The following is a 230,686-nucleotide window of genomic DNA, read 5'->3' on the forward strand; positions in this document are numbered from 1 at the left end:
GCCGGGGGCGGGGGGGGCCGCCGCGCCCCCCGGGGCCCCCGGCCGGGGGGGGCCGGCGCGGGGGGGCGGGCCGGGCCCGCGCCCGGCCGGGCCCCCCGGGGGGCCCGGGGGGCCACGGCCGTCGCGCCCGGACGGGGCCGGGGTCAGCCTCGGGTCAGACGTTGAAGCCGAGCGCGCGCAGCTGCTCGCGCCCGTCGTCCGTGATCTTGTCCGGGCCCCACGGCGGCATCCAGACCCAGTTGATCTTCAGCTCGTTGACGATGCCGTCGGTCGCCGCCTTCGCCTGGTCCTCGATGACGTCCGTCAGCGGGCACGCCGCCGAGGTGAGCGTCATGTCCAGCGTGGCGACGTTGGAGTCGTCGACGTGGATCCCGTAGATGAGGCCCAGGTTCACGACGTCGATCCCCAGCTCGGGGTCGACCACGTCGTACAGCGCCTCGCGGACCTCGTCCTCGGACGCGGGCTTCACCGTTGCCGTCTCGTTCTCGCTCATGCCGTCTTCCCATCCGCCTTCGCGGGCTCGCCGCCCAGTGCCTGGGCGGTCGCGTCCTTCCACGCCATCCAGCTCAGCAGCGCGCACTTCACCCGGGCCGGGTACTTGGAGACGCCGGCGAACGCGACCGCGTCCTCCAGCAGCTCCTCCATCGTCTCGTCCGGCTCCAGCCGGCCCTTCGACTGCATCAGCTCCAGGAACGTGCCCTGGATCCGCTGCGCCTCCTCCAGCTCCTTGCCGACGAGCAGCTCGTTCAGCACGGAGGCGGAGGCCTGGCTGATGGAACAGCCCTGGCCCTCGTACGACACGTCCGCGATGCGGGAGCCGTCGTACTTCACACGGAGCGTGATCTCGTCACCACACGTCGGGTTGACGTGGTGCACCTCGGCGTCGCCGTCCCGCAAGCCCCGCCCGTGCGGGTGCTTGTAGTGGTCCAGGATGACGTCCTGGTACATCGAATCCAGCTTCACGCGTCAGCCCCTCATCCGAAGAAATTGCGGACGTGCTCCAGACCGTCCACCAGGGCGTCGACCTCGGCCGGCGTGGAGTACAGATAGAACGACGCTCGCGTGGTCGCGGGAATTCCGTACCGCAGGCAGACGGGCCGCGCGCAGTGGTGGCCGACGCGGACCGCGATGCCCTGCTCGTCGAGGACCTGACCCACGTCGTGGGGGTGGATGTCGCCGAGCGTGAAGGAGATCGCCGCGCCCCGGTCCTCGGCCGTGGTCGGGCCGATGATCCGCAGGTCCGGGACCTCCCGGAAGCGCTGGATCGCGTACTCCGTGAGCGCGTGCTCGTGAGCGGCGATCCGGTCCATGCCGATCGCGGTCAGGTAGTCCACCGCCGCGCCGAGGCCCACGGCCTGGGCGATCGGCGGCGTGCCCGCCTCGAACTTGTGCGGCGCGGGGGCGTACGTCGACGAGCTCATCGAGACCGTCTCGATCATCTCGCCGCCGCCGAGGAACGGCGGGAGGTCCTCCAGCAGCTCCTGGCGGCCCCACAGGACGCCGATGCCCGTCGGACCGCACATCTTGTGGCCGGTGAAGGCCACGAAGTCGGCCTGGAGGGCCTGCACGTCCAGCGCCATGTGCGGGGCGGCCTGCGACGCGTCGATGAGGACGAGCGCGCCGACCTCCTGGGCGCGGCGCACGATCGCCTCGACGGGGTTGAACGTGCCGAGGATGTTGGAGACCAGCACGAAGGAGACGATCTTCGTCTTCGGCGTGATGACCTCGTCGATGCGGGAGAGGTCGAGCCGGCCGTCGTCGGTCAGCCCGAACCACTTCAGCTTCGCACCGGTGCGCTGCGCGAGCAGCTGCCACGGAACGATGTTGGAGTGGTGCTCCATCTCCGTGATGACGATCTCGGTCTCGGCGTCCACGCGGTAGGGCTCGTCCGCCCAGCCCAGCATGTTCGCGACGAGGTTCAGCGACTCCGAGGCGTTCTTCGTGAAGATGACCTCGTCACGGCTGGGCGCGTTGATGAACGCCGCGACCTTGTCACGGGCGCCCTCGTACAGCTCCGTGGCCTCCTCGGCGAGGACGTGCACGCCACGGTGGACGTTGGCGTTGTGCTGCTCGTAGTACTCGCTGAGCACGTCGATGACCTGGCGCGGCGTCTGCGAGGTCGCCGCGTTGTCCAGGTACACGAGCTTCTTGCCGTCGTGGAGCACCCGGTCGAGGATCGGGAAGTCCTTGCGGATCGCCTCGGTGTCGAGGAGGCCCGGAAGCTGTGTCACAGGGATGCGCCGCCCTTCGTGGTGTAGGACTCGTACCCCTCGGCTTCCAGCTTGTCGGCGAGCTCGGGGCCGCCCGACTCGACGATCCGGCCGGCGGCGAAGACGTGGACGTGGTCCGGCTTGATGTAGCGGAGGATGCGCGTGTAGTGGGTGATCAGCAGGGTGCCGACCTCACCGGTCTCGCGCACGCGGTTGACGCCCTCGGAGACGATGCGCAGCGCGTCGACGTCCAGACCGGAGTCGGTCTCGTCGAGGATCGCGACCTTCGGCCGCAGGAGCTCCAGCTGGAGGATCTCGTGGCGCTTCTTCTCGCCGCCGGAGAAGCCCTCGTTGACGTTGCGCTCCGCGAAGGCCGGGTCCATGTTGAGGCGCTGCATGGCCTCCTTGACCTCCTTCACCCAGGTGCGCAGCTTGGGGGCCTCGCCGCGGACGGCGGTGGCGGAGGTGCGCAGGAAGTTGGAGACGGAGACGCCGGGGACCTCGACCGGGTACTGCATGGCGAGGAAGAGACCGGCGCGGGCGCGCTCGTCGACGGACATCTCGAGGACGTCCTCGCCGTCGAGGGTCACCGTGCCGCCGGTGATCGTGTACTTGGGGTGGCCGGCGAGCGAGTAGGCGAGGGTGGACTTGCCGGAGCCGTTGGGGCCCATGATGGCGTGGGTCTCGCCCTGCTTCACGGTCAGGTCGACGCCCTTGAGGATCTCCTTCGTGGCGTTGTCGGCCTCGACGGAGACGTGCAGGTCGCGGATTTCAAGCGTTGCCATGGGTGACTCAGGACTCCTGGGTGACGGAGACGAGCACATCGTCCCCTTCGATCTTTACGGGGTACACGGGGACGGGGCGCGTCGCGGGGAGGCCGGACGGCTTGCCGGTGCGGAGGTCGAAGCTGGAGCCGTGCAGCCAGCACTCGATGGCGCAGTCCTCGACCTCTCCCTCCGAGAGGGAGACGTTCGCGTGCGAGCAGATATCGTTGATCGCGAACACCTCGCCCTCGGTGAGGACGACCGACACCGGCGTGCCGTCGAGTTCCACCCGCTTCGGGGTGTCCTCCGCCAGCTCGCTCAGGCCGCAGGCGCGGACGAAGGCCATCAGACGGACGCCTCCAGTTCGGCCTCGATCTTCTCGATGAGCCGCTCCTCGACGTCCGGCAGGCCGATCTGCTGGAGCAGCTCGGCGAAGAAGCCGCGGACGACGAGGCGGCGGGCCTCGGTCTCCGGGATGCCGCGGGCCATCAGGTAGAAGAGCTGCTCGTCGTCGAAACGGCCGGTCGCCGAGGCGTGGCCGGCGCCGGCGATCTCACCGGTCTCGATCTCCAGGTTCGGCACCGAGTCGACCCGCGCGCCGTCCGTGAGGACGAGGTTGCGGTTCATCTCGTAGGTGTCGGTGCCCTCGGCGGCGGCCTGGATGAGCACGTCGCCGATCCACACGGCGTGCGCGCCCTCGCCCTGGAGGGCGCCCTTGTAGACGACGTTCGACGTGCAGTGCGGGGCGTTGTGCGTGACGAGGAGGCGGTGCTCCTGGTGCTGCCCGGCGTCGGTGAGGTACAGGCCGAAGAGCTGGGCGTCGCCGCCGGTTCCGGCGTACTCGACGCGCGGGTGGATGCGGACCAGGTCCCCGCCGAAGGTGACGACGACGGACTTGAAGGAGGCGTCGCGGCCGACGAGCGTGTTGTGCTGCGCGACGTGGACGGCCCCCGCGTCCCAGTCCTGGACGGAGACGACGGTGAGCTTCGCGCCGTCGCCGAGGACGTAGTCGACGTTGGCGGCGAGGACCGCGTCACCGGTGTGGTCGATGACCACGACGGCCTCGGCGAAGGCGCCCAGCTCGACGACGAGGTGGCCGAAGGAGGTGCCGCCCTGGCCGTGCACCGCGATGCGGACCGGCTCGGTGAGCGCCGTCTCGCGGGGCACGGAGACGACCGTGGCCTTCTCGAAGGCGGAGTACGCCTGGGCGGCGACCCGGTCCACGGGGGTGCCGGCCCGGCCGAGACGGGCGTCGTCGCGGCCGACGGTCTCGACGGTGACGGCGTCGGGCGCCGTCACGTCGACGCGCACCCCTTCACCGGTGGCGACGGCGGTGCCGTCGTGCAGCCCGCGCAGGCGCTCCAGCGGCGTGAACCGCCACTCCTCCTCGCGGCCGTGCGGGACGGGGAAGTCCGCGACGTCGAAGGACGGGGGGGCGCTCATGCGGGTGGCGACGGTCGACTCCGCCGCCACCGCGATGGAGCCGGCGGTGGTGGAGCCCACCGGGATGTTCTCAGCCATGGCTGTCGTGGTTTCTCTTCCTACGTGCGTACGTCGTCGGGTCCTGGGACGGGCGGCCGGTCAGCCGACCGAGCCCTCCATCTGCAGCTCGATCAGCCGGTTGAGCTCCAGGGCGTACTCCATCGGCAGCTCCTTGGCGATCGGCTCGACGAAGCCGCGCACGATCATCGCCATCGCCTCGAACTCGCTCAGACCGCGGCTCATCAGGTAGAAGAGCTGGTCCTCGGAGACCTTGGAGACCGTCGCCTCGTGGCCCATGGACACGTCGTCCTCGCGCACGTCGACGTACGGGTACGTGTCGGAGCGGGAGATCGTGTCGACGAGCAGGGCGTCGCAGAGCACGTTGGACTTGGAGCCCGGGGCGCCCTCGCCGATCTCGATGAGGCCACGGTAGGAGGTGCGGCCGCCGCCCCGCGCCACCGACTTGGAGACGATGTTCGAGGAGGTGTTCGGCGCCATGTGGACCATCTTGGCGCCGGCGTCCTGGTGCTGGCCCTCGCCCGCGAAGGCGATGGAGAGCGTCTCGCCCTTGGCGTGCTCGCCCATCAGGTAGACGGCCGGGTACTTCATCGTGACCTTGGAGCCGATGTTGCCGTCGACCCACTCCATGGTCGCGCCCTCGTACGCCACGGCGCGCTTGGTGACCAGGTTGTAGACGTTGTTCGACCAGTTCTGGATGGTCGTGTAGCGGCAGCGGCCGCCCTTCTTCACGATGATCTCGACCACGGCGCTGTGCAGCGAGTCCGAGGAGTAGATCGGCGCGGTGCAGCCCTCGACGTAGTGGACGTAGGCGTCCTCGTCGACGATGATCAGCGTCCGCTCGAACTGGCCCATGTTCTCCGTGTTGATCCGGAAGTAGGCCTGGAGCGGGATCTCGACGTGCACGCCCTTCGGGACGTAGATGAACGAGCCGCCGGACCACACCGCCGTGTTCAGCGACGCGAACTTGTTGTCGCCGACGGGGATGACCGTGCCGAAGTACTCCTGGAAGAGCTCCGGGTGCTCCTTCAGCGCGGTGTCCGTGTCGAGGAAGATGACGCCCTGCTCCTCCAGGTCCTCGCGGATCTGGTGGTAGACGACCTCGGACTCGTACTGGGCCGCGACACCGGCGACGAGGCGCTGCTTCTCCGCCTCGGGGATGCCGAGCTTGTCGTACGTGTTCTTGATGTCCTCGGGCAGGTCCTCCCAGGAAGCCGCCTGCTTCTCGGTGGACCGGACGAAGTACTTGATGTTGTCGAAGTCGATGCCGGAGAGGTCGGAGCCCCAGGTCGGCATGGGCTTCTTGTCGAAGAGGCGCAGACCCTTCAGCCGGAGCTTCAGCATCCACTCGGGCTCGTTCTTCTTCGCGGAGATGTCGCGGACGACGTCCTCGTTGAGCCCGCGCTTGGCGACGGCTCCCGCCGCGTCGGAGTCGGCCCAGCCATATTCGTACCGACCCAGGCCCTCGAGCTCGGGGTGGCTGATCTCGGTGGTCATGCGGGGTTCCTCCCGGCCGTGCTTGCGGATGGTGTCGAAGGGGTGTTGGGGGGTTTCGGGTCGCTGTGCGGGATGAACGTCGTGCAGACGCCGTCGCCGTGCGCGATGGTGGCCAGACGCTGGACGTGGGTCCCCAGCAGACGGGAGAAGAGCTCCGTCTCCGCCTCGCAGAGCTGCGGGTAGCGCTCCGCGACGTGGGCGACCGGGCAGTGGTGCTGGCACAGCTGCTGCCCCACCTGCCCGACCGGCGCCTCGCGTGCCGTCGCAGCGTACCCGTCGGCGCTCAGCGCTCCGGCCAGGGCCCGGGCCCGCTCGTGGGGCGGCGCCGCCTCGACGGCCTTCCGGTACGTCTCGGCCTGCGCCTCGACCCGGTCGCGCGCGAAGGCGGCGACGGCGGCCTCGCCCCCGGCGTTCTGCTCGATCCAGCGCAGGGCGTCGACCGCGAGGCTGTCGTAGGACTGGTCGAAGGCGTCCCGGCCGCAGTCGGTCAGCGCGAAGACCTTGGCGGGGCGGCCGCGGGTGCGGGCGCCGTACACGCGCTGCTCGCGCGGGGCGACGACGTCGTCGGCGACGAGCGCGTCCAGGTGGCGGCGGACGGCCGCCTGGGTGAGGCCGAGCCGCTGCGCGAGCTCCGCGACGGTGGAGGGCCCGTGGTCCAGGATGGAGCGCGCGACCCGGTTGCGCGTGGAGCGTTCCCCGGTCGCGAGCTCCTCCCCGGAGGTCGTGGAAGCCTCACCGACGTTTTTCACAACGCCATTGTTGCGTAATTCCCGAGAGAGTGACAAGCCGCGCCGCCGGGAGGTCACGGTGCCGTGCATCACTAAGGGAAACCTAACCTGACCTGCGGAAACGATCACCGGAGAGTATCCGCGCAGGTCGCACGGGCGGGCCGGGGCCCCGCGGGCCGGAGGGGCCCGGCAGCTCTCTAGACTCCCTCCCATGCGAAACGAGTCCGCCGTCCGGGTACGCGGCCTGGTCAAGCGGTACGGGACGAAGACCGCCGTGGACGGGCTCGACCTCGACGTCCGCGCGGGTGGCGTCACCGCCGTCCTCGGGCCCAACGGGGCCGGCAAGACCACCACGGTCGAGACCTGCGAGGGCTACCGCCGCCCCGACGCCGGCACCGTCCGCGTCCTCGGCCTCGACCCGGTCGCCGACGCGGCCGCGCTGCGGCCCCGCGTCGGCGTCATGCTCCAGTCCGGCGGCGTCTACCCGGGCGCCCGCGCCGAGGAGATGCTGCGGCACACGGCCCGCCTCCACGCCCACCCGCTGGACGTGGAGGCCCTGGTCGAACGCCTCGGCCTCGGCTCCTGCGGCCGCACGGCCTACCGGCGGCTGTCCGGCGGTCAGCAGCAGCGGCTCGCCCTCGCCATGGCCGTCGTCGGCCGACCCGAGCTGGTCTTCCTCGACGAGCCGACGGCCGGGCTCGACCCGCAGGCCCGGCGCGCCACCTGGGAGCTGGTCCGCGAGCTGCGTGCCGACGGGGTCACCACCGTCCTCACCACGCACTTCATGGACGAGGCCGAACAGCTCGCCGACGACGTGGCGATCGTCGACGCGGGCCGCGTCGTCGCCCAGGGCAGCCCCGAGCAGCTGTGCCGGGGCGGCGCGGAGAACTCGCTGCGCTTCACCGGCCGCCCCGGCCTCGACCTCGACTCCCTGCTGAAGGCCCTGCCCGACGGCACGTCCGCCGACGAGGTCACCCCGGGGGCCTATCTGATCCGGGGCGCGGTCGATCCGCAGCTGCTCGCCACCGTCACCGGCTGGTGCGCCCAGCACGGCGTGATGCCCGACGGCATGGCGGTCGAGCGCCGCACCCTGGAGGACGTCTTCCTGGAGCTGACCGGCAAGGAGCTGCGCGGATGAGGTACGACACGCACCGGACGGGCCGGCCCGGCACGGACGGGTCCGCGCGACGGGAGGCCCGCCGATGACCACCGGCACCGGTACGTACGCCCCGCGGCCGGGCGCCGCCCCCGTGTGGCGGATGATCGCCGCGCAGGCCGCCCTGGAGACCCGGATGCTGCTGCGCAACGGCGAGCAGCTGTTGCTCACCGTCGTCATCCCGTCGCTGCTGCTCGTCCTCTTCTCCACCGTCGACGTCGTCGACACCGGGGAGGGCCGGGCGGTCGACTTCCTCGCGCCGGGCGTCCTCGCCCTCGCCGTGATGTCGACCGCCTTCACCGGGCAGGCCATCGCGACGGGGTTCGAGCGGCGCTACGGCGTGCTGAAGCGGCTCGGCGCCTCCCCGCTGCCGCGCTGGGCGCTGATGGTCGCCAAGACGCTGTCGGTACTGGTCACCGAGGTCCTCCAGGTGCTGCTGCTGACGGCCATCGCGTTCGGGCTCGGCTGGTCGCCGCGGGGCGGCGTGCCGGCGGCCCTCCTGCTGCTGGTCGCGGGGACGGCGGCGTTCTCGGGGCTGGGCCTGCTGATGGCCGGCACCCTGCGCGCCGAGGCGACCCTGGCCGCCGCCAACCTGGTCTTCCTGCTGCTGCTGGTGGGCGGCGGGGTCGTCGTCCCGCTCGACCGGTTCCCGGAGGCCGTCCGCGCGGTGCTGGAGCTGCTGCCGATATCGGCGCTCTCCGGCGGGCTGCGGGACGTGCTCCAGCACGGCGCCGGCACGCCCTGGGCCGACCTGGGGGTCCTCGCCGCGTGGGCGGCCGCGGGGCTGGGCGCGGCGGCCCGCTTCTTCCGCTGGGAGTAGGCGGCGGGGCCGCTCCCGGGCGGCCCTCCCGCCCGCCCTGCGGGGCCGCTCCCGCCCGCCCTGCGGGCTCGGGCCGACGGATCCACCCGCCCGCCTCGCCCGTCCGCCTCGCGCCCGTCCGTCCGGCGTGTCCCGTCCGCCGGGTTCCGTCCGCTGTGCCCACCCCTCGTGAATCCATGCACAAGCGGCGTCCTACGATGGTGGGCGTGCTGACCCCCCTCGCCTACATCGCCCAGCGCTGGACCCCGTCCCCCCGGACGCTCCGGCGGGCCACCCTGGCCGCGGTCGTCATGACCGTCGTCATCATCGTCACCGGTGGCGCCGTGCGCCTGACCGGCTCGGGCCTCGGGTGCGACACCTGGCCCAAGTGCACCGACGACAGCCTCTTCGCGACGCCGGAACAGGGGCTCCACGGAGCCATCGAGTTCGGCAACCGCATGCTGACGTACGTCCTGTCGGCGGCCGTCGGCTGGGCCATCATCGCCGCGCGGTCCACCAAGCCGTGGCGGCGTTCGCTGTCCCGGCTGGGCTGGCTCCAGTTCTTCATCGTCGCGAGCAACGCCGTGCTCGGCGGCATCACCGTCTGGATGGGGCTGAACCCCTGGACGGTGGCCGGTCACTTCCTCGCGGCGAACGCGCTGCTGACCGTCGCCCTGCTCACCTGGGTGCGGGCCGGCGAGGGCGACGGCGCCCCGCGCCCGCGCGTACCGGGGCCGGTGCGCAAGCTCGGCTGGGCCCTGGTCGGCGTCTCCGCCGTCCTCATCGCGGCCGGTACGGTCGTGACGGGCAGCGGCAAGCACGCGGGTGACAGCAGCGACGTGCCGCGCATGCCGTTCGCCTACGAGACCGTGGCCCAGGTCCACGCGGCGTTCGCCTGGCTGGTGTGCGTGGGCGCGGTCGCGATGTTCTTCGTCCTGCGCGTGGTCGACGCCCCCGCCGACGTCCGGGCCCGCGGCCGGGACCTGCTGCTGATCGTGGTGGCCCAGGGCGCGCTCGGGTACCTGCAGTACTTCACGGGCGTGCCGGAGGTGCTGGTCGGGGCGCACATGCTCGGTTCGGCGCTCCTGTGGATCGCCGTCCTCCGGCTGGCCCTGAGCCTGCGCGAGCGGCCGGAGGCCACGGCGCCGGCCCCCACCCGGACGGGTGAGGCGACGCTGACGGCCGCCTAGGACCATCGAGGACCGGGCACACACCACGACGGCCCCCGCCGGGACACCCGGCGGGGGCCGTCGCCCGTTCGGGGCCGCCGGTCCGTGCGAGGCCGCGCACGGACCGTGACGCCGGCGCCTGTCGGCCACCTCCCGGAGGGCACGCCGGGCAGGTCCCGGGCCGTCCGGGGGGATGGGAGGCGCGGGCGCGACGGGGCCCGGGAGGCGCGGGCGCGACGGGGGCGCCAGGACTGAACGGCACGGCGCGCGGCCGGGGGGCGGTAGGCGGTCGCGCCGCGTCACGGGGTGAGCAGTCGCCGGCGCCGCGCCGGGCGGGTCTCCGGGGCGTCCCGGCCGCGCGGGACGGGGCGTCCCCACCGAGCGGACCCGGGGCGGCACGACGGGCGGACAGGGGCGGCACCGACGGGCGGTCCGGAACCCTGAGCGCACGGGCGGGCCCGGTGGGCGGCAACTCCAGGCGCCTCCGGGTTGTCATGCCGGGCGGACCGGGCGGCGTCCCGCCGGGCAGGCGGGGCGGGTCCCCGGGGGCCGCACGCCCGGAGGGGCGGGGACGCCGGGCCGGGCGGCCGGGGGCGCCGGGCCGGGCACGTCGGCCCACCCCACCCGCCGGCGTCACCCGCGGGCGTCACTCCCCGCCGGCCGTGCGCTCCCTCACGGCGGCGCTCCGTCGCAGAAGCGCTTCGTCGTGGCGGCGTCAGCCGTCGTGGCGGGCCTCGGCGCCCTTGCCGCCGATCTGGATGCCGGCCATCCGGCTCCATTCGTACGGCCCGGTGCGCACCTTCGCGGCGAGCTCGCCGTCGAAGTCGTCCTGGAGGGTGAGGCCGGCCTTCTCGGCGGCGTCCCGTGCGATCCGGTGGTCGGGCGCGACCAGGTCGCCCCAGCCGCCGTCCTCGCCGACCAGCACGATCCGCGTGCCGGCCTGCCCGACGTACGCGAGCTGGCCCTGGGCGCCGCCGTGCTCCTTGGCGAACGCCTGGATCTGCTTGGCGAGCCTCGCCGCCGTGCGCTCTGCCTGCTTGGTGGTGTCTGCCATGAACAGGATGCTACTGCCGGGTAGATCAACGTGCGACGGGCGGGGGGGGGGGGCGGGGGCCCCCCCCCCCCCCCCGGGGGGGGGGCGGGGGGGGGGGGGCCGGGGGGGGCCCCCCCCCCCCCCCCGCCCGTCGGGGCCGGCAGGGGTGTCAGCTCAGGAAGGGGTCCACCGCGACCGCCACGAACAGCAGCGAGACGTAGGTGATCGACCAGTGGAAGAGCCGCATCTCCTTCAGCTTCGCGCCGGTCTCGCCGGACCGGGCGCGGTGCTGGAGGGCGTGCGCCTCCCACAGCCACCAGCCGCCAGTCGCCAGGGCCACGGCCGTGTAGAACCAGCCGGTGAAGCCGAGGGGCTGGAGCAGCAGCGACACACCGACCATGACCCAGCTGTAGAGGACGATCTGCCGCGCCACGACCCGGTTGGAGGCGACGACCGGGAGCATCGGCACGCCGACGCGCGCGTAGTCCTCCTTCACCTTCATGGAGAGCGGCCAGTAGTGCGGCGGCGTCCAGAAGAAGATGACGAGGAACAGGATGACCGCGGCCCACGACATGGACTCCGTGACCGAGGACCAGCCGATGAGGACCGGCATGCACCCGGCGATGCCGCCCCACACGATGTTCTGCGCCGTGCGGCGCTTGAGGATCATCGTGTAGACGACCACGTAGAAGAGGAGGGCACCGAGGCCGAGCCAGGCCGACAGCCAGTTGACGAAGAGCCCGAACCAGAGCGTCGACACCACGGCGAGGACGAGTCCGAAGACCAGTCCCTCGCGGGGCGAGACGATGCCCGTGACCAGGGGACGCTGCGACGTGCGGTCCATCAGCGCGTCGATGTCCCGGTCGATGTACATGTTCAACGCATTCGCGCCGCCCGCCGAGAGGTACCCGGCGAAACACGTGTGGACCACGAGCCACAGATCGGGCACGCCCTGTTCCGCGAGGAACATGACCGGCACCGTCGTGATCAGCAGCAGCTCGATGATCCGCGGCTTGGTCAGCGCCACGAAGCCCTTGGCGCGGGCCCCGAATGGCCGATGGGCTGGGCTCGTCCCGAGCACACCGGCTGGACGGGATTCGACGGCCGTCACGCACACCCCTGACAGAGACATCCCTGCGAGCCCGCCCCCCTGACGTGATGGGCCGGTCATGGCTCGCGCGTACCACGCCACTGTAGACGTTGCCCATACTCCGTCCTTCGCGGGGGTGGGTCGTGTTGGACCGCCCTGGTGGGAGGGGGGTGGCGGGACCGCGCAGAAGGGCGGCGCGCCACTCGTCGGAGCGCTCGGATGAGCGGGGAACGGGCGGTCGAGCCACGGATGAGCGATCGGATGAGCGGCCTTGTTGACAGGTGGTGCACGGCGGCGGTCGCGGGTGGCGACGCCCGGTGAAGAGCCGGAAAATCGGGCCTGGTGACGGGATAGGCTCGGCAGCGGCCGGTGCACCGATGTCATCGGCCCGCGACATGTGGAGAGGAGCCCTGACCGAGGGTGAGCACCAAGCCGACCACCACAGAGTTCGAGTGGACCGCATTGGACCAGCGTGCCGTCGACACCGCCCGTGTCCTGGCCGCGGACGCCGTACAGAAGGTCGGCAACGGCCATCCTGGTACGGCGATGAGCCTGGCGCCGGCGGCGTACACGCTCTTCCAGAAGGTCATGCGCCACGACCCGGCCGACCCGGAGTGGACCGGTCGCGACCGGTTCGTGCTGTCCGCGGGGCACTCGTCCCTGACCCTCTACACCCAGCTGTACCTGGCCGGCTTCGGCCTGGAGCTGGACGACCTCAAGGCCTTCCGCACCTGGGGTTCGAAGACCCCGGGCCACCCGGAGTACGGCCACACCAAGGGCGTCGAGACGACGACCGGCCCGCTGGGCCAGGGCGTCGCCAACGCCGTCGGCATGGCCATGGCCGCCCGGTACGAGCGCGGTCTGTTCGACCCGGAGGCGGCGCCCGGCAGCTCGCCGTTCGACCACTTCGTGTACGTCGTCGCCGGTGACGGCTGCCTCCAGGAGGGCATCTCCGCGGAGGCGTCCTCGATGGCGGGCCACCAGAAGCTCGGCAACCTCATCATGCTGTGGGACGACAACCACATCTCGATCGAGGGCGACACCGAGACCGCCGTGTCCGAGGACACGCTGAAGCGGTACGAGTCGTACGGCTGGCACGTGCAGCGCGTCGAGCAGCAGGAGAACGGCGACCTGGACCCGGCCGCCCTGTACGCGGCGATCGAGGCCGCCAAGGCGGAGACGGACCGCCCGTCGTTCATCGCGATGCGTTCGATCATCGCCTGGCCGGCCCCGAACGCGCAGAACACCGAGGCCGCCCACGGCTCGGCGCTGGGCGACGAGGAGGTCGCGGCCACCAAGCGCGTCCTCGGCTTCGACCCGGAGCGGACCTTCGAGGTCTCCGACGAGGTCATCGCGCACACCCGCGAGGCCCTGGACCGGGGCCGCGAGGCCCGCGCCGCCTGGGAGAAGGACCTCCAGGAGTGGCGCACGGCCAACCCGGAGCGCGCCGCCGACTTCGACCGGATCTCCGCGGGCGAGCTGCCCGAGGGCTGGGAGGGGAAGCTCCCCGTCTTCGAGTCCGGCAAGGGCGTCGCGACCCGCGCCGCGTCCGGCAAGGTCCTCCAGGCGCTCGGCGGGGTGATCCCCGAGCTCTGGGGCGGCTCCGCCGACCTGGCCGGCTCGAACAACACGACGATCGACAAGACGTCGTCGTTCCTGCCGGTGGGCAACCCCCTGCCCGAGGCCGACCCGTACGGGCGCACGATCCACTTCGGCATCCGCGAGCACGCGATGGCTGCCGAGATGAACGGCATCGCGCTGCACGGCAACACGCGCGTCTACGGCGGCACCTTCCTGGTGTTCTCCGACTACATGCGCAACGCGGTCCGCCTGTCGGCCCTGATGCACCTGCCGGTGACCTACGTCTGGACGCACGACTCGATCGGTCTCGGCGAGGACGGCCCCACGCACCAGCCGGTGGAGCACCTGGCGTCGCTGCGCGCGATCCCGGGCCTCAACGTGGTCCGCCCGGCCGACGCGAACGAGACGGCCCTCGCCTGGCGCGAGATCCTCCGCCGCTGGACCAAGGAGTTCGGCAAGGGCGCGCCGCACGGCCTCGCGCTGACCCGTCAGGGCGTGCCGACGTACGCGCCGAACGAGGGCACCGCCAAGGGCGGGTACGTGCTGGTGGACGCCGAGGGCGGCGAGCCGCAGGTCGTGCTGATCGCCACCGGCTCCGAGGTGCACCTGGCCGTGGAGGCGCGCGAGCAGCTCCAGGAGTCGGGCGTGCCGACCCGCGTGGTGTCGATGCCGTGCGTCGAGTGGTTCGAGGAGCAGGACCAGGGGTACCGGGACTCGGTGCTGCCGCCGTCGGTCACGGCGCGCGTGGCGGTCGAGGCCGGCATCGGTCTGACGTGGCACCGGTACGTCGGTGACGCGGGCAGGATCGTGTCGCTGGAGCACTTCGGTGCGTCGGCCGACGGGAAGCTGCTGTTCCGCGAGTTCGGCTTCACGCCGGAGGCCATCGCCGCCGCCGCCCGGGAATCGCTCGCGGCCGCGGCGCGCTGACGCCAACACAAGCACGTATAGGAGATGCAACCCTCATGACAGACGCACTCAAGCGCCTCTCCGACGAAGGCGTCGCGATCTGGCTCGACGACCTGTCCCGCAGCCGGATCACCTCCGGCAACCTCGCGGAGCTGATCGACCAGCAGCACGTGGTGGGTGTCACCACCAACCCGTCGATCTTCCAGAAGGCGATCTCCGAGGGCCACGGCTACGACGTCCAGCTGACCGACCTCGCGGCCCGCAGGGTCACCGTCGAGGAGGCCATCCGCATGATCACGACGGCGGACGTCCGGGACGCCGCCGACATCCTGCGGCCGGTCTTCGACGCGACGCAGGGCCAGGACGGCCGGGTCTCCATCGAGGTGGACCCGCGCCTGGCGCACGACACCCGCGCGACGGTCGCCGAGGCCAAGCAGCTGGCGTGGCTGGTCGACCGGCCGAACACGCTCATCAAGATCCCGGCCACCGAGGCGGGGCTGCCCGCCATCGCGGAGGTCATCGGCCTGGGCATCAGCGTCAACGTCACGCTGATCTTCTCGCTGGAGCGCTACCGCCGGGTGATGGAGGCCTACCTCATCGGCCTGGAGAAGGCCAAGGAGCGGGGCCTGGACCTGTCGAAGATCCACTCCGTGGCGTCCTTCTTCGTCTCCCGCGTGGACACCGAGATCGACAAGCGCCTGGACGGCATCGGCACCGACGAGGCGAAGGCGCTGCGCGGCAAGGCCGCCCTCGCCAACGCCCGGCTGGCCTACGAGGCGTACGAGGAGGTGTTCTCCTCCGAGCGCTGGGCGGCGCTGGACCGTGCGCAGGCCAACCGGCAGCGTCCGCTCTGGGCGTCGACGGGCGTGAAGGACCCCGCGTACAAGGACACGCTGTACGTGGACGAGCTGGTCGCGCCGGGCACGGTCAACACCATGCCGGAGGCGACGCTGGAGGCCACCGCCGCGCGCGGCGACATCCGGGGCAACACCGTCGCCGGTACGTACGAGCAGGCTCGGGCGGACCTGGACGCGCTGGAGAAGCTGGGCATCGGCTACGACGAGGTCGTCCAGCTCCTGGAGGACGAGGGCGTCCAGAAGTTCGAGGCGTCCTGGAACGACCTGCTGGCTTCTACCGAGGCGGAGCTCAAGCGCCTCGCCCCCGCGGAGGCGTAGACCTTGCACAGCAGCAATCCGCTGCGTGACGCCGCGGACCGACGGCTCCCGCGCATCGCGGGGCCGTCGGGCCTGGTGATCTTCGGCGTCACGGGCGATTTGTCACGGAAAAAGCTGATGCCGGCGGTCTATGACCTGGCCAACCGGGGGCTGCTGCCGCCGGGCTTCGCGCTGATCGGCTTCGCCCGCCGCGAGTGGCAGGACGAGGACTTCGCGCAGGTTGTGCACGACGCCGTCAAGCAGCACGCGCGCACCCCGTTCCGCGAGGAGGTGTGGCAGCAGCTGATCCAGGGGATGCGGTTCGTCCAGGGCGACTTCGACGACGACACGGCCTTCGAGCAGCTGAAGTCCACCATGGAGGAGCTGGACAAGGCACAGGGCACCGGCGGAAACTTCGCCTTCTACCTGTCCGTGCCGCCCAAGTTCTTCCCCGTGGTCGTCCAGCAGCTGAAGCAGCACGGGCTGGCCGAGCAGAAGCAGGGCGGCTGCTGGCGCCGCGCGGTCATCGAGAAGCCGTTCGGCCACGACCTGGCGTCGGCCCAGGAACTGAACGCGATCGTCCACGAGGTGTTCACCCCGGACCAGGTGTTCCGGATCGACCACTACCTCGGCAAGGAGACGGTCCAGAACATCCTGGCGCTGCGCTTCGCCAACACCCTCTTCGAGCCGATCTGGAACCGGTCGTACGTCGACCACGTGCAGATCACCATGGCCGAGGACATCGGCATCGGCGGCCGCGCCGGCTACTACGACGGCATCGGCGCCGCCCGCGACGTCATCCAGAACCACCTGCTCCAGCTGCTCGCGCTGACCGCGATGGAGGAGCCCGCCTCCTTCGACGCGGACGCGCTCGCCGCCGAGAAGACCAAGGTGCTGGGCGCCGTGCGGCTGCCCCGGGACCTCGGCGCCTCGACGGTGCGCGGACAGTACGCAGCCGGGTGGCAGGGCGGCGCGCAGGCCGTCGGGTACCTGGAGGAGGAGGGCATCGATCCCGCCTCCAAGACCGACACGTACGCCGCGATCAAGGTGGAGATCGACAACCGCCGCTGGGCGGGCGTCCCCTTCTACCTGCGGACCGGCAAGCGCCTGGGCCGTCGGGTGACGGAGATCGCGGTCGTCTTCCAGCGCGCCCCGCACTCCCCGTTCGACCACACGGCGACGGAGGAACTGGGGCAGAACGCCCTGGTCATCCGCGTCCAACCGGACGAGGGCGTGACCATGCGGTTCGGCTCCAAGGTGCCGGGCACCTCGATGGAGGTCCGGGACGTCTCGATGGACTTCGCCTACGGCGAGTCCTTCACCGAGTCCAGCCCCGAGGCGTACGAGCGGCTCATCCTCGACGTCCTCCTCGGCGACGCCAACCTCTTCCCGCGCGTGGAGGAGGTCGAGCTGTCGTGGCGGATCCTCGACCCGATCGAGCGGTACTGGGACGAGCACGGCAAGCCCGCGCAGTACCAGGCGGGCACCTGGGGTCCGGTCGAGGCGGACGAAATGCTCGCACGAGACGGACGGAGCTGGCGCCGGCCATGAAGATCGACCTTACGGACACCACCTCCAGCAAGATCAACAAAGCGCTCGTCCAGGGGCGGCGGGCCATCGGCACGCCCGCCGTCGGCATGGTGCTGACCCTGGTCATCGTCACGGACGAGGAGAACGCCTACGACGCGCTCCGGGCCGCCAACGAGGCGGCCCGCGAGCACCCCTCGCGCAAGCTCGTCGTCATCAAGCGGGTCTCCCGCTCGCCCCGGGACCGGGCGAAGGCCCGCCTGGACGCGGAGGTACGGGTCGGCGCGGACGCGGGCACCGGTGAGACGGTCATCCTGCGGCTGCGGGGCGAGGTCATCGACCACGCCCAGTCCGTCGTGCTGCCGCTGCTGCTGCCCGACGCGCCGGTCGTGGTGTGGTGGCCGGTGAACGCGCCGACCGACCCGGCCAACGACCCGCTGGGCGCGCTCGCCCAGCGCCGCGTGACCGACACGTACAACGCCGAGGACCCGATCGCCGAACTGGCGGCGCGCGCCGGGGCGTACACGCCGGGCGACACCGACCTGGCCTGGACGCGGATCACGCCGTGGCGTTCGATGCTCGCCGCGGCCCTCGACCAGATCGCCTGCCAGGTGGCGTCGGCCGAGGTGGAGGGCGAGGAGTTCAACCCCAGCGTGGAACTGCTGGCCATGTGGCTGGCGGACCGGCTGGGCGTGTCGGTGCGCCGCTCGCCGTCGGCGGGCCCGGGGCTGACCGCGGTGCGGCTGGCGACCGACTGCGGCCCGATCGTGCTCGACCGGCCGGACGGTTCACTCGCCACGCTCGCCGTGGAGGGGCAGCCGAACCGGGCGGTCGCGCTCAAGCGCCGCGAGACGGCCGAGCTGATCGCCGAGGAGCTCCGGCGCCTCGACCCGGACGACACGTACGCGTCGGCGCTGCGCTTCGGCGTCGACCGGCTGCAGCGCGGGGCGGCGGGCTCCGACGCCTCGTCGGCCTCCGCGCCCGCGGCGGGTTCGGGCGCGGGCGCGGGTGCGGGGGCCGACTCGGCTTCCGCACCCGGTACGGGCTCGGGTGCGGAGTCGGGTGACGCCGGTGCGGAGACGGGGTCGGCCGACGAGGCCGGCACCGCCGGGCCGGCGAAGTCCGCCACCAAGAAGCCGGCCAGGAAGGCGGCGGCGAAGTGAGCGACCCCCGGCTCGTCGTCCACCGCGACAAGGAGCTGATGGCGCAGGCCGCCGCGGCCCGCCTCATCACCCGGATCGTCGACGCGCAGGCCGACCGCGGCACCGCGTCCGTGGTCCTCACCGGCGGCCGCAACGGCAACGGCCTGCTGGCCGCGCTGCGTTCGGCACCCGCCCGGGACGCGGTCGACTGGTCGCGGCTCGACCTGTGGTGGGGCGACGAGCGGTTCCTCCCCGAGGGCGACCCCGACCGCAACGACACCCAGGCGCGGGCCGCGCTGCTCGACGGCGTCCCGCTGGACCCGGCGCGGGTGCACACCATGCCGGTGGCCGGCGGCGCCCACGGCACCGACGTGGACGCGGCGGCCGCGGCGTACGCGGAGGAACTCGCCGCGGCGGCGGGCCCGGAGGACGGCGCCGTACCGGCGTTCGACGTCCTGATGCTCGGCGTCGGCCCCGACACGCACGTCGCCTCGCTCTTCCCGGAGCACCCCGCCGTGCGGGAGGCCGAGCGCATGGTGGTCGGCGTCCACGGGGCGCCCAAGCCGCCGCCGACCCGGATCTCGCTGACGCTGCCGGCGATCCGCTGCGCCCGCGAGGTGTGGCTGCTGGCAGCGGGCGAGGACAAGGCCCAGGCGGCGGCGATCGCCCTGTCCGGCGCCGGTGAGCTGCAGGCCCCGGCGGCGGGCGCCCGCGGGCGGTCCCGGACCCTGTGGCTGCTGGACGCCGCCGCGGCGGCCCGGCTGCCCCGCGCGCCCCAGCCGGTACCGTCCCCCTGAGGGGACGTCACCGTACGGTGGAGGCCCGGACCGCGACGTACGCGGACCGGGCCTCCGCCGTGTCAGGGCTCATTCGGCCGGTTCCAGGAACGGCTCCAGGAGGCCCGGGACGGCGGTGGCCGCGCAGTGCAGGACCTCGCTCTCGTCCGCGTCGTACACGTGGTAGGCGCCGTCCCCGGCCGCCGTGGTCGCCGTGAGCGTGAGGAGCCCGGCGCGGCGCTGGAAACAGGACTGCTTGAGCGTCCAGCCGATGACGCCGCCGCGCTGCAGGGCCACGGTGGAGCGCCGTACCGCCCCCGCACGCGTCACGAGGTACCCGCCGGTGAGACCGTGCCCGAGGCTCCGGTAGGCGTCGAGGGCGAGGAGGACCGCGGTCACGGCCAGCACCGGGGCGCAGGCCGCCGCCGTGTACAGCAGGGCCGGGACGTCGAGCGCCGCGCCCAGCCCGACGAGGACCGCCACGGGCGCCGCCGCCGTGGTCGACGCCCAGCGCAGGCGCCGCGCGCGGGCGGCCCGGGGGTGCGCGGTGAGCACGGCGCTCGTGGGCGGCACGGGTTCGCGCAGGACGCGCGCGGCGACCTCGTCGGCCCTGGCGCGCGGCACGACGGGCAGCAGCGACTTGTGGGTGTCGTGCTTGTCGTCCTTCCCCTTGACCAGACCGGTGGCGATGGCGTCGACCCGGGCGGCGCGGAAGAGCCGCACCCCGAGCGGCTCGACCAGTTCGACGCCGCGCAGCCGCCGCTCCTCCACGGAGAGCGAACGGGCGGTGAGCAGCCCGCGCCGCACGCGCAGGGTGCCGCCGGGCTCGCGCTCCAGCCGGTAGTTCCACCACATCTCCACCCACAGGGCGAGCGCGCCGACCACCCCGGCGAGCAGGGTCGCCGACGTGAGCGTGAGGACGACCCAGACCAGCGGTGTGGTGCGGAAGACCTCACCGACACGGTCGATGACCTCGCGCTGGACGCCGAACCACTCGCTGACCTGCATGACGGCGCCGACCGCCGCACCGCCGAGGAGGGGGGCGACGAAGGAGAGCGGCGCGTACCGGATCCAGGACGGGTCCAGGGAGGCCAGTTCGCCGTCGTGGCGGGCGGTCGCGTCCGGCTCGGCGGCGCGGCGCAGCAGCTCCCGGCGCAGCCGCTCCCCCTCCGCCCGGCTGACGGCGTCCAGCTCCAGCGTCGACTCGCCACCGGCGGTCTTCTCCCCGGTGCCGATGCGGACCTTGACGAGGCCGAGTATCCGCAGCAGCGGATTGGCCGTCAGGTCGACGCTGCGGATGCGCTCCCGGGGCAGGGAGCGGCGCCGCTCGACGACGAAGAGCCGGGCGTGGAGCTCGACCCGCTCCGCGCCGACGCGGTAGCGCGTCCGGTGCCGGCGGACGTGGGCGAGCGCGCCACCGCCGAGGACCAGGAGCAGGGCGCCGGCGGCCACCACCAGGAGCGCGACCCACCAGGCGAGGACACCGAGCAGGCCGAGGAAGGCGGGCAGGGCGCCACCGGCCGCGACGCCCCCGCCCGCCACGGCGGCCACCAGCACCGTACGCCGGTCGAACCGCCGCCACTCCTCGCCGTCTCCGCCGTCCCCGGCGTCGCTCCGGGCGGCGTCCCCGGCCCACATGCCGGGCCCGTCCGGCACACCGTGCTCATCCGGCACGTTTGACACGTCCGGCACTCTGACCCCGTCCGCTCCCCCGGGCCCCTCCGGGAGGCCGTCGCCGGCCGGGCGCGGGCCGCTGCCCGCAGCCGGGCTCGGGGCGCCCTCACCGGCCGAGGCGGACGGGCCGTCAGGACGCGGGGCGGCGTCACCGGCCGAGGCGGTCGGATCGTCGGGGCGCGGGGTCACGTCGCGTCCCCCGGGGTGTCGCGGGTGATCCGCGTCAGCCGCTCGGCGAGGTCGGCCGCCATCCGGTGGTCGAGGCCCGCGAGGGTGACCGCGCCCTTGGCGGACGCCGTGGTGACCGTGACCGTGGCGAGCCGGAACGCCTGCTCCAGCGGGCCCCGTATCGTGTCGACCGTCTGGATGCGGGACATCGGGGCGATCCGCCACTCCTGCCAGAAGAAGCCCGTGCGCACGTAGACGGCCTCGTCCGTGACCTCCCACCGGTGCACCCGGAACCACCAGCGAGGGAAGAACGCGGCACAGGCGAGCCCCACCACCGTCACCGCCCCGGCCAGGGACAGCAACCACGTCCTGGTGGGCTCCAGGAAGCCGCCCAGGACGGCCAGGACGACCGCCGGCACGGCGGTGGTCAGCAGCCACTGGGCCCGCCACCAGCCGACCGCCCTCCGGTCCAGGGTGTTCCTGGGCGGCCGCAGCCGCACCGCGTCCTCCCCCCGCATCAGGTCACCGCCCCCGCAGCGTCCGGTAGGCGGCGACGAGCGCCGCGGTGGAGCTGTCCAGCTCCTCCCCGCCGGTGCCCCGCGTCAGGACGGGCTCGATGCGCTTGGCGAGCACCTTGCCGAGCTCCACACCCCACTGGTCGAAGGAGTCGATGTTCCAGACGGCGCCCTGGACGAACACCTTGTGCTCGTACAGGGCGATCAGCTGCCCCACCACGGACGGGGTCAGCTCGTCGGCGAGGACGGTGGTCGTGGGGTGGTTGCCGCGGAAGGTCTTGTGCGGCACCAGCTCCTCCGGAACGCCCTCGGCCCGTACCTCCTCGGGGGTCTTGCCGAAGGCCAGGGCCTGCGTCTGCGCGAAGAAGTTGGCCATGAGCAGGTCGTGCTGGGCCGTCAGGTCCGGGCCCAGGCCGGCGACGGGCCTGGCGAAGCCGATGAAGTCAGCCGGGATGGTCTTCGTGCCCTGGTGGATGAGCTGGAAGTAGGCGTGCTGGCCGTTCGTCCCCGGGGTGCCCCAGACGACGGGGCCGGTCTGCCAGTCGACCTCGGCGCCGTCCCGGTCCACGGACTTGCCGTTCGACTCCATGTCGAGCTGCTGGAGGTACGCCGTGAACTTGGACAGGTAGTGCGAGTAGGGCAGCACCGCGTGCGACTGGGCGTCGAAGAACGCGCCGTACCAGACGCCGAGGAGGCCGAGGAGGAGCGGGGCGTTCTCCTCCGGCGGGGCGGTGCGGAAGTGCTCGTCCACCAGCCGGAAGCCGTCGAGCATCTCGCGGAACCCGTCCGGGCCGATGGCGATCATCAGGGAGAGGCCGATGGCGGAGTCGAAGGAGTACCGGCCGCCGACCCAGTCCCAGAACTCGAACATGTTGGCCGTGTCGATGCCGAAGTCCTCGACCTTGCCGGCGTTGGTCGACAGGGCCACGAAGTGGCGGGCGACGGCCTCCGGTCCGGCCTTCAGCTCGCCGAGGAGCCATTCGCGGGCGGAGGTGGCGTTGGTGATGGTCTCGATGGTGGTGAACGTCTTCGACGCGATGATGAAGAGCGTCTCCTCCGCGTCGAGGTCGTGGACCGCCTCGTGCAGGTCCGCGCCGTCCACGTTCGAGACGAAACGGAACGTCAGGTCGCGGCGGGTGAAGGAGCGCAGCGCCTCGTAGGCCATCGCCGGACCGAGGTCGGAGCCGCCGATACCGATGTTGACGACGTTCTTGATGGGCTTGCCGGTGTGGCCCTTCCACTCCCCCGAGCGGATCCGCTCGGAGAAGGCGGCCATCCGGTCGAGGACGGTGTGCACGCCGGGCACCACGTCCTCGCCGTCGACCTCGACGACGGTACCCCGGGGGGCGCGCAGCGCGGTGTGGAGGACGGCGCGGTCCTCCGTGGTGTTGATCTTCTCGCCGCGGAACATCGCGTCCCGCAGCTCCGCCACCCCGGTGGCCTCGGCCAGCCGGCGCAGCAGCGTCAGCGTCTCGTCCGTGACGAGCTGCTTGGAGTAGTCCAGATACAGGTCGCCCACCCGCAGGGTGTAGCCGGTGCCGCGCTCGGGGTCGGCGGCGAACAGCTCGCGCAGGTGCGTCCGGCCGAACTGTTCGCGGTGCTCGGCCAGGGCGGCCCACTCGGGCGTCCGGTTCAACCTCGGGCGGCTGCTTTCTGCGTTCATGTTGGACATCGGCCCACTTCTTCTCGTACCTGCCTGCTTGCCCCGCTGCCCTTCCAACCTAATTGATCTGACGGCCCGCAACGGACTTGTCCACAGGCCAAAACCGTCCGTGCGCGCGAACCGTTCCCCGGATACGCAAAAGGGCCCCGCTCGCGGGACCCCTCGGGGTCTCGCGGGCAGGGCCCGTGCTGCGGGTACCAGGGTTCAGATCTCGCCGCGCAGTTTGGCGAGCGCCTCGGCCAGGATCGCCTCGCCGTCGGCGTCGCTGCGCCGCTCGCGCACGTACGCCAGGTGCGTCTTGTACGGCTCGGTGCGCGGCGGGTCCGGCGGGTTGTCCCGGTCCTGACCGGCCGGGAAGCCGCACCGGGGGCAGTCCCAGGTGTCCGGGACCTGTGCGTCACTGGCGAAGCTGGGCTGCGTCTCGTGCCCGTTGGAGCACCAGAAGGAAATGCGGAGCCGGGGCGCGGACTCACCGCGCTCGGCCTCCCCCATCGGCCCCGCTCCGACCCGGCTTCCCCGGATCGCGTTGCCACTTGCCACGGTCGTCACTCCCTGCGTGATGGTGCTCGAGGATGCCCCAGTCTACGTAAGGCCCAACGCACGTCCAGTGACGGGAGTTACCCCGCCGCCCGGAGACGGGACGCGGTCGCGGGACGGCCCGTTCAGCCGTCCAGCTTGATGAGCAGGCCCACGACGACGATGCAGGCGACCCAGAGCAGGCCGACGATGACGGTGATGCGGTCGAGGTTGCGCTCGGCGACCGAGGAACCACCGACGGAGGACTGCATACCGCCACCGAACATGTCGGAGAGACCGCCGCCCTTCCCCTTGTGCATCAGCACCAGCAGCATCAGCAGCAGGCTGAACACGATCAGGGCGATCGAGAACCCCATAATCACGGCTGGACCCTACTTCCTGGCAATTCTCAAGGACTGGATGGACGACGGGGGCCCAGGCCGACGAAAAGCCCGGGCCCCCGCAAGGGTACGACGATTCCGCCCTACCGCATACTCACTGGTGGCGGAAGCGGACGATCTTGACGAACTCCTCGGTGTCCAGCGAGGCACCACCGACGAGGGCGCCGTCGACGTCGGGCTGCGCCATGATCGCGGCGATGTTGCCGGCCTTCACGGAGCCGCCGTACTGGATGCGGACCTTGTCGGCCAGCTCCTGGGAGTACAGCTCGGCCAGGCGGGCGCGGACGGCGCCGCACACCTCCTGCGCGTCCTCGGGCGTGGCGACCTCGCCGGTGCCGATGGCCCACACCGGCTCGTAGGCGATCACCACGGACTCGGCCTGCTCGGCGGGGACGTCCTTCAGCCCGCCGTCGAGCTGGGCGAGGGTGTGGGCGACCTGCTCGCCGGCCTTGCGGACGTCGAGGCCCTCACCGACGCAGAGGATCGGGGTCAGGCCGTGCCGGAAGGCCGCCTTCACCTTCTCGTTGCAGACGGCGTCGGTCTCGCCGTGGTACTGGCGGCGCTCGGAGTGGCCCACGGTGACGAAGGCGCACTTCAGCTTGGCCAGCATCGCGCCGGAGATCTCGCCGGTGTAGGCGCCGGAGTCGTGCGCGGACAGGTCCTGGGCGCCGTACTTGATCCGCAGCTTGTCGCCGTCCACCAGGGTCTGCACGGAGCGCAGGTCGGTGAAGGGCGGCAGCACGGCGACCTCGACGGCGTCGTGGTCCTTGTCGGTCAGGGCGAAGGCGAGCTTCTGGACGTGCGCGATGGCCTCGAGGTGGTTGAGGTTCATCTTCCAGTTGCCCGCCATCAGCGGGGTACGTGCGGTCACGGTGGTTCAGTCCTCCAGTGCGGCGAGGCCGGGAAGCGTCTTGCCCTCGAGGTACTCGAGGCTCGCGCCGCCGCCGGTCGAGATGTGGCCGAATGCGTTCTCGTCGAAGCCCAGGGTGCGGACGGCGGCGGCGGAGTCGCCGCCTCCGACCACGGTGAAGGCCGGGGAGCCGACGAGCGCCTGGGCGACGGCCTTGGTGCCCTCGGCGTAGTCGGGGTGCTCGAAGACGCCCATCGGACCGTTCCAGAAGACGGTCGCGGCGTCGGCGAGCTTCGCGGCGTAGAGCTCGCGGGTCTTCGGGCCGATGTCGAGGCCCTCCTGGTCGGCCGGGATGGCGTCCGCGGCGACCGTGGTGGGGTGGGCGGGCGCCTTGGTCTTCAGGTCGGGGAACTCCGCCGAGACCAGGACGTCGACGGGGAGGACGAACTCCACGCCGCGCTCCTCGGCCCGCGCCAGGTACTCCCGGCACGCCGGGACCTGGTCCTCCTGGAGCAGGGAGATGCCGACCTCGTGGCCCTTGGCCTTGAGGAAGGTGTACGCCATGCCGCCGCCGATCAGGATGCGGTCGGCCCGCTCCAGCAGGTGGTCGATGACGCCGAGCTTGTCGGAGACCTTGGCGCCGCCGAGGACGACCGCGTACGGCCGCTTCACGTCGTCGGTGAGCTTGCGCAGGACGGCGACCTCGGTGGCGATGAGGTGGCCGGCGTAGGCGGGCAGCAGCTTCGGCAGGTCGAAGACCGAGGCGTGACCCCGGTGCACGGCGCCGAAGCCGTCGCCCACGTACACGTCGGCGAGGGCGGCGAGGCGGGCGGCGAACTCGGCGCGCTCGGCGTCGTCCTTCGACGTCTCGCCCGGGTTGAAGCGGAGGTTCTCCACCACGGCCGCGCTGCCCGGCTCCAGGGCGGCGATCACGGCGTGCGCCTCGCTGCCGACGGTGTCGCCGGCGAACGCCACGGGCGCGCCGAGCAGCTCGGCGAGGCGCGCGGCGGCGGGGCGCAGCGAGAAGGCCGGGTCCGGGGCGCCCTTGGGCCGGCCGAGGTGGGAGGCCACGATCACCTTGGCGCCGGCGTCGGTGAGCGCCTTCACGGTGGGCAGGACGGCGCGGATGCGGCCGTCGTCGGTGATGGTCGTGCCGTCGAGCGGCACGTTGAGGTCGGCGCGTACGAAGACCCGCTTGCCGTCGACCCCTTGCTGGAGAAGTGCGTCGATCGTCTTCATCGGTTGGTGCTCCTTGGAGAGACTTCGGTCGGCGCAAGCGACAGGGCCCGTACAGCGCGGCGTTGCGCTGCCCGAGCCCTGTGCTCACATCGAGGTGCCCGCCCTGCTGTTTATCAGAGCCGGCTGCCCACGAAGACGGTGAGGTCGACGAGTCGGTTCGAGTAGCCCCACTCGTTGTCGTACCAGCCGACGACCTTGACCTGCTTGCCCTGGACCATCGTCAGCGACGAGTCGAAGGTGCAGGAGGCGGGCCAGTTGACGATGTCGGAGGAGACGATCGGGTCCTCGGTGTACTCGAGGACGCCCTTCAGCTGCCCCTCGGCCGCCTTCTGGAAGGCGGTGTTGATCTCGTCCCTGGTGACCTCGCGGTCCAGCTCCAGGACGAGGTCGGTGACCGAGCCGGTCGGGACCGGGACGCGCATGGCGATGCCGTCCAGCTTGCCCTTGAGCTGCGGGAGGACCAGCGCGGTCGCCTTGGCGGCGCCCGTGGAGGTCGGGATGATGTTCTCCGCGGCGGCGCGGGCGCGGCGCAGGTCCTTGTGCGGGAAGTCCAGGATGCGCTGGTCGTTGGTGTACGCGTGGACCGTCGTCATCATGCCCTTGACGATGCCGAAGTTCTCGTCGAGGACCTTGGCCATCGGCGCCACGCAGTTGGTGGTGCAGGACGCGTTCGAGATGACGTGGTGGTTGTCCGCGTCGTACTTGTCCTGGTTGACGCCCATCACGATGGTGATGTCCTCGCCGCTGGCCGGAGCCGAGATGAGGACCTTCTTGGCGCCGCCCGCGATGTGCTTCTCGGCGTCGGCCTTCTTGGTGAAGATGCCGGTCGACTCGATGACGACGTCGACGCCCAGCTCGCCCCACGGGAGGTCCGCCGGGTTGCGCTCGGAGAGCACCTTGATGGTGTGGCCGTCGACCGTGATCGTGTCGGCGGTGTGGCTGACGTCGGCCTTGAGACGGCCGAGGACGGTGTCGTACTTCAGCAGGTGAGCGGTGGTCGCGGTGTCACCCAGGTCGTTGACAGCCACGATCTCGATGTCTGCACCCTGCTCCAGCAGCGCGCGGAAGTAGTTACGACCGATGCGGCCAAAGCCGTTGATGCCTACGCGGATCGTCACGAACCGATCTCCTCGTTGGTACGCCGGCTCGACGCCGGCGAGCTGTATTGGGATGTCCCCGACCGCTTACGACCCTACCCCGCTCGGGCCCGCGCAGTGACATCGAGCGCACCCGTACGACGACGCCCCCGAACCTACCGACGGGTAGCTCGCGGGGGCGTACGACAACCCCCGCCGGGCGCCCGGAGATCGGGGCCCGACGGGGGTCACAAGGGGGCATACGGGGCGGTCGTCAGCCGACCAGACCGTCGGCCATCTCCTCGGAGAGGTTGGACTCCGTACCCGGGATGCCGAGGTCCTGCGCGCGCTTGTCGGCCATGGCGAGGAGGCGCCGGATGCGACCGGCGACGGCGTCCTTGGTCAGCGGCGGGTCGGCCAGGGCACCCAGCTCCTCCAAGGACGCCTGCTTGTGCTCCATGCGCAGCCGGCCTGCCGCCGCGAGGTGCTCGGGCACCTCCTCGCCGAGGATCTCCAGGGCACGCTGCACGCGGGCTCCGGCCGCGACGGCGGCGCGGGCCGAGCGGCGCAGGTTGGCGTCGTCGAAGTTGGCCAGCCGGTTGGCCGTGGCGCGGACCTCGCGGCGCATCCGCCGCTCCTCCCAGGCCAGGACCGACTCGTGCGCGCCGAGCCGGGTCAGCAGGGCGCCGATCGCGTCGCCGTCGCGGACGACGACCCGGTCCACGCCCCGGACCTCGCGGGCCTTGGCCGCGATGGAGAGTCGGCGGGCGGCGCCGACGAGTGCGAGCGCGGCCTCCGGCCCGGGGCAGGTGACCTCCAGCGACGAGGACCGGCCGGGCTCGGTGAGCGAGCCGTGCGCCAGGAACGCGCCGCGCCAGGCGGCCTCGGCGTCACAGGTGGCGCCCGAGACGACCTGCGGGGGCAGTCCGCGGATGGGACGGCCGCGGCCGTCCACGAGACCGGTCTGGCGCGCCAGCTGGTCCCCGCCGGCGACCACCCGCACGACGAACCGGGAGCCGCGCCGCAGCCCGCCCGGGGCCATGACGATCAGTTCCGAGCCGTGCCCGAAGATCTCCGCGATGTCCCGCTTCAGGCGGCGCGCCGCCATCGCCGTGTCCAGCTCGGCCTCGATCACGATCCGGCCGCTCACCAGGTGCAGGCCGCCGGCGAACCGGAGGATCGACGACACCTCGGCCTTTCTGCAGCAGGTGCGGGTGACGGGGAGCCGGGAGATCTCGTCCTTCACCGCTGCCGTCATCGCCATGGGCCGATCCTTCCATGCATCCGAAAAATACGGTCGTACGCGGCGGCCAGCAGCTCCGGGTCGTGCTTGGGCAGGCCGTCCTTCCTGGCCACCGGGGCCAGTTCGACCGCTGCGCCGAGCCGCTTCGCGGCGTCCGCCAGCGACTCGCGGTCAGGTACGGCGGCCTCGTCGGCCAGCACCACGTCCAGGGCGAGTTTAGGGGCGTGTCGGGCCAAAACCTCCAAATGACGCTGCGGAGAGAACCCGGCGGTTTCGCCGGGTTGCGGCGCGAGGTTCAACGAGAGCACCCGGCGGGCCTTCGTCTCGACCAGCGCGTCGAGCAGTTCGGGCACCAGCAGGTGCGGGATCACGGAGGAGAACCACGATCCCGGGCCGAGCACCACCCAGTCCGCGTCCAGGACGGCGGCGACCGCCTCGGGCACGGCCGGCGGGTCGTTCGGCACCAGGTGCACCGACTGGACCTCGCCGGGCGTCAGCGCCACGGTCGCCTGCCCGCAGACGGTGTCGACGTCATCGGGCCGCGCCGGGTCGTGCCCCCTGACCAGGGCCTGGAGCTCCAGGGGCACGGCGGACATCGGCAGCACCCGGCCCTGCGCGCCCAGCAGCCTGCCGACCAGGTCGAGCGCCTGGACGTGGTCGCCGAGCTGTTCCCACAGGGCCACGATCAGCAGGTTGCCCACGGCGTGCTCGTGCAGGTCGCCCTGGGACTGGAAGCGGTGCTGGATGACGCGGGCCCACGTCTGACCCCAGTCGTCGTCACCGCACAGGGCGGCGAGCGCCTTGCGCAGGTCACCCGGGGGCAGCACGCCGAGCTCCTCGCGGAGCCGGCCGCTGGAGCCTCCGTCGTCGGCGACGGTGACGACGGCGGTCAGGTCGCCGGTGATGCGGCGCAGCGCGGCGAGGGAGGCGGACAGGCCCATGCCCCCGCCGAGCGCGACGACCTTCGGCTGCGCGCGGCGTCTGCGCAGCGCGCGGGCCGGGAGGGTGCTCGCGCGCCGCGGGTACGGGCGCCTCACTCGCGCCCCATGTCCCGGTGCACGACGACGGTCTCGACCCCTTCCGAGGCGAGCCTGGCGGCGAGCTTCTCGGACATGGCGACCGAGCGGTGCTTGCCGCCCGTGCAGCCGACGGCGATGGTCACGTACCGCTTGCCCTCGCGGCGGTAGCCGGTGGCGATCAGTTCGAGCAGCTCCGTGTAGCGGTCGAGGAACTCCTTCGCGCCCGGCTGGTTGAAGACGTAGCCGGACACCTCCTCGTTCAGCCCGGTGTACGGGCGCAGCTCGGGCACCCAGTGCGGGTTGGGCAGGAAGCGGCAGTCGACGACGAGGTCGGCGTCGACGGGCAGGCCGTACTTGTAGCCGAAGGACATGACCGTGGCCCGCAGCTCCGGCTCCTCGTCGCCGGCGAACCGGGCGTCCATCTTGGCGCGCAGCTCGTGGACGTTGAGGCTGGAGGTGTCGATCACCAGGTCGGCGTCGCCGCGCAGCTCGCGCAGCAGGTCCCGCTCGGCGGCGATGCCGTCGACGATGCGGCCGTCGCCCTGGAGCGGGTGGGGGCGCCGTACGGACTCGAAGCGGCGCACGAGCGCGTCGTCGGACGACTCCAGGAAGACGATGCGGCGCGTGACCTGCTTGGCGTCCAGGTCGGCGAGCGACTCGCGGAGGGCGTCGAAGAACTGCCGGCCGCGGACGTCGACGACGACGGCGATCCGGGCGACGTTGCCCTGGGAGCGGGCGCCGAGCTCCACCATGGTGGGGATCAGGGCGGGTGGGAGGTTGTCGACGACGAACCAGCCGAGGTCCTCCAGGCACTTCGCGGCGGTGCTGCGTCCGGCGCCGGACATGCCGGAGATGATCACCAGCTCGGGGATGGCCGCCTCGGCGGCCTCGCCGGCCTCGATCGTCGTGCCCGTACTCACGTCTGCTGCTCCGTCTTCTGCTCTGTCGTCGTGGGCGGTGTGGTCATTCATGTCCGGATCCCCGTCCATGCGTGGTCCCCCCGTCGTCGTCTTCAATGATCTCTCCTGTCGCCGTGTTCACGGCGGGAGCGGCCGGAGCGGCCTGGGCAAGGGCCACGGCGACGGCCTCGGCGGTCTTGCGGCCGAAGCCCGGTACCTCGCAGATCTGGTCGATTGTCGCCTGCCGGAGGCGTTTCACCGAACCGAAATGCTTGATCAACGCCCGTTTGCGCGCGTCCCCGAGGCCGGCGACGTCGTCCAGGGGGCTGGTGCGCAGGCGCTTGCCGCGCTTGCTGCGCTGGTAACGGATGGCGAAGTCGTGCGCGGTGTCCCGGACGCGCTGGAGGAGGTACAGGCCCTCGCTCGTGCGGGGCAGGACGACCGGGTCGTCCTCGCCGGGGAGCCAGACCTCCTCCAGGCGCTTGGCAAGGCCGCAGACGGCGACGTCGTCGATGCCGAGTTCGTCGAGGGCGCGGCGGGCCGCCTCCACCTGGGGCTTGCCGCCGTCGACGACGACCAGCTGGGGCGGGTACGCGAACTTCCGGGGCCGGCCGTCCTCCTCGGCGGCCGTCCCGTCGAAATCCTCGGGCGGGAGCCCGGGGACGGCCGGTGTCCCGGCGGCCGCCGCGGACGGGGCGCCGCCGGCCGGGGTCGGGGCGCCATCGGCCGGGGTCTCGGCGCCGTCGTCCGAGGTGGGAACGCCGTCGGTCGCGGTGGGGGTGCCGTCGGTCGCGGTGGGGGTCTCGCCGTTGCCGCCGACCCACTCGCCGGTCCTCTCCTTCTCCGCGAGGTAGCGCCGGAAGCGGCGGCTGACCACCTCGTGCATGGAGCGGACGTCGTCCTGTCCCTGGCCGTGCCAGACCTGTGTGTCCCCGACGCGGCCCTTGATCTGGAAGCGGCGGTACTCGCTCTTGCGGGGCAGCCCGTCCTCGAAGACGACCATGGAGGCGACGACGTCCTCGCCCTGGAGGTGGGAGACGTCGAAGCACTCGATGCGCAGCGGCGCCTCGTCCAGACCGAGGGCGTCGGCGATCTCCTCCAGGGCGCGGGAGCGGGTCGTGAGGTCGCTGGCGCGCTTGGTCTTGTGCAGCACGAGGGCCTGCTGGGCGTTGCGCCCGACGGTCTCCATCAGGTCCCTCTTGTCGCCGCGCTGCGGGATGCGCAGGGACACCTGGGAGCCGCGGCGGTCGCTGAGCCACTGGGTGACGGCGTCGAGGTCCTCGGGGAGGGCCGGGACGAGGACCTCCTTGGGGACGGCGTCGCCGCGCTCCTCTCCGTACAGCTGCTGGAGGGCGTGCTCGACGAGGCCGGCGGTGTCGACCGCCTCCACCTTGTCCGTGACCCAGCCGCGCTGGCCGCGGACGCGACCGCCGCGGACGTGGAAGATCTGGACGGCCGCCTCCAGCTCGTCCTCGGCGACGGCGATGAGGTCGGCGTCGGTGGCGTCGGCGAGGACGACGGCGTTCTTCTCCATGGCCCGGCGCAGGGCGCCTATGTCGTCGCGGAGGCGGGCGGCCCGCTCGTACTCCATGTCGTCGGCCGCCGCCATCATGTCCTTCTCCAGGCGGCGGATGTACGTGCCGGTGCGGCCGGCCATGAAGTCGCAGAACTCCTCGGCCAGTTCGCGGTGGTCCTCGGGGCTGATCCGGCCCACGCAGGGGGCGGCGCACTTGCCGATGTACCCCAGGAGGCAGGGGCGGCCGGTCCGGGTGGCGTTGCGGAAGACCCCGGAGGTGCAGGTGCGGACGGGGAAGACGCGCAGGAGCAGGTCGACGGTCTCGCGGATGGCCCAGGCGTGCGCGTACGGCCCGAAGTAGCGCACGCCCTTCTGCTTGTGGCCGCGCATGACCTGGACGCGGGGGAACTCGTCGCCCAGGGTGACGGCGAGGTAGGGGTAGCTCTTGTCGTCGCGGTACTTGACGTTGAAGCGGGGGTCGAACTCCTTGATCCAGGAGTACTCCAGCTGGAGGGCCTCCACCTCGGTGGAGACCACCGTCCACTCCACGGACGCCGCCGTGGTGACCATGGTCCGGGTGCGCGGGTGCAGGCCCGCGAGGTCCTGGAAGTAGCTGCCGAGCCGCTGGCGCAGTGACTTGGCCTTGCCGACGTAGATCACCCGGCGGTGGTCGTCACGGAACTTGTAGACCCCCGGCGAGTCGGGGATCTGTCCCGGCTTGGGGCGGTAGCTGGAGGGGTCGGCCATACCTGACACCCTACTGGCGCCCACCGACAGTCCGGGGCCGAGCGGTGACGGCCGGGGGTGGGGGCGGGGCGGGGCCGGGAGCGCGCGGGGCCGCCGGGTCGGGCCGGTACGGTCGGCCCGACCCGGCGGCCCGGGTGGGGGGTGGCGCGGGTCCGGCAGGACCCGGGCGGCGGTCAGCGCTCCCGTCGACGAAGGCGCGGGCGCACGGCCACCAGGGCGGCCGCCAGCAGGGCCGCTCCGACGGCGGCCGCAGCGGTCCCGGGGAGGCCGGTGGCCGCCTCGGCGGAGCCGGTCGCGGCGGCGCCCGCGACCGCCGGAGCACCCGGGGCCGTGACCGGGGAGCCGCCGTGACCGGAGGAGCCGGGCGGGACCGGGACGGCCCGGACGGGGCCGGCGTCCGGGCGGGCGTCGGGAGCCGTGCGGACGTCGGGACCCGTGGTGTCGGAGTGACCGGTAGTGCCGTCGGGGCCCGTGGGGCCGTAGCCGCCGGCCTTGCCCGCGCGGGCGTAGGCGGAGCCGGGCAGCTTGTCGCCGTAGGCCGCCGCCACCCGGGCGCGGTACGCGGCGAGCGTGGTGCCGCCGGCGCCGACGGCGCGTACCGCGTCCTCGTCCAGCGGCAGCACCCGGCCGCCCCCGTGGACGTACCAGGCGTCGATCTGCGGTTCGCGGAAGACCGTTCCGCCCGGGAGCACCCTGGCTCCGCGCTCCGCGAAGTGGATCTCGTCGTCGCCGGTGGCGATGTTCACGACCCGCCAGCCGCCGCCCCGCCGGACGCTCCACACCGACGCCTCCCGTCCGTCGGCCGCGACGGCCCGGGCGGCGTGGAACTCGACGCGGGCGACGGGCGCACCCGCCCGGCCCGCGACGAACTCCGGGGACAGGACGTGGACGGCGACGGCGCGCCCCTCGATCCTGGGCCGGGCGGTCGCCTCGCCCCGGGCCACGGCGCCGGCACGGCCGTCCTCGCGGCCGAAGAACCGGGCCAGCGTGTCCAGCGTCGCCGGGGCGGCGGCGGCCTCGCGGGGGCCGGGGGCCGGGTCGGCGGGGAGCGGGGCGGCGCTCGCGGTGGGGGCCGCGAGCGCCAGGAGGGCGGTGGCGGCGAGTACGGCCGCGGCGGGCCGTGCGTGGGGACGCGTCATCGGGCTCACGCTCCGATCCGGTAGAGCGAGTGGGTCCAGGAGAAGGAGGAGTTGCCGACGTACCAGTCGTGCGCGGCCCAGTTGTAGCGGTCGCTGGAGGGCCACGGGTCGCCCCAGTAGACCCAGCCGCGGGCGTCGTCGTAGCCGTACAGGACGTGCATGTGCCCGCCGCCGCCCGACCACTGGATGCGGGTCTCGACGGGCCGGTTCGCGTTGATCTCGGTCTGGACGGTGCCGTAGCGGAGCCAGCCGTCGACGTACGAGCCGGGGTTGACGCCGGCCCAGCGCAGTCCGGTCTGGACGTTGCCGAGGGTGGCCTGCCAGTTCGGGCAGTCGTAGCCCTGCCGGCGGTCGAAGGCCGCGTTGCAGAACTGGTTCTGGCTGTACGAGCGGCCGAACCAGGTGGCGATGGTGTTGCCCGCGGCGGCCCAGCACCAGTTGGTCTTCTGCTGCGCCTGCATGGTGATGTCGAGGCGCTTGGCGGCGAGGGCCGCGGCGGGGCGGTGGGCGGGGTCGGGCGGGGCGGCGGCTGCGGTGGCGGTGGGGAGGGCGAGGAGTGCGGCGCAGACGGCGGCGGCGAGGCCCGCGCGCCGTCGGCTCCGTGGCGGCTGCTGGTCGGTGGGGGTGCGCATCGCGTTCCTCCGAAGGGGATGTGGGGAGGGAGGAGCGCGTCCGGACGCTGCCGGAAGCATCGATCGTTGTCGCGAGCAGGTCAACACGCTTCAATGCGGGATGACGCCGCGGTGTGAGCGGAAGCGGTTGACGTGTGAACGACCGGGCCCCGTCCGACCTGCCGCGCGGTCCGCGCGGGCGCGGCGTCGCACCACCCCGTACGTGAACGTTCACTGAGGAGTCCTCGTGCGACACCCCGAGGCCGAGGCCGATCTGGCACAGCTCCTGCGCACCGGCCCGTTCCACCTGGCGCTCCGCGCGGCGCTCGCGGTGCGCGGACTGCCGCTGCAGCGGGTCCGGCACCACCTGGCGCACCGCGGCATCACGGTGGGCGTGACGAGCCTGTGCTACTGGCAGCAGGGGGCGCGCCGGCCGCAGCGGCCCGAGTCGCTGAAGGCGGTCAGGGCCCTGGAGGAACTGCTGGAGCTGCCCGGGGGCTCCCTGATCCGGCTGCTCGACGGCCCCGCGGCCGGTGGCGGCGGGAGCGGGGCGGGAGCGGAACGCGGTGAGGTGGTGCGGCCGGCGGCGCGGTCGTACCGGGCGCTGGTGGAGGCGTCCGGGGTGGTGGAGGAGCTCATCGCGGGGTTGGGGCTGCCCGCGGACGGCGGGCTGCACACGGTGGGGCACCACGAGCGTGTGCGCATCGGGGCGGGCCGGCAGCTGGTGGGGCGCGACTCGCTGCACGTCCTGCGCGCGCACCGGGACGGCGTGGACCGGTACGTGGCCATCCACCACGGGGACCCGGGCTGCGATCCGGAGCGGGTGGAGGTGCGGGCGGGCGACAACTGCCGGACGGGCCGGGTCCGGTGGCACCGGGAGACGGGCGTGGTCGTCGCGGAGTTGCTGTTCGACGCGCGGCTGCGCGCCGGGGACACCTACGCCCTGGGGTACGCCTTCGAGGACGGGACGGGCGGGCAGAGCGCGGAGTACGTGCGCGGGTTCAGCTTCGCGGGCGGGCAGTACGTGCTGCAGGTGGGGTTCCACGAGGACGCGCTGCCGGTGCGGTGCCGGCGGTTCGCGCAGGCGTCGGCGGGGGCGCCGCGCGGGGCGCGGGGCGAGCTGACGCTGAGCGGCCGGCACCGCACCGTGCACTTCGTGGAGCAGGGAGTGCGCCCGGGGATCCTCGGGATCGACTGGGACTGGGAGTAGCGGGCCGGGGGGCCGCCCGGACGGTCAGTCCTGGGGGCCCGCGACGAGGTTGCCGTTCCTGACCGTGACGGGCACCTCGGGGAGCGGGACGGTCGCCGGGCCCTTGACGACCTGGCCGGTGGTGACGTCGAAGCGGCTGCGGTGGCAGGGGCAGTTGCCCTCGTTCTCCTCGATCTTGTCGAGGACGCAGCCCGCGTGGGTGCACTGGGCGCTGAAGGCGCGGTACTGGCCCTTGGCGGGGCAGTGCACGAGGAGGCGCTGCTCGCGGTAGAGCTTGGCGCCGCCGACCGGCACCGCGTCCGCCGCGCCGAGGTCGACCGGCGCGGTCGGGGTGGGGGTGCGTGCGTGCCCCAGCTTGGAGTCGGTGGAGCAGGCGGCTGTCCCGAGCCCGGCGGCGCCGGCGAGGGCGGCGCCTTTCAGCACGGTGCGGCGGGTGGCGGGCTGGCCGGGCATGGGTGCTCCACGGGGTACGGGTACGGGGTGCTGCGGGTACGGACCCGACGATACCGACGCAGACCCCCGCACCTTCCGGCGGGCCGCCACAGGGGGCCGGTCCGGGGGCGGACCGCCTCGCCGCGGGACCCGTGGGCCCCGCGGCGAGGGGCGGCGTCAGCGCCCGGTGGCGCGGGACGCGGCGGTCTTCTTCGCCGTGGCCTTCGTCGCCGCCGCCTTGGTCGCCGCGCCCTTGGTCGCCGCCTTCTTGGCCGTGGCCTTCTTCGCCGGGCGCCTGCCCACCGTCTTCACCTGGGTGGCGTCGCTGATGCGGCCGGCGTCGAGGATGTCGCGCAGGAACTTGCCGGTGTGGCTGGCGGGCTCGCCCGCGACCGTCTCCGGCGTCCCCTCGGCGACGACGATGCCGCCGCCGCTGCCGCCCTCGGGGCCCATGTCGACGAGCCAGTCGGCCGTCTTGATGACGTCGAGGTTGTGCTCGATGACGATGACGGTGTTGCCCTTGTCGACCAGGTTGGACAGCACCTTGATCAGCTTGGCGATGTCCTCGAAGTGCAGACCCGTGGTGGGCTCGTCGAGGACGTACACCGTGCGGCCCGTGGAACGCTTCTGGAGCTCGCTGGCGAGCTTGACGCGCTGCGCCTCGCCGCCCGACAGTGTCGGCGCGGACTGGCCGAGCCGGACGTACCCGAGGCCGACCTCCGTGAGCGTCTTGAGGTGCCGGGAGATCGTCGGGACGGCCTCGAAGAAGTCCAGGGCCTCCTCGATCGGCATGTCCAGCACCTCGGCGATGGACTTGCCCTTGTAGTGGACGTCCAGGGTCTCCCGGTTGTACCGGGCGCCGTGGCAGACCTCGCACGGCACGTAGACGTCCGGGAGGAAGTTCATCTCGATCTTGATGGTGCCGTCGCCGGAGCAGTTCTCGCAGCGGCCGCCCTTGACGTTGAAGGAGAACCGGCCCGGCAGGTAGCCGCGGACCTTCGCCTCCATCGTCTCGGCGAACAGCTTGCGGACGTGGTCGAAGACACCGGTGTACGTGGCCGGGTTGGACCGCGGGGTGCGGCCGATCGGCGACTGGTCGACGTGGACGACCTTGTCGACCTGGTCGTCGCCGTCGACGCGGGTGTGGCGGCCGGGCACGGACTTGGCGCCGTTGAGCTCGCGCGCCAGGTGCGTGTACAGGATGTCGTTGACCAGGGTCGACTTGCCGGACCCGGAGACACCGGTGACCGCGGTGAGCACGCCCAGCGGGAACGACACGTCGATGTCGCGCAGGTTGTTCTCGCGGGCGCCGTGGACGGTGAGCATCCGGGCGGGGTCGACGGGGCGGCGGACGTCCGGGACGGGGATGGCCCGCTTCCCCGCCAGGTACTGCCCGGTCATCGACGCCTCGTTGGCGAGGAGCTCCTTCAGCGGTCCGGAGTGGACGACCTCGCCGCCGTGCTCGCCGGCGCCGGGACCGATGTCGACGACCCAGTCGGCGACCTTGATGGTGTCCTCGTCGTGCTCGACCACGATGAGGGTGTTGCCCATGTCGCGGAGGCGGACCAGGGTCTCGATCAGCCGGTGGTTGTCGCGCTGGTGCAGGCCGATGGACGGCTCGTCGAGCACGTACAACACGCCGACCAGGCCGGAGCCGATCTGCGTGGCGAGCCTGATGCGCTGGGCCTCGCCGCCGGAGAGGGTACCGGCGGCGCGGTTGAGCGAGAGGTAGTCCAGGCCCACGTCGACCAGGAACCGCAGGCGTTCGTTGACCTCCTTCAGCACCCGCTCGGCGATCTTCTTGTCGCGGGCGCTGAGGGTGAGGCGGCCCAGGAACTCGGCGCACTCGCTGATCGACATGGCGGAGACGTCCGCGATGGACCTGTCCATGACCGTCACCGCGAGCACGATCGGCTTGAGCCGGGTGCCCTCGCAGGTCGGGCAGGGCACCTCGCGCATGTACCCCTCGAAGCGCTCGCGGCTGGAGTCGCTCTCGGCCTCGCTGTGGCGGCGCTTGACGAAGGAGACGGCGCCCTCGAAGGCGGGCGTGGTGTAGGCCCGCTCCCTGCCGTACCGGTTGCGGTAGCGGACCTCGACCTGGGTCTTGTGGCCGTACAGCAGGGCCTTCCTGGCACGCTGGGGCAGGCCGGCCCAGGGGATGTCCGTGCGGAAGCCGAGCGCCTGCGACAGCCCACCGATCAGGCGGCCGAAGTACTCCTTGGTGTGGCCGTGCGACCAGGGGTGGATGGCGCCCTCGTCGAGGGAGCGGTCCTCGTCCGGGACGATCAGCTCCGGGTCGACCTCCATGCGCGTGCCGATGCCCGTGCAGTCGGGACAGGCGCCGAAGGGCGAGTTGAACGAGAAGGAGCGGGGCTCCAGCTCCTCGAAAGACAGGTCGTCGTACGGGCAGTACAGGTGCTCGGAGTACATCCGCTCGCGCTCGGGGTCGTCCTCGGGGAGGTCGACGAAGTCGAGCACGACCATGCCGCCGGAGAGCCCCAGCGCGGTCTCGACCGAGTCGGTGAGGCGCCGCTTGGCGCTCTCCTTCACGGTCAGGCGGTCGACGACCACCTCGATGGTGTGCTTCTCCTGCTTCTTCAGCGTGGGCGGCTCGGTGAGCTGGACGGTCGTCCCGTCCACCCGGGCGCGGCTGTAGCCCTTGGTCTGGAGGTCGGCGAAGAGGTCGACGAACTCGCCCTTGCGCTCGCGCACCAGCGGCGACAGGACCTGGAAGCGGCTGCCCTCGGGGAGCTCCAGCACCTTGTCGACGATGGCCTGCGGCGACTGGCGGGAGATCGGCCTGCGGCACTCGGGGCAGTGGGGCTTGCCGATGCGGGCGAAGAGGAGCCGGAGGTAGTCGTAGACCTCGGTGATGGTGCCGACCGTGGAGCGCGGATTGCGCGAGGTCGACTTCTGGTCGATGGAGACCGCCGGCGAGAGGCCCTCGATGAAGTCGACGTCGGGCTTGTCCATCTGGCCGAGGAACTGCCGGGCGTACGAGGAGAGGGACTCGACGTAGCGGCGCTGGCCCTCGGCGAAGATCGTGTCGAAGGCGAGGGAGGACTTGCCCGACCCCGAGAGTCCGGTGAAGACGATGAGGGAGTCGCGCGGGAGGTCGAGCGAGACGTTCTTCAGGTTGTGCTCGCGCGCGCCACGGACGATGAGACGGTCGGCCACGCCGGGTCCGCACCTTTCTTGAGAGAAGCGGGGGCACTGGCCCCCGTCCCAGACTGATCCAGCCTATGGGGGCCGTCAGGTGGATGAAGGCCTGACTTCCAAGGATGCCTCCACCGAGCGTATAGCACGCACATTCGATTTAGGTCCGCGCTCAGCCACCTTCACCCGAACGAGTGGTGGCGCTACTGTCAGCAGCATGATCGACCACGCCCATGACCTGGCCTCCCTGGAGGAGGCGACCGAACGGCTGCTCACCGCGGTCTCGGCACTCGACGATTCCAACGTCGCGGAGGGCTCCCGTCTTCCCGGCTGGAGCCGCGGACATGTCCTCACCCACCTCGCGCGCAACGCGGACGCCCTCGTGAACGTCCTCCAGGGCCGTCCCATGTACCCCAGCGCCGAGGTGCGCGACGCCGACATCGAGCGCGGTGCCCCGCGCCCGCTCGCCGAGCAGCTGGACGACCTGCGGACGTCGGCCGCCCGCTTCCGCGCCGAGGGCGAGGCCCCGGCGGACTGGAACCGCATCGTCGAGCTCCGCAACGGCGTGACCGACCGGGCGGCGCGGCTGCCGTTCCGCCGCCTCGCCGAGGTCGAGCTGCACCACGTCGACCTGGGCGTCGGCTACGAGCTGGAGGACCTGCCCGACGCGTTCACCGAGCGCGAGATCGACTTCCTGGCGGCCCGGTTCTCCGGCCACCCGGACGTCCCCCCGGTCACGCTCACCGCCGACGACGGCCGGACCTGGACGACGGGCGGCGGCGCGACCGGCGGACCGGTCGCCGTGCGCGGCACCGCGGCGGACCTCCTCGGCTGGCTCGCGGGCCGCCGCGACGGCTCCGCGCTGAAGGTCTCGGACGGCCCCCTCCCGGCCCTGCCCCCGCTATAGGGTGATCCCATGACGTACAGCGGAGCGGTGAAGGTCGGCGGACCCGCGGACGTGCACGAGTTGACGGACCTGATCATCTCGAAGGTCGCCGTCGGTCCGATGGACAACAACGCGTACCTGCTGCGCTGCCGGGCCACCGGCGAGCAGCTGCTGATCGACGCGGCCAACGAGCCGCGGACCCTGCTGCGGCTGATCGGTGACGACGGCATCGCGTCCGTCGTCACCACCCACCGCCACCACGACCACTGGTACGCGCTGGCCGAGGTGGTCGCCGCCACGGGCGCGCGCACGTACGCGGGGCGGTACGACGCCGAGGGGATCGAGGTCCCGACCGACGTCCTGGTCGAGGACGGCGACACGGTCCGGGTCGGCCGCGTCGAGCTGACCGCGCGCCACCTGAAGGGCCACACGCCGGGCTCGATCGCCCTCGTGTACGACGACCCGCACGGCCATCCCCACGTCTTCACCGGCGACTGCCTCTTCCCCGGCGGCCTGGGCAACACCCACAAGGACCCGGAGGCGTTCGCCGGCCTGCTCCACGACGTGGAGACGAAGCTCTTCGGCGCCCTCCCGGACGAGACCTGGGTGTACCCGGGCCACGGCAGGGACACGACGCTCGGCGACGAGCGTCCGCAGCTGCCGGAGTGGCGCGCGCGGGGCTGGTGAGGCGCGCGGGACCACGTCCCGCGCCTCCGCGCGCCCCGTGACCGGGACGCGCGGCACACCGTTGGCGCGGCATGCGCCAGAGTCACCTCCCGCCGTCCGCGCCGGCGCCGGGCGGGCCGTCCATGGGCCGGCTCGCCGCGGCGTCCCTCGCCGGGACGGCCATCGAGTTCTACGACTTCTTCGTCTACGGGACGGCCGCCGCGCTCGTCCTCGGACCGCTCTTCTTCCCGACGTTCTCGCCGGTCGCGGGGGTGCTCGCCGCGTTCGGGACGTTCGCCGTCGGGTTCGTCTCCCGGCCCCTCGGCTCGGTCCTCTTCGGCCACATCGGCGACCGCCACGGCCGGCGCCCGGTGCTCTTCGCCTCGCTGGCGCTGACCGGAGCGGCGACGGTCGCGGTCGGCTGCGTCCCGTCGTACGCGACGCTCGGCCCGGCGGCGCCCGCGCTCCTGCTGCTCCTGCGCTTCCTCCAGGGGCTCGGCCTCGGCGGGGAGTGGGGCGGGGCGGTGCTGCTCGCCGCGGAGCACGCCCCGGCGCGGCGGCGGGCCCTGTGGGCGAGCTTCCCCCAGGTCGGCCCGGCCGTCGGGTTCCTGCTCGCCAACGGCGTGATGCTGGCGCTGTCGGCGGGGCTGAGCGACGCGGCGTTCCGCGCGTGGGGGTGGCGGGTGCCGTTCTGGGCGGCCGGCCTCCTCGCGCTGGGCGGGCTGCTGCTGCGCACCTCCCTGGTGGAGACGCCCCGGTTCCGTGAGCTCGCCGCGTCGGGGGCGCGGGCGAGCAGCCCGCTGGCGGAGGTGGTGCGCGGCCACTGGCGGTTGGTGCTGCTGACCGCCGGGGCGCTGGCGGTGGGGTACGCGGTGTTCTACGCGGTGTCCACCTGGGCGCTGGCGTACGGCACGGAGCGGCTGGGGGTGGACCGGACGGTCATGCTGGGATGCGTCATGGCGGCGGTGGCGGTGAAGGGGGCGCTCACGCCGCTGGTGGCGCTGCTGGCGGACCGCTACGGGCGGCGGCCGATGTGTCTGGCCGGATGCGCGGCGAGCGCCCTGTGGATGTTCCCGATGGTGGGTCTGCTCCACACGGCACGGCCGGTGCTGATGTTCGCGGGGATCCTGGGGGCGCTGCTGGCGTTCGTGACGATGTTCGCGGTGGTCGCCGCTTACCTGCCGGAGCTGTACGAACCGAGGGTGCGGTGCACGGGTGCGGCCGTGGGGTACAACCTGGCGGGTGTCCTCGGTGGGGCGCTCACCCCGATGGTGGCGACGGCCGTGTCCGGCGGGGCGGGGCCGCCGTGGGGCGTGGCGGCGTACCTGACCGGGATCGCCCTGCTGAGCCTGGGCTGTTTCGCGCTGCTGCCGGAGACCCTGCCGGCCGCGGCGGCTGCGGGCCGGGCGGGCACGGAGGAGGCGGAGGAGCCCGCGGTGGCCTGAGGGCGCGCCGTCGAACCGGGCCGTGCGCGCGCCGCCCGCGAGCCCCTCCCACCCGGGCCGCTGACGCGTGCCACCGGCCGGGGCGCTCGGGCGGCCCGGCCGGTGGTGCGGTCACCGGGGTGCGGTCATCGGACCTTGACGGACTTCTCCTCCTCCGCGGCGGCCTTCCGGCGGGAGGCGACGAGGCTGGTGATGGTGGTGATGACCAGTACGCCGCAGATGACGGCGAGGGAGACCGGGATGGAGATCTCCGGGACGTGCACCCCGGACTCGTGCAGGGCGTGGAGGATGAGCTTCACGCCGATGAAGCCGAGGATCACGGACAGGCCGTAGCTGAGGTGGACCAGCTTCCGCAGCAGACCGCCGATGAGGAAGTACAGCTGCCGCAGGCCCATGAGGGCGAAGGCGTTGGCCGTGAAGACGATGTACGGGTCCTGCGTCAGGCCGAAGATCGCGGGGATGGAGTCCAGCGCGAACAGCACGTCCGTGGTGCCGATGGCGAGCATGACCACCATCAGTGGCGTCAGGACCCGCTTGCCGTTGACCCGGATGAAGAGCTTGGTGTCGTGGTACCGGTCGGCGACGCCGAAGCGCTGCTCGATCGACTTCAGCAGGCGGTTCTCCTCGTACTCCTCTTCGGGCTCGTCCGAGGAGGCTTCCTTGATCAGCTTCCAGGCGGTGTAGATCAGGAAGGCGCCGAAGATGTAGAAGACCCACGAGAAGCTGGCGATGATCGCGGCGCCCGCGGCGATGAAGATCGCGCGCAGGACGAGGGCGATGAGCACGCCGATCAGCAGCACCCGCTGCTGGAGGTGGGACGGCACCGAGAACTTCGCCATGATGAGGACGAAGACGAAGAGGTTGTCGACGCTCAGCGACTTCTCGGTGATGTAACCGGCGAAGAACTCTCCCGCCGAGCGGCTGTCCCCGAAGAACAGCAGGCCGAGACCGAACAGGACGGCCAGGACGATCCAGACGACCGTCCAGATCCCGGCTTCCTTGATCGACACGTCATGGGGCTTGCGCCCGATGAGGAAGTCGACCGCGATCAGGGCGATGAGACCGAGAACGGTCACCACCCACAAGTTGAACGAAACGTCCACTGCGCCTCCGGCGTCGTACGGCTACTGATCAGCGTCGTCGCTGCCGGAGGTCTCTTCCACCCGGGCGTCACCCGAGGTTCGGGTGGACGGGCCGGGCCGGCGCCCCGGGACCAGGTCTCTGTCCGACCGTCCGTACTGACGGGCACGCCGCAGTGTGGGAGTACTCCCCTCCGCGTAAAGGAACCGTACACGAAACACCAAGCGAAGGTAAAGGGGCCGGTAAAGGCGACGCCAAGTCCGCAGGTGGGGACGGATGTGGCAGGGATGGGTGGCGCGCTCAGCGGCGCCAGGCTCGGCGGGCCGCGGCGACCTGCGCCAGCACCTGGTGGAGCACCTCGCTGCCCCCGGGCACGAGCGGCGGCTCGTACGTCCACGCGTGGCCGACCCACGGGTCGGCCAGATGGTCGTCCGGCACGGGCGTCAGGCGCAGCAGCGAGCGCCACAGCGGGTCCAGCACCGGCCCGTACGCGTCGGCGTCCTCCCGGTCGGCGACCATCAGCAGGTGCACCCCCACGGCGGGGCCCTCGTCGGCGAGGTAGCGCAGCTGGGTGACGGCGCGGTCGTCGAAGCCGTGCGGGAAGTCGTTGACGATCAGCAGCTGCTGGGCGGTGTCCAGGTCCGGCGGGAGCGCGTCGGCCCCGGCACCACCGCGCACGGCCATCTGCACCAGGTCCACGCGCTGGGTGAGGCGGGCCAGGACCGTGGCCACTCCCCCGGGCCCGGCGGCCGGCGGCTCCGCCAGTACACCGGCGGCGGTCAGCGGGGCGAAGCCGGCCGCCCCGGCCCCCGCCGGGTCGATCACGTGGACGGTGAAGTCGCCGGGCGGGTGGACGGCGAGCAGCCGCGCCGCGTGGGCGACGGCCGTGTCGAGGGCGAGGCGGCGCAGCCGGCCCTCGTCGAGGAACAGGGCCTCCCGGGAGGTCCGGCGGCCGCTGTCGACCCACAGTCCGCGCTCCAGGGGCAGCCGGACGAGCATCGGGACGCGCAGCTCGGGGCGCTCGGGCAGGTGGAGGTCGCCCAGGCGCAGCGCCATCGGGACCTCCATGGGGACGCGGTAGGCGTGCCAGGACGGGTCCTCCCAGCGCGCGAACGCGGGCGGCAGCGCCGGCTCCACCACGGCGGACTCGGCGGCGAGCTGGGCGAGGTCGCGGTCGAGGGCCGCCTTGGCCCGGTCGGTCAGCTCCTCACAGCGGGCCCGCGCGGCGGCTCGGGCGGCGTCGCCGGTGCCGCCGATGCGGCTGCGCGGGTCGGACAGGGCGTGGTCCAGCTCCTGGTCCATGCGGGACTCGGCGAAGTCGACGGCGCTGCGGTACGCGGCGACCGCCCGGGCCAGGTCCTCGAACATGCCCCAGACCTGGTTGTACAGGCGCTCCTCCATCGACCAGCCGGTGGCGTCACCGGCGACCGGGGCGGCGGGCGCGGCGGGTGTGGCCGCTGGGGCGGTCGGGGGCGGCGGCGGGGGCGCGGTGGTCTGCCGGCGGGGGTGCGTGTAGTCGACGGGGCCGGCGGACGCGGGCGCGCCCATCGGCCCCGCCTGCGGGGTGGGGGACGCGTGCGGCGGGGTGGCGGACGCGTGCGGCGGCTGGGAGCCGTGGGGCGACGGGGGCTGGGCGGGCGTCGCGGGGGCGCCCGCGGGGGCCAGCGGAGCCGTGTCGCGGCGCGCCCTGTCCCCCTCGGGGGTACGCGGCGGGGGCGCCTCGACCGTACGGTCGAGGCCGCTCGCCACGGCGTCGTGGACGGCCGCCGCCACGTCGGCCGCGCGCTCGACGCCCTGGTCCTGCAGGAGCGCCCTGAGGCCGCCCGCGTACCCCTGGCCGACGGCGCGGACCTTCCAGGCGCCCTGGCGGCGGTAGAGCTCCACGGCGACGACGGCCGACTCCTGGTCCAGGCCGGTGAGGGTGAACGTGACGACCTCGGCGCCGTCGAGGGCGGTGACCGCGACGAACGGCGCCGCCACGAGCCCGAACCGGCCGGGCCCACCCGTGCCGACGGGAAGGGCGAGCAGGACGGCGACGCGGTGCGCGTCGGCGGGCAGGGCGTCCAGGTCGACGGCGAGCCGGTGCTCCGCGGCCGCCTGCCGCGACACCTCGACGCCCGGGAGGCACGGCGCCCCCGGGTGGGCCAGCCGCTCGGGCCCGGCGACGGTCCCGTCGGCGTCCACCAGCGACGCCGCGGCCACCAGCGGCACCCGGGACGACACCCGCACCTCCAGTCGGGTCTCGGGCAGCGGGTGGTTCTGCCCCCGGACCAGCTCGGCCGTCATCGCCTGTCGTCCCCTCGGTGGTTGCGGATGCGTGGCAGCTCCCGGTGGGCGCGTGCCTCCGGGAGCTGCGGGTGGTGACGGATCCGGTCGCGGACCCGGGCGTACTACAGGCTCGGCAGGATCGCCGGCATCAGGTCCTGGAACGTCCGGCCGTTGGCCGGGGCGCCGATCGCCGTCATGCTCCAGGCGCCGCCCGTGCGGTGCACCTTCGCCATGATCTGCGCGGTGTACTGGCCGCCGCCGTCCAGGGTGTAGCGGGCGAGCTCCTGGCCGTTCGTCTCGTCGACCAGGCGGCAGAAGGCGTTCTGCACCTCCTGGAACGTCTGGCCGGTGAAGGAGTTGACCGTGAAGACGATCTGGTCGATGTGGACCGGGACCCGCTGGAGGTCCACGAGGATCGCCTCGTCGTCGCCGCCCTGGCCCGCGCCGCCGACCAGGTTGTCCCCGGTGTGGCGGACCGAGCCGTCGTCGCTCACCAGGTGGCGGAAGAAGACGACGTCGACCGGCTGCTTGTCGGCGAAGAGCACCGCCGAGGCGTCGAGGTCGATCTCGCGGGTGCGCGAGCCGAACAGACCGCGGCGCGGCGCCGCCTGCCATCCGAGCCCCATCCGCACCGCGGACAGGGTCCCCCCATCGCTCTTCTGCAGGCTGATGGCCTGACCCTTGGTCAAGTTGACCGACACGCGCTGTCCCCTCTCTGTAGCGTTCCCCGCGGCCGCCCTCGATGTGGGGTGCGGTTTCCCAGCACCCTATGCGGGGCCGCGACACCGCATCAGGCCGCTTCCCCCTTTTGTGTCGGTCTTGCAACACAGCGGGCGGCGGCGGGCCCGGCCCGGCCGCCGCCGCCCGTCGCGGGCGTCCCGTCAGGCGATTCCCGCCTCCTTCATCTGTCGCAGCTCCTTCTTCAGCTCGCTCACCTCGTCGCGCAGCCGTGCCGCGACCTCGAACTGGAGGTCCGCCGCCGCGGCCCGCATCCGCTCGGTCATCTCCTCGATGATCCCGGCCAGTTCGGTGGCCGGGCGGTCGCTGGTCAGCGCGCCCTTCGGGGCCGCCGCCCGGCTCCTGCCGGCCTTGCCGCCGTCCTTGGCGGCGCGCGCGGCGTTCCCCAGCGAGGGCACGGGGGCCTTGGCGCCCTTGCCGTCCTTGGTCTGGCGGTAGCCGGTGCCGAGGAGCTGCTCGGTGTCGACCTCCTCGCGCGCGATGGTGGCGACGATGTCGTTGATCTTCTTGCGCAGCGGCTGCGGGTCGATGCCGTGGGCGGTGTTGTACGCGATCTGCTTCTCGCGGCGGCGGTTGGTCTCGTCGATGGCCTGCGCCATCGCCGGGGTGATCGTGTCGGCGTACATGTGGACCTGGCCGGAGACGTTGCGCGCCGCGCGTCCGATGGTCTGGATGAGGGAGGTCCCGGAGCGCAGGAAGCCCTGCTTGTCGGCGTCGAGGATGGCGACGAGGGACACCTCCGGCAGGTCGAGGCCCTCGCGGAGGAGGTTGATGCCGACCAGGACGTCGTACTCGCCGGCGCGCAGCTCGCGCAGCAGCTCGATGCGGCGCAGCGTGTCGACGTCGCTGTGGAGGTAGCGCACCTGGATGCCGAGCTCCAGGAAGTAGTCGGTGAGGTCCTCGGCCATCTTCTTGGTGAGCGTGGTGACGAGGACGCGCTCGTCCCGCTCGGTGCGCAGCCGGATCTCGTGGACCAGGTCGTCGATCTGGCCCTCGGTGGACTTGACGACGACCTCCGGGTCGACCAGTCCGGTGGGGCGGATGATCTGCTCGACGAAGCCGTCGGAGCGGGACAGCTCGTACGCTCCCGGCGTCGCCGACAGGTACACCGTCTGTCCGATGCGCTCCTGGAACTCCTCCCACTTCAGCGGTCGGTTGTCGAGCGCGGACGGCAGCCGGAAGCCGTGGTCGACGAGGGTGCGCTTGCGGGAGGCGTCGCCCTCGTACATGGCGCCGATCTGCGGCACGGTGACGTGCGACTCGTCGATGACCAGCAGGAAGTCCTCGGGGAAGTAGTCGAGGAGGGTGTTGGGCGGCGAGCCCGGTTCGCGCTGGTCGAAGTGCATCGAGTAGTTCTCGATGCCGGAGCAGGAGCCGATCTGCCGCATCATCTCGATGTCGTACGTGGTGCGCATGCGCAGCCGCTGGGCCTCCAGCAGCTTGCCCTGCTTGTCCAGCTCGGCGAGGCGCTGCTCCAGCTCGCGCTCGATGCCGTTGACCGCGCGCTCCATGCGCTCCGGGCCGGCCACGTAGTGGCTGGCGGGGAAGACGTACAGGTGCTCGTCGTCGCTGATGACCTCGCCGGTGAGCGGGTGGAGCGTGGAGAGGGCCTCGATCTCGTCACCGAACATCTCGATGCGCACGGCGAGCTCCTCGTAGACCGGGAAGATCTCGATCGTGTCGCCGCGCACCCGGAAGGTGCCGCGCGTGAAGGCGAGGTCGTTGCGCGTGTACTGGATGTCGACGAAGCGGCGCAGCAGCTGGTCGCGGTCGATCTCGTCACCGACGCGGAGGGAGACCATCCGGTCGACGTACTCCTGCGGCGTGCCGAGGCCGTAGATGCACGAGACGGAGGCGACCACGATGACGTCCCGGCGGGTGAGCAGGGAGTTCGTCGCGGAGTGGCGCAGGCGCTCCACCTCCTCGTTGATCGAGGAGTCCTTCTCGATGTACGTGTCCGACTGCGGGACGTACGCCTCGGGCTGGTAGTAGTCGTAGTACGAGACGAAGTACTCGACGGCGTTGTTGGGCAGCAGCTCGCGGAACTCGTTGGCCAGCTGGGCGGCGAGGGTCTTGTTCGGCGCCATGACGAGCGTGGGCCGCTGGAGCCGCTCGATCATCCAGGCCGTGGTCGCCGACTTGCCGGTGCCGGTCGCGCCGAGCAGGACGACGTCCTTCTCGCCGGCGCGGACGCGCCGCTCGAGGTCGGCGATGGCCGTGGGCTGGTCGCCGCTGGGCTGGTACGGGCTGACGACCTCGAAGGGCGCCACCGAGCGTTCGATCTGGGATACGGGCCGCATGACACCACCGTACGACCCGGCACTGACAGCCGGGCGGTGATCGCGCCGCCGTCCCGGTCCCCGCCCCGTCCGCCGTCCCGGTCCCCGCCCCGTCCGCCGTCCCGGTCCCCGCCCCGTCCGCCGTCCGGTTCGGCGCGGGATCCCGGGTCGCGCCCGGCCCGGGGGCCGGGGCCGTCAGCGGCCGCCGTCGCGGTGGCGGGGCGCCGGGATGCCGGGGAGGTGGGCGCGCGGGTCGGCGGGCGCGCGGCGGTCCCGGTCGCCGCCGACGAGCGCGGGGTCGAAGAGCACGACGACCCCCGCGAGCAGCAGGAAGACGGCCGGTCCGGCGAGCATCGGCACGAGGAGGGCGCCGGCCGGGCCGCTGCCGGCGGTGACGGCCGCGTCGAGCGCCCCGACGGCGTCCGCGGCCCCCGCGCCCACGGCGCCGACGGCCTCCGCCGCCCCGGGGGCCGTCCCGGGGGCCGTCCCGGTGGCCGTCCCCGTGGCACCGCCGTGGCCGGCTGCCACGGCGGTGCCGCCGGAGTGCAGGTGGACGCTGACGGCGGCCATGCCGGTGTAGTGCATGCCGGTCACCGCGAGGCCCATGACGAGGCTCGCGCCGACGCTCGCCCCGAAGCCGCGGACGTGGAGCGCGGCCCACAGGGCGCAGGTGGCGGCCACCACCGCGATGAGGACGGAGAGGGCCACGGTGGCGGTGTCGTACTCCAGCCTGCCCGGCAGGCGCATGCCGGCCATGCCGAGGTAGTGCATGGTGGCGATGCCGAGGCCGGTGATGGTGCCGCCGGTGCCGAGGGCCATCGCGGTGCGGCCGCGCCGCTGCGCGACGATGACGATCCCGACGCCGACCATGAGGATGGCGACGACGAGGCTGGCGAAGGTGACGGGGCCGTCGTAGTCGACCGGCACCTCCTCGACGCGGAAGCCCGTCATCGCGATGAAGTGCATCGTCCAGATGCCCGTGCCGATCGCCGTCGCGCCGAGGGCGAGCCAGCCGGGACGGAAGGAGCCGGGGACACGCAGTGCCCTGGTCGTGCAGCGCAGCCCCAGCGCGCCGCCGAGGCAGGCCATGAGGTAGGCGACCACGGGAGTGACGAGACCGTGGCTGAATCCGTCGACTGTGCCCTGCATACCCGTGTGCCCCTCACCCCTCGCGTTCCGCGCGGACCTGACCGTGGAGGGTAGTCGACCCGCGTGACGCCCGCTCGGCCGGGCGGACGGCGGACGGTGGACGGCTCGACGGCCGGGCGGACGGGCGGCCTTCCCGCGGGCGGGCCGGTGGACGGCCGTCCTCCGGGCACCGCCTTCCGGGGAGGGGGACGGTGGGCCCGGTCCGGCCGAGGCCGTGGGGCGGGGGCGGCGGGCGTCGTACGGGCGGGCGGGGTGCGGCGGCGGACGGGAGGGGAGGGGACGGGCAGCGAGGCGACGTACGAGCGGGGCCAGGGGGCTCGGGCGTGCCCCCGACGGGCCGCGGGGAGGGGCGTCGCGCGCGGGCCGGGCTGTCGGTGGCGGCGTATAGCGTGGCGGCATGGACAGTCGCGTGCGGGACGGGGGGCGGACCGTCGAGTGGGCCGTCGTCGGCAGCGGCATAGGCCCGCTGCTCCTGGCGGCCACGGCCGAGGGCCTGGTCACGGTGGCCTTCCACGCGGGTGCGCAGGTGCGGCGGGCGCTGCCGGCCCGGCTGGCGGAGCGGCTCGGCGCGGAGCCCGTGGAGACGGCGGCGGGGCGGCTGGCCGAGCCGGTGCGGGCGCTGGACGCCTATTTCGCGGGCCGCCTGCGGGAGTTCCGGCTGCCGCTGGACTGGTCGCTGACCGGTGGGTTCCACCGGCAGGTCCTCCGCGAGCTGGCGTCGGGGGTGCCGTACGGGACGCTCGTCGGGTACGGGGAGCTGGCCGCCCGCGTGGGGCAGCCGGGGGCCGCGCAGGCCGTGGGCGCGGCCATGGGCGCCAATCCGCTGCCGGTCGTCGTGCCCTGTCACCGCGTGGTGGAGGCGGGCGGGGGACTCGGCGGCTTCGGCGGCGGTCTGGAGACCAAGCGCCGGCTGCTGGTGCTGGAAGGTGTGCTTCCGGAGCCGCTGTTCTGACACCGGGCCCGCTCGGGGCGGCGCGTCGGACGGGGTGCCGCGCGGCGGCTGACCGGGGTGACGGCGCGGCGGGGCAGACGGAGCGGGGGCGCGGCGGGCAGACCGGGGTGGCGGATCGGCGTGGCGGGTCGGACCGGGGTGGCGGAATGTGCCCGGTCGGCGCGGCGGTTCAGCGGCGGGCGGTCATCATCGGCTGGAAGAAGCCGGTGTGCTCCGGGTCGTGCCAGCCGATCTCGTGCAGCCCCGCCTCCGCGGCCAGCTCGCCGAGCTGTGCCCGGGTGAGCGCCCAGTAGGTGGCCCGGCGCACGGTGGTCGTCCAGCGCTCCGCGGCCCCGGGGTCCTCGCCGGTGTCCGGGCTCAGCTGGAACAGCTCCAGGTCGTACCGCTCCCCGTCGTCGTGCCAGTGCCACAGCTGGAAGCTCACCGTCCGCCCGCCCGGCCCCGTCTTCACCGAGGGCGGGGTGGCGAGGGGGCGCTCGCGGCGCAGTTCGTCGTAGGGGCGGGTGGTGACGAGCAGCAGTCCGCCCGGGCGCAGGACGCGGCGCATCTCCGCGAGCGCCGTCCGCACGTCGTCGACGGTCAGCAGGTGCGGCAGGGAGTTGTCCGCGCACAGGACCACGTCGAAGGCGCCGTCACGCAGCGGCAGGGCCCGCATGTCCGCGGCGGCGGTGGTGAGCGCGAGTCCCCGCGCGGCGGCCTCCCGGGCGGCGCGGGCGGCGGCGACGGGGCTGAGGTCGGTACCGGTGACCCGGTGGCCGCGGGCGGCGAGCCCCAGCGCCTGGGTGCCGATGCCGCAGGCGCAGTCCAGCACGTCGTGCGCGCCCGGCCCGAGCACGCGCGTGACGCGGTCGTCCAGGGCAGTCCCCTGCCGGGCGACGCTCGCCTCCCAGTCCGCGTACAGCAGGTCGTAGTGGTCCGCCAGGTCGTCGTAGAAGTACCGGGCCGTCGGTGTGCGCATGGGGGCAGCGTACGAGGCGGGGCCCGGCGCGGCGCGAGGTTTGGGGCCGGCCGCGGCGCGCCAGGGATGGGGGCATGTCGAAGACCGCAGTGGTGGTGTCGGAAGAGGTGGGGGAGGCGCTCGCCGCCGGCCGTCCGGTGGTGGCCCTGGAGTCGACGATCATCGCGCACGGGCTGCCACGCCCGCGCAACCTGGACGTCGCCGTGGAGCTGGAGGGGCTCGTCCGGGACGGGGGCGCGGTACCGGCGACGATCGCCGTGCTGGACGGCGTGCCCCGCGTCGGGTTGGACGCGGCCGAGCTGGAGCGGGTGGCGGCGGACCCGGCCGTGCGCAAGCTCGGCCACCGCGACCTGGCGCCGGCGGTGGCGGTCGGCGCGAGTGGGGCGACGACGGTGTCGGCGACGGCGTTCCTGGCGGCGCGGGCGGGCGTCCGGGTGTTCGCGACGGGCGGGTTGGGCGGGGTGCACCGGGAGTGGGCCGACACCCAGGACGAGTCGGCGGACCTGCGGCTGCTCGCCGGGACGCGGGTGACGGTGGTGTGCGCGGGCGTGAAGTCGATCCTCGACGTGCCGGCCACGCTGCAGCGGCTGGAGACGCTGGGCGTCGGGGTGGTCGGGTACGGGACGGACCGTTTCCCCGGCTTCTACCTGTCGTCGTCGGGCGAGCCGGTCGACTGGACGGTGCACGCGCCGCAGGAGGTGGCGGCGGTGATGCGCGCGCAGGACGCGCTGGGCGGGCCGGGCGCGGCGCTGGTCGTCGCCAACCCGGTCGGCGCCGCCGAGCAGTTGGACCCGGCCCTGCACGACCGGGTGCTGGCGGCGGGCCTGGCGGAGTGCCGGGAGCGGGGCGTCACGGGCCAGGCGGTGACCCCGTTCCTCCTGGAGTACCTGATGCGGCACACGGACGGGGCGTCGCTGGAGGCGAACCTGGCGGCGGTGCGCGGCAACGTACGACTGGCCGCGCGGATCGCGGCGTCCTGGTCCGCGGGGGCGCGGTGAGCGTCGACCCGGGCGACGAGGACGGGGGCGGCGACGCGGTCGCGGCGGGCGGGGACGCGGGCGGGGCCGGCGGGTGCGCGGGTGCGGGTGCGGCCGGCGGCCTGCTCGTCGTGGGCGACGTGGTCACCGACGTGGTGGCCCGGTACGACGAGCCGCTCGCCCCGGGCACCGACACGGCGGCGCGGATCCGGATCCTGCCGGGCGGCGCGGGTGCGAACGTGGCGTGCTGGGCGGCGCGTACGGGCCGGGACGACGTGCGCCTCCTGGCGCGGGTGGGCGCCGGTGAGGCGTCCTGGCACGAGGCCGCGTTGCGCCGCGCGGGGGTACGGCCGCTGCTCGTCCGGGACGACGGGGCGCCGACGGCGACGGTGGTGGCGCTGGTCGACGGGCGGGCCGGGGCGGAGCGCACCTTCCTGACCGACAGCGGCGCGGTGGTGCGGCTCTCGCCCGCCGACTGGTCCCCGCGACTGCTGGACGGGGCGGCCCACCTGCACCTGTCGGGGTACCTGTTCTTCGCGCCGACGAGCCGCCGGACCGCGCGGCTGGCCATGGCGGCGGCCCGGGAGCGGGGGGTTCCGGTGAGCGTGGACCCGGCGTCGGCGGGGTTCGTGTCGGGGCTGGGCGCGGACCGCTTCCTGACGGCCGTGGCGGGTGCGGACGTCCTCTTCCCGAACGCCGACGAGGCGGTCCTGCTGGCCGGCCTGGCCGGCCCGGAGGAGGCCGCCGCCGCCCTCAGCCGACGGCACGGCCTGGTCGTGGCCACCCTGGGCGCCGCGGGCGCGGTGGTCGCCCGGGCGGGCGGGGTGGTGGCGCGCGTACCGGCGCCCGGGGTGCGCCCGGTGGACACGACGGGCGCGGGGGACGCCTTCACCGGTGGGTTCCTCGCGGCCCGTCTGGCGGGCGCGTCCGCGGCGGAGGCGGCGGAGGCGGGCTGCCGCGCCGGCGGGGAGGCGGTGACGACGGTGGGCGGCCGCCCGGTGCCACCGGGGGCCGTACCGGTACCGCGGTCCTGAGTCCGCCGCGGCCGCGGCGGAGGCCGGGGTGCCGATGGGGCGGTCCCGGGCGCCCGGAGCGCGGGCCGGGCGTGAGGACGGCGGTCCCGGACCGAGGAACGGGGCCGGGGTGTCCCGAGCGAGGCCCGGCAGGCAGAGCGGCGGTCCCGAGTCGGGGCGCGGGCCGGGCGGCAGGCGGGCGGGGCGGCCGCGGGCCGCGGGCCGGGGCGTCAGGGCAGGCCGGTCCAGGCGGGGTGGCGCGGGTCGTCGGCCCGCACCACCACGTCGGCGGCGTCGACGGGGCCGACCTCCGTCTCGTACCGTTCGAAGGCGGGCAGCGTCCACGGCTCCGCGGTCCGGCGGGCGAGCGCGGCCCGGGACAGCCTGAGGTGCACGGTGAGGTCGAACGGGAACCAGTGCCCCAGCAGGAACGGGCCGTGCAGGAGCAGGACGCCGCCGGGGGCCAGCCGGCGGTACGGACTGCGGGTGGCGCGGTCGGTGGCGGGATCCCACAGGTCGGGCAGGACCCGGCCGCCGCCCCCGGGCTCCAGCGGGGCGAACACCTCGCGCCACAGGGCGCCGGTGTCGAACCACCCGCCGTAGTACGCGTCGGGGTCCTCCTTGCCGTACTCGTACCGCAGTGACGCCGGGCGCAGGAAGCCGGACGTGGCGACGCCGAGCACGTCCCGACCGAGGAGCCGCAGCTCCGCGGCGACGGCGTCGGCGAGTTCGCCGGGCCGGGCGGCGGGCGCGCCGTCGACGGCGACCTTCAGCCAGGGGCCGCCGTCGGCCGGACGCAGGTCGTCCAGGTACCCGGCGAGCGCGTCGGTGAGCCGTTCCCAAGTGATCGGTTCGAGTCGCACGGCCCCATCCTGCCAAGGCGGCGGCCGCACGGGCGCGTACCGGCACCGCTCCCGCACCTCCCCCCGGACGCCGCCCGCATCCACGACCCCGCGCCCAACGGCCCTGAGCCCGGGCCCCGTCGCCACACCCGCACCGTCCGAGGGCCCCGTCTCCGCACCCGGGCCCCGTCCCCGCACCCGTCCGAGGGCCCCGCCCGCGCCCGCTCGCCTCCGCGCCGCGTGCCGTCAGCCGCGGGCCGTCTCGCCCCGGAGCGCGGCGGCCAGCGGGCTCTCCCCCGCCACCGCGATCCGGCCGGCCTTCACGCCCTCCGCGACGGTCAGTTCGCCGCCGCTCACCGCGGCGCAGGTGGCGGCGTCCATGCGCAGCCGGGCGTCGGGCGCGTCGGCGGGGCCGTCCCCGTAGGAGACGGCCCCGTCGGCGTCGAGGCACACGTGGAACACGCCCTCGTCGAGGCGTACGACGGCGGTGCCCGGCTCGCCCACCGCCTCCAGCGCGCCGAGGAGCGGGACGGCGAACCAGTGGGCACGGACGGCGTCCGTGGGGCGCGGTGTCTCGAGGGCGGGGGCGCCCCAGCGCGCGAGGGCGCGCAGGACGGGCAGCAGGTCGCGACCGCGGTCGGTGAGGTCGTAGACGTACGCCGGTGAGGGGGGCGGCAGCCGGCGGCGGGTGACGAGGCCGTCGCGTTCCATGTCCCGGAGCCGCGAGGCCAGCATGTCGGTGCTCACGCCCGGCAGGTCGGCGTGGAGGTCGGTGTAGCGGCGCGGGCCGGCGAGGAGTTCGCGGACGATCAGCAGGGTCCAGCGGTCGCCGACCGCGTCGAGGGCGCGGGCGGCGGCGCAGTACTGGTCGTAGCTGCGGCGGCGGTCGGCGGAACGCGTGCTGGGGCGTGGCATGCGACGCAGTCTAGCCATCTTGTTGGACTTTCCAAGCTCCTACTTGGTAAAACCAAGCAACACCGTTTCCGGGGAGGTCGCCAGATGGAGTTCCGGCAGTCGAGCAAGTTGAGCGAGGTCTGCTACGAGATCCGGGGCCCGGTGATCGAACAGGCGAACGCACTGGAGGAGGCGGGCCACACCGTCCTGCGCCTGAACACCGGCAACCCGGCCCTCTTCGGGTTCGAGGCGCCCGAGGAGATCCTCCAGGACATGATCCGGATGCTGCCCCGCGCCCACGGCTACACCGACTCGCGCGGCATCCTGTCCGCCCGCCGCGCGGTGGCGCAGCGCTACCAGTCCATGGGTCTGACCGGCATCGGCGTCGACGACGTCTACCTCGGCAACGGCGTCTCCGAGCTGGTCTCCATGGCCGTCCAGGCCCTGGTCGAGGACGGGGACGAGGTCCTGATCCCGGCGCCCGACTTCCCGCTCTGGACGGCGGCGACCACGCTCGCCGGCGGGCGCCCGGTGCACTACGTCTGCGACGAGTCCGCCGACTGGTACCCGGACCTGGACGACATGGCCGCGAAGATCACGGACCGCACCAGGGCCGTCGTGATCATCAACCCGAACAACCCCACCGGCGCCGTCTACCCGCGCGAGGTGATCGAGGGCATCCTCGACCTGGCCCGTCGCCACCAGCTGATGGTCTTCGCCGACGAGATCTACGACCGGATCGTGTACGACGACGCGGTCCACCACCCGGCCGGGGCGCTCGCCCCCGACCTGGTCGTCCTCACCTTCGGCGGCCTGTCCAAGACGTACCGCGTGGCCGGCTTCCGCTCCGGCTGGCTGGTCGTCAGCGGGCCGAAGCAGCACGCCCGGGACTACCTGGAGGGGCTGACCGTGCTCGCCTCCATGCGGCTGTGCCCCAACGCCCCCGCGCAGTACGCCATCCAGGCCGCGCTCGGCGGCCGGCAGTCCATCGACGAGCTGACCGCGCCGGGCGGCAGGCTGCACGAGCAGCGGCTGCTCGCCTGGGAGAAGCTGAACGAGATCCCGGGGGTCTCCTGCGTCAAGCCGCGCGGCGCGCTCTACGCCTTTCCGCGCCTCGACCCCAAGGTGCACCCGATCCACGACGACGAGAAGTTCGTCCTGGACCTGCTGCTGCGGGAGAAGATCCAGGTCGTCCAGGGCACGGGCTTCAACTGGCCGCGCCCCGACCACTTCCGCATCCTCACGCTGCCGCACGCCGACGACCTGGACGCGGCGATCAGCCGGATCGGGCGCTTCCTGAGCGGCTACCGCCAGTAGGCCCACGCCGCCCGCCGCCCTCGCCGCACGACCCCTCGTCGTACGCCGCCCGCCTCCCCCGAACCGCCTGTCCGCCGCGAACCGCCCGTCTCCCCCGGCCCGCCTGTCCGCCGCGAACCGCCCGTCTCCCCCGGCCCGCCCCACGGCGCCCGCCTCCACCGGCCACCGGCCCGTTCACGACACCCGACGGCCCCGGGCCCGCCCGGCGCCGTCGTTTGGAGGCGGTCGCCCGGCGGGCACAACCCCACCGACGTGGCAGCGTCCGGCGGGGGTGGTGAGGTGCTGTGCCGCGTGATCCGATCGTGGTCGTCGAGCCGCGCCGGCCGCGCGCGCACTGCGCGGAGTGCCGCGGGGGCCCGCTGCGGCGGATGGTGCTGAGGTGTTCGGTGCCCCTCTGCCTGGGGTGCGTGGGCCTGGGGCACCTGGTCTACCTGCCGCGCGGTGACGCGGCGCTCACCCGCAGGGCCCGGGAGGCCGGCGAGGTGTGGGCGGTGGTCGTCCGGCACGACAGGCGCCGTACGCGGTACGAGCGCCAGGGCATCCTCGTGGAGGAGGCGGCCCTGGCCCGGGCGGAGGCGGCCTGCCTGGCCGACGCCGGGGCGAGGGCCCGGCGCCGGGCCCGGGACGAGGTGCGCCGGGCGGCGTCGGACGTCCGTTTCGCGGCCGTGCTCACCGCCGAGGTGCGGCGCCTGTTCCCCGGGTGCCCGGCCGACCGGGCCGCGGAGATCGCCGCGCACACGTCGACCCGCGGCAGCGGTCGCGTGGGTCGTACGGCGGCGGGACGGGCCCTGGACGAGGGCGCCGTCACGGCGGCGGTCCGGGCGTCGGTGCGGCACCGCGACACGGAGTACGACGCACTGCTCGCGGCGGGGGTACCGCGCCGCCAGGCCCGCGTCCGGGTGGCACCGGCCGTCGAGGCGGTGCTGGCGTCCTGGCGGCGGTGACCCACGTCCCGCGTCGCCGGGCGGGGCGGGCGGTCAGGCGCGCTCGGCCGCCGGGCGGAAGCGACGGTAGAGCAGCGCCCCGGCGAGCAGCATGCCCGCGGCGGGCGCGGCCAGGCCGACGAGGTCGCCGGCGCCGGTGAGGGCGAGGGACGGGCCCTCCGCGGCGGGGGCCGGGGCGGGCGCGGCCGGGGCGGGCTCGTGCTCCGGCTCCGGCGCCGGCGGCACGACCGGCTTGTCGCCCTTCGGCGGGGTCGTGGGCTCCTGGGGCTTCGGCGGCGTGACGACCTGCGGCGGCTTGCCGCCGTTGTTGACGGAGGTGTTGCCGAACGTGGGGTTGAGGAGGCCGACGACGCTCACCGAGTTGCCCGAGACGTTGACCGGGAGGTCGACGGGGAGCTGGACGCCGTTGCCCGAGATCACACCGGGCGAGCCCACCATGGCGGCGTCGGCGTCCGCGCCGCCGCCGTTCCCCCCGCCCTGGGCGCCTGGGGTGCCGCCGTGGCCGGAGTCGTGAGCCGAGCCGGGCCGGTCCTTGTGCGACCCGTGGGACGAGCCCTTGGAGCCCTTGTTGGCGCAGGTGTTCCCCGCCGCGGGGTTGAGGAGGCCGACCACGTTCACGGTGTTGCCGCAGATGTTGACCGGTACGTTCACCGGCAACTGCACCGCGTTGCCGGAGATCACCCCCGGGGAGCCGGCCGCGACGCCGGACGCGTCAGCGTCGGCGTGCGCCGCACCGACGGCCAGCGCCAGCGCGCCGCTCGTGGCCATCAGGGTGACCAGACCATTTCGGCGAGTGTGCCGCATGGCTTCCTGCCTTCCGAAGACGTTCACGGGCACTCGCCCGCACCTCGGATAACGCCTCGACACCTGGACGGGTTATGTGGCGGGCCTCATTCACCCCATCGAGCGACGTTTGATCGATCTTTCCCATGACCGTCGCGTTCGCCGCCCCTGCGGGTGACACCGGGCGCGGCCCGACGGGGCCGGCCCGGTCAGATGGCGCCCGGCCGCGTGGGCACGGTGGGGGCACCCGACGGGGCGGGCCCGGTGGGGTCATCCGACGGCGGGCCCGGTCGAGCGGCCCGGCGGCTGGTCCGGTCGGGTCGGTGCCCTCGGGCCGCCCGGGCCGGAATCCCGGCCCGGGTACGGGTCATCCGGTCGGCGTGCCGCCGCGGTCGCCCCTGTCGACGGTGCCCGCCTGGATCACCGTGCTGTAGTACGTGCCCCCGCTGATGTGGTTGTGCGTCTCGACGACCTGCCTGGCGGCGGGCTCGGGGGCACCCAACTCGGCCAGGAGCAGGCGTAGTTCCCGCACCGCCCGCGGGTCGTTGCGCAGGGCCCGGCGCATGCGGCCGCGCCACTCGGCGAGCGCCTCGGCGCGCGCGTCCGGGTCACCGGAGGCCTCGGCGTCGACGAGGTCGGCGCGCGCCTCCTCCAACTCACCGTCGATCGCCGCCGCGTCGCGGCCGGAACCACGGGCGAGGAACGCGGCCACCCGGCCCCTGGTCTGCTCCCACGCCTCTCCGACCATCTGCTGGACGAGGGCGCTCGCCCCCGCTGCCGCCAGTGCCACCAACTCCGCTTCCACCACGGCCCCCTGCGGTCGATCGCCAGTAGTCGACGCAGCCTACCGGTCACGTGCCGAGGAGCTGGGCGAGAGCGCCGACCGGGTCGGAGTCCGGTGTGCCCCGCGGCCACCAGTCCTCCCGGCCCGCGTCGGACTCGTAGCCGTACCAGAGGCCGTCGCGGCCGTAGCGGAGCTGGAGCCCGGGGGTGGAGAGGCGGTTGCGCCAGGGGCGGAAGTGCGGGAAGTCGGCGGCGATCAGCGCGGGCCGGGCCCGGTCGAAGGGGCCGGCGGGCGGGTCCCACGGCTCCTCCAGCACGACCAGCCCGGCCGGGCCGCCCTGCCGCCACGCGGCGACGGCCCGCGCCAGGTCGGCCGGGGTGCGGTCGAGGGCGGCGGCGAGGTCGCGGTACAGGGCGCGGGTGGAGGCGGTGAGGCCGGACCCGGGGTGGGCGGCGGCCAGCCGGACGGCGTCCTGCCAGGGGGTGAGGTCGGCGACGGGGTCGCGACCGGTGGTCAGGTGCGCGTGGGCGCGGGCGGCCGCCTCGGTGGCGAGGAGCTCCAGGGCGAGCGGGTCGGGCGCGCCGGGGGCCTCCGGATAGGCGGGCGGGCGGCCGGGGCGGGCCGGGGGCGGCAGCGGTGGCGGTGGCGCCGGCGGCACGGCGCGCACCGCGGTGCGCGCCGGGACGGCCGGTACGGGCGGCGGGGGCGCCGCGGCGGACTCGGCGGCCGAGCGGGCGGCGCTGCGGTGTCCGAGCGCGGCGAGGATCTCCTGCTCACCGCGGCCACGCATGAGGAAGAGCGTGAAGGGGTCCTCGTCGAGGAGGCGGGCGGCCTGGTAGCAGAGGGCGGCTGCGTGCTTGCAGGGGTAGCCGTCGTCGGGGCAGGAGCAGTCGGGGATCAGGTCGCCGGCGTGCGGCAGGAGGTCGGTGCGGTCGGCGAGCGCGTGCGGGACGTCCTTGTCGAGGAGCGCGGCCATGTGGTCGGGGCGGGCCGCGGCGGCGTCCAGGAACGCCTCCCAGTCGCCGTCCCCGAGGACGCCCAGGCGGATCTGCGTGCGGTAGGGGCGGGCGCGGCTGCCGTGCACGTACGCGGTGACGCGGCCGGGAGTGACCGTGATCGCGTCGACGAGGCCGCGACCGGCGTAGGCGCGGCCGCGGGCGAGCCGGGCGGGGTCGAGCGCGGTCGCCTCCAGGGCGGCCACCCAGGCGTTGCCCCACCAGGTGGCGGCGAACGCGCCGTCCTCGCCGCCGCCGACGGACGGCAGCTGCGGGAAGGTGCGGCGCCGGTCGTCGTGGAGGGGCAACGGGCGGCGGGCTCCGGCACGGCCGCGGCGCGGGTCCGCGTCGGGGGTCATGACGGCCTCCTCAGGGAGACGAGGTCGGCCAGTTCCCGGTCGGTCAGCTCGGTGAGGGCGGCCTCGCCGGAGCCGAGGACCGCGTCGGCGAGGGCGCGCTTGCCGGCGAGCAGCTCCGCGATCCGGTCCTCCACGGTCCCCTCGGCGATCAGCCGGTGGACCTGGACGGGCTGGGTCTGGCCGATGCGGTAGGCGCGGTCGGTGGCCTGCTCCTCGACGGCCGGGTTCCACCAGCGGTCGTAGTGGACGACGTGACCGGCGCGGGTGAGGTTGAGGCCGGTGCCCGCGGCCTTCAGCGAGAGGACGAAGACCGGGACGTCGCCGGACTGGAACCGGTCGACCATCCGCTCGCGCTCGGCGACCGGGGTGCCCCCGTGCAGCAGCTGGGACGGGACGCCGCGGGCGGTCAGGTGGGCCGTCAGGAGGCGGGCCATGGCGACGTACTGGGTGAAGACGAGGACCGCGCCGTCCTCGGACAGGACGGTGTCCAGGAGCTCGTCGAGGAGGGCGAGCTTCCCGGAGCGGCCGGCGAGGCGCGACGGCTCCTCCTTCAGGTACTGCGCCGGGTGGTTGCAGATCTGTTTGAGGGAGGTGAGCAGCTTCATGATCAGGCCGCGTCGGGCCATGCCCTCGGCGCCGGCGACCGCGTCCATGGTCTCGCGGACGACCGCCTCGTAGAGCGAGGCCTGTTCGCGGGTGAGGGGGACGGGGTGGTCCGTCTCGGTCTTCGGCGGCAGCTCCGGCACGATGCCGGGGTCGGACTTGCGGCGGCGCAGCAGGAAGGGGCGCACGAGCCGGGCGAGCCGCTCGACCGCCTCCTCGTTCTCGATCTCCTCGTTGTTCTCCACGGCCCGCGCGTGCCGGGCGCGGAACGCCTTGAGGGGGCCGAGGAGCCCGGGGGTCGTCCAGTCGAGCAGGGCCCACAGCTCGGAGAGGTTGTTCTCGACGGGGGTACCGGTGAGCGCGACCCGGGCGGGCGCGGGAATGGTGCGCAGCGCCTTCGCGGTGGCGGAGAAGGGGTTCTTCACGTGCTGCGCCTCGTCGGCGACGACCATGCCCCACGGGTGGGCGGCGAGCCGGCCGGCGCTGGTGCGCATCGTGCCGTACGTGGTGAGGACGAAACCGCCCTCGGCGCCCTCCAGGGTGCGGCCGGCGCCGTGGAAGCGGCGCACGGGCACGCCGGGGGCGAAGCGGTGGACCTCGCGCTGCCAGTTGCCGAGCAGGGAGGCGGGGCAGACGACCAGGGTCGGTTCACGGCGGGCGCGGCGCAGGTGCAGGGCGATGAGCGTGATCGTCTTGCCGAGGCCCATGTCGTCGGCGAGGCAGCCGCCGAGGCCGAGCGAGGTCATCAGGTCCAGCCAGGCGAGGCCGCGCAGCTGGTAGTCGCGCAGGGTCGCGTCGAGCCCGTCCGGCGGCGGGCCCGGGGCCGGTCCGGCGACGAGGCGGTCGCGCAGGTCGGCGAGGGCCCCGACGGGCACCGCCGGTACCGTCTCGCCGTCGACCTCGGCGGTGCCGGTGAGCGCCGCGGCGAGGGCGTCGACCGGCTCCAGCAGGCCGAGCTGCCGCTTGCGGGCCTTGCGGACGAGGGCGGGGTCGACGACGACCCAGCGGTCGCGCAGCCGTACGACGGGCCGGTGCGCCTCGGCGAGGGCGTCCATCTCGCGCTCGGTCAGGGGGTCCCCGTCGAGGGCGAGCTGCCAGTCGAAGCGGAGCAGTTCGGCGCTGTCGAAGAAGGCCGTGCCGTCCGTGGCGGACCCGGGCGCGGGGCGGACGACGGCGTTGGCGGTGAGGGAGCGGGCGAGCTCGCGCGGCCAGTGGACGGTGACGCCGGCGGCGTCGAGGCGGGGCGCGGCGGGGCCGAGCAACTCGTGGAGCTCCTCCTCGGACAGCGCGAGGACGTCGGGGACCGGGCGCTCCAGGAGGCGGGCGAGCGGCGGCCAGACCCGGGCGGCGCGGCGCAGCGCCAGGACGGCGTCGACGCGGGCCCGCGGGCCGAGGTGCTCGTCCCCGCCCGGGGACCAGAGGGACGCCGCGTCGACCACGAGGGCCGGGTCGGCGAGGCTGTGCACCTGGACGACGGCCGCGGCGGCCCGCCGCTCGGCGCCCGCGCCGTCGCCGCCGAACCCACCGCCGTCCCCGTCGTCCGGCGTGCTGTCGAAGAGGTCGTACGAGGAGAGGTCCAGGCGCAGCGAGACGCGGACGCCCGCGTCCATGCCGGCGGCGGCCTCGGCGGCCCAGGCGCGCGCCCCGGGCAGCCGCTGCGGCTCCCGGGCGGCGAACGGCGCGCCCGCGGCGTGCGCGGCGGCGGGCGTGCGCGGGAGGGTGTCGGCGACGGCGTCGAGGAAGGCCCGGACGAGCGTCTCGGGCTCGGGCAGGTGGAGCGGGCGGCGGCCGGGAAGGGGGACGGCGTGTCCCTCGTACGGCAGGGCGGCGGCGACGGCGCGCAGATGGGCGATGTCGTCGGCGTCCAGCGGCCCGGCCCGCCAGGCGTCGAGGTCGTCGGCGGTGAGGCCGGGCAGCAGGCGGCCCCGCGCGACGAGGTGCAGGCCGTGGAGGGCGGCGGCGCCCCAACAGGCCGTCGCCGGGTGGGCGTGCGGGTCGTGGCGGGCGGCGGCGAGCAGGGGCAGCGCGTCCGCGACGGGGAGCAGCAGGGCCGGCACGTCGTGGCTGCGGACGCCGTCGCCCCGGGGTCGTACGACCGTCAGCGTGCCGGCCTGCGCGGCCGGTGCGGGTACGGGACCCGGCACGCGGGCGGGCGCGGGCACCGGTACGGGGGCGGGGCGGCCGGGCAGCGCCGGTGCCGGGCGGCCGGGCGGGGCCGGTGCCGGGCCGCCGGCGACGTCCTCGGGGAGGGGGCGGCCGTCGGGGGCCCAGAAGGCGACGCGCCCCTCCCGGGGCAGGGCCGCGGGGAGGAACACGGCGGCGAGGCCGCGCACCGCGTGCGCGGGCGGCGATGCGGTCGTGTCCCGCATGCTCCCTCACCTCCGCTGCCGGTCGCCGGGGCCACGGTCGTGTTCCCTGCTCACCGACCTTACGGCGGGGGTCTGACAACGGGGCCGGCGGTGGGTCGGAAGCCCCCGGACGGGTACCCGCCGGACCGGAGGGTGATGACCATGCGCAGTGGAAACGAACCCGTCACCGCGCGCAGCCCCCTGCGGCTGCGGCTGTGGCTCGGGGTGTGGGGCCTGCTGTGGGCGCTGGGCGGCACGGTGGCGTTCGCGGTGCTGGGGCGGACGGGGTGGGCGGTCGCCTGCGGGGTCCTGGCGCTCGTGGTCGTGACCGACCTGGTGCTGGTCGTGCGCCACCTGCGGCAGGGCGCGCGCTACCAGCCGGGCCCGAGCGTCCCCCCGTACGAGCCGTACCGGCCGGAGCACCGCCCGCCGCATACCTGACCGGGCTCCGGGCGCGGGCGACGGCGGACGGCGCGCGGCCCGGTGCGCGGCGGACGGCGGGGCGCGGCGCGCGGCCGCCGCGCGGGCGTCTGCCGTACGGGCCGCCGTGCGGGCGGGGCACGGCCGCCACGCGGCCACCGTGCGGGGGCGTTCGGTCAGCAGGTCGGCCGCGTCAGTCGGCGGCGTCGAAGCGGGCCGCCTCGACGTACTCCGGCTTGGGGTCGAGGGCGGCGGCGAGCCGGAAGTGGCGCCGGGCGTGCTGCGGGCGGCCGGCGCGCTGGAGGGTGCGGGCCAGCCCGAAGTGGGCGAAGGCGTTGTCCGGCTCGCGCTCCAGGACCAGCTCGAACTCCAGCTCGGCGGGGCGCAGCTGGGCGGCCGCGAAGAAGGCGCGCGCCCGCAGGAGGCGGGCGGCGGTGTTCTCGGGGTGGGCCGCGATCACCGAGTCGAGCAGCTTGACGGCGCCGCGCGGGTCCCGTGCGGCGAGCAGCTGCTCGGCCGCCCGGTAGTCGATGACGTGGGTCTCCGGGTTGCTGTCGGGCACGGTGGATTCCTTCCCCTCGCTCCGACCGTTCAACATCCCCGGTGGGGGGCCTATTCCGGGGCCGTGTCCGCGGAGCGCGCGGTGAGCTCCTCCCACAGCTCGCGCACCCGCGGTTCGAGGGCTTCGAAGGGGCCGTCGTTGTCGATGACGTAGTCGGCGACGGCGCGCCGCTGCTCGCGGGTGGCCTGGGCGGCCATGCGGGCGCGGGCCTCGTCCGGGGACATGCCCCGCAGCCGTACGAGCCGGTCGAGCTGGGTGGCGGGTGACGCGTCGACGACCACGACGACGTCGTAGAGGGGGGCGAGGCCGTTCTCGGTCAGCAGGGGGACGTCGTGGACGACCACGGCGTCGGGTGCGGCGGCCGCCTGGAGCTCGGCCGAGCGGGCGCCGACGAGCGGGTGGACGATGCCGTTCAGCACGGCCAGGCGCTCGGCGTCGCCGAAGACGATGGAGCCGAGCCGGGGGCGGTCCAGCGTGCCCTCGGGCGTGAGGATCCCGGATCCGAACGCCTCGACGACGGCGGCGAGGCCGGGCGTGCCGGGCTCCACGACCTCGCGGGCGATCCGGTCGGCGTCGACGAGGACGGCGCCGTACGAGACGAGGAGGCGCGAGACCTCGCTTTTGCCGGCGCCGATTCCACCGGTGAGACCTACGGTCAGCATGGGCGGAAGCTTAGGCGCCGCGCGCGGACCGGCGCCCGCCGCCCCCACCCGGCCCTGGCCGGGACACCCCCGCCCCGGCACCCGCCGGACGCGCCGCTCCCCCGTGGTACGGGGTGCGGCGGCCGAGCGGCGGGGTCACGGGTTGTCGCCCTCGCGCTCCGCCAGGAAGCGTTCGAACTCGCGGCCGATCTCGTCGGCGGACGGGAGGTCCACCGGCTCCGCGACGAGGCTGCCGCGGGTCTCCACACCGGCGAGCGCGTCGTACTGGTGCTCCAGCCCCTTCACCAGGGCGACCAGTTCCTCGTCGCCCTCGCCGATCTGCCGCTCGATCTCCGTCTGGGTGCGCTGCGCCGCGGTGCGCAGGCCGTGCGCGACGGTCGGCAGCACCAGGCCCGTGGCGGCGGTGACGGCCTCGACGGCCGTGAGCGCTGCGTCCGGGTAGGCCGAGCGGGCCAGGTAGTGCGGGACGTGCGCGGCGATGCCGAGGACGTCGTGCCCCGCCTCGGACAGGCGGTACTCGATGAGCGCGGCGGCGCTGCCCGGCACCTGCGCCTCGTCGAAGGGGCTGCGGTGGCCCGGTACGAGGTCGGCGCGGTTGCCGTGCGGGGTGAGACCGACGGGCCGGGTGTGCGGCACGCCCATGGGGATGCCGTGGAAGTTGACGGAGAGGCGCACGCCGAGGCGCTCCACGACCTGCCGGACCGCGACGGCGAAGCGCTCCCACTCGACGTCGGGCTCCGGCCCGGACAGGAGCAGGAAGGGCGCGCCCGTGGCGTCCTGGACGATGCGGACCTCGATGGCGGGCGTCTCGTACCCGGTCCAGCGGTCGCGGCGGAACGTCAGCAGCGGGCGGCGCGCCCGGTAGTCGACCAGCCGGTCGTGGTCGAAGCGGGCCACCACCTGGTGGGGCAGGGTCTCCAGCAGGCTCTCGACGATCTGCTCGCCGGTCTCGCCCGCGTCGATGTATCCGTCGAAGTGATAGAGCATGATCAGGCCGGCCGACTCCTGGGCGAGCGCCATGTCGGCGACCGCCAGGCCCTTCGGCTCCCATGCGTACAAATCCTGCGGATCAAGCACGATTACCGCTCCTCCTCGTGTCCTACCGGAGAACGTCGCACGGACCACTGACATTCCCCGTCGCGCCCATGTCCCGGGCACGAACCACCCGTGGGCCGCCTGGTCCAGACCTCGTCATGCCCATCGCCCGTCCGTACGGCCTCGGGACAGCGCGCGTTTCAACATCCCGCCCGGCGTACACGTACGAGAAAGAGACGGGAAGGCCTCCCACCATGCGCCCCTCACCGCTGCTGCCCTGCCCGCTCGCGACCGTCCTCGCCCTGACGGCGACCCCCACCGCCGCCGCGTCCCCCTCGCTCGCCCGCCGCGGCTCCCGTCCGGTGCCGGCGCGACGGCCGCGGTGGCCGTCTCCACCGCCGCGCAGCTCAGGGCGGCGCTCGCCGCCGCGCGCCCCGGTGACACGATCCGGCTCGCCGACGGCACGTACCGGGGAACCTTCAAGGCGGCCGTCCCCGGCACGCCTTCGGCCCGGATCGTCCTCACCGGCTCCTCCGGGCCGTCCTCACGGCGACGGGCGGCTACGGCCTCCACCTCGACGGCGCCTCGCACTGGACCGTGTACGGCGTGACGGTCACCGGTGGGCGGAAGGAAATCATGACGGACCGGGCGAAGGGGGTCGTCATCGACTCCGTCACCGTCCACGGCCTGGCGACGGAAGGCGTCCACTTCCGCTCCTCAGCACCGACGGCGTCATCCGGAACCCCCGCATCCACGACACGGACCGCGACGGCCGGGACATGGGCGAGGGCGTGTACGTGGGGACGGCGAACGACCTGTCGGCCCGGAGCGACGACATCCGCGTCGAGGGCAACACCATCCGCCCGGGTGACGGCGGCGAGGGCGTCGACATCAAGGACGGCACCACCGGCGCGCGGATCGTCGGGAAGGTCTTCGACGGCCGCAGGATGACGGGCGTCCACCACGACGATGCATGGGTGGACGTGAGGGACAACGGCGTCCCGTCTCCGGAAACACCGGCCGGTCCACCCTGGACCACGGCTTCGAAGTGCACAGCCGGCGACCCGGCTGAGGGTGCGGCACGGTCTTCCGCGACAACCACGCGGACCGGACCGGCGCAGCCGGCCCGAACCGCCACGCCGTCCACGCCCCGCACCACTCCCGGTCGTGCCGACGACGGTGTACGCGGACAGCACCCGCACCGGCGGGCGCGGTCCGGTCACACCGGGCCTCCCGGTCGCCGACTGACCCGGACCGCCGGCCAGGACCACTGACCCGGCCCGCAGACCCGGACGCAGACCCGGTCCGCGGACCCGGACGGAGGCCCGGACGCAGACCCGGCCCGCAGACCCGGACGGAGGCCCCGACCGCAACCCGTGGGGAGCCGTCGGCAGGCACAGCGCCCGGACGGAGACCCGGGCGCAGTCCCGGGCACCTCGGGCAGGCCCCGGGCGCACCCGGGCGCCCCGGCGGAGACGCGGGCGCGGCCCCCGGCACGGACGCATCGAGGCCCGTCCCTTCCGGGACGGGCCTCGATGTCACCTGCTAGGAGCTAGCGGGTCGGTGCCGAGCCGTTCAGCTCTGGCCGCCGGCCAGCTTCTCGCGGAGCGCGGCCAGCGCCTCGTCCGACGCCAGGGCGCCGGAGTTGTCGTCCGACTCCGAGGAGTACGAACCGCCGGAGACGCCCGCCGGGGCACCGGCCGGAGCGGCGGGGCCACCCTCGGCAGCGGCGGCCTCGTCGGCCTCGCGGGACTTGATGACCTGGGCCTGGTGCTGCTCGAAGCGCTGCTGCGCCTCGGCGTACTGGGTCTCCCACGCCTCGCGCTGGGTCTCGTAGCCCTCGAGCCAGTCGTTGGTCTCGGGGTCGAAGCCCTCGGGGTAGATGTAGTTCCCCTGGTCGTCGTACGACGCGGCCATGCCGTACAGCGTCGGGTCGAACTCGACCGACGCCGGGTCCGAACCGAAGGACTCGTTGGCCTGCTTCAGCGAGAGGCTGATGCGGCGGCGCTCGAGGTCGATGTCGATGACCTTGACGAAGATCTCGTCGTTGACCTGGACGACCTGCTCCGGGATCTCCACGTGGCGCTCGGCCAGCTCGGAGATGTGGACCAGACCCTCGATGCCCTCGTCCACGCGGACGAACGCACCGAACGGAACCAGCTTCGTGACCTTACCCGGGACGACCTGGCCGATCTGGTGGGTCCGGGCGAACTGCTGCCACGGGTCCTCCTGCGTCGCCTTCAGCGACAGGGAGACACGCTCGCGGTCCATGTCGACGTCGAGGACCTCGACGGTGACTTCCTGACCGACCTCGACGACCTCGGAGGGGTGGTCGATGTGCTTCCAGGACAGCTCGGAGACGTGCACGAGACCGTCGACGCCACCCAGGTCCACGAAGGCACCGAAGTTGACGATCGAGGAGACGACGCCGGAGCGGACCTGACCCTTCTGCAGGGTGGTGAGGAACGTCTGGCGAACCTCGGACTGGGTCTGCTCGAGCCAGGCGCGGCGGGACAGGACCACGTTGTTGCGGTTCTTGTCCAGCTCGATGATCTTCGCCTCGAGCTCCTTGCCCACGTAGGGCTGGAGGTCGCGGACACGGCGCATCTCGACGAGGGAGGCCGGCAGGAAGCCACGGAGGCCGATGTCGAGGATGAGACCACCCTTGACGACCTCGATGACGGTACCGGTGACGATGCCGTCCTCTTCCTTGATCTTCTCGATCGTGCCCCAGGCACGCTCGTACTGAGCGCGCTTCTTGGACAGGATCAGGCGGCCTTCCTTGTCCTCCTTCTGGAGAACCAGGGCCTCGATCTCGTCGCCGACCTTGACGACCTCGTTCGGGTCGACGTCGTGCTTGATCGAGAGCTCGCGGCTCGGGATCACGCCTTCGGTCTTGTAACCGATGTCGAGCAGGACCTCGTCCCGGTCGACCTTCACGATGACGCCGTCGACGATGTCGCCGTCGTTGAAGTACTTGATCGTCTCGTCGATCGCGGCGAGGAAGGCTTCCTCGTTACCGATGTCGTTGACCGCAACCTGCGGGGTGGTGGCGGTGGTCTCGGTGCTGCTCGTCATGTGGGAAAGGGCTCCGGTTACGGACAGAAAGTCGTAGGTACTGCTACGCCGTGAGCCCGTATCGCAGCTGCAGAAGCCGGACAGCCAAGGAAGCGCCCGTTCCCGCCGACTGGGTCGACCGGGTGGCGCCTCGACAACCGAGGGGACATACAACAGATGCGAGCGCGACCTGCTCCGTCTGAGGCGCGCAGGCCCGCAGCGCAACCTTTAGCATACGGCCGCCGGGGGGCGGGGTCAATGCGCGAAGGCGCCCACCCGGGGCGGATCCCTCCATACCCGGCACAACTAAGCTTTCCCGAGGCCATCCTGGCCGCGGCGCGCCGCGACACACCGGGCGCGGCGGCCGGGCGGCACGGCCGGGGCACCCTCTCGGGACCCGTGCGTGATGTCCGCAAAACTACAGCGACGGACGAGATGATCCAAGACCTCCAAGACGACGAGCCCGAGGCGACGCGGCGAGACGCGGGCGACGCGGAGAGCAGCAGGGCCAGCCGGGGCTGGTGGGACCGGAACGCCGACGAGTACCAGAGCGAGCACGGCGGCTTCCTCGGCGACGACCGGTTCGTGTGGGGCCCCGAGGGGCTGGACGAGGCGGACGCCGGGCTGCTGGGCCCGGCCGCGGCGCTCCGGGGACTGGACGTCCTGGAGATCGGCGCCGGCGCGGCCCAGTGCTCGCGGTGGCTGGCGGCGCAGGGGGCGCGGCCGGTCGCGCTGGACCTCTCCCATCGGCAGCTCCAGCACGCGCTGCGCATCGGGGCGGACGGGCTGGCGCTGGTGCAGGCCGACGCCGGGGCGCTGCCGTTCCGGGACGGTTCCTTCGACCTGGCGTGCTCGGCGTACGGGGCCGTGCCGTTCGTCGCCGACCCGGTCCGGGTGTTCCGCGAGGTGCGGCGGGTGCTGCGGCCGGGCGGGCGCTGGGTGTTCTCCGTGACGCACCCGCTGCGATGGGCGTTCCCGGACGAGCCGGGGCCCGAGGGGCTGACCGTGGCGTCGTCGTACTTCGACCGCACGCCCTACGTGGAGCAGGACGAGGAGGGCCGGGCGGTGTACGTGGAGCACCACCGCACCGTCGGCGACCGGGTCCGGGACGTGGTGGCGGGCGGCTTCCGGCTGGTGGACCTGGTGGAGCCGGAGTGGCCCGCCTGGAACGGCCAGGAGTGGGGCGGCTGGTCCCCGCTGCGCGGCAACCTCATCCCGGGGACGGCGATCTTCGTGTGCGAGCGCGCGTGATGCGACTGCGGGAGGAGGCGTCGGCCCTCCCCGTGCGCACCGCGCTGCCCGCCCTGGAGCGGGCGCTCGACGGGCACGGGGCCGCGGTGCTGTGCGCGCCGCCCGGCACGGGGAAGACCACGCTGGTGCCGCTCGCGCTCGCCGGGCGCGGCGCGCGGGTCGTCGTCGCCGAGCCGCGGCGGATCGCGGCGCGGGCGGCGGCCCGGCGGATGGCGTGGCTGCTGGGCGAGCCGGTGGGCGGCCGGGTGGGCTTCACGGTGCGCGGCGAGCGGGTGGTGTCGCGCGGGACGGTCGTCGAGGTGGTGACGACGGGCGTGCTGCTCCAGCGGCTCCAGCGGGACCAGGAGCTGGCCGGGGTGGACGTGGTGGTCCTGGACGAGTGCCACGAGCGGCACCTGGACGCCGACACGGCCGCCGCGTTCCTGCTGGACGTGCGCGCCGCGCTGCGGCCCGAGCTGCGGCTGGTGGCCGCCTCGGCGACGACCGACGCGGAGGGCTGGTCCCGGCTGCTGGGCGGCGCGCCGGTGGTGGAGGCCGAGGGGACGGCCCATCCGGTGGAGGTCGTGTGGGCCCCGCCGGCGTCGTCCGTGCGGCCGCCGCACGGGATGCGCGTGGACCCGGCGCTCCTGGCGCACGTGGCGTCGGTGGTGCGGCGGGCGCTGGCGGAGCGCTCCGGCGACGTGCTGTGCTTCCTGCCCGGTGTCGGGGAGATCACGCGGGTGGCGGGTCTCCTGGCGGGGCTCGCGGACGTCGAGGTGCTCCAGGTCCACGGCCGGGCGCCGGCGGCGGTCCAGGAGGCGGTGCTCTCCCCCGGCCTGGGCCGCCGGGTGGTGCTGGCGACGTCGGTGGCCGAGTCGTCCCTGACCGTGCCGGGCGTGCGGGTGGTGGTGGACTCGGGGCTGGCCCGCGAGCCGCGGACGGACCACGCGCGGGGCCTCGGCTCGCTGACCACGGTGCGGGCGTCGAGGGCGGCCTCCCGGCAGCGGGCGGGCCGTGCGGGGCGCGAGGCGCCGGGCGCGGTGTACCGCTGCTGGACGGAGGCGGAGGACGGGCGGTTGCCGCGGTTCCCGGCTCCCGAGATCCAGGTGGCGGACCTGGCGGCGTTCGCGCTGCAGGCGGCCGTCTGGGGCGATCCGGACGCGTCCGGCCTGGCGCTGCTGGACCCGCCCCCCGCGGGTGCGCTGGCCGCGGCGCGGTCGGTGCTGGCGGCGGTCGGGGCGGTGGACGCGGCGGGCCGGGCGACGGAGCGGGGCGTACGGATGGCCCGTCTGGGCCTGCATCCGCGGCTCGCCCGCGCACTGCTGGACGGCGCGCCCGCCGTGGGGGCGCGGCGCGTCGCGGAGGTGGTGGCGCTGCTGAGCGAGGAGCCGCCGCGCGAGTACGGCGACGACCTGGCGGCCGCGTGGCGCGCGGCGCGGCGGGGCGGTGACGCGTACGGGGCGCGGTGGCGGCAGGAGGCGCGGCGGCTGGCGGGGCAGCTGGACGGGGCGGGGACGCCGCCGGACGGCCTGCCGGACGACGCCGTCGTCGGGACGGTCACGTCGCTGGCGTTCCCGGAGCGGGTGGCCCGGGCCAAGGGCGCCGGGGCGTTCCTGATGGCGTCGGGGACGGGCGCGGAGCTCGGGGACGGGTCGCGCTTGCGGGCGGCCCCGTGGCTCGCGGTCGCCGTCGCGGACCGGTCGCCGCACGCCGCGTCCGCCCGGGTGCGGCTCGCCGCGGTGGTGGACGAGGAGACCGCCCGGTCGGCCGCCCGGCACCTGCTCGCGGCGGGCGAGGAGGTGCGGTGGGAGGACGGTGACGTCGTCGCGCGGTCCGTGGAGCGGCTGGGCGCGATCGAGACGGCCGTACGGCCGCTGCGGGACCCTGATCCGGCGCTGGTGCGCGCCGCCCTCCTGGAGGGGTTGCGGCGCGAGGGGCCCGGGCTGCTGCGCTGGTCTCGGGAGTCGCAGGAGCTGCGGCTGCGACTGGCGTTCGTGCACCGGGTGGTGGGCGCCCCGTGGCCCGACGTGTCGGACGCCGCGCTGCTGGACCGCGCGGAGGAGTGGCTGGAGCCGGAGCTGTCACGGGCGCGGCGCCGGGGGGACCTGGGGCGGATCGACGCGGGGCAGTGCCTGCAGCGGCTGCTGCCGTGGGCGAGCGGCGACGCGGCGCGCCTCGACGCGTTGGCGCCGGAGCGGATCGAGGTGCCGAGCGGCTCGCGGATCCGCGTGGAGTACGGGGGTCCGCAGCCGGTGCTGGCGGTGAAGCTGCAGGAGATGTTCGGGCTGGCGCGGACGCCGCGGGTCGCGGGGGTGCCCGTCCTGGTGCACCTGCTGTCGCCGGCGGGGCGGCCGGCGGCCGTCACCGCCGACCTGGAGTCGTTCTGGCGGGAGGGCTACCGGGCCGTGCGTGCCGAGCTGCGCGGGCGCTACCCGCGGCACCCGTGGCCGGAGGACCCGGCCACCGCCGTACCGACGCGGCGCGCCAACCCGCGGCGCTGAGACTCCGCCGGGCGGCCCGGCGGGCGGAGCCGGGCCCTGGCGGGCGGCCGGGTCTCGGCGGGCGGCCGGGTCTCGGCGGGCGGCCGGGTCTCGGCGGGCGGCCGGGTCTCGGCGGGCGGGGTGGCGCCGGCCCGGCGGGTGGGGCGGGCGCGGCGGCGGGCGTCGGCGGCGGGGGGTGCTGGGTGTCCCTGGGTGGTGGGTGCGGCGGGGCCGGGCGGGCTCACCTCCTCGGGGTCGGCGGGCTCGGGTCCCGGCCGGGGCACCCGCCCTTCTCCGCCGACCCCTGCGGGGGCGAACCCGCCCGGCCCCACCTCCCGTCGCGGGCGCCTGACCGGTCGTGGAGGGCGCCGGGGACGGTGGGCGTGGGGCGGGTACAGCCACGGGGTGGGTACAGCCATGGGGTGGGTACGGCCACGGGGTGGGTACGGCGGCGGCTCGCGCGCGGGGTGGTGGTGGCGGCGCCGGTGCGGCGACACCGCGGGGCGCTGACGCCGCGTCAGTCCGCAGGGTGTGGGGTGGGTTTCCCCCGGGGCGGGCGGGGTCTTCCCCGTACCCGCCGGCGCCCGGGCCGACAAGCGGTGCGGCCCGCCGCCCCGCCCCCGCGGGAGGCGGGAGCGGGGCGGCGGGCCGCGGAGGGGTCGGTCAGGCGGCGGTGACGTGCAGTTCCACCGTGAGCGTCGCGCCGCCCTGCGCCGTGAGGCTCAGGAGGAACGTGCCGGTCCGGCCGTCGGCGTACAGCTTCGGCAGCTGCAGGACGCCGTCGGCGTCGGTCTTCAGGCCCGCGAGGGCGCGCAGGGGCTCACCCCGGCCGTCCTTGAAGAAGGGCCCCTCCTCGGCGGGCCGGAGACTGCCGTCCGCGGCCTTCACCAGCACGGTGGCGGTGAGCGCCGCACCGGCCACGGGAGCGCCCTTGCGGGTGGCCTTCACGGTGACCTGCTCGGCGAACTCGCCCTCCGGGGCCGCCGACAGGGCCGCGTCGCCCGTACGGACGAGGGCGTCCGCCTGACCGGAGGTGACCGTCGCCGCGAAGTCGGCGGGGCCGACGGCCGGGCGCTGCGGGACGGCGGCCCGGACGGTGAACTGCCCGGTCCGGTCGCCGGCGTCGAGTACGGGGGCGGTGGCGGTGCCGTCGGCGCCGGTGGTGACGGTGGCGACGGTCCCGCCGCCGGGGAAGCTCGCGTCGGTGTCGCCGATGACCTCGAACCGGACGGGGACGCCGCCGAGCGCCTTGCCCCACGCGTCGCGGGCCGTGACCACGGGCCGCACGGGGAACTCGGTGCCGGCGGGGGCGGTCAGCGTGCCGGCGCCGGTGACCACGAGGCGGTGCAGCCGGTCGAGCGGGGTCGTCGGCTTGGGCGGCGGGGTCGGGGTCGGCGTGGGCTGCGGCTTCGGGGGCGTCGGCTTCGACGTCGGGGGCTGCGAGGGCTTGGACGGGGTCGGCTTGGCGCCCGGGGTGGACGGCGTCGGGGTGGGCGTGGGGGTCGGGGTGGGGGTGGGCGACGGAGTGGTGACCGGCGTGCTCGGGACCGGGTCGGTGCCGGGCTGGACGGGCGAGGTGACGGGGTCGCTGATGTCGCCGGGCTGCACACCGCTGCCGTCGGGGACCTGGTGCGTGCCGCTCTTGTAGAACTCGAACCAGGACAGCACCGTGCGCAGGTACTCGCGGGACTGGTTGTAGCTGAGGATGGCGCGGTCGAGGTCCGCCTTCAGCGCGAGGTCGCGGTTGTTGGCGCACAGGTACATGCCGGCGGCCTGCGCGGCGTCGAAGATGTTGTTGGGGTCCTTGCGGCCGTCGCCGTTGGCGTCCTGCCCCCACGACGCCCAGGTGGAGGGGATGAACTGCATCGGACCGACCGCGCGGTCGTGCCGGGCGTCGCCGTCGTAGGCGCCGTTGTCCGTGTCGGTGATGTTGGCGAAGCCGTTGCCGTTGAGGACCGGGCCGAGGATCGGCGACGGCGTGGTGCCGTTGGCGTCGACGCGGCCGCCGCGGGCCTGGCCGGACTCGACCTTGCCGATGCCCGCGAGGAGCTGCCAGGGGAGGTTGCACCCCGGCCTCGTGGTCTTCAGGTGCTGCTCGGCCTGCTTGTAGGCGGCGAGGACCGTCGCCGGTATGCCCGCCTCCGCGGGGCCGGTGCCCAGCAGCCCGTCGGCGGCGCTGCCCGGCGGCAGCGGGTTCGGGCTCTTCAGCGGCGGCAGGTCGGTGTAGTAGGGCGAGTCCCCGGTGGCGGTGGAGCCCGAGGGGGTCGGCGGTGTGGTACCGCCGGCCGTCTGGCCGCCCGCGATCGGGGTGGCGCCCGGTGCCTGCGACGCCGAGAGGGCCGCCACCGCCGCGGCGGCCACCGCGGTGGTGGTGGCGCCCTTGCGCAGTCGACGGCCGATGTGCGCTGCCATGCGTGTGTCCCTCCCCGATGGCGCCCGTCGGCGCCGAAGACCTCGGCCGCGCGCCCCGGTGCGCGGCTCAGGCGACCCTACGTCAACTCGGCGCTCCGCCACACCGAGGGCTGACCTCTTTTCACGCTTCCGTCACCGGTCGTCTGCGTACTGCTCCACACCGACGTGCCGGAGTGATCACCTCATGATTGATACTGACCGCTGTTGCCGAACCTGAAATGACCTACCGGGGGCCCGCGTTCATGCCGTTCACACTGAGCCATGCCGCCGCGGTACTGCCCGGGATGCGGAGGTCCGGCACCGCGCGCGGGCCGCTGGTCGCGTCCGCCCTCGTCACGGGGTCGTTCGCACCGGATATGACCTACTTCGCGGACAGTGTCCTCCCCGGCGCCATGGCCTTCGGCGCGGTGACGCACGGCACCTTGGGCGTCCTCACCGTCGACGCCGTGACGGCGGCGCTGCTGACGGCCCTGTGGCTGATGGTGCGTGAGCCACTCGTCGCCCTGCTGCCCGTGCGGTGGCGGGGGCGGGTGTACGCGGTGCTGCGCGGCCGGCCCTGGCGCGGACGGCACCCGGCGGCGCTGGCGGTGTGGTTCTACGTCTCGGCGGTGCTCGGCGCGGCGACCCACGTGGTGTGGGACCTGTTCACGCACCCCGACCGGTGGGGCACGCGCGTCCTGCCGGTGCTCGGCGAGGTCGTGGCGGGCTTCCCGCTGTACCTGTACGCGCAGTACGGCGGTTCGGCGCTGGCGCTGGTCGTGCTCGTGTGGTTCTGCCGGGGCGCCCTGCGCCGCGCCCCCGCGCCGGAGGCCGGTGCGGGGATGCCGTGGCCGGCGCCGACCCGGCGGGGCCGGTGGCTGGCGGTCGGGGTGCTCGCCGGGTGCGCGGCGGTGGGGCTGCTCCACCGGTGCCTGCGCTGGTACGCCTACTGGGGCCGGATCGAGACGCCCCTCGACATCGTCCCCACCGCCTGCTTCGGCGCGGGCGCGGGGCTGGCCGCCGGCCTGGTCCTCTACGGCGCCGGGGCGCGACTGCGGACCAGGACGCTCCGGCCCTGACACGTACCGCCGCACGGTCCGCCCCGACGCGCGCCACCGCGGCGCCCGTCTGTCCGGGAGCACCGCCGTCGAGCGGCCGGCCCCGGACCCGGCACCCGCCGGGGCGCGGCCGCACGGGCCGCGCCCCGGGGCGGCGGGGTCAGTGCGCGGCGGACTCCCAGTCGGGACCGACGCCCACGGAGACGTCGAGCGGCGCCCGCAGCTCGACCGCCGACGCCATCTCCCGGCGCACGATCTCCTCGACCGGCTCCCGCTCCCCCGGCGCCAGCTCCAGCACGATCTCGTCGTGCACCTGGAGCAGCATCCGGGAGGTCAGACCGGCCTCCGTCAGGGCGCGGTCCACGTTGAGCATGGCGACCTTCACGATGTCGGCGGCCGTGCCCTGGATCGGGGCGTTCAGCGCCATCCGCTCGGCCATCTCGCGGCGCTGGCGGTTGTCGCTGTTCAGGTCGGGCAGGTAGCGGCGGCGGCCGAGCATCGTCTCGGTGTACCCCGTCGCACGGGCCTCGTCGACGACCCGGCGCAGGTAGTCCCGCACCCCGCCGAAGCGCTCGAAGTAGGTGTCCATCAGTCCGCGCGCCTCGGCGGCCTCGATGTTCAGCTGCTGCGAGAGGCCGAACGCCGACAGGCCGTACGCCAGCCCGTACGACATGGCCTTGATCTTGCGGCGCATCTCGGCGTCGACGGCGGACTTGTCCACGCCGAACACCTGCGAGGCGACCGTGGTGTGCAGGTCCTCGCCGGAGGTGAACGCCTCGATGAGGCCCTCGTCCTCCGAGAGGTGCGCCATGACGCGCAGCTCGATCTGGCTGTAGTCGGCCGTCATCAGGGCGTCGAAGCCCTCGCCGACGACGAAGCCCCGGCGGATGGCGCGGCCCTCGTCCGTGCGGACCGGGATGTTCTGGAGGTTCGGGTCCGTGGACGACAGCCGTCCGGTCGCGGCGACGGTCTGGTTGAACGTGGTGTGGATCCGGCCGTCCGCCGCGACCGTCTTGATCAGGCCCTCGACCGTCACGCGGAGCTTGGCCTGCTCGCGGTGGCGCAGCATGATCACCGGCAGCTCGTGCTCGGTCTGCGCGGCGAGCCACGCCAGGGCGTCCGCGTCCGTGGTGTAGCCGGTCTTCGTCTTCTTCGTCTTCGGCAGGTTCAGCTCGCCGAAGAGGACCTCCTGGAGCTGCTTGGGCGAGCCGAGGTTGAACTCGTGGCCCACCGAGGCGTGCGCCTCCTTCACGGCGTGCTGGACCTGGCCCGCGAACTGCTGCTCCATCGCCTCCAGGTGCGCCCGGTCGGCGGCGATGCCGTGCCGCTCCATCCGGGCGAGCAGCTCGGAGGTGGGCAGCTCCACCTCGTGCAGCAGACGGGTCGCGCCCACCTCGGCCAGGCGCGTGCCGAAGGCGTCACCGAGGTCGAGGACGGCACGGGCCTGCGTCATCAGCGCGTCGGCCTCCGCCGTCTCGTCCGCGCCGAACGCCAGCTGGCCGTCGGCGGCGGACGCTGGGGCGAGCTCCCGGCCCAGGTACTCGACGGAGAGCGCGTCCAGGGCGAAGGAGCGGCGGCCCGGCTTCACCAGGTACGCCGCGAGCGCCGTGTCCATCGAGACGCCCGCCACGCTCCAGCCGTGCTCCGGCAGGACGCGCATGGCCGCCTTGGCGTTGTGCAGGACCTTCGGGCGGGCGGGGTCGGCGAGCCACGCGGCGAACGCCCGCTCGTCGGCCTCGTCCAGCCCCGACGGGTCGAACCACGCCGCCGCGCCGTCCGCGGCCGCGAGGGCGACCTCCGCGACGCTGCCGACGCCGAGCGCCCAGGTGTCGACCGTGGCCATGCCGAGCGGTCCGTCGCCGTGGCGCTCCAGCCACGGCGCCAGCTCGCCCGTGCCGAGGACCGCGCCGTCCAGCTCGACGCCGGCGGCCGGGGCCGGGGCGGACTCCTCCTCGGCGCCCGGGTCCACGGCGAGCAGCCGCTCGCGCAGGCTGGGGTTGCGGATCTCCAGGACCTCCAGGAAGCCCTTGAGCGCCGTGCGGTCGTAGGGGGCGCGCTCCAGGTCGGCGACCGTCTTCGGCAGCTCCACGTCACGCACGAGCTCGGTGAGGTGGCGGTTGAGCTTGACGGACTCCAGGTGGTCGCGCAGCGCCTGCCCGACCTTCCCCTTCACCTCGTCGGCGCGCTCGACCAGCTCCTGGAACGACCCGAACTGGGTGATCCACTTCGTGGCCGTCTTCTCGCCGACGCCCGGGATGCCCGGGAGGTTGTCCGAGGGGTCGCCGCGCAGGGCGGCGAAGTCCGGGTACTGGCTCGGGGACAGGCCGTACTTCTCCTGCACCTTCTCCGGCGTGAAGCGGGTGAGCTCCGAGACGCCCTTCGTCGGGTACAGCACCGTGACGTGGTCGGAGACCAGCTGGAAGGAGTCCCGGTCGCCGGTGACGACGAGGACCTCGAACCCGGCGGCCTCCGCCTGGGTGGCCAGCGTGGCGATGATGTCGTCCGCCTCGTAGCCCTCCACCGCGAAACGGTCGGCGTTCATCGTGTCGAGCAGCTCGCCGATCAGCTCCACCTGGCCCTTGAACTCGTCGGGGGTGGAGGAGCGGTTCGCCTTGTACTCCGGGAAGTCCTTCGAGCGCCACGTCTTGCGGGACACGTCGAACGCCACGGCGAAGTGCGTGGGCGCCTCGTCGCGCAGCGTGTTCGCCAGCATCGACGCGAAGCCGTACACGGCGTTGGTCGTCTGCCCGCTCGCCGTGGTGAAGTTCTCCGCGGGCAGGGCGAAGAACGCCCGGTACGCCAGGGAGTGCCCGTCCATGAGGAGCAGGCGCGGACGGTCTTGTGCGGTCTTCTTCGATGCTGTCTCAGCCACGGACACGATCCTGCCACGCCGCACCGACAACGGCTGACGGCCGGGGTCGCGCCGTCGGTGCCGCGTGACAGGATCGGGGGGACACGGCACGTACGGCGAGACGAAGACGAAGGAGCGCCCGCCATGGTCAGCAAACCGCCCGCAGGTGACCCGGTCCAGGACGCTCCGCGGGTGACCGGCGCCCAGCACTCCGCGGCCGGGCTGCCGGGCGTCGTGCACGGCCTGCGCGCCTCGCAGCGGCAGATGGGCCTGGGCCGTACCGCCCGCACGCTGCTCAAGGTCAACCAGAAGGACGGCTTCGACTGTCCCGGCTGCGCCTGGCCGGAGGGTGACGAGCGGCACGTCGCGGAGTTCTGCGAGAACGGCGCCAAGGCCGTCGCCGAGGAGGCCACGCTCCGCCGCGTCACGCCGGAGTTCTTCGCCGCCCACCCCCTGTCCGAGCTGGCCGGCCGCAGCGGCTACTGGCTCGGCCAGCAGGGCCGCATCACCCACCCCGTGTACCTGGCGGAGGGCGCCGAGCGGTACGAGGAGGTCAGCTGGGAGCGGGCCTTCGGGATCATCGCGGAGGAGCTCACCGCCCTCGACTCACCGGACGAGGCGCTCTTCTACACCTCGGGCCGCACGAGCAACGAGGCGGCGTTCCTGCTCCAGCTCTTCGCCCGCGAGTTCGGCACCAACAACCTGCCGGACTGCTCGAACATGTGCCACGAGTCGTCCGGGTCGGCGCTCACCGAGACGCTCGGCGTCGGCAAGGGCAGCGTCTCCCTCGACGACCTCCACCAGGCCGACCTGATCATCGTCGCCGGGCAGAACCCCGGCACCAACCACCCGCGCATGCTGAGCGCCCTGGAGAAGGCCAAGGCGGCCGGTGCGCGGATCATCTCGGTGAACCCGCTGCCCGAGGCGGGCCTGGAGCGGTTCAAGAACCCCCAGACGCCCAAGGGACTGCTGAAGGGCGCCACCCTCACCGATCTCTTCCTGCAGATCCGCATCGGCGGTGACCAGGCGCTCTTCCGCCTCCTCAACAAGCTCGTCATCGAGACCGAGGGCGCGGTGGACGAGGAGTTCGTCCGCGAGCACACCCACGGGTACGAGGAGTTCGCGGCGGCGGCCCGCGCCGCCGACTGGGACGAGACGCTGACCGCCACGGGCCTGACCCGCGCCGAGATCGAGCGGGCGCTGCGCATGGTCCTCTCCTCGCGCCGCACCATCGTCTGCTGGGCGATGGGCCTCACCCAGCACAAGCACTCCGTGCCCACCATCCGGGAGGTCGTCAACCTCCTCCTGCTGCGCGGCGCCGTGGGGCGGCCGGGGGCGGGCGTCTGCCCGGTCCGCGGTCACTCCAACGTCCAGGGCGACCGGACCATGGGCATCTTCGAGCGCCCCTCCGACGCCTTCCTGGACGCCCTGGACGCGGAGTTCGGCATCACCTCCCCGCGCCACCACGGCTACGACGTCGTGCGCGCGATCCAGGCGCTGCGCGACGGACGCGCCAAGGTCTTCTTCGCGATGGGCGGGAACTTCGTCGCCGCCACCCCGGACACGGACGTCACCGAGGCCGCCATGCGGCGCGCCCGCCTCACCGTGCACGTCTCCACCAAGCTCAACCGGTCCCACGTGGTGACCGGCGCCCGCGCGCTGATCCTGCCCACGCTGGGCCGCACCGACCGGGACGTCCAGGCGTCGGGCCGGCAGTTCGTGACCGTCGAGGACTCGATGGGGCTGGTCCACGCCTCCCGCGGCAACCTCCCGCCGGCCGGTCCGCGGCTCCTCTCCGAGCCGGCCATCGTCGCGCGCATGGCGCGGGCGGCCCTCGGCCCGTCCTCCCGCACACCGTGGGAGGAGTTCGAGAAGGACTACGCGACCATCCGGGACCGCATCGCGCGCGTCATCCCCGGCTTCGAGGACTTCAACGCCCGCCTCGCCGCGCACCCCGGCGGCTTCGCCCTCCCCCACGCCCCGCGGGACGAGCGGCGCTTCCCGACCGCGACGGGCAAGGCGAACTTCACCGCGGCCCCCGTCGAGTACCCGAAGGTGCCCGAGGGCCGGCTGCTGCTGCAGACCCTGCGCTCGCACGACCAGTACAACACCACCATCTACGGCCTCGACGACCGCTACCGCGGCATCAAGGGCGGGCGACGGGTCGTCCTGGTCCACCCCGACGACGCGGCGCGGCTCGGCCTCGCGGACGGGACGTACGCGGACCTGGTCGGCGAGTGGAACGACGGCGTCGAGCGACGCGCGCCCCGCTTCCGCGTCGTCCACTACCCGACGGCGCGCGGCTGCGCGGCCGCCTACTATCCCGAGACCAACGTCCTGGTCCCGCTCGACGCGACCGCGGACGTCAGCAACACCCCCGCCAGCAAGTCCGTCGTCGTCCGTCTGGAACAATCACCGCCCGACTGAGCGTTCGCTCAGCCACCGGCACCACCAGGCCGGCCGTACGACGACGAACGGAGTCCGGGCCCCATGGGCGAGCAGACCGCAGTGAAGTTCCCGCAAGAGGTCATCGACGAGTACGCCGCGCTCGGCGTCGACCTGCCCGCCCTGTTCTCCGCGGGCCACCTCGGCGAGCGCATGGGCCTGCGGATCGTCGAGGCGGCGCCCGACCGTGTCGTCGGCACCATGCCGGTGGAGGGCAACACCCAGCCCTACGGGCTGCTCCACGGCGGGGCGTCGGCCGTGCTCGCCGAGACGCTCGGGTCGGTGGGCGCCATGCTGCACGGTGGCTCGAAGAAGATCGCCGTCGGCGTCGACCTCAACTGCACCCACCACCGGGGCGTCCGCTCGGGCCTGGTCACCGGGGTCGCGACCCCGGTCCACCGCGGCCGCTCCACCGCCACGTACGAGATCGTGGTCACCGACGAGCAGGACAAGCGGGTCTGCACCGCGCGCCTGACGTGCATGCTGCGTGAGGTCACCGCGCAGGACGCGGGGAGCGTCCCGGGCGTCGTCTGACGGGCACGCGCGAGCGCCGGGCGCCCCGTGGAGGGGCACCCGGCGCCGTCACACGCCGCGGGTCAGGCCGCGCCCTCGCCGAGGTAGGCCGCGCGGATGCGGGAGTCGGCGAGCAGCTCGCCCGCCGGACCGGCCATGGCCACGGATCCCGTCTCCAGGACGTATCCCCGGTGGGCGAGGCCCAGGGCCTGCGTGGCGTTCTGCTCCACCAGCAGCACCGTGGTGCCCTGCTCGTTGATCTCCTTGATGATCTCGAAGATCTGCTGGACGATCAGCGGCGCCAGGCCCATGGACGGCTCGTCCAGCAGGAGCAGCTCCGGGCGGCCCATCAGGGCGCGGCCGATGGCCAGCATCTGCTGCTCGCCGCCGGAGAGGGTGCCCGCCTGCTGGGAACGCCGCTCGGCGAGCCGGGGGAAGAGCGTGAACACCCGGTCCAGATCGCCGGCGTCCACCGACGAGAACCGGTACGCGCCCATCTCCAGGTTCTCCAGCACCGTCATCGTCGCGAAGACCCGCCGGCCCTCGGGCACGTGCCCGATGCCGAAGTGGACCAGTTCGTGCGACTTGATGCCGTCGATCCGCTCGCCGCGCAGCAGCACCTGGCCGTGCCGGGGCTGGAGCATGCCGGAGATCGTCCGCAGCGTGGTCGTCTTGCCCGCGCCGTTGCCGCCGAGCAGGGCGACGATCTCGCCCTTGCCGACCGTCAGGTCGATGCCCTTCAGCGCCTCGATGGCGCCGTAGAACACCCGCATCCCCTGCAGTTCGAGCAGCGTCCCGTCCGGGGCGCCGGTCCCGCCGGCCTCCGTCCGCGCCTGTGCCGTCGTGCTCACTGGCCGCTCTCCTCGTCGCTCCGCGCACGGCTCGCGCCGTCCGCCCGGACCTCGTCCCCACCCGAGCCGACCCCGTCGTCCGCGGAGCCCACGGGGCCCGCGGTCTCAGCGGTGTCGGTGGTGTCGGCGACGTCGGTCGTGTCAGTGGCCTCCGCCGTGTCGGCGGCCCCGGCGGTGTCGGTGGGATCCGCGGTGTCCGCGACGGCGGGCTCCCGCCCACCGGTGGCGTCGGCCGCCTCGGCGCCGGTACCGTCCTCGGCCCCGGCGTCGGCGCCGGTTCCCGCGTCGGCCCCGGCGTCGGCGCCGGTGGCGTCGGCCGCGGCGGTGGTTCCGGCCTCGGCCGTGCCGGTCCCGGTGGCGTCGGCGTCCGCGTCGGCGTCGGCGGCGTCCGCCGGGTCCGCGGCCGTGGTGCCGGCCGCGGCCGTGGCGGGCGCCGTGGCCGACGTGGTGGCCGTGGTGGCCGTGGCGGGTTCCGGGTGCTGGTCCTCGACCGCGTGCCGGACCGCTTCCGCGTCCTCCGCCGAGGTGCCCAGGTACGCCTCGACCACGGCCGGGTGCTGCTGCACCTCGCTGGGCGTGCCCTCGGCGATCTTCTTGCCGAAGTTGAGGACCATCACTCTGTCGGCGACCGACATGACCAGCCGCATGTCGTGCTCGATCAGCAGCACGCTCACGCCGAGTTCGGTGTTGATCCGCCGGATCAGCCGCTCCAGCTCCAGCTTCTCCGTCGGGTTGGTGCCCGCCGCCGGCTCGTCCAGCAGCAGCACCTGCGGGTCCGTCGCCAGCGCCCGGGCGATCTCCAGGCTCCGCTGGTCGCCGTAGCTGAGGCTGCCGGCGATCTCGTTGAGCTTGTCCTCCAGCCCCACGAACGTCAGCAGCCGGTGGGCGCGTTCGTCGCTCTGCCGTTCCGCCCGGCGCGCGCCGGGCAGGCCCAGCATGATCGACACGGGGCCGGCCTTGAGCCGTGTCTCCGCGGCGATCTTCACGTTCTCCAGCGCCGTCAGCGCGGAGAAGAGGCGGATGTTCTGGAAGGTGCGGGCCACCCCGACCCGGTTCACCAGGTGGGGCTTGCTGCCGAGCAGGGACTTCCGCTCGCCGTCCTTCGAGATGAAGACGATCTTCCCTTCCTGCGGGGTGTAGGCGCCCGTCAGGGAGTTGAAGAACGACGTCTTGCCCGCGCCGTTCGGGCCGATGACCGCCAGGACCTCGCCCCGGCGCATCGACATGTCGACCTTGTCGAGGACCGTGAGCCCGCCGAAGCGCAGCGTCACGTCCGTCGCCTGGAGCACCGGCTCCGCGGCCGGCGCACTCGTCACTTCAGTGGTCATCGGACCTTGCCTCCCGCCGGCTCGGACATCGCGTCCGCGTCACCGAGGCCCTCCTCCGCCAGCTTCAGCTCTCGCTGACGGCGGCGGGACGGCCAGATGCCCTGGGGCCGGTAAATCATCATGATCACGAGCAGGGCGCCCAGGTACATGTACCGGTCGGACGGGTCCACGTAGTCCTTCAGCGCCTCCGGCAGCCACACCAGGGCGGCCGCGCCCATCAGCACGCCCGGGATCGATCCCATACCGCCGAAGATCACGTACGCCAGGATCAGGATCGACTGGAGCAGCGGGAACACCTCGGGATTGATGTAGCCGTACTTGCTGGTGAAGATCACGCCGGCCACGCCCGAGGTGGACGCGCCGATCGCGAAGGCCATCAGCTTGAACCGCACGGTGTCGACGCCGTTCGCGGCCGCCGCGATCTCGTCCTCGCGGATCGCGGTCCACGCCCGGCCGACCCGGGAGTGCTCCAGCCGCGAGAAGAGGATGATCACCAGCACGATGAAGAAGACCAGCAGGTACCAGTACGGCAGCGGCTTGATCGACCACTTGTAGGCGATGCCCGCGAAGTCGAACGAGAAGTCCGGGATGAGGCGGGCGCCCTGCGGGCCGCCCGTCACGCCGTCGGCGTTCTTCGCCACCAGGTAGATGATCTCGTGGAAGCCGAGCGTCACGATCGCCAGGTAGTCGCCCCGCAGCCGCAGCGTCGGCGCGCCGAGCAGCAGGCCGGTGACCAGGCAGGTGACCACCGCGATGGGGATGACCCAGAACGGGTTCAGCACGACGGGCGGCTCGATGGGCAGCCGCCCCGTCCAGAACGCCGTCGAATAGGCGCCCACCGCGAAGAAGGCGAAGAAGCCCAGGTCCAGCAGGCCCGCCCAGCCGATCACGACGTTGAGGCCGATGGCCAGCAGCGCGAAGATCGCGATCTGGTCGACCAGGACCGTCTGCCACGTCCGCGACAGCATCGACGGGACGACGAGGGCCAGCACCAGTGCGAGCCCCATGAGGCCCCAGCGCAGCCGCCGGTCGCCCTGGAACCGGTCGCGCAGCGCGCCGACCGGGCCGCCCGTGGCCGACCGGGCCTGGCCGACGGCGCCCTTGATGGGCTCGCCCGCGAACTCGCGAAGCGCCCACACGCCCACCGTGAGGCCGAGGCACACCCACAGGTGCGGCCCCAGCAGGGAGCTCTCGATCGAGAAGAAGATGTCCCGCGTGTTGCCCTGCTCGCCGGTGACCAGCGCCAGCAGGACACCGAGCGCCAGCAGCGCCCACAGCCGCGTGAACCGGGGCTGCTGGTACCACGCGGTACGACGGAGCCTGCTCGCCGCGGACGCCACGTCCTTCACGGAAGAATCCACCGTGCTCACGCCGCCCTCCCCACTTGCTTGCCGAGGATGCCCATCGGACGGAACATCAGCACGAGAATCAGGACGACCATGGCGGAGACGCTGCGCCACTCGTCGCCCAGGAGCGGCACGGTCATCGTCTCGACCACGCCGATCAGCACGCCGCCGGCCATCGCGCCGCGGATGTTGCCGATGCCGCCGACGACGGCCGCGGCGAACGCGGTGATGCCGGGGATGAAGCCCATGGTGTACGAGACCTGGTTGAGGTTGGCGAAGAGGAAGCCGGCGACACCGCCGAGCACGCCGCCGATGACGAAGGTCCGGGAGATGACCCGGTCGATGTCCACGCCCATGAGGGAGGCGACCTCGGCGTCCTGGGCGACCGCCCGGATGCCCTTGCCGAGCTTGGTGCGGTTCACCAGCAGGTCGAGGCCGACCATCATGACGACGGCGGTGAGGAACTGGAGCATCTGGGTGACGTTCACACCGGCGCCGAAGAGGCTGAACACGGCGTGGTTGTCGTACATCTCCGGCAGCGTCACGGGGTCGCGCCCGAAGAGCTTGCCGGCGAGGTTGTAGAGGAAGAAGGAGGCGCCGATCGCGGTGATGAGGAAGATCAGGCGGGGCGCGCCCCGGCGGCGCAGCGGCCGATAGGCCACCTTCTCCAGGCCGTAGGCGGTCACGCCGCCGAAGAGGGCGGAGCCGGCCATGGCCAGGGCGACGAAGCCGATGGAGGCCAGTGCCGAGGGGTTGTCCCCCGGGTTCACCAGCTGGAGGACGATGAGGCTGCCGTAGGCGCCGAGCATGAAGACCTCGCTGTGCGCGAAGTTGATCAGCTGGAGGACGCCGTAGACGAGGGTGTAACCGATGGCGATGACGGCGTACAGCGAGCCGAGCATCACACCTAGGACGAGGTAGTCCCAGAACTCCTGGAGGGACATGGGAACGAACTTCCTTGTGGGAACCGGGCGGAGTCCGTGGCGCTCATGGCGGCAGCGGTCCGCGGCGGGACAGGCGAATCAGACACGTACGGGGTCGGAGGGAGGACCCCGGTGCCGGACGGGGGCCGGGAGAAGCACGCCTCCCGGCCCCCGTCACCCGGCGTACAGCCGCTCCGGCCTCAGCCGACCAGCTCGTTGACGTTGCCCTGGTAGGCGATCTTGCCGCCCTTGACCTGGTACAGGTACACGTCCGTACCCTTGAACTCGCCGTTCTCGTCGAAGGAGAAGGTCTTGGTCAGGCCCTTGTAGGAGGCCTTGGCCAGCGCGTCGCGCAGCGCCTCGCGCTGGACGTCGCCCTTCAGGCCCTTGATCTGCTCGATGATCATGTTGGTGATGTCGTACGCCTCGGCGGAGTACGTACCGGGGGCCCGGTTGAACGCCTTCTGGTAGTCGGCGGCGAACTTCTTCGTCCCGGCCTCGACGGTGGCGTCGGTGCAGGGGCAGGTGAGGAACCAGCTCTCCGAGGCGTCGCCGGCCAGCTCGATGAACTTGGCGTCGTTCGTGCCGTCACCGGAGATCGCGGAGCCCTTGTAGCCGGCCTCCTTCAGCTTCTTGGCGAACGGCGCGGCGTCCTGGTAGTAGCCGGCGTAGATGAGGGCGTCGGCCTTGGAGTTGACGACGTCCTTGGCCGTGGCGCTGTAGTCCGGCGTCTTCTGCGGGACGGCCTTGCGGACGACCTGGATGCCGGCGGCCTTGAGGCCCTTCTCGGCGACGGCGGCGAGGCCGGTGCCGTAGTCCGTCTTGTCGTCGACCAGGTAGACCTTCTTCGCCTTCAGCTTCTTGGCGTAGTAGGTCGCCATCGCGGCGCCCTGCTGGTTGTCGTTGGGGACGCCGCGCAGCAGGCTCTCGAAGCCGTTCTTGGGGTCCGTCAGGGTCGGGTTGGTCGCCGACGGCGACACCGTCACCAGGCCGGCCTCGGTGTAGAGGGGGGAGGCGGTGTTCGTGGGGCCGGAGAAGGCGGGGCCGACGACCGCGACGACGCTCTCGTCGTCGATGGCCTTCTGCGCGGCGGCCGTGGCCTTGTCGGGAAGTCCCTGGTCGTCCGCCGCCACGTACTCCAGCTTGAGGTCCAGGTCGCCCTTGGCGTTCGCCTGGTCGATGGCCAGTTTCACACCGTTCTGCATGTTCTCGCCGAGCGCGACGTTGTCGCCGGACAGCGGTCCCTGGAAAGCGATCTTGAGGGTGTCACCGTCACTGCCCGCATCGCTGCAACCGGTCAGCGCGAGGGCGCCCACGACCACGGGAACAGCAAGTCTGACGATGGTTTTGTTCAGCACAACGCACTCCCTGGAGCCGCCCGAACGATCTTGTGTGAGCTGGAAGTTCGAACAACTTCCTCACATGACACCGCTTGTCCTGCGGTGTGCGGGGAATGTAATCGTCTGTTCGGCTCATCGGATAGGTCGGCGACCGATGTGTGATCCCCCTGTGACCTGGGTCATGCGCCGGAAACAGAACACTCCTTACCGGCCAGCGGACGTGACGGTGACCGGAACACGATCGTCACGACCCACCCCGTCGCGGCTGAAAACCGCCCCTGAGCTGCGCCGGGCCCACAACGGCGGAAGCCCCCGGCCCGTTGTCCACCTCCCACAGGAGCGGACGACGGGCCGGGGGCTTCCCCGGAACCCGGCCGACGGCTGTCGGCCCACCGCCGTACCGGGGCGGGCGCCCCGGTACGGCCCTCACTGACCCTTCGCGGCCTTCTTCTCCTCGGCGTCCTCGATGACCGCCTCGGCCACCTGCTGCATGGACATGCGGCGGTCCATCGACGTCTTCTGGATCCACCGGAACGCCGCGGGCTCCGACAGCCCGTACTGCGTCTGCAGGATGCTCTTCGCGCGGTCCACCAGCTTGCGCGTCTCCAGACGCTGCGCGAGGTCCGCGACCTCCTTCTCCAGCGCCCGCAGCTCCGCGAACCGCGACACCGCCATCTCGATGGCCGGGACCACGTCGCTCTTGCTGAAGGGCTTCACGAGGTACGCCATCGCGCCCGCGTCGCGCGCCCGCTCCACCAGCTCCCGCTGGGAGAAGGCGGTCAGCATCAGCACCGGGGCGATCGACTCGCCGGCGATCTTCTCGGCGGCCGAGATGCCGTCGAGCACGGGCATCTTCACGTCGAGGATCACCAGGTCGGGGCGGTGCTCGCGGGCGAGCTCCACGGCCCGCGCGCCGTCCCCGGCCTCGCCGACGACGGAGTACCCCTCCTCCTCCAGCATCTCCTTGAGGTCGAGGCGGATGAGGGCCTCGTCCTCGGCGATGACGACGCGGGTCGTCAGCGGCGGGACGTGCGACGTGTCGTCGTCGGCGACGGGCGGCTGGGGCGACTCGGGGGCGGTCACGGAGGCTCCTCGTTGCGGGGCGGTACAGCTCCCCATGAGCCTACCCAGCTGCGGTATGGTGGACTCGCAGCGGGTCGGGGGGAACCTTCGATTCTGCGAGCCCCGGTAGCCCAATTGGCAGCAGGCAACGGATTCAAAACCCGTACAGTGTCGGTTCGAGTCCGACCCGGGGCACTTTTCCTTTGTTTCCATGGTCACGCCGCTGCCGACCTTCGTGCCGTTCGGCGCCCTCTTCCCCACCGCCCGCCGGGCGCCCCGCGCTCCCGCGGTGGACGCCCGTCGACCGGACGCGGACGTGCGGGACCCCTCAGCGGACCGCCTCGCCGATGCGGTGCACGCGGACCAGGTTCGTGGACCCCGCCACCCCGGGCGGGGAACCCGCCGTGATCACCACGATGTCGCCGGGCCGGCAGCGGCCGATCTCCAGCAGGTGCTCGTCCACCTGCGCCACCATGGCGTCCGTCGACTCCACGTGCGGGCCGAGGAAGGTCTCGACGCCCCACGTGAGGGTGAGCTGCGAGCGGGTCGCCGGGTCGGGGGTGAAGGCCAGGAGCGGGATCGGGGACCGGTAGCGGCTCAGGCGCTGCACGGTGTCACCGGACTGGGTGAAGGCGACGAGGTACTTCGCCCCGAGGAAGTCCCCGATCTCCGCCGCCGCCCTGGCCACCGCGCCGCCCTGCGTCCGCGGCTTGTTGCGCTCCGTGAGGGGCGGCAGGCCCTTGGCCAGCACGTCCTCCTCTGCGGCGGCGACGATGCGGCTCATCGTGCGGACGGTCTCGACCGGGTGGCGACCGACGCTGGTCTCGCCGGAGAGCATCACGGCGTCCGTGCCGTCGATGACGGCGTTGGCGACGTCGCTCGCCTCGGCACGCGTGGGGCGGGAGTTGTCGATCATCGAGTCGAGCATCTGGGTGGCGACGATGACCGGCTTGGCGTTGCGCTTGGCGAGCTTGACGGCGCGCTTCTGGACGATGGGCACCTGCTCCAGCGGCATCTCCACGCCGAGGTCGCCGCGGGCCACCATGATGCCGTCGAAGGCAGCGACGATGTCGTCGATGTTCTCCACGGCCTGCGGCTTCTCGATCTTCGCGATGACCGGCACGCGGCGCCCCTCCTCGTCCATGACGCGGTGGACGTCCTCGACGTCGCGTCCGCTGCGGACGAAGGAGAGGGCGACGACGTCGGCGCCGGTGCGCAGCGCCCAGCGCAGGTCCTCGACGTCCTTGTCGGAGAGGGCGGGCACGGAGACGGCGACGCCCGGGAGGTTGAGCCCCTTGTGGTCGGAGACCATGCCGCCCTCGACCACCCGGGTGCGGACGCGGGGACCGTCGACCGCGGTGACCTCCAGGGCGACACGGCCGTCGTCCACGAGGATCCGCTCCCCCACGGTGACGTCCGCGGCGAGGCCGCCGTAGGTGGTGCCGCACAGGGCGCGGTCGCCCTCGACGGGCTCGGTCGTGATGGTGAACTCGTCGCCGCGTTCAAGGAGTACGGGCCCCTCGCGGAAGCGGCCGAGACGGATCTTCGGACCTTGAAGGTCGGCGAGGACCCCGACGCTGCGGCCGGTCTCGTCGGACGCCTTGCGGACGCGGGCGTAGCGTTCTTCGTGGTCGGCGTAGGTGCCGTGGCTGAGGTTGAAGCGGGCCACGTCCATCCCGGCTTCGACGAGGGCCTTGATCTGGTCGTACGAGTGGGTGGCGGGTCCCAGCGTGCAGACGATTTTCGCTCGGCGCATGGTGCGAGCCTAGGGCTTACCGATGGGTAGAGGTTTTGCTGCGGATGACGGGTCAACCTCCTTTGGGTGGCCACGCGTTGACAAGTGTTGAAGTGTGCGGCGGGGCGCTCCGATGAGCGCGCCGGAGGGGTCCTCAGAGGGTCGGCGGGCGAAGCGTGAAGCCGGCCGTGACGTGCGCGGTCACCGTCTGCCGCTGCGGCTGGAGGTCCAGGGGCGGGACGTCGGCCGCCTCGGCGGCGAAGGCCATCCGGGGGGAGCCCGCGCCGAACGGGACGTGCCCGTCCGACGGCGTGTCGTCCAGCGTCAGGAGGGCGTCCAGGTCGGTGCCGAGGGCGCGGGCGTAGTCGCGGGCGCGCCGGACCGCGTCCCGGACGGCCTCCTCGCGGGCGCGGGCGTACGCGGGTGACGTGGGGCGCAGCGACCACCACGGGCCGTCGACGCGGGTCAGGTCGAGGTCGGCGAGGCGGGTGACGAGCTCGCCGAGGGCCGTGAAGTCGGTGAGGGTGGCGGTGAGGTGGACGGAGCCGTGGTGGGTGCGGACGTGCTCGCCCCGCCCGCGCCGGCCCAGTTCGGGAGTGAGGACGAGGGAGCCGGTCTCCAGGCGGTCGACGGCGCCCGCACAGCCGTTGACGAGGTCGACGACGGCGGCGTTGCGGCGGGTGAGGTCGTCGAGGGTGGCGCGCCGGTCGGTGCCGCGGGCGGTGACGGTCACGGCGATGCGGGCGAGCTCCGGGTCGGTCTCGACGTGGGCTTCGCCGCGGACGGTGATGCGGGGGGCTTCGGGGGTGGCCATGTGGTGTCTTTTCGCACCCGGTCACCAGATCGAAACCTCGCGGGGGTGTTCGGGGACAACGTCCCTGGTCCAGAATCTACGCGCGTCGTGTCTACGCGCGTCGTACAGGAGCACGAAGGGGAGTACGCATGCCGCTGAACCGTAGGTCGTTCCTCGGGCGGTCCGCCGCCGTGGGAGCCGGTGTGACCGTGACGGGCGCGGCCACCACGGCCACCGCGCCCGCCGCGCAGGCGAAGGCCGCGCCGAAGCGGTACTCCTTCACCGTGATGGGCACGACGGACCTCCACGGCCACGTCTTCAACTGGGACTACTTCACCGACCGCGAGTTCGACGACAAGGCGCACAACGACGTCGGCCTGGCGAAGATCTCCACGCTGGTGGACCGGGTGCGGGCCGAGAAGGGCCGGCGCAACACGCTGCTCATCGACGCCGGTGACACCATCCAGGGCACCCAGCTGTCGTACTACTACGCCAAGGTGGACCCGATCACGGCCGCGCGCGGCCCGGTCCACCCCATGGCGCAGGCGATGAACGCCATCGGGTACGACGCCGCGGCGCTCGGCAACCACGAGTTCAACTACGGCATCCCCGTGCTGCGGAAGTTCGAGGAGCAGTGCGACTTCCCGCTGCTGGGGGCGAACGCGCTCGACGCGAAGACGCTGCGGCCCGCCTTCGCGCCGTACAGCATGCACCGGCTGCGCACGCCGTGCGGACGGGACGTGCGGGTGGCCGTGCTCGGGCTGACCAACCCGGGCATCGCCATCTGGGACAAGGCGAACGTCTCCGGCCGGATGGTCTTCCCCGGCCTGGAGGAGCAGGCGGCCCACTGGGTCCCGAAGCTCCGGTCGATGGGCGCGGACGTCGTCATCGTCTCCGCGCACTCCGGTTCGAGCGGCACCTCGTCGTACGGGGACCAGCTGCCGTACGTGGAGAACGCCGCGGCGCTCGTCGCGCAGCAGGTCCCCGGCATCGACGCGATCCTGGTCGGCCACGCGCACACGGAGATCGCCGAGTACCGCGTGAAGAACGAGCGGACCGGCCGCGACGTCGTCCTGTCCGAGCCGCTGAAGTGGGGCCAGCGGCTGACGCGGTTCGACTTCGAGCTGGTGTGGTCGAAGGGCCGCTGGGTGGTCGAGCAGGTCGGCGCGCGGGTGCTCAACGCCAACACGGTGGAGGAGGACCCCGACATCGTGCGGCTGCTCGCCGACGAGCACGAGAAGGTCGTGGCCTACGTCAACCAGGTCATCGGCACCTCCCCCGTGGAGATGTCGACCGCGCAGGCCCCGTGGCGGGACGAGCCGATCATCGACCTGATCAACCACGTGCAGGCCGAGACGGTGCGCGCGGCGCTCGCGGGAACCCCGCACGCGGCACTCCCCGTGCTGTCCCAGGCGTCCTGCTTCTCCCGGTCGGCCGCCATCCCGGCGGGCGAGATCACCATCCGGGACGCGGCGGGCCTGTACCCGTTCGAGAACACCCTGGAGGCCCGCGTCCTGACGGGCGCCCAGCTGAAGGAGTACCTGGAGTACTCGGCGCGCTACTACGCGCGGACGGCCCCCGGCGAACCGGTCGACACCGCGAAGCTCACCAACGCCGGGGGTACGCCGGACTACAACTACGACGCGGTGTACGGCCTGACGTACGACATCGACATCGCCCAGCCGGTGGGGTCGCGGATCACGGGCCTGTCGTTCGACGGCGCGCCGGTCGACCCCGCCGCGCGGTTCGTGCTGGCGGTGAACAACTACCGGGCGAGCGGCGGCGGCGCCTTCCCGCACGTCGCGAACGCCCAGCAGGTGTGGGCGAACTCGGACGAGATCCGCAACACCATCATCCAGTGGGTGAAGGCGAAGGGCACCGTGGACCCGGCCGAGTTCGCCTCCGTGGGCTGGCGGCTGACGCGCGCGGGCACGCCCGTCTTCTGAGGGCCGGCGGCCGGCCGTGGCGGGGCGCCCCCCTACGGCCGGCCGCCGAGCGGGGTGAGCCCGCGGTCCGGCGCGGGGACGCGCGGCTGCTCGCGCCGCTCCAGGCCGAAGCTCGTGAAGGCGGTACGGCCGGGCAGCGGGTAGGGCTCCTTGCCCGTGAGGTGGTTGAGGACGGTGGCGCTGCGCCAGGCCGTCATCCCGGGGTCCGCGGCGCCCGCGCCGTGCGTGTGGGCCGCGGACGTCACGACGTACACGCTGCCGGTGACCGACGGGTCGAGCACGAGCCGGTGGTGCTCGTCGACGCGGGGCCGGTCGCGGGAGTCCCGGCGCAGGTAGGGGTCGAGCGCGGCGAGGAGGCGGCGCAGGGGGCGGTCGCGGTAGCCGGTGGCGAGGACGACCGCGTCGGTGGTGAGGCGCGTGCGGCTGCCCTGCCGGACGTGTTCGAGGTGGAGCTCCACCTTGGTGGTGGCGAGGCGGCCCGCCGTGCGGACGTGGACGCCGGGGGTGAGGACGGCGTCCGGCCGCCCGCCCTGGACGGTGCGGCGGTAGAGCTCGTCGTGGATGGCGTCGAGGGTGTCCCGGGCGACGGCCCCGTGCCGCCGCCCGCCCGGGACCAGGGCGTCACGCGCCTGCTCGGGCAGCTCGTGGAAGTACCGGGCGTGGTCCGGGGTGAGGTGTTCGAGGCCGAGCCGGGAGCGTTCCGCGGAGGCGAAGGCGTCGGTGCGGGTGATCCAGTGCATGCCCTCGCGGCCCGGGGGGCGGTGGCGCAGGAGGTCGAGGAAGACGTCCGCGCCCGACTGCCCCGAGCCGACGACGGTGACGTGTCCGGCCGCGAGCAGCGCCTCGCGGTGGGCCGGGTAGTCGGCGGAGTGCAGCACCGGGACGGTGGGCGCCGCGACGAGGGGCTTGAGGGGCTCGGGCACGTCCGGCTGCGAGCCGACGCCGAGGGCGACGTTGCGCGCGTACGCACGGCCGAGGACCTCCGTCTCCCCGTCGGGGTCGAGCCGCGCGTGGTCGACCTCGAACAGGTCGAGCTCGGGATTCCACCGGACGGCGTCGACCTGGTGGCGGAAGTGCAGGCCGGGGAGGTGGTCGCTGACCCAGCGGCCGTAGGCGTCGTACTCGGCGCGGTGCATGTGGAGGCGCCCGGCGGCGTGGAAGGGCAGGAGCCGGTCGCGGGAGCGCAGGTAGTTCAGGAACGTCCAGGGGCTGGTCGGGTCGGCCAGCGTGACCAGGTCGGCGAGGAACGGGGTGCGCGCGGTGGCGCCCTCGACGGGGCGGCCCGGGTGGGAGTGGAAGGTGGCGGCCCGCTCGAAGAAGACGGTGTCGAGGCCGCCGGGGAACCCGTGGGCGAGCGCGGCGAGGGAGAGGTTGCCGGGACCGATGCCGACGCCGACGAGGTCGTGCGGCCGCTCGGGCCCGGCGTGGCGCCGCGGCGCGGGGAGCGGCTCGGGGGCGGTGGGGGTGGGGGTCATCGGGGGGCTGCCTTCCACGCGTGCGTGACGTTGCGTGAGCCAGCGTGTACCTGCGGTGCGTGCCGCGTGCGGGGTGCGCCGGGATCGGTACCCGAACGGGGGACGGCACGCGCGGGCGTACGAGCCGCCGCGGCGGCGGGTGTACCGGGGCGTGCGGGCGGGCGTCCGGGCGTAGAAATTCCCGCGGGCGCGGCGGGCGTGGGCATCCCCGGGCCGCACGGGCGGGCGGGCCGGGTCGCGGGGGCGGGCGTGAGGACACCGCGGGCGCGCCGGGTCGCGGGGCCGCGGGCGGGGTGCGGGGTGCGGGGTGCGGGGTGCGGGGTGCGGGGAAGGGTGGGGCGCGCCGGCGGGGTCCCGTCGGCGCGCCCCCGGGGTCAGCCCTCGCGGACGCGCAGGGCGCGGCGCAGGTCGTCGAGGCGGTCGACGAGCTGGCGGCGCAGGGCCGGCGTCAGGTCGGGGCGGGTGAGCTGCTCGTCGCCGAGCTTGAGGTTCTCGTGGGTGATGGCGTACCCGGGGAACCCCTGACGGCCGGCGGCGGTGGCGATGGCCGGGCCGCGCCGGGCGGCGAGCGCCGTGGCCTCCGGGTAGTACCGCGCCACGTACGGGGCGAGGAGGTCCGTCTGCTCGGGCTGCCAGAACCCCTCGGCGGTGGCGTTGAACAGGTAGTTGGAGAGGGTGTCGTCGTGGAACATCCGCTCCCAGGCGGCCTCCTTGGCGGCGGCCTCGGGCAGGGCCGCCCGGCAGCGGGCGGCGCCCTCCTGGCCGGTGGCGCTCGGGTCCCGGTCGAGCTCGGCGGCGATGGCCGCCTCGTCGGTGGCGCCGAGCACGGCGAGCCGCCGCAGGATCCGCCAGCGCAGCTCGGGGTCGAGGTCGGGCCCGCCGGGGACGGCGCCGTCGGCGAGCCAGCCCTGGAAGGTGCCGGTGCGGTCCGCGCAGTCGATGAAGTGGCGGACGGCGGTGAGGCGCAGGCCGGGGTTCTCGCCGTCCTCGGTGCGGCGGATGAGGTCGCGCGTGAGGTCGGTGAGCGTGGCCCGGGCACCCGCGCGGTCGGCCGCGGGGACGTAGCGGTCGGCGATCTGGTGGAGCGCGAAGCCGAGGACGCCGTCGACGATGGCGACGTCCGTCTCCTCCGGCAGGTGGGCAAGGGCGGTGGCGAGGTAGTCGGCGGGGGCGAGGTCGCCGTCGCGGACCATGTCGCGCAGGGTGTTCCACAGGACGGCGCGGGTGAGCGGGTCCGGCACGCCCGAGAGGCAGCGCAGGGTGGTCTCCAGGGAGTCCCCGTCCAGGCGCACCTTGGCGTAGGTGAGGTCGTGGTCGTTGGGGACGACGAGGACGGGGCGCAGGCCCGGCCGGCTCTCCGGGGCCCCGGCCCCCGGGACGTCCGTCTCGTACCGCTCCCGCACGACGAGGCTGCGGGCGTCGGCGAGGTCGCGGTCGTAGACGCCGACGGTGGCCCGGTGGGGGCGGCTGCCGTCGCGGTCGAGGGCCAGGGTCCAGTGGCCCTGCTCGGCGGTGACGCCGGCGGTGAGGGTGTCGATGCCGGTGGTCCGCAGCCACGCCTCCGCCCAGGCGTGGATGTCGCGGTCGGTGGCGGAGGCGAGGTTGTCGATGAAGTCGGCGAGGGTGGCGTTGCCGAAGCGGTGGCGGGCGAAGTGGTTGTTGATGCCCGCGAGGAACTCCTTCTCCCCCATCCACGCGACGAGCTGGCGCAGCGCGGAGGCGCCCTTGGCGTAGGAGATGCCGTCGAAGTTGAGCAGGGCGGAGGCCGTGTCGGGCACGGCCTCCGGGTCGGGGGCGACGGCGTGGGTGGAGGGGCGCTGGTCGGCGTCGTACCCCCACGACTTGCGGGCGATGCCGAAACCGATCCAGGTGTCGGGGTACCGGGCGGTCGCCTCGTTGACGGTCTGGTACCCCATGTACTCGGCGAAGGACTCGTTGAGCCAGATGTCGTCCCACCACTTGAGGGTGACGAGGTCGCCGAACCACATGTGGGCCATCTCGTGGGCGATGACCATCGCGCGGGTCTGGCGCTCGGAGACGGTGACGGCCGAACGGAAGACGAAGTCGTCGCGGAAGGTGACGAGGCCCGGGTTCTCCATGGCGCCGGCGTTGAACTCGGGGACGAACGCCTGGTCGTAGGAGTCGAAGGGGTAGGGCTCGGTGAACTTCTCGTGGTACCGGTCGAAGCAGCGGCGCGTCACGTCGAGGATCTCGTCGGCGTCGGCGTCGAGGTGGGGCGCGAGCGAGCGCCGGCAGTGGATGCCGAAGGGCAGCCCGGCGTGCTCGGTGCGCACGGAGTGCCAGGGGCCGGCGGCGACGGCGACGAGGTACGTGGAGATCGGGGGCGTGGTGGCGGCCGTCCAACGGCCGTCTTCCTGGCGGGTGGTGACGCCGTTGGCGAGGACGGTCCAGTGGTCCGGGGCGGTGACGGTGACGTCGAAGACGGCCTTCAGGTCGGGCTGGTCGAAGGCGGCCAGGACGCGCTGGACGTCGTCGAGGAAGAGCTGGGTGTAGGTGTACGTCTCCCCGTCGGTGGGGTCGGTGAAGCGGTGCATGCCCTCGCCGGTGCGGGAGTACCGCATGGCGGCGTCGACGCGCAGGACGTGGGGGCCCTCGGTGAGGCCCGCGAGGGGGAGCCGGTTGTCGTCCAGTGCGGTGGGGTCGAGGGGCTGCCCGTCCAGGGTCGCGCCGCGCAGTTCCGCGGGCTTCAGCTCGACGAAGGTGTCACCGGCGGCGCGGGCGGTGAACTCGATGACGGTCGTCGAGTCGAAGGTGTCGTCGCCGGTGGTCAGGTCGAGGTCGATCGCATAGCGCTGGACGTCCAGCAGCCGGGCTCGGGTCTGCGCCTCTTCGCGCGTCAGTACGGGCATGGGCCCATGCTGCCCGATGGCGCGGGGGCGGGGCAGGGGGTTCCGCTGTAAGCGTCAGCCGTGCCGCCGGTTCACTCGGAGCGCGCTCCGGCGCCTCCGGCGCCCGTGTCGTCGCCGGTCCGGGGCTCGACCGCGATGCGCTCGTGGTGCCGGATGACCTCGGCGATGATGAAGTTGAGGAGCTTCTCGGCGAACGCCGGGTCGAGGTTGGCGGCCTCGGCGAGCTCGCGGAGCCGGGTGATCTGGCGGGCCTCGCGGGCGGGGTCCGCGGGCGGCAGGTGGTGGCGGGCCTTGAGGTGCCCGACCTGCTGGGTGCACTTGAAGCGTTCCGCCAGCATGTGGACGACGGCCGCGTCGATGTTGTCGATGCTCTCGCGGAGGCGGTTCAGTTCCGCGACGACGGCGCCGTCGATGTCTCGCATGTCGCTCGTGCTCATGACCGCGAGCTTAGACGGCTCGCGACGGACGGCGCGGAGGTGTTCGGGATGCGGTCGCCCGCAGGTGGGAGGGCAGGCCCGCGGTGCGGCGGGCCTGCCCGGCGGTCAGCGCGTCACAGGGTGGCGGCCGCCGACTTGATGGCGGAGGCGAAGGTGGAGACCTCGGTGTAGACACCGGGGTAGTTCGGCCGGGCGCAGCCGTAGCCCCAGCTCACGATGCCGACCTGGATCCAGGCGCCGTTCGCGTCCCGGCGGAACATGGGGCCGCCGGAGTCGCCCTGGCAGGTGTCGGTGCCGCCGCTGGTGTAGCCGGCGCACAGCTCCTCGGCGGGGACGAGTTCGCCGTACGCCTGGCGGCAGGTGGCGTCGGAGACGAAGGGCACCTGGGCCTTGAGCAGGTAGCGCTGCTGGCTGCCGCCCTCGCGGTTCGCGCCCCATCCGGCGATGGTGAAGGTGCCGGAGTTGTACGCGGTGGTGGTGGCGATGTCGAGGGTGGGGAGGTTGATCGGCTGGGCCAGCTTGATCAGGGCCCAGTCCTTGCCGGTGCCGTTGTAGCCCGGGGCCTGGAGGACCTTGGTCGAGCGGACCTTGATGGCGGAGGAGCTCTGCAGGTCCACGACGCCGGCGGTGGCGGTGATGCTCGTGTTGTTGCCCGAGCCGTTCACGCAGTGGGCGGCGGTGAGGACGATCTGCTGGGTGAGCAGGGAGCCGCCGCAGCCCATGGAGAGTCGGACCATCCAGGGGAACTCGCCCTGGGCGGCGCGGGTGCCGCCGACGACCGGCGCGGGGGCGGCCGAGGCGGAGGTGGGCTGGAGGCTGACCGCGGCGAGCACGACCGCGCCGGCCGCCGCGAATCTCTTGAGGGCACGAACGAGTGTCTTCTTCACGTCTCTGCCTTCCGTGGGGGGTTGGGCCTCGCACACGACGTCCGCACATCTGTATGACATGCGCCCGTCAAGACGTGGATGGGATTATCCGGAGGCCGCCGAGCCCCCCACAAGGTGGTGTTTTCGGCCATGCCGACGGACGGGCGGCCGCCTGGGCGGGAAGCGGGCCGCCGGCCGTACTGTGGAGGAGGCTCCGGCGGGTCCGGGAAGGCCCGGGATCCCGCGGAGCGGGCCGCGGGCGGCCCCGGCGGCAGGCCGCTGACGGGCTGCGGGGCAGTCCGCGGGCGGACCCGGGAGCGGGCCCGCAAGTGGACCGGAAGTGACCGGGAGCGGACCGGAAGGGGGCGAGGGCACGTGGCGGACGGCAGGCCCCGCGGGGGCGGCGGCGACGTCGTCCACGGCTTCCCGCACCTCGCCACGGTCCGCGCCGCGATCACCGCCCTGTACCGGCGGGTCTCCCCCGAGGGGCTGTACGCGTACGCCACCAGCGTCGCCCCCGGCGACGTGGCCTTCGCGGACGCCGACGACCTGCACCTCGGCGCGCACCGGGTGGCCGGCGCGCTGGTGCGGCAGCTCCGGCTGCCGGAGGCCCGGATGATCGTCGGCTTCCGGGCGATGGAGCACGCCGCGAGTGTCGAACTCGCCTCGGGGCCGGAGTACTTCGTCGAGCTGAACGACCGCTTCCGGACACACCGGCGGGACATCGGCGCGGCCCTCGCCCACGAGATCACGCACGTGCTGCTGCACCGGCTCGGGCTGGGCTTCCCCGGCACGCGCGACAACGAGATCCTCACCGACACCGCGACCACGTACCTGGGCGCCGGCTGGCTGCTGCTCGACGCGTACCGCGAGGACGCCCTGTCGAGCCAGAAGCTCGGCTACCTCACCCCCGAGGAGTTCGGCTACGTGCTCGCCAAGCGGGCGCGCGTCTTCGGCGAGGACCCCTCGCCGTGGTTCACCAGCCCGCAGGCGTACACGGCGTACGAGCGCGGCCGGGTGGAGGCGCTGCGGGACGAGTGCCGGCCGCCCCTCGCCGCGGCCGACCGGGCGGGGCGCCGCCGGTACGCCAGGGAGCGGCGCCGGTACACGGAGCTCCGCGTGCCCGACGGCCCCGGCGGCGCGGCGGACGGGGACGGCGACGGGTACGCCTTCGAGGGCGGCGGGGCCGGGCTGCGGGTGTCGTTCCCGTGCCCGACCTGCCGGCAGCGCGTCCGGGTGCCGGTGCGGGGCCGGGTGCGGGCCCGGTGCGGGTTGTGCCGCACGGTGCTGGAGTGCGACACGTAAGGGGCCTATTTGCTTGCGGCCCGGCGGCCGGCGGGTGAGGGTCGGGGTATGACGATGGTGCCGGTGCCTGTGTACGAGGATCTGTTCGAGGCCGTGCACGGCGGTGCGGAGGACGCCGTGGTGCGGCTGCTGCGGTCCGGCGCGCCGGCCGAGGCCACCGACGAGGACGGCGCCACCGCCCTGTACACCGCCGCCGTCAGCGGCCACACGGAGATCGTGCGGCTGCTGCTCGCCGCCGGGGCCGACCCCGGGCGGGGCAGCGGCGCGTCCGGCGGCGACCTGCCGCTGTGCGGCGCGGCCTGCAACGGCCACACCGGGGCCGTCCGGGCCCTGCTGGCCGCGGGAGCGTGGCCGGACCAGCGGGAGGAGTACGGCTGCACGGCGCTGGCCTGGGCGGTGCGCCAGGGTTTCGCCGACACGGTGCGGGTCCTGCTGGAGCACGGCGCGGACCCGGGCGCGGCCGTACCGGACGGCACGCCGCCGCTGGTCGCCGCGGCCCGGCGCGGATCGCTGCCGGTGGTGCGGGCGCTGCTGGAGTACGGCGCGCCCGGCCGGGCCGAGGCGCTGGCGGAGGCCCGGACGTGGCTCGGGCGGGACGCGGAGCAGGTGGTGCGCCGGGCGCTGGCGGAGGCGTACGGGGACGGCGTGGAGACCGTCACGCGGCGCGTCCGGGAGGAGGGCGGCGTGACCGTGGTGGTCGAGGTGGTGCGGGACGGGCTCCCGACGGCCGGGCGGGAGCAGCAGACCGGCCACGCCGCGATCGCGACCCTGCTGGAGGAGGAGCTCGGCGAGCACCCGCCGTACGAGGAGCTCGAGGCCCGGGCGCTGCGGTGCGGTGACCCGTCGCTGGACGACTGGACCGAGGCCGCCGAGGCGCTGGGGCGGCGCGGCGACGAGGCGACGTTCACCGCGGCGCTCGGCGCGTGCGCGGACGCGGAGCCGCTGCGGCAGGCGTTCGGGGCGGACGTACTGGCCCGGCTGACCGCGTCGCCCGGTGGCGGCGGGCCCTTCGCCGTACGGGCCCTGCCGGTGCTGCGGGAGCTGGCCCGCGAGGTGCGGGAGGCGGACGTGGTGCTGGCGGTGGTGCGGGCGCTCGGGGCCCAGGGCGACGCGGCGGTCCTGCCGGACGTGCTGCGGCACGCCGTCCACCCGGACGCGCGGGTGCGGCGCGGGGTCGCCGTCGCCGTGACCGGCCTCGTACCGCCGGGGCACCGCGAGGGCCTGGCGGCCCTGGTGGCGCTCGCCCGCGACGGGGACGCGGCGGTGCGCGCGGCCGCGGCGCACGCCCTGGCGGTGGCGCCGGACGACTCCCCCACCGTGCGGGAGGCCCTGGCGGCCCGCCTCGACGACGACGCGCCGGACCCGACCGTGGCGGCGGAGGCGGCCCGCGGGTTGGCGGTCCGCGGGGACGGGCGGGCCGTGGCCGCGCTGGAGGGGCTGCTGGCGACGGCGGACCCGGAAGGTCCCGCGTACGCCGTCGCCCGCGCGGCCGTGGAGCACGTCCGCGACGAACCGACCCGCCGCCGCCTGGAGTGGACCCCGCCCCGCCGCCGCTGACGCCCCCACACCGCACGCCGACGGCCGCGGGCGGACCCGCCCACCTCCACGCCCCCACGCCGCACGCCCGCGACGCCCGCCCCGACGTACACCGACGGACGCGTGACGTGGCGTGCGGCCACGGACGCGCGCGTGCGGCCCGGGTCAGGCCGCGCTGGCTCCGGCGGCGCGCTCGGCGGCGCTGCGCTCCACGCAGAACTCGTTGCCCTCGATGTCCGCGAGGACGGCCCAGCCCGTGCCGTCGGGGCGGCGCCGGTCGGAGACGAGGGTGGCGCCGAGGGCGAGGAGCCGCTCGACCTCCTCGTCGCGGGTGCGGTCCTGCGGCTGGAGGTCGAGGTGCAGCCGGTTCTTGACGCTCTTGCCCTCCGGGACGGCGATGAACAGCAGCCCCGCCACCGTCGCCTCCGGGTCACCGGGGTGGTCGTCGTCGGCGAGGGGCGCGTCCAGCACGGCGGACCAGAAGGAGGCCAGCCGGTAGGCGTCGGAACAGTCGATGGTCACATGTCGCACGAGGGAACTCATGTGCCCAGGGTGCCACTTGGGACGTCCGGGGCCGACCGGATCACGCCCGGGGCGCGCGCCGCGGCGAGCCAGCGGGGGAACGCGCCCACCAGCCGGTCGTACAGCACGTCGTCGGGTACCGCGCGGGGGTTGCGTCCCGCCGGGAAGAAGCCGGCGTTGTCGACGGGCCGCCTGGCGGGGACCGGGAGTTCGTCCAGACGCCGCAGGAAGTCGAACTGCCGGCCGGCCGGGTCCCCGAACCCGACGAACTGCCAGAACAGCGGGAGTCGCGCCGCCCGGCACAGGTACCTCTCGGCGGCGACGCGGTCGGACGGCCCGCCGTCCGTCTGGAAGACGACCAGCGCCGGGTGGGTGGCGCCGCTGTCGAGGTAGTGGTCGATCACGGCGTCCATGGCGTGGTGGTACGAGGTCTGCCCCATGCGGCCGAGGCCGGCGACGATCCGGTCGACGCACCCGCGGTGGTGCGCGAGGTCGACCTCGGCGAGGGCGTCCACGTCCGTGGAGAAGAACAGGACCGGCACCCGGCCGTCGTCGTCGAGGTGGGCGGACAGGCCGAGGACCCGGTCGGCGAGGGCCTGGACGCTGCCGTCCCGGTAGTAGCGCCGCATGGACCCGGAGTGGTCGACGACGAGGTAGACCGCCGCCCGCTGCCCCTCCAGCCCGTGCTTGCGGAGCGAGACGCCCGCCCGCTTGTACAGGTCCACCAGCGCCGGCGCCGTCCGCTGGATCTTCTGCAGGTCGATGGCCATGTGTGCTCCCTCGGTGACCGGCCTGGTGCGCACGGACCTCGCCCCGCGACAAGGCGCAGCGCCCGCCAGGTGTCCGGTCGGGGACGTGGCGGGCGCTGCTGTGTTCCGTACGCCGTTGTACGGGACGACTGTGGCACGGATGGCGCGTCGGCGGCAGGGGGCCTCGTCGGCCGCCCCTCCCGGGAGGGGCGGCCGGCTCGGACTCAGACCGTCAGCGCGCGGTCCGTGGGGCGGATCGGGGCCGGCAGCTCGCTGGCGCCGGTCAGGTAGCGGTCCACGCCGCGGGCGGCGGAGCGGCCCTCGGCGATGGCCCACACGATGAGCGACTGGCCGCGGCCCGCGTCGCCGGCGACGAACACGCCGGGGACGTTGGTCTGGTACTCGCCGTCGCGGGCGATGTTGCCGCGCTCGTCGAGGTCCAGGCCGAACTGCTCGACGAGGCCGTTCTCGCGGTCGGTGCCGGTGAAGCCCATCGCGAGGGTGACGAGCTGGGCGGGGATGCGCCGTTCGGTGCCGGGCTTCTGCGTCAGCTTGCCGTCGACGAACTCCACCTCGGTCAGGTGCAGCCACTGGACGTTGCCGTCCTCGTCGCCCTCGAAGTGGGTGGTGGAGACGGAGTAGACCCGCTCGCCGCCCTCCTCGTGGGCCGAGGTGACCTTGTACAGCATGGGGAACGTCGGCCACGGCTGGTGCGGCGCGCGCTCGTCGCCCGGCCGGGGCATGATCTCCAGCTGGGTGACGGACAGCGCGCCCTGACGGTGGGCGGTGCCCACGCAGTCCGCGCCGGTGTCACCGCCGCCGATGACGACGACGTGCTTGCCCTCGGCGGTGATGGGCGGGGCGACGAAGTCGCCCTCCTGCACCTTGTTGGCGAGGGGCAGGTACTCCATCGCCTGGTGGACCCCGCGCAGTTCGCGGCCCGGCACGGGCAGGTCGCGCGCGGTGGTGGCGCCCGCGGCGATGACGACCGCGTCGTACCGCTTGCGCAGGTCCGTGGCCTTCAGGTCGCGGCCGATCTCCACACCGGTGCGGAAGCGGGTGCCCTCCGCGCGCATCTGCTCGATGCGCCGGTTGATGTGGCGCTTCTCCATCTTGAACTCGGGGATGCCGTAGCGCAGCAGCCCGCCGACGCGGTCGGCGCGCTCGAACACGGCGACCGTGTGGCCGGCCCGGGTCAGCTGCTGCGCGGCGGCGAGGCCCGCCGGACCGGAGCCGATGACGGCGACGGTCTTGCCGGACAGCCGCTCCGGGGGCTGGGCGGTCACGTTGCCGGACTCCCACGCCTTGTCGATGATCGAGACCTCGACGTTCTTGATGGTGACGGCCGGCTGGTTGATGCCGAGCACGCACGCCGCCTCGCAGGGCGCGGGGCACAGCCGCCCGGTGAACTCCGGGAAGTTGTTGGTGGCGTGCAGCCGCTCGTACGCGGCGCCCCAGTCCTCGCGGTAGGCGAAGTCGTTCCACTCGGGGATGAGGTTTCCGAGCGGGCAGCCGTTGTGGCAGAAGGGGATGCCGCAGTCCATGCACCGCGACGCCTGCTTGCTGATGATCGGCAGCAGCGAGCCGGGGACGTAGACCTCGTTCCAGTCCTTGACGCGGTCGCCGACCGGGCGGCTCTTGGCGCCCTCGCGGCCGGTGTTCAGGAAGCCCTTGGGGTCAGCCATGGGTCGCCGCCTCCATCATCTTCTCGGTGGTCTCCCGCTCGGAGAGACCGGCGAGCTCAGCGGCGTCCTTGGCGGCGAGCACGGCCTTGTACGTGGTCGGGATGATCTTGCTGAACCGGCCCACGGCGGTGGCCCAGTCGGCAAGGAGCTTCTCGGCTACGGTCGAACCCGTCTCCTCGTGGTGGCGGCGCACGACGTCGTGCAGCCACGCCCGGTCGGCGTCGTCGAGGGTCTCGACGGCGGCGAGGTTGCCGGCGTTGACGTTGTCCCGGTCGAGGTCGATGACGTACGCGACGCCGCCGGACATCCCGGCCGCGAAGTTGCGACCCGTCTCGCCGAGCACCACCGCGTGGCCGCCGGTCATGTACTCGCAGCCGTGGTCGCCCACGCCCTCCGAGACGACCGTCGCGCCGGAGTTGCGGACGCAGAAGCGCTCGCCGGTGCGGCCGCGCAGGAACATCTCACCGCCGGTCGCGCCGTACCCGATGGTGTTGCCCGCGATGGTCGAGTACTCGGCCAGGTGGTCGGCACCGCGGTCCGGGCGGACGACGATGCGGCCGCCGGAGAGGCCCTTGCCGACGTAGTCGTTGGCGTCGCCCTCCAGGCGGAGGGTCACGCCGCGCGGCAGGAACGCGCCGAAGGACTGGCCGGCGGAGCCGGTGAAGGTGATGTCGATGGTGTCGTCGGGCAGGCCGGCCCCGCCGAACCGCTTCGTCACCTCGTGGCCGAGCATGGTGCCGGCCGTGCGGTTGATGTTGCGGATGGGCAGCTGGGCGCGGACCGGCCGGGCCTCCTCGGCGGTGGCGGCGCCGAGCGCGTCGGCGGCCAGCTCGATCAGCTGGTTGTCCAGCGCCTTCTCCAGGCCGTGGTCCTGGGTGGTGACCTGGTGGCGGACGGCGCCCTCGGGCAGCTCGGGGACGTGGAAGAGCGGGGCGAGGTCGAGGCCCTGCGCCTTCCAGTGGTCCACGGCGCGGGCGGTGTCGAGGAGTTCGGCGTGGCCGACCGCCTCGTCGAGGGTGCGGAAGCCGAGCTCGGCGAGGAGCTCACGCACCTCCTCCGCGATGAACCGGAAGAAGTTGACGACGTACTCGGCCTTGCCGGTGAACCGGTCGCGCAGCACCGGGTTCTGGGTGGCGATGCCGACCGGGCAGGTGTCGAGGTGGCAGACGCGCATCATGACGCAGCCGGAGACGACGAGCGGCGCGGTCGCGAAACCGAACTCCTCGGCGCCGAGCAGCGCGGCGATGACGACGTCGCGGCCGGTCTTGAGCTGGCCGTCGGCCTGGACGACGATCCGGTCGCGCAGGCCGTTGAGCAGCAGGGTCTGCTGGGTCTCGGCGAGGCCGAGCTCCCAGGGGCCGCCGGCGTGCTTCAGCGACGTGAGCGGCGAGGCGCCCGTGCCGCCGTCGTGGCCGGAGATGAGCACGACGTCCGCGTGGGCCTTGGACACGCCGGCCGCGACCGTACCGACACCGACCTCGGACACCAGCTTCACGTGGATGCGGGCGGCCGGGTTGGCGTTCTTGAGGTCGTGGATCAGCTGGGCCAGGTCCTCGATGGAGTAGATGTCGTGGTGCGGCGGGGGCGAGATGAGGCCGACGCCGGGCGTGGAGTGGCGCGTCCTGGCGACCCACGGGTAGACCTTGTGGCCGGGCAGCTGGCCGCCCTCGCCGGGCTTGGCGCCCTGCGCCATCTTGATCTGGATGTCGTCCGCGTTGACCAGGTACTCGCTGGTGACGCCGAAGCGGCCGGACGCGACCTGCTTGATCGCGGAGCGGCGCGCCGGGTCGTACAGGCGCTCCGGGTCCTCGCCGCCCTCACCGGTGTTGGACTTGGCGCCCAGCTGGTTCATGGCGATGGCGAGGGTCTCGTGCGCCTCCTGGCTGATGGAGCCGTACGACATGGCGCCGGTGGAGAACCGCTTGACGATCTCGGAGGCCGGCTCGACCTCGTCGAGGGGGATCGAGGGGCGGTCAGACCGGAAGCCGAACAGGCCGCGCAGCGTCATCAGCCGCTCGGACTGCTCGTTCACGCGCTCCGTGTACTTCTTGAAGATGTCGTAGCGCTTGGAGCGGGTGGCGTGCTGGAGGCGGAAGACCGTCTCGGGGTCGAAGAGGTGCGGCTCGCCCTCGCGGCGCCACTGGTACTCGCCGCCGATGTCGAGGGCGCGGTGGGCGGGCGCGATGCCGCTGGCCGGGTACGCCTTGGCGTGGCGGGCGGCGACCTCCTTGGCGATGACGTCGAGTCCGGCGCCGCCGATCTTGCTGGAGGTGCCGTTGAAGTAGGTGTCGACGAAGTCCTGGTCGAGGCCGATGGCCTCGAAGACCTGGGCGCCGCGGTAGGAGGCGACGGTGGAGATGCCCATCTTCGACATGACCTTCAGCACGCCCTTGCCGAGGGCGTGGATGAGGTTGCGGATGGCCTTTTCGGGCTCGACGCCCTCGATGAACGTGCCGGCGCGGGCGAGGTCCTCGACGGACTCCATGGCCAGGTACGGGTTGACGGCGGCGGCGCCGTAGCCGATGAGCAGCGCGACGTGGTGGACCTCGCGGACGTCACCGGCCTCGACCAGCAGGCCCACCTGGGTGCGCTGCTTGGTGCGGATGAGGTGGTGGTGGACGGCCGCGGTGAGCAGCAGCGACGGGATCGGCGCGTGCTCGGCGTCGGAGTGCCGGTCGGAGAGGACGACGAGGCGGGCGCCGTCCTCGATGGCGGCGTCGGCCTCGGCGCAGATCTCCTCGATCCGGGCGGCCAGGGCCTCACCGCCGCCGGAGACCCGGTAGAGGCCGGAGAGGGTGACGGCGGTCATGCCGGGCATGTCGCCGTCGGCGTTGACGTGGATGAGCTTGGCCAGCTCGTCGTTGTCGATGACCGGGAAGGGCAGGGTGACGCTGCGGCAGGACGCGGCCGTCGGCTCCAGCAGGTTGCCCTGGGGGCCCAGCGAGGAGAGCAGCGAGGTGACGAGCTCCTCGCGGATGGCGTCCAGCGGCGGGTTGGTGACCTGCGCGAACAGCTGGGTGAAGTAGTCGAAGAGCAGGCGCGGCCGGTCGGAGAGCGCGGCGATGGGCGAGTCGGTGCCCATGGAGCCGATCGGTTCGGCTCCGGCGCGGGCCATCGGCGCCAGGATGACGCGCAGCTCCTCCTCGGTGTAGCCGAAGGTCTGCTGGCGGCGGGTGACCGAGGCGTGGGTGTGGACGATGTGCTCGCGCTCGGGCAGGTCGCCGAGCTCGATGATCCCGGTCTCCAGCCACTCCTGGTACGGGTGCTCGGCGGCGAGCCTCGCCTTGATCTCGTCGTCCTCGATGATGCGGTGCTCGGCGGTGTCCACGAGGAACATCCGGCCGGGCTGGAGGCGGCCCTTGCGGACGACCCTGGCCGGGTCGACGTCGACGACGCCGACCTCGGAGGAGAGGACGACGAGGCCGTCGTCGGTGACCCAGTAGCGGCCGGGGCGCAGGCCGTTGCGGTCGAGGACGGCGCCGATCTGGGTGCCGTCGGTGAAGGTGACGCAGGCGGGGCCGTCCCAGGGCTCCATCATCGTCGCGTGGTACTGGTAGAACGCGCGCCGGGCGGGGTCCATGGAGTCGTGGTTCTCCCACGCCTCGGGGACCATCATCAGCACCGCGTGGGGCAGCGAGCGGCCGCCCAGGTGCAGCAGTTCGAGGACCTCGTCGAAGGAGGCGGAGTCGGACGCGTCGGGCGAGCAGATCGGGAAGATCCGCTCCATGCCGCGGCCGTCGGCCGGGCCGAACAGCTCCGAGGCGAGCTGGGACTCGCGGGCGCGCATCCAGTTGCGGTTGCCCTTGACCGTGTTGATCTCGCCGTTGTGCGCGACGAAGCGGTACGGGTGGGCGAGCGGCCAGCTCGGGAAGGTGTTGGTGGAGAACCGCGAGTGGACCAGGGCCAGGGCGCTGGCGATGCGGCGGTCGGAGAGGTCCGGGAAGAACGGCTCCAGCTGCCCGGTGGTGAGCATGCCCTTGTAGACCAGGGTGCGGGCGGAGAGCGAGGCGAAGTAGACGCCCAGCTCCAGTTCGGCGCGCTTGCGCAGCACGAACGCCTTGCGGTCCAGCTCGATGCCGGTGCTGGTGCCGTCGGCCACGAAGAGCTGGCGGAAGGCCGGCATCGTGGAGCGGGCGGTGGCGCCGAGCAGCCCCGGGGTGACGGGGACCTCGCGCCAGCCGAGGACGGTGAGGCCCTCCTCGGCGGCGAGCGCCTCGACGCGCGAGACGGCCTCGTCCGCGGCGTCCTCGGGGAGGAAGGCGGTTCCGACGGCGTACGCGCCGGCCTCGGGGAGTGCGAATCCGGCGACCTCGCGCAGGAACCCGTCCGGGACCTGGATGAGGATGCCCGCGCCGTCACCGGAGTCGGGTTCGGAGCCGGTGGCACCGCGGTGCTCCAGGTTGCGCAGTACGGTCAGCGCCTGCTCGACCAGCTCGTGGCTGGGGACACCGGTGAGGGTGGCGACCAGCCCGACGCCGCACGCGTCGTGTTCGTTGCGGGGGTCGTACATCCCCTGCGGAGCGGGGCGACTGTCCATGGGCGACCAGGCGTCGGAACGCATCGGCTCTCCCGTCGTCGTCGTGGCATGTTGCGAGTGCCGAAGGGACGACGTTGGCCCTCCAGGAAATTTCGTGCAGGTTACATGATGGAGCGTTTCTCGGGAACCGGATAGCGCATTCCAGCATGCGGACACCCACGGGGTCGCACCGGCGGTGTCGAAGGGAGTTCCTCGTCGGTGGACGGGCCGGGACCGGGCACGCGGATGGCGTGAGCCGGTCCGTCGGGGAAGCGGGCCTCATTGCCCGCGGCGTTCACGACTGATGCCCGGTGGCGAGGGCGTCGAAACCGCTGGGATTTCGGATACCCGTGACTACCTATGTGGAGCCCCGCATAGTGTCCCACCCGCCCGGCCGATCCGGCTACCGGACGTTCGTCACAACGCCCCAGCGCCGCCACGGGAAGGCGCCTGAGCTGCGAAACGCCCCGCGAACGGCCGTCGACCGGCCGTCCGCGGGGCGTGGGTGCCCTCCCCGGGAGGGCTAGAGCGCCGCACCGAAGGCGGCCCCGAGGGCGTAGGTGACGGCGGCCGCGGCGCCGCCGAGGGCGAGCTGGCGCAGACCGCTGTACCACCAGCTGCGCGCGGTCACCCGGGCGACGAGCGCCCCGCAGGCGAACAGGCCGAACAGCGCCAGCAGGACCGCGGGCCACAGCGTGGTGGCGCCCAGCAGGTACGGCAGGACGGGCAGCAGCGCGCCCAGGGCGAAGGAGCCGAACGACGAGGCGGCGGCCACCAGCGGCGACGGCAGGTCGTCGGGGTCGATGCCCAGCTCCTCGCGGGCGTGGATCTCCAGCGCCTGCTCCGGGTCGCGGGACAGCTGCATCGCCACCTCGCGGGCGAGGGCGGGCTCGACGCCGCGGGCCACGTAGAGCGCGGCCAGCTCCTCCATCTCGTCCACCGGGTGCCGGCGCAGCTCGCGGCGCTCCACGTCCAGCTCGGCCTGGACCAGCTCCCGCTGCGAGGCGACTGAGGTGTACTCGCCGGCGGCCATCGAGAAGGCGCCGGCCGCGAGACCCGCCAGGCCGGTGATGACGATGGTCTGCTGGGTGACGGAGCCGCCCGCGACACCGGTCATCAGCGCGAGGTTGGAGACGAGCCCGTCCATCGCGCCGAAGACCGCCGGGCGCAGCCAGCCGCCGTTCACGTCGCGGTGCGTGTGGTTGTCCCGGTGCGCCTCGTGCAGCGCGGCCTCGGTCTCGATGATGGACACAGCTCTCCCCTCGCTCTGCGCGGGTCCCGCCCGGGCCCCTCGTCGCTCTCGAAACTACGCGCCATGTAAGGGTCGCGCCAGCAAGGCAGGCTTTACTAAGTAAGGCGCTCCTCACCTGCGACGCAGCACGTCGGAGACTTGATATGGCACCCCTTACACCGAGGACCGGGCGCGGCACCGGGGGCACGTCCGCCGAGGCGGGCCGCGGCGTGCCAGGCGGGGGCGCGGGAGTACGGGATTCCGGCGGCGGCGCGGGCGGCCGGCGCGCGGGACGGCGCGGGACGGCGGGGGAAGGCGCGCCAGGGAGCGGTACGGGGGAGGCGGAGGCGGCCGGAGGGACGGACGGGGTCTTCGGTCTTCGAGACCCGTGCCGGACCGCGCGGAGATCGACGCCGCCGTCCGACGCGACGAAGCGGCCGCCCCGACGTCGTGGTCGGGACGGCCGCTCGCGTGCTGTGGTCGCCGTTACGGCTTCTTCGGCGCCCCGGCCCCGGCGGCGCCGGTCCTGCCGGTGGGCTCGGCCGACCCGTCGGCGGCACTCCCCCGGGCGGCCGTGCCGGGCTTCTCCAGGGGGACGGCCGTGTCGGAGGTGGCGGCCGTGCCGGGCTTCTCCGGGGCGGCGGCCGGCTTGTCGGCGGCGGAGGTCGGCTTGTCGGCGGCGGCGGTCGGCTTGTCGGTGGTGGAGGTCGCGCCCGTGGCCGTCCCCCCGGCCGTGCCGGCGCCCGGGGCGTCGGTGCCGGTCTTCGCGGGGGCCTTCACGGGCTCCACGACCGCCTCGCGGCCCGGCCGCTTCCGCGCCGACAGGACGATGTAGGTCACGGCGAGGAGGAAGACCAGGATCGCGGTCCAGACGTTCAGACGCAGGCCCAGGATGTGGTGCGCGTCGTCGACGCGCATGTACTCGATCCAGCCGCGCCCCGCGCAGTACGCGGCGACGTACAGGGCGAACGCCCGTCCGTGGCCGAGGGTGAAGCGGCGGTCGGCCCAGACCACCAGCAGGGCCACCCCGACGCACCACAGCGACTCGTACAGGAAGGTCGGGTGGTAGAGCCCGGCCTCGCGGTTCACGCCCTCGCTGATCTCCAGCGCCCACGGCAGGTCGGTCGGGCGGCCGTACAGCTCCTGGTTGAACCAGTTGCCCCAGCGGCCGATCGCCTGGGCGAGGACGATGCCGGGCGCGATGGCGTCGGCGTACGCGGGGAGGGGGATGCCCCGGCGGCGGCAGCCGATCCAGGCGCCCACCGCCCCCAGCGCGATGGCGCCCCAGATGCCGAGGCCGCCTTCCCAGATCTTGAACGCGTCGACCCAGTTCCGGCCCTCGCTGAAGTACAGCTGGTAGTCCGTGACGACGTGGTACAGGCGGCCGCCGACGAGTCCGAAGGGGACGGCCCAGACGGCGATGTCGGCCACGGTGCCGGCGGTGCCGCCCCGGGCGATCCAGCGCCTGTTGCCGTACCAGACGGCGACGAAGACACCGATGATGATGCAGAAGGCATAGCCGCGCAGCGGGACCGGTCCGAGGTGGAGGACACCGGTCGACGGGCTGGGAATGTAGGCAAGGTCCATGGCACCACCGACGCTACCCTGCCGGACCGGGGGCGGGGCCACCCGCCCGGCAAAGACTGCATAACGCCCTCCCCCGGGCGCCACCGCGCCCCGCACCGGTCGGACGGGGCCGGGCGGGGCGCGCGGAGGGGGCGGGCGCGAGCGGTCAGCGGGCGGCGTCCAGCCCCGACGCGGGGCCGAAGTCGTCCTGCGGGTCGCCCCCGCGGACGTCGCTCGGGGAGGCCGGGCCCGCCCCGGAACCGGAATCCGAGCCGGAGTCCGCACCGGAGCCCGGGTCCGAACCGGGTTCCGGGTCCGAACCGGGTTCCGGCTCGGAGTCCGGAGCCGAGCCGGAACCGGACGCGGAGGCCGCGGGCGTCGGGGTGGCCGTGCCGGGCTTCTTGCCCTTGTTCGCCTCGGCGACCCACTTCTTGAGGTTGGCCGGGGTGATCTGCTCGTTCCCCTTCGTCGGGAAGATCGACTCGCCGTTGAGCAGGATCGTCGGCGTTCCGCGGAAGTCGCCGGAGCGGAACGCCTCGTTCGACGCGTTCACCCAGCTGTTGTGCGTGCCGTCGGAGACACAGCCGCGGAAGGCCGGGGTGTCGAGGCCCGGCACCTTCCGCGCCAGCTCGAACAGCTTCTCGTCCTTCGCGAAGGCGTCGTCCGTCTCCTGCGGCTGGTTCACGTAGAGCACGTCGTGGTACGCGGTGAACTTCCCGGCGTCCTGCGCGCAGGCGGCGGCGTTCGCCGCCTTGAGCGAGCCGCTGCCGCCCATGTTGCCGTCGATGATCGTGGCGAGGCGGTACTCCGTGCGCAACTGCCCGGCGGCCTCCAGCTCGTGGATGGTGTCCCGGAAGGTGTTCTCGAACATGGCGCAGGCCGGGCAGCGGAAGTCCTCCCACACCGTGAGCGTGGAGGGGGCGTCGGCGGCGCCCACCGGGATGACGAGCTGGTCCTCGCCGGTGGCACCGGACGGCGCGGTGACCGGGCCCTTGCCCGACTCCTCGCCCTTGCCGCCGGTGTTGGCGGCGATCACGCCGACCACGGCGGCGAGGCCGAGCACGCCGACGACGGCCGACACCACGAGCAGCAGCCTGCGGCGCTTCTCGCGGGCCTTCTCGCGCTCGCGTTCCTGCTGGAGCCGCTCGCGGGCGCTCCGGTTCCCTGCGCTGTTCTTCTCGTTCACGCCCAAGCAACGAACCGGGGAGGCGCGTCCGCTCCTCCCCGGTTCCACATCCACCCGTACGAGCTACGCGCCCGGCCGCGACCGCCGGACCCCGCGGGCCAGTTCACCCGCCAGTTCCCGTACGGCGGCCAGCCCGGCCGCCTCGTCGGGGGCGTCGAGGATGCGCTTGACGAAGGCGGAGCCGACGATCACGCCGTCGGCGAAGGTGGCGACCTCCGCGGCCTGGGCGGCGTTGGAGACGCCCAGCCCCACGCAGACCGGCAGTTCCGTGGTGGCGCGGGTGCGCCGGACCAGGTCAGCGGCCTGCTCGCCGACGGACTCGCGGGTTCCGGTGACGCCCATGAGCGACGCCGCGTAGACGAAGCCGGAACCCGCCGCGGTGATCTCGGCGAGCCGGGCGTCCCGGCTGCTCGGGGCCACCACGAAGACCGTGGCGAGCCCGTGCTTCTCGGCGTGCTCGCGCCAGAGCGCGGACTCCTGCACGGGCAGGTCGGGCAGGATGCACCCGGCGCCGCCCGCCTCGGCCAGCTCGGCGGTGAACCGCTCGACGCCGTACCGGTCGATGGGGTTCCAGTACGTCATGACGAGGACCGGCTTGCCGGTGGCGGCGAACGCCTCGCGGACCGTGCGCATCACGTCGGCGATCCGGACGCCGCCGCGCAGGGCGATGTCGTCGGCGGTCTGGATGACGGGGCCGTCCAGCACCGGGTCGCTGTGCGGCAGCCCGACCTCGACGACGTCCGCGCCGCCCTCCAGGACGGCCTTGACGGCGGCGATGCCCCCGTCGACCGTCGGGAACCCGGCCGGGAGGTAGGCGATGAGCGCGGACCGGTCCTGCGCCTTCGCCGCGGCGAGGGTCTCGGTCAACAGCTGGATGTTCCCGCTCACTTGGCGTCCCCCTCGATCTCCGCGACGTCCGTCTCCGCGTCGGCGGCCACGGCGGCGTCCGTGTCGTACAGCCCGAAGTACCGGGCGGCGGTGTCCATGTCCTTGTCGCCGCGGCCCGAGAGGTTGACGACGATCAGTCCGTCGGGGCCGAGCTCCCGGCCGACCTCCAGGGCCCCGGCCAGCGCGTGCGCGGACTCGATGGCCGGGATGATGCCCTCGGTGCGCGACAGCAGGCGCAGGGCGCGCATGGCCGCGTCGTCGGTGATCGCGCGGTACTCACCGCGGCCGCTGTCCTTGAGGTGGGCGTGCTCCGGGCCGATGCCCGGGTAGTCCAGGCCGGCCGAGATGGAGTAGGGCTCGGTGATCTGCCCCTCGTCGTCCTGGAGGACGTACGAGCGGGATCCGTGCAGGATGCCCGGCTCGCCCGCGGTGAGGGTGGCGGCGTGCTCGCCGGTCTCGACGCCGTGCCCGGCCGGCTCGCAGCCGACGAGGCGGACGGAGGCGTCGGGGATGAAGGCGTGGAAGAGGCCGATGGCGTTCGACCCGCCGCCGACGCAGGCGACGGCGGCGTCGGGCAGCCGCCCGGTCCGCTCCAGGACCTGGCGGCGCGCCTCGACACCGATGACCCGGTGGAAGTCGCGCACCATGGCCGGGAAGGGGTGCGGGCCGGCGACGGTGCCGAAGAGGTAGTGGGTGGTGTCGACGTTGGCGACCCAGTCGCGGAACGCCTCGTTGATCGCGTCCTTGAGGGTGCGGCTGCCGGACTTCACCGCGATGACCTCGGCGCCGAGCATGCGCATGCGGGCGACGTTGAGGGCCTGGCGCTGCGTGTCGATCTCGCCCATGTAGATGGTGCAGTCGAGGCCGAACAGGGCACAGGCGGTCGCGGTGGCGACGCCGTGCTGGCCGGCGCCGGTCTCGGCGATGACGCGGGTCTTGCCCATGCGCCGGGTCAGCAGGGCCTGCCCCAGCACGTTGTTGATCTTGTGCGAACCAGTGTGGTTGAGGTCCTCGCGCTTGAGGAGGATCCGGGCGCCGCCGGCGTGCTCCGCGAAGCGGGGCACCTCGGTCAGGGCGCTGGGGCGGCCGGTGTAGTGGACGAGCAGGTCGTCGAGCTCGGCGGCGAACGCCGGGTCGGTCTTGGCCTTCTCGTACTCGACGGCGACCTCGTCGACGGCGGCGACGAGCGCCTCCGGGATGAACTTGCCGCCGAAGGCGCCGAAGTACCCCTGGGCGTCGGGCACCTGGCCCACGGGGTCGGGAACGAAGAACTCGCTGGGCATGTGGAGACTCCTACGGGGGCGACGGCCCCCGGTGTGTCCGGGATGACGTGGTGGGAACGTGGTGGTGACACACGTGTGCGCCGCGTCGGCCGGGGAGCCCCGGGCCGCCGTCCGCGGCGGCCGGGTGGGAGGGGTCCTCAGTGCTCCCCGCGGCGCGGGGCGCGCCATCGCATGCCGTTCACCTGGCCGGGCTCGTCACCGATGACGTACCGCACCCGGCGGCCGTGGACGCGCCGTGCGGGGGCGCGGCAGCCACGGGGGCGGCAGCCGCGCGCCAGACGGGCGTACGCCCCGGAAGGGGCCTCGGCCGCCGTCACGCGCACGCGCGCGCCCAGGCCCGGGAGGGGCCGGGGGGCGGGGCGGGCGACGGCGGTGGACACGGTGGGTCAGTCCCGTCCGTGCCGCAGGGCCGGGTGGGCGCCGGCGGCGACCAGGTCGGCCACCGCGGCCTTGGGGTCCCGCCCGGTGACGAGGGACTCGCCGACGAGCACGGCGTCGGCGCCCGTGTTGGCGTAGGCGATGAGGTCGTGCGGGCCGCGGACGCCGGACTCGGCGACCTTGACGATGCCGGCCGGGATCTCCGGGACGACCCGCTCGAACGTGGAGCGGTCCACCTTGAGGGTCTTGAGGTCGCGGGCGTTGACGCCGATGATGCGGGCGCCCGCGTCGACGGCGCGCTCGACCTCCTCCTCGTCGTGGACCTCGACGAGCGGGGTGAGGCCGATGGACTCGGCCCGCTCGATGAGCGAGACCAGCGCGGGCTGGTCGAGGGCGGCGACGATCAGCAGGGCGAGGTCGGCGCCGTGCGCGCGGGCCTCCCACAGCTGGTAGGCGGTGACGATGAAGTCCTTGCGCAGGACGGGGATGTCCACGCGGGCGCGGACGGCTTCCAGGTCGGCCAGGGAGCCGCCGAAGCGCCGCTGCTCGGTGAGGACGGAGATCACGGCCGCGCCGCCCGCCTCGTAGTCCGCGGCGAGCCTGGCGGGGTCGGCGATCGCGGCCAGCGCGCCCTTGGAGGGGCTGGAGCGCTTGACCTCGCAGATGACCTGGACGCCCTCGCCCCGCAGGGCGGCGACGCCGTCCCGGGCCTGGGGCGCCTTGGCGGCCCGCTCCTTGAGCTCGTCGAGGGAGACCCGCGCCTGTCGCTCTGCGAGGTCGGCGCGGACGCCTTCGATGATCTCGTCGAGCACACTCACGCGAGAGGCCCCCTTCCGGGAGGGTGGTGATTGATCAAGCCGGACACCTCGATGGTATCCGCAGGAGGGGCCCACGTCCGCATCCGGTCCGCACCAGGACGCTGACCAGCGGCTTCACCGGACCCGCCCGGCGGCTTCACGCGGTCTCCGACGAGTCGCAGGGCCGTCCGGGCTTCACACGGGGCCGTCCGGGCTTCACACGGGTCCGTCCGGGCTTCGCAGAGTCCGGGCGGCTTTCAGGGGGCCGTCCGGCTTCACGCGGTCTACCGGGCTCCGCCGGGGCTCCGCGCTCACGGGCGCAGGGCCTCCGGGCTTCACGGGGCGAGCGCGGAGCCGAAGGGCAGGTTGCGGACCACGGTGAAGACGGCCCACACGCCACCGATCAGCCACAGCTGCCAGGGCGCCGGGTCGAGCCGGGAAGGTCGCCCCCGCACCGCCCTGACCAGCCACCACACCATGAGCACGGCGAAGGCGGCGTAACCGGCGACGGCCATCGCGTTGGCCCCGAGGGCCCCGGCGAGGTCGCCGTGGACGAAGGCGTGGGCGCTGCGCAGCCCGCCGCAGCCGGGGCAGTACAGGCCGGTGTACCGCAGGAGGGGGCAGGCCGGGTAGTGGCCCGGTTCGTTGGGGTCGACGGTGCCGACGTACGCGAACGCCGCCGCGACCCCGGCGAGGGTGCCCAGCGGCGGCAGCAGCCGGCGGCGCAGCGGCGGCGGGGGCCCCGCAGGACGTGACGCACGGGCGGGCTCCGTCACGCCGGCGGGCGAGTGCGGCTCCCCGGCGGGCGGGTGCGGTGCGCCGGGGTGCGGCGGACCGTGGGGGGCGGTGGGGCGGGGCGGGTGCGTCCCGGCCGGGTGCGGGGGTCTCGTGGCGTCCACGCGCCGATTGTCACCGCTCGTACGGGGCGGCGCAGCCCGGCCGGGGCCGGACCGCGCCCCGTGTCGGACCGGGGTGGGCCGGTCGGCTCAGGCGTCGGCCGCGGCGCGGCGACGCGCCTCGGCGTGCTGCTGCGTCTCCTTGGGCATCCCGAGGCCGGCGGCCTTCATCCCGGCGCCGATGACACCGCCGAGCAGGACGACGCCGATACCGGCCCAGAAGCCGAGCGGGTTGGCCGCCACCATGAAGGCACCGGCGATGCAGAAGCCGATGAAGGAGATGGTGACGCCGGTCCAGGCGGCCGGGGTGTGTCCGTGGGCGCTGCCCGCCATGAGTTGCTCCTCGTTGATGTCGCTCTGTGGTGAGGCCCTGCCGAGTGCGGACGCTCGCGGCCATTCTTCCGCACGCGCGCCCGCCGGGTGACCCGGGGGTACGCCGCACGCGTCGGCCGGTCGCGGCAGGTGCCGTCAGGTGCGGTCGGTGGGGTCCTCGCCGCGGTCCAGGGCCTTCCACAGCTCGTCGGGCCGGTCGGGGTCGACCGCGCGGCGGGCGCCCCGCGCGCCGGGGCCGCCGTCGCGCTCGTACCGGCCGGACATGGTGGGCCAGGAGGAGCCGTGGCGCAGGGCGAGGAGCCCGGCGGCGAGGATCAGCAGGGCCGCCACGGCCGTGACGTAGGGCCAGGCCGTCTGGGTGAGGGCGGCGGCGCGCGCGGCGGTGTCGCCGGTGGCGCGGGCGGCCGCCTCGTCGAGCGCCGCGCGGTCGTACGCGCCGGCGACGGCCGCGGCGGCCGCGCCGGCACCGCTCAGCGCCAGGAGCAGGGCGACGAGGCGGCGGCCGGTCCCGCGCGCGGCGAGGACGGCGACGAGGGCGGCGAGCCCGACGACGGCCAGGGCGGTGGGCACTCCGGTGATGTCACCGCCGGCCGCCTCCAGGGTGACGGTGCCGCCGGGGCCGGCGACCCGCCCCTCGGTCCAGGTACGGCCGGAGGCGAGCAGCACGACGGCGGCCCCGGCGCCACCGAGGAGCAGGGCCGTGGCGAGGCTGCGGCGGGCGCCCGTGGCGGACGCCTCGCCCTGGCCGGCGGCACGGGGCTGGGGTTCGGGTGCGGCACTCACGTACCCACTATCCCCCATGCGGTCAGACGTGGTTCATCCGGTTGGCGGTGTGCACGGCGCGGAGCACCGCGGCCGCCTTGTTGCGGCACTCGGTGTCCTCCGCGACCGGGTCGGAGTCGGCGACGACGCCGGCCCCCGCCTGGACGTAGGCGGTGCCGTCGCGCAGCAGCGCGGTCCGGATGGCGATGGCGGTGTCCGAGTCGCCCGCGAAGTCGAGGTAGCCGACGGCCCCGCCGTACAGGCCGCGCCTGCCGGGCTCCAGCTCCTCGATGATCTGCATGGCGCGCGGCTTGGGCGCGCCCGACAGGGTGCCCGCGGGGAAGCAGGCGGTCAGCACGTCGAAGGCGGTGCGTCCCTCGGCGACCCGGCCGGTCACCGTGGAGACGATGTGCATGACGTGCGAGTACCGCTCGATGGACATGAAGTCGACGACCTCGACGGAGCCCGGCTCGCACACCCGGCCCAGGTCGTTGCGGCCGAGGTCGACGAGCATGAGGTGCTCGGCGCGCTCCTTCGGGTCGGCGATCAGCTCGTCGGCGAGGGCCTGGTCCTCCTGCGGGGTGGCGCCGCGCGGCCGGGTGCCGGCGATGGGGTGCACCATGGCCCGCCCGTCCTCCACCTTGACCAGGGCCTCGGGGCTGGAGCCGACGACGTCGAAGCCCTCGAAGCGGAACAGGTACATGTACGGGGAGGGGTTGGTGGCGCGCAGGACCCGGTAGACGTCCAGGGCGCTCGCCGTGCACGGCGTCTCGAACCGCTGCGAGGGCACCACCTGGAACGCCTCGCCGGCGCGGATGCGCTCCTTCACGTCCTCGACGGCCCGCTGGTACGCCTCGCCGCCCCACAGGGCGGTGTAGGCGGGCAGCTCCGACGGCGGCAGGACGGCGGAGGCGGACTCGGCCGGCTCGGTGAGGTCGGCCTGCATGGCGTCGAGCCGGGCGACGGCGTCCGCGTACGCCTCGTCGACGCCGGTCTCCAGGTCGTTGTGGTTGATCGCGTTGGCGATCAGCAGCACCGTGCCGTCCCAGTGGTCGAGCACGGCGAGGTCGGAGGTGAGCAGCATGGTCAGCTCGGGCAGCCGCAGGTCGTCGGTGCCGTGGTCACCGATGCGCTCCAGGCGGCGCACCACGTCGTAGCCGAGGTAGCCGACCATGCCGCCGGTGAAGGGCGGCATCCCGGAGGCCAGGTCTCGCGGGGTGTGCAGGGCCTCGACGGTGGCGCGCAGGGCCTTCAGCGGGTCGCCGTCGACCGGGACGCCGACGGGCGGGGTGCCGAGCCAGTGGGCCTGTCCGTCCCGGGTGGTCAGGGTGGCGGCGCTGCGCACGCCGACGAACGAGTACCGGGACCAGGAGCGGCCGTTCTCGGCGGACTCCAGGAGGAAGGTGCCGGGGCGCTCCGCGGCGAGCTTGCGGTACAGCCCGACCGGGGTGTCGCCGTCCGCGAGCAGTCGGCGACTGACGGGGATCACTCGGCGGTCGGCCGCCAGCTTGCGGAAGGTCTCGAGGTCCATGGCGCCCGACCCTACTCGCCCAGGGGCAGCACGTCGGCGTCGAAGCAGGTCCGGGCCCCGGTGTGACAGGCGGCGCCGACCTGGTCGACCCGGACGAGGAGGGTGTCGGCGTCGCAGTCGAGCGCGACGGACTTGACGTGCTGGACGTGGCCGGAGGTGTCGCCCTTGACCCAGTACTCCTGGCGGCTGCGCGACCAGTAGGTGCAGCGGCCGGTGGTGAGGGTGCGGTGCAGGGCCTCGTCGTCCATCCAGCCGAGCATGAGCACCTCGCCGGTGTCGTACTGCTGGGCGATGGCCGGGACCAGCCCGTCGGGGCTGCGCTTGAGACGGGCGGCGATGGCCGGGTCAAGGTTGCTGGTCATGCGGCCATTGTGCCGCGCGGAAGGGGCCGGTTCCGGCCGCGTCCACTGGGCGGACCGGGGGGCACCCCCTTACCCTTGCGGTCATGTCCACCCATGCCAAGCGTGAACGACTGCTCCTCGCCGACCTGTTGGAGGCCGCGGGGCCCGACGCTCCGACCCTGTGCGACGGCTGGACCACCCGCGAGCTCGCCGCGCACGTGGTGGTGCGCGAGCGCCGCCCGGACGCGGCGGCCGGCGTCCTGATCGGCCCGCTGCGGGGCCGGCTGGAGCGGGTCCAGGCGGAATTCGCGGCCAAGCCGTACGCCGAGCTCGTGCAGCTGGTCCGGGGCGGCCCGCCCCGGATGTCGCCCTTCTCGATCAAGCAGGTCGACGAGGGGGCGAACACGGTCGAGTTCTACGTCCACTCCGAGGACGTCCGGCGGGCCCAGCCGGACTGGTCGCCGCGCGAGATCGACCCGGTCTTCGCGGACGCCCTGTGGGCGCGCCTGGAGAAGCTCGCCCGCCTCTCCGCCCGCCGCTGCCCCGTCGGCCTCGTCCTGCGCCGCACCGACGGGCAGACGGCCGTCGCCCGCCGCGGCACCCCCGTGGTGACGGTGACCGGCGAGCCCTCGGAGCTGCTGATGTTCCTGTACGGCCGCCAGGAGGTCGCGCGGGTCGAACTGGACGGCGACAAGGAGGCGGTGGCGCGGGTGGCCGAGGCCAAACTGGGCATCTGACCGCGCCGGACCGCGCACGAGCGCCCGCGGTGGGGGCCGCGCCGACACCCGACGGGAGCGGCGCACGGGCCTCCACCGGCTCACGGGCCTCCGCCCGCGCCGGGCGTCCGCCCGCGCCGCCCCGGTCGCGCACGACCGGGGCGGCCGGCCCGGGGCTCCCCCGCGGGCCGGGCCGCCCCGGCCGGTGGTTCAGCGGACGGGGTGCCCCGCCTCGCGCAGCGCGGTCTTGACCTCGCCGATCCGCAGGTCGCCGAAGTGGAAGACGGAGGCCGCGAGCACGGCGTCCGCCCCGGCCTCGACGGCGGGCGGGAAGTCGGCGAGCCGGCCGGCGCCGCCGGAGGCGATGACGGGCACGGAGACGTGCGCGCGCACGGCCGCGATCATCGCCGTGTCGTACCCGTCCTTGGTGCCGTCGGCGTCCATCGAGTTCAGCAGGATCTCCCCCGCGCCGAGCTCGGCGGCCCGGTGCGCCCACTCGACGGCGTCGATGCCGGTGCCCCGGCGCCCGCCGTGGGTGGTGACCTCGAAGCCGGAGGCCGTCACGGTGCCCTCGGGGCAGCGCCGGGCGTCCACGGACAGGACGAGGACCTGGCTGCCGAACCGCTCCGACACCTCCCGGATCAGCTCGGGCCGGGCGATGGCGGCGGTGTTGACGCCGACCTTGTCCGCGCCGGCGCGCAGCAGCCGGTCGACGTCGTCGGCGCTGCGCACCCCGCCGCCGACGGTCAGCGGGATGAAGACCTGCTCGGCGGTGCGGCGCACCACGTCGTAGGTGGTCTCCCGGTCGCCGGAGGAGGCCGTGATGTCGAGGAAGGTGAGCTCGTCGGCGCCCTCGGCGTCGTAGAGCCTGGCCATCTCGACGGGGTCGCCCGCGTCGCGCAGGTTCTGGAAGTTGACGCCCTTGACGACGCGGCCGCCGTCCACGTCCAGGCAGGGGATCACGCGTACCGCGAGGCTCATGACGCGGCACCCCCGTCCCGGCGGTACGCCTCGACCTCGACCTCGACGACGAGCCGCGAGTCGACGAGGCCGGCCACGATGAGCATGGAGGCGGCGGGGCGGATCGCGTCGAACAGCTCCTTGTGGGCGCGGCCGACCTCCTCCGCGTCCCGGGCGTGCGTGAGGTACATGCGGGTGCGGACGACGTCCTCGGCGCCCAGCCCGAGCTGCGCGAGCGCGGCGAAGGCCACGCCGAAGGAGTTGATCGCCTGCTCGTAGGGGCCGCCCTCGGCGATGGCGCCGTCGACGACGGAGGTGCATCCGGAGACGAGGACGAGACCACCCGGCAGCTCCACGGCCCGGGAGTAGCCGAACTGCTCCTCCCAGGGGGCGCCCGTGGTCACACGGCGTACGGGATCGGTCATTCCGCCACCGCCGCGAGCGCCTCTTCCAGGGTGAACGCCTCGGCGTACAGCGCCTTGCCGACGATGGCGCCCTCGACGCCCTCCGGGACGAGCGCGGCGATGGCGCGCAGGTCGTCGAGGGAGGAGACGCCGCCGGAGGCGACGACCGGCTTGTCGGTGGCCGCGCAGACGTTGCGCAGCAGCTCGAGGTTGGGGCCCTGGAGCGTGCCGTCCTTGGCGATGTCGGTGACGACGTACCGGGCGCAGCCCTCGGAGTCGAGGCGGGCCAGCGTCTCGTACAGGTCGCCGCCGTCGCGGGTCCAGCCGCGGCCGCGCAGCGTCGTGCCGCGGACGTCCAGGCCGACCGCGATCTTGTCGCCGTGCTCGGCGATGACCTTGGCGACCCACTCGGGGGTCTCCAGGGCGGCGGTGCCGAGGTTGACGCGGGTGCAGCCCGTGGCGAGGGCCGCGGCGAGGGAGGCGTCGTCGCGGATGCCGCCGGACAGCTCCACCTTGACGCCGTGGCCCGCGAGGCTCCCGGCGACCTCGGCGATCAGCGCGCGGTTGTCACCCGTGCCGAACGCGGCGTCGAGGTCGACCAGATGCAGCCACTCGGCGCCCGCGCGCTGCCACGTCAGGGCCGCCTCCAGCGGGGAGCCGTACGACGTCTCCGTGCCGGACTCGCCGTGGACGAGCCGTACGGCCTGGCCGTCCCGGACGTCGACGGCGGGGAGGAGTTCGAGCTTGGTCATCTCAGCGGTCCTAGCCTCTGGGCGGGGTTCGGTCGGTGGGGGCGGTGGGGGCGGGTCAGAGGGTGTCGAGCCAGTTGGTCAGGAGCCGGGCTCCCGCGTCACCGGACTTCTCGGGGTGGAACTGCGTCGCCCACAGGGCGCCGTTCTCCACGGCGGCGACGAACCGCTCGCCGTGCGTGGACCAGGTGACCAGGGGCGCCCGCAGGGCGGGGTTGGCCGTCTGGAGGCTCCAGTCGGTCACGGCGTAGGAGTGGACGAAGTAGAACCGCTCGTCGGGGTCGACCCCGGCGAACAGGGCGGAGTCCCCGGGGGCCTCGACGGTGTTCCAGCCCATGTGCGGGATGACGGGGGCCTTCAGCGGCCCGACCGTGCCGGGCCACTCGTCGAGGCCCTCCGTCTCGACGCCGTGCTCGACGCCGCGGGCGAAGAGGATCTGCATGCCGACGCAGATGCCCATGACGGGCCGGCCGCCGGCGAGCCTGCGGCCCACGATCCAATCGCCGCGGGCCTCCTTGAGCCCGGTCATGCAGGCGGAGAAGGCGCCGACGCCGGGGACGAGCAGGCCGTCGGCGTTCATGGCGCGGTCGTAGTCGCGGGTGATCTCGACGTCGGCGCCGACGCGGGCGAGGGCGCGCTCGGCGGAGCGGACGTTGCCGAACCCGTAGTCGAAGACGACGACCTTCTTGGCAGTGCTCATGCCGCTCATTCCCAGATTCCCTGGATGCGCAGGACGCCCGCCGCGAGGCACATCGCCGAGGCGACGGCGAGGAGGACGATCAGGCCCTTGGGCATCCGCTGCTTGCTGAAGGAGTACACGCCGCCGGCGAGGAAGAGGCCGACGACGATGAGGATGGTCGACAGACCCGTCACAGCGCGCCCTTCGTGGAGGGCAGGATGCCGGCGGCCCTCGGGTCGCGCTCGGAGGCGTACCGCAGGGCGCGGGCGAGGGCCTTGAACTGGCACTCGACGATGTGGTGGGCGTTGCGGCCGTACGGGACGTGGACGTGCAGCGCGATCTGGGCCTGGGCGACGAACGACTCCAGGATGTGCCGGGTCATCGTCGTGTCGTACGAGCCGATCATGGGGGCCATGTTCTCGGGCTCGGTGTGGACCAGGTAGGGGCGGCCGGAGAGGTCGACGGTGACCTGGGCGAGGGACTCGTCCAGCGGGACCGTGCAGTTGCCGAACCGGTAGATGCCCACCTTGTCGCCGAGGGCCTGCTTGAAGGCGGCGCCGAGCGCGAGGGCGGTGTCCTCGATGGTGTGGTGCGAGTCGATGTGGAGGTCGCCGTCGGTCTTGACGGTGAGGTCGAACAGCCCGTGGCGGCCGAGCTGGTCGAGCATGTGGTCGTAGAAGCCGACGCCGGTGGCGACGTCGACCTTGCCGGTGCCGTCGAGGTCTATCTCGACGACGACGGACGTCTCCTTGGTGGTGCGCTCGACGCGTCCTACGCGGCTCATGAGCTCTGCTCCTTCTTCAGTGCGCGAACCGCATCCAGGAACGCGTCGTTCTCTTCGGGCGTGCCGGCCGTGACCCGCAGCCAGCCCGGTACGCCGTTGTCGCGGACGAGGACGCCGTGGTCGAGGATGGCGCGCCAGACGGCGTGCGCGTCCTCGAAGCGCCCGAACTGGACGAAGTTGGCGTCCGAGTCGGTGACCTCGTAGCCGGCGGCGCGGAGCCCGTCGACGAGCCGGTCCCGCTCGGCCTTCAGCTGGGCGACGTACCCCAGCAGCGTATCGGTGTGTTCGAGCGCGGCGAGGGCGGTGGCCTGGGTGACGGCGGACAGGTGGTACGGCAGGCGGACGAGCTGGACGGCGTCGACCACCGCGGGGTGCGCCGCGAGGTAGCCGAGGCGCAGACCGGCCGCGCCGAACGCCTTGGACATGGTGCGGGAGACCACGAGGTGCGGCCGGCCCTCGATGAGCGGCAGCAGCGAGGGGCGGTGGCTGAACTCGACGTACGCCTCGTCGACGACGACCAGGGACGGCTTGGCGGCCTGGGCGGCGTCGTGGAGGGCGAGGACGGTGTCGGCGTCCACGGCGGTGCCGGTGGGGTTGTTGGGGGACGTGATGAAGACCACGTCGGGGCGGTGCTCGGTGATGGCGCGGGCCGCGGCCTCCACGTCGAGGCCGAAGTCGTCGCGGCGGGGACCGGAGATCCAGCCGGTGCCGGTGCCGCGCGAGATGAGGCCGTGCATGGAGTACGAGGGCTCGAAGCCCATCGCGGTCCTGCCCGGGCCGCCGAAGGTCTGGAGGAGCTGCTGGAGGACCTCGTTGGAACCGTTCGCCGCCCACACCTGGCGCGTGCCGACCTCGTGGCCCGTGGTCCGGGTGAGGTAGCGGGCGAGCTCGGTGCGCAGCTCGACGGCGTCGCGGTCGGGGTAGCGGTTCAGGGCGCGCGCCGCCTCGCGGACCCGCTCGGCGATCCGCTCGACCAGGGGTTCGGGCAGCGGGTAGGGGTTCTCGTTGGTGTTGAGGCGTACGGGCACGTCCAGCTGGGGCGCGCCGTAGGGGGACTTGCCGCGCAGCTCGTCGCGGATCGGCAGGTCGTCGATGCGGATCGTCACTGCTGGGGCACCTTCCACCCGAACCTCGCCTTGATCGCCGCGCCGTGCGCCGGCAGGTCCTCCGCCTCCGCGAGCGTCACCACGTGGTGGGCCACGTCGGCGAGGGCGTCGCGCGTGTAGTCCACGATGTGGATGCCGCGCAGGAAGGACTGCACGGACAGGCCCGAGGAGTGGCAGGCGCAGCCGCCGGTGGGCAGGACGTGGTTGGAGCCGGCGCAGTAGTCGCCGAGCGAGACCGGCGCCCACGGGCCGACGAAGATCGCGCCGGCGTTGCGCACGCGCGCGGCGACGGCCGCGGCGTCGGCGGTCTGGACCTCCAGGTGCTCGGCGCCGTACGCGTCGACCACCCGCAGGCCCTCCTCCACGCCGTCGACCAGCACGATCGCCGACTGCCTGCCGCGCAGGGCGGGCAGGATCCGGTCCTCGACGTGCCGGGTGGCGGCGACCTGCGGCGCCAGCTCCTTCTCGACGGCGTCGGCCAGCTCGACGGAGTCGGTGACGAGGACGGCGGCGGCGAGCGGGTCGTGCTCGGCCTGGCTGATGAGGTCGGCGGCGACGTGCGCCGGGTCGGCGGTGTCGTCGGCGAGGACGGCGATCTCCGTCGGGCCGGCCTCGGTGTCGATGCCGATCCGGCCGGTGAAGTACCGCTTGGCGGCGGCGACCCAGATGTTGCCCGGGCCGGTGACCATGTCGGCGGGGGCGCAGGACTCCGTGCCGTACGCGAACATGGCGACGGCCTGGGCGCCGCCCGCGGCGTACACCTCGTCGACGCCGAGCAGGGCGCAGGCGGCGAGGATGGTCGGGTGCGGAAGGCCGTCGTGGTCCTTCTGCGGCGGGGACGCGAGGGCGATCGACTCGACGCCCGCCTCCTGCGCCGGGACGGCGTTCATGATCACGGACGAGGGGTAGACGGAGCGGCCGCCCGGGGCGTACAGCCCGACGCGGCCGACCGGGACCCACTTCTCGGTGACCGTGCCGCCGGGCACGACCTGGGTGGTGTGCGTGGTGCGGCGCTGCTCGCGGTGGACGATCCGGGCGCGCCGGATGGACTCCTCCAGGCCCGCGCGGACGGCCGGATCCAGCTCCTCCAGGGCGCGGGTGAGCGCGGCGGCCGGGACCCGGACCCGGTCGAGGGCGACCCCGTCGAACCGCTGGGCGTAGTCGATCAGCGCCGCGTCGCCCCGATGGTGCACGGCCTCGCAGATGGGCCGCACCTTCTCCAGGGCGGCTTCCACGTCGAACTCGGCACGGGGGAGCAGGTCGCGCAGAGCGCCGCCCGTCGGCAGGGCGTCGCCGCGCAGATCGATACGTGAGATCACGGGTCAATTCTCGCAGACGCCTCCGCGGTACCGGTCGCCCGTATCACTGGCTGATACACGCCACACCACCCGTCGGATGTCACACCTGACAGTTGGCGTTCAGTCCGTCACTCAGCGGGAAGAACAGCCGTACGACCTGGGGAAAGCGAGGGGGCGGCAGTGACCGAGCCGCAGGACGATCGCGATGACGAACTGCCCGGCGACCTGACCCCGGCCGAGCTGGGGATGTGGCAGGCGTTCCGCATCGGCGCCTGGTACGACCTGCGGTCGGGCCATCCGGTGCTGGACGACCCGTTCGCGCCGCGCACGTGGCCCGAGGAGCGGAGCGTCCGGGCGCGGGTGGTGGCCCGGCTGCTGCTGTCGGGGCCGCCGGCCCTGGCGGGGCGCGTGTCGGCGCTGAAGCTGCGCGGGGCGCGGATCACCGGCACGCTCGACCTGGCGGGCGGCACGGTCGACCCGTACGTCGAGCTGCAGGGGTGCGTCTTCGAACACGAGGTGGTGCTGCCCGAGACGCGGTTCAGCACGCTGCGCCTCGTCGGGTGCGCCGTGCCCCGGCTGGAGGCGGCCCGCCTGCACACGGAGGGCGACCTGCACCTGCCGCGCTGCCGGGTGGCGCGCGGCGTGCGGCTCACGGACGCGCAGATAGGCACCGACCTGCTGATCAGCCAGATCCACGTCCAGCCGGACCGGCGCGGCCGGGCCATCGTCGCGGACGGGCTGACGGTGGCGCAGGACCTCCAGGCCGAGCTGATCGAGACGTACGGCGAGGTGAGCCTGCGGGGCGCGAAGGTCGGGGTCTCGCTCAGTCTGCGCGGCAGCCGCCTGCGCGGCGCCGAGGGGCGGCGGGCGCTGAACGCCCCGCAGCTCAGCGTGGAGCGCACGCTGTACCTGACGGGGGCGTGGGTGAGCGAGTCGGTGGGAGGCCCGGACGACCACCTCGGCGGGACGCCGCCGTACGGCCTGGCCGACGTCAACACACCGATGCGGGGCACGCGGATGCGGCCCTTCGAGTGCCGGGGCGGGGTGCGGCTGGACGACGGGCGGTTCGGGGACGCGATCGACCTCCACCAGGCGCGGTTCGTGCTGACGTCGGCCCGCAGGGAGGAGCTGTCGCTGCGCAGGATCGTCACTCCGGAGCTGCGCTTCACCTCCGAGCGGCCGGAGGAGGGCCGCGTGGTGCTCAACGGCGCGAAGGTCGTCACCCTGGTCGACGAGGCGGCCAGCTGGCCGGGGCCGGGCGGCCTGGCGATCAGCGGCTTCGTGTACGAGAACCTCGTGCCGTACGGCCACTTCCCGCTCTCTCAGCGCCTGGAGTGGGTGGCGGCGGCGACCCCGGAGTACGCCCCGGAGCCGTACGAGCGGCTGGCGGCCGTCCTCCGGGGCAGCGGGGAGGACGCCGACGCCCGGGAGGTGCTGCTGGCCAAGCAGCGGCGCCGCCGCGAGACGCTGCCGCTCGCCGCGAAGACGTGGGGCTTCCTGCAGGACTGGACGGTGGCCTACGGCTACCGTCCCGGCCGGGCCGCGGTGTGGATGGCGGTGCTGTGGGCGGCGGGCGCGTGGGCCTTCTCGTACTACGACCCGGTCCCGATCAAGCAGGACGAGTTCCCCCAGTGGAACGCCGTGCTGTACGCGCTGGACCTGCTGGTGCCGGTGATCAACCTCGGCCAGGAGGGCTACTGGCGGCTGTCGACGGGGTGGCAGTGGGTGTCGACGGTGCTGATCCTCGTGGGGTGGATTCTGGCCACGGCGGTGGCGGCGGGCGCCTCCCGGCTGCTGCGGCGCGGCTGACGCGCCGCTGGTGGGCGCCGGACGCCGGGCCGGGGCCGCGGCCGGTGCCCGCTCTCCCCTTCCGTGTCCACCCCGCCGCTTTCTTTACCGCCTCTTGACGTTCGTCAGGACAACCATCCTGCCGCCACGAAAGCTTCACAGCCGCTCTCTGGCGCCGCTCCCACCTGCGGTTTTCAATGGGCGGCACCATGTCTCTGCTCCGCGCCCTGATGGGCTCCGCGCGCACGGTCCGGCCCGGCACGCCGCCCCGCGACGGGCTGCCGCCGGACGGCTCCGTGCTGCTGGACGCACCGGACGACAGGCTCGGCCCGGCGCTGGTGGCCGCCGCGCTCGGCAACCACATTCCGGCCGCCCGGCTGCTCGCCGCCACCCGCGCCGCCGCCGAGTGGGAGTGGCGCGACCGGTACGCCGTGCGGCTCGCCGCGTTCGCCCACAGTCGCGGGGACTGGCTGACGCAGTGGCGCGCGCGGACCCCGGACGACCCGGACGCGCTGCTCGTCGTCGCGCAGCTCGCCGTCGACCGGGCCTGGGCCTCGCCGGCCCGCGCCGAGCGGCTGCGGGAGGTGGAGCCGGTGGTCCACGCGGCGGCCGAGGCCGCGCCCCGCGACCCCGTGCCGTGGCGGATCGCCCTGGACCACGCGCGCGGCGGCCACGCCGCCGACGCGCTCTTCGAGGCGCTGTGGGAGCAGGCGGTCCGCCGGTCCCCGCACCACCACGGCTGCCACGTGGCGGCCCTGGAGTACCTCTCGGCGCGCTGGTACGGCTCCCACGACGCGTGCTTCGACTTCGCCGAGGCGGCCGCGCTCGACGCGCTGCCCGACTCCCTCGTGCGCGCGCTGCCGCTGCGCGCCGCCCACGCCCAGCTGGTGGCCGGCGGCACGGGCGGGGTCCCGGCGGCGCGGATCGACGCGGCGGCGGACCTGGCGATCGAGCTGTCCGCCCGCCACCCGGTGGGCGACGCCTGGACGGCCGAGGTGCGCAACCTGCTGGCGTACGTGCTGATGGCGCGGGGGCGCTGGGGGGCGGCGCTGGAGCAGTTCCGGCTGATCGGGGCGCGGGCGACGACGTTCCCGTGGGCGGCGGTCGGCTCCGGCGGCGACGGCGTGGATCCGCTGGGCCGGTTCCTGGAGGCGCGCGACCTGGTGCGGCGCGCGAGCGTGCGCCGGGTGCGCTGAGGCGGCGCGCGGGGCGGCGCGGCGGTGTCCGAGCGGGGCTCGTCGGGCGGCGCGGCGGTACCGGAGCGGGGCACGCCGCGGTGGCGCGGCGGTACCGGAGCGTGGACGGCCGGACGGGCCCGGAGCCGCGGCCATTACGCTTGAGCGCTGTGACCACCGCTCGCCTGCCCCTCTTCCCGCTGAACGCGGTGCTTTTCCCCGGCCTCGTGATGCCGCTGAACGTCTTCGAGGAGCGCTACCGCGCCATGATGCGCGAGCTCCTCAAGACCGACGACTCGCAGCCGCGCCGCTTCGCCGTCGTCGCGATCCGCGACGGCCACGAGGTGGCGCCGACGGCGCCGGGGCTGCCCGACCAGACGACGCTGCCGGAGAAGGGCCCCGCCGCGGGATTCGGCCCCGACCCCGCCCGGGCGTTCCACAGCGTCGGGTGCGTCGCCGACGCGGCGACCATCCGGGAGCGGCCGGACGGCGGCTTCGAGGTGCTGGCGACCGGCACGACCCGGGTGCGGCTGGTGTCCGTCGACACGAGCGGCCCGTACCTCATGGCGGAGCTGGAGGAGTTGGAGGAGCGGCAGGGCGAGGGCGCGGGCGCGCTCGCCGAGGGGGTGCTGCGGGCCTTCCGCTCGTACCAGAAGCGGCTGGCGGGGGCCCGCGAGCGGTCCCTGGCGACCGGCGCGGAACTGCCCGACGAGCCGTCGGTCGTGTCGTACCTGGTGGCCGCGGCCGCGGTACTGGACACGCCGTCGAAGCAGCGGCTGCTGCAGGCGCCCGACACGGCGACCCGGCTGCGTGAGGAGCTGCGCCTGCTGCGCGCCGAGACGGCGGTGCTGCGCCACCTGCCCTCGCTGCCGGCGGTCGACCTGACGCGGGCTCCGACGAGCCCCAACTGACGGCGCCGACGAGCGCGGGCCGACGGACCGGCGGACGGCGGAGGTCGGGCACGGACCGGCGGACGGCGGAGCGGCGGAGGTCGGGCCCTGAGCGGCGGGCGGCGGAGCGGTGCGGACCGACGGACGGGGATGGGGACGGAACATGGCGAAGAAGACCAGGAAGCAGACGGGCGGCACCCCGGCGACGGTGGCCCTGACGGCCGCGGGGACGCCCTTCACCGTGCACGAGTACGCGCACGACCCGGCGGCGCCGTCATACGGCGAGGAGGCGGCCGAGGCACTCGGGGTCTCCCCCGACCGGGTCTTCAAGACCCTGGTCGCCGACGTCGACGGGGCCCTCACGGTCGCGGTGGTTCCCGTGGCGGGCCAGCTGGACCTGAAGGCGCTCGCCGCCGCCGTGGGCGGCAAGCGCGCGGCGATGGCCGACCCGGCGGCCGCCGAGCGGACGACCGGGTACGTCCGGGGCGGCATCTCGCCACTGGGGCAGCGCAAGCGGCTGCCGACGGTCCTGGACGCGTCGGCGTCGCGGCACGAGACGATCTGCGTGTCGGCGGGGCGGCGCGGCCTTGAGGTGGAGCTGGCCCCGGCGGACCTCGCCAGGCTGACCGGCGCCGTCCTCGCCCCCGTCGGCCGCCTCTGACGCCCCGGCGCTCCCGGCGTGCGCCGCGGACGGCGCGCCGTGCGCGGGGCGCCGGCGCGCTCGGCCGGACGGCTCGGGTCAGGCGCCGGAGCCGGACGGCGGGGCGCCGGGACCGGACGGCGGCGTCGACCCGTGGGGCGCGGGCCCGTGCGGCGTGGTCCCCGGCGGAGTGGTCCCCTGCGCAGTGGGCGCGTGAAGGGCCGGGCCGTGCGGGACGAGGTCCCATTCCGGCTCGGGGTCACGGGGGGTGAAGAGCGCCGTGAGCGCCAGGTGGACGGCCATCGCCGCGACCGGCCACGCCAGCAGCACGCCGTACGCGTGGAGTTCGAGCGGCGCGTCGAAGGTGACGCCCTCGCCGACCGCCCGCGCGCGCGCCACCACGTCGTGCGTCGGGCCGAGGAGGGTACCCGTGCCCCAGCCCAGGACGGAGCCGAGCACACCGCCCAGGGCCAGGCCCACGACCACCGCGATGCCGCCGCGGCGCTGGAGGAGGAAGACGGCCGGCGCGCTGACCGCGCCGAACGCCAGGCCGAGCAGCAGGAACACGCCGTCCGTGCCGACCGCGCCCTCGCCCTCGGAGTCCGTCAGCAGGACGGCCGTACCGTCCGACACCAGCGGGATGCGCGGCGCCAGCCACAGCCACAGCAGGCCCAGCGCGAACCCCGCGACCGCCACCGCGAGCAGCACCACGGCCCCCTGCCGCACCTCCGTGGCCGCGTCCGGTGCCGCTTCCTCGTCCTTCGCGTACGGGTGCGGGGACGGGGCCGGGGAGCGCTGCGGCCACGCGGCGGGACCGCCGGGCGCGTCGCCGTGCGGCGGAGTGCTGGGGGTGTCGTTCGGCACGTGCTCACTCGCGGGCTGCTGGGACGGGGGAAGGGGTGCGGTCACGCTGTCATCGTGCCAGGCGCGGTACGGCGCCGCCTCACCGGACGGCCGCCCGGCGGTACGCCCAGGTGGCCGCGGCGAGCGAGGCCACCCCGACGACCGCGCACACGGAGAGGTCGAGGGCGACCGCGCCCCAGTCGGGGCGGGCGTCGAAGGTGCGGGCCAGCGCCTCCACCCCGTACGTCGACGGCAGCAGGTCCCGCGCCCACCCGATCGGACCGGGCAGCCGGTCCGCGGGCAGGACGCCGAGCAGCAGCGCGGCCGACATCCCGAGCTGGCCGAGCAGGGTGGCGAGCTCCTGGCGCGGGGCGAGCAGTCCGAGCGCGGCGCCGAGCCCCGAGAGGGCCGCCCCGGAGAGCGGGACCACCGCCACCAGCACCCACAGGTGCGTGAGGGGCAGCTGGAACAGGAGCGACCCGGCGACGGCGGTGACGACCGTGCCGGGCACCGTGAAGGAGGCGTACGCCCCGGCGGCGCCCAGCACCACCGCCGCGGGCGGTACCGGCAGCGTGGCGTAGTGGTCGAGGCCGCCGCTCGCGCGCAGCTGGCCGAAGTACTGGGCGAGGAGGTTCAGCGCGACGAACGCCACGACGAGGACGGACGACCCCGCGACGACCGCGCGTGCCTCCGCGCCGCCGTCGACGACGCCCCGCATCAGGACCATGATCCCGACGGACTGGAACGTCGCCACGAACAGCAGCGGGATCCGGGCGACCCGCGCCCGGGACAGCTGCGCCCGGTACACGGCCGCGAGCGCCGGCAGCAGCCGGGCGCGGGGCGCGAGGGGCGCCTCCCGGCGCTCGCCCGCCCCCGCGGCGGACGACCGGACGACCCCCGTCGAGAGCGCCTCCACTGGCAGAGTGCTCACCGTTCCCAGCTCCTGTCCTCGCTGCCGACGCCCTGGCCGGGCCGCCCGTCCCGCCCTCGCGCGTTCATGACTTGACCAGCCCCTTCGCCTCGCCGCCGAGTGCCAGGTAGACGTCCTCCAGGCTCGGCGTCGCCAGGGTGAAGTCGTCGAGCGCGGCGAACGCCGCGCCTCCCGTGACCGCGGCCACCGCGGCCCGCGCCTCGTCCGGGGCCAGCCGCAGCACCCAGCGGCGCCCCGACTCGTGGGCGGACGCCCGCAGCGCCGCCACCTCGGGCACCTCCAGCGGTGCCCGCTCCCGCCACACGAGATCGACGCGCACCTCGCCGGCCACGCGTTCCTTCAGCCCGGCGGGGGTGTCGCACGCGATGACCCGGCCGCGCTCCAGGACGGCGACGCGGTCCAGGACCGTCTCGGCCTCGATGACGTTGTGGGTGACGAGCACCACCGTCGCGCCGTGCTCGGCGCGGCGCCGGTCGACGGCGGCCCAGACGGCGCGGCGCGCGATCGGGTCCATGCCGGCGGTCGGCTCGTCGAGGACGAGCAGGGGCCGCTCGCCGACGAGCGCCGCGGCGAAGCAGGCGAGCCGGCGCTGTCCGCCGGAGAGCCTTTTGAGGGGTCGCGAGGCGAGCTCCCCGAGCCCCAGTTCGGCGAGGACGGCGTCGCGCTCGGCCCGCGCGTCACGGGCGGTGAGGCCGCGCAGCCGGCCGGTGGTCTCGGCGGCCAGGCCGACGGTCAGCTCGTCGAGGGCGGTGGACTCCTGACCGAGGTAGCCGATGAGGCGGGCGGCGCGGTCGGGGTGGCGGACCAGGTCGTGGCCGAGCACCTCGACGGTGCCCGAGTCCGGGCGCATCAGTCCGGTGAGCTGGCGCACGAGGGTGGACTTGCCGGCGCCGTTGGGGCCGAGCAGCCCGAAGATCTCCCCGCCCCGCACGTCCAGGCTGACCCCGTCGGTGGCCCGGACCTCGGGTGTCGCGGGCCTGCCTCGGCCGCCGCGCGCGGCGGGGTACGTCTTCACCAGATCCCGCACCACGCACACCGTACTCACGAGGGATGAGCCTAAGGGGTCCCGGACCCCGGATCGCGCCCGGGGCGGTGCTGCGCGGCCCGCCACGCCCGCCGCTACTCCCCCGCCGCGGGGTTTCCGGCCGCGGCGCGCACGTCGATCTCGCGCCAGAAACCGGCCCGGATCGCGTACCGGTCGTGCTCGTCGATCTGGTCGTCCTTGTGCGCGAGGAGGCCGAAGCGGGCGGCGTACCGGAGCAGTTCCCCGTCGATGCGGTGCGGGATGCGCGGGTACATCGCGGAGAGCTTCTGGACGTGGCACTGCTCGGGGAGGCGCTCCATCCAGCGGCGGGCGAAGACCTGGCCGACCTCGAAGGGGTCGCCGCCGACGGTGGTGATGTCCTCCTCCCGGTCCGCCCAGCGCTGCTCCGCGCTGGTGAGCTGGGCGAGGGTGGGCAGGGACGCGGTCTCGGGCGGTTCGCCCACGGGTCCGCCGGGGCGGTCGATCCAGCCGCGGTCGGAAGACCAGCGCAGGGTGGCGTTGGCCGGTCCGGTGGACGGCTGGGCGGGCTGGTGGGCGGGGGCGCGCAGACCCGCCAGGTCCTTGGGGGTGGGGACGACGCGTGACGCGCCGGAGGGCGCGGCCACCTGGTGGCCGCCGGCGGGGCCGGCGGGGGCCGTGCCGTCGGCCGGGCCGGCGGGCGGCGCGGCGGGAGCGGGGACGGGGACGGGTGGCGCGGCGGAGGCGGGCGGGGCGGCGTCGGTGTGCGGGCGGGGGGCGGCGTCGGAGGCGCGTTCCGCGGCGGCGAGGGCCGCCTCGGGCAGGGGCGCGGCGAGGATGGCGGCGATCTCGGGGCGCGGGACGGGCGGCGGGGCGCAGGGGCCGGTGAGGTCCTTGGCCCGGACGGCGCGGGTGATCCAGGCGCGGTCGAGGACGCGTCGCTCGTCGGCCTCGGCGACGAGGTCCTCGGACTGGTTGTAGTCGCCGTCGGCGGCCTGGACGGCCCAGAGGTGGACGGCGACGCCGTGTTCCTTGGCGGACATCAGGCCGGGCAGCAGGTCGCCGTCGCCGGTGACGAGCACGACGTCGGAACAGGCGCGGTTGCGGGCCAGTTCCGTGAGTTCGGCGTGCATGGCGGCGTCGACGCCCTTCTGCGCCCAGCGGCCGTCGCTGCGGGTCAGGGCGCCGAGCCGGACGGTCACGCGCGGCATCACGCGGAGCCTGCGGTGCTCCGGCTGGGGGACGCGGTCGGGGGCGCCGTCGAACCAGTAGATGCGCAGCAGCGGTTGCGCGGTGTCGGCCTCGGCCCCTTCGCGCAGTCCGCGGATGAGGGCGGCGTGGTCGACGGTGATCCGGGAGCGGGCCGGTTCCCCGGCGAGGAGGCTGGCGGCGGCGCCGAGCAGATAGCCGGCGTCCACGAGCACGACGCAGCGGTCCACGTGTTCCACCCTCTTTCGGGAACCTCGGGATCGGAGTTGCTTCGGGTTTCCTTCGAGTCTGCCCGACTGTCCGGATCCTGACGGCCGGAGCGCGATCATCGGCGTGGCGCCTCACCGTAGTGCCTCCGACGCCTCCTGACTACGGCCGCTCCCCTGCGGGGAGGGGGCGGCTACGGTCGGCAATGATCCAAAATGCGCGCTCCATACCGGTATGTGAGTCTGGTCGCGGTCCTGGCCCCCACATCCCACAGGAGGCACCACCATGGCCAAGCACAGGAAGTCCGATCGCCAGCAGTCCCCGGCGGAGCGCGGCACCCAGCAGTCCCGCGACACCTCGATGGAGCGGCAGACGGAGCAGCGGGCGACGTCGGTGACGCCGGCGGACGTCGCGCAGAAGGGCCGGCAGAAGAGGTTCGGTCACAACTGACGCGGTGACCGTGTGACCGTGTGACCGGAGGGTCACGGGTCATACGGAAGGGGCGCGCCCGTGACGACGGGCGCGCCCCTTCCGTGTGACGGCGGCGGGTGGCGGCGCACCGGCCCGGCGAGGGCCGGCGGCGGGCCGGACCGGTGCGTACGGCCGGCATCGCGACGGGTGGCGGCGCGAGGGCCGGCATCGCGACGGGCCGGCATCGCGAAGGGCCGGTACGTACGGCCGACCGCCCGCGCGGAAGCGGCGGGGCCGCTCAGCCGGCCAGGCAGGACGGGCCGAGGAGGACCTTCAGATCGCCGTAGAGGGCCGGGTCGGGCTGGACCCGGTGCCGGTCGAGGCGGAGCACGGTGGTCTTGCGCGGGCCCTGGAGCTTGATCCGCACCTCGGTGTTCCCCTTGTGGTGGCTGAGGATCTCCCCGAGGCGACTGATCATGGGCGGCGTGACCTTCACGGTCGGGATGGTGAGGACGACCGGCGCGTTGGTGCCCGCCGAGGAGAGGTCGGGGACCATCAGCTCCATGGCGACCAGCCGGGGGACGTCCTCGCGCTTGTCGAGGCGGCCCTTGACGAAGACGACCGTGTCCTCGACCAGCTGGGTGGAGACCAGCTGGTAGGTGGCCGGGAAGAACATGCACTCGATGGAGCCGGCCAGGTCCTCGACGGTGGCGATGGCCCAGGCGTTGCCCTGCTTGGTCATCTTCCGCTGGAGGCCGGAGATGATGCCGCCGATGGTGACGACCGCGCCGTCGGAGTGCTCCCCGCCCGTCAGCTGGGAGATCGCGGCGTCGGTCTTGTCCGACAGGACGTGCTCGATGCCGAAGAGCGGGTGGTCGGAGACGTAGAGGCCGAGCATCTCGCGCTCCTGGGCGAGCAGGTAGGACTTCTCCCACTCGATGTCGGAGAACTCCACGTCCAGGCCGAAGCCGGGCTCGTCGGCGCCCTCCTCGCCCATCCCGCCGAAGAGGTCGAACTGCCCCTCGGCCTCCTTCCGCTTGACCGCGACCACGTTGTCGATCATCGGCTCGTGGTGGGCGACGAGGCTCTTGCGGGTGTGTCCCATCTCGTCGAAGGCGCCGGCCTTGATCAGCGACTCGACGGTGCGCTTGTTGCAGACGACGACCTCGACCTTGTCGAGGAAGTCGGGGAAGGAGGAGTACTTCCCCTTCGCCTTGCGGCACTTGATGATCGACTCGACGACGTTCGTGCCGACGTTCCGCACGGCGGAGAGACCGAAGAGGATCACGTCGTCGCCCTGGGCGGCGAAGTTGGACTCGGACTCGTTGACGTTGGGCGGGAGGACCTTGATCCCCATGCGGCGGCACTCGTTGAGGTAGACCGCCGACTTGTCCTTGTCGTCCTTGACCGAGGTGAGCAGCGCCGCCATGTACTCGGCGGGGTGGTTGGCCTTGAGGTACGCCGTCCAGTAGGAGACGAGTCCGTACGCGGCGGAGTGGGCCTTGTTGAAGGCGTAGCCGGCGAAGGGGACCAGCACGTCCCACAGCGCCTGGATGGCCTCGTCGCTGTAGCCGTTCTTCTTGGCGCCGGCCTGGAAGATCGTGAAGTTCTTCGCCAGCTCCTCGGGCTTCTTCTTGCCCATGACGCGGCGGAGGATGTCGGCCTCGCCGAGCGAGTACCCGGCGATGATCTGGGCGGCCTTCTGGACCTGCTCCTGGTAGACGATGAGGCCGTGGGTGACGCCGAGGACCTCCCGGAGCGGCTCCTCCAGCTCCGGGTGGATCGGGGTGATCTCCTGCTGGCCGTTCTTGCGGAGCGCGTAGTTCGTGTGGGAGTTCATGCCCATCGGGCCCGGCCGGTAGAGGGCCGAGACGGCGGAGATGTCCTCGAAGTTGTCGGGCTTCATCAGCCGCAGCAGGGACCGCATGGGGCCGCCGTCGAACTGGAAGACGCCGAGGGTGTCGCCGCGCTGGAGCAGCTCGAAGGTCGTCGGGTCGTCGAGGGGCAGGCTCAGGAGATCGATGTCGATCCCCTTGTTGGCCTTCACCATCTTGACGGCGTCGTCCATGATCGTGAGGTTGCGCAGGCCGAGGAAGTCCATCTTCAGCAGGCCGAGCGACTCGCAGCTCGGGTAGTCCCACTGCGTGATGGTGACGCCGTCGGTGTGCCTGACCCAGACGGGGACGTGGTCGGTGATGGTCTCGCTGGACATGATCACGCCGGCGGCGTGCACGCCCATCTGGCGGACCAGGCCCTCGACGCCCCGCGCGGTGTCGATGACCTTCTTCACGTCCGGCTCGTTCTCGTACATCGACCGGACCTCGCCCGCCTCCGAGTACCGGGGGTGGGAGGGGTCGGTGATGCCGGAGAGCGGGATGCCCTTGCCGAGGACGTCGGCGGGCATGGCCTTGGTGATGCGGTCACCCATGGCGTACGGGTAGCCCAGCACGCGCGCGGAGTCCTTGATCGCGTTCTTGGCCTTGATGGTGCCGTACGTGCCGATCATGGCGACCTTGTCGGCGCCGTACTTCTCCGTCACGTAGCGGATCACCTCGACGCGCCTGCGCTCGTCGAAGTCGATGTCGACGTCGGGCATGGAGACGCGCTCGGGGTTGAGGAACCGCTCGAAGATCAGGCCGTGCGGGATGGGGTCGAGGTCGGTGATGCCCATCGCGTACGCGACGATCGAGCCGGCCGCCGAGCCACGGCCGGGGCCCACCGCGATGCCCTGGTTCTTCGCCCACATGATGAAGTCCGCGACGACGAGGAAGTACCCCGGGAACCCCATCTGGATGATGACGTCCATCTCGTAGTCGACCTGCCGCTGGCGGTCCTCCGGGATGCCGCCGGGGAAGCGGCGCTCCATGCCGCGCCGGACCTCCTCCTTGAACCAGGTGACCTCGGTGTGGCCCTCGGGGATGTCGAACTTCGGCATGAGGTCGCGCTTCTCGAACATGCCGGCGGTGTCGACCTGCTCGGCGACCAGGAGCGTGTTGGCGCAGCCCTGCTGCCAGGCGTCCGAGGAGTCGATGGCGTACATCTCGTCGGTCGACTTGAGGTAGTAGCCGGTGCCGTCGAACTTGAAGCGGTCGGGGTCGGAGAGGTTCTTGCCGGTCTGGATGCAGAGCAGCGCGTCGTGCGCGCCGGCCTCGTGCGCGTAGGTGTAGTGGGAGTCGTTGGTGACCAGCGGCGGGATGCCGAGCTTCTTGCCGATCTCCAGCAGGCCGTCGCGGACGCGGCGCTCGATCTCGATGCCGTGGTCCATCAGCTCCAGGAAGTACCGGTCCTTGCCGAAGATGTCCTGGTACTCGGAGGCGGACTTCAGGGCCTCGTCGAACTGGCCGAGGCGCAGTCGGGTCTGGAGTTCGCCGGAGGGGCAGCCGGTGGAGGCGATCAGCCCCTCCGACCACTGGGCGATGGTCTCCTTGTCCATGCGCGGCCACTTCTGCAGCCAGCCCTCCTTGTACGCGTCGGAGGAGAGCCGGAAGAGGTTGTGCAGGCCGGTGGCGTTCGCCGCCCAGATCGTCTTGTGCGTGTAGCCACCGGAACCGGAGACGTCGTCCCGCTTCTGGTGCGGCTGGCCCCACTGGACCTTGCGCTTGTTGCGGCGCGACTCGGGGGCGACGTACGCCTCGATGCCGATGATCGGGGTGACCCCCGCCTTCTTCGCCGAGTGGAAGAAGTCGTACGCCCCGTGGAGGTTGCCGTGATCGCTCATGGCGATGTGGGTCATGCCCATCTCGTTGCAGGCGGCGAACATGTCCTTGAGCCGCGCGGCACCGTCCAGCAGCGAGTACTGGGTGTGGACGTGCAGGTGCGTGAACGGCGGCTTCGACACGGTTGCGGCCTCCGGGGGCGGGGAGCGTCGGCAGACGGGGGGACAGCTGGGAAGTCTACGACTCCGCGCCGACAACGGGCGCCCGGCGCGGGACGCGGCCCGGGCACTCGCGGGCGCCTCCGCGCGTTGATCGGACGGTACGACCCGTCCGATTTGTCATGCACGCCATCGAGCGGCGTGCGCGCGTCAGGAGGCACCCGACGATGCCGGTCCCGCAGTCCACCGCCCACGAGCGCGGCGAGCAGATCCTCTCCGTGTTCGACACCGCCTTCGGGGAGCTGCTGGCGGCGGATCCGGCGGCCTTCCGGGTCAAGTTCCGGAAGATGGCGCACTCCGCGTTCGCGTTCTACCGGGGCGCCGCGTGCCTGTTCTACGCCGACCTGGAGGGTGAGGAGCGGGAGGGCGGCCCGTTCCTGGACGAGCGGACCAGCCGGGTGTGGATCCACGGCGACCTGCACGCGGAGAACTTCGGCACGTACATGGACGCCCACGGCCGGCTCGTCTTCAACGTCAACGACTTCGACGAGGCGTACGTCGGCCCCTTCACCTGGGACCTCAAGCGCCTCGCCGCGTCCCTGGCCCTCCTCGGGTACGCCAAGGCGTTCAGCGACGGGCAGATCACCGAGCTGGTGCGGCTGTGCGCCGCCGCCTACCGGGAGCGGATCCACGCCCTGGCGACCGGGGCCCGCGACGAGGAGGCCCCGCCGTTCACGCTGCGGACCGCGCAGGGCCCGCTCCTGGACGCCCTGCACGAGGCCCGCGCGCTCACCCGCTTCGGCCTGCTCGCCACCATGACGGAGATCCGGGACTTCGAGCGCCGCTTCTCGGCCGGCGGCGGGGCGGTCGACCTGGACGCGGCCACCCGCTACAAGGTGCTGGACGCCTTCGACGGGTACCTGGAGACGCTGCCGCCGTCGAGCCTGGGCCGCCCCGACTCCTACCGGGTGAAGGACGTGGTGGGGCGGCGCGGCATCGGCATCGGCTCGGCCGGGCTGCCCTCGTACAACATCCTGCTGGAGGGCAACAGCGACGCCCTGGAGAACGACGTCGTGATCTACATGAAGCAGGGGCAGGTCCCGGCGGTCTCCCGGCACGTGACCGACCCGGCGGTGCGCGGTTACTTCCACCACGAGGGCCACCGCACGGTCATCTCGCAGCGGGCCCTCCAGGCGCACGCCGACCCGTGGCTGGGCTGGACGGAGCTGGACGGCGCCGGCCAGCTGGTCGCGGAGGTCTCCCCGTACGCCGTCGACCTGGACTGGTCGGACGTGGACGACCCCGACGAGACGGCCGCGACCGTCGCCGACCTGGGGCGGGCCGCCGCGGCGATGCACGCGGCCGCGGACGACGAGAGCGGCCACTCGCTGGTGCCGTTCTCCACGGAGCGGGCCATCGACGCGGCGATCGCCGCGGACGAGGAGGGGTTCGCGGAGATGCTGGTCGACTTCGCCCACGCCTACGGGGCCCGGGCGCGGACCGACCACCGGATCTTCGTCGACCTCTTCCGTAACGGTCGCATTCCGGGACTTCGTTGACCGCCGCCTTTTAGGGGCCCCTTACAGCGGCGCGTGGCACACTCTCGGACGATGGACGACATGGCCGGGACCCAGCTGAGGGGGGCGCGGGCAGCGATCTTCACGGCTCTGGTCGTGACGCTGTCCGCCGCCTCCCACGTGCTGCTGTCCCGTGTCCCGCTCCCGCTGACCGCGGTGCTGCTCGTCGCCGCCGGGGTGTTCGCCGTCGCCTACGCGCTCGCCGGCCCGGAGCGCGGGTTCCGGCCCATAGCGGGGCTGCTCGTCCCCCTGGAGCTGGCCGCGGACACCGCGTTCACCGCGGGCCAGCACGCCTGCTACGGCCTCTCCGGCGGGCCGGTCGCCGGCTCGCTGCGCGCGGTCGGCGTCGACGTGCTGTGCGGTGACGCCGTGGGCACTCCCCTGGCGGGGGCCACCGTCCCCGAGACGGCGGCGGCCGCGCTCCTGCACTCCGCCGACCCGTCGGTGCCGTGGCTGCTGCTCGCCGCGCACGTCTCGGTGGGGCTGCTCGCGGCGGCGTGGCTGCGGCGGGGCGAGGCGGCGCTGGCCCGGGTGCTGCGCGCGGTGGCGGTGTCCACGTTCCGCCCGCTGCTGGTGGCCTGGGCGGTGGCCTCGGCCCGGGGGCTCGCGCCCCGCCGGGCGCCGCGCGCCGGCGCCCGCCCGCTCACCGCCGCGTACCACCGGCTGCTGGTGCACTCCGTCGGGCGGAGGGGACCACCGTGCCGGGCCGCCACGGCCTGACACACCCCCTCGGACACGACCACCCCCACACACGGAGAAGACATCACCATGAGCGCACGCAACAAGCAGGTCAACAAGGCGGCGGCCCGCGAACGGCTCCGGCAGGAGCGGGAGCGCCAGGCCAAGCGGGACAAGGCGCGTCGGCAGATCACCGTCGGCGTCTCGGTCCTGGCCGCGCTCGCCCTCGCCGGCGGCATCGGCTACGCCGTCGTCCAGGCCAACAAGCCCTCCCACTGGGAGGCCGCCAAGGGCGTGAAGGACGTGAAGGCTCCGCGGAACACGGCGGGCGAGAACGGCACCACCGTCGTCATCGGCAAGCCGAGCGCGAAGAAGACGCTCCAGGTCTTCGAGGACGCGCGCTGCCCGGTCTGCGCGATGTTCGAGCAGCAGGTCGGCCCGGCCATCGAGAAGGACGTCGAGGCGGGCAAGTACAAGGTCCAGTTCGTGGGCGCCACCTTCATCGACGACGTCGCCACCGGCGAGGGCTCCAAGAACGCCCTGTCCGCCCTCGGCGCGGCCCTCGACGTGAGCCCCGAAGCGTTCATGGAGTTCAAGTCGGCGATGTACTCGACGAAGTTCCACCCCGAGGAGTCGGCGGACGAGTTCGGCAAGGACTCCTACCTCCTGAAGGTCGCCCAGACGGTCCCGGCACTGAAGGACAACGCCGCGTTCGAGAAGAACGTCGAGGAGGGCACCTTCGACGCCTGGGCGCTGAAGATGTCCGCGGCGTTCGACAAGAGCGGCGTCAAGGGCACCCCGACCCTGAAGATGGACGGCAAGCCGGTGACGGACGCGAACGGCAAGAACGCGCCGATGACGGCGGCCGAGTTCACCACGGCGATGGAGAAGGCCCTGAAGGGCTGACCAGAGGCGTACCCCCGGGAGGGGGAGGCGGGGCCGTGGCGGCCGCGCCTCCCCCTCCCGCTGTTTTTCGGCCGTGTTCCCCGACCCCACCCGGGCCGGGCGGCCGCAACTCGGTTGACAGGCCACGGGGTTGGGAGAAAGATCCTTTCCGCATGATCATCTGAACAGGAAAACGGGAGGGATGCAGTCATGCGCGTCAACACCAGGATGAAGAAGCGGGGAGCCGTCGTGGCCGCCGCCGCGGGCGCCGCGTTCCTGATGGGCGTGAGCCCGGCCATGGCCGGCACGGACGCCATCGCCTACACGAACGACGCCGGCTGGGGCGGGTGGGCCAAGTTCGTCTCCAACGGCGACCGCCTCGACGTCTGCGACACCCGGGCGGACGGCAAGAGGGTCCACGGCGAGCTCCTCTACACCACCTCGACCGGTAGCTACCGGCGAGTGGTCCAGGACGCCAACGGCGCGGACAACAGCTGCGGCAGTGGCAGCTGGGACATCCCCGAGGGCACCAAGGTGACCGTGCGCGTCTGTCTGAAGGACGGAGCGGACGGCCGCGAGGAGTACTGCGCCACCAAGCAGGGCGGCGTCGCCTGACATCGACCTCGCCGCACCATGACCTCGCCGAATGACCGCCGGTGAGGCTCGGCGTCGGCGAGGTCGACCAGGCACGGATCCCGGCCGACAGGCGGGCGGCTCGGAGGAGTCGCCCGCCGAACGCTCCACCCGGCAGCGCGGCTGGGCATCCGCGACACGTCGAGTCCTCACTCGCACCGCCCCCGGCCGCCGCAGCGTCGTCAAGGCCGTCGCGTCCCCGCCGGGCCGCGCCCGCCTCGGGGCCGCCGCCGCCGTCGCGGACACTCCCCCGCCTCCTCCCGCGCAGGCGCCTCCGGCGGCCCGCTGCCGGACGGGATCCCGCTCCACCTCGGCGGCCCCCTCGCCCGACGCCTCGTCCGGTTCCGGCAAGGGAGCCGACATCGAGGTCGGGGGGGAACCGGCCCCGCGCGGACGGACCGCGAGTGCCGACGGCGGGGGCTAGCCGTCGGCGGAGGGCCCTGGAAGTACTGCTCGGCCGTCACGGAAGGCAAGGCCTGAGCCTGCCGGCGGCTCGGACGACGACCGCACACCGAAGAGCGTGCGAAACCCGACGGGTTCGCCCGCTCTCGCGTGTCCCGGTCAGCGCCGCGATCGACCCCGCCCGGCCGATACGGACCTCGCAGCGCCACATCCGTCACGTCGGACGCCGAGGCACGCGCCCCGCCGCCCGGATCCGGTGAACAACCCGTTCCCCTGAGGACGAGCCGTCCATTCGACGGACACAAGGCGAGCGGATGGCAACTTCCCGCCAAACAAAGGCATTTGTTGCGTACTGAACAGTAATGCGATGGGTAATCTGCTCCGCCGTGACCAGTCGAAACCTCATTCGCACCGCGGCTCCCAGCCGCCGCACCGTCGTCAAGGCCGCCGCCATCACGGCCGTCGCCGCGCCCGCGCTCGTCTCCACGGCCGCCTCCCCCGCCGCCGCCGCCACCTCCGCCCCCGCCTTCCTCCACGGGGTCGCCTCCGGCGACCCGCTGCCCGACGGCATCCTGCTCTGGACCAGGGTGACCCCCTCACCCGACGCCGCGCCCGGTTCCGGCAAGGGCGCCGACACCGAGGTGAGATGGGAGGTCGCCGAGGACCGGGGGTTCACCCGGATCACCGCCCGGGGAGCGGTCACCGCGAGCGCCGCCACCGACCACACCGTGAAGGTGGACGTGCGCGGCCTGCGCCCGGCCACGCCGTACTGGTTCCGCTTCGCGGCCGGTGCGGACGACGGCGCCGGTGCCGCCGTCCTGTCGCCGGTCGGGCGGACCCGCACCACACCCGGGTACGACGACGCCACGCCGGGCGTCCGGTTCGGCGTCGTGTCGTGCGCGAACTGGGAGGCGGGCTACTTCGCCGCCTACCGCCACCTGGCCGCCCGCACCGACCTCGACGCGGTCCTCCACCTCGGCGACTACATATACGAGTACGGCTCCGGCTCCTACCCGAAGACCGACCGCGTCCTGCGCCCGCACGAGCCCCGCCACGAGACGGTCACCCTCTCCGACTACCGGCTGCGGCACGCCACGTACAAGACGGACCCGGACCTCCAGGCGCTGCACGCGGCCCACGCGGTGATCGCCATCTGGGACGACCACGAGTTCGCCGACGACACGTGGTCGGACGGCGCCGACAACCACACCCCGGGCACGGAGGGCGACTGGGCCTCCCGGATGGCCGCGGCGAAGCGGGCCTACTTCGAGTGGATGCCGGTGCGCACCTCCGCCGAGGGCACGGTCTACCGGCGCCTGCGCTACGGCAAGCTCGCCGACCTGCACCTGCTCGACCTGCGCTCGTTCCGCTCCCAGCAGGTCGGCACGGGCAGCGGCAAGGTCGACGACCCGGAGCGCACGATCACCGGCCGCGCCCAGTTGGACTGGCTGAAGGCCGGGCTGGCCTCCTCGGACGCGACCTGGCGGCTGGTCGGCACCTCGGTGATGATCTCGCCGGTCGCCTTCGGCTCGCTCCCCGCGCACCTGCTCAAGCCGGTGGCCGAGCTGCTGGGCCTGCCGACCGGGGGGATCGCGATCAACGTCGACCAGTGGGACGGGTACACCGACGACCGGCGGGAGCTGCTGGCCCACCTCCAGGAGCGGGCCGTCCGCAACACCGTCTTCCTCACCGGCGACATCCACATGGCGTGGGCCAACGACGTGCCGGTCACGGCAGCCACCTACCCCAAGTCGCCGTCCGCGGCGACGGAGTTCGTCGTCACCTCGGTGACCTCCGACAACCTCGACGACATCCTGCGCGTCCCGGCGAACACGGCGTCGGCCGTCGCCGCCGCGGCGATCAAGGCGGCCAACAGCCACGTGCACTGGCTGGACATGGACCACCACGGGTACGGCGTGCTGGACGTGACCACCGAGCGCTCGCAGATGGACTACTTCGTGCTCTCCGACCGCAGGAAGCCGGGCGCCTCGGCGAAGTGGGCCCGGTCGTACCGCACGCTCAACGGAACGCAGAAGGTCGAGCGGGTGTACTCCCCGGTGTGATGAGGTGACCAGAGGGGCGATTTTCAGCCAACCTGGCGCACGTTAAACGAAGATCACCGGCATGTGTCAGGTGGTGTGTTCCGAAGATCGAATCCGGACACACCACCCGACACCGGTGGCGCGTTCGTTACGTACGGGTCTCAGCCACCGGGACGGACCGCAGGATTTCTCCCGGATGCCTCCATCACCTCAACGATTGATTGGGCCGGATCACTCCTGCTGCACATCTGACATGACCACGTAATCTCCGGGCGTCGGCGGGGAAAGCCCCCGCCGGTCCCCCCGCGAGGAGTCACCCATGCGTGCGCTTGTCCGCATATCCCCGAGAACGCACCGCCGCGTGCTCGGCACGGCCGTACTGGCCGGAACGCTCGCCCTGTTCCCGTTCTCCGCCCCCACCGGTGCCGCCGCGACCGCCCCGCTCGCCGCGGCCGGCGAGGTGTGCGTCGAGGAGACGGACGCGAGCGCGCACGCCCGTGAGTCCCGCCCGTCGGGCGACGTCCACACGCACGAGCCCAACGAGGTCACCGCCGAGAAGGCCGCGGCCATGGAGGCCGACCTCCAGAAGAAGCTCAAGGCCGCCAAGGCCAAGGGCCTCGACAGCAGCCGGTTCGATACGGCGGCCGTCGCCACCACCATCCCGGTCTACTTCCACGTCGTGCACGACGGCGCCAAGGGCAAGCTGACCGCCACGGACGTCAACAACCAGATGGCCGTCCTCAACTCCGCCTTCGGCGGTCAGGGCAGCGGCAACGCCGCCACCGGCTTCCAGTTCACGCTGGCCGGCACGACCTACACGGACAACGCCTCCTGGTACAACCTCGCCTCCGGCTCCCCCGAGGAGAAGGCGATGAAGACCACCCTCCGCCAGGGCGGCGCCGGCGCGCTCAACTTCTACACCGCCAACCTCAGCGGCGGCCTGCTCGGCTGGGCGACGTTCCCGACGTCGTACGCCTCCAACCCGTCCATGGACGGCGTCGTCGTGCTCGACGCGTCCCTGCCCGGCGGCTCCGCGGCCAACTACAACCAGGGTGACACCGGCACCCACGAGGTCGGCCACTGGATGGGGCTTTACCACACCTTCCAGGGCGGCTGCAGCGGCCAGGGCGACTACGTGACCGACACGGCCGCCGAGAAGAGCCCGGCGTACCAGTGCCCGACCGGCCGCGACACCTGCGCCCGCCAGGCCGGCGTGGACCCGATCCACAACTTCATGGACTACACGTACGACTCCTGCATGCACCAGTTCACGGCCGGTCAGGTGCAGCGCATGCAGGACCACTGGACGGCGTACCGCACCCGCTGACCCGGCACCGCACCGACGGACCGCCGCCGAACGGCTCCGTCCGCGGGGAGAGCGCCGAGGGGCCCGGCACCGCCACGACGGCGGTGCCGGGCCCCTCGGCGCGTCAGGCGACCGGGGCGGGACCGGGACCCGGCACCCGACCGGGGCTCAGAGGTCGTCGAGGAACGACAGCGCCGTCGCCCAGGTGCGCTCGGCCGCGTCCGCGTCGTGGTCCGGCAGGTCGGGGTCGGTGTACAGGTGCCCGGCACCCCGGTACCGGTGCACCTCGACGTCGGCGCCGGCCCGCCCCATCTCCAGGTACCAGGTGTTCAGCCAGTCGTCCGGCTCGAACGGATCGGGGTCGGCGACGTGCAGCTGCACCGGCAGACCGCCCACCGACGCGTCCTCCGGCACGTCGTACGTGCCGTGCAGCAGGAGCAGTCCCCGGGCCTTCTCGTCGGCCACCGCCAGCATCTGGGCGAAGGCGGCGCCCAGCGAGAACCCCGCGTACACGAGGCCCCGCTCGGAGTGCGGCGCGGCGGCGGAGACGGCCCGCCTGGCCAGCTCCTCCCAGCCGATGCGGTCCTTGATCTCCCTCCCCTCCTCCACGGACGCGGCGGTTTGGCCGCCGTAGAGGTCGGGCACGTGCACCTGGTGCCCAGCGGCGCGCAGCCGGTCCGCGGCGGCGTGCACCGCGGGGCGCGGCCCGTAGACCGAGTGGAACAGCATGATCTCCATCCGGTCATCCTTACACCACGTCGAGCGTCCGGAGTCATGGAGAACGTACTGCGCCCCCTGATCGTCCTCGGCGGCTCGATCCTCCTCACCCTGCTCGTCGGCTGGCTGGCCGACCTGCTGCTGCGGCGGGCCGACGAGCGCCACCACGAGACCCCGCTCTGGGGGCTGCTGCGGCGCTGCCGGATACCGCTCCAGCTGGTGATGCTCAGTGCGCTGCTGCGCGGGGCGTACCGCCAGACGGCGTGGCGGATCATCCAGGACCACGCCACGGGCATCAGCCGCGCGCTGACGCTCGTGCTGATCGGTGCCAGCGCGTGGCTGGTGATGCGGATCGCGTCGGCCGTCGTCGAGGCGACGTACACCCGCTACGCCGCGACGACCCGCAACGCCGACCGGCGCCGCCGGGTCCGCACCCAGGTCACCCTGATCATGAGGATCGTCACGGCGGTGGTCGGCGTGGTCGCCACGGCGGCGATGCTGCTGACGTTCCCCGACTTCCGGGCCGTCGGCACGTCGATGCTGGCCTCCGCCGGCATCATCGGCATCGTCGCGGGTGTCGCCGCCCAGTCCACCCTCAGCAACGTCTTCGCCGGGTTCCAGATCGCCTTCGGCGACATGGTGCGCATAGGGGACACCGTGGTGGTGGACGGGGAGTGGGGCGTGGTCGAGGAGGTCACGCTGACCTTCCTCACCGTCCGGACCTGGGACGAGCGTCGGATCACGATGCCCGTCTCGTACTTCACCAGCAAGCCCTTCGAGAACTGGTCGCGCGGCGGCCCGCAGATCACCGGGACCGTCTACTTCCACCTGGACCACGCGGCCCCGGTGCCGCTCATGCGCGAACGGATGCACCGGCTCCTCCAGGAGTCGCCGGAGTGGGACGGCCGGAGCTGGTCGCTCGCCGTCACGGACACGACCCCGAGCACGATCGTCGTCCGGGCGGTGGTCACCGCCCGGAACGCCGACGACGTCTGGACGCTCCGGTGCGACGTGCGGGAGCAGCTCGTCACCTGGCTCTCGGAGCACCACCCGTACGCCCTGCCGCGCGTGGCGACCACGACGGCGCCCGGCCGGTCCGGCGACCCCGCCCGCCTCGACCACGCCCGCCTCGACGGTGTCCGCCCGGACGGCGCCGACCGTGCCGACGGAGCCGAGGGGAGCGACCGTGTCGACGGACACGGCGGCGCCGACGGCGACGACCGGCGACCCGACCGCGGCCCCTCCGACCGGGAGCGCCCCGACCTCGGGCGCGGGCCCGAACGCGACCGGCGGACCGAGCACGGCCGTACCGTCGAACGCGGCCGGGGTCGCGCGCGGCGCTGACCGCGCGCCGACGGCCCTGCGGGCGCCGTTCCCCCGCGGGCGCGCCGGTCCGCGTGCGCGGCCGCTACGGCCCGGGTCAGCGGAGGCTGCGCACGTCGAGCTGGTACAGCACCCGATCGACGACCTCCGGGTCGGAGCCGGGTTCGTTGCGTGCGGCGAGGACCTCGTGCCGGGCGGCGGAGAGCAGCTCGTGCTGGACGCGGTGGACGGTCCGGAAGTGCTCGGCGCGCCGTTCGTAGGCGACCCGCCGCTCCTCGTCGACGAGGTCCGGGCTGATGCGCGCCCCGATGTCGAGGGCCAGCCGCCGCAGCCGCTCGACCAGTTCGTCGGGGAGCCCCTCGGTGCGCTGGATCTCCTTCAGCCGCCGTTTCGCGGCGAGGGCGGCGCGCAGCGCGAGCTCCCGTTCGAGGCGCCGCTCCTCGTCGCTGTCGGCGCGCACGCCGAGCCGGCCGACGAGCCAGGGCAGCGTGAGTCCCTGGAGGACCAGCGTGGCGATGATCACGCAGAAGGCGACGAAGAGGATCTCGTCCCGCCCGGGGAACGCCCCACCGGCGTCCGTGGTGAGCGGGATGGCCAGCGCCAGCGCGACGGACGCGACGCCGCGCATCCCCGACCACCACATGACGACGGTCTCCCGCCAGCTCATCGGGATCTCCTCGGCCGACGCGCGGCGCGTGTGGAGCCGCTTCGCGAGCCAGGTCGCGGGCAGCAGCCACAGCAGCCGCACCCCGACGACGGTCACGACGACGACCGCGCCCCAGCCGAGCATCCGCCCCACACGCCCCTCGGCGACCTCGAACACCGCGCTCAGCTCCAGGCCGACCAGCCCGAAGGCGACGCCGGTGACCAGGGTGTCGACGATCTCCCAGAAGGTGCGGCCGGCCAGCCGCCCCGTCACGTCGTCCGCGTCGAGGGTGTGGCGGGCCAGGACGAGGGCGGTGACGAGGACCGCGAGGACGCCGGAGCCGTGCAGCTCCTCGGCGAGGGAGTAGGCGGCGAACGGCAGCAGGAGCGTGAGCCCGGTGCGGAGGGTGGCGTCGTCGAGCGCGCCCGCCAGCCGGGCGCCCAGTTTGCCGAGGAGCAGGCCGACGGCGAGGGCGACGACCGCGGCGAGCAGCAGTTCGAGGCCGGCGCCGGCCCAGGAGAAGGTCCCGGCGACGACCGCGCCGACGGCGACGTGGTAGACGACGATCGCCGTCACGTCGTTGAAGAGGCCCTCGCCCTCCAGGATCGACACCAGGCGGCGGGGCAGTCCGACGGACCCGGCGACGGCGGTCGCGGCGATCGGGTCGGGCGGCGCGACGAGGGCGCCGAGCGCGACGGCGGCGGCGATGGGCAGGCCGGGGACCACGGTGTGCGCGACGGCGGCGACGACGGCCGTGGTGACCAGGACGAGCGCCACCGCGAGCAGCAGGATCGGTCGCTTGTTCACCGCGTACTGCCGCCAGGAGGTGCGCTGCACCGTGGCGTACAGCAGCGGCGGCAGGACCAGCGGCAGGATGAGTTCGGGCGGGACGTCGACGTTCGGCACGAACGGCAGGAAGGCGAGGACGATCCCGAGCAGCGTCATGAGGACCGGCGCGGGCACCCCGAGGCGGTCGCCGAGGGGCACGGTCAGCAGGGCGCCGAGCAGCAGTACGAGAAGCAGAGCCAACTGGTCCACGGTGCGAGGCCCTCCACCCGCTGGGGAACGCCGGGGTCAGGGCTCCACCCTGCCACGCCACCCGGTGGATCAGAGCGCGCGGCGCATCGCCAGGTGCGGTATTCCCGCGTCGAGGAACTCCTCGCCGTACGGCCCGTAGCCGAGCCGCCGGTAGAAGTCGAGGGCGTGGGTCTGCGCGTGCAGGTCCACGGCGGTCAGGCCCCGGGCCCGCGCCGCGTCCTCGATGGCGCGGACGAGCGCCGCCCCGACGCCGAGGCCGCGGGCGTCCCGCGTGACGGCGAGGCGGCCGAGCGCGCCGACGCCCTCGGCGCCGCCCGTGCGGCCCGCGGCGTCCGGGCCGTACAGGAGCCGGCCCGTGCCGAGGGCGGCACCGCCGGCGGCGTGCTCGGCGATGACGTGCACGGCCGTGGCGTCGTGCGCGTCGTACTCGATCTCCTCCGGGACGCCCTGCTCGACGACGAACACCGCGCGCCGGACGGCGAAGGCCGCCGCGCGGTCCTCCTCCGTCCGTACCTCCCGGACGCGGTAGGGGGTCACGCGCTCTCCGCGGCGATGGTGTCGAGGGCGAGCCGGAGGTCGTCGGGGTAGCCGCTCTCGAACTCGACCCACTGGCCGTCCGCCGGGTGCTCGAAGCCGAGGCGCACCGCGTGCAGCCACTGGCGGGTCAGCCGGAGCCGCTTGGCGAGGGTGGGGTCGGCGCCGTACGTCAGGTCGCCGACGCAGGGGTGCCGGTGCGCGGACATGTGGACGCGGATCTGGTGCGTCCGGCCCGTCTCCAGCTTGATGTCGAGGAGGGACGCGGCCCGGTACGCCTCGATGAGGTCGTAGTGCGTGACGGACGGCTTGCCCTCGGCGGTGACGGCCCACTTGTAGTCGTGCTGGGGGTGGCGGCCGATCGGCGCGTCGATCGTGCCGCTCAGCGGGTCCGGGTGGCCCTGGACGAGCGCGTGGTACCGCTTGTCGACGACCCGCTCGCGGAACTGGGCCTTCAGCAGCGTGTAGGCGCGCTCCGACTTGGCGACGACCATCAGCCCGGACGTGCCCACGTCGAGGCGGTGCACGATGCCCTGGCGCTCGGCGGCGCCGGACGTGGAGATCCGGTACCCGGCGGCGGCGAGGCCGCCGATCACGGTCGTGCCGGTCCAGCCGGGGCTCGGGTGCGCGGCGACACCGACCGGCTTCATGATCACGACGATGTCGTCGTCGTCGTGGACGATCTCCATCCCCTCGACCGGCTCGGCGACGACCTGCACCGGCGCGGGCGCCCCGGGCATCTCGACCTCCAGCCAGGCACCACCCGTGACGCGCTCGGACTTGCCGACCACCGCGCCGTCGACGAGGACCTTCCCGGCGGAGGCCAGCTCGGCCGCCTTGGTGCGGGAAAAGCCGAACATGCGGGCGATGGCGGCGTCGACGCGCTCGCCCTCCAGGCCGTCGGGAACGGGCAGCGTGCGGATCTCGGGAAGCGTGCTCACCCGTCGAGTATGCCTTGTCCCCGTCCCGGCCCGGTCAGGCCTGTGGACGGACCTGTGGACAACCCCGTGGACCGGGGTGCCCGTTCAGTCCTTGTGGACGGTCCCGTCCGGGTCCAGCCCCCGGAAGGACAGGATCACGATCAGGAAGCCGCCGCAGACGATCGCCGAGTCCGCGAGGTTGAAGACGGCGAAGTGCGCGGGTGCGATGAAGTCGACCACCGCGCCCTCGAAGACGCCCGGCGAGCGGAAGATCCGGTCGGTGAGGTTGCCGAGCGCGCCGCCGAGCAGCAGACCCAGCGCGACCGCCCAGGGGAGGCTGTACAGCTTGCGCGCCAGCCGCACGATCACCACGATCACGGCCGTCGCGATCACCGTGAAGATGACCGTGAACGCCTCACCGATGCCGAAGGCGGCACCCGGGTTCCTGATCGCCCGGAACTCCAGCAGGCCGTCGATCACCACGATCGGGTCGTGGTGCTCCAGCCGCGCCACGACCAGCATCTTGCTGCCCAGGTCCAGCAGGTACGCGACGAGGGCCACGGCGGCGAGCGCCACCACCCTGCGCCGGCCCTCGGGCCGCTCGGCGGGCGTCCCGGCCTCGTCGTCAACGTCCGGCGTACCGATGACCTGCTCCGCCTCTGCCACGTGAGTCCCTCAACCTAGGTACCTGACTGGGACGAGGGTACGGCACACCCGCGCGGTCAGCCCCGTCGCTCCTGCTTCTGCTTGTCCTCCACGCACAGGGTGGCCCGGGGGAACGCCTGCATGCGCGCCTTGCCGATCGGCTTGCCGCAGATCTCGCACAGGCCGTACGTACCGGCGTCGAGCCGTTGCAGCGCGTGCCGGCTCTGCTCCAGGGTGGCCCGGGCGTTCGCCGCGAGCGCCATCTCGTGCTCGCGCGTGATGTTCTTCGTCCCGGTGTCCGCCTCGTCGTGACCGGCGCCCTCCCCCGAGTCCCGCATCAACCCCGACAGGGCCTCCTCGGAGGCGGCGAGCTCCTGCTGGAGCCGCTGCACCTCGCCCTCCAGCTCGGCGCGGGCCTCCGCCACCTCCTCCGCCGTCCACGGCTCCTCGCCCGGCCGTACGGCCAGGTCCTCGGGTGCCACATCGGCGACCCCGCGGGCCGTGGGAACGGCCACCCCGGCCGCCGTGGTCACGTCCGCCGTCTTCTTCGCTGCCACCGTCCTGGCTCCTGTCTCCTCAGCGGCCCGGGCCGCCACCTCGGCCGCGGACGCGGCCTTCTTCCCTGCCCTGCCACCCGCCGCCGCACCGGCCGCGGGCGTCTCACCGACCACTACTTCCCCACCAGCGACATCGTCACCGCGGTGAGGACCGCCGGAACCCCCCGGCGCGGCCCCCTCCGCGGCCGCCACCTTCCTGGCGGCGACCGCTTTCCCGGCGGGCGCCTTCGCACCGGACGCGCTCCCCGCAGATGCCTTCCCCGCGGAGGCCCTTCCGGACCCCTCGACCCCCGTCGTCTTCCCACCGGACCCCTCGGCCGCCGACGGACCCGCCGTCTTGCCGCCCGCCTTCTTGGCGGGAGCTTTCCTGGCGGGCACCTTCTTGGCAGCGGCCTCCCGGACAGCCACCTTCCTGGCCGGCACCCTCTTGGCGGGCGCCTCCTGCGCCACGGCATCCTTCACGGACGCCTTCTTCGCAGGAGCCTCCCTGGCCGGCACCTTCTTGGCAGCGGCCTCCCGGACAGCCACCTTCCTGGCCGGCACCTTCCTCGCGGACGCCTTCTTGGCCGGCGTCTCCTCGGCGGACGCCTTCCTCGCGGCAGTCTCCTTTGCGGGGGTCTTCTTGGCAGGGGCCTTCCTGGCAGGGGCCTTGCCCGTGGCCGTCGTCCTGGCCGGCACCGTGTCCGTGGCCGTCTTCCCGGCCGCCGCCTCACCGGCCGCCGCCTCACCGGCCGCCGCCTCACCGGTCGGCGCCTTCCGGGGGGCGGACTTCCCAGGGGCCGCCTTCTTCCCCTGCGCGCCCGCCCCCGTGCTCGCGCGGCCCCGGGTCGGGGGCCCGTCGTCCGCCGGGACCGCTCCGCGCGCGGCGGCGGGCGCACGGCCCGCGGCGGACGCGGCGGACCTCCCGGACGCCGTCCCCTCGACGGCGGTCTTCTTCGCCACCATGCCGCGGCCCCTTCACATATTGTGATCTTGCTCGCGAATCGTGCTGGGACGATAAATCGACTTCGGCCCCGCGGCAACGGGGCACGCCGCCGGCGGCGGTCAGCCGGTACCCGACCAGGCGAGCGGGAAGGGCCGTACCGCCGCCGTCCGCCCGTTACGGCGGGGACGCGCCCCCGTCGAAGGCGTACGACGGCGCACGGGGCCGTTCGGGCGTACGGACCGCGCCGCGCGCCCGCCCGGCAAAACGTGGCGACCCGCGTCCGGCCCGCCCCGTACACTGGGCGAAGCGAAAGGCGTGGATGGGGACCAGTAGCGTCGCACGCGGCCATGAGCGACCCGGGGACGGTGAGAGCCCGGGGGCGAGCCCGACGTGAAGCATCACCCCGGAGCCGCCGGAAGAAAGCTTTGGACAGTGGGCTCCCGCCCACGGGCGCAAGGTCAGTAGAACCGGCATCGCGACCCCAATGAGGGGGCTCCGGGCCCAGTGCCCGGCGCCAAGGAGGGTGGTACCGCGGGAGCACGCGCTCTCGTCCCTCCGACGGAACGACGAACCTGTCCGCCGGAGGATTCGATGTCGCAGTACCACCAGGTACCCGCCCAGGTCGACCTGCCCGCCCTCGAGCACGCCGTGCTCGATTTCTGGCGCGAGAGCAAGGTCTTCGCCAAGAGCCTGGAGCAGTCCGAAGGGCGCCCCGAGTGGGTGTTCTACGAGGGCCCGCCCACTGCCAACGGCATGCCGGGCGCCCACCACATCGAGGCGCGCGTCTTCAAGGACGTGTTCCCCCGCTTCCGCACCATGCGCGGCTACCACGTGGCCCGCAAGGCCGGCTGGGACTGCCACGGCCTGCCCGTGGAGCTCGCCGTCGAGAAGGAGCTGGGCTTCTCCGGCAAGAAGGACATCGAGGCGTACGGCATCGCCGAGTTCAACGCCAAGTGCCGCGAGTCCGTGACCCGCCACACCGACGCGTTCGCCGAGCTGACGACCCGCATGGGCTACTGGGTCGACCTGGACGACGCGTACCGCACCATGGACCCCGAGTACGTCGACTCGGTGTGGTGGTCGCTGAAGGAGATCTTCGGCAAGGGCCTGCTGGTCCAGGACCACCGCGTCGCCCCCTGGTGCCCGCGCTGCGGCACCGGCCTGTCGGACCACGAGCTGGCGCAGGGGTACGAGACGGTCGTCGACCCGTCCGTCTACGTCCGCTTCCCGCTCACCTCCGGCCCCCTGGCCGGCGAGGCGGCGCTGGTGGTCTGGACGACGACCCCCTGGACGCTGGTGTCCAACACCGCCGTCGCCGCCCACCCCGACGTCACGTACGTCGTCGCCACCGACGGCCGGGAGAAGCTCGTCGTCGCCCAGCCGCTGCTGGAGAAGGCCCTCGGCGAGGGCTGGGAGGCCACCGGGCAGACGTTCACCGGTGCCGAGATGGAGCGCTGGGCCTACCGGCGTCCCTTCGACCTGGTCGACTTCCCGGCCGAGGCGCACTTCGTCGTCAACGCCGACTACGTCACCACCGAGGACGGCACCGGCCTGGTCCACCAGGCGCCGGCGTTCGGTGAGGACGACCTCAAGGTCTGCCGCGCGTACGACCTGCCCGTCGTGAACCCGGTCCGCCCCGACGGCACCTTCGAGGAGGACGTGCGGCTCGTCGGCGGCGTCTTCTTCAAGAAGGCCGATGAGGCGCTCACCGCCGACCTCGACGCCCGGGGCCTGCTGTTCCGGCACATCGCCTACGAGCACAGCTACCCGCACTGCTGGCGCTGCCACACGGCGCTGCTGTACTACGCGCAGCCGTCCTGGTACATCCGCACCACCGCCGTGAAGGACCGGCTGCTGGAGGAGAACGAGGCGACCAACTGGTTCCCCGACTCCGTCAAGCACGGCCGGTTCGGCGACTGGCTGAACAACAACATCGACTGGGCGCTCTCCCGCAACCGCTACTGGGGCACCCCGCTGCCCATCTGGCGCTGCGAGGAGGGCCACCTCACCTGCGTCGGCTCCCGGGCCGAGCTGACCGAGCTGACCGGCAGCGACCAGTCCGCGCTCGACCCGCACCGCCCGTACATCGACGACGTCACCTTCCCGTGCACCCACGACGGCTGTGCGCTCACCGCGACGCGCGTCCCCGAGGTCATCGACGCCTGGTACGACTCGGGCTCGATGCCGTTCGCACAGTGGGGCTACCCGTACCGGAACAAGGAGCTCTTCGAGCAGCGCTACCCGGCGCAGTTCATCTCGGAGGCCATCGACCAGACGCGCGGCTGGTTCTACACGCTGATGGCCGTCGGCACGCTCGTGTTCGACAAGTCGTCGTACGAGAACGTCGTCTGCCTGGGCCACATCCTCGCCGAGGACGGCCGGAAGATGTCCAAGCACCTCGGCAACATCCTCCAGCCCATCCCGCTGATGGACCAGCACGGCGCCGACGCGGTGCGCTGGTTCATGGCCGCCGGCGGCTCCCCCTGGGCGGCCCGCCGCGTCGGCCACGGCACGATCCAGGAGGTCGTCCGCAAGACGCTCCTCACGTACTGGAACACCGTCGCCTTCCAGGCGCTGTACGCGCGCACGGCCGGCTGGGCGCCCACCGACGCCGACCCGGCACCCGCCGACCGCACGGTCCTGGACCGCTGGCTGCTGAGCGAGCTGCACACCCTCACCGACCAGGTCACGCAGGCGCTGGAGGCGTACGACACGCAGCGCGCCGGCAAGCTCCTCTCCGCCTTCGTCGACGACCTGTCGAACTGGTACGTGCGCCGGTCCCGCCGCCGCTTCTGGCAGGGCGACAAGGGCGCGCTGCGCACCCTGCACGAGGTCGTGGAGACCGTCACGCGCCTCATGGCGCCGCTGACGCCGTTCATCACCGAGCGGGTCTGGCAGGACCTGGTGGTGCCGGTCACGCCCCACGCCCCCGAGTCGGTGCACCTGTCGACCTGGCCCGAGGCCGACCGGTCGGCGATCGACCCGGCGCTGTCCCGGCAGATGACGCTGGTGCGGCGCCTCGTCGAGCTGGGCCGCGCCGCGCGCGCCGAGTCCGGCGTCAAGACCCGCCAGCCCCTCTCCCGCGCGCTGGTCGCCGCGGCGGGCTTCGAGTCGCTCTCCCCCGAGCTGCGCGCGCAGATCACCGAGGAGCTCAACGTCTCGTCGCTGGCCTCCCTCTCCGAGGTCGGCGGATCGCTCGTCGACACGACGGCGAAGGCGAACTTCCGCGCCCTCGGCAAGCGGTTCGGCAAGGGCGTGCAGGACGTCGCCAAGGCCGTCGCCGCGACCGACGCCGCCGCCCTGTCGCTCGCCCTGCGCGGCGGCGAGGCCACGGTGGAGGTGAACGGCGAGCCGATCACGCTCACGCCGGACGAGGTGATCATCACCGAGACGCCGCGCGAGGGCTGGTCCGTCGCATCCGAGGCGGGCGCCACCGTCGCGCTCGACCTGGAGATCACGCCGGAACTGCGGCTGGCCGGTCTGGCCCGCGACGCGATCCGCCTGATCCAGGAGGCCCGGAAGAACAGCGGCCTCGACGTCGCCGACCGGATCGCCCTGCGCTGGACCTCGACCGACGGCGAGGTCGTCACGGCCCTGACCGACCACGCCGGCCTCATCGCCGACGAGGTCCTGGCGACGGACTTCGCCCAGGGCGACGCGGACGGCGGCTACGGCGAGCCGTTCACGGACGAGCCCCTGTCCCTGACGTTCCGCCTCCGCAAGGCGTGACCCCTCCGAAGGGCCCGGCCACCTCCCGCGGCCGGGCCCTTCGGCTCACCCCCACGTCCCGCACCCGGCACCCGGCCGGGGCCCCTCCGGGGTGCCCCCACAGGGGTCGGCGGCGTCGGCGCGGCGCCCGTACCGGGGCCCGAGGCCGCCGGCCCCGAGGAGGTACGCCGGAGGGCCCCGCCCCACCCCCACCCCCACTGGCCCGAGGCACCACACCACACCACACCCCGGCCTGGCCTGGCCTGGCCCGGCCCGGCCCGGCCGCCAAGAGACACCGCACCACGAGCCCGAGGCACCACCCCACGGGCTCGCCAAGAGGCAGCACCCCCACCCTCACCCCAAGAGGCAGCACACCCCACCCCCACCGAGGCCACCAACCACCCCCACGTCTCCACTACCCCCACCCCCGACAAAAGGCCGGGGCCCGGGACGTGTGTACGTCCCGGGCCCCGGCCCGACTGCCTACCGACGGCTACGCGCTCATCGCGCGACCCGTCCCCGTCAGTTGTCGTCCTCGTCGATGAGGAAGCCACGCATCGGCGAGGGCGCCTGCTGCATCGGCTGCGGCGCCTGCGGCCGCACCGGCGCCATCGGCTGGGTCATCGCCGGGGACATCTGCTGCTGGCCACCGTACGACGGGCCACCACCCATGCCCGGCGAACCGCCCATGTTCTGGTTGCCGCCGTACGACGGGGCAGCCGCACCGGCCGACGCCATCGACGGGGACGGCGGCAGCGACGGAGCCGCGGACGGGGTGCGCGGCGGGGCGAGCGACTCGTCGCCCTGGCTCTCCAACTGGCGCAGCTGGCTCTCCAGGTACGACTTCAGACGCGTGCGGTACTCGCGCTCGAAGCCGCGCAGGTCCTCGACCTTGCGCTCCAGCGTGGCGCGGGCGGACTCCAGGGAGCCCATCGCGACGCGGTGCTTCTCCTGCGCGTCCCGCTCCAGCGCGTCGGCCTTGGCGCGGGCGTCCCGCTCCAGGCCCTCGGCGCGCGACCGGGCCTCGCCGACGATCTTGTTGGCCTCGGAACGGGCCTCCGCGATCGCCTGGTCGGCCGTCTGCTGGGCCAGCGACAGCACACGTGCGGCGCTGTCACCGCCGGGCCCCTGCTGGGGCATGCCCTGGCCGTGGCCACCCATGGGGCCGCCCATCGGACCGCCCATGGGGCCGCCCTGCATGGGGCCGGGGCCGTGCGGGCCCTGCGGGCCGCCGTGGCTGGGACCGGCCGGCAGCTGCGGCGCACCGCCCGGCAGCTGGGGCGGACCCATCTGCGGCGGCTGCTGCTGGACCGGCGGACCGGATATGGCGGCGGGCACGGGACCACCCGGACCGCCGGGGCCGACCGGGCGCTCCTGCTGCTCCGGCGGCTTGCGCATGGCCTGCTGCTGGTTCTGCGCGGCGGCACGCGTCGCGGCGGCCAGCTTCGCGCGCAGATCCTCGTTCTCCCGGAGCAGGCGGGTCAGCTCGGCCTCGACCTCGTCAAGGAAGGCATCGACCTCGTCCTCGTCGTAGCCTTCTCGGAGACGGACGGTCGTGAACTGCTTGTTCCGCACGTCCTCGGGGGTCAGCGCCATCTCTTCTTCACCTCTACGTAGTCGTCGGCAGTCGGCAGGACCGTTATCGCTCACACCCTCATCGCGAAGCCACCCACGATGTTGAGCAGGATGTACACGATGATCATCAGAACGAAGAAGGACAGGTCGAGTGCCACGCCCCCGAGACGCAGCGGTGGGATGAACCGCTGCAGAAGCTTCAGTGGTGGATCGGTGACAGTGTAGGTGGCCTCCAGAACGACCACCATCGCCTTGCCGGGTTCCCATGAACGGGCGAACTGGAAGACGTACTGCATGACCAGCCGGAAGATCAGCAGGATCAGGAAGCACATCAGCGCGATGTAGACCACCTGTAGTGCGACGCCCATCCCGCGTTCCCTCTCCCCTGGCTCTCTCATACCGGCCGTGCGGCCGGGTCGTTCCCGGTGTCGTGTCTCAGCTCTGGTTGAAGAATCCGCCCTCTGCGATGCGGGCCTTGTCCTCCGCCGTGACATCGACGTTAGCAGGCGACAACAGGAACACCTTCTGCGTCACTCGCTCAATGCTGCCATGCAGCCCGAAGACGAGACCGGCGGCAAAGTCGACAAGTCGCTTCGCGTCCGTGTCGTCCATCTCGGTCAGGTTCATGATCACGGGCGTGCCCTCGCGGAAGTGTTCCCCGATGGTACGGGCCTCGTTGTAGGTCCGCGGGTGCAGCGTGGTGATGCGGTAGGGCTCCCGCTCGGACACGACCTTGGGCATGATCACCGGTGCGTTCTTCTCCAGGCTCGGGCGTTCAGGTGTGATGGACGCCACGGGGGCGATTCGGGCGGGTCGTCCGCTTTCAGCGGGAAGCGCAACGGGCTCACGCTGGACCGGCGGTTGCACGACCGGCGCACGGACCGGCTCCTCGCGCTCCACCTGGTGCGGAGGCTGATGGCGGCGCCGCTCACGCTCGGGCTCCGGCTCGAGCTCGGGTTCGAAGTCGTCATCGGGGTCGAATCCCCGGCCGTCGTACCCATCGTCCTCCACGAGGCCGAGGTAGACCGCCATCTTGCGCATCGCGCCGGCCATTCTCCGGTTCCTCCGCTCTGTGGTGGATCGGCAACGTCAGGTCGCGCCCGTGATCCACTCGGCCTGCCCGCCATTCGGCGGAAATGACCATATTTTCTACTGTGGTCCGACTTGCTTCGCGACGTTACCCGAGCCGGGGTCGGACTCCGAGTACCGCCGTACCGATGCGCACATGTGTCGCCCCGGCCGCCACCGCGTCCTCCAGGTCCGCACTCATCCCTGCTGACACCATGTTCGCAGCAGGACGGGTCGCGCGCAGGTGTGACGAGAATTCCACCAGCCGGTCGAACGCGGCTCGTTGCCGCCCCGCGAACGGACCGGCCAGGGGCGCGACGGTCATCAGACCCCCGAGCCGGAGCCCGGGCGCCGCGTCGACCGCCGCCGCCAACTCCTCGATCCCCTCGGGCCCCACGCCCCCGCGCTCGCCCCGCTCGCCCGACTCCGCGTCGAGGGCGACCTGGATCAGGCAGTCGAGCTCCCGCCCGGCACGCGCGGCGGCCGACGAGAGCGCCGAAACCAGCCGCAACCGGTCGATCGACTGCACGACCTGGGCGTAACCGGCCACCGAGCGGACCTTGTTCGTCTGGAGCTGACCGACGAAGTGCCAGGTGAGATCGAGGTCCGCGCACGCGGCGGCCTTGGGGGCCGCGTCCTGGTCGCGGTTCTCGGCGACGTGGCGGACGCCGAGCTCGTGGAGGATGCGGACGTCCTCGGCGGGGTAGGTCTTGGTGACCACGATGAGGGTCACGTCCTCGCGGGGGCGCCCCGCCGCGGCGCAGGCGGCGGCGATGCGCTCCTCCACCCGGGCGAGGTTCTCGGCGAGTTCCGTCCTACGGTCCGTCATGCCCTCTCCTCCCCCGGCTCGGCGGACCCGGCGGGTCCGGCGGCGGCGCCGTCGAGCCAGACGTACCCGGCGAGCCGCCCGGTCGTACGGTCGCGGCGGTAGGAGAAGTGGTCCGCCGACTCGCGGGTGCACGTGCCGGAGGCGCGGCGGTCGCGTACGCCCAGCCGCTCCAGCTGGGCGTGGACCCCGGCGACGACGTCGACGGCCGGGGTGCCCCAGCTCGTCTCGGCCCGGGCGGCCGGTTCGACGGCGGCCACCTGGTCGCGCATCGCGGGCGGCACCTCGTAGCAGCGCCCGCAGACGGCGGGCCCGGTCCGCGCGACGATCCGCGACGGCTCGGCGCCAAGTGTGATCATGGTCTCGATCGCGGCGGGGACGACCCCGGCCACCATGCCGGGGCGGCCCGCGTGGGCCGCCGCGACGACACCGGCCACCGGGTCGGCGAGCAGGACGGGCACGCAGTCGGCGGTGAGCACGGCGAGCGGCAGACCGCGCCGCGAGGTGACGACCGCGTCCCCCGCCGGGACCTCCGCGCCCGCGGGCCACGGACCGTCGACCACGTGGACGGCCCGGCCGTGGACCTGGTGCATCCAGACGACCCGGTCCGGGTCGACGCCGAGGTTCCCGGCCGCGGTCTTCCGGTTCGTGCGGACCGCGGCGGGGTCGTCGCCGACGGCGCCGCCGAGGTTGAGCTCCTCGTACGGAACGGCGCTCACTCCGCCCCACCGGTCGGTGAAGGCGAAGTGCGCGCCGTCCGTCGTGTCGTACCGCTCTATCACTTCAGGAAGTCCGGGACGTCCAGCTCTTCGGCCTGGGTGTCCGGGTAGGGGCGCGTCGTCGGGATGGACGGCGGGGTGACCGGCGCGAGCGTGGTCTCTCCGACCGTCGGGGCGGGCTCGACCGGTGCGGGCGCGGGCTCCTCGCGGACGGGGACCGTGCCGAGGCCGCTGCTCACCGCGCGCGGGGTCTCCGCGGCACGCGGCGCGGGAGAGGCGGACTCCTCCCGCTTGGCCGCCGACGCGCCGAGGACGGTGTCCCGCCGGGCGGGCGGCTGCCCGCCGTCGAAGCCGGCCGCGATGACCGTGACGCGCACCTCGTCACCGAGGGCGTCGTCGATGACGGCACCGAAGATGATGTTCGCCTCGGGGTGGGCCGCCTCGCTGACCAGCTGGGCCGCCTCGTTGATCTCGAACAGGCCGAGGTCGGAACCGCCGGAGATGGAGAGCAGCACACCGCGGGCGCCGTCGATGGACGCCTCCAGCAGCGGCGAGGAGATCGCCATCTCGGCAGCGGCCACCGCACGGTCGTCGCCGCGGGCGGAGCCGATGCCCATGAGCGCCGAACCGGCCTCCGACATGACCGACTTGACGTCGGCGAAGTCGAGGTTGATCAGGCCCGGCGTGGTGATGAGGTCCGTGATGCCCTGGACACCGGAGAGCAGCACCTGGTCGGCGGACTTGAACGCGTCCAGGACGCTGACCTGGCGGTCCGAGATGGACAGCAGCCGGTCGTTGGGGATGACGATGAGGGTGTCGACCTCTTCGCGGAGTTCCGCGATGCCGTCCTCCGCCTGGTTGGCGCGGCGGCGGCCCTCGAAGGTGAAGGGCCGGGTGACCACGCCGATGGTCAGGGCGCCGAGCGAGCGGGCGATGTTGGCGACGACGGGTGCGCCGCCGGTGCCGGTGCCACCGCCCTCGCCGGCGGTGACGAAGACCATGTCGGCCCCCTTGAGGACCTCCTCGATCTCCTCACGGTGGTCCTCTGCCGCCTTGCGGCCGACTGCGGGGTTGGCCCCGGCGCCGAGGCCGCGGGTGAGTTCGCGGCCGACGTCCAGCTTGACGTCGGCGTCGCTCATCAACAGGGCTTGCGCGTCCGTGTTGATGGCGATGAACTCGACGCCCTTGAGACCGACCTCGATCATTCGGTTGATGGCATTGACACCACCGCCGCCGACACCGATGACCTTGATGACTGCGAGGTAGTTCTGCGGTGCTGCCACGTCGAAGGCCTCTCGCCTCGAGTTACGTGCCGCCGCTCCGCGCTGCGTGGCGCGCCGCGACGGCGGATGCCGAAGGGACGGTCCGAATCGCCGACCCAAACCCTAACCTTGAAGTTTAGGGTTACCAGTGTGCCTGCTCCCTGGACTCTTCCGAACAGGACACTAAGTCGACAAGTGGGGCGCGTTCAACGAACACGCCGAACCTCCCGTTTTTCTTTTCACCCTATGTGATCACCCAGAGCCCTGACCAACCAGGGTGCTGGCCAGCGCGTATGCGCGTCAACTCCCTGACGCCGCAGGGGCGCCCGGGGCACTCACGTCGAAGTGCGCCGCTCCGGGCGCCGCCTTCATCAGTGCGAGCAGCGAACGGGTCTTCGCCCCGCGGTGCTCGCCACTCCCCCAGAAGACCGTCCGATCGCCCGACAGCTCCAGGGTGAGGGAGTCGTACGAGCGGACGCGGACGGACAGCAGGTCCCGGCCGAGCTTTCCGGGGAGCCCGCCCACCACGCCCACCGCCTCGCGCGTCAGCCGGTCGGCGTCGAAGCGGCGCAGGCTGGGCGACCGGCCCGCGGCGAGGTGCAGCCTGGGCACTCCGGCAGGCGCGGTCGAGACCATGGCGTACCGGGTACCCTTCGCGTCGATTTCCATGTACGCCCCGCCCTGGCGGGCCACCAGGACCGGTACGCGTTCGGTCACTTCCAGACCGATTCCGTGCGGCCACGAGCGTACGACGTCGACCGAGTCGATCCGGGGCAACGCGCGGCGCAGCCGCTCCTCGATGGCGTCCGTGTCGACGGAGGCCATCGGCGCGCCGACCGGGACGGCCGCCGCCGCGGTGACCTGGCCCGGCGTCAGCACGCGGGTGCCCGAGACGGACACGTGCTCGACGCGCAGCCAGGAGGAGCCGTACAGCAGCCAGAGCACGCCGGCGGCGAGGAGGACGGCGGCGAGGGCGAGGAGCAGGACCCGGGGGCGCGCCGGGCCGCGCCGGGCGCCCCCGCCGCGCTCCGGGCGTGCGGAGGGCCGGCCCGGCGACGCGCCCGCGGGCCTCCTGGCGCCGCGCTCGGCGGTCGTCGGTCCGGCCATGCTCCCTGCCCTTCGCTCGCTGCCGCCGGGCGCGCCCCTAGCGGCGTGCCGCGATCGCCTCGTAGACCATGCCGACCAGCAGCTGGTCGGCGTCCCGGCGGCCGAACTCGGCGGCGGCGCGGGACATCTCGTACAGCCGGTGCGGGTCGGCGAGGACGGGCAGGACGTTGCCCTGGACCCACTCGGGGGTCAGTTCGGCGTCGTCGACCAGCAGGCCGCCGCCGGCCTTGACCACCGGCTGGGCGTTCAGCCGCTGCTCGCCGTTGCCGATGGGCAGCGGGACGTAGGCGGCGGGGAGCCCGACGGCGGAGAGTTCGGCGACGGTCATCGCGCCCGCGCGGCAGAGCATCATGTCGGCCGCGGCGTACGCGAGGTCCATCCGGTCCACATACGGTACCGGGACATAGGGGGGCATCCCGGGCATGTTGTCGACGCGTGGCACCTCGTTCTTCGGGCCGACCGCGTGCAGGATCTGGATGCCCGAGCGCTGGAGGACCGGGGCGACCTGCTGGATCACCTCGTTCAGCCGCCGGGCGCCCTGCGAGCCGCCGGAGACCAGCAGCGTCGGCAGGTTGGGGTCCAGGCCGAACGCGGCGCGCGCCTCCGGACGGACCCGGGCGCGGTCGAGCGTGGCGATGGTGTGCCGCAGCGGGATGCCGATGTAGCGGGCGTTGCGGAGCTTGCTGTCGGGCGTGGCGACGGCGACCCCGGCCGCGTACCGCGAACCGATCTTGTTGGCCAGGCCGGGCCGCGCGTTGGCCTCGTGGACCACGATCGGCACGCCGAGCCGTTTGGCGGCCAGGTAGCCGGGCAGCGCCACGTAGCCGCCGAAGCCGACCACGCAGTCCGCCTTGGTGCGCTCCAGGATCTGCTCGGCGGCCTTGATCGTGCCCCGCAGCCGCCCGGGCACGGTGATGAGCTCGGGGGTGGGCTTGCGCGGCAGCGGCACGGCGGGGATGAGCGCCAGCTCGTAGCCCCGCTCGGGCACGAGCCGGGTCTCCAGACCCCGCTCCGTGCCGAGGGCCGTGATTCCCACGGTCGGGTCCTGCCTGCGCAGGGCATCCGCGAGGGCGAGCGCGGGCTCGATGTGGCCGGCGGTCCCCCCGCCGGCGAGTACGACATGCACCGAAATTCACCGCTCTCCGGACGGGCGCTTCTTGACGCGCCGTCGCATCGACTTCCATCTCACCCCGGCCCGCCCGCCGAACCGGGGCTCTCGGCCGGCCAGGGCCGCTTTCGCGGCGGGCTCGTCACGCGCGAAGGCGATCAGCAGCCCGACGGCGAACATGGTCGGCAGCAGGGCGGAGCCCCCGTAGGAGAACAGCGGGAGGGGGACACCTGCGATCGGCAGCAGACCGAGCACCGCACCGATGTTGACCACGGCCTGGGCCGTGATCCAGGTGGTCACGCCTCCCGCGGCGTACCTCACGAAGGGGTCCTCCGTGCGTCCGGCCACGCGAATACCCGCATAGCCTAGAGCCGCGAAGAGGGCGAGCACCGACAGCGTCCCCGCCAGACCCAGTTCCTCCCCGGTGATGGCGAAGATGAAGTCGGTGTGTGGTTCGGGGAGTTGGCCCCATTTTTCCACACTCGCACCCAGGCCGGATCCGAACCATCCACCGGACGCCAGGGCGTAGATGCCGTGCACCGCCTGCCAGCAGGCGTCCCCGGGGCCGGGGTCGGTGGCGCCGATGCAGGCGATGCGCGACATGCGGTTGGAGCTGCCCCGGATCAGGGCGACACCGATGACGCCAGCGACGGCCAGGACGCTGACGAAGAGCCGCGTGGGGGCGCCGGCGAGCCAGAGCAGGCCGAAGAGGATCGCCGTGAGGATGATCGCCGTGCCCATGTCGCCCCCGAGCATGATCAGCCCGAGCAGCAGGAAGGCCACCGGCACGAGCGGCACCAGCAGGTGCTTCCACTGCGTGAGGAGCCGCCTGTCCTGTTTCCTGGCGAGGAGGTCGGCACCCCAGAGGATCAGCGCGAGCTTGCCGAACTCGCTCGGCTGCAGCTGGAACGGCCCGCCGAGGTAGATCCAGTTCTGGTTGCCGTTGACCGCGTGCCCTATGCCCGGGATCTGCACCAGGACCATCAGGAAGACGGCGCCCACGAGCAGCGGGTAGGCCAGGGCGCGGTGGAGCTTGACCGGCATGCGCGAGGCCAGCAGCAGCAGGGCGGTGCCGATGACGGCCGCGACGAACTGCTTGCGGAAGAAGTACGAGGCCGGCAGGGACAGCTCCAGCGCCTTGATGATCGACGCCGAGTACACCATGACGAGGCCGAGCACGGTGATGAGCATGCTGGCGCCGAGGATCACGTAGTACGCCGTGAGGGGCCGGTCCCACGCCCGGCGTGCGCGCTCGTACGACCGGCGCAGGCGGTTGCCGCGGGGCGGCCGCCCCGCGCCCGGCGTACGCCCGCGGCCGCGGGGGGCGACGGCCCCGCGCGGGCGCACCGTGCGGGTGCGCAGGGCCAGCCAGGACACGCCGCGCGCCCCCGCGGGCGCGGGGCGCGGAGCGGCGTCCGGGAGGGCGGCGCCGGCAGGGGCGAGCGGCGGAGGCGGAACGATCCGGCGCACCACCGCGGAGAGCAGCGCGCGCGGGCTGCCCGGCGGGCCCGGTGTCGGGCGTGCGTCGGCGGTGTGCTCGGCGCGCATGGTCGCTGTCCCCTCCAGTCGTGTCCGGCGCCGCCGGACCTGGTGGCTGGTCAGGCGTCTTCGGCGGCGAGTGCGCGGACGGCGTCCGCGAACGCCTCACCCCGCTTGTCGTAGTTGACGAACATGTCCATCGAGGCGCAGGCCGGGGCGAGGAGCACCGTGTCGCCCGGCCGGGCGAGCCGCGCCGCCTCCCGGACCGCCGCCGCCATCGCCCCAGTGTCGGTCCGGTCGAGGTCGACCACCGGCACCTGCGGGGCGTGTCGCGCGAGGGCTTCCGCCACGAGGGCGCGGTCCGCGCCGATGAGGACGACCCCGCGCAGCCGCGCGGCCGACCTGACGACCAGCTCGTCGAAGGTGGCGCCCTTGGCGAGGCCACCGGCGATCCAGACGATGGGGTCGTACGCGGCGAGCGACGCTTCCGCGGCGTGCGTGTTGGTGGCCTTGGAGTCGTCGACGTACGCGACGCCGGCGACCTCCTCGACGAACTCGATGCGGTGCGCGTCCGGGCGGAAGGCCCGCAGGCCCTCGCGGACGGCCGCCGGCTCCACGCCGAAGGCGCGGGCGAGGGCGGCGGCGGCGAGGGCGTTGGCGATGTTGTGCGGGGCCGGCGGGTTCACGTCGGAGACCTGGGCCAGCTCCTGCGCCTGCTTCTGCCGGTTCGCCACGAACGCGCGGTCCACCAGGATGCCGTCGACGACGCCCAGCTGGGACGGGCCGGGCGTGCCGAGGGTGAAGCCGATCGCGCGGCAGCCCTCCTCGACGTCGGCCTCCCGCACCAGGTCCTCGGTGGCCCCGTCGGCGGCGTTGTAGACGCAGGCGACCTGGTTGCCCTCGTAGACACGGCCCTTGTCGGCGGCGTACGCCTTCATCGAGCCGTGCCAGTCGAGGTGGTCGGGCGCGAGGTTCAGCACGGCCGCGGAGTGGGCGCGCACGCTCGGCGCCCAGTGCAGCTGGTAGCTGGACAGCTCGACGGCGAGGACGTCGTACTCCTCGTCGCCGAGGACGGCGTCGAGGAGCGAGACGCCGATGTTGCCGACGGCCGCGGTCCGCAGCCCGGCGGCCTCCAGGATGGAGGCGAGCATCCGGACCGTGGTGGTCTTGCCGTTGGTGCCGGTGACGGCGAGCCAGGGGGCGGCGTCGGGGCCGCGCAGGCGCCACGCCAGCTCGACGTCGCCCCACACCTCGACGCCCGCCTCGGCGGCCGCCGCGAACAGGGGCTTGTCGGGCTTCCAGCCGGGCGTGGTGACGACCAGTTCGGTGCCCTCCGGCAGGGTCGCCCCGTCGCCGAGGCGGACGGTGACACCCTCCGCCTCCAGCTGCGCCGCCTGCGTGCGGGAGCGCTCGTCGTCGCCGTCGCTGACGACCGTGACGCGCGCGCCGAGGCCGGCGAGGACGCGGGCGGCGGGGATGCCGCTCACGCCCAGGCCGGCGACGGTGACGTGCTTGCCCTGCCAGGAGGTACTCACTTGTCGGCTGCCCATCCCGCGTAGAAGAGCCCCAGGCCCACGATGACGCACATGCCCTGGATGATCCAGAACCGGACGACGACGAGGACCTCGGACCACCCCTTGAGTTCGAAGTGGTGCTGGAGCGGGGCCATCCGGAAGACCCGCTTGCCGGTCATCTTGAACGAGCCGACCTGGATGACGACGGACATGGTGATGAGGACGAACAGGCCGCCCAGGAGGGCCAGCAGCAGCTCCGTGCGGGAGCAGATCGCCAGGCCCGCGAGGGCGCCGCCGAGCGCGAGCGAGCCGGTGTCGCCCATGAAGATCTTCGCGGGCGAGGTGTTCCACCACAGGAAGCCGAAGCAGGCGCCCATCAGCGCCGAGGCGACGACGGCGAGGTCGAGCGGGTCGCGCACCTCGAAGCAGGCGTTCGGGTTGGTGAGCGTCTTGGCGTTGGCGCAGGACTCCTGGAACTGCCACAGGCCGATGAAGGTGTACGCGCCGAAGACCATCACGGAGGCACCGGTCGCGAGGCCGTCGAGGCCGTCGGTGAGGTTCACGCCGTTGGACATCGCCAGGATCATGAACAGCGCCCAGACCACGAACAGCACCGGGCCGATGGTCCAGCCGAAGTCCGTGATGAACGACAGCTTGGTGGAGGCCGGGGTCAGTCCGCGCTTGTCGGAGAACTGCAGGGCGAGGACGGCGAAGGCGATGCCGACGATCAGCTGGCCGGCCATCTTGGCCTTCGCGCGCAGACCCAGGGACCGCTGCTTGACGATCTTGATGTAGTCGTCGAGGAAGCCGACGAGGCCCATGCCCGCCATGAGGAAGAGCACCAGGAGACCCGAGTACGTCGGGTCCTCGCCGGTGATGACCTTCGCCAGGGCGTAGGCGATGAGCGTGGCCAGGATGAAGGAGATGCCGCCCATGGTGGGCGTGCCCTTCTTGCTGCCGTGCGTGCGCGGGCCGTCGTCCCGGATGAACTGCCCGTATCCCTTGCGGGCCAGGAGCTTGATCAGCAGCGGCGTGCCGATCAGGGTCAGGAAGAGCCCGATGGCTCCCGCGAAGAGGATCTGCCTCATCGGCCGGTGACCTCGCCCTCGGTGCTGTTCCCGAGCAGTGCCTGGGCGACCCGCTCGAGCCCGACCGACCTGGAAGCCTTCACCAGCACGACGTCACCCGGGCGCAGTTCACTGCGCAACAGGTCGATCGCCGCCTGCGCGTCGGACACGTGCACCGACTCCTCACCCCACGAACCCTCGTTATATGCGCCCAGTTGCAGCCAGGACGCTTCCCTGCCCCCGACCGCGACGAGCTTGCCGACATTGAGCCGGACGGCGAGCCGTCCGACCGCGTCGTGCTCGGCGAGCGCCTCGTCGCCGAGCTCGGCCATCAGGCCGAGCACCGCCCACGTACGTCCACCCCTGGCCCGTGCGGCCTCGCCCATGGCTGCCAGCGCGCGCAGGGCGGCCCGCATGGACTCGGGGTTCGCGTTGTAGGCGTCGTTGACGATCGTCACACCGTCCGGACGCTCGGTGACCTCCATGCGCCAGCGGGAGAGGGAGCCCGCCTCGGAGAGCGCGGCGGCGATCTCGTGCACGGGCATGCCCGACTCATGGGCGACGGCGGCCGCGGCGAGCGCGTTCGACACGTGGTGCTCACCGTACAGGCGCATGGTCACGTCGCTGCACCCGGTGGGTGTGTGAAGGCGGAAAGCGGGCTGTCCGGTCGCGGTGAGACGGACGTTTTCGGCCCGTACGGCCGCTTCCGCCGACTCCCCGAAGTACACGACGCGCGCCTTGGTGCGCGACGCCATGGCCTTCACGAGCGGGTCGTCGGCGTTGAGGACGGCGATGCCGCCCTCCTCCGCCGGCGGGAGCGCCTCGACGAGTTCGCCCTTCGCCTCGGCGATCCGCTCGCGTCCGCCGAACTCGCCGATGTGGGCGCTGCCGACGTTGAGGACGAGGCCGATGCGGGGCGGGGTGAGTTCGGTGAGGTAGCGGATGTGGCCGACGCCGCGGGCGCCCATCTCCAGCACGAGGTGCCGGGTCTCCTCGGTGGCCCGCAGGGCGGTCACCGGGAGGCCGATCTCGTTGTTGAGGTTGCCCGCCGGCCAGACGGTGGGGCCCTGGCGCCGCAGGAGCTGCGCGATGAGGTCCTTGGTGCTGGTCTTGCCCGCCGAGCCCGTCAGGGCGACGACGGACGTGCCGAGCCGCTCGACCACGGTGCGGGCGAGCGCGCCGAGCGCGGCGGTCACGTCGGGCACGACGATGGCCGGGACGCCGACCGGACGGGTGGCCAGCACGGCCACCGCTCCGGCCTCGACGGCGCCCCGGGCGTAGTCGTGCCCGTCGACGTTCTCACCGCTGAACGCGGCGAAGAGACTGCCGGGCTCCACCTGGCGGGAGTCGTAGACGACGGAGCCGGTGACCTGTGCCGCCGGATCCGGTATGTCGTGCGTCTGCCCGCCGACGATTGCGGCGATCTCGGTGAGGGAGAGGGCGATCACTTCTTCATCCCTGACTGTTCTGGATGGCTTCCCGCAGGACCTGTCGGTCGTCGAAGGGCCGTACGACGCCTGCGATGTCCTGGCCCTGCTCGTGGCCCTTGCCCGCGACGAGCACGGTGTCGCCCGGGCGGGCGCGGGCCACGGCGGCGGCGATGGCGGAGGCCCGGTCGGCGTCGACCACGACGGTGCCCCGCTCGTGCGCGGGGACCTGGGCGGCTCCGGCGAGCATCGCGGAGAGGATCGCGAGGGGATCCTCGGAGCGCGGGTTGTCGGAGGTGAGGACGGCGGTGTCGGCGAGGCGCGCCGCGGCGGCGCCCATGGGGCCCCGCTTGGTGACGTCGCGGTCGCCGCCGCAGCCGAGCACGATGTGCAGCCGGCCCTCGGTGACCTTGCGCAGGGAGCGCAGGACGGACTCGACGGCGTCGGTCTTGTGGGCGTAGTCGACGACCGCGAGGTACGGCTGGCCGGCGTCGACGCGCTCCAGCCGCCCGGGGACGCCCGGCACGGCGGCGACGCCGTCGGCGGCCCGCTGCGGGTCGACGCCGGCGACGGCGAGGGTGACGACGGCGGCGAGGGTGTTGGCGACGTTGAACGGGCCGGGCAGCGGCGCGGTGGCGCTGATGTGCTCGTCCTTCGGGCCGACGATGGTGAAGGTGCTGCCGAGGGGGCCGGAACGGACGTCCCGGGCACGCCAGTCGGCGTCCGGGTGGCCCTCGGCGGAGAAGGTGACGACGGGGACGGTCGCCTCGGTCACCAGCCTCCTGCCGTACTCGTCGTCGAAGTTGACGACGCCCTGGCGGGAACGGCGCGGGGTGAACAGCTGCGCCTTGGCCTGGAAGTAGTCCTCCATGCCGGAGTGGAACTCCATGTGCTCCGGGCTGAGGTTGTTGAAGACGGCGACGTCGAAGACGCAGCCGTCGACGCGGCCGAGCACCAGGGCGTGGCTGGACACCTCCATGGCGACGGCCTCGACGCCGCGTTCGCGCATGACGGCGAAGAGCGCCTGGAGGTCGGTCGCCTCGGGCGTGGTCCGCTCGGACTTGACGCGTTCGTCGCCGATGCGCGTCTCGACGGTGCCGATCAGGCCGGGGCTGCGGCCGGCGGCCTTGAGCCCGCCCTCTACGAGGTAGGCGGTGGTCGTCTTGCCGGACGTGCCGGTGATGCCGATCTGGAGCAGGTCGGCGCCCGGACGGCCGTAGATGTCGGCGGCGAGTTCGCCCATCCGGCCGCGCGGGTCGTCGACGACGAGGACCGGCAGGCCCGTCGCGGCGGCGCGGTCGGCGCCCGCCGGGTCGGTGAGGACGGCGACGGCGCCGAGGCCGGCGGCCTGGTCCGCGAAGTCGGCTCCGTGGGCGCGGGCACCCGGCAGCGCGGCGTACACGTCTCCGGGGCGCACGGCCCGTGAGTCGTGGGTGATGCCGGTGACCTGCCCCTCGTACGGCCGGTGCGGCTCGTGCGGAGCGGAGGCTCCCACCCGGGCGGCGAGTTCGCCGAGGGGGGTGGGGCGGACCTGGGCCGGACGCGGCGCTCCCGGCTGTTTCGCGGGGGCGTCCTGGCCGGTGCTGGGGGACTGATCAGGGTGTGGCACGGCGGTGAGCGTACCGGGCGCACCCGGGATCGGGCTAAATGAGGCCGCCGGGTCGCGGTCGTTGCCGGACCGGTTCCCGGGGTCGGGCGTGATCGTTGTCACTGGTGGCTCCCTCGGCTCAGGCGCCGGGTGTGAAGGTGACCGGCATGCGCGGGGGCTGCTTCCCGGTCGGTGCGACGTGCAGGGTCTTCAGGGCGAACTCCATGACCTTCTTGTGGACGGGGCCGCAGATCTGGCCTCCGAAGTAGCTGCCCTGGGTGGGGTTCTGAATGGCGCAGTACACGGTGATCTGCGGGGCGTCGGCCGGGGCGAAGCCCGCGAAGGAGGCCGTGTAGCCCTTGTACCGGCCCAGTTGCGGGTCGACGCGGTTGGCGGTGCCGGTCTTGCCGGCGACGCGGTAGCCGGGGATGGCGGCCTTGGTTCCGGTGCCTTCCTGGTCGTCGACGACCGATTCCAGCATGGCGGCGAGGGTCTTGGCCGTCTTCTCGCTGACGACACGCGTGGTGCCGGGCGCCGGGGCGGGGGTGAAGCGGCCGTCGGGGCCCCTGATGCCGCGGACGAGGGTCGGGTCGACGCGTACGCCGCCGTTGGCGATGGTGGAGTACACGGACGCGGCCTGCATCGCGTTCAGGGAGAGTCCCTGGCCGAAGGGGATCGTGTACTGCTGCGAGGTGTTCCAGTCCTTCGGCGCGGCGAGGATCCCGGAGGTCTCGCCGGGGTAGCCGAGGCCGGTGGGGCTGCCCATGCCGAACTTGCGCAGGTACGAGTGGAGGACGCGGTTGGCCGCCGCCTGGTCGGGGCCGAGCTGTCCGGTGGCGAGGATGGTGCCGATGTTGGACGACTTGGCGAGGACGCCGTTCAGCGTCAGGTACCAGGTGGGGTGGTCGATGTCGTCCTTGAACAGCCGGTCGCCCCGGTGGAGCCGGTTGGGCACGACGACGTGGGTGCCGGGCGTGGCGGCGCCCTCCTCCAGGACGGCGGCCATCGACATCACCTTGGCGGTGGAGCCGGGCTCGTAGGCGTCCTGGAGGGCGGCGTTGCCCATGGCGGTGGAGTCGGCCTGGGACAGGTCGTTGGGGTCGAAGCCGGGGGCGTTGGCCATCGCGAGGACCTCGCCCGTCCTGGTGTTCTGGACGACGACGTAGCCGCGGTCGGCGCGGGAGGCGGCGACCTGTTCGGAGATGGCCTTCTGGGCGGCCCACTGGATGTCGCGGTCGATGGTGAGTTCGATGTCCGAGCCGGGCACGGCGGGTGTCTCGCGGGCGCCGGCGGTGGGGACGCGGCGGCCGCCGGAGTGGGCGTAGGTGATCTTGCCGTCCCGGCCGGCGAGTTCCTCGTCGAGCATGGACTCCAAGCCGCCCCCGCCGCGGCCGTCGGCGTTGACGTAGCCCAGTATCCCCGCGCCGAGCGTGCCGTTGGGGTAGACCCGCTTGCTGCTGCGCTCGCTGAGGACCCCGGCCAGGACGCTGACGCCCGGGCCGCCGCGCGCCTTGTCCTCACGGGCCTTCTTCGCGAAGAGGGTCCGCAGGTCCTTGATCTGGTTCCAGACCTGCGGCGTCTGCTTGCGGGCCAGGACGGCGTAGCGGGGCGAGGGCGGGGACTTCAGGGTGCGGACGAGTTCGGCGGGGTCCTTGCCGAGGATGGGCGCGAGGAGGGCGGCGGCCTGTTCGGGCGCGTCGGGGACCTTGCTCTCCTGCGGGGTGAACATCTTGGGGTCGGCGGTGATGTCGTACGCGTCGACGCTGGTGGCGAGGGGCACGCCGGAGCGGTCGGTGATCTCGCCGCGCTCGGCGGCCAGCTTGTGGCTGAGGTAGCGGTTCTTCTCGGCCTTGGCGGCGTAGGCGGAGGCGTCGACGGCCTGGACCTGGAGGAGCCGTACGACGAAGGCCAGCATGACGAGGGTGAGGCCGAGGCTGACCAGGCGCAGACGGGGGCGCGGGTTGCCGAGCCGGAGCGGTCGCGCCGGTCCGCCGGGCCGGGGGGCCGCCGGGCCGGGCCGGCGCGCGGCGGGGCGGGCGCCGGAGCGCTGGGGGCGGCCGTCGCCGCGCCCGGTGGGGCGCCGGGCGCCCGAGGGGCGGGGGACGCGGCGGCGCGGAGGTTCCTGGGAGGGCACTGCTCACCTGCCGGGGGGCGTCGGGGCCGGGGCCGCGGAGGGCGGCGGGGTGGTCGTCGCGGGGGTCGGCGTCGGCGCCGGGGTGGCCGTCGCGGGGTCCGTCGACGCGGGGTCCGTCGACGCGGGGTCCGTCGACGCGGGGGGCATCGACGCGGGGGGCGTCGACGCGGGGGGCGCGGGGGTCGTCGTGTCGGGGGCCGACTCCGCCGTGGGGGCCGGGGCGGCCGTCGGGGCCGGGGCGGCACCGGGTGCGGCGGCGTCGGGTGCGGCGGCGTCGGGGGGCGCGAGCGCGGGCACCGGGGCGGCGGCGCCCGCCGGGGACGGGCCCGTGTCCGGTTCGGGGGTGGGGGCCGGGCTCGGTACGCCGCGCACCGTGCCGTCCGGCTCCAGGAAGACGGGACCACCGCCGGGCACCATGCCGAGCTCGCGGGCCCGGCGCTCCAGCGCGTCGGGCGCGGAGCGCTCGTCGACGTCCCGCTGGAGCGCCTGCTCCTCGTCGGTGAGTTCGGTGGTCTGCCGCCGCAGCTCGGAGAGGCGGAAGGAGCCCTGGCTGAGGGAGGTGTTGAGGAGCAGGAGCCCGATCAGCCCACCGCCGAGGAGCACGACGACGAGCAGGACGAAGGGGGTGCGGGCGGCGGTGTTCGGCCCGGACGGCATGAACCGGGCGAGCCGGGCCGCGCGCCCCTTCAGGGGTCCTGCCTTCGTCACACGTCCTCCCTGATCCGTTCCGCGCCGCGCAGCCGGGCCGGCGCGGCCCTGCGGTTGCGGGCCACCTCCTCCTCGCTGGGAAGTTCGGCGCCCCGGGTCAGGAGCTTGAGCCGCGGCTGGTACCGCTCGGGGACGACCGGCAGGCCGGGCGGGGCCGTGTTGGCGGCGCCCGCGGCGAAGACCTGCTTCACCAGCCGGTCCTCCAGCGAGTGGTACGACAGGACGGCGACGCGCCCGCCCACCGCGAGGGCCCGCACCGCGGCGGGGACCGCCCGCTCCAGCACCGCCAGCTCGCCGTTGACCTCGATGCGCAGGGCCTGGAAGGTCCGCTTGGCGGGGTTGCCGCCGGTCCGCTTGGCGGCCTGGGGCAGCGCGTCGCGGATGAGTTCGACCAGACGGGCGCTGCGGGTGAACGGCTCCTTCTCGCGCTCGCGCACGACGGCGGCGACGATCCGTTTGGCCTGCTTCTCCTCGCCGTACGCGCGCAGGATCCGCACCAGCTCGCCGGGCGGGTAGGTGTTGAGGACCTCGGCGGCGCTGACGCCGGTCGTCTGGTCCATGCGCATGTCGAGGGGGGCGTCCTGCGCGTAGGCGAAGCCGCGGTCCGCCTCGTCGAGCTGCATGGAGGAGACGCCCAGGTCGAACAGGACGCCCTGGACGCGCGGCAGGCGGAGCTCGTCGAGCACGGCCGGCAGCTCGTCGTAGACGGCGTGGACGAGGGTGGCGCGGTCGCCGAAGCGGGCGAGGCGCTCGCCGGAGAGGCGCAGGGCCTCGGTGTCCCGGTCGAGGGCGACGAGCCGCGCCCCGGGGAACCGGGTCAGCAGGGCCTCGCTGTGGCCGCCGAGGCCGAGGGTGCAGTCGACGACGACCGCGCCGGGCTGCTCCAGCGCGGGGGCGAGCAGGTCGAGGCACTGCCGGAGCATCACGGGGACGTGCCGGGTGTTGCCGTCCGGCCCTTCGCCGCCGTCCTTGTCGGGGAGCTCCACCGGATCGGTACCGGCGGTACCCCCATCGCGCCCTGTCATCTGCCCTCTCAGGTCCGGCGCGGCGTACGTACCGCCGGGCCACCGGCGCCGGAGAGGGCCTCGGCCGACCGGCGGGCGGAGGAGGCCGAGCCGTACATGCCACCGCACACGCGGAGGAGAATCTGCGGATATCGCTCGGAAATCGCTCAATGTCTCCGTGAACTCCGCGCCACTCTAGTCCACTGCCCCGCGCGGTCAATCAACCGGCCTGCGCGTCGTCCGGGGGGTGTGCGCGGGCGGAGCAACCGGGACGAATCACTCGTACGGCCGTCCGGGGCCGGGCACCTGTGGAGTAGCTCACAGCACGCCTCATTGACGACCTTTGTCCGCTCTCACCGCGCGCCCCGCAGGGCGGTGACCATTAACGTCGTAGCCATGTCGACTTCCGCGCACCTCTCGACCGACTCCGCCCCCGTCCCCGCGGGCGAGGGAGTCACGGACCGCCTCGTCGAGTCGAACCGGCGGTACGCCGAGCAGTTCACCGACCCGGGCATGGACGCACGCCCCGTGCTGAAGGTGGCCGTGGTGGCCTGCATGGACGCCCGCCTCGACCTGCACGCCGCGCTCGGCCTCCACCTGGGTGACTGCCACACCATCCGCAACGCGGGCGGTGTCGTCACCGACGACGTCATCCGCTCGCTCACCATCAGCCAGCGGGCCCTGGGCACCCGGAGCATCGTGCTCGTGCACCACACCGGGTGCGGCCTCGAGAAGATCACCGAGGGCTTCCGCGACGAGCTGGAGCAGGAGGTCGGGCAGCGTCCGACCTGGGCGGTCGAGGCGTTCCGCGACGTCGACCAGGACGTGCGGCAGTCGATGCAGCGGGTGCGCACCTCGCCGTTCCTCCAGCACACCGGCGACGTGCGGGGCTTCGTCTTCGACGTGACGACCGGCCTGCTGCGGGAGATCGACCCGGCCTGACCGCGCCGCGAACAGCGGACCAAGAGGCGGAACACCGGACATATCACCTGCCGTTGTCCACAGCCGAGTGACACCGCGCTGTACGCCAACAAGAATGCGGGGGTGACCACCTGCTCCGGACCGCCGGAAAGGCTCCGTGGGCGGTGTCCGTGTCTCTGGGTGGGCCGTGCCGTTCCGTCATGCACCGGCCCATGAACGAAGGGCCGAGGAGGGCCGGGTGACGACCTATGACGATCGAGCGAGCCTCGCGGATCTGACCACCACAGCGGAGCGTGTCCGCCGGTCGGTGGAGGGTGTGATCGAGGGCAAGCCGGAGGTCGTACGGCTCTCGCTGACCGTACTGCTGGCCGAGGGGCACCTCCTGATCGAGGATGTGCCGGGCGTCGGGAAGACCATGCTGGCGAAGGCGCTGGCGCGGTCCATCGACTGCTCGGTGCGGCGCGTGCAGTTCACGCCCGACCTGCTGCCGTCGGACATCACGGGCGTGTCCGTCTACGACCAGCAGCGGCGCGAGTTCGAGTTCAAGCCGGGTGCGATCTTCGCGCAGATCGTGATCGGCGACGAGATCAACCGCGCCTCGCCGAAGACGCAGTCCGCGCTGCTGGAGTCGCTGGAGGAGCGCCAGGTCACCGTCGACGGGCACTCCTACGAGCTGCCGAGCCCGTTCATGGTGGTGGCCACGCAGAACCCCGTGGAGATGGAAGGAACGTATCCGCTGCCCGAGGCGCAGCGGGACCGCTTCATGGCCCGCGTCTCCATCGGCTACCCGAGCGCCGAGGCGGAGCTGCGGATGCTCGACACGCACGGCGCCGCGTCGCCGCTGGACGACCTCCGGCCGGTCGCGCACGCGCACGACGTCCTGCATCTGATCGACGCGGTCCGCGGCGTGCACGTGTCGGACGCGGTCCGGCGCTACGCGGTGGACCTGGTCGGCGCCACGCGCGTCCACCCGGACCTGCGGCTGGGCGCCTCCCCGCGCGCGACGCTGCACCTGCTGCGCGCCGCGAAGGCGAGCGCCGCGCTGGACGGCCGCGAGTACGCGCTGCCGGACGATTTGCAGGCGCTGGCCGTGCCCGTGCTGGCGCACCGGCTGCTGCCGACGGCGCAGGCCCAGCTCAACCGGCGGACGGCCGAGCAGGTCGTCCTCGACATACTCCAGCGCACGCCGGTGCCGGCGGTCGCGCAGCAGCCCGTCGGGGACGCCTTCTTCGGCGGTCAGCGCCAGCCCGGCCTGCGGCGGCTGTGATGGCCGCCGGGGGGCCCGCCGCCCCGGACGGTGCGGTCGGGGGCGGTCTTCGGGGCGCCCTCGGCGGGCTGACCACGCGCGGCCGGTCGTTCCTGGCGGCCGGACTGGCGGCGGCGGCCTGCGCGTACGTGCTGGGCCAGCCGGACCTGCTGCGGGTGGGGCTGCTGCTGGCGGCGCTGCCGCTGGTGTGCGTGACCGTGCTGTACCGCACGCGGTACCGGGTGACGGGCAGCAGGCGGCTCAGCCCGCAGCGGGTGCCCGCGGGCGCCGAGGCGCGGGTGCGGCTGCGGATGGACAACGTGTCGCGGCTGCCGACCGGGCTGCTCATGCTCCAGGACCAGGTGCCGTACGTGCTCGGTCCGCGGCCGCGGTTCGTCCTGGACCGGGTGGAGCCGGGCGGCAAGCGCGAGGTCTCCTACCGGGTCCGCTCCGACCTGCGCGGCCGCTACCCCCTGGGCCCGCTGCAGCTGCGGCTGAGCGACCCGTTCGGGATGTGCGAGCTGACGCGGTCGTTCAGCTCGCACGACCTGTTGACGGTCGTGCCGCGCTCGGAACCGCTGCCGCCCGTGCGCCTGGCCGGCGAGGCGCCGGGGTACGGCGACGGACGGCACAGCTCGCTGGCGCAGGTCGGCGAGGACGACGTGCTGCCGCGCGAGTACCGCTACGGCGACGACCTGCGCCGGGTGCACTGGCGCTCCACGGCCCGCTACGGCGAGCTGATGGTGCGGCGCGAGGAGCAGCCGCAGCAGGCCCGCTGCACGGTGCTGCTGGACACGCGGGCCGGGGCGTACGACAGCGCCGGGCCGGACTCGGCGTTCGAGTGGGCGGTGTCGGGCGCGGCGTCGGCCGTCACGCACCTGCTGGAGCGCGGTTACGCGGTGCGGCTGCTGACGGACTCCGGTGACGCGCTGCCGGGCGACGGCTCCGACGGATACGCCGCGCCGGGGCACGACGCGGCGGATTCGGCGGGTCTGATGATGGACGCCCTGGCCGTCGTCGACCACTCGGCCGGGACGGGCCTGGACGGCGCCCACGACGTGCTGCGGGCCGGTGGCGAGGGACTGCTGGTCGCGTTCCTCGGGGAGCTGGACGAGGCGCAGGCCGAGCTGGTCGGCCGGATGAGGCGGCGCAGCCGGGCGGCCGTCGCCTTCGTCCGGGACGACGGCGCGGGGTCGCGGGACGCGGTACGGCTGCTGCGGGAGGCCGGCTGGTCGGCGTCGGCCGTCCGGCCGGGCGACTCGCTCGCCGCGCTGTGGCGGCAGGCCGGGCCGGGCGCCGCGGCGGCCGCCGGCGGTGGGACGACGGGCTTCTCGGGGGGTTGGTCATGAGCGGTGGCGTGCGTCTCACCGTGTGTGCCCTGATCGCGACGGTGACGGCCGCGTGCGCGCTGCTGCCGCTGGTGGGCGAGGTCGGCTGGTTCGTCCAGGCGGCGCTGATGCTGGCGCTGATCGGCGGTGTGGGCGCGGCGGCCCGGCGGGTTCCGGTGGCGCGTCCGCTGACGGTGGCCGCGCAGTTCGCGGCGGGCCTGGTGCTGCTGACGGTGGTGTTCGCCCGGGAGCAGGCGCTGGCGGGGGTGCTGCCGTCGCCGGCCGTGTTCCAGCGTTTCCACGCGCTGCTGGAGGCGGGCGTCCAGGACGTCGGCCAGTACGCGACCCCGGCGCCGGCGACGGACGGCATCCGGCTGATGCTGGTGGGCGGCGTCCTGGTGATCGGCCTGGCGGTGGACGCGTTGGCGGTGACCTTCCGCAGCGCGGCCCCGGCGGGGCTGCCGCTCCTCGCGCTGTACTCGGTCGCGGCCGGCCTGTCGGGCGGCGGCGGGGCGAGCTGGCTGTGGTTCCTGCTGGCGGCCTCCGGGTACCTGGTGCTGCTGCTCGCCGAGGGTCGCGACCGGCTCGCCCAGTGGGGCCGGGTGTTCGGCGGGCCCAAGGCCCGGCCGGGCGGCCCGGCGGCGTTCGGGACGGCGGACGGTTCCGCGCCGGCCCCGCTGCGCACGGGGCGCCGCATCGGCGTGCTGACCCTCGGCATCGCGCTGGCCGTCCCGGCGGTGCTGCCCTCGCTGGGCGGCGGGCTGCTCCACCCGGACGGCGCCGGCGAGGGGGCGGACGGCGGGACGATCTCCGCGGTCAATCCCCTGGTGTCGCTGCAGAACGACCTGAACCAGCCGAAGGACCGCGAGGTCCTGCGGTACCGCACCAACGCCCCGGACGGCTCGGGGCTGTACCTGCGGCTGGTCTCGCTCGACCGGTTCGACGGCACGTCGTGGAAGACGTCCGTGCGCGCCGTTGAGGACGTGCCGCCGCGACTGCCGCAGCCGACCGGCCTGAGCGACCGGACGGGTACGACGGAGATCCGCACGAACATCTCGGCGGCGGGCGGCTACGAGCAGAAGTGGCTCCCGATGCCGTACCCGGCGACCGCCGTGGACGTCGAGGGACGCTGGCGGTACGAGCCGGTCGGCCGGATGCTGGTCGGCGACGACGGGCAGACGACGAGCGGCGTGCGGTACTCGGTGAGCAGCCTCGTCCTGCGGCCGACCGCCGCCCAGCTGGCGGCGGCTCCGCCCGCGCCGGGCACGCTGCTGCGCGAGTACACGCAGGTCCCGGACTCGCTGCCGCGGGACGTCAAGGCCACGGCCCTCGAGGTCACCGCGGGTGCGCGGACCGACTACGAGCGTGCCGTGCGGCTCCAGGACTGGTTCGCGACCGAGGGCGGCTTCCAGTACGACACGACGGTCACGTCGGGCACGGGCGTCGGCGCGATATCCCGGTTCCTGAAGGACAAGAAGGGCTTCTGCGTCCACTACTCGTTCACGATGGCGGCGATGGCCCGCACGCTGAACGTGCCCGCGCGCGTGGCGGTCGGCTTCATGCCGGGGACGCCGTCCGCCGACGGCACGGTGTCGGTGGGCATCAGGGACGCGCACGCCTGGCCGGAGCTGTACTTCGAGGGGGTGGGCTGGACCCGGTTCGAGCCCACGCCGTCGCGCGGGTCCGTCCCGGAGTACGCGATGTCGGAGGACCCCGTGGGCGACCGGCCGGGCCCGCGGGAGACGGCGCAGCGCCCGTCGACGGCCCCGTCGGCGGTGCCGTCGCCGCTGGACAGCTGCGCGCCGGGCGTGGCGGGTGCCGAGGGGTGCCCCGGGCCGGTGCCCCAGGGCGCGCAGCCCTCGTCCGGGTCGGGTTTCCCGCTGGGGCCGGTACTGCTGGCGGTGGGGGTGGCCGCGGTGGTCGTCCTGCTGCCGTTGACCCCGCTGCTGTGGCGGCGGCGGGTGCGGGCACGGCGCCTCGGCCTCGGCGGCCGGGCGGCCGCCGACCCGGCGGTGCGGACGCTCGCCGTGTGGCAGGAGGTCGTGGACACCGCCTGGGACCACGGCGTCCTCCCGGACGACTCGCTCACCGCGCGCGGCACGGCCGCGCGGCTGCTGCGCGAGGGCGGGCTGGAGGGCGAGGCGGCCGAGGCGGTCCACCGGATCGCGGGCGCGGTCGAGCAGGTGCTGTACGCACCGGCGCCGCGCGCCGCGGACGGCCTGGTGGAGGACGCCGGCCGGATCCACGCGGGCCTGCAGGCGGCCGGCACGCGCGGCGGCCGGCTGCGGGCGACGCTCGCGCCGCGGTCGGCGGCCCGGGTGGCCTGGGCGCTGTCGGCACGCCGCACGGCGCTCGCCCGGCGCTGGTCGACCCACCGCGAACGGCTTGCGACCCGCGTGGCCGCCGTGCTCCGCCGCCCGTCCCGCCAGCGCGGCTAGCCGGCCAGCGCGGCTAGCCGGCCGGCGGGGTGTGCCCGGCGGCGCGCCGCCGGTCGGGGCGTCATGCCGCTCGGACCGGAAGGGCACCGCTGGGGCGCCGCCGGGCCGGGGGCCGGCGCCGGGCTCGGGTGGCGCGGCGCCGGGCTTCGAGGGGCGCGGCGACGGGCTCGTCAGGCGTGGCGCCGACTCCGGGAAGCGCGACCCCCGGCTGGGGCCGCGGGTCCGGGCCGGAGGGCACGCCACTGGGGCGGAAGGCCTGCCGCCTGATTCGGAGGGGCGCGACGTCGGGCTTCCAGGCGCGGCCGGGCGTGGAGGCGAGCCGTCGGCCCCGGGAAGCGCTCCACGGGACTCTCGCGGGGGCGCGGCGCCGGGCTCGCGCCGCTGGAGCGAGCCGGAGGCGCGGAGAGGGCTCGGAGGCGCGCGCCGGCTCACAAGCGTGCCGCCGGAATTCAGGGGAAGCGACCCCCGAGCCGGCCCCGGCGCGCCGGGGGCCGGGGGGCGTGCCTCCGGGCCGGCGGGCGTGCGTCCGGACGTGGGTGGCGCGGCAGTGCGGGGCGACGGCCGGGCGGCGTGGCCTGGCAGGCCGGGTATCGCGCGGTGGCGACCGGGCTCGGGTACCGGCCGGGGCGCCGGAGCGGGTGACGCGACCTGCCGGACCCGAGGGGCGCGTGCCGTGTGTCCCGCGGGGCGGCGGGGCTGATGGGAACGGGGCCGAGGGCTCGGGTGGCCCGGCCGGGCGGGGCCGGTGGGGGCAGTGTGCGCCGTACCCGGACGCACCAGGAGCGAGCGCGGGTGGGCGCGGCCCGGCGGGCGGGGTCGGGCGCCCTGCACCCCCTCCGCCGGCCCGGACGGGCAGCTTGGCGGCGTGGTGGCGCGTCTCGTCCGGCCGTGGGACCGGGCCGGGGCACGCCGTCGGGAGGCCGGTGTGCACGGCGACACGACGAGGGGTGACCGCGTCGCGGTCACCCCTCGGTCAGGTTCGTGTGCTGCTGTGCGCCGTCAGTGTCCCTGCTCGTCGCGCCGTTGCTGCCAGCGCTGCTCGATCCGGTCCATCATCGAGCGGCGCTGCCGGTTCCCGCGGCCGTGGACCGCGGCTCCGGCGGTGGGCTGCTCACCCGGCTTGGGTGCCTTGCGCCAACCAGTGACCGCCAGGACCGCGCAGCCGAGCATGACGAGGAACCCCACCACGCTGATCCAGATCTGCTGGGCGACCATTCCGGCCATGAGGAGCGCGATACCCACCAGGAAGCCTGCGACCGCCTGGTAGACCCGTCGTCGGGTGTACGTACGCAGCCCGCTTCCCTCGAGCGCTGTCGCGAACTTGGGATCTTCGGCGTACAGCGCTCGCTCCATCTGCTCGAGCATTCGCTGCTCGTGCTCCGAGAGCGGCACGGAGTCCTCCTCATCGTCGGTCGCGGGGGCGACCGGTATGCGACCCTTCCAGGATAGGCAGGGAATCGTCCCCGTGAAACCCGCCCTCAATGCCAATTCGCCGATCGGGCCGCCATGCCGGTTCGGCTGGTGAGGCGTTGATTCCCCAACCTCCGAACCGTCATGCCGGATGGTGTGCCTCGATCATACGGGGATCCCGGCGCGATCGGGGCGGCTGTGGCGTACTCCATCCGCCGCTGCGCGCCTGATCAGGCCCCCTCGTCGGACCGGTCCCGCTTTTCGCCCAGGACGTGCAGCTGGGTGGCGACCGAATGGAACGCGGGGAGTTCGGCGGCGGCCGCTTCCAGCCGGTTCAGGGCGTCGATGGCGCCGGGCTCGGTGTCGACCAGGACGCCCGGGACGAGGTCGGCGAAGACCCGCACCCCGTGCACGGCACCGACCTCGACTCCGGCGGCCTCCACGGCCGCGGTGATCTGCTCGGCGGTGAAGCGGCGCGGCACCGGGTCGCCCTCGCCCCACCGGCCGGACGGGTCGGTGAGCGCCCGGAGGGCCTCGGTGAAGTGCCCGGCGAGGGCGCGCGCCAGGACGGCGCCGCCGAGCCCGGCGGCGAGCAGGCTCAGCGCGCCGCCGGGGCGGAGGGCCGCGACGGCGTTGCGCACCCCCTCGGCGGGGTCGTCGACGTATTCCAGCACGCCGTGGCAGAGGACCGCGTCGAACCCGGCGCGCGGGACGACGTCGAACAGGTCGTGGATGTCGCCCTGGACGCCGCTCACCCGGTCGGCGACGCCCGCCTCGGAGATGCGGCGCTCCAGTGCGAAGAGGGCGTTGGGGCTCGGGTCCACGACCGTGACGCGGTGGCCGAGGCGGGCGACGGGCACGGCGAAGTTGCCGCTGCCGCCGCCGGTGTCCAGGACGTCGAGACTCTCCTTGCCGGTCGCTTTGACCCTGCGGGCGAGAGCCTCCTCCAGGACATCCCACACCACGGCGGTACGGAGGGAGGCACGGGGGCGCTGCGGGTCCGACACGGCAGTTGACTCCTCGGTGACTGTTACGAACGGTCCCAGCCTATGGCCTCGGGGGCGGTCCTCGGCCGCGGTGTCGGCGGTCGCAGCCCGAGCAGCCGCTCGGCCAGGCGCAGGAACATCCCGACGTCGCGCACGAGGTCGTCGGCGTCCCGCGCGGTGGCCGCGCCGCGTATGCCTGCCTCGGCGCGGGCCCTGCGGCCGGCACCGGAGGCGAACAGGGCGCTCCACTCGGCGAGCTCGGGTGCCGTCTCGGTGAGGATCTCCCAGGCGGTGCGGATCGGGCGGCGCCGGCGCGGGCCGGTCTCGGGGCGGCCGCGGACGGCGAGGACCGCGGCGGCGGTGCGCAGGGCGGCCAGGTGGGCCGTGGCGTAGCGCTCGTTGGGGTCGGCGAGGGTACGGGCCTCGGCGAGGCCGGCGTGGGCCTGGGCGAGCAGGTCGAGGGCGGCGGGTGGGGCCGGGGAGCGGCGCGGGACGGGGTGGACGTCGCTCGCCATGGCGGACCTCCTGTCGTCGTGTGACGGCGCTGCGGCCGTGTGGTTCCCATGGTGCGGGGCGGCACTGACAGTGGGTCGGGGGGCGGTTTTGCCTCGGGTGGCGGACCGTTGTAGCTTTTGAACTGACTGGTCAGTTCAAAGAGGTTGGGGGAGGTTCGTGGAGAGCCCGGACAACGAGGCCGGTTCCGCTGGGACGAGGGCCGGGGGCCGCCCGAGGAGGAAGAGGAAGCCCGCGCCGGGGGCGGGGAAGCCCGCGTCGGGGCGGGTGGAGCCCGCGCCGCGACCGCGGGCGTCCGTGCCGGGGTCGGGGGCGTCCGCCACCCGGCCCGGTACGCCCACCACCCGGTCGGGGGCGGCCGTGAGAGCCGAGGGGTTCGGGCTCAAGGGACCGCGCGGCTGGGCGTTCCGGGGCGTCGGCGTGGATGCCGCGCCCGGCAGCCTCGTCGCGCTGGCGGGGCCCTCCGGGTCCGGCCGCACCTGCCTGCTGCTCGCCCTCACCGGCCGGATGAAGGCGAGCGAGGGGCACGCCGACGTCGGTGGGGTGCGCCTGCCGCGGAAGATGGCCGCCGTACGGAAGATCAGCGCCCTGGCGCACGTACCGGGCGTCAGCGAGCTCGACCCGGCGTTCACCGTCGTCGAGCACCTGCGGGAGGCCGCGCTGCTGCGCCGCCGCTTCGGCGGCTCGCCGCTCGCGCTGTTCCGACCGCGCGCCGAGCGCGCGGCCGAGAACCGGCGCCGGGTGGAGGCCGCCCTGGAGGCGGTCGCCCTGGACCCGGAGACGCTGCCCAAGGGCGAGCGGACCTCCGTGCGGGACCTGGAGCGCCTGGAGGCCCTGCGGCTCTCCGTGGCGCTGGCGCTGCTGAGCGAGCCGCGGCTCCTCGCGGTGGACGACGCCGACCTGAAGCTGGGTGACGCCGACGAGGCGGCGGCCTGGGCGATGCTCCGCTCGGTCGCCGACAGCGGCGTCACCGTGCTGGCCGTGTGCACCGAGACGCCTCGGGAGGCCGACGTCGTGGTCCGTACGGACGGCAGCGCCCAGGCCGCCGCCGGCGGCACCGCCGCGGGCCCGGGGCGCACCCCGGAGGGTCCGGGGGCCGGACGCCCGGAAGCGACGGGCCCCGCGGCTTCGGGCCCGGGAGCAGGGCGCCCCGTAGCCGAGAGCCCGGGAGCCGGACGCACGGAAGCCGAGAGCCCGGAAGCGACCGGCCCCGCGGCTTCGGGCCCGGGAGCAGGGCGCCCCGTAGCCGAGAGCCCGGGAGCCGGGCGCACGGAAGCCGAGAGCCCGGAAGCGACGGGCCCCGCGGCATCGGACCCGGGAGCCGGACGGACGGAAGCCCAGGGGGGCCCGGGAGCCGCCACGGGTGCGGACGAGGCCCCCGCGGAGGGCCGGGCCCGGGACGAGGACACCCCGGGCGAGGAGACCGGCAAGGACGCCGGCAAGGACACCGACGACAACGAGGAGGGGGCGGCCGATGCGTTCGCCGAAACTGGCCGCGCTTGAGCTGAGGCGGTTCGGCCGGGGCAAGCTGCCCCGGGCCGCGCTCGTCGCGATCCTGCTGCTGCCGCTGCTGTACGGCGCGCTGTACCTGTGGTCGTTCTGGGACCCGTACAGCAGGCTCGACCGGCTCCCCGTGGCGCTCGTCAACGAGGACAAGGGCGCCACCGCGGACGGCAAGAGGATCGAGGCCGGCGACGACCTCACCAAGGGGCTGCGCGAGAGCGCGGTCTTCGAGTGGCACGAGGTCAGCGACGCCGAGGCCCGCCGGGGCGTCGAGGACGGCCGGTACTACCTGTCGCTGACGATGCCCGAGGACTTCAGCGCCCGCATCGCCTCCAGCTCGGGGAGCACGCCGGAGACCGGCGCCCTGCGGGTACGGACCAACGACGCGAACAACTACATCGTCGGCCAGATCTCGCGGACCGTCTTCTCCGAGGTCCGCACCGCCGCGTCGACGAAGTCCTCCCGCACCTTCCTCGACAAGATCTTCATCTCCTTCTCCGACATCCACGACGCCACGGAGAAGGCCGCCAAGGGCGCCAACGACCTCAAGGACGGCGTGGGCGAGGCGAAGAAGGGCTCCAAGAGCCTCGCCGACAACCTCACGAAGGCGAAGGACGGCACCGCCGAGCTCGCCGCCGGCCTGAAGAAGATCGACTCCGCGGCGGGGAAGCTCACCACCGGCAGCCGCAAGGTCGCCGACGGCACGCAGCAGCTCGCCGACCGGGTCAACGGCGTGGCGCCGAAGGTCCGGCCGTACCTGCGCGACAACGGCAAGCAGATCGGTGACGCCGCCCGGCTGGTCGCCGACTCCTCCAAGGGCGCCCGCAACAGCCTGGACACCATCGTCAAGCTCGGCCCCGGGGCCCGCACCGGCGCCCACAAGGCCGCCGACGGCCTGACCGCGCTGTACGCCAAGCGGTGTGAGGGCGAGCCGGTCGTGGACGAGACGCTCTGCGCGGAGCTGAAGAAGGCGAAGGTCGCCTCCACCGACGTGTCCGTGATCGCCGACGACCTCGCCGTGCTCGCGGAGGACAGCGGCGGCGACCTGAAGAAGCTCGACGCCCACCTCGCCGACCTCCAGAAGAAGGCCGAAGCCCTCGCCCGGCGCGCACCGACGCTCAGCGACGACGTGGACTACGCCATTGCCCGCATCAACGAGCTGAACAGCGGCGCCCAGCGCGTCGCCTCGGGCATGGCGCAGTTGCACGCCGGCATCACCAAGAGCAAGGACGGCGCCGTCGCGATCGACTCGGGCACCGGCAAGCTCAAGAAGGGCGCCAACGACCTCGACGGCGGCCTGTTCAAGATCGCCGACGGTTCCACGGAGCTCGCCAGCGGCCTCGACAAGGGCGTCGCTCAGATCCCCGACTACGACAAGCAGGACCGCGACCGCCGGACCGAGGTCATGGCCGACCCGGTCAAGCTGGCGTCGCAGTCGATGCACAAGGCGGCCAACTACGGCACCGGCTTCGCGCCCTACTTCATCCCGCTCTCGCTGTGGGTGGGCGCCATGGTGGCGTACATGCTGATCCAGCCGATGAACCGGCGGGCCCTCGCCGCGGGCGCCTCCGCCTGGCGGATCGCGTTCGCCGGCTGGCTGCCCGTCGCCGCGATCGGGCTGCTCCAGGTGGGCGCGCTCATGGCGGTGCTGCACTGGGGGCTCGGCCTGCGGATGGCGCGCGCCGCCGGGACGGTCGCCTTCCTCGCTCTGGTGACGTGCTGCTTCGCGGCGATCATCCAGTGGCTGAACGCCCGGTTCGGGGCGGCGGGACGGATCCTGGTGCTGGCGCTGCTGATGCTCCAGCTGACGTCGGCCGGCGGTACGTACCCCGTACAGACCAGTCCCGGCTTCTTCAACGCGATCCACCCGTTCCTGCCGATGACCTACGTCGTCGAGGCGCTGCGCCGGCTCATCACCGGTGGCGGGCTGGACCCGGTCTGGCAGGGCTGCGCGGTCCTGGCCGCGTTCACGCTGGGGGCGCTGGCGCTCACGGCGCTCTCCGCCCGCCGCAAGCAGGTGTGGACGTTCGACCGTCTGCACCCCGAGCTGAGCCTGTAGGGCCGGAAGGAACGCCGAGACCTGTGAGAATCGACGCCATGGACACCCAGAGCACGCGCCGGCAGGCCACCCGCACCAAGCTGTACGAGGCCGCCGTGACCCTCATCGCCGAGCAGGGCTTCTCGGCGACGACCGTCGACGAGATCGCGGAGCGCGCAGGGGTGGCCAAGGGCACGGTCTACTACAACTTCAAGAGCAAGACCGAGCTCTTCGAGGAGCTGCTGCGGCACGGCGTCGGACTCCTCACCGCCTCGCTGCGCGCCGCCGCCGACGAGACGGCGGCGCGCGGCGGGACACGCGTCGAGGCGCTGGACGCGATGGTCCGGGCCGGTCTGGTCTTCATCGACCGCTACCCGGCCTTCACGCAGCTGTACGTCGCCGAGCTCTGGCGCACCAACCGGGCGTGGCAGTCCACGCTCCTCGTGGTGCGCCAGGAGGCGGTGGCGGTGGTGGAGACGGTGCTGCGGGAGGGCGTCGACAACGGCGAGCTGAGCGAGGACATCGACATCCCGCTGACGGCGGCCGCGCTGGTGGGCATGGTCCTGGTGGCGGCGCTCGACTGGCAGGCGTTCCAGCGGGAGCGGTCCATCGACGACGTGCACGCGGCGCTGTCGCGGCTGCTGCACGGCCGCGTGAGCGGCCGCTGACGCGGCCGCGCGGGAACGCCCGGGGTACCGGGCGTTCCCGGCCGCGGGGGCGTTCGGACGTACGGGAGCGCCGGTCCGGCGAGGCTCGATCCCCCCGAGCCCCGCCGGACCGGCGCGTTCCCCGTACTTCCCCCGTGGGGCCCGGTCTTCCCCCCGTGGGCCCCGCTCGTTCCCCCGTGGGGCCCGGTACTTCCCCCGTGGGCCCCGTGCTTCCACGGACCCCGGTCGTCCTCGGGTCCGTGCGGGTGGGTGCGCGGCGCCGGTTCCGCCGCCCCGTGTCGGCGGTGCCGGCGCCGCGCGCCCTCCGTGGTCCCCACTCTTCCGTCCGGGCGGGTCCGCGCCCATCCGCGCGGCTACTCATCCGGCGCCCTGAGTACGGGTACTCAGCCCTCCGCCCCCGGGCCCACTCGGCTCCGCTCCCGCCTGGTGACGATCGCGTCCGCGTCCGTACTCCCCCGCCCGCGCCGCCGTACGGCCGGTGGCCGCCCGGTGGGGCGCGCGGAGGGTGCTTATAGAGTCCCTGGCATGGCACGGATTGCGGTGATCGGCGCCGGGATGGGCGCCATGGCGGCGGCCGCCCGGCTGGCCGTGGCAGGCCACCGGGTGACGGTGTACGAGCGAACGGGGACGTACGGCGGAGCGGTGCGCCGGTTCGCCCGCGACGGGTTCGGCTTCGACACGGGGCCGGGGCTGCTGCACCTGCCCGCCGTCTACCGGGACCTGTTCCTCAAGACGGGCAAGGAGCCGCTGGAGCGCTGCGTCGAACTGACCCAGGTGGACCCGGCGAGCCGGCACGTGTTCCCGGACGGTACGGCGGTGTCCCTGCCGAACGCCTCGCGGTCCGGCACCGTCGAGGCCCTCGACGGCGCGCTGGGGCCGGGCACGGGCGACAGGTGGGCGGCGTTCCTGAACCGGGCCCGCGACGCCTGGGACCGCTCGCGTCGGCCGCTGCTGGAGGAGCCGCTGCCCGCCGACGTGTCGCCCCTGACCCGGGACCCGTACCCGGCGCCCAGGACCGGGCTGCTGCGCCGCGGCGCGACGACGGTCGCCGAGGTCGGGCGGCGGGAACTGCGCGACGAGCGGTTGGCGGCCCTGCTGGACGGCTACGCGCTGGCGTACGGCCTCGACCCGGCGTCGGCCCCGGCGTCGGCGGCGGTCCTGCCGTACATGGAGCAGACCTTCGGGAGCTGGTACGTGCGCGGCGGGATGCGGGCGCTGGCCGACGCCGTGTACGAGCGGTGCCTGGCGCGGCGGGTGGCGTTCGTGTTCGACGCCGAGGTCACCGAAGTGGTGGAGGAGGGCGGCCGGGCCGCGGGCGTGGTGCTGGCGGACGGCCGGGCCGTGGAGGCCGACCACGTCGTCGCGGGCGCTCCGGTGCCGGCGCTCCACCGGGACCAGGTGGTGACGTGGCAGCGGCAGGACGAGTGGCCGCGGTACCAGACCGGCACCGCGACCGGTCGGGTGACCGTGTGTCTGGCGCTGCGCGGGGCGCGGGAGGCGGGCGCCGCGCACCGCACGGTGGTGCACTCCGCCGACCCGGCCGGGGAGCGGGCCGCCCTGGCCGGCGGCACGCCGGGCGCGCGGCCGACGGTGGTGGTGCTGCGTCCGGACGACGAGCTGCTGCGGCCCGACGCCGGGCACGAGGCGGTCACCGTCACGGCGACGGTCCCGGCGGGCGGCCTCGACGGGCCCGGCGGACCGGGCGGCGCGGGCGCGTGGGGCGGCGGCGAGGAGGCCGTCGCGGCGTTCGCCGACCGGATGGTGGAGGCGGCCGCGACCGCCGTGCCGGGGCTGCGCGAGCGGCTGCTGTGGCGCGAGGTGCGCACCCCCGCCGACACCGCGGCGGAGACCGGCGCGGCCTGTGTGCCGGGACCCGCGCTGGCGGGGGCCGGCGGCGCGTTCCTGCCCGCCGCCAACCCGGCGCCGCTGCCCGGCCTGTACTTCGCCGGCGGTTGGTCGCACCCGGGCGGCGGGCTCGCGCACGCCGGGATGTCCGGCGCCCTCGTGGCGGGCCTGATCGTGGAGGGCGCGGACTTCCGCGGCTCGCGGTAGCCCGCGTCGGGGAGGGGCGGGCGGCGGCCCTTCAGTAGCGGTACTGCTGGCCGCCCTGGTCGTAGCCGTACGGCGACGGGGGATCCTGCGGGGGCGGCGGCTGCTCGCCGTCGCGCTGCGGCGGGACCCAGACGCCACCGGGCGGGGTGTCCATGCCGTACTGGGCGGCGTAGGGGTCGGCGTAGGGCTGCCGGTCCCCGTACCCGTCGTAGGCCCCGTACGGCTGTCCCACGGGCGCGGTGGTGGTGCCGATGTACGGGTCGGAGTAGGCGGCGTACGGCTGCTGGTCGCCCGTGCCGTAGTCGTAGGAGTGGGTGTAACCGCCCGTGCCGTAACCGACGTGGTCGGTGGGACTGGCGTGGCCGCTGTGGTCACCGTGGCCCGTGTGGCCGGTGTAGCCGGTGGGGTCGCCCTGGTCCGCGTGGCCGGTGTAGCCGGTGGGGTCGCCCTGGTCCGCGTGGCCGGTGTGGCCACCGTGGTCGCCGTGGTCGGTCCCGCCGGTGGTGGGCGCCTCGTGGGCGTGGGGGTGGTCCCCGTCGTACACCCCGTACTCGCCGGTGTCGTCGGGCAGCGGCCGCAGCTCGTGCACCGGCGGCGCCTGCGGGACGGGCGGCACCTGCGCCTCCTCGTACGACAGGTCGCTGACCTCCAGCGTGGGGCCCTGGTCCCGGGCCGCCGCCCCGGTCCTGCGGCGGCGGCTCGCGCCGGGCCGGCCGCCGAGCGCCCACCCGGTGGAGAAGCCGCGCAGGAAGGAGAGCGTGACGTACGTCTGGCCGACGCCGAAGGCCACCGCTCCGGCGACGATCACCACGATCGAGGAGACCAGCACGCCCGCGACGACCCCGAGGAAGCCGAAGAAGGCCAGCAGGCGCCACCTCAGCCGGGCCTTGTACTGCAGGAGCACTTCGCCCAGGAGCCAGAGCGCGACGACGCCGAACGCGATGTAGAGGACCGTCCACCAGGTCGAGTCCATGCCCGCCCCTCTCCTTCGGCCGCCGCCTCGGGACGTGACGGGTACGGCCGGTCAGGACTGCTGGTGCAGTCCGAGATTCTCGTAGATCTCGAGTGTCGCCGTGGAGTTGTTCAGCGTGATGAAGTGCAGTCCGGGCACACCTTCGGACAGCAGCCGCGCACAGAACTCCGTCGCGAACTCGATGCCCAAGGAGCGTACAGCGGCCGCGTCGTCCTTGACGGCGAGGATCCGTTCTTCGACGGCGGGCGGGAAGTGGGCGTTGCTGAGCTGGGGCAGCCGGGCGAGCTGCCGGACGGCCGTGACCGGCATGACCTCGGGGATGATCGGCGTGTCGCAGCCGGCCGCGGCGACCCGGTCGCGCAGGCGCAGGTACGCCTCCGGGTCGAAGAACATCTGGGTGATGGCGTAGTCGGCGCCGGCCCGGCACTTGTCGACGAAGTGGCGGACGTCGGTGTCCCAGTCGGTGGACCGGGGGTGCATCTCGGGGAACGCCGCGACGCCCACGCAGAAGTCGCCGGCCTCGCGGATGAGCCGGACGAGGTCGGCCGCGTAGTCCAGTCCCTCGGGGTGCGCCACCCACTCCCCCATCGGATCGCCGGGCGGGTCGCCGCGCAGGGCGAGGATGTTGCGGATCCCGGCGTCGGCGAACTGGCCGACCATGTTGCGCAGTTCCGCCACCGAGTGGCCGACCGCCGTGAGGTGGGCGACGGGCGTGAGCGTGGTGTCGGCGGCGATCTCCTGGGTCGCCTTCACCGTCCCGGCACGGGTGGAACCGCCGGCTCCGTACGTCACGGAGACGAAGCTCGGGGCCACCGCCTCGACCCGGCGCAGCGCGTTCCAGAGGTTCCGCTCGCCCTTCTCGGTCTTGGGCGCCCAGAACTCGAAGGAGTACGTGGTGCCGCCCGCGAGAAGATCGCGCACGGTGCGTGCGCGATCCGTCCTGGTGGAGGGTGTGCCAAGGGCCATACGGGCAGGTTAGCCACCGGGATCACCCTCACCCAACCGAGCCAGTACGTTTGGCCGGCTTTGTCGGATTACCGTCCACGCCTCGGACAGCCGCGGCGGCAAAAGCCCTGTTTGACGGGGGTTGCGTCTCGCATGGTGGACACTGCGCTTCGCCGGGAACCGGCCAGCCCACACCCGCGCGGGGCCCGGAGCACGCCGTGACGGACCCCCGGGGACGCCCCCGGGTGGCGGCGTCGACGGCCTGCGGGGCTCCGCGGCGGCCGGCGGGGTCGGTGACCTGCGGGGGCTTCGCGCGGCCTGCGCGCTCGGTGGCGCACGGACTCCCACGGCGGCCCGGGCTGTAGGCGGCCCGGGCTTTCGGCGGCCCGGGCTTTCGGCGGCCCGGACTGTAGGCGGCCCGGGCTGTAGGCGGCGCGCTAGACGTCGACGGTGTGCCGGGCGTCGGGGTGCCGGGGGTCCGCGGCGACGCGCTCGCGGATGCGGCGGGCGAGCGCGGCGGTGGCCTCCGCCGGGTCGTCGGCCTCGGTGACGGCGCGGACGACCACGATCCGGCGGGCCCCCGCGTCCAGGACCTCGTCGAGGTTCCCGGCGTCGATGCCGCCGATCGCGAACCACGGCCGGTCCTGGCCGAGGGAGGCGGCGTACCGCACGAGGTCGAGACCGGGCGCGTACCGGCCGGGCTTGGTCGGCGTCGGCCAGCACGGGCCGGTGCAGAAGTAGTCCACGCCGGGCTCGGCGACGGCCGCGTCGACCTCCGCCTCCGCGTGCGTGGACCGGCCGATCAGCACGTCGTCGCCGAGGAGGGCGCGGGCGGCGGGCACCGGCAGGTCCCCCTGGCCCAGGTGCAGGACGGCGGAGCCGGCCGCGTGCGCGACGTCGGCGCGGTCGTTCACGGCGAGGAGCCGGCCGTGGCGGCGGCAGGCGTCGGCGAAGACGGCGAGGTGCTCCAGCTCCTCCCCCGCCTCCATGCCCTTGTCGCGCAGCTGCACGACGTCCACCCCGGCGGCGAGGACGGCGTCGAGGAACTCGGGGAGGTCTCCCTGCCGCTTGCGGGCGTCCGTGCAGAGGTACAACCGGGCAGCGGACAGCGCGGCGCGGGCGGTGGTGGACATGAGGTGCTCCCCCCAGTGGGTGCGGCGGTGCGCCACGGCCGGGGCCCTCGGGCCTGGCCGGACCCGGGGGCCGCCCCGGGCCCAAGGGGCCGGGCCGGCGCACCGCCGGGTGTCGATGGTGGTGGCTACGGGCTCAGACGGCGAGCGCCTGGGCGCGGCGCTTCACCTCCGTGCCGCGATTCTCCGCCAGGGCCTGGGCCGGCGTGCCCGGCAGGGACGGGTCCGGCGTGAAGAGCCACTCCAGCATCTCCTCGTCGGTGAAGCCGTCGTCCCTCAGGAGCGTCAGGGTCCCGGTCAGGCCCTTGACGACCTTGCCGTCCTGGATGAAGGCGGCCGGCACCTGCAGCGCCCGGTTCTCACCGCGGCGTACGGCGATCAGCTGGCCCTCGTTGACGAGCTGCCGCACCCGGGTCACCTCGATGCCGAGGAGCTCGGCGATGTCGGGCAGGTACAGCCAGTCGGGGACGAGCGCATCGGTCTTCGCGTCAATCTCGGTCACACGACAAGCCTGCCATCCCGCGCTGACGGCCGGTACCCGGGTCCGGCCGTCCGGGGACGCGCGCCGCCGGACCGGCGCGGCGCGCGGGCGGTCGTCACGCGCTCCGCCCCGGCGCCGGAGCGCCGCCCCAGGGCCTGTCTTTCGGATCTTGCCGGGCTCGCGGCCGGCCTGACCCGAAAGGCCCTAGGTCAGTACCGCCGACTTCAGCGGGACCGAGGCGTCCGCGACCAGCGCCGGGTCGAGCGGCTCACCGGACTCGATGAGCCTGCGCCCCTGCGCCAGGTCGCGCGGCCGGCCCACGGCGAGCAGCGCGACGAGCGCGCCGTCGCGCAGCCAGGCCACCGCCCAGCCCGCGTCGGCCGGGTCGCCGCGGTGGATCGTCGTGTCGGCGGACGCGTGGTGGCCGGCGTACTGGACGAAGCGCCCGAACTGCTCCGACCAGAAGTACGGCACGGGGTCGTACGGCCGCGGCTGCGCGCCGGCGACGGCCGCGGCGACCGTGCGGGGCCCCTGGAGGGCGTTGTCCCAGTGGTGGACGAGCAGCCGCGTCCCGTACCGGGCGGACGGGAAGGAGGCGCAGTCGCCGACGGCGTACACGTCCGGCACGGAGGTGCGCAGATGGTCGTCGGCGAGGACGGCGCCGTCGGGTCCGAGGTCGACGCCCGAGCCGGCGAGCCAGCCCGTCGCCGGCCGGGCGCCGATGCCGACGACGACGGCCCCGGCGGGCAGGACGCGGCCGTCCTCCAGGACGACTTGCCCGGGCTCGACGCGGTCCACGCGCGCGCCGGTCAGCAGCTGGGCGCCGCTCTCCTCGTACCACTCGGCCATCGGCTCCGCCGCCTCGGCCGGGAGCGCGCCCGCCAGCGGGCGGTCGGCCGCCTCCACGACGGTGACGGCGCACCCCGCCCCGCGGGCCGCCGTGGCGAACTCCGCACCGATCCAGCCGGCGCCGACGACCACCACGTCGTGCTGGTCGGCGAGGACGGGGCGCAGCCGCTCCGCGTCGTCCAGGGTGCGCAGCAGGTGGACGCCGGCTACGCCCTCGGAACCGGGCAGTGTGACGGGCACGGCGCCGGTGGCGATGACGAGCACGTCGTACGGGACCGGGCCGGCCTCCGTGTCGAGCTCCCGGTCGGCGGGGCGCAGGCCGCTGACCTCGACGCCGAGGCGCAGTTCGACGTCGAGCGCCTCGAAGTCCACCTCGAAGGCCGAGCCCTCGGCTGTGCCGAGGAGGAGGGCCTTGGAGAGCGGCGGCCGGTCGTAGGGCTGATGGGGTTCGGCGCCGATGAGGACCACCGGTCCGGTGTGCCCCTGGTCCCGCAGCGCGACGGCGGTCTGCACCCCGGCCATCCCGGCGCCGACCACGACCACGCGCCGACCGCCCGTGGCGCCCGTACCGGCCACGCCCGCGGCGGCCGCCGGGTCGATGCCGGCCGTGTCGGTGCCGGCCGGGTCCGGGCCGGCCGTGTCCGTCGCGTGTCCCTGCTGCCGTCCCGGTCGTTCCCGCTGCTGCTCGCTCACGCGATCACCTTACGCAGCGGGCCCACCGTCAGGAAGGCGCTGACGCCGACCCGTCGGCCCCGGACTCCCTTACCGCCGCCCGGGACGGGGGGTTACCCTGGCCCCGCCAGAACATCGCGGGAGCCCGGCGCACCGGGCTGAGAGGGAGGCTGAGCGGCCTCCGACCGTACGAACCTGATCCGGGTCATGCCGGCGAAGGGAGGGGCTGGACGCCCATGTCACGCAGCACGCCTTCCGGCGGTACGCCGCCACACGGCACACCACCCGCACCCGGTACGCCTCCGGGTGCCACGTCCGCCCGCAGCGCGCCGGTCCCCGGTACGGCTGCGCGCGGTGCGCCGGACGTCCTCGTCATCGGGGGCGGGATCATCGGCCTGGTCACGGCCTGGCGGGCCGCGCAGCGGGGACTGCGCACCGCCGTGGCCGACCCGCGGCCCGGCGGCGGGGCCGCGCAGGTGGCGGCCGGGATGCTCGCCGCCGTCACGGAGCTGCACTACGGCGAGGAGACGCTGCTCGGCCTCAACCTCGCCTCGGCCGGGCGGTACCCGGACTTCGTCGCCGAGTTGGAGGCCGCCTCGGGGCTGGAGGTCGGCTTCCGCACGTGCGGCACGCTCGCCGTCGCGCTGGACGCCGACGACCGGGCCCACCTGCGGGAGCTGCACGCGTTCCAGCAGCGGTGCGGCCTCGCGTCCGAGTGGCTGACCGGCCGCGAGTGCCGGCGCCTGGAGCCCATGCTGGCGCCCGCCGTGCGGGGCGGGCTGCGGGTGGACGGTGACCACCAGGTCGATCCCCGCCGGCTGTCCGCCGCGCTGGTGACCGCCTGCGAGCGGGCCGGGGTGGTCTTCCACCGCACCCGCGCGGTACGGCTGTCCACGGCGCGCGGGCGGGCCGCGGGCGCGGTCCTCGCGGACGGCACGGACGTGGTGGCGGAGCAGGTGGTGCTCGCCGCGGGCAGCTTCAGCGGGCGGCTCGACGGCGTGCCGGAGGCGGCGCTCCCGCCGGTGCGGCCGGTGAAGGGCCAGGTGCTGCGGCTGACGGTGCCCCCGGCGTACGCGCCGTTCCTGAACCGGTCGGTGCGGGCCGTCGTGCGCGGCAGCCACGTCTACCTCGTGCCGCGCGCCGACGGCGAGCTCGTCGTGGGCGCGACCAGCGAGGAGCTGGGGTGGGACACGACGGTCACGGCGGGCGGCGTGTACGAGCTGCTGCGCGACGCCCACGAGCTGGTGCCGGGCATCACCGAGCTGCCGCTCACCGAGACGTGCGCCGGGCTGCGGCCCGGGTCGCCCGACAACGCGCCGCTGCTGGGCCCGTCCGCGCTGCCCGGTCTGCACCTGGCGACCGGGCACTACCGCAACGGGGTCCTGCTGACCCCGGTCACCGGCGACGTGATGGGCGCGCTGCTGGCCACCGGGGAGCTGCCCGAGGTCGCCCGCGCGTTCACCCCCACCCGCTTCGCCCCCGCCCCCGTAGGAGTGTCATGAGCCACCAGGCAGGCGGCGCCGTCACCGTGTCGGTGAACGGCGAGCCGCGCGAGCTGGCCGCCCCCCTCACCCTCGACGCCCTGGTCGCCACGCTCACGGTCGCCCCCTCGGGGGTGGCGGCCGCGGTCAACGAGACCGTCGTCCCGCGCGGCGCCTGGGCGGCGACGGCGCTCGCCGACGGCGACCGGGTCGAGGTCCTCACCGCCGTGCAGGGGGGCTGAGCCGTGGCCGACGACCGTCTCACCATCGCCGGGACCCCCTTCGACTCCCGGCTGATCATGGGCACCGGCGGGGCTCCCAGCCTCGACGTGCTCGAACGGGCCCTCGTGGCCAGCGGTACACAGCTCACGACCGTGGCGATGCGCCGCATCGACCCCACCGTGCACGGCTCGGTGCTGTCGGTGCTGACCCGGCTGGGCATCCGGGTGCTGCCGAACACCGCGGGCTGCTTCACGGCGGGCGAGGCCGTGCTGACGGCCCGCCTCGCGCGCGAGGCGCTCGGCACGGACTGGGTGAAGCTGGAGGTCGTGGCGGACGAGCGGACGCTGCTGCCGGACCCGATCGAGCTGCTGGAGGCGGCGGAGACGCTGGTCGACGACGGCTTCACGGTGCTGCCGTACACCAATGACGACCCGGTCCTGGCACGGCGGCTGGAGGACGCCGGCTGTGCCGCGATCATGCCGCTGGGCTCGCCGATCGGGTCCGGGCTCGGCATCCGCAACCCGCACAACTTCCAGCTGATCGTGGAGCACGCGCGCGTGCCGGTGATCCTGGACGCGGGCGCCGGTACGGCGTCGGACGCGGCGCTGGCGATGGAGCTCGGCTGCGCGGCGGTGATGCTGGCGTCCGCGGTGACGCGGGCGCAGGAGCCGGTGCTGATGGCCGAGGCGATGCGGCACGCCGTGGAGGCCGGCCGGCTGGCGCACCGCGCCGGTCGCATCCCGCGCCGCCACTTCGCGCAGGCGTCCTCCCCCGTCGGGGGCCGGGCCGTCCTAAACCCGGAGCGGCCCGCGTTCTGAGCCGCCGGAGGGGTACCGCTGCCCCGCCGGGACCCCCTCCCACGTGCGGCGTGTCACAAGTCGGCTGCACGACGGCGCCGGTCATGTACAGGGCGACAGGAGGGGTCCCGGGGGGCTCGTAGACTCGGGCCCGTGGATACGACCCTTCACGACCCGCTCGCCGGCCGGCTGCTCGACGGCCGCTACCGGGTCGACGCGCGCGTCGCCGTCGGCGGCATGGCCACGGTGTACCGGGCCGTCGACACCCGCCTCGACCGGGTGCTCGCCCTCAAGGTGATGCACCCGGACCTGGCGACCGACGCGACGTTCGTGGAGCGGTTCATCCGCGAGGCCAAGTCCGTGGCGCGGCTCTCGCACCCGAACGTCGTCGGCGTCTTCGACCAGGGCGCCGACGGGGAGTACGTCTACCTGGCGATGGAGTACGTCGCCGGCTGCACCCTGCGGGACGTGCTGCGCGAGCGCGGGGCGCTGCCGCCGCGCGCGGCGCTGGACATCCTGGAGCCGGTGCTCGCCGCGCTCGGGGCGGCGCACCGCGCCGGGTTCGTGCACCGCGACATGAAGCCGGAGAACGTCCTCATAGGCGACGACGGCCGGGTCAAGGTGGCGGACTTCGGCCTGGTCCGGGCCGTCGGCACGGCCACGAACACCACCGGCTCCGTCCTCGGCACCGTCTCGTACCTCGCCCCCGAGCAGATCGAGCACGGCACCGCCGACACCCGCACCGACGTGTACGCGTGCGGCGTCGTGCTGTACGAGATGCTGACCGGCGGCAAGCCGCACGGCGGGGACACCCCCGCCCAGGTCCTCTACCAGCACCTGAACAACGACGTCCCCGCCCCCTCGGCCGCCGTCCCCGGCCTCGCGCCGGAGCTGGACGCGCTGGTGGCCGCCGCCACGGTGCGGGACGCCGGGCAGCGCCCGGACGACGCCGTGGCGCTCCTGGCACTGGCCCGCGGGGCCCGCGCCGCGCTCGGCGAGGCGCAGCTCGACCTCGTACCGCCCGCGGCGCGCACGGCGAACGGCGCCGGTACGGGCCCGGACCGGGCGGCGGACGCGGGCACCGGCCCGGACGACGTCACGAGCGTCATCGCCCGGCCGCTCCCTCCCGGCGACGACGTCCGCCACACCAGCCGTCTGGAGGTGCCGCCGGGCACGGGTACGGGCCGGCTGCCGCGCCCCGCGCCGCCTGCCGTGCGGCGCGGCGCCCTGGCCGCGGCCCTCGCCGGGCCCCGGCGCGGCCTCGTCGCGGCCCTGGCGGCCGTGCTGCTGGTCCTGGGGGTCGGCGCGGGCGTCTGGTACATCAACTCCGGCCAGTTCACCCGCGTGCCCACCACCGGCGTGCTCGGCAAGACCCGCGCGGAGGCCGAACGGCGACTCGCGGACGAGGGCCTCGACGTCGGCTCGACCCGCGAGGACTTCAGCGGCGCCTTCGAGCGCGGCACCGTCATGGCCACCGACCCGGCGCCCGGCGAGCGGATCCGCGGCAGCCATGCGGTCACCCTCGTCATCTCGCGCGGTCCGCGGATCGTCAAGGTCCCGGATCTGGCGGGCGAGCCGCTCGCCGCCGCCAAGGAGCGGCTGCGCGCGGCCGGGCTGGCGGCGGGCGTGGTGACCGAGGCGTTCGACGCGGGCGTCGCGCGCGGCTCGGTGATCAGCAGCGACCCGCCGGCCGGGACGGAGAAGTCACCGGACGCGGCCGTCGCGCTGGTCGTCAGCAAGGGCGCCCCGGTCGAGGTCCCCGGCGTGGTCGGGCAGCCGCTCGCCAAGGCCCGCGACACGCTCGTGGAGGCCGGGTTCGAGGTGGTGCTCGCCAAGGAGGCCGTCCACTCCGCCCAGCCCGCCGGGTCCGTCGCCGCGCAGTCCCTGCCGGAGGGCGCCCGGGCGGCCGAGGGCGACACCGTCACGCTCACCCCCTCCAAGGGCCCGCGGGCGGTCGAGGTGCCCGACGTGACCGGGGACGACGTCGACGAGGCCGAGCGCCGGCTGGAGGAGGCAGGGTTCCAGGTCAAGGTGGAACGGAGCTTCCCGTTCCTCGGCGACACCGTGGCCTCCCAGTCCGTGCGCGGCGGGGCCACCGCACCGGAGGGCAGCACGATCACGCTCAAGACCAAGGGAATCTAGAGGCACCCCATGCGCAACCCCGTCGGGGGCCACGTCCCCGTGGCCGGCGGTCTGGCCGCCACCGGCCTCGCCGCCGCCCGTGCGATGGGCGCCGAGACCGTACAGGTCTTCGTCGCCAACCCGCGCGGCTGGGCGACGCCCGCCGGCAACCCGGCGCAGGACGCCGCGTTCCGCGAGCACTGCGCCGCCGAGGGCATACCCGTGTACGTCCACGCCCCGTACCTGATCAACTTCGGATCGCACACCGCGGCGACCGTGGAGCGGTCGGTGGAGTCCCTGCGCCACTCGCTGCGCCGGGGCCGCGCGATCGGTGCCCGGGGCGTCGTCGTGCACACCGGCTCGGCGACCGGCGGACGGCCCCGGGAGGAGGCGCTCGCCCAGGTGCGGGAGCACGTGCTGCCGCTGCTGGACGAGCTGACGCACGACGACGACCCGTTCCTGCTGCTGGAGTCGACCGCCGGGCAGGGGTCGTCGCTGTGCTCCATGACCTGGGACTTCGGCCCGTACTTCGAGGCGCTGGACGCCCATCCCCGGCTGGGCGTGTGCCTGGACACCTGCCACGCCTTCGCGGCGGGCCACGACCTGACCGGGACCGGCATGCACAAGACCCTGGACCTGCTGGTGGAGACGGTCGGTGAGGGGAGGCTGAAGCTGATCCACGCCAACGACTCCAAGGACGTCGCCGGCGCGCACAAGGACCGGCACGCCAACATCGGCGCCGGGCACATCGGCGAGGAGCCCTTCCGGGAGCTGATGCGCCACCCGGCGACCGAGGGCGTCCCCCTGGTCATCGAGACGCCGGGCCCCGGGGAGCAGCACGCGCGGGACGTGGCCCTGCTGAAGTCCCTGCGCGACTGAGCCCCCGGCGCGGCCCTCGCGCGGCCCCGCCCCCGGCACCCGGCACCCGCCCCGTTCCCGAGGGGCGGCTCCGGCCGGGGAGGCATACGGTGTCCGGTACGGGCACCTCCCACGTGCGACCGCACGCCCGACCGCCATCCGTCACCCGGCACGGGGCACACCATGGACCACACCCACCCCGCGGCGCACCGCGGACAGCACGCCCCCTCCGGCGGCCCGGCCGCCGACTGGGCGACGGCGACCCGGGCCACCCTGCACTGCCTCACCGGCTGTGCCTTCGGCGAGGTCCTCGGCATGGTCATCGGCACCGCCCTGGGCTGGGGCAACGCGCCGACCATGGCCCTCGCGATCGTCCTGGCCTTCTTCTTCGGCTACTCGCTGACGCTCGGGGCCGTCCTGCGGGCCGGGCTGGGCCTGCGGGCGGCCGTCGGCGTCGCGCTCGCCGCGGACACGCTGTCGATCACCGTCATGGAGGTCGTGGACAACGGCGTGCTGCTGCTGGTCCCGGGGGCGATGGACGCGCACCTGTCGGACGGGCTGTTCTGGGCGGCTCTGGCCTTCGCGTTCGCCGTCGCGTTCGCGGTCACCACGCCGGTCAACAAGTGGCTGATCGGTCGCGGCCGGGGTCACGCGGTGGTGCACCGGTACCACGGCTGACGGGCTCGCCCCGCCGCGCCCGGCGGGCGTCAGAGCTCGGGGCCGTCGCCCGGCTCCTCCTGGTAGGAGTAGCGCTGCTCCGCCCAGGGGTCGCCGACGTTGTGGTAGCCGCGCTCCTCCCAGAAGCCGCGGCGGTCGGCGGTCATGTACTCGACGCCGCGGACCCACTTGGGGCCCTTCCAGGCGTACAGGTGGGGCACGATCAGCCGCAGCGGGAAGCCGTGCTCCGCGGTGAGGAGCTCACCGTCCTTGTGCGTGGCGAAGATGGTCCGCTCCGAGGCGAAGTCGGCCAGCCGCATGTTGGCGCTGAAGCCGTACTCGGCCCACACCATCACGTGGGTCGCCTCGGGGGCCGGCGGGGCGAGCTCCAGGACGGTCCGCGCGGGGACGCCCCCCCACTCGGCCCCCACCATGCTGAACTTCGTGACGCAGTGCAGATCGGCCACGACGGTGGAGAAGGGGAGCGCGGAGAACTCCTCGTGGCTCCAGCAGTGCTTGCCGCCGCCCGCGGTGGCACCGAAGACGCGGAACTCCCAGCGCTCGGGGCGGAACCGTGGGACGGGCCCGTAGTGGGTGACCGGCCAGCCGCGCTGCAGGCGCTGCCCGGGGGGAAGCGCGGACTCCCTTGCCGCCCGGTGTTCCTCGCTCTCCGGCTGACCCATGGCTCAATGGTGACAGACCGGGAGGGGTGGTCACGACCAGCGGTCGGGGCGATCCGGACAAGTCCCACTAAGCCTCCACTTACTGGACTGCCCTGCTCCACGGTGCGAGGATGCGCGCATCCCGCCCCCGTTCACACGCGTGGAAGGAGCCTCTGCGATGCAGGGCGACCCCGAGGTCATCGAGTTCCTGAACGAGCAGCTGACGGCCGAACTGACGGCGATCAACCAGTACTTCCTGCACGCCAAGATGCAGGAGAACTTCGGGTGGACGAAGCTGGCGAAGTACACCCGCGCGGAGTCCTTCGACGAGATGAAGCACGCCGAGGTGCTCACCGACCGGATCCTCTTCCTGGAGGGCCTGCCGAACTACCAGCGGCTGTTCCACGTCCGCGTGGGCCAGTCGGTGACGGAGATGTTCCAGGCGGACCGCGAGGTGGAGGTCGAGGCGATCGACCGCCTGAAGCGCGGCATCGACGTGATGCGCAGCAAGGGCGACATCACCTCGGCCAACATCTTCGAGTCGATCCTCGCCGACGAGGAGCACCACATCGACTACCTCGACACGCAGCTGGAGCTGGTGAGCAAGCTCGGCGAGGCGCTCTACCTGGCCCAGGTCATCGAGCAGCCCGAGGGCTAGCCCGTACGGCTCAGGCCGCTTCGGACACCGGGACCGGGGATCCGGTCGCGGTGGGGGCGGCGGCGAGCCCGGACAGCGCCGGCTCGCCCTGCTCCAGCAGGTCGCGTCGGGGGCAGGCACCCCGGCCGAGGATGGCCTGGATACGACGTACGCAGGAGCCGCAGTCGGTGCCGGCCTTGCAGGCCGAGGCGATCTGGCGCGGCGTGCAGGCGCCGGCGTCCGCGTGTTCCTTGACCTGCTTCTCGGTGATACCGAAGCACGAGCAGACGTACACGCGGGTCACCTCCCTGCAGGTTCGGGGCCTCGGCCGTCGAAAGCACCCCGCCTGGTCGGTGAGGCAAACCTAACCTTACCCATAGGGCAGGGGCCGCGAAAGCCCGGGGAGGCCCCGGAAAACGCGATGGGGCGCGGATCACATGGATCCGCGCCCCACCGTCCCGTCAAGGCCGTTTCCGGCCATGATCAGCGATCTTCACTCACTGGGCGCGGTACATCTCCGCCACCAGGAAGGCCAGGTCCAGCGACTGGCTGCGGTTGAGCCGCGGGTCGCAGGCCGTCTCGTACCGCTGGTGCAGGTCGTCGACGAAGATCTCGTCGCCGCCGCCCACGCACTCGGTGACGTCGTCGCCGGTCAGCTCGACGTGGATGCCGCCCGGGTGCGTGCCCAGCGCCTTGTGGACCTCGAAGAAGCCCTTGACCTCGTCCAGGACGTCGTCGAAGCGGCGCGTCTTGTGGCCGGAGGCGGCCTCGAAGGTGTTGCCGTGCATCGGGTCGGTGACCCACACGACGGAGGCGCCCGACGCGGTGACCTTCTCGACGAGCTCCGGGAGCCGGTCACGGACCTTGTCGGCGCCCATGCGGACGATGAAGGTCAGCCGGCCGGGCTCGCGCTCCGGGTCCAGGCGGTCGATGTAGGTCAGCGCCTCGTCGACCGTCGTGGTCGGGCCCAGCTTGATGCCGACGGGGTTGCGGACCTTGGAGGCGAACTCGATGTGCGCGTGGTCGAGCTGGCGGGTGCGCTCGCCGATCCACACCATGTGGCCGGACGTGTCGTACAGCTCGCCGGTGCGCGAGTCCACCCGGGTCAGGGCCGACTCGTAGTCGAGGAGCAGCGCCTCGTGGGAGGCGTAGAACTCGACCGTGCGGAACTCGGCCGGGTCCGTGCCGCACGCCTTCATGAAGTTCAGGGCGTCGTCGATCTCCCGGGCCAGCTGCTCGTAGCGCTGACCGGACGGGGAGGACTTGACGAAGTCCTGGTTCCAGGCGTGCACCTGGCGCAGGTCGGCGTAGCCGCCGGTGGTGAAGGCGCGGACCAGGTTCAGCGTCGAGGCGGACGCCTGGTACATCCGCTTCAGCCGCTGCGGGTCCGGGACGCGCGACTCCTCGGTGAAGTCGAAGCCGTTCACCGAGTCGCCGCGGTAGGTCGGCAGGGTCACGCCGTCGCGGGTCTCGGTGGGCTTGGAACGCGGCTTGGAGTACTGGCCGGCGATCCGCCCGACCTTCACGACGGGTACGGAGGCGGCGTACGTCAGGACGGCGCCCATCTGCAGCAGCGTCTTGAGCTTCGCCCGGATGTCCTCGGCCCCGACCGCGTCGAAGGACTCGGCGCAGTCGCCACCCTGGAGGAGGAACGCCTCACCCCTGGCGACGGCTCCCAGCCGGGCGCGCAGCTGGTCGCACTCGCCGGCGAAGACGAGCGGCGGATAGGACTCGAGGTCGGCGATCACATCGCGCAGAGCCTCGGCATCCGGGTACTCGGGCTGCTGCGCCGCGGGCAGGTCTCGCCAGGTCGCCTTGGCGGCGACGGCGTGGGTGTCAGCGTTCACGGTCACCTCGACAACATTACGCGGTTCGTGCGGCCGTCCACGTCCCGGCTCAGGAAGTGAGACGAGACCTTCCACTCACCCGGATGCCGAAGGCGTGGCCGGCGCCCGCGACACCTCCGGCGCGCTCCCGCCGTACGGACGGCACCGGCTGCGCGACCGCGCCGTCCGCGGCCCGCACGGCGGTCGGCGGGGCCGGCAGACCCACCGCCTCTCCGCCTGACCACCGGACCGTGCCGGTCCGCCGGCCCCCGACCGGGCCGGGGGCTCCGTCCGCGGCGCGGGCCGTCCCATCCACCGGGACGGCCCGCGCTACCGCGTGCGGATGCGCTAGGGTCGGCGCCATGTTCGCGCAGACGACCCAGAACTGGTGGTGGACCGCTCAACCGGCGGCCCACTGACGACGCGCGCACACGACACGCGAAGGCCGCCCGAGGGGCGGCCTTCCTGCGTTACCGGGCCGTTCCTCCCACCACGGAAGGAACACCACGGATGGACCTCGGCACCACGTCCGGCCCCGGCACGGACACCTCCCCGCACACCGGCACGCAGGCCCGCACGGACACCGGCACGCACTCCCGCACCGACGGGGGCACGCACTCCAGCTCCGACGGCGGCACCGCCGTCGGCACCGGGACCGGCGCCGACCTCGGTGCGCTGCTGGATCCGCACGGCCCGCCCTTCGCGCTGCTCCGCCGGCGCACCCCCGGCCGCGACCACGACACCGTCGAGGTCCTCGTCGGCCCCGTCCACGAGGCGCGGCGGCTGGCCGACCTGCCCGTCGGCGACCGCCCCACGCTGGCCCTCGTCCCCTTCCGGCAGCTGCGCGAGCGCGGCTTCGACGTCCGCGACGACGGCACGCCCCTGTCCGTGCTGGTCGCCGACGCGTCGTACGAGCTGACGCTCGCCGACGCCCTGGACCGGCTCCCCACCCACGCGGTCCGGGTCGAGGACGGCGGCTTCGACGTACCGGACGAGGAGTACGCGCGGACGGTCCGGCGGGTCGTGGAGGACGAGATCGGGAGCGGCGAGGGCGCGAACTTCGTCATCCGCCGCACCTACACCGGGCGGATCCCCGACTTCGGCCGGGCCGACGCGCTGGCCCTGTTCCGCCGGCTGCTCGCCGAGGAGCGCGGCGCGTACTGGACCTTCGTCGTGCACACCGGCGACCGCACCCTGGTCGGGGCCAGCCCCGAGGTCCACGTGCGGATGTCCGGCGGCACGGTCGTGATGAACCCGATCAGCGGCACCTACCGCTACCCGGCCGGCGACCCCACGCCCGAGGGTCTGCTGACCTTCCTCGCCAGCCGCAAGGAGACCGACGAGCTGTCCATGGTCGTCGACGAGGAACTGAAGATGATGTGCACCGTCGGCGACATGGGCGGTGTCGTGGTCGGGCCCCGGCTGAAGGAGATGGCGCACCTGGCGCACACCGAGTACGAGCTGCGGGGCCGCTCCTCGCTGGACGTGCGGGAGGTGCTGCGCGAGACGATGTTCGCGGCGACCGTCACCGGCTCGCCGGTGCAGAACGCCTGCCGGGTGATCGAGCGCCACGAGCACGGCGGGCGGGGCTACTACGCGGGCGCCCTGGCGTTGCTCGGCACGGACGCGGGCGGCGCGCAGACCCTCGACTCCCCCATCCTCATCCGCACCGCCGACATCGCCGCCGACGGCCGGCTGCGGGTACCCGTCGGAGCGACGCTGGTGCGCCACTCCGACCCGGAGGGCGAGGTGGCGGAGACCCACGCCAAGGCGGCGGGCGTCCTCGCCGCGCTCGGGGTGCGACCGGGCCGCCCCCGCGAGGCCGCGCGGGTGCCGCGGCTCGCCGACGACCCCCGCGTACGGGCGGCGCTGGACGCCCGGCGCGCGGACCTGGCGCCGTTCTGGCTGCGCATGCAGGAGCGCTCCACCGCGCTGCGGGGGCACGCCCTGGTCGTCGACGGCGAGGACACCTTCACCTCGATGCTGGCGCACCTGCTCGGCTCGTCGGGGCTGGACGTGACCGTGCGGCGCTTCGACGAGCCGGGTCTGCGCGAGGCCGTGCTGGGCCACACCGGGCCGGTCGTCCTCGGGCCGGGCCCCGGCGACCCGTCCGACCCGGACGACCCGAAGATGCGGACCCTGCGGGCGCTGACCGCCGCCCTGCTGGGCGGGGGCGGGCCGGACGGGCCGGTGGACCGTCCGTTCGTCCTGGGCGTCTGCCTCGGGCACGAACTGGTGGCCGCGCACCTCGGCCTGGACATCGTGCGCAAGCGCACGCCGTTCCAGGGCGCCCAGGTGGAGGTGGACCTGTTCGGGGCGCGCCGCACCGTCGGCTTCTACAACAGCTACACGGCCCGCTGCGACGACGCGGCGGCGGACCGGCTCGCCGCGCGGGGCGTGGAGGTGAGCCGGGATCCGGCCGGCGGCGAGGTGCACGCGCTGCGCGGGCCGGGCTTCGCGGGGGTGCAGTTCCACCCCGAGTCGGTGCTCACCCTCGACGGGCCGGAGGTCGTGCGGGAGCTGCTGGGACAGGCGGTCGCGGGCGGTACGGCGGCGCTCCCGCTGCGGCGGCCCTCGGCCTGAGCTGACGGGGAGACGCCACCGGGTGACCGCACGGCGCGGGCGCCGGGCGCCGTGCGGTCCGGGGCCGGGGGCCCGGGCCGGTCCGTGCGCGCCCGGGCGGTCCGGGCCGTGCGCGCCCGGGCGGTCCGGGCCGTGCGGCGCCCGTGCCGTGCCGTTCAGGTGACCGTGCGGTTCGGGCTCCCGTGCGGGCGCTGCGCCCCTCGGGTCCCGGCCGGGCGGTCAGGCGGGTGCGTCGGGGCGGGTGCGGTCAGGCGTCGTCGAGGCCGCGCTCGATGGCGTACCGGACGAGCTCGACGCGGTTGTGCAACTGGAGCTTGCCCAGGGTGTTCTGGACGTGGTTCTGCACCGTGCGGTGGGAGATCACCAGGCGCTCGGCGATCTGCTTGTAGCTGAGGCCCTTGGCCACGAGGCGCAGGACCTCGGTCTCGCGGTCGGTGAGGCGGGGGGCGTCGGGTTCGGCGGCGCCCCGGGCGGGGGCGGGCTCCGCGGCGAGGCGGCGGTACTCGCCGAGGACCAGCCCGGCCAGGCCCGGCGTGAAGACCGGGTCGCCCGCCGCCGTGCGCCGCACCGCGTCGAGCAGTTCTCCGGTACTGGCCGACTTCAGCAGATAGCCGGTGGCGCCGGACTTCACGGCCTCCAGGACGTCGGCGTGCTCGCCGCTCGCGGAGAGCACGAGGACCCGCGGGCGCGGCTCCTCGCCCGCCCCGACCAGCTCCTTGCAGACCTGGACGCCCGGCTTGCCGGGCAGGTTCAGGTCCAGGACCAGTACGTCGGGCGTGGTGGCGCGGGCGCGGCGCACGGCCTGGTCACCGTCGCCGGCCGTCGCGACGACGTCGAACCCGGCCTCGGCCAGGTCCCGGGCCACGGCGTCGCGCCACATCGGGTGGTCGTCGACCACCATCACCTTGATCGGCTGTTCCGTCATCGTCTCGCCTTCCCCCGTGGGACCTTCAACTCCACCTCCGTGCCCTGGCCGGGGACGGTGACCAGCTCCGCCGTCCCGCCCAGGTCACGGAGCCTGCCGCGGATGGACTGGGCCACGCCGAGGCGCCCCTCGCTCTCCGCCTGGGCCAGGCGCCCTTCCGGTATGCCCGGCCCGTCGTCGCGCACCGTCACGACCACCTCGTCCACCCAGTCCTCTACGAGGATCCACGCCCGGGCGTCCGGCCCGGCGTGCCGGCGCACGTTGTCCAGGGCGGCGCCCACGGCGGCCGCCAGTTCGGCGGCGGCCCGGCGTGGCAGCCACACCGGCGCCCCCGGCTCGGCGAACGTCACGAGCGCCCCGGCGTGCGGGGCCAGCAGGCTGCGCAGGTCCCGCTCGCCGGTGCCGGCGGACCCCGCCCCGTGTGGTTCGTCCGATCCCCCCGGCCCCTGCGTCCCGTCCGGCCCGTCCGGTTCGTCGACCAGGCGGACGACCGCGCCCTGGGAGGCGTCCTCGCAGACGTGCGAGGGGCGGACGAGCCCGCCCGCGACGAGGGTGCGCAGCGCGACCTCCTGCTCCCCGGCCATCCGCCCCAGTTCCGCGGCCTCGCCGCCCAGGGCGGTGCCGCGGCGCTGCACCATGGCCAGCACCTGGAGGACCGAGTCGTGGATGTCGCGGGCCAGGCGCTCCCGCTCGCGGGTGGTGGCCTCGATCTCCAGGGCGCGGGCGAGGGTCCGCTCGGACGCCCGGGCGACCTCGACGACGTATCCGATGGCGATGGACGCGACCCACACCAGCAGCACGTTGTGGAAGGTGTCGCGGCTGGGCTCGCCGCGCTCGACGATGTTGGCGACCGCGACCAGCGAGGACGCGAACCCGGCCCAGCGCCAGCCGCCCTTGATGGCGTACGCGAGGACCGCGCCGGCCGTCCAGATCGACGGCAGCGTGGGCCCGTCCTGGAGCTGCGCGTGCGCGTCGGCGACCGGGGTCAGCAGGATCCCGACGAGCGCGACGGTCAGGTCGACGGCGAGGAAGCGGCGGGTGCAGCGGGCGGCGCCGGCCACCTTCGGCAGGGACGCGAGGGTCCAGACCGTCAGCACGGCGAGGAACGCCGCGGCGACCCAGGGCCGTTCGAAGTCGTCACGGGTGACGACGAAGAGGAGGTCGGCGTAGACCATGGTGAGGACCCGGTAGGCCGTGAGCGCGCGCCACAGCGGCTGCTCCACGGACATGCGGACCACCCGCTCGCGCCTGGCCATGTCTCTCCCCCCACCCCCCGCGCACCCATGGGCACGCGTCCTCCGCGCGCGCCGGCGCGCGCGTAGCCACCGGTCCTACTCGGCCTTGCCCTCGGACCCCACGGCGGCGCCGTCCCGGCCCGCCTGCTTGGCGGCCTTCTCCGCGTCGGCGATGCGCCGCTTGGCGACCGTGGCGTAGACGTCGACGTACTCCTGACCGGACAGCTTCATGATCTCGTACATCACCTCGTCGGTGACCGAGCGCAGGATGAAGCGGTCGCTCTCCATGCCCTGGTAGCGGCTGAAGTCCAGGGGTTCGCCGATGCGGATGCCCGGGCGCATCAGCTTCGGGAGGACCTTGCCGGGCGGCTGGATCTTCTCGGTGTCGATCATGGCGATCGGGATGACCGGGGCGCCCGTGGCCAGCGCCACGCGCGCGAGGCCGCCGGTCCTGCCCCGGTACAGCCGGCCGTCGGGCGAGCGGGTGCCCTCCGGGTAGATGCCGAACAGCTCGCCCCGCTTGATGACGTCGATGCCGCTGCGCACGGCGGCGTCACCGGCTCCGCGGGCGCCGGAGCGGTCCACGGGCAGCTGGCCGACGCCCTTGAAGAACGCGGCGGTGAGCTTGCCCTTCACGCCCGGCGAGGTGAAGTACTCGGCCTTGGCGATGAAGGTGACCTTGCGGTCGAGGACCGCCGGCAGGAAGAAGGAGTCGGAGAACGACAGGTGGTTGCTCGCGAGGATCGCCGGCCCCTCGGCGGGGATGTTCTCGAGGCCCTCCACCCAGGGCCTGAAGGCGAACTTCAGCGGCCCTCCGATGGAGAACTTCATAGCGCCGTAGATCAACTCGTGTTCCTCCTGTGTTCCGTCGATCAGACCATAACCCGAGCGGGGCCGGGCCCCCCTCTCCCGGCGGTCCCCCGGCCCGCGTCACGGGCGTGACGGCCCTGGTCGGTGTCAGCGCGGTCGCGTACGGTGAAGTACACACGTCCGAACCTCCACCGACGCGAACAGGAGACCCCGTGCCGGTCCTTCCCGGAGCCGAGCCGTACCGCCACGAGGGCGGGGACGTCGGCGTCCTGCTCTGCCACGGCTTCACCGGTTCCCCGGGGTCGTTGCGGCCCTGGGGCGAGTACCTCGCGGCCCGCGGACTGACCGTGTCGCTGCCGCTGCTGCCCGGGCACGGCACGCGGTGGCAGGACATGCAGGTCACCGGCGGGGAGGACTGGTACGCGGAGGTCGACCGGGAGCTGCGGGCCCTGTCGCGGCGGTGCGAGCGGGTCTTCGTGTTCGGGCTCTCCATGGGCGGGGCCCTGACGCTGCGGCTGGCCGCCCGGCACGGCGACGCGGTCTCCGGCATCGTCCTGGTGAACCCGGCGAACCGCGTCCACGGCGTCATGGCGCACGCGCTGCCCGTCGTCCGGCACCTCGTGCCGTCGAAGGCCGGCCTCGCCAACGACATCGCCAAGGACGGCATGGACGAGGTCGCCTACGACCGGGTGCCGCTGCACGCCGCGCACGCCCTGCGCCGCTTCCTCAGCGTGGTGGACCGCGACCTGCCGCAGGTGACGCAGCCCGTCCTGCTGCTGCGCTCCCCCCGGGACCACGTCGTGCCGCCCGCCGACTCGGCGCGCATCCTGGGCCGCATCTCCTCCACGGACGTCACCGAGGTCCTGCTGGAACAGAGCTACCACGTCGCGACGTTGGACCACGACGCGGAGCGGATCTTCGAGGAGAGCCACGCGTTCATCGGCCGCCTCGCTCCCGGGACCGGCGCAGGCGCCGCCCGGGACAGGGACAAGGAGGGGAGTTCGTCCGGTGGCTGAACAGCACGGCGCGGAGCGCGAGGAAGGCCGGGACCGGCAGGACGGCCCGGAGGAGCGGCACGCCCTGCCGCTGCCCGACGGCCCGGGCGCGGTGACCGGCGCCGACGGGACGGCCGGGCAGCCCGGTCCGGCGGGTGCCGCCGGGCAGCCGGCCGCCGAGCCGACCGCCGGGCCCGGGGCCGAACCGACCGCCGAGCCCGTGGCCGGCGCCGGGGCCTCGCCCCAGGGTGGCGCGGCCACCGGGGCCGCGGCAGGGACCGGCGGGCGGCTGGACGAGGAGGCGGCGTGGGCCGCGATCGTCGCCGGGTACGGGGAGGAGCCGCCGGACCCGCCGGGCGCGCGGCCGTTCCGCTCGGTGGAGGACCTGGCGCTGCCCGAGTTCGACGCCCGCGCGGAGGGCGACCGGCCGGCCCGGGGGGCGTCGGCGGACGACCGGCGCAAGGCCGACGGGTGGAAGGTCGACAGCCGGAAGGCCGAGGACCGTACGACCGCCGACGGCACGACGGGCGACCGCACGACCGGTGACCGCACGACCGACGGGCGGGACGCGGGCGACGGGACGGCGAAGGCCCGGACCGAGGGCGGGGGCGACGCGGCCGGGGACACCGCGGAGGACGACGGGCGCGCCACGGCGGCGCGGCCCGTGCTGGGCGGTTCCGTCGTGTTCGCGCCGGGCGTCGGTCCGCGCGGACCGCGCGACTACCAGCTCGCCGACCCCGACGCCCCCGCGGGCGGGGAGGGCGCCGCCACCCCGGCGGAGGGCGACGACGACGAGGGCCACTTCGTACCACCGGAGCCGCCGCCGCTGCCGGAGGCCGACTCGGCGGCCAAGTTCGGCTGGCTGGGCGTGCTCGGCGGACCGGTGCTGATGCTGCTCGCCGTGCTGCTCCAGTGGGACATGACGTGGTGGCTCACCACGCTCTGCGTCGGCGGGTTCCTCGGCGGCTTCGCGACGCTGGTGTCCCGCATGCGGGACGAGGAGGAGGACGGGGACGACGACCCGGGGCGCGGCGCCGTCGTCTGAACCACCCGCGCGCTGCGGGGGGCGCCTGCGGTGGCGCTCCGCTCAGGGCTCCGCCCGCGCACGCACCGGGCCGCTGTCGCTCAGGGCGCGGCCGGTACGCGGAGGGCGGCGAGCACGGGCAGGTGGTCCGTCGCCGCCCTCAGGTCCGCCTCCGTCACGCCGGGCAGCCCGGTGGGCACCCCGCAGCCCAGGACCTCGACGCCGCCGGTGGCGAAGAGCGCGTCGATCCGCTGGTGCGGCTCCCCCGGCGGGTGGGTGTGCTCGCCGCCCCACGGCCGCACGGCCCGGCAGTCCTGCAGCGCGCTGGCGAGCCGCCGGAAGGCCCGCCCGTCGGGCCGTTCGTTGACGTCGCCCCCGACGACCGCGTGCGGCACGCCGAGCGCGGCCAGCTGCTCCAGCACCATCCCCGCCTGCGCGTACCGCTCGTCGGCCCGCAGGCTCAGGTGACAGCTGAGCAGCCCGAGCCGGGCGCCGCCGACGCGTACCACGGCGGTGGCGAAGCCGCGCCGGTGCAGGCCCGGCGTGAGGGGCAGCAGCACGTCCCGGGTGCGTTCGACGGTGACGCGCAGGGAGCAGAGCAACAGGGGTCCGGCCGCGGTGGCGCCGCCGCCCACCACGACGAGGCCGCTCTTGGCGGCGAGGCGCGCCGCGTGCTTGCGCCAGCGGAAGAAGCGCGGCGCCTCCTGGACAAGCACCACGTCGGGGGCGCAGGCGCGGACGACCCGGGCCAGGGCGTCCTCGTCGTCGCGCAGCGACCGGATGTTGTAGCCGAGCACACGGACGACGGCCGAACCGTCCGCCTCGGTACGGGAGTCGGGCAGTGCGGTGAGCTCCATGGGGGCACCGTACGACACCGCCCGCCGCGTCCCGGTGGGGACGCGGCGGGCGGGTGACGCACTTCGCGAAGGGCCGGGCGGGTCAGCCCTGGCGGGCCAGGTCCGCGGCGCCGACCAGGCCGGCCTTGCCGCCGAGCTGCGCGGCGAGGACCTGGGCGTGCGGCCGGTAGTTGCCGCCGACGAGCCAGCGGCGGAAGGACTTGCGGATCGGGTCCAGGACCAGGTCGCCCTCGTCGGAGACGCCGCCGCCGACGATGAACGCGGACGGGTCGAAGAGGGACGCCAGGTCGGCGAGGCCGGCGCCGGCCCAGCGGGCCAGCTCGCGGAAGGAGTCGACCGCCACCTTGTCGCCCTGGCGGGCGGCGTCGCTGATGTGCTTGCCCTGGATGCCCTCGGCGGTGCCGTCGCCCAGCGACAGCAGGATCCCGGCGTTCTCCGGGGTGGCGTTGGCGCGCTGCTTGGCGTACCGGACGAGGGCGCGCCCGGAGGCGTACTGCTCCCAGCAGCCCTGGCTGCCGCAGCCGCACAGCAGACCGTCCGGGACGACCCGGATGTGGCCGAACTCGGCGGCGACGCCGAAGCGTCCGCGGCGCAGCTTGTTGCCGATGATGATGCCGCCGCCGAGGCCGGTGCCGAGCGTGATGCAGATGACGTCGTCGTGGCCCTGGCCGGCACCGAACCGGTACTCGCCCCAGGCGGCGGCGTTGGCGTCGTTCTCGACGACGACGGGGAGCCCGACGCGCTGCTCGACCTTGTCCTTCAGCGGCTCGTGCCGCCAGTCGATGTTGGGTGCGAACAGGACGGTCGCGCGCTTGTCGTCGACGTAACCGGCGGCACCGATGCCGACGGCCTCGACGTCATGGCCCTTGCCCGCTTCGGAGACGGCCGCGCAGATCGCGTCGACGATGCCCTCGGGTGTCGACGGGGTCGGCACCTTGTGGGTGTCGAGAATGGTGCCCTCTTCGTCGACCACGCCGGCCGCGATCTTCGTGCCGCCGATGTCGACGCCGATGGTGAGTCCCATGTGTCCCTCAGTTTTCGGTCGAGCCCCGCTATGCCCAACCGTACCCGAGGGCGGGCGCCGGACCGCCCGGTCCGGCGGGGTCCGGTTCAGTCGAGGTCGATGCGCTGGTTGCCGGCCGGCCCCTCGCCGTTCCCCTCGTCGTCGCCCTTGTCGTTCCGCTCTCCGTCGCCCCGGCGCCCGGCCGTGGGACCGGTGCCGTCGGACGCCGTCTTCCCCTGCGGTCCGGCGGTCCAGCGGTGCTCCTGGCCGCTGACGGCGGAGCGGTAGGCGGCGAGCAGCTCGCCCCCCGCGGCGGCGAGGTGGTCGAAGACCTGCGGGTTGCGCTCGATGACCGGCTCGATCGCGGACCTGGCCTGGGCGACGGCCTGCCGGACGGCGCTCTGCGCGCCCGTGCCGAGCAGCGGGCCGCCGAGCGAGGAGACCTTGTCGGCGACCGCGTCGACGAGCTTGCGCAGTTCCTCGGCGGCGGATCCGGGCGGCGGGGTGCCGCGGCCGGCGCGGCGGGCGCGCTCGGCCGCCAGGTCCTCGGCGCAGGCCCGCGCCCAGGCGTCGTCCTCCGGGGGGCCGGGCCGCTGCGTGGCATCGCTCATGCCATCGACGGTACCCGACCCGCGGGGCACGGCTCAGGGGGTGCGGGGCCACAGTCCCGGGTCGGGGCGGAAGCGGACCAGCAGCTCGCCGTCGCGCAGGGCGGCGCCGGCGACGGTGCAGCGGCGCAGCGCGGACGGGAGCAGGGCGACGCGGCGGAACGGTCCGACGGTGAGGACCAGTTCGTCGCCGCGGCGGACGAGGCCGAGGCCGGGCTTGGTCGCCCCGGGCAGCGGTATGCGCCAGACCAGGACGCCGTCGGTGTCGCGCCGGTCCTCGACCGGCCACCGGGGGGCGGGGACGGGCGCGCCGGGGGTGAGGTCGCCGAGGCGGGCGAGGTCGGCCAGGTCGTCGGCGCCGTGCGGGTCGCGCCCCAGGTGGGGCAGCTCGCGGACGGCGGGGACGCCGTCCTCGTACAGCTCCTTCAGGTGACCGCGCTGCCGGTCGGCGAGCGCGGCGAGCCACGGGTCGGGCGAGGTGGCGGGCAGGAGCCGGTTGGCGACGACCGGGTCGAGGGCGAGGCCGTGCAGGGCGAGCCCGGAGCGGGCGGTGCGCAGGGCGCCGTTGGTGGACGGGCCGGGTTCCACGACGAGGCGGACGCTGGTGGTGGGCGCCTCGATCAGCTCCTGTACGACAGCCAGCTCGGCGTCCCGCTCGGCGGCGGCGCGGTACAGCGCGTCGGCGGGCATGGGGACCCCGGCGAGCTGGGCGAGGACGGGCCGCAGGGCGCGGGCGGCCTGGCGCTCGGGCGGCAGGAGGCGGCGCAGGTAGCGGCGGAGCTGTCCGGGGAGGGCGAGCAGGGCGACGGCGTCGCGCAGGGGCGGGAGGTCGGCGACGAGGAGGTCGTGGTCGGCGCGGGCGGCGTCGCCCAGGGCCGCGAGGTAGGCGAAGTGGTCGCTGCCGGGCAGTTCGGTGAGCTCGTCCTCGTCGAGGCGGGCCGCGCCGAGGACCTCCAGGACCGCGGCGGCCCGCTCCTGCAGGGCGAGGAGTTCGGCGCGGAAGTGGGCGGCGGGGTCCAGGCGGCGCACGGTGAGGCGCGCGTCGGCGTCGGCGAGGCCGTCGAGCGGGTCACCGGTCAGCAGGAGCACCCTGCGGCCGTCGCGGGCGGCGGCGAGGGCGGTCGCCGCGGCGACGGTGGTCCGGCCGGATCCGCCGGGGCCGGTGACGAGGATCGTACGCATGGGGGAACGGTACCGGCGGGCACCCCCGCCCCCGTCCCGCCCGACCACGGGCCTCGGGCCGTGGGGCGGAGGACGGCGGGGCCGCCGGGCCGTGGGGCCCCGCCGTTCGCGGGACTGCCGGCTGCCCCACCACGGGCGCGCCGGGCGTGGGCCGCCGGGCGTGGGCCCGCCCGCCGCGGGGCCGGACGCGGCCCGCTGGAGACCGCGGCCCGCCCCGCCCGGCGCCCCGCGCGCCAGGCCCCGGGGCACTGCGGTGCGGAGGCCGGCCGGGGGCGGTGCCGGCGCCCGGGAGCTACGCCTGCGTGGTGGACTCGACGCGCTTCTTCAGGCCCGCCAGGGCGCGGTCGATGATGACCTTCTCGGCCTTGCGCTTGATCATGCCGAGCATGGGGATCTTGACGTCGACGGTGAGCCGGTACGTCACCTCGGTGCGGGCGCCGCCGTCGAGCGGGGCGAGGGTGTAGGAGCCGTCGAGCCCGCGGAGCATCTGCGACTTCACGAGCGTCCAGCTCACCTCGTGCCCGCCGGTCCAGGTGTACGCCAGGGTGTGGTCGTCCTTGATCGCCCCGGCGTCCAGCAGCAGGCGGACCTGCTCGGCGCGGCCGGCCGCGTCCCGCGAGAGGACCTCGGCCTCCTTGACCTCGCCCGTCCACTCCGGATAGCGGGCGAAGTCGGCGATCACTCCCATGACCTCGGCAGGGGCCGCCTCGATCGTGATGCTCGAACTGGTGTGTTCCGCCATCGCTGTGGCTCCTCCAGGGGGCTCGGTACGTGGGGGCAGGCTATCGCGTGCCCGCCCCTCACCACTCCAGGGCCCAGGGCCTGCCGGAGGAGGCGAAGTGGCCCACGTTCACGCACTCCGTGGCGCCGACGCGCATGCGCCGCGCGAGGGGCTGGTGGACGTGGCCGAAGAGGGCGTAGCGGGGGCGGACGCGGTGGATCGCGTCGAGCAGGGCGCCCGAGCCGCGCTCGAAGCGCCGGGCCACCGTGTCGTACGTCAGCTCGGGGACGTCCGGCGGGATGTGCGAGCACAGCACGTCCACCTCGCCGAGCGCCTCGACCTTCGCCGCGTACTCCTCCTCCGGGATCTCGTACGGGGTGCGCATCGGGCTGGGCAGGCCGCCACCGACGAAGCCGAAGACGCGGCCGCCGATCTCGACGCGCTCGCCGTCGAGCACGGTGGTGCCGGCGCGGGCGTACTCGGGCCACAGGCGCGGCACGTCGACGTTGCCGTACGTGGCGTAGGTGGGCGCGGGGAAGGCGGCGAAGAGCTCGGCGTACTGGGCGCGGACGGCCGACTCGACGGCGGTGGCCTTGTCGACGCCGCGCTCCGCGAGCCCTGCCCACAGCCCCCGGGTGAACTCACGGGCCTCGCCGAAGCGCCGGGCCGTGCGCAGGGCGACGATGCGGTGGGCGTTCTCCGTGCCGAAGAGGTCGGGGAAGATGCCGCGGGAGTGGTCGGCGTAGTCGAGGAAGAGCACCAGGTCGCCGAGGCAGACGAGTGCGTCGGCGCCCTCCCCCGCCCTGGCCAGGTCCCGCGCGTTCCCGTGTACGTCACTGACCACATGGATGCGCATGGCACCCCAGCTTACGGCCCGCCGGAGCGGGCCGGACCTGCGGTTACTTCCACGTCGTGACCGAAGTGGACTACTGTGCGCGAAGGAGAGCCGCCGACGTGTGACGCAGGGAACATCTGACCAGGACCCCCTATCGGGAACGCAGTACTGGTGGGTAACGTCCGGGCAGTCCAGTCGTGCTCACCCCCACTGAGTGCGTAGTCCGTAGTGGACCGCGAAACCGGCGCATCACACAGAGCCGTGGCGTCGGCGCCCGATGAGGAGCAGCAGTCTTGCGCGAGTTCAGCCTTCCGGCCCTGTACGAGGTCCCCGCGGACGGCAACCTGACGGATCTGATCCGCCGCAACGCCGCGCAGCACCCAGACGTGGCCGTGATGGCCCGCAAGGTCGCCGGCGGGTGGGAGGACGTCACCGCCGCCCAGTTCCTCGCCGAGGTGCGGGCCGCGGCGAAGGGCCTCGTGGCCCGGGGCGTCCGGCCGGGCGACCGGGTCGCACTGATCTCGCGCACCCGGTACGAGTGGGTGCAGCTGGACTTCGCGGTGTGGAGCGCGGGCGCGGTGACCGTGCCGGTGTACGAGACGAGCTCGCCGGAGCAGATCCAGTGGATCCTCGGCGACTCGGGCGCGGTGGCGGCGGTCGTGGAGAGCCAGGCGCACGCCGACGCGGTGGAGTCCGTGCGGGACGCGCTGCCGGAGCTGCGGCACGTGTGGCGGATCGACGGCGGCGCCGTCGAGGAGCTCACCGAGGCCGGCCGCGAGGTGTCCGACGCGACGCTGGACGAGCGCGGCGGCACCGCGCGGGCGGACGACACGGCGACCATCGTCTACACGTCCGGCACCACGGGCCGCCCCAAGGGCTGCGTGCTGACCCACCGCAACTTCTTCGCCGAGTGCGGCAACGTCGTGGAGCGCCTCAAGCCGCTGTTCCAGACGGGCCGCTCGTCGGTGCTGCTCTTCCTGCCCGCGGCGCACGTCTTCGGGCGGATGGTGGAGGTCGCCTCGGTCCTGGCGCCGATCCGGCTCGGCTGCGTGCCCGACATCAAGAACCTCACGGACGACCTGGCGTCGTTCCGGCCCACGCTCATCCTGGGTGTGCCCCGCGTCTTCGAGAAGGTGTACAACTCGGCGCGGGCGAAGGCCCAGGCGGACGGCAAGGGCAAGATCTTCGACCGTGCCGCGCAGACGGCCATCGCCTACAGCCGGGCGAAGGCGACGCCGGGCGGCGTCCCGCTCGGCCTGCGGCTGAAGCACAAGCTGTTCGACGTGCTGGTCTACAGCAAGCTCCGCGCGGTGCTCGGCGGGCGCTGCGAGTTCGCCATCTCGGGCGGGGCCCCGCTGGGCGAGCGGCTCGGCCACTTCTTCAGCGGCATCGGCTTCACCGTGCTGGAGGGGTACGGCCTGACGGAGTCCTGCGCGGCGACGGCCTTCAACCCGTGGGACCGGCAGAAGATCGGCACGGTCGGCCAGCCCCTGCCCGGTTCCAAGGTGCGGATCGCCGACGACGGGGAGGTGCTGCTCCACGGCGAGCACGTCTTCACCGGGTACTGGCAGAACGAGTCGGCGACGGCCGAGGCCCTGGCCGACGGCTGGTTCCACACCGGCGACATCGGCACCCTCGACGAGGACGGCTACCTGGCCATCACCGGCCGCAAGAAGGAGATCCTCGTGACCGCGGGCGGCAAGAACGTCGCCCCCGCCGTGATCGAGGACCGCATCCGCGGCCACGCCCTGGTCGCGGAGTGCATGGTCGTCGGCGACGGCCGGCCGTTCGTGGGCGCGCTCGTCACCCTGGACGAGGAGTTCCTCACCCGCTGGGCCGCCGACCGGGGCAAGCCGGCCGGCTCGACCGCGGCGTCCCTGCGCGACGACCCGGAGCTGCTGGCGGAGGTGCAGAAGGCCGTGGACGACGGCAACTGCGCCGTCTCGAAGGCGGAGTCGGTCCGCAAGTTCCGCATCCTGTCCGCCCAGTTCACGGAGGAGGCGGGTCACATCACCCCGTCGCTGAAGCTGAAGCGGAACGTGGTGGCGAAGGACTTCGCCGACGAGATCGAGGCGATCTACCGCGGCTGACCCCCGCCTCCCCCCGTACGCCCGGGCGCCCGTCGGACCCCCGTCCGACGGGCGCCGCGCCGTCCGCGGGCCCGCGCCCGTCGACGCCCGTGCCCGCCGGGCACCCGCCCACCGACGCCCCGTACCGCCCGCACCATCGACGCCCGGCGGCGCGGGGGCCGGCTACAGCAGGGCTTCGAGGCGCTCCGCGAGGAGGTCCCAGCGCCACTTCTCCTCGACCCAGGCGCGGCCGCGCTCGCCCATGCGGCGGCGCAGGTCGGGGTCCTGGAGGAGGGGGACGATCCGCTCGGCGGCGTCCTGCGGGGAGCCGCCCCGCACGACCCAGCCGGTCTCGCCGTCCAGGACGGCGTCCGGGGCGCCGCCGGAGTCCCCGGCGACGACCGGGAGGCCCGTCGCCGACGCCTCCAGGTAGACGATGCCGAGGCCCTCGACGTCCAGGCCGCCGCGCCGGGTGCGGCACGGCATCGCGAAGACGTCGCCGGCGCCGTAGTGCGCGGGCAGCTCCTCCCACGGCACGGAGCCGGTGAAGCGCACCGAACCGGCCACACCGCTCTCGCGGGCGAGGCGGCGCAGCTCGTCCTCGTAGGGGCCGCCGCCGACGACCAGCAGCACGGCGTCCGGCACGGCGGCGAGGACGGCCGGCATGGCCCGTACGAGGGTGTCCTGGCCCTTGCGCGGCACCAGCCGGGAGACGCACACCACGACGGGCCGGTCGGCCAGCCCCAGCCGGGCGCGGAGCGCGGCGCCGCCCGAGTCGGGGTGGAAGGTCTTCTCGTCGACGCCCGGCGTCAGCTGCACCATGCGCGCGGCGGCCTGCGGGGTGAGCGCGGCGGCGATCCGCGACCGCGTGTACTCGCCCAGGTACGTGATCGTGTCGGTGCCCTCGCCGATGCGCCGCAGCAGCGTGCGCGCCCCGGGCAGCTGGGCCCAGCCGGCCTCGTGGCCGTGGGTCGTGGCGACGAGGCGGCGGGCGCCGGCCCTGCGCAGCGCGGGCGCCATCAGCCCGAGCGGCGCCGCGGCCCCGAACCACACCGAGGTGCAGCCGTGCTCCCGCAGCAGCGCCGACGCGCGCGCGGTCACCCGCGGCGTGGGCAGCAGCATCGTCGTGCGGTCCCGCACCACCCGGAAGGGCTGCTCCGCGTCGAACCGGGCGGTGGCCTCGGCCCCCTCGCGGCCGCGCTTCCAGGTGGAGGCGTAGACGACGACCTGCTCGGGGTCCAGGCGCAGCGCCATGTTGTGCAGGAACGCCTGGATCCCACCGGGCCGGGGCGGGAAGTCGTTCGTTACGATCAGCGTCTTGTGCATCGGGGCCGACAGTACCGAACGGCCCGGCCGCACCGCTCGCGCACCGTACCGCCCCCCACCCGCAGACCACCACGAAACCGGACGAGGTACCGATGAAGCTCCCGAGCGGACCGCGGTGGTCCCTGGCCGCCTTCTGGCTGCTCAGCAGGGCCGTCCTCCTGCTCTACACCTTCAGGGTCGTCTTCGTGCCGGGCCCGGACGTGACGACCGACGTCTCGGTGATCTACTTCCAGTGGTACGAGGTGCTGCGCGGCGGCACGTACCCGCTGGACGACGTCACCTGGCAGTACCCGCCGGCCGCCGCCTTCGCGATCCTCTCCCCCGGTCTGCTGCCGTTCCTGGAGTACGCGCACGCCTTCTTCGTGCTCGCCCTCGTCTGCGACGCGGTGGTCTTCGGGCTGCTGGTGTACGCGGGCGGGCGGCCCGGCAAGAGCCGCACGGGCGCCTGGGTGTGGCTCGCGGGCGTCCCGCTGCTCGGGCCGACCGCGTACGCCCGCTTCGACATCATGGTCACCGCCGTCGCCGTCACCGCCCTGCTGGCCGGGGTGCGCCACCCGCGGACCATGGGCGTCCTCGTCGGGGTGGGCGCGCTGCTGAAGGTGTGGCCCGCGCTGCTGCTGCTCGGTACGGCGCGGGGCCGCGTGACGCGCCGCTCGTGGGTGGCCGCCGCCGCGTCGGGCGCGGCGGTGCTGGGGGCGTGCGTCCTCGCGGCCCCGGGGGCGCTGGCGTTCCTGACGTTCCAGCGGGACCGGGGCACCGAGGTGGAGTCGCTGGGCTCGCTCGTCTTCCACGTGGCGCGGTTCTTCGGCGCGTGGGAGGGCGAGGTGCGGCTGAACTACGGGTCGGTGGAGTTCCTCGGCCCGTACGTGCCGCTCGTCAGCGGCGCGGCGCTGGGCCTGACGGCGCTGGCGTTCGGCTGGCTGCTGCTGTGGCGGGTGCGGGCGCGGGAGTTCGACGCGACGACGCTGTGCGACGCGGCGTTCGTGGCGGTGCTGCTCTTCACCACCACCAGCCGGGTCATCAGCCCCCAGTACATGCTGTGGCTGGTCGGGCTGGCCGCGGTGTGCCTGGTGTGGCGGGGCAGCCGCATGCGGCGCCCGGTCCTGCTCGTGCTCGTGGCGACCGGAGTGACGCTGCTGGAGTTCCCGCTGTGGTTCTCGCACGTGGTGGCGAGCGACGCGCTGGGCCTGGCACTGCTCTTCGTCCGCAACGGGCTGCTCGTCGCGGCGTCGCTGTCGGCGGCGCGGGTGCTGTGGCGCCGGACGGTGACGGAGCCGCGGCTGCGCGACGCCGGCGCCGCGCGGGTGCCCGCCCAGGCCGATCATCACGACGGGGCGCTGCTCAACTCCTGACGCAGGTGGTCGCGCCAGGCGCGGGTGAACGCCGCGCGGTCCGTGGCGAGGACGTCGCGGAAGGCCCGGTCCTGGCCGCGCTCGCCCGCCGCGCGGTAGAACGCGGCCAGCCGCTCGCCGCCCCACCGCCGGGCGATCAGCTCGCAGGCGAGCCAGCCGCCCTCGTAGGCGCGGGCGACCCGCCCGGCGTCGCCGCCGAAGGAGAAGTCGCCGTCGGCGGGCAGCGCGGCCGGGACGTCCCCCGCGCGCACCGCCCGGGCCAGTTCGGGCGCCGCGTCGGCGGCGGGGCGGCCCGTGCCCCGGTAGGCGATCCGGTCGGCGAGGCCCTCGGAGAGCCACAGCGGCGTGGCGGCGGTGGTGGCGGTGCGGGTGGCGACGTGGACGGTCTCGTGGGTGAGGACGAAGCGCCGCCCGAACCCGGAGAGTTCCCGGTACGCCTCCGGGTTGACGACCACGCGGTCGGCGGGGGCGCCCACGCCGCCGCCGGGACGGCCGGTGGTGACGGCGGCGGTCCCCCGGTACGCGTCGGCCGGCCCGCCCAGCAGGGCGGCCATGGCGTCGAGGGAGCCGGGGACCAGGACGACGACCCGCCCGCTCCACCTCCCGGGCCAGGCGGCCGTGACGGCGGGGAGCGCCCGGTCGGCGGTGGCGGCGACCTCCCGCAGCAGCGCCGGGTCCTGCCCCGCGCCGAGGACGAGCGCGCGGGCGCCGCGTACGACCCGCACGGGCCCCTGCTCCCAGATCTGGGCGGCGGCCCCGTCGGCGGGGCGGTCCCCGGTCACCCGCCACCGTCCGTCCCGCTCGGCCAGCTCCAGGACGCGTCCGGTGGTGACCGGGCCGGCGTCGTGCCCGTCGAGGGCGTACGCCAGCTCGACCCGCACCACGGCCCGGGGCCCGTCCCGGACGACGCCGAGGACCCGGTACGCCCAGGTCGCCAGCGGAACGGCGGCGAGGCGGCCCAGGGTGCGCGCGGCCGGGTCGTCCGGCGGTACGTCGTGGCGCAGCACGGCGGCGGCCCGCCGGTCGAGGGCCTCGCGGATGCCCCGCTCGGCCGCGGACGCCGGGCCGGTGGGCGGCGTCCCGGTGGGCCCGGTACCGGCGGGCGACGGGCGGGCGGACGCGTCGGCCCCGGGAGCGGGGACGGAGGCGGGGGTCGACGCCGGTGCGGCGCACCCCGCGACGAGCGCGAGCGCGCCGAGCACCGCCGCCGCGCGTCGCCGTCCCGGTCCTGCCACGCCCCGATCGTAGGCGCCCCGACCCCCGGGGTGCGGCACGCGGCGGTACGCGGGCAGTGCGGGGGCGACGGGCGGTACGCGGGGGCGACGGCGGCCGTCAGACGCGGGTGACCGCCGAGACGGGCATCATGCCGACCGGGTCGTACCGGACGGGGGCGCCCGGGTAGGGGGCGTGGACGACCTGGCCGTTGCCCATGTACATGGCCACGTGGCTGGCGTCGGAGCGGTAGGTCACGAGGTCGCCGGGGCGCGCCTCGGAGAGGGGCACGTGGCGGCCCGCGCCGCGCTGCGCCTGGGAGGTGCGGGGCAGAGCGACGCCGGCCTGGGCGTACGACCACTGCATCAGGCCGGAGCAGTCGAATCCGTCGGGGCCGTTGGCACCCCACACGTACGGCTTGCCGACCGCCGAGCGGGCCGCCTGGACGGCGAGCGCCGCGCGGGACGACGCCGCGCCGGTGGGAGGCGGGAGGGAGCCCTCGTCGCGGCCCGAGCGGGACGCCCGGCCGAGGGCGTCGCGCTCCTCGGACGGCAGGGAGTGCAGCAGCGCTCGCGCCTCGGCGAGCTTCCGCTCGACCTGCCGCTTGTGGCGGGCCACGGCCGCGCGGCTGCGCTCCAGTTCGACGAGGGCGCGGGTGGCCTCGGCGCGCTCCTGCGCCAGCCGCTGCCCGGCGCGCCGGAGTTCGGCCAGCGCGGCGGCCTGCCGCTCGCTGATCCGGTCGAGGACGGCGGCCTTGTCGAGATAGGTGTCGGGGTCCTCGGACAGCATCAGCGCCAGGGACGGGTCGATGCCGCCCGAGCGGTACTGGGCGCCGGCGACCGCGCCGAGCGCGCCGCGCATGCGGTTGATGCGCTCCTGGCCGCGCGCCACGCTGTCGCGGGCCGTGTCGACGGCCTCGCGCAGCCGGTCGGCGCGCTCGTCCGCCTTGTTGAAGCTCTCCGTGGCCCGCTCCGCCTCGGAGTAGAGCCGGTCGACGCGGGCGCGTGCGGTGTCGGCCGGTTCGGCCGGGTCGGCGTGCACGGGGCTGGTACCGAGGGCGGCGGCCGCCGTGGCCGCGGCGGCGGACAGGACGGTGGCCTTGGCGCTCCGGTGGAGGCCCGGGTGGGGGGGACGGCGATGGGACGCCACGGACCGCGCTCCCTTCAGCTGTGACGCAGTGTGGTGCGCGCCAGACAGTAGCGGGGTGGTCACGCTGCGACCAAAGACCTTCGGGCGCGCACATGGTGACGCCCCGCCGGGAACCACAGGTCACCGGCGGGGCGGGGCGTCAGTACGGGGGTCGGGAAATCCCCCGATCGGGCGCGCATGGCGGGCGGTTCGACCGACACGCCGGGCGTGCCGCGCATATCAGCTGCCCGGCCGCGGGCGCACGGGTCAGATGCGGACGCCGAACTGGAACGAACCCAGATAGTCCATCGACTCGTAGCGGACCGAGGTGCCCGGCTTCGGGGCGTGCAGCACGGTGTTGTTGCCGGCGTACAGGCCCACGTGGGCGAGGCTGTTGAAGAAGACGAGGTCGCCCGGCTTGAGCTCGCCGCGGCCGATCTTCACGCCGTCGTTCTGCTGCGTGTACGTGGTGCGCGTGATGCTCACGCCCGCCTGGCGGTAGGCCCACTGCGTCAGGCCGGAGCAGTCGTAGGAGTTGGGGCCCTCGGCACCGGAGACGTACGGCTTGCCGATCTGCGTGGCGGCCGCGTTGAGCGCGGCGGCGCCGCGCTGGGAGGCCGGGACCTCGTTGCCGAGCTCGACGCGCTCGCCGGCGTCCCGGCTGGCACGCTGCTCCTCCTGCTGCATCTTCCGCCGCTCCTCGGCGGTGAGCGTGTTGAGCAGCTTCTGCGCCTCGGCCAGCTTGGCCTGGTACTTCTTCTTCTTGTCGCCGAGCGACTTGCGGACGTCCTCCAGGTCGCCGAGCTTCGCGGTCGCCTCGGCGCGCTGCTGCGCGAGCGTGCGCTGCTTGGCCTGGATGGTGCGGAGCGTCTCGGTCTGCTTGGCGGAGAGCTGGTCGACGGCGGACGCCTTGTCGAGGTAGTCGTCCGGGTCGGAGGAGAGGAAGAGCTGGAGGGACGGGTCCATGCCGCCGTTGCGGTACTGGGCGCTGGCGACCGATCCGATGCCGTCGCGGAGGGTGTTGAGCTCTTCCTGGCCGCGGGCGACCTGGTCCTGGAGAGCGGTGATCTCCTTCTGGAGCTTCTCGCGCCGTTCGTCGGCGAGGTTGAACTGCTCCGTGGCCTCTTCGGCCTCGTGGTGGAGCTTGTCGACCTTCTCCTTGACCTGGTCCTTGGTCGGCTGCGGCGCGGCCGAAGCGGTCTGCGAGGTCAGGGCCACGGCAGCGGCCGCGGTGGCGGTGAGCACGGTCACACGGGTGCGGCTCGGCTGCTTGGGTCGACGGTGGGACGCCACGGAGGCGAGCTCCTTCTTCCTCATGAGCCGCCTGCCGGTGGACGGTCGGTGCCCCGGCACCGTGCACCCGGACACCCCGTGAATACGTCCGAACTGCACGATTTAGGCGGTTCCTTCGCTGTCGTCCCCGATGGACGACCAACCGCGCGAAGGTTCGAGCCCAGACCCTAGTGACCAACTTGTGATCAGTTCAAATCCTCATGAGAAAAATCTCGCCCGCCGGCCACATTCCCCACCCCCGTCCCACGCTGCGTCATGGGCGGTTGACGGTGGGTTCCGCCACGCGCCCTCAAATGGGGCATGCGGCGCAGGAGTTACGAGAGCCGCGAAAGCCGCTTGAGCAGCATGACGGACGCGACCGGCCGGGCACCGGACTTGGCGACGCCGTCCGCGACCTCGCGGTCGCTGGAGACCACGACGACGGGCCGACCGGCGGGCTCGGCCCGCACCAGCTGGCGGATCACCTCGTCGGCGGTGACCCCCGGCTTGGAGAAGAGCACCCGCACGCCACGCGGCGGCGCCAGCAGTACCGGGGCGGCCAGCTCGGCCCCGTCGAAGACGCAGGTGACCTCGGCACCGGTGCGGGCGGCCAGCCCGGCGAGCCCACCGAGCAGCCGCAGCCGCTGCTTCTCCAGCGGCATCGTCGGATAGCCGGTCTTGGTGACGTTGTACCCGTCGACGACCAGGTGGGCCTGCGGGAGGGCGAGCAGCTGGTCGAGGAGGGCGGGGTCGGTCTCGGAGAGCGCCCGGGCCGCGATGTCCTTGGGCGACATCCGGCCCGGCTCCACCGCGTCCACGGAGTCGGCGGGGCGCACCGCGACGGGCGGCAGGGCCAGTTCGCGGCGCAGCCCCTGCGCCGCCTCCAGGACGGTGTCGAGCAGCAGCCGCAGCCGTACGTCCTCCACCGAGCGGCCCTCCCTGGCCGCCCGGCGGCTGGCCTCCAGGGCCGCCTCGGTCTCGCCGAGCCGCGCCTTGAGGCGGCGGCTCTCGCTCTCCGCGGCGGAGACCCGGGCGGTGGCGTCGGCCTTCGCGGCGTCGACCTCCGCCCGCGTGCGGCGCAGGGCCGCCTCGCCGCGCTTCACGTCGCTCTGGGCGCTGCGCAGCTTGCGCTGAAGCGATTCGGCTTCCTTGCGGGCCGCCTCCAGCTCGGCGCGCAGCCGCTCGGTCTCCGACCGGGTCTGGGCACGGGCCTCGGCGAGCTCCTCGCGCAGCCGCTCCAGCTCCCGCCGGCCGGCCTCGTCGGCCCGCTCGGCGTCGGCGCGCTGCACCTCCTCGCCGGCGGCGGCGACCAGCTTGACCCAGCCGGCGGGGCGGAGCACGTACGCGGCGGCGGCCACGTCGACGGGGTCGGCGGCCGCGGGCGGCGCGCCGGACTCGACGGCCCGGGTCAGCTCCGGCTGGGTTCCCCGCAGCCGCTCGCCGATCCGCTGCCGGAAGAGCGCGTCGCCCTCCAGCGCGGCCGCCATGGCGTTGCCCGCGAACCTGGCCCGGCGCGAGGGGGTGAACCGCGCGTACTGCCGCAACTGGGCCGGCAGCTCGGCGACCGTCAGGCCGCCGAACGCCTCGGACACGAGCGCCACGACCCGGCGCCGCACCGGCTCGGGCAGCGGGCGGTCGAGCGCCTCGGCGGCGTCACCGGCCGCACCGGCCGACTCAGCGCCGCTTTCGGGCTGCGCCACGATCCGTCACCCCTACCGTCGTTCTCTCTTCACCGGGCCGCCCGCCGCACCGGGCGCGCCGCTCAGGAGCCGGCGCCCGGCCTGTCCACCAGCTCGATCCGGTCCACGGCGTTGCACCAGCGGCAGCGGACCGACTCGATGGTCTCACTGACCACCTCGCGCTCCTCCACCGTGGGCTCCCCCGCCAGGTCCAGATGGACGTACTCCACGACCTTCGAGGAGCGCGTCACGTCGAAACGTGTCAGGTTGCCGCACAGGGTGCAGCGCCAGCGGGTCTCGGCGGTCGGCTGGGGAACCGTCGTCATGGTGGCCGTCCTTGTCATGGTCCGGTCGTTCCAGTAATCGACCCGCGGTGCGCCGTCGGACTGCGGGTGCCCCGGGAGCGGCCCCGGGCACGTCCGTAACCCTACGGCCTCGGCGGTCCCCCCTGCTCGGGCGGAGGGCGGGGCCGGCCCAGGGTGACCGCCGGCCCGGCGAGGCGCTCTGTCCGGCTCGCTCCCCGTACGTCATGATCTGTGCGTGAGGGATTGGCGCGGAACGTTCCGGCGTGCGGTCACCGGGCCCTCGGTGACCTACGCCGTCATCGGCGTGTGCGCGGTGGTGTTCGTCCTCGGACCGGCCTCGGGGCTCAATCCGTCGTACGGGACGGGCGACGACCTCGTCCTGGCCCAGAGCGACTACTTCCGGCGCTGGGGAGTGATTCCGGCGGACCTGCTGAGCGGGTCGCCCGCGGCGCTGCTCACCCCGCTGAGCGCCCTGTTCGTGCACGGCAACTGGCTGCACCTGCTCGGCAACATGCTCTTCCTCTTCGTCTTCGGCGCGATGGCCGAGGAGCGCATGGGGCACTTGCGCTTCGGCGCCTTCTACGTGGTCTGCGGCTGTCTGGCACTCGCCGGGTACGCGCTGGCGCACGCGGACAGCGGGCAGACGCTCGTGGGGGCGTCGGGGGCGATCTCGGGGGTGCTCGGGGCGTTCCTCTACCTCTTCCCGCGTGCCCGGGTCACGAGCCTCTTCCCGTTCCTCTTCTTCCTGCCGCTGCGCTTCCCCGCCTGGATCGTGCTGGTCTTCTGGTTCGCCCTGCAGTGGCTGGCGGCGCGCGGCGCCGGCAGCGGTCCGGGCGTCGCCTACCTCGCGCACCT

General features: G+C 73.9%; 193 protein-coding genes, 1 tRNA gene, 3 pseudogenes and 1 riboswitch (1 of these 198 cut by a window edge). Of the genes and pseudogenes, 64 read left to right on the plus strand and 133 right to left on the minus strand.

The genetic code is table 11. The features are described from left to right. Window positions 1–154 precede the first annotated feature (154 nt). The 8 genes from ACF053_RS16890 to ACF053_RS16925 are packed head-to-tail and all read right to left on the minus strand — an operon-like array spanning window position 155 to window position 6,720. On the minus strand, window positions 155–493 hold the full coding sequence (locus tag ACF053_RS16890) for a metal-sulfur cluster assembly factor (RefSeq protein ID WP_058943194.1): 339 nt from the start codon (window positions 491–493) through the stop codon (window positions 155–157). Continuing rightward, complete coding sequence (gene sufU / locus ACF053_RS16895; RefSeq protein WP_391954616.1) at window positions 490–963, minus strand: Fe-S cluster assembly sulfur transfer protein SufU; 474 nt, start codon at window positions 961–963, stop codon at window positions 490–492. The genes ACF053_RS16890 and sufU overlap by 4 nt, the downstream gene beginning before the upstream one ends. 11 nt (window positions 964–974) lie before the next feature. Beyond that, window positions 975–2,231, minus strand: coding sequence for a cysteine desulfurase (locus ACF053_RS16900; protein ID WP_391954617.1), 1,257 nt, complete (start codon window positions 2,229–2,231; stop codon window positions 975–977). Then, a complete protein-coding gene (sufC, locus tag ACF053_RS16905; protein WP_391954618.1) occupies window positions 2,228–2,995 on the minus strand; it encodes a Fe-S cluster assembly ATPase SufC in 768 nt (255 codons plus the stop codon). Before sufC ends, ACF053_RS16900 begins: the two co-directional genes overlap by 4 nt. 7 nt (window positions 2,996–3,002) lie before the next feature. Continuing rightward, on the minus strand, window positions 3,003–3,320 hold the full coding sequence (locus ACF053_RS16910) for a bifunctional 3-phenylpropionate/cinnamic acid dioxygenase ferredoxin subunit (protein ID WP_391954619.1): 318 nt from the start codon (window positions 3,318–3,320) through the stop codon (window positions 3,003–3,005). Then, on the minus strand, window positions 3,320–4,495 hold the full coding sequence (gene sufD / locus ACF053_RS16915) for a Fe-S cluster assembly protein SufD (protein ID WP_391954620.1): 1,176 nt from the start codon (window positions 4,493–4,495) through the stop codon (window positions 3,320–3,322). Before sufD ends, ACF053_RS16910 begins: the two co-directional genes overlap by 1 nt. Before the next feature lie 60 nt (window positions 4,496–4,555). Then, window positions 4,556–5,971, minus strand: a complete 1,416-nt coding sequence (sufB, locus tag ACF053_RS16920; protein ID WP_391954621.1) for a Fe-S cluster assembly protein SufB — start codon at window positions 5,969–5,971, stop codon at window positions 4,556–4,558. After that, window positions 5,968–6,720 (minus strand): helix-turn-helix transcriptional regulator, encoded by a 753-nt coding sequence (locus ACF053_RS16925; RefSeq protein ID WP_391954622.1) that lies wholly within the window; start codon window positions 6,718–6,720, stop codon window positions 5,968–5,970. Before ACF053_RS16925 ends, sufB begins: the two co-directional genes overlap by 4 nt. Window positions 6,721–6,910: 190 nt before the next feature. On the opposite strand from ACF053_RS16925, the gene ACF053_RS16930 reads away from it, so the two are divergent. From ACF053_RS16930 to ACF053_RS16940, 3 genes are all read left to right on the plus strand, one after another. Continuing rightward, window positions 6,911–7,837 (plus strand): ABC transporter ATP-binding protein, encoded by a 927-nt coding sequence (locus tag ACF053_RS16930; RefSeq protein ID WP_391954623.1) that lies wholly within the window; start codon window positions 6,911–6,913, stop codon window positions 7,835–7,837. Window positions 7,838–7,901: 64 nt separating this feature from the next. Beyond that, window positions 7,902–8,675 (plus strand): ABC transporter permease, encoded by a 774-nt coding sequence (locus ACF053_RS16935; RefSeq protein WP_391954624.1) that lies wholly within the window; start codon window positions 7,902–7,904, stop codon window positions 8,673–8,675. A 197-nt stretch (window positions 8,676–8,872) separates the two neighbouring features. Continuing rightward, window positions 8,873–9,844, plus strand: a complete 972-nt coding sequence (locus ACF053_RS16940; RefSeq protein WP_391954832.1) for a COX15/CtaA family protein — start codon at window positions 8,873–8,875, stop codon at window positions 9,842–9,844. A gap of 694 nt (window positions 9,845–10,538) precedes the next feature. Here ACF053_RS16940 and ACF053_RS16945 read toward each other — a convergent pair. Further along, the gene (locus tag ACF053_RS16945) at window positions 10,539–10,877 is read right to left on the minus strand and encodes a hypothetical protein (protein WP_391954625.1); all 339 of its coding nucleotides are present in this window, start codon (window positions 10,875–10,877) and stop codon (window positions 10,539–10,541) included. Window positions 10,878–11,025: 148 nt separating this feature from the next. After that, entirely contained in the window at window positions 11,026–11,988 is a 963-nt protein-coding gene (locus ACF053_RS16950) for a heme o synthase (RefSeq protein ID WP_391954626.1), read from the minus strand. Between the two features lie 378 nt (window positions 11,989–12,366). On the opposite strand from ACF053_RS16950, the gene tkt reads away from it, so the two are divergent. From tkt to pgl, 5 genes are read left to right on the plus strand one after another with little or no spacing between them, the layout of a single operon-like run. Further along, entirely contained in the window at window positions 12,367–14,454 is a 2,088-nt protein-coding gene (tkt, locus tag ACF053_RS16955; RefSeq protein ID WP_391954627.1) for a transketolase, read from the plus strand. A 35-nt stretch (window positions 14,455–14,489) separates the two neighbouring features. Beyond that, window positions 14,490–15,608 (plus strand): transaldolase, encoded by a 1,119-nt coding sequence (gene tal, locus ACF053_RS16960; RefSeq protein ID WP_391954628.1) that lies wholly within the window; start codon window positions 14,490–14,492, stop codon window positions 15,606–15,608. A gap of 3 nt (window positions 15,609–15,611) precedes the next feature. After that, complete coding sequence (zwf, locus tag ACF053_RS16965; protein ID WP_058944788.1) at window positions 15,612–17,138, plus strand: glucose-6-phosphate dehydrogenase; 1,527 nt, start codon at window positions 15,612–15,614, stop codon at window positions 17,136–17,138. Further along, complete coding sequence (gene opcA, locus ACF053_RS16970) at window positions 17,135–18,277, plus strand: glucose-6-phosphate dehydrogenase assembly protein OpcA (protein WP_391954629.1); 1,143 nt, start codon at window positions 17,135–17,137, stop codon at window positions 18,275–18,277. Before zwf ends, opcA begins: the two co-directional genes overlap by 4 nt. After that, window positions 18,274–19,053 carry a 6-phosphogluconolactonase gene (pgl, locus tag ACF053_RS16975; protein WP_391954630.1) on the plus strand — a complete coding sequence of 260 codons (780 nt, stop codon included), beginning with the start codon at window positions 18,274–18,276 and terminating at the stop codon, window positions 19,051–19,053. Before opcA ends, pgl begins: the two co-directional genes overlap by 4 nt. A gap of 69 nt (window positions 19,054–19,122) precedes the next feature. Here the strand turns inward: pgl and ACF053_RS16980 are convergent, their stop codons facing one another. The 14 genes from ACF053_RS16980 to ACF053_RS17045 form a co-directional block, all read right to left on the minus strand. After that, on the minus strand, window positions 19,123–20,670 hold the full coding sequence (locus tag ACF053_RS16980) for a PH domain-containing protein (protein WP_391954833.1): 1,548 nt from the start codon (window positions 20,668–20,670) through the stop codon (window positions 19,123–19,125). Window positions 20,671–20,891: 221 nt separating this feature from the next. Beyond that, window positions 20,892–21,392, minus strand: a complete 501-nt coding sequence (locus tag ACF053_RS16985) for a PH domain-containing protein (RefSeq protein ID WP_391954631.1) — start codon at window positions 21,390–21,392, stop codon at window positions 20,892–20,894. Between the two features lie 4 nt (window positions 21,393–21,396). Further along, window positions 21,397–23,052: a glucose-6-phosphate isomerase gene (gene pgi, locus ACF053_RS16990; protein WP_391954834.1), complete on the minus strand. Its 1,656-nt coding sequence runs from the start codon at window positions 23,050–23,052 to the stop codon at window positions 21,397–21,399. A 204-nt stretch (window positions 23,053–23,256) separates the two neighbouring features. Beyond that, window positions 23,257–23,592, minus strand: a complete 336-nt coding sequence (locus tag ACF053_RS16995; protein ID WP_003957010.1) for an RNA polymerase-binding protein RbpA — start codon at window positions 23,590–23,592, stop codon at window positions 23,257–23,259. A 122-nt stretch (window positions 23,593–23,714) separates the two neighbouring features. Beyond that, a complete protein-coding gene (secG, locus tag ACF053_RS17000) occupies window positions 23,715–23,945 on the minus strand; it encodes a preprotein translocase subunit SecG (RefSeq protein ID WP_391954835.1) in 231 nt (76 codons plus the stop codon). A gap of 118 nt (window positions 23,946–24,063) precedes the next feature. After that, the gene (gene tpiA, locus ACF053_RS17005) at window positions 24,064–24,840 is read right to left on the minus strand and encodes a triose-phosphate isomerase (RefSeq protein WP_391954632.1); all 777 of its coding nucleotides are present in this window, start codon (window positions 24,838–24,840) and stop codon (window positions 24,064–24,066) included. 6 nt (window positions 24,841–24,846) lie between these two features. Continuing rightward, the gene (locus ACF053_RS17010) at window positions 24,847–26,058 is read right to left on the minus strand and encodes a phosphoglycerate kinase (protein ID WP_391954633.1); all 1,212 of its coding nucleotides are present in this window, start codon (window positions 26,056–26,058) and stop codon (window positions 24,847–24,849) included. 113 nt (window positions 26,059–26,171) lie between these two features. Continuing rightward, window positions 26,172–27,176, minus strand: coding sequence for a type I glyceraldehyde-3-phosphate dehydrogenase (gene gap / locus ACF053_RS17015; protein WP_391954634.1), 1,005 nt, complete (start codon window positions 27,174–27,176; stop codon window positions 26,172–26,174). A 232-nt stretch (window positions 27,177–27,408) separates the two neighbouring features. Beyond that, window positions 27,409–28,398 (minus strand): DNA-binding protein WhiA, encoded by a 990-nt coding sequence (whiA, locus tag ACF053_RS17020; protein WP_058944780.1) that lies wholly within the window; start codon window positions 28,396–28,398, stop codon window positions 27,409–27,411. Beyond that, a complete protein-coding gene (locus ACF053_RS17025; protein WP_391954635.1) occupies window positions 28,389–29,414 on the minus strand; it encodes a gluconeogenesis factor YvcK family protein in 1,026 nt (341 codons plus the stop codon). Before ACF053_RS17025 ends, whiA begins: the two co-directional genes overlap by 10 nt. After that, the gene (rapZ, locus tag ACF053_RS17030) at window positions 29,411–30,367 is read right to left on the minus strand and encodes an RNase adapter RapZ (protein ID WP_107115234.1); all 957 of its coding nucleotides are present in this window, start codon (window positions 30,365–30,367) and stop codon (window positions 29,411–29,413) included. Before rapZ ends, ACF053_RS17025 begins: the two co-directional genes overlap by 4 nt. Further along, on the minus strand, window positions 30,360–32,558 hold the full coding sequence (uvrC, locus tag ACF053_RS17035) for an excinuclease ABC subunit UvrC (RefSeq protein ID WP_391954636.1): 2,199 nt from the start codon (window positions 32,556–32,558) through the stop codon (window positions 30,360–30,362). The genes rapZ and uvrC overlap by 8 nt, the downstream gene beginning before the upstream one ends. A gap of 173 nt (window positions 32,559–32,731) precedes the next feature. Next, entirely contained in the window at window positions 32,732–33,697 is a 966-nt protein-coding gene (locus ACF053_RS17040) for a hypothetical protein (RefSeq protein ID WP_391954637.1), read from the minus strand. A 5-nt stretch (window positions 33,698–33,702) separates the two neighbouring features. Beyond that, the gene (locus ACF053_RS17045; RefSeq protein ID WP_391954638.1) at window positions 33,703–34,329 is read right to left on the minus strand and encodes a papain-like cysteine protease family protein; all 627 of its coding nucleotides are present in this window, start codon (window positions 34,327–34,329) and stop codon (window positions 33,703–33,705) included. 226 nt (window positions 34,330–34,555) lie between these two features. Between ACF053_RS17045 and ACF053_RS17050 the strand changes: the two genes are divergently transcribed. Beyond that, window positions 34,556–35,518, plus strand: coding sequence for a hypothetical protein (locus tag ACF053_RS17050; protein ID WP_391954639.1), 963 nt, complete (start codon window positions 34,556–34,558; stop codon window positions 35,516–35,518). A 24-nt stretch (window positions 35,519–35,542) separates the two neighbouring features. Here ACF053_RS17050 and ACF053_RS17055 read toward each other — a convergent pair whose 3' ends face one another. Together ACF053_RS17055 and uvrA are read right to left on the minus strand one after the other, a co-directional pair. Beyond that, complete coding sequence (locus ACF053_RS17055) at window positions 35,543–35,971, minus strand: Rieske (2Fe-2S) protein (protein WP_391954640.1); 429 nt, start codon at window positions 35,969–35,971, stop codon at window positions 35,543–35,545. Between the two features lie 156 nt (window positions 35,972–36,127). Continuing rightward, complete coding sequence (gene uvrA / locus ACF053_RS17060) at window positions 36,128–39,127, minus strand: excinuclease ABC subunit UvrA (RefSeq protein ID WP_391954641.1); 3,000 nt, start codon at window positions 39,125–39,127, stop codon at window positions 36,128–36,130. Between the two features lie 196 nt (window positions 39,128–39,323). Between uvrA and ACF053_RS17065 the strand changes: the two genes are divergently transcribed. The 3 genes from ACF053_RS17065 (at window position 39,324) to ACF053_RS17075 (ending at window position 42,103) form a co-directional block, all read left to right on the plus strand. Further along, window positions 39,324–40,013, plus strand: a complete 690-nt coding sequence (locus tag ACF053_RS17065) for a maleylpyruvate isomerase family mycothiol-dependent enzyme (protein ID WP_391954642.1) — start codon at window positions 39,324–39,326, stop codon at window positions 40,011–40,013. A 9-nt stretch (window positions 40,014–40,022) separates the two neighbouring features. Then, window positions 40,023–40,679, plus strand: a complete 657-nt coding sequence (locus ACF053_RS17070) for an MBL fold metallo-hydrolase (RefSeq protein WP_391954643.1) — start codon at window positions 40,023–40,025, stop codon at window positions 40,677–40,679. 122 nt (window positions 40,680–40,801) lie between these two features. Then, window positions 40,802–42,103, plus strand: a complete 1,302-nt coding sequence (locus ACF053_RS17075) for an MFS transporter (RefSeq protein WP_391954836.1) — start codon at window positions 40,802–40,804, stop codon at window positions 42,101–42,103. A gap of 125 nt (window positions 42,104–42,228) precedes the next feature. Here ACF053_RS17075 and ACF053_RS17080 read toward each other — a convergent pair whose 3' ends face one another. From ACF053_RS17080 to ACF053_RS17100, 5 genes are all read right to left on the minus strand, one after another. Then, the gene (locus ACF053_RS17080) at window positions 42,229–43,206 is read right to left on the minus strand and encodes a TerC/Alx family metal homeostasis membrane protein (RefSeq protein ID WP_391954644.1); all 978 of its coding nucleotides are present in this window, start codon (window positions 43,204–43,206) and stop codon (window positions 42,229–42,231) included. Window positions 43,207–43,483: 277 nt separating this feature from the next. Continuing rightward, window positions 43,484–45,469, minus strand: a complete 1,986-nt coding sequence (locus tag ACF053_RS17085; RefSeq protein ID WP_391954645.1) for a TerD family protein — start codon at window positions 45,467–45,469, stop codon at window positions 43,484–43,486. A gap of 104 nt (window positions 45,470–45,573) precedes the next feature. Further along, window positions 45,574–46,152 carry a TerD family protein gene (locus ACF053_RS17090; protein WP_058945506.1) on the minus strand — a complete coding sequence of 193 codons (579 nt, stop codon included), beginning with the start codon at window positions 46,150–46,152 and terminating at the stop codon, window positions 45,574–45,576. A gap of 180 nt (window positions 46,153–46,332) precedes the next feature. Further along, on the minus strand, window positions 46,333–48,489 hold the full coding sequence (gene uvrB / locus ACF053_RS17095) for an excinuclease ABC subunit UvrB (protein WP_391954646.1): 2,157 nt from the start codon (window positions 48,487–48,489) through the stop codon (window positions 46,333–46,335). A 174-nt stretch (window positions 48,490–48,663) separates the two neighbouring features. After that, window positions 48,664–49,617, minus strand: coding sequence for an MHYT domain-containing protein (locus ACF053_RS17100; protein ID WP_391954647.1), 954 nt, complete (start codon window positions 49,615–49,617; stop codon window positions 48,664–48,666). Between the two features lie 397 nt (window positions 49,618–50,014). On the opposite strand from ACF053_RS17100, the gene ACF053_RS17105 reads away from it, so the two are divergent. Further along, entirely contained in the window at window positions 50,015–50,569 is a 555-nt protein-coding gene (locus ACF053_RS17105; RefSeq protein WP_391954648.1) for a methylated-DNA--[protein]-cysteine S-methyltransferase, read from the plus strand. A gap of 169 nt (window positions 50,570–50,738) precedes the next feature. Here the strand turns inward: ACF053_RS17105 and ACF053_RS17110 are convergent, their stop codons facing one another. Continuing rightward, window positions 50,739–51,527 carry a class I SAM-dependent methyltransferase gene (locus ACF053_RS17110; RefSeq protein ID WP_391954649.1) on the minus strand — a complete coding sequence of 263 codons (789 nt, stop codon included), beginning with the start codon at window positions 51,525–51,527 and terminating at the stop codon, window positions 50,739–50,741. A gap of 74 nt (window positions 51,528–51,601) precedes the next feature. Between ACF053_RS17110 and ACF053_RS17115 the strand changes: the two genes are divergently transcribed. Next, window positions 51,602–52,525: a pseudouridine-5'-phosphate glycosidase gene (locus ACF053_RS17115; RefSeq protein ID WP_391954650.1), complete on the plus strand. Its 924-nt coding sequence runs from the start codon at window positions 51,602–51,604 to the stop codon at window positions 52,523–52,525. Between the two features lie 101 nt (window positions 52,526–52,626). Further along, window positions 52,627–53,538, plus strand: a complete 912-nt coding sequence (locus ACF053_RS17120; protein WP_391954837.1) for a carbohydrate kinase family protein — start codon at window positions 52,627–52,629, stop codon at window positions 53,536–53,538. 209 nt (window positions 53,539–53,747) lie between these two features. Here the strand turns inward: ACF053_RS17120 and ACF053_RS17125 are convergent, their stop codons facing one another. Together ACF053_RS17125 and ACF053_RS17130 are read right to left on the minus strand one after the other, a co-directional pair. Next, on the minus strand, window positions 53,748–54,380 hold the full coding sequence (locus ACF053_RS17125; RefSeq protein WP_391954651.1) for a uridine kinase: 633 nt from the start codon (window positions 54,378–54,380) through the stop codon (window positions 53,748–53,750). Window positions 54,381–54,605: 225 nt separating this feature from the next. After that, entirely contained in the window at window positions 54,606–55,274 is a 669-nt protein-coding gene (locus ACF053_RS17130) for a winged helix-turn-helix transcriptional regulator (RefSeq protein WP_391954652.1), read from the minus strand. An 84-nt stretch (window positions 55,275–55,358) separates the two neighbouring features. On the opposite strand from ACF053_RS17130, the gene ACF053_RS17135 reads away from it, so the two are divergent. Further along, window positions 55,359–56,570, plus strand: coding sequence for a pyridoxal phosphate-dependent aminotransferase (locus tag ACF053_RS17135; protein ID WP_391954653.1), 1,212 nt, complete (start codon window positions 55,359–55,361; stop codon window positions 56,568–56,570). Window positions 56,571–56,854: 284 nt separating this feature from the next. Beyond that, a complete protein-coding gene (locus tag ACF053_RS17140) occupies window positions 56,855–57,514 on the plus strand; it encodes a DUF2293 domain-containing protein (protein WP_391954654.1) in 660 nt (219 codons plus the stop codon). 33 nt (window positions 57,515–57,547) lie between these two features. On the opposite strand, the gene ACF053_RS17145 is transcribed toward ACF053_RS17140, so the two are convergent. From ACF053_RS17145 to ACF053_RS17160, 4 genes are all read right to left on the minus strand, one after another. Then, complete coding sequence (locus ACF053_RS17145; protein WP_391954655.1) at window positions 57,548–58,318, minus strand: chaplin; 771 nt, start codon at window positions 58,316–58,318, stop codon at window positions 57,548–57,550. Between the two features lie 346 nt (window positions 58,319–58,664). Beyond that, window positions 58,665–59,102: a hypothetical protein gene (locus ACF053_RS17150; protein ID WP_391954656.1), complete on the minus strand. Its 438-nt coding sequence runs from the start codon at window positions 59,100–59,102 to the stop codon at window positions 58,665–58,667. 46 nt (window positions 59,103–59,148) lie between these two features. Further along, complete coding sequence (locus tag ACF053_RS17155) at window positions 59,149–60,435, minus strand: SWIM zinc finger family protein (protein WP_391954657.1); 1,287 nt, start codon at window positions 60,433–60,435, stop codon at window positions 59,149–59,151. Further along, entirely contained in the window at window positions 60,432–63,407 is a 2,976-nt protein-coding gene (locus ACF053_RS17160) for an SNF2-related protein (protein ID WP_391954658.1), read from the minus strand. Before ACF053_RS17160 ends, ACF053_RS17155 begins: the two co-directional genes overlap by 4 nt. A gap of 141 nt (window positions 63,408–63,548) precedes the next feature. On the opposite strand from ACF053_RS17160, the gene ACF053_RS17165 reads away from it, so the two are divergent. Continuing rightward, window positions 63,549–63,827, plus strand: a complete 279-nt coding sequence (locus tag ACF053_RS17165) for a DUF6343 family protein (protein WP_391954659.1) — start codon at window positions 63,549–63,551, stop codon at window positions 63,825–63,827. Window positions 63,828–63,999: 172 nt separating this feature from the next. Here the strand turns inward: ACF053_RS17165 and ACF053_RS17170 are convergent, their stop codons facing one another. The 3 genes from ACF053_RS17170 to ACF053_RS17180 all read right to left on the minus strand — a co-directional run bounded on the left by ACF053_RS17170 (window position 64,000) and on the right by ACF053_RS17180 (window position 66,107). Then, window positions 64,000–64,368 (minus strand): tetratricopeptide repeat protein, encoded by a 369-nt coding sequence (locus ACF053_RS17170; protein WP_228977938.1) that lies wholly within the window; start codon window positions 64,366–64,368, stop codon window positions 64,000–64,002. A 50-nt stretch (window positions 64,369–64,418) separates the two neighbouring features. Beyond that, complete coding sequence (coaE, locus tag ACF053_RS17175; RefSeq protein WP_391954660.1) at window positions 64,419–65,030, minus strand: dephospho-CoA kinase; 612 nt, start codon at window positions 65,028–65,030, stop codon at window positions 64,419–64,421. 135 nt (window positions 65,031–65,165) lie between these two features. After that, window positions 65,166–66,107 carry a PAC2 family protein gene (locus ACF053_RS17180; protein ID WP_391954661.1) on the minus strand — a complete coding sequence of 314 codons (942 nt, stop codon included), beginning with the start codon at window positions 66,105–66,107 and terminating at the stop codon, window positions 65,166–65,168. A gap of 212 nt (window positions 66,108–66,319) precedes the next feature. Here ACF053_RS17180 and ACF053_RS17185 point away from each other — a divergent pair. After that, a pseudogene (locus ACF053_RS17185) lies at window positions 66,320–67,313 on the plus strand (right-handed parallel beta-helix repeat-containing protein). Between the two features lie 327 nt (window positions 67,314–67,640). Here the strand turns inward: ACF053_RS17185 and rpsA are convergent. Then, the gene (gene rpsA / locus ACF053_RS17190) at window positions 67,641–69,143 is read right to left on the minus strand and encodes a 30S ribosomal protein S1 (protein ID WP_058945234.1); all 1,503 of its coding nucleotides are present in this window, start codon (window positions 69,141–69,143) and stop codon (window positions 67,641–67,643) included. A 414-nt stretch (window positions 69,144–69,557) separates the two neighbouring features. On the opposite strand from rpsA, the gene ACF053_RS17195 reads away from it, so the two are divergent. Both ACF053_RS17195 and hrpB read left to right on the plus strand, forming a co-directional pair. Continuing rightward, a complete protein-coding gene (locus tag ACF053_RS17195) occupies window positions 69,558–70,373 on the plus strand; it encodes a class I SAM-dependent methyltransferase (protein WP_391954838.1) in 816 nt (271 codons plus the stop codon). Beyond that, complete coding sequence (hrpB, locus tag ACF053_RS17200) at window positions 70,373–72,853, plus strand: ATP-dependent helicase HrpB (RefSeq protein ID WP_391954839.1); 2,481 nt, start codon at window positions 70,373–70,375, stop codon at window positions 72,851–72,853. The genes ACF053_RS17195 and hrpB overlap by 1 nt, the downstream gene beginning before the upstream one ends. A gap of 642 nt (window positions 72,854–73,495) precedes the next feature. Here hrpB and ACF053_RS17205 read toward each other — a convergent pair. Beyond that, entirely contained in the window at window positions 73,496–75,244 is a 1,749-nt protein-coding gene (locus tag ACF053_RS17205) for a lytic transglycosylase domain-containing protein (RefSeq protein ID WP_391954662.1), read from the minus strand. Between the two features lie 242 nt (window positions 75,245–75,486). On the opposite strand from ACF053_RS17205, the gene ACF053_RS17210 reads away from it, so the two are divergent. Beyond that, a complete protein-coding gene (locus ACF053_RS17210) occupies window positions 75,487–76,302 on the plus strand; it encodes a DUF4184 family protein (protein ID WP_391954663.1) in 816 nt (271 codons plus the stop codon). Window positions 76,303–76,441: 139 nt separating this feature from the next. Here ACF053_RS17210 and polA read toward each other — a convergent pair whose 3' ends face one another. After that, a complete protein-coding gene (gene polA, locus ACF053_RS17215) occupies window positions 76,442–79,153 on the minus strand; it encodes a DNA polymerase I (protein ID WP_391954664.1) in 2,712 nt (903 codons plus the stop codon). Window positions 79,154–79,276: 123 nt separating this feature from the next. Here polA and ACF053_RS17220 point away from each other — a divergent pair, with 123 nt between their 5' ends. Both ACF053_RS17220 and ACF053_RS17225 read left to right on the plus strand, forming a co-directional pair. Beyond that, the gene (locus ACF053_RS17220; protein ID WP_391954665.1) at window positions 79,277–81,559 is read left to right on the plus strand and encodes an FdhF/YdeP family oxidoreductase; all 2,283 of its coding nucleotides are present in this window, start codon (window positions 79,277–79,279) and stop codon (window positions 81,557–81,559) included. A 63-nt stretch (window positions 81,560–81,622) separates the two neighbouring features. Continuing rightward, a complete protein-coding gene (locus ACF053_RS17225; protein WP_391954666.1) occupies window positions 81,623–82,111 on the plus strand; it encodes a PaaI family thioesterase in 489 nt (162 codons plus the stop codon). 62 nt (window positions 82,112–82,173) lie between these two features. On the opposite strand, the gene ACF053_RS17230 is transcribed toward ACF053_RS17225, so the two are convergent. From ACF053_RS17230 to ACF053_RS17255, 6 genes are all read right to left on the minus strand, one after another. After that, complete coding sequence (locus ACF053_RS17230) at window positions 82,174–82,863, minus strand: ABC transporter ATP-binding protein (RefSeq protein ID WP_391954840.1); 690 nt, start codon at window positions 82,861–82,863, stop codon at window positions 82,174–82,176. A 74-nt stretch (window positions 82,864–82,937) separates the two neighbouring features. Beyond that, window positions 82,938–84,269, minus strand: coding sequence for an ABC transporter ATP-binding protein (locus tag ACF053_RS17235; protein WP_391954667.1), 1,332 nt, complete (start codon window positions 84,267–84,269; stop codon window positions 82,938–82,940). Continuing rightward, window positions 84,266–85,639 carry a branched-chain amino acid ABC transporter permease gene (locus ACF053_RS17240; protein WP_391954668.1) on the minus strand — a complete coding sequence of 458 codons (1,374 nt, stop codon included), beginning with the start codon at window positions 85,637–85,639 and terminating at the stop codon, window positions 84,266–84,268. The genes ACF053_RS17235 and ACF053_RS17240 overlap by 4 nt, the downstream gene beginning before the upstream one ends. Beyond that, a complete protein-coding gene (locus tag ACF053_RS17245; RefSeq protein WP_058944733.1) occupies window positions 85,636–86,559 on the minus strand; it encodes a branched-chain amino acid ABC transporter permease in 924 nt (307 codons plus the stop codon). The genes ACF053_RS17240 and ACF053_RS17245 overlap by 4 nt, the downstream gene beginning before the upstream one ends. A 179-nt stretch (window positions 86,560–86,738) precedes the next feature. Next, window positions 86,739–87,896, minus strand: a complete 1,158-nt coding sequence (locus tag ACF053_RS17250) for a branched-chain amino acid ABC transporter substrate-binding protein (protein ID WP_391954669.1) — start codon at window positions 87,894–87,896, stop codon at window positions 86,739–86,741. A 408-nt stretch (window positions 87,897–88,304) separates the two neighbouring features. After that, complete coding sequence (locus ACF053_RS17255; protein WP_058944731.1) at window positions 88,305–88,961, minus strand: ANTAR domain-containing response regulator; 657 nt, start codon at window positions 88,959–88,961, stop codon at window positions 88,305–88,307. Window positions 88,962–89,060: 99 nt separating this feature from the next. Here ACF053_RS17255 and ACF053_RS17260 point away from each other — a divergent pair. Continuing rightward, window positions 89,061–89,135 (plus strand) — tRNA-Leu (locus ACF053_RS17260). A gap of 133 nt (window positions 89,136–89,268) precedes the next feature. Here ACF053_RS17260 and pyk read toward each other — a convergent pair. Together pyk and ACF053_RS17270 are read right to left on the minus strand one after the other, a co-directional pair. Next, window positions 89,269–90,696 (minus strand): pyruvate kinase, encoded by a 1,428-nt coding sequence (pyk, locus tag ACF053_RS17265; RefSeq protein ID WP_391954670.1) that lies wholly within the window; start codon window positions 90,694–90,696, stop codon window positions 89,269–89,271. 133 nt (window positions 90,697–90,829) lie between these two features. After that, on the minus strand, window positions 90,830–91,489 hold the full coding sequence (locus ACF053_RS17270; RefSeq protein ID WP_391954671.1) for an SIMPL domain-containing protein: 660 nt from the start codon (window positions 91,487–91,489) through the stop codon (window positions 90,830–90,832). Window positions 91,490–91,617: 128 nt separating this feature from the next. Here ACF053_RS17270 and ACF053_RS17275 point away from each other — a divergent pair, with 128 nt between their 5' ends. Then, window positions 91,618–93,414: a bifunctional metallophosphatase/5'-nucleotidase gene (locus ACF053_RS17275; RefSeq protein WP_391954672.1), complete on the plus strand. Its 1,797-nt coding sequence runs from the start codon at window positions 91,618–91,620 to the stop codon at window positions 93,412–93,414. 32 nt (window positions 93,415–93,446) lie between these two features. On the opposite strand, the gene ACF053_RS17280 is transcribed toward ACF053_RS17275, so the two are convergent. From ACF053_RS17280 to ACF053_RS17295, 4 genes are all read right to left on the minus strand, one after another. Then, entirely contained in the window at window positions 93,447–94,889 is a 1,443-nt protein-coding gene (locus ACF053_RS17280) for a lysine N(6)-hydroxylase/L-ornithine N(5)-oxygenase family protein (RefSeq protein WP_391954673.1), read from the minus strand. A gap of 374 nt (window positions 94,890–95,263) precedes the next feature. Then, the gene (gene pepN, locus ACF053_RS17285) at window positions 95,264–97,759 is read right to left on the minus strand and encodes an aminopeptidase N (protein ID WP_391954674.1); all 2,496 of its coding nucleotides are present in this window, start codon (window positions 97,757–97,759) and stop codon (window positions 95,264–95,266) included. 71 nt (window positions 97,760–97,830) lie between these two features. After that, on the minus strand, window positions 97,831–98,196 hold the full coding sequence (locus ACF053_RS17290) for a chorismate mutase (protein ID WP_391954675.1): 366 nt from the start codon (window positions 98,194–98,196) through the stop codon (window positions 97,831–97,833). 113 nt (window positions 98,197–98,309) lie between these two features. Further along, window positions 98,310–99,083, minus strand: a complete 774-nt coding sequence (locus tag ACF053_RS17295; RefSeq protein WP_391954676.1) for a S1 family peptidase — start codon at window positions 99,081–99,083, stop codon at window positions 98,310–98,312. Between the two features lie 354 nt (window positions 99,084–99,437). On the opposite strand from ACF053_RS17295, the gene ACF053_RS17300 reads away from it, so the two are divergent. Beyond that, window positions 99,438–100,367, plus strand: a complete 930-nt coding sequence (locus ACF053_RS17300; protein ID WP_391954677.1) for a hypothetical protein — start codon at window positions 99,438–99,440, stop codon at window positions 100,365–100,367. Window positions 100,368–100,421: 54 nt separating this feature from the next. Next, complete coding sequence (locus tag ACF053_RS17305) at window positions 100,422–101,924, plus strand: ankyrin repeat domain-containing protein (protein ID WP_391954841.1); 1,503 nt, start codon at window positions 100,422–100,424, stop codon at window positions 101,922–101,924. A gap of 144 nt (window positions 101,925–102,068) precedes the next feature. Here the strand turns inward: ACF053_RS17305 and ACF053_RS17310 are convergent, their stop codons facing one another. The 16 genes and pseudogenes from ACF053_RS17310 to hisI form a co-directional block, all read right to left on the minus strand. After that, window positions 102,069–102,446 carry a VOC family protein gene (locus ACF053_RS17310; protein WP_391954678.1) on the minus strand — a complete coding sequence of 126 codons (378 nt, stop codon included), beginning with the start codon at window positions 102,444–102,446 and terminating at the stop codon, window positions 102,069–102,071. After that, window positions 102,443–103,195, minus strand: coding sequence for a VWA domain-containing protein (locus ACF053_RS17315; protein WP_391954679.1), 753 nt, complete (start codon window positions 103,193–103,195; stop codon window positions 102,443–102,445). The genes ACF053_RS17310 and ACF053_RS17315 overlap by 4 nt, the downstream gene beginning before the upstream one ends. 203 nt (window positions 103,196–103,398) lie before the next feature. Continuing rightward, complete coding sequence (locus ACF053_RS17320; protein WP_391954680.1) at window positions 103,399–104,859, minus strand: glutamate synthase subunit beta; 1,461 nt, start codon at window positions 104,857–104,859, stop codon at window positions 103,399–103,401. Then, a complete protein-coding gene (gene gltB, locus ACF053_RS17325; protein WP_391954681.1) occupies window positions 104,852–109,420 on the minus strand; it encodes a glutamate synthase large subunit in 4,569 nt (1,522 codons plus the stop codon). Before gltB ends, ACF053_RS17320 begins: the two co-directional genes overlap by 8 nt. Before the next feature lie 478 nt (window positions 109,421–109,898). After that, complete coding sequence (locus ACF053_RS17330) at window positions 109,899–110,627, minus strand: VIT1/CCC1 transporter family protein (protein ID WP_391954682.1); 729 nt, start codon at window positions 110,625–110,627, stop codon at window positions 109,899–109,901. 465 nt (window positions 110,628–111,092) lie between these two features. Beyond that, window positions 111,093–112,193 carry a prolipoprotein diacylglyceryl transferase gene (gene lgt / locus ACF053_RS17335; protein WP_391954683.1) on the minus strand — a complete coding sequence of 367 codons (1,101 nt, stop codon included), beginning with the start codon at window positions 112,191–112,193 and terminating at the stop codon, window positions 111,093–111,095. Between the two features lie 352 nt (window positions 112,194–112,545). Beyond that, window positions 112,546–113,358, minus strand: a pseudogene (locus ACF053_RS17340) (DsbA family protein); the annotation flags it as partial. A gap of 63 nt (window positions 113,359–113,421) precedes the next feature. Further along, window positions 113,422–114,246 (minus strand): tryptophan synthase subunit alpha, encoded by an 825-nt coding sequence (gene trpA, locus ACF053_RS17345; protein ID WP_391954684.1) that lies wholly within the window; start codon window positions 114,244–114,246, stop codon window positions 113,422–113,424. Continuing rightward, window positions 114,243–115,529 carry a tryptophan synthase subunit beta gene (trpB, locus tag ACF053_RS17350; protein ID WP_058941858.1) on the minus strand — a complete coding sequence of 429 codons (1,287 nt, stop codon included), beginning with the start codon at window positions 115,527–115,529 and terminating at the stop codon, window positions 114,243–114,245. The genes trpA and trpB overlap by 4 nt, the downstream gene beginning before the upstream one ends. A 137-nt stretch (window positions 115,530–115,666) precedes the next feature. Then, window positions 115,667–115,909 carry a tryptophan biosynthesis modulator TrpM gene (trpM, locus tag ACF053_RS17355; RefSeq protein WP_391954685.1) on the minus strand — a complete coding sequence of 81 codons (243 nt, stop codon included), beginning with the start codon at window positions 115,907–115,909 and terminating at the stop codon, window positions 115,667–115,669. Window positions 115,910–115,915: 6 nt separating this feature from the next. Then, window positions 115,916–116,725: an indole-3-glycerol phosphate synthase TrpC gene (gene trpC, locus ACF053_RS17360; RefSeq protein ID WP_391954686.1), complete on the minus strand. Its 810-nt coding sequence runs from the start codon at window positions 116,723–116,725 to the stop codon at window positions 115,916–115,918. A gap of 314 nt (window positions 116,726–117,039) precedes the next feature. Further along, the gene (locus ACF053_RS17365) at window positions 117,040–117,603 is read right to left on the minus strand and encodes a DUF2752 domain-containing protein (protein WP_391954687.1); all 564 of its coding nucleotides are present in this window, start codon (window positions 117,601–117,603) and stop codon (window positions 117,040–117,042) included. Window positions 117,604–117,690: 87 nt separating this feature from the next. Further along, window positions 117,691–117,933 (minus strand): HGxxPAAW family protein, encoded by a 243-nt coding sequence (locus ACF053_RS17370; protein WP_391954688.1) that lies wholly within the window; start codon window positions 117,931–117,933, stop codon window positions 117,691–117,693. Between the two features lie 135 nt (window positions 117,934–118,068). Next, a complete protein-coding gene (locus ACF053_RS17375; protein WP_391954689.1) occupies window positions 118,069–118,734 on the minus strand; it encodes a TIGR02234 family membrane protein in 666 nt (221 codons plus the stop codon). A gap of 4 nt (window positions 118,735–118,738) precedes the next feature. Beyond that, on the minus strand, window positions 118,739–120,226 hold the full coding sequence (locus ACF053_RS17380) for an anthranilate synthase component I (RefSeq protein WP_391954690.1): 1,488 nt from the start codon (window positions 120,224–120,226) through the stop codon (window positions 118,739–118,741). Between the two features lie 11 nt (window positions 120,227–120,237). After that, window positions 120,238–120,588, minus strand: a complete 351-nt coding sequence (gene hisI / locus ACF053_RS17385) for a phosphoribosyl-AMP cyclohydrolase (RefSeq protein WP_058941852.1) — start codon at window positions 120,586–120,588, stop codon at window positions 120,238–120,240. Between the two features lie 83 nt (window positions 120,589–120,671). Here hisI and ACF053_RS17390 point away from each other — a divergent pair, with 83 nt between their 5' ends. Further along, window positions 120,672–121,304 carry a TIGR03085 family metal-binding protein gene (locus ACF053_RS17390; RefSeq protein WP_391954691.1) on the plus strand — a complete coding sequence of 211 codons (633 nt, stop codon included), beginning with the start codon at window positions 120,672–120,674 and terminating at the stop codon, window positions 121,302–121,304. Between the two features lie 189 nt (window positions 121,305–121,493). Here ACF053_RS17390 and hisF read toward each other — a convergent pair whose 3' ends face one another. Genes hisF through hisD form a run of 8 tightly spaced genes read right to left on the minus strand, consistent with a single transcriptional unit; the run spans window position 121,494 to window position 127,284 of the window. Next, window positions 121,494–122,264 carry an imidazole glycerol phosphate synthase subunit HisF gene (gene hisF / locus ACF053_RS17395; protein ID WP_058941850.1) on the minus strand — a complete coding sequence of 257 codons (771 nt, stop codon included), beginning with the start codon at window positions 122,262–122,264 and terminating at the stop codon, window positions 121,494–121,496. After that, window positions 122,261–122,668: a RidA family protein gene (locus tag ACF053_RS17400; RefSeq protein WP_058941849.1), complete on the minus strand. Its 408-nt coding sequence runs from the start codon at window positions 122,666–122,668 to the stop codon at window positions 122,261–122,263. The genes hisF and ACF053_RS17400 overlap by 4 nt, the downstream gene beginning before the upstream one ends. Next, on the minus strand, window positions 122,665–123,399 hold the full coding sequence (gene priA, locus ACF053_RS17405; protein WP_391954692.1) for a bifunctional 1-(5-phosphoribosyl)-5-((5-phosphoribosylamino)methylideneamino)imidazole-4-carboxamide isomerase/phosphoribosylanthranilate isomerase PriA: 735 nt from the start codon (window positions 123,397–123,399) through the stop codon (window positions 122,665–122,667). The genes ACF053_RS17400 and priA overlap by 4 nt, the downstream gene beginning before the upstream one ends. A 55-nt stretch (window positions 123,400–123,454) precedes the next feature. Further along, entirely contained in the window at window positions 123,455–124,096 is a 642-nt protein-coding gene (gene hisH, locus ACF053_RS17410; RefSeq protein WP_058941874.1) for an imidazole glycerol phosphate synthase subunit HisH, read from the minus strand. Window positions 124,097–124,101: 5 nt separating this feature from the next. Next, a complete protein-coding gene (locus ACF053_RS17415) occupies window positions 124,102–124,269 on the minus strand; it encodes a hypothetical protein (protein ID WP_058941847.1) in 168 nt (55 codons plus the stop codon). Continuing rightward, window positions 124,266–124,859 carry an imidazoleglycerol-phosphate dehydratase HisB gene (gene hisB / locus ACF053_RS17420; RefSeq protein WP_058941846.1) on the minus strand — a complete coding sequence of 198 codons (594 nt, stop codon included), beginning with the start codon at window positions 124,857–124,859 and terminating at the stop codon, window positions 124,266–124,268. The genes ACF053_RS17415 and hisB overlap by 4 nt, the downstream gene beginning before the upstream one ends. Beyond that, window positions 124,856–125,965 carry a histidinol-phosphate transaminase gene (locus ACF053_RS17425; protein WP_391954693.1) on the minus strand — a complete coding sequence of 370 codons (1,110 nt, stop codon included), beginning with the start codon at window positions 125,963–125,965 and terminating at the stop codon, window positions 124,856–124,858. Before ACF053_RS17425 ends, hisB begins: the two co-directional genes overlap by 4 nt. Further along, window positions 125,962–127,284, minus strand: coding sequence for a histidinol dehydrogenase (gene hisD, locus ACF053_RS17430; protein WP_391954694.1), 1,323 nt, complete (start codon window positions 127,282–127,284; stop codon window positions 125,962–125,964). The genes ACF053_RS17425 and hisD overlap by 4 nt, the downstream gene beginning before the upstream one ends. Window positions 127,285–127,509: 225 nt before the next feature. On the opposite strand from hisD, the gene ACF053_RS17435 reads away from it, so the two are divergent. From ACF053_RS17435 to ybaK, 4 genes are all read left to right on the plus strand, one after another. Continuing rightward, window positions 127,510–129,072 carry an oxidoreductase gene (locus tag ACF053_RS17435; protein ID WP_391954842.1) on the plus strand — a complete coding sequence of 521 codons (1,563 nt, stop codon included), beginning with the start codon at window positions 127,510–127,512 and terminating at the stop codon, window positions 129,070–129,072. 188 nt (window positions 129,073–129,260) lie between these two features. Beyond that, window positions 129,261–130,247, plus strand: coding sequence for a hypothetical protein (locus tag ACF053_RS17440; protein ID WP_391954695.1), 987 nt, complete (start codon window positions 129,261–129,263; stop codon window positions 130,245–130,247). A gap of 149 nt (window positions 130,248–130,396) precedes the next feature. After that, the gene (locus ACF053_RS17445; protein ID WP_391954696.1) at window positions 130,397–131,137 is read left to right on the plus strand and encodes an LON peptidase substrate-binding domain-containing protein; all 741 of its coding nucleotides are present in this window, start codon (window positions 130,397–130,399) and stop codon (window positions 131,135–131,137) included. A gap of 142 nt (window positions 131,138–131,279) precedes the next feature. Further along, window positions 131,280–131,777, plus strand: a complete 498-nt coding sequence (ybaK, locus tag ACF053_RS17450) for a Cys-tRNA(Pro) deacylase (protein ID WP_391954697.1) — start codon at window positions 131,280–131,282, stop codon at window positions 131,775–131,777. A gap of 78 nt (window positions 131,778–131,855) precedes the next feature. Here the strand turns inward: ybaK and ACF053_RS17455 are convergent, their stop codons facing one another. From ACF053_RS17455 to ACF053_RS17470, 4 genes are all read right to left on the minus strand, one after another. Further along, entirely contained in the window at window positions 131,856–132,665 is an 810-nt protein-coding gene (locus ACF053_RS17455) for a DUF2567 domain-containing protein (protein ID WP_391954698.1), read from the minus strand. Window positions 132,666–132,699: 34 nt separating this feature from the next. Next, complete coding sequence (locus ACF053_RS17460; RefSeq protein WP_079047002.1) at window positions 132,700–133,530, minus strand: ABC transporter permease; 831 nt, start codon at window positions 133,528–133,530, stop codon at window positions 132,700–132,702. A gap of 64 nt (window positions 133,531–133,594) precedes the next feature. After that, window positions 133,595–134,560: an ABC transporter ATP-binding protein gene (locus ACF053_RS17465; protein ID WP_391954843.1), complete on the minus strand. Its 966-nt coding sequence runs from the start codon at window positions 134,558–134,560 to the stop codon at window positions 133,595–133,597. Window positions 134,561–134,649: 89 nt separating this feature from the next. Beyond that, window positions 134,650–135,981, minus strand: coding sequence for an NYN domain-containing protein (locus ACF053_RS17470; protein WP_391954699.1), 1,332 nt, complete (start codon window positions 135,979–135,981; stop codon window positions 134,650–134,652). 253 nt (window positions 135,982–136,234) lie between these two features. Here ACF053_RS17470 and ACF053_RS17475 point away from each other — a divergent pair, with 253 nt between their 5' ends. Continuing rightward, on the plus strand, window positions 136,235–136,399 hold the full coding sequence (locus ACF053_RS17475; RefSeq protein ID WP_391954700.1) for a hypothetical protein: 165 nt from the start codon (window positions 136,235–136,237) through the stop codon (window positions 136,397–136,399). 259 nt (window positions 136,400–136,658) lie between these two features. Here ACF053_RS17475 and dnaE read toward each other — a convergent pair whose 3' ends face one another. After that, entirely contained in the window at window positions 136,659–140,198 is a 3,540-nt protein-coding gene (gene dnaE, locus ACF053_RS17480; RefSeq protein ID WP_391954701.1) for a DNA polymerase III subunit alpha, read from the minus strand. A gap of 203 nt (window positions 140,199–140,401) precedes the next feature. Here dnaE and ACF053_RS17485 point away from each other — a divergent pair, with 203 nt between their 5' ends. The 6 genes from ACF053_RS17485 (at window position 140,402) to ACF053_RS17510 (ending at window position 147,718) form a co-directional block, all read left to right on the plus strand. After that, window positions 140,402–141,733, plus strand: a complete 1,332-nt coding sequence (locus tag ACF053_RS17485; RefSeq protein ID WP_391954702.1) for a DUF2252 domain-containing protein — start codon at window positions 140,402–140,404, stop codon at window positions 141,731–141,733. A 60-nt stretch (window positions 141,734–141,793) separates the two neighbouring features. After that, window positions 141,794–142,471: a hypothetical protein gene (locus ACF053_RS17490; protein ID WP_391954703.1), complete on the plus strand. Its 678-nt coding sequence runs from the start codon at window positions 141,794–141,796 to the stop codon at window positions 142,469–142,471. Between the two features lie 48 nt (window positions 142,472–142,519). Beyond that, on the plus strand, window positions 142,520–143,335 hold the full coding sequence (locus ACF053_RS17495; protein WP_391954704.1) for a thioredoxin domain-containing protein: 816 nt from the start codon (window positions 142,520–142,522) through the stop codon (window positions 143,333–143,335). 189 nt (window positions 143,336–143,524) lie between these two features. Further along, entirely contained in the window at window positions 143,525–143,929 is a 405-nt protein-coding gene (locus ACF053_RS17500; RefSeq protein ID WP_391954705.1) for a hypothetical protein, read from the plus strand. Window positions 143,930–144,735: 806 nt separating this feature from the next. Next, on the plus strand, window positions 144,736–146,412 hold the full coding sequence (locus ACF053_RS17505; RefSeq protein WP_391954706.1) for an alkaline phosphatase D family protein: 1,677 nt from the start codon (window positions 144,736–144,738) through the stop codon (window positions 146,410–146,412). A gap of 298 nt (window positions 146,413–146,710) precedes the next feature. Beyond that, complete coding sequence (locus tag ACF053_RS17510; protein ID WP_391954707.1) at window positions 146,711–147,718, plus strand: zinc metalloprotease; 1,008 nt, start codon at window positions 146,711–146,713, stop codon at window positions 147,716–147,718. Between the two features lie 147 nt (window positions 147,719–147,865). Here ACF053_RS17510 and ACF053_RS17515 read toward each other — a convergent pair whose 3' ends face one another. Further along, complete coding sequence (locus ACF053_RS17515; RefSeq protein WP_391954708.1) at window positions 147,866–148,435, minus strand: dienelactone hydrolase family protein; 570 nt, start codon at window positions 148,433–148,435, stop codon at window positions 147,866–147,868. A 36-nt stretch (window positions 148,436–148,471) separates the two neighbouring features. On the opposite strand from ACF053_RS17515, the gene ACF053_RS17520 reads away from it, so the two are divergent. Beyond that, window positions 148,472–149,758, plus strand: coding sequence for a mechanosensitive ion channel family protein (locus ACF053_RS17520; protein ID WP_391954709.1), 1,287 nt, complete (start codon window positions 148,472–148,474; stop codon window positions 149,756–149,758). A 76-nt stretch (window positions 149,759–149,834) separates the two neighbouring features. On the opposite strand, the gene ACF053_RS17525 is transcribed toward ACF053_RS17520, so the two are convergent. The 5 genes from ACF053_RS17525 to ACF053_RS17545 all read right to left on the minus strand — a co-directional run bounded on the left by ACF053_RS17525 (window position 149,835) and on the right by ACF053_RS17545 (window position 155,022). Then, window positions 149,835–151,421 carry a Na+/H+ antiporter gene (locus ACF053_RS17525; protein ID WP_391954710.1) on the minus strand — a complete coding sequence of 529 codons (1,587 nt, stop codon included), beginning with the start codon at window positions 151,419–151,421 and terminating at the stop codon, window positions 149,835–149,837. A gap of 69 nt (window positions 151,422–151,490) precedes the next feature. Beyond that, window positions 151,491–151,958: a GNAT family N-acetyltransferase gene (locus ACF053_RS17530; RefSeq protein ID WP_391954711.1), complete on the minus strand. Its 468-nt coding sequence runs from the start codon at window positions 151,956–151,958 to the stop codon at window positions 151,491–151,493. Continuing rightward, a complete protein-coding gene (locus ACF053_RS17535) occupies window positions 151,955–152,896 on the minus strand; it encodes an RluA family pseudouridine synthase (RefSeq protein WP_391954712.1) in 942 nt (313 codons plus the stop codon). Before ACF053_RS17535 ends, ACF053_RS17530 begins: the two co-directional genes overlap by 4 nt. Window positions 152,897–152,980: 84 nt before the next feature. Next, on the minus strand, window positions 152,981–153,541 hold the full coding sequence (gene lspA / locus ACF053_RS17540) for a signal peptidase II (RefSeq protein WP_391954713.1): 561 nt from the start codon (window positions 153,539–153,541) through the stop codon (window positions 152,981–152,983). 56 nt (window positions 153,542–153,597) lie between these two features. Next, entirely contained in the window at window positions 153,598–155,022 is a 1,425-nt protein-coding gene (locus ACF053_RS17545; protein ID WP_391954714.1) for a histone H1-like repetitive region-containing protein, read from the minus strand. Window positions 155,023–155,593: 571 nt separating this feature from the next. Here ACF053_RS17545 and ileS point away from each other — a divergent pair. Next, window positions 155,594–158,731: an isoleucine--tRNA ligase gene (ileS, locus tag ACF053_RS17550; RefSeq protein WP_391954715.1), complete on the plus strand. Its 3,138-nt coding sequence runs from the start codon at window positions 155,594–155,596 to the stop codon at window positions 158,729–158,731. Between the two features lie 501 nt (window positions 158,732–159,232). Here ileS and ACF053_RS17555 read toward each other — a convergent pair. From ACF053_RS17555 to rsmH, 16 genes are all read right to left on the minus strand, one after another. Beyond that, window positions 159,233–160,306: a DivIVA domain-containing protein gene (locus ACF053_RS17555; protein ID WP_391954716.1), complete on the minus strand. Its 1,074-nt coding sequence runs from the start codon at window positions 160,304–160,306 to the stop codon at window positions 159,233–159,235. 50 nt (window positions 160,307–160,356) lie between these two features. Continuing rightward, window positions 160,357–160,653, minus strand: a complete 297-nt coding sequence (locus ACF053_RS17560) for a YggT family protein (protein ID WP_058941823.1) — start codon at window positions 160,651–160,653, stop codon at window positions 160,357–160,359. Window positions 160,654–160,720: 67 nt separating this feature from the next. Continuing rightward, complete coding sequence (locus ACF053_RS17565) at window positions 160,721–161,338, minus strand: cell division protein SepF (RefSeq protein ID WP_228977771.1); 618 nt, start codon at window positions 161,336–161,338, stop codon at window positions 160,721–160,723. Window positions 161,339–161,462: 124 nt separating this feature from the next. Next, window positions 161,463–162,182, minus strand: a complete 720-nt coding sequence (locus ACF053_RS17570) for a YggS family pyridoxal phosphate-dependent enzyme (protein ID WP_391954717.1) — start codon at window positions 162,180–162,182, stop codon at window positions 161,463–161,465. Further along, window positions 162,179–162,961, minus strand: coding sequence for a peptidoglycan editing factor PgeF (pgeF, locus tag ACF053_RS17575; RefSeq protein ID WP_391954718.1), 783 nt, complete (start codon window positions 162,959–162,961; stop codon window positions 162,179–162,181). The genes ACF053_RS17570 and pgeF overlap by 4 nt, the downstream gene beginning before the upstream one ends. Continuing rightward, window positions 162,958–164,181 (minus strand): cell division protein FtsZ, encoded by a 1,224-nt coding sequence (ftsZ, locus tag ACF053_RS17580; RefSeq protein ID WP_391954719.1) that lies wholly within the window; start codon window positions 164,179–164,181, stop codon window positions 162,958–162,960. Before ftsZ ends, pgeF begins: the two co-directional genes overlap by 4 nt. A 279-nt stretch (window positions 164,182–164,460) precedes the next feature. Further along, on the minus strand, window positions 164,461–165,267 hold the full coding sequence (locus ACF053_RS17585) for a cell division protein FtsQ/DivIB (protein ID WP_391954720.1): 807 nt from the start codon (window positions 165,265–165,267) through the stop codon (window positions 164,461–164,463). Window positions 165,268–165,304: 37 nt separating this feature from the next. After that, window positions 165,305–166,393 carry an undecaprenyldiphospho-muramoylpentapeptide beta-N-acetylglucosaminyltransferase gene (gene murG / locus ACF053_RS17590; protein ID WP_058941817.1) on the minus strand — a complete coding sequence of 363 codons (1,089 nt, stop codon included), beginning with the start codon at window positions 166,391–166,393 and terminating at the stop codon, window positions 165,305–165,307. 6 nt (window positions 166,394–166,399) lie between these two features. After that, window positions 166,400–167,923 carry a putative lipid II flippase FtsW gene (gene ftsW, locus ACF053_RS17595; RefSeq protein WP_391954721.1) on the minus strand — a complete coding sequence of 508 codons (1,524 nt, stop codon included), beginning with the start codon at window positions 167,921–167,923 and terminating at the stop codon, window positions 166,400–166,402. Window positions 167,924–167,973: 50 nt separating this feature from the next. Then, window positions 167,974–169,404 carry a UDP-N-acetylmuramoyl-L-alanine--D-glutamate ligase gene (gene murD, locus ACF053_RS17600; protein ID WP_391954722.1) on the minus strand — a complete coding sequence of 477 codons (1,431 nt, stop codon included), beginning with the start codon at window positions 169,402–169,404 and terminating at the stop codon, window positions 167,974–167,976. Beyond that, complete coding sequence (gene mraY / locus ACF053_RS17605; protein WP_058941815.1) at window positions 169,386–170,456, minus strand: phospho-N-acetylmuramoyl-pentapeptide-transferase; 1,071 nt, start codon at window positions 170,454–170,456, stop codon at window positions 169,386–169,388. The genes murD and mraY overlap by 19 nt, the downstream gene beginning before the upstream one ends. Next, the gene (locus tag ACF053_RS17610) at window positions 170,453–171,883 is read right to left on the minus strand and encodes a UDP-N-acetylmuramoyl-tripeptide--D-alanyl-D-alanine ligase (RefSeq protein WP_058941814.1); all 1,431 of its coding nucleotides are present in this window, start codon (window positions 171,881–171,883) and stop codon (window positions 170,453–170,455) included. The genes mraY and ACF053_RS17610 overlap by 4 nt, the downstream gene beginning before the upstream one ends. Window positions 171,884–171,887: 4 nt before the next feature. Next, window positions 171,888–173,573: a UDP-N-acetylmuramoyl-L-alanyl-D-glutamate--2,6-diaminopimelate ligase gene (locus ACF053_RS17615; protein WP_391954723.1), complete on the minus strand. Its 1,686-nt coding sequence runs from the start codon at window positions 173,571–173,573 to the stop codon at window positions 171,888–171,890. 16 nt (window positions 173,574–173,589) lie between these two features. Beyond that, window positions 173,590–175,584, minus strand: coding sequence for a peptidoglycan D,D-transpeptidase FtsI family protein (locus ACF053_RS17620; protein ID WP_391954724.1), 1,995 nt, complete (start codon window positions 175,582–175,584; stop codon window positions 173,590–173,592). A gap of 3 nt (window positions 175,585–175,587) precedes the next feature. Beyond that, entirely contained in the window at window positions 175,588–176,292 is a 705-nt protein-coding gene (locus ACF053_RS17625) for an FtsB family cell division protein (protein ID WP_391954725.1), read from the minus strand. Next, window positions 176,289–177,215, minus strand: coding sequence for a 16S rRNA (cytosine(1402)-N(4))-methyltransferase RsmH (gene rsmH / locus ACF053_RS17630; protein WP_391954844.1), 927 nt, complete (start codon window positions 177,213–177,215; stop codon window positions 176,289–176,291). Before rsmH ends, ACF053_RS17625 begins: the two co-directional genes overlap by 4 nt. A gap of 477 nt (window positions 177,216–177,692) precedes the next feature. On the opposite strand from rsmH, the gene ACF053_RS17635 reads away from it, so the two are divergent. The 4 genes from ACF053_RS17635 to ACF053_RS17650 all read left to right on the plus strand — a co-directional run bounded on the left by ACF053_RS17635 (window position 177,693) and on the right by ACF053_RS17650 (window position 183,229). Then, window positions 177,693–178,238, plus strand: a complete 546-nt coding sequence (locus ACF053_RS17635) for a beta-class carbonic anhydrase (protein ID WP_391954726.1) — start codon at window positions 177,693–177,695, stop codon at window positions 178,236–178,238. A 217-nt stretch (window positions 178,239–178,455) separates the two neighbouring features. Next, window positions 178,456–179,484, plus strand: coding sequence for an AAA family ATPase (locus ACF053_RS17640; protein WP_391954727.1), 1,029 nt, complete (start codon window positions 178,456–178,458; stop codon window positions 179,482–179,484). Continuing rightward, the gene (locus ACF053_RS17645) at window positions 179,484–180,812 is read left to right on the plus strand and encodes a DUF58 domain-containing protein (protein ID WP_391954728.1); all 1,329 of its coding nucleotides are present in this window, start codon (window positions 179,484–179,486) and stop codon (window positions 180,810–180,812) included. The genes ACF053_RS17640 and ACF053_RS17645 overlap by 1 nt, the downstream gene beginning before the upstream one ends. Continuing rightward, a complete protein-coding gene (locus ACF053_RS17650; RefSeq protein WP_391954729.1) occupies window positions 180,809–183,229 on the plus strand; it encodes a transglutaminase TgpA family protein in 2,421 nt (806 codons plus the stop codon). The genes ACF053_RS17645 and ACF053_RS17650 overlap by 4 nt, the downstream gene beginning before the upstream one ends. A 999-nt stretch (window positions 183,230–184,228) precedes the next feature. On the opposite strand, the gene ACF053_RS17655 is transcribed toward ACF053_RS17650, so the two are convergent. The 3 genes from ACF053_RS17655 to ACF053_RS17665 all read right to left on the minus strand — a co-directional run bounded on the left by ACF053_RS17655 (window position 184,229) and on the right by ACF053_RS17665 (window position 186,140). After that, on the minus strand, window positions 184,229–184,621 hold the full coding sequence (locus tag ACF053_RS17655; RefSeq protein WP_058941376.1) for a DUF3040 domain-containing protein: 393 nt from the start codon (window positions 184,619–184,621) through the stop codon (window positions 184,229–184,231). Between the two features lie 248 nt (window positions 184,622–184,869). Continuing rightward, entirely contained in the window at window positions 184,870–185,646 is a 777-nt protein-coding gene (locus ACF053_RS17660; RefSeq protein WP_391954730.1) for a methyltransferase, read from the minus strand. Window positions 185,647–185,669: 23 nt separating this feature from the next. Further along, window positions 185,670–186,140, minus strand: coding sequence for an SAV_6107 family HEPN domain-containing protein (locus ACF053_RS17665; RefSeq protein ID WP_391954731.1), 471 nt, complete (start codon window positions 186,138–186,140; stop codon window positions 185,670–185,672). A 295-nt stretch (window positions 186,141–186,435) separates the two neighbouring features. On the opposite strand from ACF053_RS17665, the pseudogene ACF053_RS17670 reads away from it, so the two are divergent. The 4 genes and pseudogenes from ACF053_RS17670 to ACF053_RS17685 all read left to right on the plus strand — a co-directional run. Next, window positions 186,436–187,164, plus strand: a pseudogene (locus tag ACF053_RS17670) (ATP-binding cassette domain-containing protein); the annotation flags it as partial. Window positions 187,165–187,612: 448 nt separating this feature from the next. Continuing rightward, on the plus strand, window positions 187,613–189,700 hold the full coding sequence (locus ACF053_RS17675; protein WP_391954732.1) for a YhgE/Pip family protein: 2,088 nt from the start codon (window positions 187,613–187,615) through the stop codon (window positions 189,698–189,700). 38 nt (window positions 189,701–189,738) lie between these two features. Next, window positions 189,739–190,347 (plus strand): TetR/AcrR family transcriptional regulator, encoded by a 609-nt coding sequence (locus ACF053_RS17680; RefSeq protein WP_391954733.1) that lies wholly within the window; start codon window positions 189,739–189,741, stop codon window positions 190,345–190,347. A 525-nt stretch (window positions 190,348–190,872) separates the two neighbouring features. Then, a complete protein-coding gene (locus ACF053_RS17685) occupies window positions 190,873–192,399 on the plus strand; it encodes a phytoene desaturase family protein (protein WP_391954734.1) in 1,527 nt (508 codons plus the stop codon). 31 nt (window positions 192,400–192,430) lie between these two features. Here the strand turns inward: ACF053_RS17685 and ACF053_RS17690 are convergent, their stop codons facing one another. From ACF053_RS17690 to ACF053_RS17710, 5 genes are all read right to left on the minus strand, one after another. After that, a complete protein-coding gene (locus ACF053_RS17690) occupies window positions 192,431–193,372 on the minus strand; it encodes a hypothetical protein (protein ID WP_391954735.1) in 942 nt (313 codons plus the stop codon). 51 nt (window positions 193,373–193,423) lie between these two features. Further along, a complete protein-coding gene (metF, locus tag ACF053_RS17695; RefSeq protein WP_391954736.1) occupies window positions 193,424–194,338 on the minus strand; it encodes a methylenetetrahydrofolate reductase [NAD(P)H] in 915 nt (304 codons plus the stop codon). A 416-nt stretch (window positions 194,339–194,754) separates the two neighbouring features. Further along, on the minus strand, window positions 194,755–195,450 hold the full coding sequence (gene thiE, locus ACF053_RS17700; protein WP_391954737.1) for a thiamine phosphate synthase: 696 nt from the start codon (window positions 195,448–195,450) through the stop codon (window positions 194,755–194,757). 133 nt (window positions 195,451–195,583) lie between these two features. After that, window positions 195,584–195,949: an Rv2175c family DNA-binding protein gene (locus ACF053_RS17705; RefSeq protein WP_391954738.1), complete on the minus strand. Its 366-nt coding sequence runs from the start codon at window positions 195,947–195,949 to the stop codon at window positions 195,584–195,586. 183 nt (window positions 195,950–196,132) lie between these two features. After that, the gene (locus ACF053_RS17710) at window positions 196,133–197,299 is read right to left on the minus strand and encodes an NAD(P)/FAD-dependent oxidoreductase (protein ID WP_391954845.1); all 1,167 of its coding nucleotides are present in this window, start codon (window positions 197,297–197,299) and stop codon (window positions 196,133–196,135) included. A gap of 277 nt (window positions 197,300–197,576) precedes the next feature. Further along, window positions 197,577–197,688, plus strand: a riboswitch (TPP riboswitch). On the opposite strand from ACF053_RS17710, the gene thiO reads away from it, so the two are divergent. The 6 genes from thiO (at window position 197,686) to ACF053_RS17740 (ending at window position 203,606) form a co-directional block, all read left to right on the plus strand. After that, window positions 197,686–198,951: a glycine oxidase ThiO gene (gene thiO, locus ACF053_RS17715; RefSeq protein ID WP_391954739.1), complete on the plus strand. Its 1,266-nt coding sequence runs from the start codon at window positions 197,686–197,688 to the stop codon at window positions 198,949–198,951. (Overlaps the previous riboswitch by 3 nt.) Next, a complete protein-coding gene (gene thiS, locus ACF053_RS17720; protein ID WP_391954740.1) occupies window positions 198,948–199,172 on the plus strand; it encodes a sulfur carrier protein ThiS in 225 nt (74 codons plus the stop codon). Before thiO ends, thiS begins: the two co-directional genes overlap by 4 nt. Before the next feature lie 3 nt (window positions 199,173–199,175). Beyond that, window positions 199,176–199,970, plus strand: coding sequence for a thiazole synthase (locus ACF053_RS17725; RefSeq protein ID WP_391954741.1), 795 nt, complete (start codon window positions 199,176–199,178; stop codon window positions 199,968–199,970). A gap of 132 nt (window positions 199,971–200,102) precedes the next feature. Continuing rightward, window positions 200,103–202,091: a Stk1 family PASTA domain-containing Ser/Thr kinase gene (gene pknB, locus ACF053_RS17730; RefSeq protein ID WP_391954742.1), complete on the plus strand. Its 1,989-nt coding sequence runs from the start codon at window positions 200,103–200,105 to the stop codon at window positions 202,089–202,091. Window positions 202,092–202,100: 9 nt separating this feature from the next. Then, on the plus strand, window positions 202,101–202,949 hold the full coding sequence (locus ACF053_RS17735; protein WP_391954743.1) for a deoxyribonuclease IV: 849 nt from the start codon (window positions 202,101–202,103) through the stop codon (window positions 202,947–202,949). 162 nt (window positions 202,950–203,111) lie between these two features. Continuing rightward, entirely contained in the window at window positions 203,112–203,606 is a 495-nt protein-coding gene (locus tag ACF053_RS17740; RefSeq protein ID WP_391954744.1) for a DUF4396 domain-containing protein, read from the plus strand. Window positions 203,607–203,635: 29 nt separating this feature from the next. Here the strand turns inward: ACF053_RS17740 and ACF053_RS17745 are convergent, their stop codons facing one another. After that, window positions 203,636–204,268, minus strand: coding sequence for a sulfite oxidase-like oxidoreductase (locus ACF053_RS17745; protein WP_391954745.1), 633 nt, complete (start codon window positions 204,266–204,268; stop codon window positions 203,636–203,638). A gap of 157 nt (window positions 204,269–204,425) precedes the next feature. Here ACF053_RS17745 and bfr point away from each other — a divergent pair, with 157 nt between their 5' ends. Then, a complete protein-coding gene (bfr, locus tag ACF053_RS17750; protein WP_391954746.1) occupies window positions 204,426–204,905 on the plus strand; it encodes a bacterioferritin in 480 nt (159 codons plus the stop codon). A 10-nt stretch (window positions 204,906–204,915) separates the two neighbouring features. On the opposite strand, the gene ACF053_RS17755 is transcribed toward bfr, so the two are convergent. Both ACF053_RS17755 and ACF053_RS17760 read right to left on the minus strand, forming a co-directional pair. Continuing rightward, a complete protein-coding gene (locus tag ACF053_RS17755; RefSeq protein ID WP_391954747.1) occupies window positions 204,916–205,188 on the minus strand; it encodes a (2Fe-2S)-binding protein in 273 nt (90 codons plus the stop codon). Between the two features lie 193 nt (window positions 205,189–205,381). Further along, the gene (locus ACF053_RS17760; protein WP_391954748.1) at window positions 205,382–206,737 is read right to left on the minus strand and encodes a class II 3-deoxy-7-phosphoheptulonate synthase; all 1,356 of its coding nucleotides are present in this window, start codon (window positions 206,735–206,737) and stop codon (window positions 205,382–205,384) included. Between the two features lie 335 nt (window positions 206,738–207,072). Here ACF053_RS17760 and ACF053_RS17765 point away from each other — a divergent pair, with 335 nt between their 5' ends. Both ACF053_RS17765 and ACF053_RS17770 read left to right on the plus strand, forming a co-directional pair. Further along, the gene (locus ACF053_RS17765; RefSeq protein WP_107422014.1) at window positions 207,073–207,129 is read left to right on the plus strand and encodes a trp operon leader peptide; all 57 of its coding nucleotides are present in this window, start codon (window positions 207,073–207,075) and stop codon (window positions 207,127–207,129) included. Between the two features lie 91 nt (window positions 207,130–207,220). Then, on the plus strand, window positions 207,221–209,293 hold the full coding sequence (locus tag ACF053_RS17770) for an anthranilate synthase family protein (RefSeq protein ID WP_391954749.1): 2,073 nt from the start codon (window positions 207,221–207,223) through the stop codon (window positions 209,291–209,293). Between the two features lie 247 nt (window positions 209,294–209,540). Here ACF053_RS17770 and ACF053_RS17775 read toward each other — a convergent pair whose 3' ends face one another. The 3 genes from ACF053_RS17775 to ACF053_RS17785 form a co-directional block, all read right to left on the minus strand. Then, window positions 209,541–210,218: a response regulator gene (locus ACF053_RS17775; protein ID WP_391954750.1), complete on the minus strand. Its 678-nt coding sequence runs from the start codon at window positions 210,216–210,218 to the stop codon at window positions 209,541–209,543. Beyond that, window positions 210,215–211,474 (minus strand): MacS family sensor histidine kinase, encoded by a 1,260-nt coding sequence (macS, locus tag ACF053_RS17780; RefSeq protein ID WP_391954751.1) that lies wholly within the window; start codon window positions 211,472–211,474, stop codon window positions 210,215–210,217. The genes ACF053_RS17775 and macS overlap by 4 nt, the downstream gene beginning before the upstream one ends. Before the next feature lie 75 nt (window positions 211,475–211,549). Continuing rightward, the gene (locus ACF053_RS17785) at window positions 211,550–212,284 is read right to left on the minus strand and encodes a lysophospholipid acyltransferase family protein (protein WP_391954846.1); all 735 of its coding nucleotides are present in this window, start codon (window positions 212,282–212,284) and stop codon (window positions 211,550–211,552) included. 191 nt (window positions 212,285–212,475) lie between these two features. Between ACF053_RS17785 and ACF053_RS17790 the strand changes: the two genes are divergently transcribed. Beyond that, on the plus strand, window positions 212,476–213,279 hold the full coding sequence (locus ACF053_RS17790) for an alpha/beta hydrolase (RefSeq protein ID WP_391954752.1): 804 nt from the start codon (window positions 212,476–212,478) through the stop codon (window positions 213,277–213,279). 268 nt (window positions 213,280–213,547) lie between these two features. After that, window positions 213,548–214,303: a hypothetical protein gene (locus ACF053_RS17795; RefSeq protein WP_391954847.1), complete on the plus strand. Its 756-nt coding sequence runs from the start codon at window positions 213,548–213,550 to the stop codon at window positions 214,301–214,303. An 80-nt stretch (window positions 214,304–214,383) separates the two neighbouring features. Here the strand turns inward: ACF053_RS17795 and ACF053_RS17800 are convergent, their stop codons facing one another. The 6 genes from ACF053_RS17800 to ACF053_RS17825 form a co-directional block, all read right to left on the minus strand. Further along, window positions 214,384–215,139 (minus strand): endonuclease/exonuclease/phosphatase family protein, encoded by a 756-nt coding sequence (locus ACF053_RS17800; RefSeq protein ID WP_391954753.1) that lies wholly within the window; start codon window positions 215,137–215,139, stop codon window positions 214,384–214,386. An 82-nt stretch (window positions 215,140–215,221) separates the two neighbouring features. Further along, on the minus strand, window positions 215,222–216,163 hold the full coding sequence (locus ACF053_RS17805; RefSeq protein WP_391954754.1) for an ROK family glucokinase: 942 nt from the start codon (window positions 216,161–216,163) through the stop codon (window positions 215,222–215,224). An 86-nt stretch (window positions 216,164–216,249) separates the two neighbouring features. Further along, complete coding sequence (locus ACF053_RS17810; protein WP_391954755.1) at window positions 216,250–216,753, minus strand: DUF5304 domain-containing protein; 504 nt, start codon at window positions 216,751–216,753, stop codon at window positions 216,250–216,252. A 33-nt stretch (window positions 216,754–216,786) separates the two neighbouring features. Next, entirely contained in the window at window positions 216,787–217,932 is a 1,146-nt protein-coding gene (locus tag ACF053_RS17815; RefSeq protein WP_391954756.1) for an ArsA family ATPase, read from the minus strand. A 292-nt stretch (window positions 217,933–218,224) separates the two neighbouring features. Continuing rightward, on the minus strand, window positions 218,225–218,674 hold the full coding sequence (locus ACF053_RS17820; RefSeq protein ID WP_058941349.1) for an SRPBCC family protein: 450 nt from the start codon (window positions 218,672–218,674) through the stop codon (window positions 218,225–218,227). A gap of 58 nt (window positions 218,675–218,732) precedes the next feature. After that, window positions 218,733–219,509 (minus strand): metallophosphoesterase family protein, encoded by a 777-nt coding sequence (locus tag ACF053_RS17825; RefSeq protein WP_391954757.1) that lies wholly within the window; start codon window positions 219,507–219,509, stop codon window positions 218,733–218,735. 272 nt (window positions 219,510–219,781) lie between these two features. Between ACF053_RS17825 and ACF053_RS17830 the strand changes: the two genes are divergently transcribed. Continuing rightward, window positions 219,782–221,578: an AMP-dependent synthetase/ligase gene (locus ACF053_RS17830; RefSeq protein WP_391954758.1), complete on the plus strand. Its 1,797-nt coding sequence runs from the start codon at window positions 219,782–219,784 to the stop codon at window positions 221,576–221,578. Window positions 221,579–221,740: 162 nt separating this feature from the next. Here the strand turns inward: ACF053_RS17830 and ACF053_RS17835 are convergent, their stop codons facing one another. After that, a complete protein-coding gene (locus ACF053_RS17835) occupies window positions 221,741–222,883 on the minus strand; it encodes a glycosyltransferase family 4 protein (protein ID WP_391954759.1) in 1,143 nt (380 codons plus the stop codon). A 92-nt stretch (window positions 222,884–222,975) separates the two neighbouring features. Here ACF053_RS17835 and ACF053_RS17840 point away from each other — a divergent pair, with 92 nt between their 5' ends. After that, window positions 222,976–224,235: a glycosyltransferase 87 family protein gene (locus tag ACF053_RS17840; RefSeq protein ID WP_391954760.1), complete on the plus strand. Its 1,260-nt coding sequence runs from the start codon at window positions 222,976–222,978 to the stop codon at window positions 224,233–224,235. Here the strand turns inward: ACF053_RS17840 and ACF053_RS17845 are convergent. The 5 genes from ACF053_RS17845 to ACF053_RS17865 all read right to left on the minus strand — a co-directional run bounded on the left by ACF053_RS17845 (window position 224,208) and on the right by ACF053_RS17865 (window position 229,852). After that, window positions 224,208–225,470, minus strand: a complete 1,263-nt coding sequence (locus ACF053_RS17845) for a hypothetical protein (RefSeq protein ID WP_391954761.1) — start codon at window positions 225,468–225,470, stop codon at window positions 224,208–224,210. The genes ACF053_RS17840 and ACF053_RS17845 overlap by 28 nt on opposite strands. Window positions 225,471–225,567: 97 nt before the next feature. Beyond that, on the minus strand, window positions 225,568–226,596 hold the full coding sequence (locus ACF053_RS17850; RefSeq protein WP_391954762.1) for a C40 family peptidase: 1,029 nt from the start codon (window positions 226,594–226,596) through the stop codon (window positions 225,568–225,570). Between the two features lie 246 nt (window positions 226,597–226,842). Beyond that, window positions 226,843–227,868 carry a C40 family peptidase gene (locus ACF053_RS17855; RefSeq protein WP_391954848.1) on the minus strand — a complete coding sequence of 342 codons (1,026 nt, stop codon included), beginning with the start codon at window positions 227,866–227,868 and terminating at the stop codon, window positions 226,843–226,845. Window positions 227,869–228,182: 314 nt separating this feature from the next. Continuing rightward, the gene (locus tag ACF053_RS17860) at window positions 228,183–229,547 is read right to left on the minus strand and encodes an NYN domain-containing protein (RefSeq protein ID WP_391954763.1); all 1,365 of its coding nucleotides are present in this window, start codon (window positions 229,545–229,547) and stop codon (window positions 228,183–228,185) included. Window positions 229,548–229,609: 62 nt separating this feature from the next. Further along, window positions 229,610–229,852, minus strand: a complete 243-nt coding sequence (locus ACF053_RS17865; protein WP_058941343.1) for a hypothetical protein — start codon at window positions 229,850–229,852, stop codon at window positions 229,610–229,612. A 214-nt stretch (window positions 229,853–230,066) separates the two neighbouring features. On the opposite strand from ACF053_RS17865, the gene ACF053_RS17870 reads away from it, so the two are divergent. After that, window positions 230,067–230,686, plus strand: partial view of a rhomboid family intramembrane serine protease gene (locus tag ACF053_RS17870; protein WP_391954764.1) — the 5' portion only. 100 nt of this gene lie beyond the right edge of the window; only the first 620 of its 720 coding nucleotides appear in the window; it begins with the start codon at window positions 230,067–230,069; its stop codon lies off the right edge, out of view.

Source organism: Streptomyces kanasensis (assembly GCF_043077165.1).
GTDB classification, from domain to species: domain Bacteria; phylum Actinomycetota; class Actinomycetes; order Streptomycetales; family Streptomycetaceae; genus Streptomyces; species Streptomyces changanensis.

Coding starts and splice junctions, on each gene's coding strand:
- ACF053_RS16890 (WP_058943194.1), bottom strand. CDS start 493: ATGAGCGAGAACGAGACGGCAACGGTGAAGCCCGCGTCCGAGGACGAG.
- sufC (WP_391954618.1), bottom strand. CDS start 2,995: ATGGCAACGCTTGAAATCCGCGACCTGCACGTCTCCGTCGAGGCCGAC.
- ACF053_RS16910 (WP_391954619.1), bottom strand. CDS start 3,320: ATGGCCTTCGTCCGCGCCTGCGGCCTGAGCGAGCTGGCGGAGGACACC.
- sufD (WP_391954620.1), bottom strand. CDS start 4,495: ATGGCTGAGAACATCCCGGTGGGCTCCACCACCGCCGGCTCCATCGCG.
- sufB (WP_391954621.1), bottom strand. CDS start 5,971: ATGACCACCGAGATCAGCCACCCCGAGCTCGAGGGCCTGGGTCGGTAC.
- ACF053_RS16930 (WP_391954623.1), top strand. CDS start 6,911: ATGCGAAACGAGTCCGCCGTCCGGGTACGCGGCCTGGTCAAGCGGTAC.
- ACF053_RS16935 (WP_391954624.1), top strand. CDS start 7,902: ATGACCACCGGCACCGGTACGTACGCCCCGCGGCCGGGCGCCGCCCCC.
- ACF053_RS16940 (WP_391954832.1), top strand. CDS start 8,873: ATGGTGGGCGTGCTGACCCCCCTCGCCTACATCGCCCAGCGCTGGACC.
- ACF053_RS16945 (WP_391954625.1), bottom strand. CDS start 10,877: ATGGCAGACACCACCAAGCAGGCAGAGCGCACGGCGGCGAGGCTCGCC.
- ACF053_RS16950 (WP_391954626.1), bottom strand. CDS start 11,988: ATGTCTCTGTCAGGGGTGTGCGTGACGGCCGTCGAATCCCGTCCAGCC.
- tal (WP_391954628.1), top strand. CDS start 14,490: ATGACAGACGCACTCAAGCGCCTCTCCGACGAAGGCGTCGCGATCTGG.
- opcA (WP_391954629.1), top strand. CDS start 17,135: ATGAAGATCGACCTTACGGACACCACCTCCAGCAAGATCAACAAAGCG.
- ACF053_RS16980 (WP_391954833.1), bottom strand. CDS start 20,670: ATGTGGGCCGGGGACGCCGCCCGGAGCGACGCCGGGGACGGCGGAGAC.
- ACF053_RS16985 (WP_391954631.1), bottom strand. CDS start 21,392: ATGCGGGGGGAGGACGCGGTGCGGCTGCGGCCGCCCAGGAACACCCTG.
- pgi (WP_391954834.1), bottom strand. CDS start 23,052: ATGAACGCAGAAAGCAGCCGCCCGAGGTTGAACCGGACGCCCGAGTGG.
- secG (WP_391954835.1), bottom strand. CDS start 23,945: ATGGGGTTCTCGATCGCCCTGATCGTGTTCAGCCTGCTGCTGATGCTG.
- ACF053_RS17010 (WP_391954633.1), bottom strand. CDS start 26,058: ATGAAGACGATCGACGCACTTCTCCAGCAAGGGGTCGACGGCAAGCGG.
- whiA (WP_058944780.1), bottom strand. CDS start 28,398: ATGGCGATGACGGCAGCGGTGAAGGACGAGATCTCCCGGCTCCCCGTC.
- rapZ (WP_107115234.1), bottom strand. CDS start 30,367: ATGAATGACCACACCGCCCACGACGACAGAGCAGAAGACGGAGCAGCA.
- uvrC (WP_391954636.1), bottom strand. CDS start 32,558: ATGGCCGACCCCTCCAGCTACCGCCCCAAGCCGGGACAGATCCCCGAC.
- ACF053_RS17040 (WP_391954637.1), bottom strand. CDS start 33,697: ATGACGCGTCCCCACGCACGGCCCGCCGCGGCCGTACTCGCCGCCACC.
- ACF053_RS17045 (WP_391954638.1), bottom strand. CDS start 34,329: ATGCGCACCCCCACCGACCAGCAGCCGCCACGGAGCCGACGGCGCGCG.
- ACF053_RS17055 (WP_391954640.1), bottom strand. CDS start 35,971: ATGCCCGGCCAGCCCGCCACCCGCCGCACCGTGCTGAAAGGCGCCGCC.
- ACF053_RS17065 (WP_391954642.1), top strand. CDS start 39,324: ATGATCGACCACGCCCATGACCTGGCCTCCCTGGAGGAGGCGACCGAA.
- ACF053_RS17070 (WP_391954643.1), top strand. CDS start 40,023: ATGACGTACAGCGGAGCGGTGAAGGTCGGCGGACCCGCGGACGTGCAC.
- ACF053_RS17075 (WP_391954836.1), top strand. CDS start 40,802: ATGGGCCGGCTCGCCGCGGCGTCCCTCGCCGGGACGGCCATCGAGTTC.
- ACF053_RS17085 (WP_391954645.1), bottom strand. CDS start 45,469: ATGACGGCCGAGCTGGTCCGGGGGCAGAACCACCCGCTGCCCGAGACC.
- uvrB (WP_391954646.1), bottom strand. CDS start 48,489: ATGCGGCCCGTATCCCAGATCGAACGCTCGGTGGCGCCCTTCGAGGTC.
- ACF053_RS17100 (WP_391954647.1), bottom strand. CDS start 49,617: ATGCAGGGCACAGTCGACGGATTCAGCCACGGTCTCGTCACTCCCGTG.
- ACF053_RS17105 (WP_391954648.1), top strand. CDS start 50,015: ATGGACAGTCGCGTGCGGGACGGGGGGCGGACCGTCGAGTGGGCCGTC.
- ACF053_RS17110 (WP_391954649.1), bottom strand. CDS start 51,527: ATGCGCACACCGACGGCCCGGTACTTCTACGACGACCTGGCGGACCAC.
- ACF053_RS17115 (WP_391954650.1), top strand. CDS start 51,602: ATGTCGAAGACCGCAGTGGTGGTGTCGGAAGAGGTGGGGGAGGCGCTC.
- ACF053_RS17130 (WP_391954652.1), bottom strand. CDS start 55,274: ATGCCACGCCCCAGCACGCGTTCCGCCGACCGCCGCCGCAGCTACGAC.
- ACF053_RS17135 (WP_391954653.1), top strand. CDS start 55,359: ATGGAGTTCCGGCAGTCGAGCAAGTTGAGCGAGGTCTGCTACGAGATC.
- ACF053_RS17145 (WP_391954655.1), bottom strand. CDS start 58,318: ATGCGGCACACTCGCCGAAATGGTCTGGTCACCCTGATGGCCACGAGC.
- ACF053_RS17155 (WP_391954657.1), bottom strand. CDS start 60,435: ATGACCCCCGACGCGGACCCGCGCCGCGGCCGTGCCGGAGCCCGCCGC.
- ACF053_RS17160 (WP_391954658.1), bottom strand. CDS start 63,407: ATGCGGGACACGACCGCATCGCCGCCCGCGCACGCGGTGCGCGGCCTC.
- ACF053_RS17165 (WP_391954659.1), top strand. CDS start 63,549: ATGCGCAGTGGAAACGAACCCGTCACCGCGCGCAGCCCCCTGCGGCTG.
- coaE (WP_391954660.1), bottom strand. CDS start 65,030: ATGCTGACCGTAGGTCTCACCGGTGGAATCGGCGCCGGCAAAAGCGAG.
- rpsA (WP_058945234.1), bottom strand. CDS start 69,143: ATGACGAGCAGCACCGAGACCACCGCCACCACCCCGCAGGTTGCGGTC.
- ACF053_RS17195 (WP_391954838.1), top strand. CDS start 69,558: ATGATCCAAGACCTCCAAGACGACGAGCCCGAGGCGACGCGGCGAGAC.
- hrpB (WP_391954839.1), top strand. CDS start 70,373: ATGCGACTGCGGGAGGAGGCGTCGGCCCTCCCCGTGCGCACCGCGCTG.
- ACF053_RS17205 (WP_391954662.1), bottom strand. CDS start 75,244: ATGGCAGCGCACATCGGCCGTCGACTGCGCAAGGGCGCCACCACCACC.
- ACF053_RS17210 (WP_391954663.1), top strand. CDS start 75,487: ATGCCGTTCACACTGAGCCATGCCGCCGCGGTACTGCCCGGGATGCGG.
- ACF053_RS17220 (WP_391954665.1), top strand. CDS start 79,277: ATGGTCAGCAAACCGCCCGCAGGTGACCCGGTCCAGGACGCTCCGCGG.
- ACF053_RS17225 (WP_391954666.1), top strand. CDS start 81,623: ATGGGCGAGCAGACCGCAGTGAAGTTCCCGCAAGAGGTCATCGACGAG.
- ACF053_RS17230 (WP_391954840.1), bottom strand. CDS start 82,863: ATGCGGGTGTTCTACGGCGCCATCGAGGCGCTGAAGGGCATCGACCTG.
- ACF053_RS17235 (WP_391954667.1), bottom strand. CDS start 84,269: ATGACCACTGAAGTGACGAGTGCGCCGGCCGCGGAGCCGGTGCTCCAG.
- ACF053_RS17245 (WP_058944733.1), bottom strand. CDS start 86,559: ATGTCCCTCCAGGAGTTCTGGGACTACCTCGTCCTAGGTGTGATGCTC.
- pyk (WP_391954670.1), bottom strand. CDS start 90,696: ATGCGCCGAGCGAAAATCGTCTGCACGCTGGGACCCGCCACCCACTCG.
- ACF053_RS17270 (WP_391954671.1), bottom strand. CDS start 91,489: ATGGCCACCCCCGAAGCCCCCCGCATCACCGTCCGCGGCGAAGCCCAC.
- ACF053_RS17275 (WP_391954672.1), top strand. CDS start 91,618: ATGCCGCTGAACCGTAGGTCGTTCCTCGGGCGGTCCGCCGCCGTGGGA.
- ACF053_RS17280 (WP_391954673.1), bottom strand. CDS start 94,889: ATGACCCCCACCCCCACCGCCCCCGAGCCGCTCCCCGCGCCGCGGCGC.
- pepN (WP_391954674.1), bottom strand. CDS start 97,759: ATGCCCGTACTGACGCGCGAAGAGGCGCAGACCCGAGCCCGGCTGCTG.
- ACF053_RS17290 (WP_391954675.1), bottom strand. CDS start 98,196: ATGAGCACGAGCGACATGCGAGACATCGACGGCGCCGTCGTCGCGGAA.
- ACF053_RS17305 (WP_391954841.1), top strand. CDS start 100,422: ATGGTGCCGGTGCCTGTGTACGAGGATCTGTTCGAGGCCGTGCACGGC.
- ACF053_RS17310 (WP_391954678.1), bottom strand. CDS start 102,446: ATGAGTTCCCTCGTGCGACATGTGACCATCGACTGTTCCGACGCCTAC.
- ACF053_RS17315 (WP_391954679.1), bottom strand. CDS start 103,195: ATGGCCATCGACCTGCAGAAGATCCAGCGGACGGCGCCGGCGCTGGTG.
- ACF053_RS17320 (WP_391954680.1), bottom strand. CDS start 104,859: ATGGCTGACCCCAAGGGCTTCCTGAACACCGGCCGCGAGGGCGCCAAG.
- gltB (WP_391954681.1), bottom strand. CDS start 109,420: ATGCGTTCCGACGCCTGGTCGCCCATGGACAGTCGCCCCGCTCCGCAG.
- lgt (WP_391954683.1), bottom strand. CDS start 112,193: ATGGACCTTGCCTACATTCCCAGCCCGTCGACCGGTGTCCTCCACCTC.
- trpB (WP_058941858.1), bottom strand. CDS start 115,529: ATGCCCAGCGAGTTCTTCGTTCCCGACCCCGTGGGCCAGGTGCCCGAC.
- ACF053_RS17370 (WP_391954688.1), bottom strand. CDS start 117,933: ATGGCGGGCAGCGCCCACGGACACACCCCGGCCGCCTGGACCGGCGTC.
- ACF053_RS17375 (WP_391954689.1), bottom strand. CDS start 118,734: ATGGGGGATAGTGGGTACGTGAGTGCCGCACCCGAACCCCAGCCCCGT.
- ACF053_RS17380 (WP_391954690.1), bottom strand. CDS start 120,226: ATGGACCTCGAGACCTTCCGCAAGCTGGCGGCCGACCGCCGAGTGATC.
- hisI (WP_058941852.1), bottom strand. CDS start 120,588: ATGACCAGCAACCTTGACCCGGCCATCGCCGCCCGTCTCAAGCGCAGC.
- ACF053_RS17390 (WP_391954691.1), top strand. CDS start 120,672: ATGTCCACCCATGCCAAGCGTGAACGACTGCTCCTCGCCGACCTGTTG.
- hisF (WP_058941850.1), bottom strand. CDS start 122,264: ATGAGCCTCGCGGTACGCGTGATCCCCTGCCTGGACGTGGACGGCGGC.
- ACF053_RS17400 (WP_058941849.1), bottom strand. CDS start 122,668: ATGACCGATCCCGTACGCCGTGTGACCACGGGCGCCCCCTGGGAGGAG.
- priA (WP_391954692.1), bottom strand. CDS start 123,399: ATGACCAAGCTCGAACTCCTCCCCGCCGTCGACGTCCGGGACGGCCAG.
- hisH (WP_058941874.1), bottom strand. CDS start 124,096: ATGAGCACTGCCAAGAAGGTCGTCGTCTTCGACTACGGGTTCGGCAAC.
- hisB (WP_058941846.1), bottom strand. CDS start 124,859: ATGAGCCGCGTAGGACGCGTCGAGCGCACCACCAAGGAGACGTCCGTC.
- ACF053_RS17435 (WP_391954842.1), top strand. CDS start 127,510: ATGTGGCAGGCGTTCCGCATCGGCGCCTGGTACGACCTGCGGTCGGGC.
- ACF053_RS17440 (WP_391954695.1), top strand. CDS start 129,261: ATGTCTCTGCTCCGCGCCCTGATGGGCTCCGCGCGCACGGTCCGGCCC.
- ybaK (WP_391954697.1), top strand. CDS start 131,280: ATGGCGAAGAAGACCAGGAAGCAGACGGGCGGCACCCCGGCGACGGTG.
- ACF053_RS17475 (WP_391954700.1), top strand. CDS start 136,235: ATGGCCAAGCACAGGAAGTCCGATCGCCAGCAGTCCCCGGCGGAGCGC.
- ACF053_RS17485 (WP_391954702.1), top strand. CDS start 140,402: ATGCCGGTCCCGCAGTCCACCGCCCACGAGCGCGGCGAGCAGATCCTC.
- ACF053_RS17490 (WP_391954703.1), top strand. CDS start 141,794: ATGGCCGGGACCCAGCTGAGGGGGGCGCGGGCAGCGATCTTCACGGCT.
- ACF053_RS17495 (WP_391954704.1), top strand. CDS start 142,520: ATGAGCGCACGCAACAAGCAGGTCAACAAGGCGGCGGCCCGCGAACGG.
- ACF053_RS17500 (WP_391954705.1), top strand. CDS start 143,525: ATGCGCGTCAACACCAGGATGAAGAAGCGGGGAGCCGTCGTGGCCGCC.
- ACF053_RS17510 (WP_391954707.1), top strand. CDS start 146,711: ATGCGTGCGCTTGTCCGCATATCCCCGAGAACGCACCGCCGCGTGCTC.
- ACF053_RS17515 (WP_391954708.1), bottom strand. CDS start 148,435: ATGGAGATCATGCTGTTCCACTCGGTCTACGGGCCGCGCCCCGCGGTG.
- ACF053_RS17520 (WP_391954709.1), top strand. CDS start 148,472: ATGGAGAACGTACTGCGCCCCCTGATCGTCCTCGGCGGCTCGATCCTC.
- ACF053_RS17545 (WP_391954714.1), bottom strand. CDS start 155,022: ATGGTGGCGAAGAAGACCGCCGTCGAGGGGACGGCGTCCGGGAGGTCC.
- ileS (WP_391954715.1), top strand. CDS start 155,594: ATGTCGCAGTACCACCAGGTACCCGCCCAGGTCGACCTGCCCGCCCTC.
- ACF053_RS17555 (WP_391954716.1), bottom strand. CDS start 160,306: ATGGCGCTGACCCCCGAGGACGTGCGGAACAAGCAGTTCACGACCGTC.
- ACF053_RS17560 (WP_058941823.1), bottom strand. CDS start 160,653: ATGGGCGTCGCACTACAGGTGGTCTACATCGCGCTGATGTGCTTCCTG.
- ACF053_RS17565 (WP_228977771.1), bottom strand. CDS start 161,338: ATGGCCGGCGCGATGCGCAAGATGGCGGTCTACCTCGGCCTCGTGGAG.
- ACF053_RS17570 (WP_391954717.1), bottom strand. CDS start 162,182: ATGACGGACCGTAGGACGGAACTCGCCGAGAACCTCGCCCGGGTGGAG.
- ACF053_RS17585 (WP_391954720.1), bottom strand. CDS start 165,267: ATGGCCGGACCGACGACCGCCGAGCGCGGCGCCAGGAGGCCCGCGGGC.
- ftsW (WP_391954721.1), bottom strand. CDS start 167,923: ATGCGCGCCGAGCACACCGCCGACGCACGCCCGACACCGGGCCCGCCG.
- murD (WP_391954722.1), bottom strand. CDS start 169,404: ATGGGCAGCCGACAAGTGAGTACCTCCTGGCAGGGCAAGCACGTCACC.
- mraY (WP_058941815.1), bottom strand. CDS start 170,456: ATGAGGCAGATCCTCTTCGCGGGAGCCATCGGGCTCTTCCTGACCCTG.
- rsmH (WP_391954844.1), bottom strand. CDS start 177,215: ATGCTCCGGCAGTGCCTCGACCTGCTCGCCCCCGCGCTGGAGCAGCCC.
- ACF053_RS17635 (WP_391954726.1), top strand. CDS start 177,693: ATGTCGACTTCCGCGCACCTCTCGACCGACTCCGCCCCCGTCCCCGCG.
- ACF053_RS17645 (WP_391954728.1), top strand. CDS start 179,484: ATGGCCGCCGGGGGGCCCGCCGCCCCGGACGGTGCGGTCGGGGGCGGT.
- ACF053_RS17650 (WP_391954729.1), top strand. CDS start 180,809: ATGAGCGGTGGCGTGCGTCTCACCGTGTGTGCCCTGATCGCGACGGTG.
- ACF053_RS17665 (WP_391954731.1), bottom strand. CDS start 186,140: ATGGCGAGCGACGTCCACCCCGTCCCGCGCCGCTCCCCGGCCCCACCC.
- ACF053_RS17675 (WP_391954732.1), top strand. CDS start 187,613: ATGCGTTCGCCGAAACTGGCCGCGCTTGAGCTGAGGCGGTTCGGCCGG.
- ACF053_RS17680 (WP_391954733.1), top strand. CDS start 189,739: ATGGACACCCAGAGCACGCGCCGGCAGGCCACCCGCACCAAGCTGTAC.
- ACF053_RS17685 (WP_391954734.1), top strand. CDS start 190,873: ATGGCACGGATTGCGGTGATCGGCGCCGGGATGGGCGCCATGGCGGCG.
- ACF053_RS17690 (WP_391954735.1), bottom strand. CDS start 193,372: ATGGACTCGACCTGGTGGACGGTCCTCTACATCGCGTTCGGCGTCGTC.
- metF (WP_391954736.1), bottom strand. CDS start 194,338: ATGGCCCTTGGCACACCCTCCACCAGGACGGATCGCGCACGCACCGTG.
- thiE (WP_391954737.1), bottom strand. CDS start 195,450: ATGTCCACCACCGCCCGCGCCGCGCTGTCCGCTGCCCGGTTGTACCTC.
- ACF053_RS17710 (WP_391954845.1), bottom strand. CDS start 197,299: ATGGCCGGGGTGCAGACCGCCGTCGCGCTGCGGGACCAGGGGCACACC.
- thiO (WP_391954739.1), top strand. CDS start 197,686: ATGTCACGCAGCACGCCTTCCGGCGGTACGCCGCCACACGGCACACCA.
- thiS (WP_391954740.1), top strand. CDS start 198,948: ATGAGCCACCAGGCAGGCGGCGCCGTCACCGTGTCGGTGAACGGCGAG.
- ACF053_RS17735 (WP_391954743.1), top strand. CDS start 202,101: ATGCGCAACCCCGTCGGGGGCCACGTCCCCGTGGCCGGCGGTCTGGCC.
- ACF053_RS17740 (WP_391954744.1), top strand. CDS start 203,112: ATGGACCACACCCACCCCGCGGCGCACCGCGGACAGCACGCCCCCTCC.
- ACF053_RS17745 (WP_391954745.1), bottom strand. CDS start 204,268: ATGGGTCAGCCGGAGAGCGAGGAACACCGGGCGGCAAGGGAGTCCGCG.
- bfr (WP_391954746.1), top strand. CDS start 204,426: ATGCAGGGCGACCCCGAGGTCATCGAGTTCCTGAACGAGCAGCTGACG.
- ACF053_RS17770 (WP_391954749.1), top strand. CDS start 207,221: ATGGACCTCGGCACCACGTCCGGCCCCGGCACGGACACCTCCCCGCAC.
- ACF053_RS17775 (WP_391954750.1), bottom strand. CDS start 210,218: ATGACGGAACAGCCGATCAAGGTGATGGTGGTCGACGACCACCCGATG.
- macS (WP_391954751.1), bottom strand. CDS start 211,474: ATGGCCAGGCGCGAGCGGGTGGTCCGCATGTCCGTGGAGCAGCCGCTG.
- ACF053_RS17785 (WP_391954846.1), bottom strand. CDS start 212,284: ATGAAGTTCTCCATCGGAGGGCCGCTGAAGTTCGCCTTCAGGCCCTGG.
- ACF053_RS17800 (WP_391954753.1), bottom strand. CDS start 215,139: ATGGAGCTCACCGCACTGCCCGACTCCCGTACCGAGGCGGACGGTTCG.
- ACF053_RS17805 (WP_391954754.1), bottom strand. CDS start 216,163: ATGGGACTCACCATCGGCGTCGACATCGGCGGCACGAAGATCGCGGCC.
- ACF053_RS17810 (WP_391954755.1), bottom strand. CDS start 216,753: ATGAGCGATGCCACGCAGCGGCCCGGCCCCCCGGAGGACGACGCCTGG.
- ACF053_RS17815 (WP_391954756.1), bottom strand. CDS start 217,932: ATGCGTACGATCCTCGTCACCGGCCCCGGCGGATCCGGCCGGACCACC.
- ACF053_RS17820 (WP_058941349.1), bottom strand. CDS start 218,674: ATGGCGGAACACACCAGTTCGAGCATCACGATCGAGGCGGCCCCTGCC.
- ACF053_RS17825 (WP_391954757.1), bottom strand. CDS start 219,509: ATGCGCATCCATGTGGTCAGTGACGTACACGGGAACGCGCGGGACCTG.
- ACF053_RS17835 (WP_391954759.1), bottom strand. CDS start 222,883: ATGCACAAGACGCTGATCGTAACGAACGACTTCCCGCCCCGGCCCGGT.
- ACF053_RS17840 (WP_391954760.1), top strand. CDS start 222,976: ATGAAGCTCCCGAGCGGACCGCGGTGGTCCCTGGCCGCCTTCTGGCTG.
- ACF053_RS17865 (WP_058941343.1), bottom strand. CDS start 229,852: ATGACGACGGTTCCCCAGCCGACCGCCGAGACCCGCTGGCGCTGCACC.